Origin of the sequence: Pseudomonas syringae group sp. J254-4, from assembly GCF_032586855.1 — a bacterium.
Taxonomy (GTDB): Bacteria; Pseudomonadota; Gammaproteobacteria; order Pseudomonadales; family Pseudomonadaceae; genus Aquipseudomonas; species Aquipseudomonas amygdali.
Genome location: NZ_JAWHOO010000001.1, coordinates 131,128 through 355,152, shown reverse-complemented (window position 1 = coordinate 355,152; position 224,025 = coordinate 131,128). Strand labels below are relative to the sequence as shown.

Below are 224,025 nucleotides of genomic sequence, written 5' to 3'. Positions count from 1 at the left end.
TCGAACTGACTGGACGCCGTCAGCCGGGTATCACCGCCACCGATGTGGTGCTGGCTCTGACCGAATACCTGCGTCAGCAGAAGGTAGTTGGCGCGTATCTGGAGTTCTATGGTGCAGGTGCGTCGAGCCTGACCCTCGGTGACCGGGCGACGATTTCCAACATGGCACCGGAATACGGTGCGACGGCGGCAATGTTTTCCATTGATTCGCAAACCATCGATTATCTACGCCTGACCGGCCGTGAAGACGAGCAGGTAAAACTCGTCGAGCTGTATGCGCGGCACACCGGTTTGTGGTCGGACAGCCTGCACGAAGTGGAGTACGAGCGCGTGCTGAGCTTCGACCTGTCCAGCGTGGTGCGCAACATGGCCGGGCCGTCCAACCCCCATGCGCGGGTCGCCACTGCGGATCTGGCCGCCAGAGGCATTGCCGGGCAATGGGACGAGGTGCCGGGGCAGATGCCGGATGGCGCAGTGATCATCGCGGCGATTACCAGCTGCACCAACACCAGCAACCCGCGCAACGTCATTGCCGCCGGTCTGCTGGCACGCAACGCCAACCGCCTGGGGCTGCTGCGCAAGCCGTGGGTGAAATCATCGCTGGCACCCGGCTCAAAAACCGTGGCGCTATACCTGGACGCAGCAGGGCTGACCTCGGAGCTGGAGCAATTGGGTTTTGGCGTCGTGGCGTTTGCCTGTACCACCTGTAACGGCATGTCCGGCGCGCTGGACCCACTGATCCAGCAGGAAATCATCGACCGCGATCTGTACGCCACTGCGGTGTTGTCGGGTAATCGCAATTTCGACGGGCGTATTCACCCTTACGCCAAACAGGCCTTCCTGGCCTCGCCACCTCTGGTGGTGGCCTACGCCATTGCCGGTACCATCAGGTTCGATATCGAAAACGATGTGCTCGGAATGGCCGATGGCAAAGAGATTCGCCTCAAGGACATTTGGCCGAGCGACGAAGAGATCGATGCCGTGGTGCAGGCGTCGGTGAAGCCGGAGCAGTTTCGTCAGGTCTACATTCCGATGTTCGCCATCGAAGAACACACAGGGCCGAAAGTCGAGCCGCTTTACGACTGGCGCCCGATGAGCACTTACATCCGTCGCCCGCCCTATTGGGAAGGCGCGCTGGCCGGAGAGCGCACGCTCAAGGGCATGCGCGCACTGGCCGTGCTGCCGGACAACATCACCACCGATCACCTGTCACCGTCCAACGCGATCATGCTCGACAGTGCTGCGGGCGAGTATCTGGCGAAAATGGGCGTGCCGGAGGAGGACTTCAACTCCTACGCAACCCACCGGGGCGACCACTTGACGGCCCAGCGGGCAACCTTTGCCAACCCGCAACTGGTCAACGAGATGGCGGTGATCGACGGCAAGGTCAGGAAAGGCTCGCTGACCCGCATCGAGCCCGAGGGCGTGGTTACGCGCATGTGGGAAGCCATTGAAACCTACATGGCCCGCAAGCAACCATTGATCATCATTGCCGGTGCCGATTACGGGCAGGGTTCGTCCCGTGACTGGGCCGCCAAAGGCGTCAGGCTGGCGGGTGTCGAAGCCATCGCCGCAGAAGGTTTCGAGCGTATCCATCGCACCAACCTGGTCGGCATGGGCGTGCTGCCGCTGGAGTTCAAACCGGGCACCAGCCGCCTGACGCTGGGCATCGACGGCAGCGAAACCTTCGACGTGATCGGTCAGCGCACACCGCGCGCGACCTTGACGCTGGTGATCCAGCGCCGTAACGGTGAACGTGTGGACGTGCCGGTGACGTGCCGTCTGGACACTGCCGAAGAGCTTTCTATTTATGAGGCTGGCGGCGTACTGCAGCGTTTTGCTCAGGATTTTCTGGAGGCTACTGCATCGTAGCTACGCTGGAGCTTGAGGAACGATAAGCGTGCGCAAGAGCACTATCGTGCCCATGCTTCGCGTGGGCATGCAGTTCTGGACGCTCTGCGTCCGATTTTGAGCGCGCAGCGCGCTCTTTGAACAGGACAACGAATTCATGGCTCATTTACCCCAGATCCGCATCCCCGCCACTTACATGCGTGGTGGCACCAGCAAGGGTGTGTTTTTCAGGCTGACGGACCTGCCCGAAGCTGCACAGATCCCGGGATCGGCGCGGGATGCGTTGCTGCTGCGAGTCATCGGCAGCCCGGACCCCTATGAAAAGCAGATCGACGGAATGGGCGGGGCGACGTCCAGTACCAGCAAAACGGTCATCGTGTCGCGCAGCACCAAGGCCGACCACGATGTCGATTATCTGTTCGGTCAGGTGTCCATCGATAAGCCCTTCATCGACTGGAGCGGCAATTGCGGCAACCTGTCGGCGGCCGTCGGCTCGTTTGCTATCGCCAGTGGTCTGCTCGATGCTGGTCGTGTGCCGCAAGACGGCGTCGTCATTGTGCGTATCTGGCAGGCCAATATCGGCAAGACCATCATCGCCCATGTGCCCGTCAGCAACGGCGAGGTACAGGAAACCGGCGATTTCGAACTGGACGGCGTGACCTTTCCGGCCGCGGAGGTGGCGCTGGAGTTTCTTGATCCGGCAGCGGACGAAGAGGGCGCAGGCGGCTCGATGTTTCCCACCGGCAACCTGGTAGACGACCTTGAAGTGCCCGGTATAGGCACCCTGAAAGCGACCATGATCAACGCCGGTATCCCGACGATTTTCGTCAACGCCGCCGACATAGGCTACAGCGGTACCGAGCTGCAGGGCGATATCAATGGTGATCCGCAGGCGCTTGCCCGTCTGGAAACCATTCGCGCCTACGGTGCCGTGCGCATGGGCCTGATTCGCAGCATTGATGAAGCCGCAACGCGGCAGCACACACCCAAGGTGGCTTTTGTAGCAGCGCCTGCCGATTACCTATCTTCGAGTGGCAAACCTGTCGTAGCGCAGGATATCGACCTGCTGGTGCGTGCCGTGTCGATGGGCAAGCTGCATCACGCCATGATGGGCACCGCTGCCGTGGCCATCGGCACCGCCGCCGCCATTCCGGGGACGCTGGTCAGCCTGGCGGCTGGTGGACAGGCGCGCAGCGCGGTGCGCTTCGGTCATCCCTCCGGCACGCTGCGGGTCGGCGCGCAGGCTGTTCAGGAAGGCGCTGACTGGAAGGTCACCAAAGCCCTCATGAGCCGCAGCGCCAGAGTGCTGATGGAAGGCTGGGTGCGAGTGCCACAGTAAAACGACTGAAAAAATCAGCTGACGTGGCTACCTTCAACGGTTATTTGAAGCGCCGCTCTACACCTTTTTCGACCAGCACCTTGGCAGAGATTTCTTCCACCGAAAAATGCGTGGAGTTGATGTTGGGAATGTTCTCGCGGCGGAACAGGCTCTCTACCTCGCGCACTTCGAATTCACACTGCGCGTAACTGGAATAGCGGCTGTTTGGCTTGCGCTCGTGACGGATTGCGGTGAGACGGTCCGGGTCAATGGTCAGGCCGAACAGCTTTTCGCGATGCTGCTTGAGCGCCGCAGGCAGTTGCAGCTTCTCCATGTCATCCTCGGTCAGCGGATAGTTGGCGGCCCGGATACCGAATTGCATTGCCATGTACAGGCAGGTCGGGGTTTTGCCGCAGCGCGACACGCCAACCAGGATGATGTCGGCCTTGTCGTAATAATGCGTCCGCGCGCCGTCGTCGTTGTCCAGCGCAAAGTTGACTGCCTCGATGCGCTCCATGTAGTTGGAGTTATGCCCGATGGAGTGCGATTTGCCCACCGAATAGGAAGAGTGTGAACTAAGCTCCTGCTCCAGCGGGGCGAGGAAGGTCGAAAAGATGTCGATCATGAAGCCATTGGACGTCGCCAGAATCTCGCGGATGTCCTGATTGACGATCGTGTCGAAGATGATCGGGCGCACATCGTCCTTGTCGGCGGCATTATTGATTTGTTGTACCATCGCCCGCGCTTTCTCGACGCTGTCGATATAGGGCCTGGTGAACTTGTTGAATGTAATGTTTTCAAATTGTGCCAACAGGCTCTGGCCCAGGGTTTCGGCGGTGATACCGGTGCCGTCCGAGATGAAGAAAGCAGATCGTTTCATTTTTGACCCAGGCCTTAAGCAGTTGACGAATTCTGGCTATCATAGGCGTGCCTGCCTGCAGGTGCGTCTTTTTTGAAGGTACGGTTTCAAGGCATGGGCCTGCGCCCGGCCAGACACGCCCGAGGTCACATCACATGTGATTCGGGTGAATGAGCTTTTCCCAACAACAAACACAGTTAGTGGAGAGATCACCTTGGTAGAGTACGTAGTTTCCCTCGATAAGCTCGGCGTCCATGATGTAGAGCACGTGGGGGGCAAAAACTCGTCCCTCGGCGAGATGATCAGCAACCTCGCAGGTGCTGGCGTCTCAGTGCCCGGCGGCTTCGCGACTACGGCCCAGGCTTACCGTGATTTTCTTGAGCTGAGCGGTCTGAACGATCAGATCCATGCTGCGCTGGACGCGCTCGATGTCGATGACGTCAACGCCCTGGCCCGCACCGGTGCGCAGATTCGCCAGTGGATCATGGAAGCCGAGTTTCCCGAGACGCTCAACGCCCAGATTCGTACTGCATTTGCCGAGCTGTCAGCCGGCAATCCGAACCTGGCGGTGGCGGTGCGCTCTTCCGCGACCGCGGAAGACCTGCCGGATGCCTCGTTCGCAGGCCAGCAGGAGACTTTCCTGAACATTCGCGGTGTCGAGAACGTTATCCGCGCTGCCAAGGAAGTCTTCGCTTCGCTGTTCAATGACCGTGCCATTTCCTATCGCGTGCACCAGGGCTTCGACCACAAGCTGGTCGCGCTGTCGGCGGGTGTGCAGCGTATGGTGCGTTCCGAAACCGGAACGGCGGGCGTCATGTTCACCCTCGACACCGAATCCGGTTTCCGCGATGTGGTGTTCATTACCGGTGCCTACGGCCTGGGCGAGACGGTTGTGCAGGGCGCGGTCAACCCGGACGAGTTCTACGTGCATAAAGACACGCTGGCTGCTGGCCGTCCGGCGATTCTGCGGCGCAATCTGGGTAGCAAGGCTATCAAGATGATTTACGGCGAAGAAGCCAAGGCTGGTCGTTCGGTCAAGGTGATCGACGTAGAGCCTGCTGATCGTGCGCGCTTCTGCCTGACCGATGCCGAAGTTTCGGAACTGGCTAAACAGGCAATGATCATCGAGAAACATTACAAGTGCCCGATGGATATCGAATGGGCCAAGGACGGTGACGACGGCAAGCTGTACATCGTGCAGGCGCGTCCGGAAACCGTGAAAAGCCGCGCCTCGGCCAACGTCATGGAACGCTACCTGCTCAAGGAGACCGGCAAGGTGCTGGTCGAAGGTCGTGCCATCGGCCAGCGCATCGGCGCAGGCAAGGTGCGGATCATCAAGGACGTGTCCGAGATGGACAAGGTCCAGCCTGGTGACGTGCTGGTGTCCGACATGACCGACCCGGACTGGGAGCCGGTCATGAAGCGCGCCAGCGCAATTGTCACCAACCGTGGCGGTCGTACCTGCCACGCCGCGATCATCGCGCGCGAGCTGGGCATTCCGGCAGTGGTCGGTTGTGGCAACGCCACCCAGACGCTGCAGGATGGCCAGGGCGTAACGGTTTCCTGTGCAGAAGGCGACACCGGTTACATCTTTGAAGGCGAGCTGGGTTTCGACATCAAGACCAACTCGGTCGATGCGATGCCCGAGCTGCCGTTCAAGATCATGATGAACGTCGGCAACCCGGATCGTGCGTTTGATTTCGCCCAGTTGCCCAACGCCGGTGTCGGTCTTGCGCGTCTGGAGTTCATCATCAACCGCATGATCGGCGTGCACCCCAAGGCGCTGCTCAACTATTCGCTGCTGCCGCCGGAAATCAAGGAAAGCGTCGACAAGCGCATCGCCGGTTACCATGATCCGGTCGGTTTCTACGTCGACAAACTGGTCGAGGGCATCAGCACCCTGGCCGCCGCGTTCACGCCGAAAAAGGTCATCGTGCGTCTGTCGGACTTCAAGTCCAACGAGTACGCGAACCTGATCGGCGGCAAGCTGTACGAGCCTGAAGAAGAAAACCCGATGCTGGGCTTTCGCGGTGCTTCGCGCTATATCAGCGAGAACTTCCGCGACTGTTTCGAGTTGGAGTGCCGTGCGCTCAAGCGCGTGCGTGAAGATATGGGCCTGACCAACGTCGAGATCATGGTGCCATTCGTCCGGACGCTGGGTGAGGCGAGTCAGGTCATCGACCTGCTGGCCGCCAATGGCCTGAAACGTGGCGAAAACGGCCTGCGCATCATCATGATGTGCGAGTTGCCGTCCAATGCGATTCTGGCCGAAGAGTTCCTCGAGTATTTCGACGGTTTCTCCATCGGCTCCAACGACCTGACCCAGCTGACACTTGGCCTTGATCGCGACTCCGGCGTCATTGCTCACCTGTTCGACGAGCGTAACCCGGCGGTCAAGAAGCTGCTGTCCAATGCCATTCAGGCGTGCAACAAGGCGGGCAAATACATAGGCATCTGCGGCCAAGGCCCTTCCGACCACCCGGATCTGGCGCGCTGGCTGATGGATCAAGGGATCGAGAGCGTATCGCTCAACCCTGATTCGGTGCTGGAAACCTGGTTCTTCCTCGCCGAGGCGCAGGCGCCTGTCTGAGGCGACACGGCCTTCGTGTGACGCGAGGGTGGCCTGAGCCGTCATGTGCTTCAGGTGTTTGAAAGAGGCGGTTTCTTCGGAAGCCGCCTTTTTTATGGCGTGCCGCGATAGCCCCGGAGCCCGATGTTTCATCCCGTCTGTCAAGCCAGATAAAGAGTGATATGCAAAGCAGTAGCCAGCTTTTTCCCGTTGCCTTGATCAGCGCCGAGCGTCGCGGCGATCTTGTCGAGGACGTCTACCGTCTCAAGCCAGCCAACAGCCCGGACCCCAGCGTCGAACTGGTGGTGACCCGACTGGGGCTGGTCGATCAGCCCGATGTGCGCGGTATCCCGGTGATTCTGCTGCATGGCAGTTTTTCCAACCGGCGTTTCTGGTATTCGCCCAAAGGTATCGGTCTGGGGCCGTATCTGGCGCGTGCCGGTTATGACGTCTGGATCCCGGAAATGCGCGGGCACGGTTTGTCGGCACGCAACCAGAACTATCGCGCCAACTGTGTGGCTGACTATGCCCGTTTCGACGTACCCGCCATTGCCGCTTTCGTCTGCGAGCAAAGTGGTCAGATACCGCACTGGATAGGTCACTCTCTGGGCGGCACAACCCTGGCGGCCGCCTTGGGCGGCCAATACCTGGGGCCGGAAACTGCAGCGTCGGTGGCGTTGTTCGGCAGTCAGGTCAGCCGCACGTACTGGCCACTGAAAATTCCGCCGCTGCAATGGTCCGCGCGACTGTTGCTCAGGTCCTTCGAACATGTCTCGGGGCCGCGTTTCAAGCGTGGGCCGGAAGATGAGCCGATAGGGCTGGTGCTGGAAAGCCTGCGCTGGCACGGGCTGTTCGGGCGTTTTGGCGAGCGCGACAACAACTGGTGGGCGGGGCTTAAGGAGGTTCAGGTGCCGTTGCTGGCCGTTGCTGCGGCTGGCGATCATCAGGACCCGGTGTGGGCCTGTCGCACGCTGTTCGATCAGATCGGATCAGAGCAGCACAAACAGTTTCTTTGTCTGGGGCGCGAGCATGGCTTTGACGAAGACTTCGACCACGTGCGGATGCTGGTCAGCAAGGCCGCGCAGCAACAGGTCTGGCCGCGGGTCATCGCGTGGCTGAACGAGCAGAATGTTCCTGAACAGGTTGTAGAGTTTCAGGCGGCGGTGGGCAGTTAGCGGTTAAAGTCGCTATGGTTAGCGTCAGCCGGTCGCGCCTGATTCATCAGGCCGGTCCGTATCAATCCCGAGACAGGAGTTGACCTCATGCACTACATCACCCCCGATCTGTGTGACGCCTATCCGGACCTGATTCAGGTCGTGGAGCCGATGTTCAGCAATTTTGGCGGTCGCGATTCGTTTGGTGGCCAGATCGTCACCGTTAAATGTTTCGAAGACAACTCGCTGGTCAAAGAGCAGGTCGAGCTCGACGGCAAGGGCAAGGTGTTGGTGGTCGACGGTGGTGGTTCGCTGCGTTGTGCCTTGCTCGGTGACATGCTGGCAGAGAAAGCGGCCAAAAGCGGCTGGGAAGGTATGTTGATTTACGGTTGCATCCGCGACGTTGACGTCATCGCGCAGACCGATCTGGGTGTTCAGGCATTGGCCAGCCATCCGAAAAAAACCGAGAAACGCGGAATCGGTGACCTGAATGTGTTGGTCACCTTCGGTGGTGTGACCTTCCGTCCGGGAGAGTATCTGTATGCCGACAACAATGGCGTCATCATTTCCCCTTCACCCCTGACCATGCCGGAATAAGCGAAGTATCCATGTTCGATGAAGCAAACGCGCAGTGGGGGCTGGTGCATGCCCTCGTATTGGACGGTAAAGGCGGGGCGCGTTTCATCGCTCGAACCGAGTTGCAGGACCTTGAGCTGCAGCCGCAGGAAAGTCTGTGGCTGCATTGGGATCGCAGTCATCCGCAGACCCATACATGGCTGCGCACCGGTAGCGGTCTGAGCGAATTTGCCTGCGACCTGTTGCTTGAAGAGAACACCCGGCCGCGCCTGCTGCCGTTGCCGGAGCAAGAGTTGCTGCTGTTTCTGCGCGGGGTGAACCTCAACCCCGGTGCCGAACCGGAAGACATGGTCTCGGTGCGCATTTTTGCTGCTGCGCAGCGGGTGATCTCGCTGCGCCTGCGTCCTCTGCGGGCCACTGAGGAACTGATCGAGAGGCTGGGGCAGGGCAAAGGCCCCACCAGTGCATCGGAGCTGATCCTGTACCTGGCGCAATACCTGACTGACAAGGTGCAGGACCTGGTCGGCGAACTCACCGAATCGGTCGATGAAGAGGAAGAAAAGACCGACGCCGACGAACGGTACAGCCCCGAGCATGGCAAGCTGCTGCATATTCGTCGACGCGCAGCCGGTCTGCGCCGGTTTCTCGGGCCGCAGCGCGATATTTATGGCCAGCTTTCGCGGATCAAATTGTCGTGGTTCGCGCATGACGACGCCGATTACTGGAATGAGCTGAACAACAGCCTGACGCGCTATCTGGAAGAGCTCGAGCTGACCCGCGAGCGGGTAGGGCTGCTGCTGGAGTCCGAAGACCGGCGCTTGCGCGAGCACATGAACCGCACCATGTACCGTTTCGGGATCATTACCGGTATCTTCCTGCCCATGAGTTTTCTCACCGGTTTGCTGGGTATCAATGTCGGCGGTATACCCGGTTCTGACAGTTCATACGGCTTTCTGGTGGCGTGCTTGCTGATTGTCGCGCTCGCGGTCGGGCAGTGGTGGCTATTCAAGCGATTGCGCTGGGTATAGGCGTGGGCTTGTCCGGGTTTTTGACGGGCGTGTGTGACTTGTTGTTTTCGCGTCGCGTCTTTGACTGACATTACGTGAGGTGCCTGATGCACGATCCGTTTGAAGAATCTTTACGCGACATGCTCAATTCTTCATCCTCCAGCCGGGATGATGACGCATGTCTGGGACGCGTCCTGAAAACCGCCAATCGCCAGGTCGGTGCCGGTGTGTTGTTCGGGTTGCTGGGCCGTTGGTCAGAAGCACTGATGATTGCCGTGAACAACGGCTCTGCCCACGTCTCTCCTGTTTCTCGCCGCACCATTCCGGGTGCCCGTTCTATCGATAAAGGCTGATTGAGCATGGAATTGAATCTCTGGACCCAGAGCCTTCTTGCTGCAATGACTGCATTGTGGACCAAAGTCGCAAATTTCATCCCTAACCTGTTCGGCGCCCTTGTTGTGGTGCTGCTGGGTTTTGTCGTCGCCAAACTGCTCGACGCGCTGCTTTCCAAACTGCTGGCCAAACTGGGCCTGGATCGTCTGGTCGGCGGTACCGGTCTGACCAAGATTATCGGCCGCGCCGGCGTCAAGGTGCCGATCTCAACCCTGATCGGCAAGATCGTCTACTGGTTTGTCCTACTGATTTTCCTCGTCTCGGCTGCCGAATCGCTGGGGCTGCAGCGGGTTTCAGCTACGCTGGACATGTTGGCGCTGTATCTGCCCAAGGTATTTGGTGCCGCGCTGGTGCTGCTGGTTGGCGTGCTGCTGGCGCAACTGGTCAATGGGCTGGTACGCGGCGCAGCCGAAGGCGTAGGTATCGACTACTCTGCCGGCCTGGGGCGAATTGCTCAGGGTCTGGTCATCATCATCAGTATTTCGGTTGCGATCAGCCAGCTTGAGGTCAAGACCGACCTGCTGAACCACGTTATTGTGATTGCCTTGATTACCGTTGGTCTGACAGTGGCGCTTGCCCTGGGCCTCGGCAGTCGGGAGATTGCCGGGCAGATCATCGCCGGAATTTATGTTCGTGAGCTGTTTCAGGTGGGCCAGCAGGTGCGGGTGGGCGATACGGAAGGTCAGATCGAGGAAATCGGTACGGTCAAAACAACGTTGCTGACAGACGAGGGGGAGCTGGTGTCGTTTTCCAATCGCATCCTGCTCGAGCAGAGAGTAAGCAGCCGTTAAGCGGTTAACCTGCTAATGTATGCCGCCAGGTTGCCGATACAGGCCGTGGCGGACACTGACCTGACTGTCGGCAAGATTTGTTTTGAATAAACCTCAACCGTTTTCGACGCGCTACGATCCCCGCGAGCTCTCTGATGAGGAGCTGGTCGCGCGCGCCCATGTTGAGCTGTTCAATGTGACGCGGGCTTATGAAGAATTGATGCGTCGTTACCAGAGAACACTTTTTAACGTCTGCGCACGTTATTTAGGGAACGATCGCGATGCTGACGATGTCTGTCAGGAGGTGATGCTTAAGGTGTTGTATGGGTTGAAAAATTTTGAAGGTAAATCTAAATTTAAGACTTGGCTTTACAGCATCACCTACAATGAATGCATCACGCAGTACAGGAAGGAACGGCGTAAGCGTCGCTTGATGGACGCTTTGAGTCTGGATCCACTTGAGGAAGCGTCGGAAGAAAAGACGCCCAAACCTGAAGAGCGGGGCGGACTTGATCGCTGGCTTGTGTATGTGAACCCGATCGATCGGGAGATTCTGGTCCTGCGTTTTGTTGCAGAACTTGAATTCCAGGAGATTGCTGACATCATGCACATGGGCTTGAGCGCAACGAAAATGCGTTACAAGCGGGCTTTAGATAAATTACGAGAGAAATTTGCGGGAATCGCCGAAACTTAATACGGTGCAAATATCTCTAAAGAACTGGCGAGGTCTGGTAGACTCGCCGCTGAGTTGTCCCCCTGTGTGGGACCGCTTAATAATCATCAGATGGGGATTTAACGGATGAAACTGAAAAACACCTTGGGCTTGGCCATTGGTACTATTGTTGCCGCAACTTCGTTCGGCGCTCTGGCTCAAGGCCAAGGCGCAGTCGAAATCGAAGGCTTCGCCAAGAAAGAAATGTACGACAGCGCCCGTGATTTCAAAAACAACGGCAACCTGTTCGGCGGTTCGATTGGCTACTTCCTGACCGACGACGTTGAATTGCGTCTGGGCTACGACGAAGTTCACAACGTTCGTAGCGATGATGGCAAGAACATCAAGGGCGCCGACACCGCTCTGGACGCTCTGTACCACTTCAACAACCCAGGCGACATGCTGCGTCCATACGTTTCTGCCGGTTTCTCCGATCAGAGCATTGGCCAGAACGGTCGCAACGGTCGTAACGGTTCCACCTTCGCCAACATCGGCGGCGGTGCCAAGCTGTACTTCACCGACAATTTCTATGCTCGTGCTGGCGTTGAAGCTCAGTACAACATCGACCAGGGCGACACCGAGTGGGCGCCTAGCGTCGGTATCGGCGTAAACTTCGGTGGCGGCAGCAAGAAAGTTGAAGCAGCACCAGCTCCAGTAGCTGAAGTGTGCTCCGACAGCGACAACGACGGCGTGTGCGACAACGTTGACAAGTGCCCTGACACCCCAGCCAACGTAACCGTTGACGCTGATGGCTGCCCAGCAGTTGCTGAAGTCGTTCGTGTTGAGCTGGACGTGAAGTTCGATTTCGACAAATCCGTAGTCAAGCCTAACAGCTACGGCGACATCAAGAACCTCGCTGACTTCATGCAGCAGTACCCACAGACCACCACCACTGTTGAAGGTCACACTGACTCCGTCGGTCCTGACGCTTACAACCAAAAACTGTCCGAGCGTCGTGCAAACGCCGTTAAACAGGTTCTGGTTAACCAGTACGGTGTTGGCGCTAGCCGCGTAAACTCGGTTGGTTACGGCGAATCCCGTCCAGTTGCTGACAACGCAACTGAAGCTGGCCGCGCAGTTAACCGTCGCGTAGAAGCAGAAGTAGAAGCTCAAGCTAAGTAATTAGCCGCTTATACTGAAAAGCCCGGCTTAGGCCGGGCTTTTCTTTGCCTGCGATTTGCTCAGGCAGACGATCCTCAAGGGGCAGGGTCAGCCGGCATTCAGCTGTGCGTGATCCATCAGCGTTTGATTCAGCAGCTCATTGCTGCACGCGGCAACCGCGCCGATCACCAGAATGGCAGGGCTCTTCAGCTCGAAAGCGCTGGCGTCGCGCTGCATTGCATTCAACGTGCTGCGGCACTCGCGCTGCCAGGGCAGTGAAGCATTCTCGATCATCGCCACCGGCATCTCGCCACTCATTCCGCCAGCCAGCAGGCTCTCGCGAATTTCCGCCAGCTTTGCCACGCCCATGTAGACCACCAGAGTAGTTCCGCCTTGCGCGAGGGCCTGCCAGTTGAGGCTGCTGTCGTCCTGGGTATGGGCAGTGACCAGTGTTACGCCACGGCTTATGCCGCGCAGGGTCAGCGAAATGCCGCACTGTGTTGCGCCTGCAAGCCCCGCCGTGATGCCGTTGACCAGTTCCACCGCGACGCCGCGTTCCTGCAACCACTGCGCCTCTTCACCGCCACGGCCAAAGATGCACGGATCGCCGCCCTTGAGGCGCACAACGCATTTGCCCTGACGTACATAGCGCAGCATCAGGCGATGGATGAACGCTTGTGGCGTTGAACGGCAACCGCCGCGTTTGCCGACCGCAATAACTCGCGCATTCGGGCAGTGCTCAAGCACTGCGGTATTGACCAGATCATCGATCAGCACCACATCGGCTTCGTGCAAGGCTCGCACTGCCTTGAGGGTGAGTAATTCCGGGTCACCGGGACCGGCGCCCACCAGCCATACTTTTGCGCTCATGCTGCACTCCTCATTGGGTAACGGCCACGGTGTTGATCAGTCTTTTTATTTCAGGCACGCAGGAGCCGCATTGGGTCCCGCAGCCCAATTGTGTCTTGAGTTGATTCAGGTCCAGGCCGCGCCCGATTCCGTCCATTACTGCGCTCTGGCTGACGTTCATGCAGTTGCACAAGGTCTTGTCACGGGGCTGCGTCGAGTCTTTGCCAGGTTCGCTACTGAGCGGGGCAAGCAGCCAGCGCCGTAGCGAAGCATCAATGCGCTCTTCCAGCCATAGCGCCTGCAGCCAGTGTCGGGCAAGTGTTTCACCGGCCAGGCGGATGGCGGTAATGCGGCCGTTGTCGATACGCACCCGCTTGCCAATTGAGCGCTTGGGGTCGTCATAAGCCATAACCGGCCCTTCATTGAGGCCCAGTATCTGGTCAATGTGCTGCAGCAGCATCGGATCAGGCGCTTCGGCGCTGGCGGCGCGTATGACCAATGCAGGCCGCTCGCGTCCGGCAAGGCCCATGCTCAGGTAAGTAAACACGTCGCACAGAGGGCGCAGCCTTTCCATCTGCTGCTGCACATTGCCCTCGATCAGGGCGAAAAACTGCCAAGGCAGATAAGCTTTTTCGATTCTGACTCCGGAATGCTTGAGTTCCGGTTGTTTCGAGACCGGGTCGAAGGCTGGCTGAGTCAGCGCGTTTACGCCGCCCTTGAGAAACCGGTCGCCCCAGTGCATCGGCAAGAAAGCCTGACCGCAGGCAACACTGTCATCGCCGCCGACGGGCAACAGCAGCTCGCCGCGTCGGCTGATCAGCTTGACCAGATCGCCAGGTTGCAGGTCATGACGCTGCATGTCCTGCGGGTTGAGGCTCAACAGCGCTTCGCTGACATGCCCGAACAGCCGCGCAGCCGTGCCGGTGCGGCTCATGCCATGCCACTGATCGCGCAGCCTGCCGGTGTTGAGTGTCAGTGGATAGTCAGCATCGCGCAGCTCTTTGGCGGCGATGTAAGGCTCGGATAAAAACTGCGCACGGCCCGAGTCGGTGGGGAAAATACCATCGGTATACAGCCGCGGCGTGCCCACGCTGGCACCGCGAGGGAAGGGCCACTGCTGTGGGCCATGGAGGTCGATGAGCTCGCGGTCGATCCCGGACATGTCCAGATCCCGCCCGACCGTCAGGCCTTTGAATTCATCGAACAAGGCCTTGGGTGTGTGGAAATCGAACAGCGCAGATGCATCGGGTTGCAGGCGCTTTTGCAGGCGCTGGGCGAAGTCCACAGTGATTGCCCAGTCGGAGCGCGCTTCGCCGGGGGGCGCAACGGCTTTGCGGACATTGGAAATGCGCCGCTCCGAGTTGGTCACCGTGCCTTCTTTCTCGCCCCAGCTGGCGGCAGGCAGCAACAGGTCGGCATAGCGCGCCGTTTCGGTGGTCTTGAAGGCCTCCTGAAGTACCACAAACGGGCAGGTTTCCAGCGCCTGTCGGATTCTGTTCTGATCGGGCAGTGATTGTGCCGGGTTGGTACAGGCAATCCACAATGCCTTGATCGTACCGTTCTGCAGTTGTTCGAACAGTTCGATGGCCGACAAACCGGGCTTGGCGGGCAGGCTGTCGACGCCCCAGTAGTGCGCAACCTGCGCACGGTGTTCGGGATTGGCTGCGTCGCGATGGCCGGGCAGCAGGTTGGACAGGCTGCCCGTTTCACGTCCGCCCATGGCGTTGGGTTGGCCGGTGAGCGAAAAGGGGCCTGCACCGGGTCGGCCGATCTGCCCGGTGGCCAGGTGCAGGTTGATCAGTGCGCTGTTTTTTGCGCTGCCCGCAGTGGATTGATTCAGGCCCATACACCACAGCGACAGAAAGCCCGGGGCTTCACCCACCCAGCGGGCGCAGGTGTGTAGCTGTTCCTGGGTAATGCCGCAGAGGGTTGCTACGTGTTCAGGCGGGTAATCTCGTACCAGCGCTGACAGCGCCTCATAGCCCTGTGTGTGTGCGGCAATGAACTCGGGGTCAACCAGGCTTTCGCTGATCAGCACATTGAGGATGCCGTGAAACAGCGCAACGTCGGTGCCAGGCTGAATCGCCAGGTGCAGGTCCGCCAGTTCGCAGGTATCGGTGCGTCGTGGGTCGATGACGATGAGTTTCATCTGCGGGCGACGGCTTTTCGCTTCTTCCAGGCGACGAAACAGAATCGGGTGCGCGTAGGCCATGTTGCTGCCGACGATCATCACGCAATCGCTCAGTTCGATATCTTCATAGCTGCAAGGCGGTGCGTCGGCGCCCAGGCTGCGCTTGTAGCCGGCCACGGCCGAAGACATGCAAAGCCGTGAATTGCTGTCGATATTGTTGGTGCCGACCAGTGCGCGGGCCAGCTTGTTGAACGCGTAGTAGTCCTCGGTCAGCAACTGGCCGGAAATATAGAATGCGACGCTGTCGGGGCCGTGCTCGCGGATGCTCTCGGCGAAGACGTTGGCCGCGTGCTCCAGCGCAGTGTCCCAATCGGTGACGCTGCGTGCCAGGTCTTTGCTCAGGCGTAGTTCCGGGTACAGTGCGCGCGCGTCGATGTCCCCGGTCAGGTGCAGACTTGAACCTTTGCTGCACAACTTGCCGAAGTTGGCCGGGTGCTTCGGGTCACCGCTGACGCCGAGGATATTCTGGCCGTCATGCTCGATCAGCACGCCGCAGCCAACGCCGCAATAGCAGCAGGTGGAGGCGGTTACCCGAGTGGTCTGAATGGCGAGGCTGGTCATGCGCGGGCGGCCTCTGGCGCAGCGGGCTTGCCGAATATCAAGTGATTGCGTATGGCATCGATGCCCTGGCCATCACGGATCTGCTGCAAGTACCAGCTACCGTCTGCGGTGTCGCCATAAAGACAGGCGCCGACCAGTACGTCGTTCTTGATCACCAGTTTCTTGTAGACGCCGCCGATGGGATCCGAGAGGGTGATGCTTTCAGTGCCTTCGGCACCGAGAAAGTCCCCGGCGGAAAACAGGTCGATGCCGGTGACTTTCAGCTTGGTCGAGGTCACTGACCCCGGATAACGGGCAAAGCCAAGCTGCGCAAGGTGATTGGCACACACACGGGCCTGCTCGAACAGCGGCGCCACCAGCCCGTAAGCGATGCCGCGATGGCTGACGCATTCGCCAATCGCATAGATGCGCGGGTCGTAGGTCTGCAAGGTATCGTTGACCAGAATGCCTCGGTTGCAGGGCAGGCCAGCCTGTTCGGCCAATTCGGTGTTGGGACGTATGCCTGCAGCCATGACCACCAGATCGGTGTCGATCACCTCGCCGCTTTTGAATTGCACCGCGCGTACGCGGCCCAGATCATCGCTAAGCAAGGCTTCGGTCTGTTCGTTGAGGCGAAAACCCAGGCCGCGCTTTTCCAGTGCTGCTTGCAGCATCAGCCCGCTGGTTTTGTCCAGTTGGCGCTCCAGCAGCGTCTGGCCGTTGTGAATCACAGTGACCTGCATGCCGCGCAGGCTCAAGCCGTTGGCAGCTTCGAGCCCGAGCAGGCCGCCGCCGATGACCACTGCACGTTTGTGCGTGACGGCGGTATCGATCATCTGGCGGGTGTGGCCGATGTCGCGGTAGCCGATGACGCCTTCCAGCGTGTTGCCGGGAACCGGCAGAATAAAAGGTCGCGAGCCGGTGGCGATCAGCAGGCGATCGTAAGAGGCCTGGGTGCCGTCATCGGCGATTACCACGCGTTTGATTCGGTCAATCTTCACCACGCGACGGTTCAGCAACAGCTGGATACCGTTGCTTTCGTACCAGGCCAGATCGTTAAGCACGATGTCTTCGAAATTCTGTTCGCCTGCCAGCACCGGGGACAGCATGATGCGGTTGTAGTTGGGGTGTGGCTCGGCACCGAAGACCGTAATGTCATACAGGTCTTCGCTCAGTTTCAGCAACTCTTCGAGTGTGCGCACGCCGGCCATGCCGTTGCCTACCATCACCAGTTTGAGTTTTTTCATCTTGCCTCCGAGTCACTGCAGCGCGTGCTCGACACGTTTCGCGCAAACAAAAAAAGGCGTCCCGCCAGTTGCCTGACGGGGACGCCTTTGTCCGGTCCCGTTCTATCGGGAGGCGCAGCCCTCATCGTTGAGGGCTACGCGTTATGAATGATCTGCACAAGACCATGCAGCGCCTGTGCCAACTCGCATTTACCTGCGTAAAGGGGGTTACGGTCGATGCCTCAGGTTATTTCTGCACTGCGTTGAGGCGTGTTGCACAGAAGCAGGGCGGTCCGCTTCAGTGATGGCTCATGAGCCAGATCACCAGCAGAAGATTGAGCAGCATCGAGAACAGTGCCAGCGTTCGCCAGACTTTGAGCGGTTCGCGTTCCAGCAATGGGCGCGGTTTTGCTACCACCGGGCGATGCTCGGCCTGCTCCATTTCCAGTAACCACTGCTCGGCGGTTTCGTAACGCTGGTACGGGTCGGCTTGCAGTGCCTTGTCCAGACTCTGGCTCAGCCATTGCGGCAGATCCGGTCGATAACGGCTGGCGGCGATCGGCGTGCCGAAGCGGCGATGCTGAAAGGCTTCGATCTCGCCATATGGGTAGTGGCCTGTCAGCAGGTAGTACAGCGTGACGCCTGCCGCATAGAGGTCTTGCTGAGGATGCGGCTCAGCGCCGTTGAAGGCTTCCGGAGCGATGTAGCTCGGGGTGCCGGGCAAGTCGTCAGGGTTGCCGGTTGACAGCCCCGGGCAGTAAGCCAGACCGAAATCCAGCAGGCGCAGTTCGCCATCATCTGCCAGCAGCAGGTTTTCCGGTTTGATATCGCGATGAATGATGTTGCGTCGATGCAGCAGGCCCGCAGCGCGTAACAGTCGGGTCGCGAGGTGCTGCCATTGAACCAGCGGCAGCGGCCCGTTGCGTGTGAAGACCTCGGCCAGTGTATTTCCGCAATACTCGCGCATTACGTAATACAGGTGCTGACGGTCTGCAAGCGGATGGACCTCGGGAAAGAAGCGCCCGGCAACCCGGCGCAAAAACCACTCTTCAAGCAATAACCCTTGGCCTGCACCCGATTCGTCATGCCGGCTGGCTGGCAGGGTCTTGAGCAGCCACGGTTGGCCGTGGGTATCGGTCACCCGATAAAGGATGGACTGGCGCGACTGCGCCACGATGCTGCCAACCGTCCAGCCTTCGAAGGCCTGGCCCGCCTTGAGCGCGGGTGGCAGTGGCCATTGCTGCAATTGCAGCAGCGTGTCCCCCAGATCGTCCTCGCCCAAGCTATCGACCTGAATCAGCAGGGCGCTGGCATTGTCCTGGCTGCCCGCCAGATGCGCCGCGCTGACCAGGGTTTTCACCGCCGAATCGAGGTCGTCCTGCTCGGTCAGAATCGAGCGGATGCTGGCATCGCCAAGGGTTGCCCAGATACCGTCGCTGACCAGCAACAGCCGCTCACCTTCACACAGCTCGCCGTCCAGATAGTCCATGACCACGTATTGGTCCAGGCCCAGCGCGCGCTTGAGCACATGCTGCATGTCGGCCTGTTCCCAGACGTGGTCTTCACTGATGCGCTTTAGCGTACCGGCCTGCCAGCGATAAGCCCGGCAGTCACCGACATGGGCAAGGGTGAAGCGTCGTCCACGCAGCACCAGAGCGCTGAGGGTAGTCAGTAAACCATTGGCTAGCAGCCAGCGATTCTGCGCCAGCAGCAGGCGGTCGAGAGACTGGGCCACGCCCCAGGTTTCCGGCGTGGCGTAATAGTCGAGTGCCAGCGCCTGTAGCGTAGACTGCGCAGCCAGTGCGCCATCGGCACATTGGCTGACGCCGTCGGCCAGGGCGAACAGATAGCCCTTGCTGGCGGCCAGTGCCGGGGCCGGAGTGACCAGGCGCAGAGCATCCTGGTTTTCCGCGCGCGGACCGCTGGCGCTGAATTGAGCGAACTGCAATTGCAGCGTCATCGGCGGTTCAGACTCGCGCCGCAGTCACGGCCGCCGAACCCCAGGTGGTTCTCCAGCGACGTTTAACGTTCAGCAAACCGAACCAGGCCAGCACCGCCAGACCTGCGAACAGCCACAGGCCCAACTGGTAATCGCCAGTGTTCTGTTTGATAGTGCCCAGACCGGCTGCCAGCAGGAAGCCACCGATGCCGCCTGCCATGCCGATCAGGCCGGTCATGACCCCGATTTCCTTGCGGAAACGCTGCGGAACCAGCTGAAAGACCGCGCCGTTACCGGCACCCAGGCCCAGCATCGCGGCAACGAACAGGGCCAGTGCTGCCCACGAACTTGGCAGGTTGAAACCCACCGCCGCGATACCGATGGCCGCAACGGCGTACATCACGGTCAACGTGCGAATCCCGCCAAAGCGGTCAGCCAGCGCGCCACCGAGCGGGCGCATCAGGCTGCCGCCGAAGACACAGGCAGCGGTGTAGTAACCGGCAGTAATCGGGCTCAAGCCATATTGGTCGTTGAAATAGCCGGGCAGGGCGCTGGCCAGGCCGATGAAGCCGCCGAACGTCACGCTGTAGAAAAACATGAACCACCAGCTGTCACGATCACCCAGCGCCTTGAGGTAGTCCGCCATGGATTTGGGCTTGCTGCGCTCCGGGGCGTTGCGCGCCATAAGGGTGAAAGCGATCAGGGTCAGAACCAGCGGGATCAGCGCCAGACCGAACACGTTGCCCCAACCGAAACTGGCGGCCAGTACCGGCGCGATCAATGCTGCCAGCACGGTACCCGAGTTGCCCGCACCGGCAATGCCCATCGCCTTGCCTTGGTGCTGCGGTGGATACCATTGCGACGCCAGAGGCAGCGCGACGGCGAATGAAGCGCCCGCCATACCCAGAAACAGCCCCAGCAGCAGTACCTGACCGTAGGTGTGAATGCCCAGTTGCCAGGCTGCCAGCAGTGCGCCGATGACAATCGCCTGACCGATGATGCCGGCGGTCTTGGGCGACAGCTGGTCCGCCAGCAGACCCATGAAAAAGCGCAGCACGGCACCCGCCAGAATCGGTGTGGCGACCATCAGGCCGCGTTGCTGAGTGGTCAGGTGCAGGTCAGTGGCAATCTGCACGGCCAGCGGGCCGAGCAGATACCAGACCATGAAACTCAGGTCGAAATAGAGAAACGCCGCAAACAGGGTCGGTTTATGGCCTGCCTTCCAGAAGCTTGTATCCATGTGCACACCTCATCATCTGCTAGTTAGTCAGTCGGGCCATGACCGCGACACGGGGTATTCCAGACGCTGTGGTGGAGTGTTCCGAATGACGGCGACTCCACCGGCCCCGTACCCGGGACCAAAACGCAAAAAACGTCGCCTCTCTGTCCACGTGAGCGGAAAGAGATGAGCGACGTCTTTGTCGTAAAAGGTGATAGCCGCCGTTGGCTACCGTGCGATTGCTAAAGCAAGAGATGGGCCAATGGCGTTGCAAGCGGTTAGCTGCAAGCTGCGAGCGGGTTTGGGTGATTTCCAGGAAGTAGGCGAGGGCCGGTCAGTGACCTTGAAGCGGGCGCTCGTCAGCAAAGCGCCGTAAAACAGGGCGCGCCGCGAGCGACAGCCTGCAGCCTGACAGGGCGAGATCAAGCGTGGTTACTGAAGAGTTTATTAAAATTCAATGGCGTTATTATTATTTCATGTGCCACTAGTTTTGATATTAGGTACTGTCACTGTGATGCTGTTTTGATGTGCTTGTATGACGGTCTTAATAGCGGTGATCAATAAGTGTTAATATTTATTAATTTTCTGTTTATTGAAGTTGTACGATAACACCGGTCTCAATATTTAATTTACATTGCCCGGTATCTCTGACAGCATTCATTGCACCGTGATTAACACGGCTCATTCATCAGGACATGAATTTACTCTTCATTACGGCGATCTGTAATTGCAAATTGCCTGTCAATTTCGATAAATGTTTACTTTTGAAAAAAGTAATCGGCTACTCGCTCTTTTTCCGGTTTTCAGTTGCCCCAGGGCTTGAAACACCGATCCCGGGTACCTCCCGGCAATACAGTCCGCAGACCGGGCTGTCTTCCTCTTCGCGCTTCATTGCAGGCGCCAATATAGGACATCATCATCATGAGTAACATCAATTACGCACCTACCATCTGGTCCCGTGCCGATGCGTTGAAGGTCAATGAAAATGACCCGACCACCACGCAGCCATTGGTAAAAGCGGACTTTCCGGTCATGAGTGATAAGGTCTTCATCTGGGACACCATGCCGTTGCGAGAGCTTGACGGCACGGTGGTCTCAGTCAACGGCTGGTCGGTTATCGTCACACTGACGGCTGATCGCCACCCCGACGACCCGCAGTATCTCGGCGCCAACGGCCGCTACGACATCAAGCGCGACTGGGAAGATCGTCACGGGCGGGCGCGCATGTGCTACTGGTATTCGCGCACCGGCAAGAACTGGATCTTCGGTGGCCGGGTCATGGCCGAAGGCGTGTCGCCCACCACCCGTGAGTGGGCAGGCACACCGGTATTATTGAATGACAAGGGTGACATCGATCTTTACTACACCTGCGTGACACCGGGGGCGACCATTGCCAAAGTGCGCGGCCGTATTGTGACGTCCGACAAGGGCGTGGAATTGAAAGACTTTACGGAGGTGAAAACACTGTTCGAGGCCGACGGCAAATATTACCAAACCGAAGCGCAGAACTCGACCTGGAACTTTCGCGACCCCAGTCCGTTTATTGATCCCAATGATGGCAAGTTGTACATGGTTTTTGAAGGCAATGTCGCCGGCGAACGCGGCACGCATACAGTAGGCACCGCAGAACTTGGTCCTGTTCCGCCAGGTCATGAGGAAATAGGCGGTGCCAGATTTCAAGTCGGCTGTATCGGACTGGCCGTTGCGAAAGACCTCAGTGGTGATGAGTGGGAAATACTTCCGCCGCTGGTCACCGCAGTGGGCGTCAATGATCAGACTGAACGCCCGCATTATGTCTTTCAGGACGGCAAGTATTACTTGTTCACCATCAGCCACAAGTTTACTTATGCCGATGGTGTTACGGGTCCGGATGGTGTTTACGGGTTTGTCGGCGAGCATTTGTTCGGGCCTTACCGGCCGATGAACGCTTCCGGCCTGGTGTTGGGCAATCCGCCTGCACAGCCATTTCAGACTTACTCGCACTGTGTGATGCCGAACGGTCTGGTGACCTCGTTCATCGACAGCGTACCCACCTCTGGCGAGGATTACCGCATTGGCGGTACCGAGGCACCGACGGTGAGGATTCTACTGGAGGGCGATCGCTCGTTTGTGCAGGAAGTGTATGACTACGGCTACATCCCCGCGATGAAGAACGTGGTGCTGAGCTGACCGACTGCACGCATTAACCTGATAGCGGAAGAACGCCTGTGCGAGCAGGCGTTCTTCGCTCGTTTACCCCAGCAACTCGCTCATCGCGATAATTTGCTCGGCCACCTGAATCAGCTTTTGCTGGCGACTCATAGCCTGACGCCGCATCAGGGTGTACGCGTCTTCCTCGTTGCAATCCTTCATTTTCATCAGCAGCCCCTTGGCCAGCTCGATGCGCTTGCGTTCGGCCAGTTGCTGATCGCGGGCATGCAGTTGCGCACGCAGCGCCTGATCGCTCTCGAAACGGGCCATCGCCACGTCCAGAATCGGTTGCAACCGTTGGGCCTGGATACCCTCGACGATATAAGCGCTGACCCCGGACTTGATTGCCTGGCGCATCACGCCCGGATCGTGCTCGTCGGTGAACATCACGATGGGCCGCGGTTGGTCACGGCTGACCAGCACCACTTGCTCCATTACGTCGCGTCCTGGCGATTCGGTGTCGATCAGGATGACGTCCGGGCGCACCGCTTCAACGCGGGCGGGCAAGTCGATGATCAGTCCGGATTCGTCGATTACTTCAAAACCGGCCTCTATCAATGCCGATTTGAGGCGACCTACCTTTCTGGCCGTGTCATTGATAAGCAGGATACGCAGCATGCTCACGTTCTCCGTCAACGACTGGCCACAGCGGGCGCGTTGTCGGCCAGCGAGTGGAGCTTGAAGCTACGCGCGTAGCCTGCGGGATCGCTGCCGTCCCAGACCTTGCCATCGATCAACTGACTGCTGCGCAGGGTTGCTGCGGGTGAGTCGATGCCCAGCGCATCGGCTGCCTGGCGATACAGGTCCAGTTGCTGGACGCGGCTGGCGACGGCCAGGTAGTCCGGGTCTTCACGCAACAGGCCCCAGCGCCGGAACTGGGTCATGAACCACATGCCGTCGGACAGCCAGGGGTAGTTGACCTGTCCTTGGGCATGGAAGCTGACCGCGTGAGGGTCTTGCCAGCGATTGCCGAGACCGTCGCTGTACTGACCGAGCAGGCGTGGCTCGATGCAGTCCGGCGAGGTATCCAGATAATCCGCACCGCTGAGCAGCTGTGCGGTGCTGCGCCGGTTATGGTCGCTTTGCTCGATGAAACGGCTGGCTTCCAGGACGGCCATGATCAGTGCTCTGGCCGTGTTGGGGTTCTGTTCGACAAACTCGCGGGTACAGCCCAGCACCTTGCCCGGGTGATCCGGCCAGATCGACTGGCTGGTCGCCATCGTGAAGCCCAGTTGCTGCTGAACGGCGCTGGCACCCCAGGGTTCGCCGACGCAGAAACCGTCGATGCGCCCAGCCTGCAGGTGTTGCGCCATTTGCGTGGGCGGCACCACGACACTGTTCACATCATCGAGCGGGTGAATGCCCTGGCTGGCGAGCCAGTAGTAGAGCCACATGGCGTGGTTGCCGGTGGGGAAGGTCTGCGCGAAGGTCAGCCTTGATCCGCTTTGGTGCGCGCGTTTGTCCAGTGCTTCAGGAGTGATCACGCCCGCCTGCTGCAGCTCGCGGGACAGGTTGATGCACTGGCCGTTCTGGTTGAGCCCCATGAGGATGGCCATGTCGGCCGCCGGGCCACCGCTGATGCCCATTTCCACCGCATAGATCAGGCCGTACAGGCTGTGTGCCGCCTGCAACTGCCCGCTGACCAGCCTGTCGCGCAGCCCGGCCCAGGAGGTCTGACGCTCGAGGTTCAAGCTCAGGCCGTAAGGCTGGGCGAAACCCTGGGTTGCAGCGACTACCAGCGGGGCACAGTCGGTGAGTGCCATGAAGCCCACGTCCAGGCTGTTCATTTCCGGTGCGTCGCTACCGGCCACCCAGTCCAGCGCATTGCCGGTTCGTTCGTTCATAAAACGTGCTTCATAAAGGTCCGTCCAGAAAAAAGGCGTCGTCCGACCCCTTGCCGATGCAAGTGTCGAAGCGACGCCGTTGTCCATGCACCGCTCCGCCGTTGGAGCGAGTACCGATAGCGGTTTCAAGCAAGGCATATGCCATCGCCGGGGAGGGGCGAGCAACAAGTTTGTCGCGCGCCTCGCCTGACAGGCCTGCACACGTCTATAATCGCCACCCTGAATTCAGCTGCTCACGAGCCCATCCCGCCATGTATAACCTGGCCCGCCAGTTACTGTTCAAACTTTCCCCGGAAACCTCTCATGATCTTTCGCTGGACCTGATCGGTGCAGGCGGGCGGCTGGGCCTCAATGGCCTGCTGAGCAAGTCCCCGGCGAAGTTGCCGGTCAGTGTGATGGGCTTTGAATTTCCCAACCCTGTGGGGCTGGCAGCAGGTCTGGACAAAAACGGTGCAGCCATCAATGGCTTTGCGCAACTGGGCTTCGGCTTTGTCGAGATCGGTACTGTGACGCCACGTCCACAGCCGGGCAACCCCAAGCCGCGCATTTTCCGCCTGCCGCATGCCGAGGCGATCATCAATCGCATGGGCTTCAACAACCTGGGGGTCGACAACCTGGTGTCCCGAGTCCAGGCGGCAAAGTATCGCGGCATTCTGGGCATCAATATCGGCAAGAACTTCGACACGCCGGTCGAGCGTGCGGTCGACGATTACCTGATCTGCCTGGACAAGGTCTATGCCCATGCCAGCTACGTCACCGTCAACGTCAGTTCGCCCAATACGCCGGGGCTGCGCAGCCTGCAGTTCGGTGACTCGCTCAAGCAACTGCTCCAGGCCCTGAGCCTGCGCCAGCAGGAACTGACGCAACGGCACGGCAGGCGCGTGCCACTGGCGATCAAGATTGCCCCAGACATGAGCGATGAAGAAACCGTGCTGGTGGCCTCTGCACTGATAGAGTCGGGTATGGATGCAGTGATTGCCACCAACACCACGCTCAGCCGCCAGGGTGTGGAAGGGCTGCCGCATGGCGATGAAGCGGGTGGTCTGTCGGGTGCGCCGGTGCTGGAAAAAAGCACGCACATCGTCAAGGTGCTGGCCGGTGAACTGGCGGGTCGCCTGCCGATCATTGCTGCTGGTGGAATCACTGAAGGTCGGCATGCTGCCGAGAAGATAGCCGCAGGTGCCAGTCTGGTGCAGATCTATTCCGGTTTCATCTACAAGGGCCCTGCGCTGATTCGCGAATCGGTGGACGCCATTGCGGCAATGCCTCGCGCCGCACGCTGAGCCCGGGGTAAAAAAAAGGGGCTCTGCAAGAGAGCCCCTGGGCGTTGGCCCGCCGCCCGGGTCGGGCGTGCATGGTACAGGTGTGAATCAGTCAATCATGTGGGTGGCCCGACAGAGGCCTGAAAGTCTTTTAATTAATCGCCTCATCCGACCGCGTGAAGTTCGTTGAGTCTGTGGATGCCCGCAGTGCCGGTCATACCGTCCCAGTTGTCGCCGCGTCCTTCGCGCCAGCCATTGATCCATGCCTGGCGTACTGACGGTAGAGTAAAAGGGCAAAGCTCACGGGATTTACCATGAACGCCGTATTGATATCCGCGTAAAAATGCTCTTTCCAACGGATCACGCTTAAGTCTTCTCATAGGGTAATGCCCTCGTCTGTTGACTGTAATATCCCTGAGACCCCGTGATGAGGTCGGGCAGAATCTTCTGCCGTTGGGGCCCGCTGCCGGCGTCGCGGGCCTTGATGCCATGACCATTGCGGCTATGACCTGAGACGATTTCTAACCAAAGCGCAGGGCGGTGTGAATGATCGTTTTGTCATAAGCACGTCACATTCAGGTCTGTCGAGCAATAAGCGATGATCTGTTTCCACCATGATTTTTTCTGCGGCCCCTTGAACATGGGCGTTTGCAGGCTAATTGAAATCGCTTATCAGGCTCATATACTGGCTCAATGCCTTGGCTGTTTAAGCGACGAAGGGTCATGATCGGCGCTGCACAAATGTGACTTTTCAAAACACGACTTTTGATTGCGCACCTTATTGCCGACATCGGCTTGCCTGATATCTGTTCTAATACGCGCCATAACTGCCGCAATGACATGACAGGATCATGCGGTGGACCGGCACACATCACGTGCCACGCAGGCGTTCTCCACGAAAGACGCCTGTTCAAATCTGGCAGGGCAATGCGTTGCCCGCCGCTGACGGCTCAGGCCCTGGAATACACATGTCGGATCGCTACGAACTTTTCCTTACTTGCCCCAAAGGCCTCGAAGGACTGCTTGCCGAGGAAGCTACGGCACTGGGTCTGCAAGAGACCCGCGAGCACACGTCGGCCATTCGCGGCTCGGCCGACATGGAGACCGCCTACCGGCTTTGCCTCTGGTCGCGACTGGCCAACCGCGTGTTACTGGTGCTCAAGCGCTTCCCGATGAAGGATGCCGAAGACCTCTACCACGGCGTACTGGATGTCGAGTGGCATGATCATCTCGAGTCCGATGGCACCATCGCAGTGGAGTTCAGTGGCCACGGGTCAGGCATCGATAACACCCACTTCGGTGCATTGAAGGTCAAGGATGCGATCGTCGACAAACTGCGTACACCCGATGGCGAGCGTCCGTCGGTGGACAAGATCAACCCCGATCTGCGCGTGCACCTGCGACTGGACCGAGGCGAAGCCATTCTGTCCCTCGATCTGTCCGGGCACAGCCTGCACCAGCGCGGCTATCGCCTGCAGCAGGGCGCTGCACCGCTGAAGGAAAACCTTGCCGCCGCGATCCTGATCCGCGCTGGCTGGCCGCGTATTGCTGCCGAGGGCGGCGCGCTGGCTGACCCGATGTGCGGTGTCGGTACATTCCTGGTCGAGGCCGGCATGATCGCCGCCGACATCGCCCCGAACATCAAGCGTGAACGCTGGGGCTTCTCGGCCTGGCTGGGCCACGTCCCGGCGCTGTGGCGCAAGCTGCACGACGAAGCGCTGGCCCGCGCAGAAGCCGGGTTGGCCAAAACACCTTCGTGGATTCGCGGTTACGAGGCCGATCCGCGACTGATCCAGCCTGGACGCAACAACATCGAACGTGCAGGTCTGAGCGACTGGATCAAGGTCTATCAAGGCGAAGTTGCGACCTTCGAGCCGCGTCCGGATCAGAACCAGAAAGGTCTGGTGATCTGCAACCCTCCATACGGCGAGCGTCTGGGTGATGAAGCCAGCCTGCTGTATCTCTACCAGAATCTGGGCGAGCGCCTGCGTCAGGCCTGCCTTAACTGGGAAGCTGCGGTGTTCACCGGCGCGCCTGACCTGGGCAAGCGCATGGGCATTCGCAGCCACAAACAGTATTCGTTCTGGAACGGTGCCTTGCCGTGCAAACTGCTGCTGATCAAGGTCACGCCTGATCAGTTCGTGACGGGCGAGCGTCGCACACCCGAGCAGCGTCAGATCGAGCGCGAGAACCCTGTCGAAGTTGAAGTCGTTGAAAGAAAGCTCAACAAGAACGGCAACCCGATCAAGCCGGAACCGGTGGTGGTCGAACAGGCGCGCCTGAGCGAAGGCGGGCAGATGTTTGCCAATCGCCTGCAAAAGAACCTCAAGCTGATGGGCAAATGGGTGCGCCGCGAAGGTATCGATTGCTACCGCGTGTATGACGCCGACATGCCTGAATATTCGCTGGCGATCGACCTGTATCACGACTGGGTTCACGTTCAGGAATACGCAGCGCCCAAGTCCATCGATCCGGAAAAGGCTTCGGCCCGGCTGTTCGATGCGCTGGCGGCGATTCCGCAGGCGTTGAACATCGACAAGAACCGTGTGGTGATCAAACGTCGCGAGCGTCAGAGCGGCACCAAACAATACGAGCGTCAAAGCGCGCAGGGCCAGTTTCTGGAAGTCAGTGAAGGCGGCGTCAAGCTGCTGGTCAATCTGACCGACTACCTCGATACCGGGCTGTTTCTCGACCATCGTCCGATGCGCATGCGTATTCAGCGCGAGGCGGCCGGCAAGCGCTTCCTGAACCTGTTTGCCTACACCGCGACTGCCAGCGTACATGCTGCCAAAGGCGGTGCGCGCAGCACCACCAGCGTCGACTTGTCGCGGACTTACCTGGACTGGGCGCGGCGCAATCTGTCGTTGAACGGTTTCTCCGACAAGAATCGTCTGGAGCAGGGCGACGTGATGGCCTGGCTGCAGGCCAATCGCGACGAATACGACCTGATCTTCATCGATCCGCCGACGTTCTCCAACTCCAAGCGCATGGAAGGCATTTTTGATGTGCAGCGTGATCAGGTCGAGCTGATCGATCTGGCCATGGCGCGTCTGGCTCCGGGTGGCGTGCTGTACTTCTCCAACAACTTCCGCAAGTTCGTGCTCGATGAAAATCTGAGCCAGCGCTATGCGGTGGAGGATATTACCGCGCAAACCATCGACCAGGATTTTGCCCGCAACGGCAAGATTCACCGCGCCTGGAAAATCATGGCGCGTGCCTGACACGGTGTGTGATGAGCTTGCCTGTAACAGTTTTGTACAGGTTTGCTCATCGCTCGCTATGAAAATTACTGGCGAATAGCTATAACAGAAGTCATAGCCAGCTTGGCGTTTCAGCATGTTGGCGTCATGAGTTTCTGTGTATGACAGCGAAACGGTTCAGGCTCAGAGTTCTGAGTTTCATCAACGGCCAGCTCTCAGCGTGGCCAATAGCCGTTTTAGCATTGATGGTCGGAGCGGCACTTACCATCATGTTGGCGCTGGCCGACAATGAGCTCTACCAGCGTCAATTGCGCCAGCGGTTCGATATGCTTGCCGCAGAGCGCTTCAGTCGTCTTCAGGAGCGTCTGGACCGGCAGGTCACTCGGCTGGACACCCTGTGTCGCTTCTTTATCTTTTCCCATCAGGTCGAGCAATCGGAATTCGACGGCTTTGTCGCGCCATTGCTGATTGGAACCCAGGCGTACGCCTGGAACCCCAGAGTGACGTTTGCGGAGCGGGCCGCTTTTGAACAGCAGGCGCGCGAGGAGGGCTCAGCCGAATACGCCATACGAGAAATGGATGAAAACGGTACCTTGAAAACCGCCGCTGTGCGCAATGAGTATTTTCCGGTTCGATTCATCCAGACCCTCAGCAAAATTCCCACGCCGTCGGGGTTCGATATAGCCTCGGAGCCGGTACGTCATGTCGCCCTTGAGCGTGCGCGTTTGCTCAAGCGCATTGTTGCAACGCCTCGTATCAGCCTGCTGGCCCTTGACCCGTCAGACACGTACGGAATTTTGCTGGTGGCGCCGGTATTCTCCATTGGCGAGCCGCCTTCGGAATTGAGGGGGTATGTCACGGCAGTGATCAGCCTGGCGCAATTGATGAGCATTGGCACCGCGGAACAGGACAATCTTGCGGTCACCATGCTTGACCTCAGCTCGCCGACAAAGCCTGAGCAGGTTTACCAGTCGCCGGTCGCAGCCATACGCAATCATTTGTACGCCAGCAGCCTGCTGAGCCTGGGCGACAGGGATTATCTGGTCGAGGTTCGCCCTACGGAAATCTTCAGCCAGAGCAATCAGAGCATTATGCCGGGCCGGGTGCTGTGGCTCGGCGGGCTTTTGAGCCTGATGCTCAGCGCGTTGCTCTACAGCCTGATCAGCCAGCGTCAGCGAGCCTTGCAGCGTGTGGCGCAGCGTACCCGTGAGTTGCGCCAGCGCGGGCAGCAGTTGCGGGCGGCGCACGGGCAATTGCGCAGTGTGCTGGACGCCGCGACGGAAGTAGCGATTATTGCAACCGACCTGGACGGGCTGATCACAACGTTCAACGTCGGTGCGCAGAAGATGCTGGGTTATTCGCAGGAAGAGGTGCTGGGCAGGCTGCGCCTCATGGACCTTTATCAGTCGGCTGAGCTGGAGGCTCGTGCGAGTGTATTGAGCAAGGACCGCGGGCACCCGGTCAGCGCTTCCCGGCTGATGTTTCTCGACGCCGTGCAAGACGCTCATCATCCCTCGCAGGAGTGGACCCTGCAGCGTAGTGACGGCAGCACCCTGGTGGTGAACATGCTGGTGACCGCCGTGCGCGACGATCAGGGGCTGTGGACCGGGTACCTGGCGGTGTGCATCGATGTCACCGAGCACAAGCGCGTCAACGAGGCTCTTGCCGAACAAGGGCAATTGTTGAAAAAGCTCGGCTCGCAGGTGCCTGGCGGCATTTATCAGTATCACCTGGCTATCGACGGCAGTGCGCGCTTCAGGTACGCCAGTGCCGGTATGTGCGAGCTGTTTGAAGTCGATGAAGCGCAGTTGCTGGGCGATTCCGAGGCCGTTTTGCGACGTATCCAACCACCGGACCTGACGCGCGTCAAAAGCTCGATTCTGGTCAGCGCGAAGCATCTGACACCCTGGAGCGAAGAGTACCGTGTCGACCTGCCACGCAAGGGCCAGCGCTGGTTGCGCGCTGCATCGACACCGGAACGGTTGGCAGACGGCAGCGTGCTATGGCACGGCTTTGTGTCCGATATCACCGACCTCAAGCGTGTCGAACAGGAATTGCGCGCGCTTTCGGTCACCGACGTACTGACCGGCGCCTACAACCGGCGCTATTTCCAGGACCGCATGCAGGCCGAGCTGAAAAGGATCGACCGGCACGGCGGTAACCTGTCGATCATCATGCTCGATATCGATCATTTCAAGCGCATCAATGACCGTTTCGGGCATGCCGCAGGCGATCAGGTGCTCAAGGCGATTTCGGAAAAGATCAGCCAGCGCCTGCGCAGCGATGATGTGTTCTGCTGCCTGGGCGGAGAAGAGTTCATGGTGATCTGCCCGGGCGCACGGGGCTCGCAGGCGTATCAGCTGGCCTTGAGCCTGCGCGAGGGCCTGCGCAATCAGGTTATCGAAGGCGTCGACCAGGTTGTGACGGCCAGCTTCGGCATCGCCAGCTGGCGAGCCGGTGAGGGGATCGACACGATGTTGTTGCGCGCTGACTCGGGCGTCTATGCCGCCAAACAGGCCGGTCGCGATCGGGTCGAGCCCGAGCAGATCTGACGCACACAGACCCGCTTCGAAAGCGGGTCTGCTGGTTGCATGCTGCGGGTGGTTATTGCTGGATCGAGACCGTGGTGTTGCTCAGTTTCGGCTGTCGATACAGATCGACCAGTACCTCGTCAAGTATCGAGGATGCGCCAAACGGACGCGGATCGTTGAGGATCGCCACGACCGCCCAGGTGTTGCCGTTGCTGTCGCGGCTGAAGCCGGCAATGGCGCGAACCGTGTTCAGTGTGCCTGTCTTGATGTGCGCTTCACCCAGCAGCGGGGTGCGCTTCAGACGTTTACGCATGGTGCCGTCCATGCCTGCCAGCGGCATCGAACTCATGAATTCGGCAGCATACGGGCTGCGCCAGGCAGCCTGCAGGATAATGGCCATCTCACGGGCACTGACACGTTCCGCACGTGACAGACCGGAGCCGTTCTCCATGACCAGATGCGGCGCGGTGATGCCTTTTTTCGCCAGCCATTGGCGGATGACGCGCTGTGCGGCTTTGCCGTCGTCACCGTCAGCTTCATTACGGAACTCTTCACCCAGGCTCAGAAACAGTTGCTGGGCCATGGTGTTGTTGCTGAATTTATTGATGTCACGAATGACTTCCACCAGATCCGGTGAAAAAGCCTTGGCCAGCAGCTTGGCATTGCCGGGCAGAACGCCAACGCGGTCCTTGCCCTGGATGGTGCCGCCCAGTTCCTGCCAGATGGCCCTTACTGCGCCGGCCGCGTAGGTCGGATGGTCCAGCAGCGAAAGATAGGTCTGCGAATTGCAACCGTTGCCCAACTGGCCAGTCACCGTCACATTGACGCTGCCGTCAGGCTGGGTGACCGGGTTGTAACGCACATCTCCGGTGCACTGCTTCGATGCGCTTGCCTTGACCTGGTTGTCGATGTGGATGGTCGCAATCGGCGGCTCGACCGAAACCAGAATCCTGCCGTCATCGTTGCGGGTCACGAAGCGCAATGCCTTGAGGTTGACCATCAGCGCATCGGGCTTGACCAGAAACGGCTTGTTCTCGTCGTTGCCGTCATCATTGAACTCGGGCAATTGCGGCTGCACAAAATGACTGCGGTCCAATACCAGATCCCCGGTCACCTGTTGCACACCGTTGGCGCGCAGGTCACGCATCAGCAACCAGAGCTTTTCCATATTCAGCTTTGGATCGCCGCCGCCCTTGAGGTACAGGTTGCCGCGCAGCACGCCGTTGCTCAGGGTGCCGTCGGTGAAGAATTCGGTTTTCCACTGGTGGGTAGGGCCGAGCATTTCCAGCGCGGCGTAAGTGGTGATCAGCTTCATGGTGGAAGCCGGGTTGACCGATACGTCGGCATTGAACACGGTCGGCGTGCCCGGCCCGTTGAGTGGCAACATCACCAGCGAGAGCGCGTCATCGCCGAGTTTGCTGGCTTTAAGGGCCTGTTGAACCTTGGGGGGCAGCGTGGTGTTGATGACGGCGGCGTAGGAGGGAAGAGCCAGTGGCAAAAGAATTGACGCGAGCAACAATGGACGTAGCGACTTGATCATTGAATAAAACCCTACTGCAAGGGGGACATAAAAAAGAGGGCATGGATGGATTCCCTCGGTAACTATTTCGATGCGATGTTGATAACTATAGTAGTGAATGCGTGGCGGGCTTTTTTTGTAACACACAGTGCCAAGCATGAAACGAGCCGCATTATGCCCCAAGCAGGGCAGGCTTGTGATGGGGGGCAGGCCGGTAAACGTTATTTTTTATCGATCGGGCCTGCATCGCTGTCGCAACCCCGGATATACATGACAGACCGCAATTGTCGGGCTTTTAAATCGCCAAGCTGGTAAAGTGCCGCCCGATATTTATTGATGAGGATTGTCCCATGGCCACTAACCGCTCCCGCCGTCTGCGCAAAAAACTGTGTGTGGACGAGTTCCAGGAATTGGGTTTTGAACTGAACCTGGACTTCAAGCAAGAGCTGGATGACAAGGCAATCGATGCTTTCCTTGACGCTTTTCTGAAAGAAGCAATGGAAGCCAACGGTCTTGGTTATGTGGGCGGCGACGACTTCGGTCTGGTTTGCCTGAGCAAGCGTGGCTCGGTCAGCGAAGAACAGCGTGTTGCTGTCGAAGCCTGGCTCAAAGGCCGCAGTGAACTGACAGAAGTCACTGTCAGCCCGCTGATCGACGTCTGGTACCCGGAAAAAGAAATCAACCCGGCCGCCTGATGTAACGGGAGGCAGGCCAGCGCCTGCCTCCCTTGCTGCTCCCCCTTCGCCATACCTTCTTTGAAGCACCTTCAGTCAGGTTTCGCCTGCTGCAGAATCAGCGCGTCCTCAAGCTCGATCATCGCCAGCTCCACAACCTGCTGACAGGTATGGAACTGTTCATCCGGTGTGTCCGCTTCGCAGGCCTGTTCAAGCGCATCGCAGGCATCGACCACCCTTGAAGCGCTGATGATTCGTGCGGCACCTTTGATCCTGTGGGCCAGGTCGCGGGTTTTCCTGCGATTGTTTTCCGGTATCAGTCTGGCCAGCAACAGCCGGTCCTCGTGATTGCTGTGCAGGAGCTGCGCAAGCAGGCGTTCAACCATTTCCGGGCGGTCACCGGTCAGGTTGCTGACGCTGTCGAGGCTGAACGGCAGAGGTGTGCGCGCCTGTGGCGAAATGGCTGTCAGCCGTTCGCTGAGCATCGAAAGGCTGATGGGTTTGAACAGGCAGTCGTCCATGCCTGCTGCGCGGCAGCGCTCGATCTCATCAGGTTGCGCATTGGCCGTGAAACCCCAGACCGGACAGCGTGGCTGGCCGTCTGCATCTTCAATCGCGCGGATTGCCGTGGTCATGTCATAGCCGTTCATGACCGGCATGTTGCAGTCGACAACCACCAGATCAAAGCTATCGGTCTTCCAGTGCTCAAGCCCCTGCGCGCCGTTTTCGGCCATTTCGCAATGGTGACCGAGAAAACCAAGCTGCTGGCAGAGCAGCAGCCGGTTGGCAGGATGGTCGTCGACGATCAGGATCCGTAGCGTCTGGTGAGCCACAGCTATCGGTGGTTTAGCGACGGGCTGGCCGCTCAGCGGTTCAAGTGTGGTCAGCACCAGATTCATACTGACCCGGGTGCCTTGACCCGGTGTGCTGTCGAGCGAAAGGTTGCCGCCCATCATCATGCACAGGTTGCGGCAAATCACCAGGCCCAGCCCTGCACCGGTACGCGCCATTTGCCCGGTGTTATCGGCCTGGGCAAAGGGCTTGAACAAACGCTGCTGGTCTTCAGTGCTGATGCCTATGCCGCTGTCCTGAACGGTGATGTGCAGGTGCAGCAACTGCGGGTCGGGGCTTTCTGCTGCCTGCAGCACGATCCTGATCCGTCCCATCGGGGTGAACTTGATGGCGTTGCTCACCAGGTTGGACAGTATCTGCTTGAAGCGCAGCGGGTCGATCAGCACATCGGCGGTGATTCGGCTGTCCAGTTCCAGCACCAGGTCAAGGTCCTTCTGGCGAGCCAGACCGTCGAATACCCGCAGCACCGACTCTACCAGTCGACGCAGGTTCGCCCGCTCCGGGTTCAGTGAAAGCCGCCCGGATTCGATGCGTGCGATATCGAGAATGTCGCCGATCAGGTCCAGAAGGTCGTTGGCCGAGCTGTAGGCGACTTCTATGGCGGAACGGTCAAGCTCGCCATGATCGGCACGTTTGAGCGCCAGCTCCAGCATTCCGATCACTGCATTCATGGGCGTACGGATTTCATGGCTCATGGTGGCAAGAAAGGTGCTCTTGGCACGGCTGGCAGCGTCAGCCTGTTCCTTGGCGGCCTGCAGGTCTTCGATAAGCTGGCGACGCTCGCTGATATCGATCCAGCCGCCAATGATGCCTTGTACCTCGCCCAGAGAGTCACGAAAGGGCAGGATCCAGTGGTAGATGGTCATCTGCCGGTCGCCAATGCGCAGGGGGCGGTCAAGGATCAGTGCGGTATTGCTGGCCATGACCCGTTGATAGTCGGCAGCGTATTCCCGTGCTTCGAAGGCATTGCCCAGCACACCTTCGGTAGCGCTCTTGCCGATGATGTCTTCACGTTGCGCGGAGAAAACCCTCAGGTAGCTGTCATTGCACATGCGCAGCATGCCTTCGCGATCCCGCACGTAGATCGGATGGGGTGTGCCTTCGACCAGTGCACGCATGAATTCGAACTGGTCGCCCAGCGCCCGTTCCGCTGCTTCACGCTGCCGTATCTGCCGCCGCATCCAGGCATTCCAGGCCAGCAGGCCCAGCAGCAACAGGCCTGCACCGACCAGAATCTGATAGATCAGGCGTTCGTAGTCATGCCAGTTGGCGCTTGAAGGGGTGTAGGCGCGCCATCGATTGTTGATCGCCGCCAGATCCTGCGGCGCGATGCTTGCCAGCGCCTTGTCGAGAATCGAACTCAGCTCGATGGCATTGCGTGAGGTCGCCATGGAAATCAGCGCCGGGTCTTCGCCGATGGTGGCGGTCATTTGCAGGCGCTCCTCGAAGATGCCTGAAGACAGAAAGTAGTCTGCACTGAGCAGCGAGATGACCGCGCCTTCTGTTCTACCCAGTGACAACATGTCCAGCGCCTGGAAGGGGTTGTCGATTTCCAGCGGTACGACTCTGGGATATTTGCGGCGCAGCCAGTCCAGCATCGGGCTGCCCTGGGTGATTGCCAGGCGTTTGCCGTCCATCTGCTCCAGATAGCTGGGCGAGCCCTGGTCCTTGCGGGTGACCAGTACGAAGGAATTGTCGATATAGGGCCGGCTGAAGCTCAGGCGGTCTTCTCGCTCATCGCTGGACACCAGTGCGCCGATCAGGTCCGCCTGGCCCTCGCTGACCTGGTTCAGCATGTCGGTCAGGCTGGGCGAGCGTTTGACGTCGAACCTGAGCCCGGTGCGCAGGCGGACCAGTTCAAGCAGGTCGGCGGTGATGCCGCGAAAGTTGCCCTTGGCGTCGAAGAAGGTCAGTGGTGCGTACGCTTCATTGACTACCACGCGTACGGTCGGGTGCTGAGCGATCCAGCGCTCCTCGCGTTGCGTCAGTTGCAGCTTCTGGTCGGTGAGCATCAGGTCGCTGCCGGTGCTCCAGCGCCTGGAAATGTTGATGCGCTCATCGACCGGAATTGCTTTCAGTGTCTGGTTGATGACACCCAGCAATTGTGTGTTTTCATTGCTGACGGCAAAGCTGAAGCCATTGGGCTCGTGCTTGCCGAAATTCGACATCTGCACGTTGTTCAGATAGCCCTTGTTGATGATGTATTGGGTGGAAATCGTATCGCCCAGAAAGACATCGGCCTGGTTGAAGGCTACGGCGTTGATGGCGTTCTGAAACGAGGGGTAGGTTTTCAGTGTTGCACCGGGGTACATCGCCTCGACCTCTGCGGGTGGCAGATAGTGATAGACCATGCTCAGCCGCATGCCTTTGAGGCCCTCATTGAGGGGCCGCGTGTCTCCGACCCGAGTGACCAGCACGGGCTGATCAACCGAGTAGGGCTGTGACAGTCTGATGTTGCGATCAACCGCTTCAAAGCCGTTGGCAGTGCCCAGCAGGTCGACCTGGCCTGTGATCAGGGCCTTGATAGCTGCATCGCGGGTTTCGAAACGCTGCACCCTGACCGGCAGGTCCAGCGCATCCGAAATGATGCCTGCGTAATCGGCAGTGATGCCTTCGTAGTCGTTGCCTGACATCGTGATATCGAAGGGCGGGTAATCGGGGTTCGAGATGCCGAGAGTCAGTTCACGTTGACCGCGTACCCATTGCCATTGGCTGCTGTCCAGCTTCACGTCCATGTGCGCCGGGCTTGAGCGACCGAGCAGTGTGTAATGTTCGGCCGCATAAAGGCTGGCCTGAGCACTCCAGCCCATGCACAGGCCTGTGGCCAGTATTAATAATTGTCTGAAGCGCTTGGGCATCCGTTTTCTCACACTAGCGCGTTGCGTTTTGCCATCTCGATAAGTTCTACCAAGGTTCTTGTTTTTAGTTTTTGCATCAGTCGCGTTTTGTAAGTACTGACGGTTTTGTTACTGAGAAACATACCCTTGGCTATTTCCTTGTTGGAACGGCCCTGGGCAAATAACTGCAATACCATCAGTTCGCGGTCATTGACCAACTTGAACAGCTCCAGCTCGTTGGTCTGTCCATCTTCACGAACTGCGCACGTCAACGCCTGGCTGGGAAAGTAATTGTAGCCGGATAATACCGCTTTCACCGAACTGAGCAGCTCGCTAAGGTCTTCCTGCTTGCACACATAACCCGAGGCACCCGATTGCATGCAGCGAATGGCAAACAGGTTGGGGGTTTGCGACGTCAGCACCAGAATCTTGGAGGACAGCCCCATCGTATTGAAGCGCGCCAGTACCTCAAGGCCGTCGAGCTTGGGAATGCTGATGTCGAGAATGATCAGGTCAGGCATGCATTCGCGAACCATTTGCATCGCGTCGACGCCATTATCGGTTTCGCCCACCACTTCGTAATTTTCGTTTTCCAGAAGCATTCTGACCGCCATCCGGATAACCGGATGGTCGTCGATGATAAAAACTGAGTTCATATTCCATTCCATAACAAGCAGTGAAGAAAGCGCGCACCTTAGCTCAGATGTTCGGGCAGGCACATAAAGAGACTTGCTCGGCAGGCATATATAGGAAAAGTCCTACAATAATTAGCGTATCGGAGTACGTAAAAGCCTACGTTGAACACAAGTGTGTTTAAACGTTAACGCTTATTTCAGTGTGTATTTGGTTATTGAGGCACGGGGTGTTTATTACTTTATGGAATCATCATTCATGTGCGTTGATGATTTCCTACGAGACTGAACGTGAATTCACAAACGACGCGGTTTTGTATCAATTGACGTTTACATAGTTGCCAGACATTTCTGAAGTCGCTTGAAGCAGGATTTGTCGATGTCACTCAGGACCGTGTCCCAGCAAGCGACTGAGGTCAGGGCCATGCAGGGGTTTGCTCAGGCAGCCGAGCAGAGGCAGGTCGCGCTGCGCGGCAAGTTGCTGAATGTTTTCAAGCTGTACATCGGGCAGGCCGCTGAGAAGAATGGCCCGGCGTAACAAGCCTTGACGGGTCGCCTCGTCGATCAGGTCAAGGCCTGACATATCCGGCAGGCACTGATCGCACAGTAAAAGCCCGTAGGGCTCCGGGCTGCGTTGCATGGCGGCCATGGCCTCTGCGGCGGTGAGGACGGGAGTCAGCAGAAAATAGCCCTGATTGTTGAGCAGCACCTGAGTGGCGATCAGTTGAAACGGGTGATCTTCCACCAGGAGGATGCGCAGGCTGTGTGTGGACATGAGTTTTCCGGAAAGGCCCTGGCGAGAGGTTCAGGCCTCGCAGACGGCGTGCGGACCGTTAGTATCGCAGGCGGATGGATGACGAGCCGGAGTGGCATTTGAAGTGGCTGTAATTATTGAGGGATGCAAGAAAAGCTGCGATAGGACTCGTCTGACATGCATGTAGGGCCTGTCTGAGTTTTGCAGGGCAATCAGGTATGACCAGCGTTGTATCTGCCTGCGCTCAGGTACTCGGCTGGTCTATCAAGGCTAAATCTGTCCGGAGCGGCCGGTCATTTCCCGGGCCATTTCACTGGCATAGCTGTCGGTCATGCCGGCGATGAAGTCGATCATGCGCAGGAACGAGGCATGCAACGGTGCCTTGGGATCCGGCGCGCTGTTGCCCAGCAGGTCGAGGATACGTCGATGCTTGAAGGACGGCGTCCTGCCGCCAAACTGTTCGACCGCTGCACCGCAAAAAGCGTTGAGGAGAATTTCCAGGGTGGTGTAGGCGCCTATTTCATGCAGCGTTTTGCGCTTGTCCTGAAAGATTTTCTTGCGCGCCATGTCCTTGGCGTTCAGGACGCAGCGCTTGGCCGGACCGTGCATGTGTTCCACCAGATCCCCGGGCAGCGTGCCCGCAAGCAGGGCGTCCTGTTGTTCGACGAATGCTCTGGCCGCTGCGTTGGTCAGGTGCTCGATGGCCTTGCCGCGCAGGATGGCCAGCTTGCGCCGCCGTGAGTCGCCAGGGCCCAGTTGCCGATAGGTTTCCGGAAGATCATCGCCGACCAGTCCAAGCAGAAGTGACTCAACTTCCGCGTACTCCAGCAGGTCCATCTCCAGGCCGTCTTCCAGATCGATCAGGGCATAACAGATGTCATCGGCGGCTTCCATCAGATAGACCAGTGGATGGCGCGCCCAGCGTTGTTCCTCAAGTTGCGGCAAACCCAGCTTGCCAGCGATCTGCTCAAGGATCGGCAGTTCGCTCTGATAGCAGCCGAACTTGTGCTTCTTGTAGCCCAGCGAGTCTGCGTGGCGCGCGGTCCACGGGTATTTGAGGTAAGTGCCCAGTGTGGCGTAGGTCAGGCGAGTGCCGCCGTCGAACTGGTGGTATTCCAGCTGCGTAAGGACTCGGAATCCCTGGGCATTGCCCTCGAAATTGAGAAAGTCATTGCGCTCGGTCTCACTCATCGCGTCGAGCCAGCCACGTCCGGCAGCCTGATTGAACCAGTTGCGAATTGCGTCTTCGCCCGAATGGCCGAACGGAGGGTTGCCTATGTCATGTGCCAGGCAGGCAGATTGTACAACCATGCCCAGGTCGCTCGGTTCGCACCAGTCGGGCAGGGCAGTGCGCAGGGTTTCGCCAACGCGCATGCCCAGTGAGCGGCCGACGCAGCTGACTTCCAGCGAGTGAGTCAGACGGGTATGAATATGGTCGTTGCTGGACACCGGATGGACCTGGGTCTTGCGTCCCAGGCGGCGAAATGCACCGGAAAAGATGATCCGGTCATGGTCCTTGTGAAACGGACTGCGTCCCAGCTCTTCGGGGCTGTGCAGGGTCTTGCCAAGTCGTTCGCGGTTAAGCAGGGTTTGCCAATCCAAGGCGTGCACTCCGTCAGTAATGTTGGCTGTAGCTTCCCGGTTCGGCACGCCTGCCGCAAGGCCTGACGCGCGGACAGAGAGAAACAGGGGCTGTTAAAAAGCAAATGCCCGCCCCGGAGCACCGGAGCAGGCATTTGTCGCGAGGTTCGATTCACGCAAAAAGTCTGGCGTAATCAGAGCCTGCGGTTGCGGTTCTGAATGGCGCGACTCTGCATGGCGACCTTGATCAGTGGCGTCAGCGTGATGCCGAGCTTCAACAGGCGACCCAGCAGGCTGGTGCGTCCGGTCTTGGCACGTTTGCCGCTCAGAAACCCCAGCAGGGCGACCGAGCCCACGCCCCAGAGTGGCGCGTGGCGAAAGCCGAGCGCGCTTTTCCAGTCATGGCGGATCCCGCGAAAGCGTTGCAACGGCTGTAACAGTTGCGTCGATTCGTGACGAATTTCCTGACGGTGCATCTCCATGCGCAGGCGGATCAACGCCTTGCGCAGTTCCCGACGGGTATTGCTCTGGTGCGACTTGGGTTCACTCATGGCATCAATCGCTCGCGGTCGTTGGCCAGCTCTTCAAGGGTTGCGTGAAATGGCGACGACTCATCGAAAATCGCGGCCTTGAGGCGCAACCCGCAGAAGACGGCGGCCAGCAGGTAGAACGTGCACAGGCCGACGATACCCGCCAGGCGATAGCTGTCCCACAGAACGATCAGCAACAAGGCCGAGAGCCCGGTGAGCAGCAGCAGACCGAAAACCAGCGCCAGTCCCGCGAACAGCAGCAGGCTCACGGTGCGTGCCTTCTGCTCCTGCAATTCGATGCCGAACAGTTCGACGTGCGTGTGCAGCAGGCCAAGGAATGCAGCGCCAAGACGCCGCGGTGAAGAGCCCGGAGTTCCCTCGGGCGGTGCTGATTCCGTTCCCAGAGTCATGATGTTAGCGCCTTGTAGCCAGCAGACCGATCAGAAAGCCGACACCTGCGGCGATACCGACTGATTGCCAGGGGTTGTTCTGAACGTAATCTTCGGTCGCGATCACAGCAGCCTCACCGCGCTCGCGAAGCGAGTCTTCAGTGGTCTTCAGGGTTTCCTTGGCACGTAGCAGGCTCTCACGAATCTGGGCACGCAGTTCATCGGCCTGATCACCTGCCAGCGATGCGGTATGCGCCAGCAATTTCTCAGTGTCGGCAACCAGTACCTGGAAGTCGGCTCTCAGGATTTCCTGAGCATTCTGTGCGGTTTGGCGGGCCATGATTTTCTCCGTTTGGGTGGCATATGGATGTTTCGAGTACAGGTGATTCCTGAAGGTTCACTTCGATTGCCGTCTGGTGTCCAATCAGGCTGTGCGCTGCCGCTGCACCTTACTCCAAAAGTATCTGTCAGGAAAAACCGCAACGTGTTGAAGATTGGGGTTCCGTATTTCTGGCCATTGGCTATGCTCCACACGCGTGATCACGTGCATGGCGCGCGATATAAGAGCTGAATGGAGAGAGGCATGGAGCGGCTGTATTCCCTGCAGGGGCTCAGGGGCATAGCTGTCCTTGGTGTGGTGTTGTTTCACATGATGTCGGTAGAGAGCAAGTTTTCCGGTGGCGACATCCTTCTGCCGCCGCTGCTCGATTTTTTTCAGCTGGGTGTCGATCTGTTTTTCGTCATCAGCGGTTTCGTGATGGTGATTGTCAGCCGTGGCCGTTTCCAGAGCGGGGTCGAGGCGCGACGCTTTCTATTCAACAGGGTGTCGCGGATCTACCCCACGTACTGGCTGTACTTTTTCATTACGCTGGCGGTGTACCTGGTGCAGCCGGGCATGGTCAACAGCGGGCATGGGTCTTCCAACTTGCTCATGTCGTTCCTGCTGCTGCCCAACGATAAAGTGCTGCTGGTGATGGTGGCCTGGTCGCTGCTGTTCGAACTGTGGTTCTACGTCGTGTACTCAGGCTTTCTGTTGTTTCGTGAACGCAGCGTGCCGCTTTTGCTCGGCGGCTGGGCGCTGATCATTGTTGTGTTCAACGTGCTGGCCGACTGGCAGGACTATTCGCCCGCACTGAAGATCATCCTGCATCCCTATGCCCTTGAATTCATTCTTGGTGCAGCGCTGGCATTGTTCTTTTATGGTCGGCACAGCGCGCGCGTGCCGACAGCTGCCGTCCTTGCGTCGTTGGGTGGTGCATTGCTGCTGGGTGTGCCCCTGATCGGTTACTTCCGGTTATACGACAGTCAGGGCTTGCTGCGCATGCTCATGGTCGGAGGGACGTTCGGCCTGCTGGTGCTGACCCTGGCCCTGCTTGAACGGCGTCGACAACTGGTTGTGCCTGGGTTTCTGGTCGCTGTGGGCGACATGTCCTACACGATCTACCTGTCTCATCTGCTGGTGCTGGGGGTGATCGGGCGGGTGTGGAGCCTGGTCGGTGCCTGGCCCGAAAGCTATCTGGACAACCTGTTTTTCGCGCTGCTGATGATGGCGGCAGCGGTGTGTTACGGCTGGGTCGGTTACCGTTGTTTCGAGAAACCGGTATTGGACCGCGCCAACGCGTTCAGCAAGACGCATTTCCGGATGTCGACGTGATCCCGGGGTGCGCCTAGAATAATTTTCGGTCGTAGAGGATTTGCCGAGGATCAATTCATGCCGCCCGAATGCCAGCTGTTCAGCACCTTGGGATGCCCGCTGTGCGAGGTTGCCGAAGCGGTTTTACTGCCGTTCGCTATCGAGCACGGCCTGCTGGTTGAGCTGGTGGACATCTGCGAGGATGAGCAACTGCTTGAACGCTACGAGTTGCGCGTTCCGGTGTTGCGTCGAGTCGACACCGGCGATGAGCTGGACTGGCCATTTGACGCGCCTCAGGTGGCGTCGTTTCTGAGCCGCTGAGCTGCCTTGTCGTTGAGCTGCATTCCCTTTCACTTACCGGACACGACGCGCAGTGAATATCGATACACGCATCAAATTTCGCCACCTGGTCTGCTTTCTCGAAGTGGCCCGGCAGGGCAGCCTGGCGCGTGCCTCCGACGTTCTGGCGATCAGTCAGCCTGCGCTGTCAAAAAGTCTCAAGGAACTGGAAACCCTGCTGGCCACCACCTTGTTTGTGCGCAGCAAGAGCGGTGCGGCGCTGACCGAAGCGGGCGTGGCATTCATGCGTTTCGCCGGGCCGAGCGTCCAGGCCCTGCGTGAGGGTGTCAGCAGCCTGCGCTCGGGTGAGCACGAAACTGTCACCGCCCGGCTGGGCGTGCTGTCCACTGCTGAAAGCCTGCTGGTTCCAGAGGTGGTCCATCGTCTGCACGAGCGCCACCCGGCGTTGATTGTCAGCGTCATGACCGGCCCCAGTGCCTACCTGCTGTCGCAACTGAGGGTAGGGGAGCTGGACCTGGTGGTCGGGCGCATGACTGACAGCCCGCAGATTCAGGGCCTGACGTTCGAGCACCTGTACAACGAGTCGATGACGCTGGTGGTGCGCAGCGATCACCCGTTGCTGGCTGCGCCGCTCAAGCCCGAAAGTCTGGAGCAATTCCCGCTGGTATTGCCGCTGGCAGGCACCACCATCCGCAAGTTTGCCGACAGCCTGTTCGTACAGTGCGGTATCCGCATGCCACGTCAGCGCCTTGAAACACTCTCGCTCACCCTGAGCCGCCGCTATGTGCAGTGCAGCGATGCGGTGTGGATCGCGCCACTGGATGCTGTGTCGCTGGAGTTGAAAGGCGGCACGCTGGTGGAGCTGGACATGGGTATTCGTGAGCCGGGCGGCTCGGTCGGTTTGTGCAGCAACCCGGCTTTGCCGCTGACACGCGCGGCGCAATGGTGTGTGGATGAGCTACGAGGCGTCGGAGAGACCTACCGCAAAGCGCAGTATGCATAACCATTTGGTTATGGATGGCCGGTTTTATTTCAATTCTCTGTAAGTATGGATCGCGCGACACTTCGCCGCAGCCTGTAGCGCATGTGACCCACGCCTGCGCGCCCCATAAGAAAAACGAGGAGAACGCCATGTCTGCCGCGGACAACAGCCGCTTCGTCATTCGTGACCGAAACTGGCATCCAAAAGCTCTCACCCCTGATTACAAGACCTCAATCCTGCGCTCGCCGCGTCAGGCGCTGGTCAGTATCCCGCAGTCCATTTCCGAGACCACCGGCCCGGATTTCTCGCATTTGAAATTCGGTCAGCACGATAACGATCTGCTGCTCAATTTCAACAACGGCGGTCTGCCCATCGGCGAGCGTATCCTGCTGGCCGGGCGGGTCTGTGATCAGTACGGCAAGCCTATTCCGCATACCCTGGTGGAGATCTGGCAGGCCAATGCCGGCGGGCGTTATCGCCACAAACGCGATGCTTATCTGGCACCCATCGACCCCAACTTTGGCGGCGTAGGGCGAGCACTGACCGACAGCGAAGGCAATTACAGCTTCCGCACCGTCAAGCCAGGCCCTTACCCGTGGCGCAACGGTCCCAATGATTGGCGCCCGGCGCACATTCATGTGTCGATCAGCGGCCCGTCGATTGCCACACGCCTGATCACCCAGCTGTATTTCGAAGGCGATCCGCTGATTCCGATCTGCCCGATCGTCAAGGCCATCGCCAATCCGGACGCCGTGCAGAGCCTGATTGCCAGGCTTGACCTGGGCATGGGCAACCCTATGGATTGCCTGGCGTACCGCTTTGATATCGTGTTGCGCGGCCAGCGCAAGACTCACTTCGAAAATTGCTGAGGAGGCCCGACATGCCCGTTCAATTGCTGCAGGAAACCCCTTCGCAAACCGCTGGCCCTTACGTCCACATCGGTCTTGCACCACAGGTGGCCGGCAATCCGACCCGCGAGCTGGAAATCTGGAACGAGATGGCCAGGCCCGAGGCGCCGGGCGAGCATATCGTGCTGCTGGGCAACGTCTTCGACGGCAACGGTCATCTGATCCGCGATGCGTATCTGGAATTCTGGCAGGCCGACCATCAAGGCGCGTATCACAGCGAATTCGACCCGGACAGGCCGTTCAACGGCTTTGGTCGCACAGCTACCGCGGACGATGGCCAATGGATCCTCAAGACCATCAAGCCAGGCTCGGCACGTAATGCGGCCGGGGTGCCGATGGCGGCGCACATCAATGTTTCGCTGTTTGCCCGCGGTATCAATATTCATCTGCAGACGCGGCTGTATTTCGATGACGAAGCCCAGGCGAATGCGCAGGACCCGGTGCTCAATCTGATCGAGCAGCCCCCGCGTCGCGAAACCCTGGTGGCGCGCCGTTGCACGCACGAGGGGCAGACGGCCTATCGTTTTGATATCCGTGTGCAGGGTGAAGGCGAGACAGTGTTTTTCGATTTCTGAATCGCTTGTCGATTCAGAAATCAATGTGCGTGCGTTTCAAGGCGCCTGCATCGGCAGGCGACCCTATAAAAATAAAAGGACACCTTCATGACGCTTTCCGCCAGCAGCCCTGCGTCGAGTACGCTCGACGTTCAGGCCTTCATCAATGCGCAACCGCTGTCCGGCTATCAATGGCGAGTGGTTGCGCTGTGTTTTCTGATCGTGTTCCTCGACGGTCTTGATACCGCCGCAATGGGCTTCATTGCACCCGCGCTCAGCCAGGATTGGGGAATCGATCGGGCCAGTCTGGGGCCGGTGATGAGTGCCGCGCTGATCGGCATGGTGTTCGGTGCGCTGGGTTCCGGCCCGCTGGCCGACCGGTTCGGCCGCAAGGTGGTGCTGGTGGTCGCGGTATTCCTGTTCGGTCTGTTCAGCCTGGCGTCTGCCTACAGCAGCAACATTGATCAACTGCTGGTATTACGCCTTCTCACCGGGCTGGGGCTCGGTGCCGCGATGCCCAATGCCACCACGTTGCTGTCGGAATACACCCCGGAACGGCTCAAGTCGTTGTTGGTGACGAGCATGTTTTGCGGTTTCAATCTGGGCATGGCCTGCGGCGGTTTTGTCTCAGCCAAGCTGATCCCCAGCATGGGCTGGCACAGCCTGTTGATGCTGGGAGGTATCCTACCCATCCTGCTGGCGGCGGTGCTGATGGTCTGGCTGCCGGAGTCGGCGCGGTTTCTGGTGGTACGCAATCGCGGTGCAGAGCGGATTCGCAAAGTGCTGGCACCGATTGCGCCGAAGGCGCTGGCTGGCATCACCGATTTCAGCGTTCCTGAACAGAAAACGGTCAGTAGCCGCAACGTGCTGAAAGTGATTTTCTCCGGTACATACAGCGCTGGCACGCTGTTGCTGTGGCTGACGTATTTCATGGGCCTGGTGATCGTCTACCTGTTGACCAGCTGGCTGCCGACGTTGATGCGCGACAGTGGCGCGAGCATGGAGCAATCGGCGTTCATCGGTGCGCTGTTCCAATTCGGCGGGGTACTGAGTGCAGTGGGAGTCGGCTGGGCAATGGATCGTTACAACCCGCATAAGGTCATTGGTCTGGCCTATGCGCTGGCGGGGGTGTTCGCCTGGCTGGTCGGGCAGAGTCTGGGCAATGTCGCCCTGTTGGCCACGCTGGTGCTGCTGGCCGGGATGTGCATCAACGGTGCGCAGTCGGCAATGCCGTCGCTGGCGGCGCGTTTCTACCCCACTCAGGGGCGTGCAACGGGGGTGTCGTGGATGCTCGGGATAGGTCGCTTCGGTGCCATTCTCGGTGCCTGGGCCGGTGCCACCCTGCTGGGCCTTGGCTGGAGCTTCGAGCAAGTGCTGACGGCGCTGGTGGTCCCGGCCGCCCTGGCCGCGATAGCGGTGCTGATCAAGGGCTGGGTCAGTCATTCGGACGCTACCTGAAACCTTTCAATCTGGAGTGGTGATGTGAACAGAGCGAGCAATCAACTTTTCGATGCCTACTTCATGCAACCCGAAATGCGCGAGATCTTTTCGGATGAAGGCCGGGTACAGGGCATGCTCGATTTCGAGGCTGCGCTGGCGCGGGCACAGGCACGCGTCGGCCTGATCCCGCCCGAGGTGGTCGCCGACATCGAGCTGAGCTGCGACGCACGGCTGTTCGATTTCGACGCGCTGGCAATGGCCATCGGCAGCGCCGGCAATTCGGCGATTCCGCTGGTCAAGGCGCTGGGCAAACAGATTGCCGCACGCAGCGCTGAAGCCGAGCGCTACGTGCACATGGGCGCGACCAGTCAGGATGTGATGGACAGCGGTCTGATCCTGCAACTGCGTCGAGCCATCGTACTGCTTGAGCATGATCTTGCTCGACTGGCCGATGCGATGGCTGAGCAGGCACAGCGTCATGCTGGCACGCCGCTGGCTGGACGCACCTGGCTGCAACAGGCCACGCCGGTCACCCTGGGGATGAAAATCGCCGGCTGGCTGGGCGCGGTCACTCGTCATCGACAGCGCTTGAACGAGATCAAACCACGCCTGCTGTGCCTGCAGTTCGGCGGTGCTTCCGGCAGCCTCGCGGCGCTGGGCGATCAGGCCTTTTCGGTGGCCGAAGCGCTGGCCGGTGAATTGCAACTGGCGTTGCCCGAGCAGCCCTGGCACACCCAGCGTGACCGACTGGTAGAGTTTGCCGGTCTGCTGGGCCTGATCGCCGGTAGCCTCGGCAAACTGGGGCGCGACGTGAGCCTGCTGATGCAGACCGAAGTAGGCGAGGTCTTCGAGCCTTCGGCCCCGGGCAAGGGCGGATCTTCGACCATGCCACACAAGCGCAACCCGGTTGGCGCTGCCGTCATGATCAGTACAGCCACCCGCGCCCCGGGGCTGGTCGCCACCATGTTCGCGGCCATGCCGCAGGAGCATGAACGCAGTCTGGGCCTGTGGCATGCCGAGTGGGAGACTTTGCCGGAGCTGTGTTGCCTGGTTTCCGGTTCGCTGCAACAGGCGTTGCAGGTGCTACCCGGCCTGCAGGTCGATGCCGAGCGCATGGCGATCAATCTGCAGTCCACCAAAGGACTGGTGCTCGCCGAGGCAGTGAGCATTGCGCTGGCTCAGCGTATCGGGCGCGACGCTGCCCACCATCTGGTAGAGCAGTGCTGCCGTCGTGCGGTAGAGCAGGGCGCGCTTTTGCGTCAGGTGCTTGGCGAAACCCCGCAAGTCAGCGAGCAGTTTTCTTCCGACGAGCTGGATCGTCTGCTTGATCCGTCCCATTACCTTGGCCAGGCCCGACAATGGGTCGAGCGTGCCGTGGCTGAACACACAAGGATTTTCCGATGACCGAAGACGAACGTTACCAAGCCGGCATGCAGGTGCGCCGTGCGGTGCTGGGCGATACGCATGTCGATAACAGCCTGAGCAAACTGACGCCGTTCAATGAAGAATTCCAGGAGATGATTACCCGTCACGCCTGGGGTGATATCTGGACCCGTCCGGGGCTGCCACGCCATACCCGCAGTCTGATTACCATTGCGATGTTGATCGGCATGAATCGCGAGGGCGAATTGCGCCTGCACCTGAAGGCCGCAAAAAACAACGGCGTGACCCGTGAAGAGATCAAGGAAGTGCTGATGCAGAGCGCTATCTACTGCGGCATTCCGGCCGCCAATGCGACGTTCCACCTGGCTGAAGCGGTATGGGATGAAATGGGGGTGGAGTCGTTGAAGGAGGATTGAAAAGTCGCATGACAAGGAGCGCTGCAGCGAAATGTCATGCCTTACCCGCGTTCACTGCCCATATGAAAGCGCTGTTTTATCACGAAGTCGGGCCTGAATCTCACTGACTCGCAGAACCAGCGCGTAGCGCCACAAAGAGGACGCAGAGCGTCCAGAACTGCATGCCGACGCGGAGCGTCGGCACGATAGTCAGTTGAATTTCTGTATAACGATGAGTGATCAACCGTGGCGGCGTTCTTTGTTTTTAGAGCAGCGACAGCGGGTAGCTGACGATCAGGCGGTTTTCGTCGAACTGGTTGGTGTTGTAGTCACGACGCATGGTCGAGTTGCGCCATTTGAGCGACAGGCTTTTGAACGCGCCACTCTGGAACACGTACGCCAGCTCGGTTTCCCGTGCCCACTCTTCGCCGTCGGTGATAGCGCCGGTGTGTACATTGTCGCCGCTGATGTAGCGGTTCATCAGGGTCAGGCCGGGTGCGCCCAGGGCTGCGAAGTCGTAGTCATGGCGCAACTGCCAGGATTTTTCCCTGGCGTTGTCGAAGCTGGAGTTGTAACTGTCGTTGGCCAGTGTACCGCCGCTGGTGCCGTTGACGCGCATCCAGGCGCTGTCGCCGCTGACCTTCTGCAAACCCAGGTAAAAGGTGTTACCGCCGTGCCGTGCCGAGAGCATCGCTGACCAGGTCTTGTTGTCCAGATCCCCGGCCAGCGACTGGCCATCGTCCTTGCCCTGGAAGTAGCCAAGGTTGGCACCCAGCGTCCAGCTGCCCAGCGGCTGGCTGTGCAGCAGGTTGAAATATTGCTGGTGGTAGATGTCTTCAAGCTCGGCGTACCAGACCCCGACCTGAGTGCGTTTGTCGTTGAAAACGTACTCGCCGCCGCCGAAGTTGAAACGGTCTGAGGTGAACGCTGAGCGGCCGTTCAAGGACATGTCTTCCATGCTGGCGTCGTTGCGCGGGCTGTTGCCGCGGAACTGGCCGCCGTACAGGGTCAGGCCGTCGATCTCCTTGGAGGTGATCTGCCCGCCCTGAAAGGTTTGCGGCAGCGAGCGGCCGTCATCCGAGCGCAGGATCGGCAACACGGGCATCCACTCGCCGACCTTCAATTCGGTCTTCGAGAAGCGCGCCTTGCCCGCCACGGCCAGTCGTCCGAAGTCGTCGGCCGGGCGTCCATCGCTGTGGATCGGCAGCAATTGCGTGCCGCCTGTTCCCTTGCCGCCGTCTAGCTTGAGCGAGTAAAGGCCCAGCGCATCCACACCAAAGCCAACGGTGCCTTGGGTGAAGCCGGAGCGGGCGTCGAGGATGAAGTTCTGCGTCCACTCCTCGGCGTAGTTCTGCGCATTGGCCGGGTCGACGAAGTTGCGGTTGATGTAGAAGTTGCGTAGGTTCAGATTGACCTTGGCGTCTTCGACGAACCCGGCAGCGTTGCTGCTGATGGGTGTCAGGTTTGCAGCAATGGCCGCAGACAGACCGCAAAGGAGTTTGCAGGAGGAATTGGCGCGCATGGAACAGACCTTTTTTGTAGTTATTGAGTCGTGTAGCTGGCTACGATAGTGAAAGGCCGGAAGGTGCCGTGCAATTGTGAAATAACTGTTTCGGGCGATTATCGAACGTTAATGAACCGGTTCGAACATTTTCTGCGAAGCGCTGCAAACGGGTGTGCGATGCTCACGGGTCTGTCGATATGAGCAGCGGGCGCTGGCGCTTTCGGCCACGCTGTCAGGCTGCTGAAACTTGAACAAGGAAGCGCAATGAGCACTGCCAGCACGCCGTTGTCCGGCGTCAATCAACCTCTAAAAGGTATTGGCTTCATTCTTCTGGCGACCTTTCTGTTCGCCAGTCACGACACACTCTCCAAGTACCTGTCCGGCTTCTATCCGATCATTCTGGTGGTCTGGGCGCGCTATCTGGTGCACACGCTGCTCATGGCCTGCATCTTCATGCCATCGGCGGGGTTGCGCGTGCTGCGTACCAAGCGTCCCGGCTTGCAGGCATTGCGTGCGCTGGCGCTGTTGGGCACCAGTCTGCTGTTTACCAGCAGCCTGATGTTCATCCCGCAGGCAGAGGCGACGGCGGTCAACTTTCTCGCTCCGTTGCTGGTCACGGCACTGTCGGTGCCGCTGTTGCATGAGCGTGTGACGCGCGGGCAATGGGTTGCGGTGGTTGTCGGGTTTATCGGGGTGATGATCATCATTCATCCTGGGGGCGAGCTGTTTACCCCGGCGATTCTGCTGCCGCTGTCATCAGCCTTGTGCTTTGCGCTGTATCAACTCCTGACGCGGCTGGTCAGCCCGTTCGACAGCCCGACCACCAGCAACTTTTTTGCCGGGCTGTTCAATACCCTGTTGATGAGCGCGCTGGTGCCGTTCTTCTGGGAATTGCCTGCGCTTAAACATCTGCCGTTTCTGCTGGCGCTGGGGGCATGTGGTATGTCGGCCCACTTGCTGCTGACCCAGGCCTTCCGCTTCGCCGCCCCGGCCATGCTCGCACCGTTCAGCTATTGCCAGATCGTGTTTGCCGGGCTGCTGGGTTTCGTGGTGTTCGACCACATGCCATCACCGACCGCACAGGCAGGCATCGCCATCATCTGCCTAAGCGGCCTGGCGGCGGCTTGGCAACAGCGGCGTAAGGGTGGGTGATGAGCTGTTCCTTCGCACGAATACACAAATCTGACTGACTATCGTGCCAATGCTCCGCGTTGGCATGCAGTTCGTGACGCTCTGCGTCACATCTGTACCGCAGCACAACGTAGTGTCTTGCGCGCAATCACTGTGTATAGATAAAGCGCTTTTTTATCGCGGTGGCACTGACGACGCAGAGTGCGACGTTAGTGACGGCTGAGTCCTGGCACTGATCCGGGGGATGCGAGGCAGGACGCCGAGCAAGCCGCATCGGGCCAAGGATGGCCCGTTGCGGCGGCCCCCGGATCAGTGACAGGGCGAAGGAACCCGACGAAGTCGGGCCGGAAACAGGAGCGAGGGGATTTGCCTACTTTGGCCCCATCAAAGTAGGTCGCCGAGGGGCGAAAAGGTGACCTGAGTCGACCCCCAATCCACCTGAAACCACAGAATCGCCGTGTGACGCGGAGCGTCACGAACTGCATTCCCACGCGGAGCGTGAGGAACGAGCGGCGTCTGGGATAACAAAGGTGACCTGAGTCGACCCCCAATCCACCTGAAACCACAGAATCGCCGTGTGACGCGGAGCGTCAAGAACTGCATTCCCACGCGGAGCGTGAGGAACGAGGGGCGTCTGGGATAACAAAGGTGGCCTGAGTCGAACCCTAATCTACCTGAAACCACAGAATCGCCGTGTGACGCGGAGCGTCAAGAACTGCATTCCCACGCGGAGCGTGAGGAACGAGCGGCGTCTGGGATAACAAAGGTGACCTGAGTCGAACCTAAATCTACTTGAGGTCGCAGACCCACGAGAGGCGTCCGGGAGAGCACTTTTCGTCACTCTGCGCAAAGCGTGGGGACAATAGCAAAAAGGCCCGGTCACTGAGTGAGCCGGGCCTTTATGACGGTGTCAGACGATTACTCGCTGAGCGTCGGCACCTTGCGCGGGGCCATGAAGTACAGCCAGATCAACGCGATGAAGTACATCGCCGGGATCATGGTGAACAGCACGTTGTAATTGTTGTTGGTGGCGGTCAGCACGGCACCGACAATCTGGGTCATGAACATACCGCCAATGGCCGCGCACATGCCGCCGAAGCCGAACACGGTACTCATCATGTGCTTGGGCGTGTAGTCCATCACCAGGCTCCAGATATTCGCGGTCCAGGCCTGATGCGCACCTACCGCAAGCGAGATGGCCAGTACCGCCACCCACAGGCCGCTGGCGTTGGCGGCGAATACCACGCTGCAGATCGTGATGGCAAAGATCAGCATCGACAGCAGACGCGCAGTGGTCGCACGCATGCCGCGCCCGATCAGCCAGGAGGACAGAATGCCGCCACCCACACTGCCGAAGTCGGCGGTCAGCCAGATCAGGATCAGCGGGATGCCCATCTGCGTCACGCTGATCCCCAGGTTGTATTGCTGATTGAGAAACGGCGGCAACCAGTACAGGTAAAACCAGAACACCGGCGCAGTGATGGCGTAAGCCAGCGCGAACGCCCAGGTGCCGCGCATCTTCAGAATGCCGGTGAAGGGCACCTTGACTGGCGCAGGTTCGACCTCCTGGTTGATGTAATCCAGCTCGGTCTTGCTGACGGTCGGGTGCTCTTCGGGGTTGTAATATTTCAAGCGCCACATGATGACCCAGATCAGCCCCAGCGAACCCATCGCTAGAAAGGCAGCCTGCCAGCCCCAGACGGTAAGGATCAGCGGCAGCAGCGCCGGGGTCAGCATTGCACCGACGTTGGTGCCAGCGTTGAAAATACCAGTCGCCACTGCACGTTCACCTGCGGGGAACCACAGGCGTGTGGTCTTTACACAGGCCGGGTAGTTGGCCGCCTCGGTCAGGCCCAGAATGAACCGGCAGACCATGAAGCCCACGGCGGAAGTTGCTAGGCCGTGGGCGCCGGTTGCCAGGCTCCACAGCAGTACCGCGAGGAAGAACGCACGCTTGACGCCGACCTTGTCGATAAAGCGGCCTTGCAGCACGAAGCCCACCGCGTAACCGACCTGAAACCAGAAGTTGATGTTGGCGTAGTCCATCGCCGTCCAGCTCATTTCCTTGGCGAGGATGGGCTGCATGACGCCAAGCGCCGCCCGGTCGATGTAGTTCAGCGTGGTGGCGAAGAACACCAGGGCGAGCATGCCCCAGCGCGTCTTGCCCACGGCGAGTGCGCCGCGAATCTTTTCGCCCATCCCGGCACGGGCGGCCTGGGCGACAGGGTTGGTCTGGGTGTTAAGCATGATGTTCTAACCATCCGTTCCAGGACTGTGCTGCTGGCAACAGTCGGACTGAGAAGTCCACTCGATGCAGGCGTTGTGCAGGTAAAGTGAAGTCGTAGAACCGTGATTCGACTGGCCTGTTGACTCAGGCTTTCATCGAGACGATCCGTCGGGCCGACAATTTACAGGTTGGGCCGCGCAAGTGTGTTGGAATGTTTCAGGCGACGTAGATCCGCGCCGGGCTTTTGGCCGGACGAGTTCGTTGAACCTGACGTCTGGTGAGACGGACGGGCGAGCGGGCGAGCAAAGCGAGAGGGGTGCACATGAGCAATGTTCCTGTTTTTTGAATTGTTATGGGTTGCTGCTGATGAAGCAAAAGATCAAAACGTTTGACTGCGGGTCTACCCTGCAATGTGATGCTGATGTTGAGCATTGCGCGATACAGCGTCAATTGAGCAAAACGGCTTTTGTTCGATAATCGAACGTAAAACTAACCGGTTCGTACACTTTATGTTGCTGTAGTATTTTGACAGGCAAATACTTTACTCGCACCTCTGAATAAGGCCGGGAAAGGCCAGGAATGCGGTGCTGTCCAGTCGTGACCGAAACAGGTCGCGTTCATCCAGGAGCTGAAAAGCATGCAGCGTTCAATTGCTACCGTATCCTTGAGCGGTACTCTGCCCGAAAAGCTCGAAGCCATCGCCGCAGCCGGCTTTGACGGCGTCGAGATTTTCGAAAACGACTTATTGTATTACGACGGTAGCCCACGCAACGTCAGGCAGATATGTGCCGATCTGGGAATCGCCATTACCCTGTTCCAGCCGTTCCGGGATTTTGAAGGCTGCCGCCGTGATCGCCTGCAGCGCAATGTCGACCGTGCCGAACGCAAATTCGATCTGATGCAGGAACTGGGCACCGATCTGGTGCTGGTCTGCAGCAATGCGTCTGCCGATTCGGTGGGCGACGAAAATATTCTGCTGGATGACCTGAGCCTGCTGGCCGAGCGTGCCGGAGCCCGTAACCTGCGTGTCGGTTATGAGGCGCTGGCCTGGGGCAAGCATGTGAACACTTGGCAGCAGGTCTGGAACTTGGTGCGTCAGGTTGATCATCCGGCACTTGGGGTGTTGCTCGACAGCTTCCATACCTTGTCACTCAAGGGCGACCCGAGCGCGATTGCGCAAATTCCGGGTGACAAGATCTTCTTTGTGCAAATGGCCGACGCGCCGATTCTGGCCATGGATGTGCTGGAGTGGAGCCGCCATTTCCGCTGCTTCCCCGGTCAGGGCGAGTTTGATCTTGCCGGTTTCCTCGCGCCGATTCTGCGCAGCGGCTACACCGGTCCGTTGTCGCTGGAAGTATTCAACGACGGTTTCCGTGCCGCCCCGACTCGCGCCAATGCGGCGGACGGTTTGCGTTCGCTGCTTTATCTGGAAGAAAAAACCCGTCAGTTGATGGCGCGTGACGAGCCAGCCGCTGCGCCTGAAATACTCTTCAACCCGCCCGCTGCCAGCACTTACAACGGCGTCGAGTTTCTGGAATTTGCAGTCGACGAGAGCCACGGCGCGCGCCTGTCAGGCTGGCTGCAACGGCTGGGCTTTGCCAAGCTGGGTCAGCATCGCTCCAAGGCGGTCAGTCTGCTGGGGCAGGGTGATATCAAGATTGTGCTCAATGCCGAACCCTATTCTTTTGCCCATAGCTTTTTCGAGGCCCACGGGCCGTCGTTGTGCGCCACTGCCTTGCGCGTCGATGACGGCCATCAGTCGCTGGAGCGTGCGCGGGCCTTCAAGGGCCAGCCGTATCGCGGGCTGGTCGGCCCCAATGAGCGGGAGATTCCTTCGGTCCGCGCGCCCGACGGTAGCCTGATCTATCTGGTTGATAACGCTGCGCCCGGAGAATCGATTTACGACAGCGATTTTGTCGTCGACCCGCAAGCGGTTGCCAAGGGTGGTTTACAGCGTATCGACCACATGGCCATGGCGCTGCCCGCTGACAGCCTGGACAGCTGGGTACTGTTCTACAAAAGCATTCTGGACTTCGAGGCCGATGACGAAGTGGTCTTGCCCGACCCCTATGGTCTGGTGAAAAGTCGTGCCCTGCGCAGTCGTTGCAGTACCGTGCGCCTGCCGCTGAACATTTCCGAGAATCGCAACACGGCCATTTCCCACGCGCTGTCGAGCTATCGCGGCTCTGGGGTGCATCACATTGCGTTCTCCTGCGAAGACATCTTTGCCGAGGTCAGCCGCGCCAAGGAAGCGGGGGTGCCGTTGCTGGACATCCCGCTCAATTACTACGACGACCTGGCAGCCCGCTTCGATTTCGATGAAGAGTTTCTCAGCGAACTGGCGTATTACAACGTGCTTTATGACCGCGATGCGCAGGGCGGCGAGCTGTTCCACGTCTACACAGATGCCTTCGACGGGCGCTTCTTCTTCGAGATCCTGCAACGCAAGAATGGCTACGTCGGCTATGGCGCGGCCAACGTGCCGGTGCGTCTGGCGGCGATGGCCAAGGCGCGCAATGTGGCAGCGCGTCAGGCGCGGCTGTAAAGCGAGGCCGACAGTAGAGCTGCTGCGAGGGTTCGAATCCCTCGCAGCTTCCCTCTGCCTGCGGTCAGCTTCATACTTCGCGCATTACCCGTGGTCATGAGCCAACAATGAAAAAAATCGACTCCGCCGTTGCCGTTGAACCTGCCGCTACCGTGCCCAAGGGCCGCAAGAACAATCCGGAAAAAACCCGCGAAGACATTCTTCAGGCTGCTGTCGCCGAATTCGTTGCCCACGGTCTTACAGGCGCGCGCGTCGATGCCATCGCCGAGCGCACTAAAACCTCGAAACGGATGATCTATTACTACTTCGGCAGCAAGGAGCAGCTGTATGTCGAAGTGCTGGAAAAACTCTACGGTGCGATTCGCAACACCGAGAGCGAGCTGAACCTGAGTGAGTTGGAGCCTGTCGAGGCTATTCATCGCGTGGTGGAGTTCACTTTCGATCACCACGACAGCAACGTCGATTTCGTCCGCATCGTGTGCATCGAAAACATACATTACGGCGAGAACGTCAAACAGTCCGATTCGATCCAGGCCAAAAGCCAGAACATCATCAGGGCGCTCGACGGCATCCTGCGTCGCGGCGAGGCCAGTGGCTTGTTCCGCGATGGCGTTCATCCGGTGGACCTGCACCTGATGATCAGTTCTTTCTGCTTCTACCGGATCTCCAACCGCCATACCTTCAGCGAAATTTTCCAGATCGAGCTGTGGAGCGAGGAGGTCAAACAGCGTCACAAGGCGATGATTTGCGACGCTGTGCTGCGTTATCTCAAGCGCTGAGGTTTACAGCGTATGGAAGTGCGCCATCATCCGTTCTGCATCGGCTGACTGGCCACTGAACAATTCGAACGCCTTGACCGCCTGAAACACCGCCATGGTGCTGCCATCCAGCGTGCGGCAGCCCAGTGCACGGGCATGCTTGAGCAGTTCGGTTTCCAGCGGGAAGTAGATGATTTCCGCGACCCACAGCTCAGGGCGCAGCAACTCGACCGGCAACGGCGTACCTGGCAGTTTGGTCATGCCGACCGGCGTGGTATTGACCAGGCCATCGGCTTTGGCCATCGCGGCAGGCAAATCGACACCCACCTGCGCCCGTCCGGCACCGAAATGCGCGTTGAGGTTGTCCACCAGGCCTTGCGCGCGTTGCGGCTCGACTTCGAATACCGTCAGGCATTCGACGCCAGCGCTCAATAACGCATGAGCCACGGCAGCGCCTGCGCCACCTGCGCCCATTTGCACCACCTGCTGACGTGGAGCCTTGTCCAGGCCGCGTTGGAAGCCTTCGGCAAAGCCCAGGCAGTCAGTGTTGTGACCGATGCGCTTGCCGTCCTTGAACACCACGGTATTCACTGCGCCGATACCGCGGGCTTCGGCGGACAGCTCGTCGAGTAAGGGGATAACTGCCTGCTTGCACGGAAAGGTGATGTTCAGGCCGGTGAAGCCGCAGTTTTGCGCGCTTTCGATAAGCCGGGGCAGGGCGCTGATGTCCAGTTGCAGGGCGTCGATATCAATCAGCCGATACAAGTAGCGCAGGTTCTGTGCATCGCCTTCGTGCTCGTGCATGGCGGGCGTTCGCGAGGCCTGGATACCCGAGCCGATCAGGCCGGCGAGAACGGATGTTTTTTCAGCATGGGTCATAGAATACGTCTCTTGTTTTTGTGCCACTGCCCGGTCCAGAGCAGGTGTTGAGCGGAATGTACCAGATGGTTAATAGTGCCGCAGGTGGCAGGCGATTACTACGCAGCGATGTTGTGCGGTGATCGCCCTAATCAGTGATAATCCACGGCCAGCCGCTTCAGATCAGCCAGAGTTCACGCCGCACATGCCCGATTCCGTTTTCAGCGCCGCACAGCAACAAGCCAGCACGTTGTACCTGCCACCGGGCGCGTGGGCCACAGTGCTTGATTGCCTGTGCGCGAAATTCACCGCCATCAGCCGCGAACAATGGCTGGACCGTATTGCCCGCGGGCGGGTACTGGACGAAAACGGCAAGGCCATCGCGCCTGACCTTGCTTACCGCGAGGGCCTGCGCATTCACTATTTCCGTGAGGTGCCCAATGAAACGCCGATTCCGGTGCTCGAGACGATTCTGTACGCCGACGAGCATCTGGTGGTGGCGGACAAACCGCACTTTTTGCCCGTGACACCCGCAGGCGAGTACGTCGAGCAGACGTTGCTGCGCCGTTTGATCCATCGCCTGGGCAACCCCGATCTGGTACCGCTGCACCGTATCGACCGGCACACCGCGGGGCTGGTGCTGTTTTCCGCCAACCGACAGACGCGCTCGGCTTATCAGGCACTGTTTCCCACCCGGCAGATCGACAAGTTCTACCAAGCCATTGCGCCAGCGCTGCCGGGCCTGGAGTTTCCACGTTTGCACGAAAGCCGTCTGGTTGAAGGCGAACCGTTCTTTCGCATGCAGGAAGGAGCAGGGGCGAGCAATACCCGGACGCAGATCGAGGTGCTCGAGCGGCAGGATCAATTGTGGCGGTACGGGCTTTATCCGGTGACCGGCAAGAAACATCAACTACGCGTGCACATGGCAGCGCTGGGCGCGGGGATCTGCAACGATCCTTTCTACCCGGACGTGGTAAAAGACCCTGTCGACGATTATCAAAACCCTCTGAAGCTGCTGGCCAAGGGCTTGCGCTTCATCGACCCGCTCAGCGGTGAACAGCGTCAGTTCGAGAGCCTGCTTGAACTCGACTGGTAAGCGCTAAAGCCGGGCTGACGGCCAAAAAAAACCCGCACTCGGCGGGTTTTTCCAAATCAGTCACGCGACGCCCGGATCACAGATCCTTGACGGTACGTACCTGATCCTTGTTGATGCGGGTCTGCTTGCCGTCGAGTTGCTTGAACTCGTAGAAGCCCGATTCTTCATCGTACTTTGGCGTGTCGACAGCCTGGATTTCACGACCATCGTTCAAGGTGATCACAGTGGGCGATGCGCAGCCGGCGAGGGAGGCAATGCTCAATGCAAGCAGGAAGGCAGCGGGAAGGGTCCGTTGTTTCATTACTGTGTCTCCAGATGGATTCTTGATTTACTGAACTCTCAGACGGATACACCGTCGGCAAAGTTCCGTATACACCGTCAGCAAGTTCAATAGCCAGCCACTTGCTACGGTTTCTCGCTGATCCCGGTCAATAGACAGGGGGTGTTCAGGTTGGCCAGGCGTGAATCACCGGCTTCCAGTTGCAGGGCGACTGGTTGCAGCGGTTCCAGGGCCCGTCTCGGGCTGCGTTCGCCGGCCTGCCATGCGGCTTCCAGCGTTGCGGCGTGAGCGATGGGGATCATACATAAAAGCGGCTGCCAGTGCTGGCCTTCACGCACCATTATTGGTCGCTCCGGGCATTCAACAGCCTTCTCGCGCAACGCTTGCAGCAACGGTTCATCGACCAAAGGTACATCGCAGGGCAAAACCAGCAACCACGGATGCCGGGCGAGTGGCAGGGCGGCGCGAATTCCGGCCAGAGGGCCGTTGAAATCGGCATCATCGTCCTGCACCAGTTGATCGGCGTACTGCGCATAGCGCTCGATGTTGCGGTTGCAGGAAATAATCAGGTCGTCGGTCAGCGGCCGGGTCAGCCGGTGCAGATGCTCGATCAGCGCCTTGCCCTGCCACTCGATCAGGCCCTTGTCGCGCCCGCCCATGCGCTGCCCGCGACCTCCGGCCAGCAGCAGGATAGAGCAGGGCGGCAGTGCGGCAACTACATTCATCAAACACTCGGCGGGCAGTCAAAAGGAGTGCTGTGATATAACACCGGCCTGTTTCCTTAACAACTGGATGAGGCCATGAAAGCCAAGGCTGACACACCTTTCGTACCCCTGAATATCGCCGTGCTGACCGTCAGCGATACCCGCACCCGTGAAACCGATACCTCGGGCCAGATGTTCGTCGACCGCCTGACCGACGCCGGTCATGGCCTGATCGAGCGCGTGCTGCTCAAGGATGACCTGTACAAAATCCGCGCTCAGGTAGCGACCTGGATCGCTGACGATCAGGTGCAGGTCGTGCTGATCACCGGTGGCACCGGCTTTACCGGCCGTGACAGTACGCCGGAAGCCGTGGCGTGTTTGCTCGACAAGCAGGTCGATGGTTTTGGTGAGCTGTTCCGGCAGATTTCGGTGCCGGATATTGGCACCTCGACCATTCAGTCCCGTGCGTTGGCGGGCCTGTCCAATGGCACCCTGGTGTGCTGCCTGCCGGGCTCCACCAATGCGGTGCGTACGGCGTGGGACGGTATTCTCGCCCAGCAACTGGATTCGCGCTTCCGGCCCTGCAACTTCGTGCCGCACCTAAAGCAGGCCGAGCCCTGTGCGACTCGTGGTTGAGTGCTGATGAACAACGAGCCGAAAACCTTGCTGCCTGTCGAAGAGGCTATCGCGCGGCTGCTGGCGATGGCCGAGGCCACGCCGATCACTGATCGCCAGCGTGTTCCGCTGGCCGATGCCGAAGGCCGCGTACTGGCAGTGGATCTGGTCTCCACGCTGGATCTGCCGCCCTGGCCGAACAGCGCCATGGACGGTTATGCCTTGCGCACGGCGGACTGGAGCGGCGAGCCGTTGACGGTCAGCCAGCGCATCTTCGCCGGTCAGGCACCCGAGCCGCTGGCCCCTGGCACCTGTGCACGAATCTTCACCGGCGCGCCGATGCCTGAAGGTGCCGATTGCGTCGAGATGCAGGAAAACGCCGAGGTGCTGGCGGATCAGCGCGTGTGCTTCAGCGAGCCGCTGAGCGTCGGGCAGAACATTCGCCCTCAGGGGCAGGAAACCCGCGTTGGCGATACCGTGCTGGCGGCCGGGACGCGGCTTGGTCCTATTGAATTGGGCCTGGCCGGTTCGCTGGGCCTCGCCGAGCTTGAGGTGATCCGGCGGGTGCGTGTCGCGGTGCTGTCCACCGGCGACGAGTTGATTGAACCAGGTCAGCCATTGGCGCCGGGGCAGATCTACAACAGCAATCGGGTGTTGCTGTGCAGTTGGCTGAAGCGGCTCGAATGCGAGGTGGTGGATGCAGGCATCCTGCCGGACGATCTGGCGAAGACTCGTGCTGCGCTGGCGAATCTGCACGATGTCGACCTCATCCTCTCCACGGGCGGCGTCTCGGTGGGCGAAGCGGATTTCCTGGGTCACGCATTGCGCGAAGAAGGCGAGCTGACGCTCTGGAAGCTGGCCATCAAGCCCGGCAAACCGCTGACCTTCGGGCATTTTCGTGGCGTACCGGTGATTGGCCTGCCCGGCAATCCCGCCTCCACGCTGGTCACCTTCGCTTTGCTGGCGCGCGCTTACCTGCTGCGCCGCCAAGGTGTGATTGACGTAGCACCGTTGCAGTTTCCGGTGCCCGCAGGCTTTGTCTGGACGCGTCCGGGCAATCGTCGCGAATACCTGCGCGGGCGTCTGGAACAGGGCAGGGCCGTGGCCTATCGCAACCAGAGCTCGGGTGTATTGCGCAGTGCTGCCTGGGCTGACGGCCTGATTGAAGTGCGTGAAGGTTCAACCGTGGCCGAAGGGGACTGGGTCAACTTCATCCCGTTGAGTGAAGTGCTGGGCTGAGTGGATTAATGGTTGGGCGGGCACGCATGAGCTACTCTCAACATCGCTGACAAGTTGGGCAACCGGACTTCGCCCTGGAGTATTGTTATGGCGCCATTGAGAGTGGCTTGTGTGATCCCGACCTACAACGGACGCAAGGATCTGGAACGTCTGCTGGACTCACTGGCTACGCAGACTGCGAACTTCGATACGCTGATCGTCGACTCCAGTTCTTCGGATGGCACGCTGGAGCTGGCGCAAGCCCGCTGTGCCAATGTGCTGCGCATCGACAGCAAGGACTTCAACCACGGCGGCACCCGGCAGATGATGGTCGATCTGCATCCCGACTATGACGTCTATGTTTACCTGACCCAGGACGCCTACGTTGAAGATATCAATGCCATTGCCAACATTCTGCTGCCTTTCGCCGACCCCAAGGTTGGCGCGGTCTGCGGGCGTCAACTGCCGCACAAGAATGCCAACCTGTTGGCTCAGCATGCACGGTTGTTCAATTACCCTCCGACGTCGCAGATCAAAACCCTGGCCGATGCCCGCACGCTGGGCATCAAGACGCCATTCATGTCCAACTCGTTCGCGGCCTATCGCGGCGAAGCGTTGCGGGAGATCGGCGGCTTTCCCCGGCATGTGATTCTTTCCGAAGACATGTACGTCACTGCCAAAATGCTGATCGCTGGCTGGAAAGCAGCTTATGAAGGTTCGGCCGTATGCCGTCATTCGCACAACTACAGCCTGCGCGAGGAGTTTTGCCGTTACTTCGATATCGGTGTGTTCCAGTCCCGTGAAGCGTGGATCTACGAAACCTTTGGTGGCATCGGCGGCGAGGGCATGCGTTACGTCAAGTCCGAGCTTAAATTCCTCGGCCCCCGGCGAATTCTCTGGTGGCCCATGTCGTTCGTACGTAATGCGCTGAAGCTGCTGGCCTACAAGCTGAGCAAGCAGGAGAAGCGCCTGCCCCGTGGCGTAAAGAAAAAGCTCGGGATGTACAAGCGCTATTGGGACAGCCCTTACGCCTGAGCGAACTCTGCGCCGGACGCTGAGCGCCCGGCGTCGAGCGCATCAGAGTTTCGCAGCCTCTTCGTCCAGACGGTCGGCCTCGAACAGTTGTGCGAGGTCGGCCCTGGCTTCACGGGCGGTCTGCAGAACCTTGGCGTCGTCGTCATACACTTCATGCTGTGCGGCCAGCACTTGTTCGTCGTGGCGCTTGAAGCGACTGATGCGCGCGTCGGCCTGTGCTTCGGTCAGGCCCAGCCCCATCAAGGTCTGACGGCTCATCTCCAGGCTTGAATAGAACGTCTCACGTACGGCATGAGCGCCAATGTCCATCAACCGGTGAACGTGCTGGCGGTTACGTGCGCGGGCAATGATCTTCATGTGTGGATACAGCTTGCGGATCAACTCGGCGGTCTTGATGTTGGTGTCCGGATCATCCGTTGCAATGACAAAGTATTCCGCTTCATCAACCTTGGCTGCACGCAGTATTTCCGGACGCAGCGGGTCGCCATAAAACACCGGCACATTACCGAAGCTGCGCGAAAACTCGATCGATTCCACGGCGGTATCCAGAGCGATGAAAGGAATTTTCTGCGCCCGCAGGATCCGCGCTACGATCTGCCCCATACGGCCCATGCCTGCGATGACCACGCGTGGTTTGTCAGTCTGGATATCGCGGTATTCGTCCGGCACGTTGACGGCCTTGGCCTTGGGTTTGATCCAGCGCGCCAGAGCAATGAACAACAGCGGCGTGATCGCCATCGACAGCGTGATGGTCAACACCAGCATGTCGTAAAGCCCTGCCTCGAACAGCCCTTGAGCGCTGCCGATCTTGAACACCACGAAGGCAAATTCGCCACCGGCGGCCAGCACCAGGCCCAGTTGCAGCGCGCTGCGGTTATTGAGGCCGCCAGCGGTACGACCGATCAGGAACAGCATCGGCAGCTTGATTCCGATCAACAGCAGCGTCAGGCCCAGCACCGCGAGGGGCGAGCTGAGCAGCAAGCCGACGTTGGCACCCATGCCGACACTGATGAAGAACAGCCCCAGCAACAACCCCTTGAACGGTTCGATCTGTGCTTCCAGCTCATGACGGTACTCGGAGTCGGCCAATAGCAGGCCGGCGAGAAACGCGCCCAGCGCCATGGACACGCCCACCAGTTCCATCAGCCACGCCGTACCAATCACTACCAGCAAGGCAGTGGCGGTCGAGACTTCCTGAATTTTGGTCTTGGCAACGATGCGAAATACCGGACGCAGCAAATAGCGCCCGCCGATCACCACGATGGCAATGCTGCCCAGCACGCGCAGGCCGTGGTTGATGCTTTCGCCGGTGTCCATTGCGTGATCGGCCCCGGCGAGGAATGGCACCATGGCAATCAAAGGAATTGCTGCAATGTCCTGAAACAGCAGGATAGCGAACGCCATCCGGCCATGCGGGCTGTTCAACTGCTTGCGCTCGGCCAGACTCTGCAAGCCGAAGGCTGTGGATGACAGCGCCAGGCCAAGCCCCAGAATGACCGCAGTGTTCAGCGACTGGCCGAAGGCAAACAACGCGATCCCGCCAATGACCAGGCCCGTCAGCAACACCTGAGCCATGCCGACGCCGAACACCGATTTGCGCATGACCCATAAACGCTTTGGCGACAGCTCCAGACCAATGATGAACAGCAGCAAGACCACGCCCAGCTCGGATATGTGACTGACACTCTCCGTATCGCCTATCAAGCCCAGCACCGAAGGGCCGATGATCACTCCCGCGAACAAATAGCCGATCACCGCGCCCAGCTTCAGGCGCTTGGCAAGCGGTACCGTCAGCACGGCGGCGAGTAGAAACACTACTGCGGCCTGCAACAGGCTGCCTTCATGGGGCATGTAAAACTCCTTGGTAATAATTGAACACACTGTTTAAGCAGGGCGGTATTAAAGCATGGGAGTTTTACACGGCAACGCTGATCGCGGCATGACAATAATCAACGCGGTTGATGGAGCGTGCGTGAAGGGTGCGAAGGAGGGGAGCAGGCCAGGCTGACGATGCCATTCGTCGCGCATCGGCGTAAGCTATGCGCGCAAACAGGCAGTGCCAACTGCCCGCTCATGAGCATTCAGGAAACCGTTATGACCAACAAGCAGCGTTTGATTTACTCGATTCTGATCGCCCTCGGCGTTCTGGCGATCATGCTGGGCTTGTCGCACCTGCAAAACAGCGGTGTCATCACCGAAAAAACCTTTCAGTACATCGCAATCAGCGTGGCCGTACTGGTCGTGATTCTTAACGGGATCATGCGCCGCAAGGTCAAGCGGTAAGCGCGGCAAATGGCAAGGATGACGAGGCCCGTTTTACTGGGCACCATCCTTGCTCGCATCACCCAGCCATTGTCGGGCACGAGGGTGCAGGCTGTAGGTCTTGTCGTCATTGAGATGAATCACGCCTTCATCGCACAGGCGCTTGAGCACTTCGCGCACACTTAGAAACGACAGCGGTACATCAAGCCTGAGCAGCTGGCTGTGCACGCCCCGTACTCCCAATGGCTGGCCTTCCTCGCTCGATACCAGAAGCGCATCAAGCACCTTGAGCCTGACCAGGCTGGTACGCAGACCAAAGCTTTTCAGGAGCAGTCGGATGTGCTCGTTTCCGGGCCGCTCTGTCTCCAGAGCGGGCGACTGTGCCTGCGCAGCCAGTGCTGTTTGGCGCAGCAGGGTGCGAGTCGTGATTCCTTGGCGATTGAACATCCGCAAACTCCTTTTCAGGCTTTTTTAAACAATCTCAGTTACTAAGACGAACGAGCGCAGCAAAACCTCAGTTATCAATGGAAAAAATAAAAACGCCAACGCGCACGGGGTCGCCGCAGCGTTGTGCGTTTCAGGGTAGATGAAGATCGGGCAGTCGCGGGGGGGCGGTTGATCCGGCTATCGGCGGATGCAAAATCGCTCAGCGTCAGTCAGGTACGCGAGAGCGCTCAGCCTTTGGGCGCGTCGGGTATCCGGCGGTTGAGCACCGGGTTGCCGTTCTGGTTCTGCGTGACATAAACCGGCAGCACCTTGGGCAGAGAGGCCAGCAGGCTGGACAGGTCGCGCGTGTTGAAACTGCCGCCCAGGCGCATGGCACCGGTTGCGGTATCGGCCAGCAGAATAGGTGTTTGCAGGTAGCGATTGATCAGTGGCAAGGCTTGGCTGAGAGGCAGATCATTGAAGATCAGCTTGCCATTACGCCACGCCAGGCTCGAATCCTTTGTGTCGGTCTGGCTGATCAGGGGCGCGTCGTCGCCTGCCTTGTAGCTGGCCTGCATGCCAGGGTCAAGATGATGGCTTGACGACGGATGTGCGCGATCACTGCTGACCTGAACCGAGCCCTCGACCAGCGTTACACGTACCTGGTCCTGATACATCCACACATTGAAGCGTGTGCCCGTGACCTTGATGCTGCCCTTGCCGGCATCGACTACAAAAGGGTGTGTGTTGTCGTGGCTGACCTCAAAGAACGCCTCACCCTTTTTCAGCGTGACGCTGCGTCGATCCTTGTAGTTGGCGTAGGTCAGCTCGGTGCCGAGGTTCAGTTCGGCACGGCTGCCATCTGCCAATACCACAAGACGCGTCGCGGTATCGGCGTTGTAGGACTCGTAGGCGTCAGGCAGCCAGCCCTGATTCCAGCCCACATAGCCGGTGACCGGGACAGCTAGGGCAATGACCGCAGCGGCAGCCGCGAGTGGTGCCAGGCGGCGCTTGCGACGAAGTACGGGCTGGTTGTTCTGGGTAGCCTGAATCGGCAGTGCAGGGGCCGGATTGAGCGGTTCGATTTGTCCGGTAATGTCCCAGACTTCCCGCATCGCCTCATACTCCACCGCATGCAGAGGATGAGCCTTCAGCCATTGCTCGAACGCTTTTCGTTCTGCGGCCGTGCAGTCTTCGGCATGCAGGCGCATGCACCAATGCGCAGCGGCATCGGTGATCGCGTCGTGTTCTGCCTTGCTGAAAAGAGGGTCGCTCATGGGCGCTCCGGCCTATACCGTTGGCGCATTCTACCCTTGGATATCAGGGAGAGAGAACATTTGCAGGAATTACCCGTCAACGCACAGCGTAATTCCTTGTGAATGCAAGCAGCTCTCATTGAAACCTGTTCGCGACAATCGAGCACACCGTAGTGCGCAGGGAGTGTTTTTGCAGAGCCTGCAGCGCTACTCTCGTTGCTGGTATTTCGTGCGGTTGTTCCCGGTACCTTGCCATGACATGAACAGGAGCCTCAGATGCGCGCCACCCCTAACGATCAGCCGGTCCGGACCGTTTCATATCAGCAACTGACAGATCTGTTGCGGCGGATCTTCCTTGCGCACGGCACCTCCCCGGAAGTTGCCGATGTGCTTGCCGAGAACTGCGCCAGCGCCCAGCGCGACGGCTCGCACAGTCATGGCATCTTTCGCATGCCTGGCTACATCTCATCGCTGAGCAGTGGCTGGGTGGACGGCAAGGCAGTGCCGTTGATCGAGGATGTCGGTGCCGCGTTTGTCAGGGTCGACGCCGATAACGGCTTTGCCCAGCCTGCGCTGGCGGCAGCCAGATCATTGCTGATCGACAAGGCGCGCAGTGCCGGGATTGCGATTCTGGCGATACGCAACTCTCATCACTTTGCCGCGCTGTGGCCGGATGTCGAACCTTTCGCCGAAGAAGGGCTGGTCGCCCTGAGCATGGTCAACAGCATGACCTGCGTAGTGCCACATGGTGCGCGTCAGCCCTTGTTCGGCACCAACCCCATTGCCTTCGCTGCACCGCGTGCCGGGAGCGGGCCTATTGTTTTCGACCTGGCGACCAGCGCCATTGCCCATGGTGACGTTCAGATCGCAGCGCGTGAAGGGCGACTGCTGCCGGCGGGTATGGGCGTGGATCGCGACGGCCGGCCCACTGAAGACCCCCGCGCCATTCTCGATGGCGGGGCACTATTGCCCTTTGGCGGTCACAAGGGTTCCGCACTGTCGATGATGGTCGAGCTGCTGGCGGCAGGGCTGACAGGTGGCAATTTCTCGTTCGGCTTTGACTGGTCGAAGTATCCCGGTGCGCAGACACCCTGGACCGGCCAGTTGCTGATCGTCATCGATCCGGACAAAGGCAGCGGTCAGCATTTTGCACAGCGTAGTGAGGAACTGGTAAGGCAGCTCCACGGGGCAGGGCAGGAACGCCTGCCGGGGGACCGACGCTACAGCGAGCGTGCGCGGTCGATGGTGCACGGTATCGACATCGCTGAGGCTGATCTGGAGCGCTTGCAGGGGCTGACGGGCGATTGAGCCGTTTACACATTTGCTGACCATTCGTCGCAGTCAGTCTTGTGTCGGCGCTCGGTTCTAAATACTGTATGCATGAACAGTAAAGAACGAATGAGGTCTGTTATGTCCCTTAAGTCAGTGCAAACGTCAGTACAAAGCCCGGTCGCTCAGCAGCATCGTACTCTCTCTACCGTCAATGAAATGCAGCGTGAGGATTTCCTCCGGCTGGCGGCGGGTCTGCGTCAGTTCAATGGCTACGAGCAGGATGTATCGATAGCCATTGCGGCAGCCCGCGCAAGTGGTGAATACCGTCAGGCCAGTGCGATGGAATAGTGTGGCCGATAGCGTCTCGGGTTGATTGTGAGTATATGTAACGTATATGCTTCATATATTCAATTTGAGGTGAACCATGGGTCTGGTAAAGATTTCCGAAAACATGCACGCCAACCTGCGCTCTGCCAGTGTTGCGCTCAGTCGCTCCATCAATGCGCAGGCTGAGCACTGGATGCGCATCGGCATGCTTGCCGAATTGCACCCGGCACTGGATTACAGCGAGATCTGCCAGATGTTGATCCGTATCGAGAACGCAGGCGGCACGGTGCTGACTGCTTCGAACTTCAACGTTGCAGAGCTTTCTGCGTCCAGCCTTTCCAAGGCGGCCTCATGAGCAGCGCCATCGGTATCAAGACCGAACAGGACCTTGTGCAGTTGCGCATAGCCGGCAGGCTGGCTGCCGATGTACTTGCAATGATCACGCCTTACGTCAAGGCTGGCGTCAGCACCGAAGCGCTCGACGATATCTGCAACGAATACATCGTCAAAGAGCTGAAAGTGATTCCCGCGAATGTGGGCTATCACGGTTTTACCAAGACCACCTGTATCTCTCCCAATGCAGTGGTCTGTCATGGCATACCTTCTGCCACCGATATTCTGAAAGATGGCGATATCGTCAATATCGATGTCGCGGTCATCAAGGATGGCTGGTATGGCGATACCAGCCGTATGTATCTGGTCGGTGAGGTCAGCCCCCTGGCAAAACGTCTTGTCGAGACGACCTACGAGGCAACCCGCGCCGGTATTCATGCAGTGCGCCCCGGGGCAACGCTGGGTGATATCGGTTATGCCATTCAGAGCATCGCTCATCGTGAAGGCTTTAGTGTAGTGCGTGAATATTGCGGGCACGGCATTGGCCGCAAGTACCATGAAGAGCCTCAGGTTCTGCACTACGGCGCTCAGGGCAAAGGCCTCAGGCTGAAGCCGGGCATGGTGTTCACCATCGAGCCGATGATCAATGCCGGCAGGGCCGGTACTCGTACTCTGCCGGATGGCTGGACGGTTCTGACCAGCGATCTTTCATTGTCTGCGCAATGGGAGCATATGGTTGTAGTCACCTCTACCGGTTTTGAACTGCTGACGCCCTGGCCTGAAGGTACGGGTCATTATCCTGCCATTTAGACGTGAGTGGTTCGGTGATTTGAGTGCATAAAAAATGGCCTTCCCGAGAGGCCATTTTTTTTGATCAAGGGTGATGTTTCAGTATTGCGGCGAAGATCTTTTCCAGCGTACTTCTGTTACGCCAAAACGCTCTGCCTGCAAGGTCGCCATTCCTATCGGCCCTGCAGACATATTGCCACTCACTGTGCCAACGCCGGCGTGCAGCGTTGCGCAGTGCAATGCGTCGCACTGGCACATTTGCCTGGTCTGGTGCAGGAAACAACGAGGTTCGCCATTGAACTGATAGTGAATTTCAAATTCCGTTTGATGATTCATCTTTCCTGCCCGTGAGCCTGACGGCATGCCATCAAAATAGTGTGATTATTCCAGTGGGGCATGCGCGAGAAACCTTCTCCGGTCACGCTGCTGTCTTCAGATCGTAGAGCGAAAATCGCGTCGTTTCGAGATGTAGTTAACAGTTGTCCGATGAGTGGTTTTGGGTTCACTCAAACGCATGAATGGATGACCGAATGGTCATCCAAACGAAGATCTTCTTTTTTGAGACAAGCCTCATTTACATGACTTGAGGTCTACCGGGCCGACAAAATCATTACCCCGCCCCATAACGCAGGCGACCTGCTGATTGCGCTGGCGCTCCCAGGCCTGGGGAGGATAAGTCTTGTCCCAGGCTTGATAAAGCTGCTGGTCCTGGCGCGACAGGCGCAAGTTGTATTGTTTACTCATGTAGAAGTAGGTGCGGGCGATCATGCCGCGAATGGAAGGGCGAGGCATGACCTTTTTCGCCTTGAAATCCACTTGCGTCAGGCATGAACCGTACTGGCCTTTTTGCTCGGGTATCCAGCCAAAGCTGAAGTTGCTGCGGTCGCCATTCACTTCGCCGATGCTGGGCACCAGGTTATGCAGGTCTGCCTCGGCGCGTTTATAAACGGCATCGGTCTTTGTGCAGTTTTTGCGCCCGCCGTTCTGCCAGCATTGGCGCAGATGGCCGATCTGCCAGGCCGGAACGATGTGTTCCCATTCAATACGACTGGCGCGCTTGGCGCTCTTGCGCGGGACATAGCCGCAGCCCGCAAGATCGACCCGGTTGCCGGTGTATTTGCAGCCGCAGTAAAATTCGGTCGATTGTGGTGCGTATAACCCCCAGGCGACTTTCTTGGCTTCGCTGAAAGTACGCGGAGCTTCGGCCTGAGCGCTGAATGAAGCGGTGATGAGCAGGGTGGTGCAAAGCAGTGTCGAGAATCGAAACATCATGCCGTCAGTCTTCCTTCGGCAACGTCCAGAATATTTGCACACCACCATCGTCGCGCCAGGCGAGGGTGACGTTGTCGTTCTCGGCTATTTCTTCAAGAAGCTGCGCCCAGTCGTCCTCTGACTCATCCGGTTGACGAAAAAGCAGGGCAGCCCTGGATTTCTGCGCGGTAGGCGAGTTGATGATCTTCTGTACCCGCATGCCCATGCGCTCGTAAGGGCCGGGAGTGGAGGCGGTCGCTGCGGTTTGTTTGGCCACGGATAAGGTTCCTGATTTTCGCTGTACGGGCATACAGTATTTCAGTGTCGGATCTTTCGCAACATCTATGTAAGATAAAGCGCTTGAAATGGCACACTATTGTCTTGAAAAACCAACGCTCCCGGAGTCGCGCATGAATATCAAGTCACTGGCATTTCCGTTACTGGCCGCAACTGCTGTACTGCTGGCAGGCTGCTCCACGCCTTCGGTCGTCACCTTGCAGAACGGCACACAATACATCACCAAGGACATGCCCAAGACCAAGAGTCGTGATGGTTTCTACGAGTTTGAAGACATCTCCGGCAAGAGAGTCCGCATCAAGGCCGACGAAGTGGCTACGGTCAGACCGGAGGAGTGAAATCCTACTGAGCGCTAATGCTCGTTCCCTGCGCGTTGGGGGCGAGCATTACGAACAGATTTCATTTTCGACGGATTGACAAACCCTGCGGGTTTTTTCATAGTTCATCCCTCGCAAACGTTTGCGTGTTGATGCATTGCATCGACCCTGCGTCGTTCGCCCGAACAATAATCACAAGATCGGAGATGAACTCATGAAGCTGCCATTCGCTGGACGCCTTCTCGCTGTCGCCATGTTCGCTGCTGTTACCGCAGTCATGCCCCTCTCTGCTGCATACGCTCAGACGCCTGAAAAACCCAAGGTCGCACTGGTGATGAAGTCGCTCGCCAATGAATTTTTCCTGACCATGGAAGACGGCGCCAAGGCTTATCAGAAAGAGCACGCCACCGATTTCGACCTGATTTCCAACGGGATCAAGGACGAGTCAGACACCTCTGCGCAGATTCGTATCGTCGAGCAGATGATTGTCTCCAAAGTCGACGCCCTGGTGATCGCGCCTGCCGACTCCAAGGCGTTGGTGCCGGTGCTCAAGAAAGCGACAGACGCCGGTATCAAGGTCGTCAATATCGACAACCAGCTTGATCCCGACGTGCTCAAAAGTAAAAGCCTGATGATCCCGTTCGTGGGGCCGGACAACCGCAAAGGTGCCGAGCTGGTAGGCGACTACCTGGCCAAACAGCTCAAGAGCGGTGACGAAGTCGGCATTATCGAAGGCGTGCCGACCACCACCAACGCTCAGCAACGCACCGCCGGTTTCAAGGATGCCATGGACAAGGCGCAGATGAAGGTCGTGTCTGTGCAGTCCGGCAACTGGGAAATCGACAAGGGTAACGCCGTTGCTTCGGCGATGCTCAATGAATACCCGAACCTGAAGGCCCTGCTGGCCGGTAACGACAGCATGGCGCTGGGGGCGGTTTCTGCGGTGCGTGCAGCAGGCAAGGCTGGCAAGGTCATGGTCGTGGGTTACGACAACATCAACGCGATCAAACCGATGCTCAAGGACGGCCGAGTGTTGGCCACTGCTGACCAGTTTGCAGCCAAACAAGCGGTCTTTGGTATTGAAGCTGCGTTGAAGCTGGTCAAAGGCGAGAAGGTCGACACCAACGAAAAAGGCGTCATCGAAACGCCAGTAGAACTCGTTACCAAACCTTGATCCACGCCGCGTAAAGGTGCCCGTCCTTGCAGGACGGGCGCTGGGAGAAATGTATGTCAGCGTCTGTTCAGACAGCTGTTCTTTCGGTCAGTGGCATCGGTAAAACCTACGCTCAACCCGTGCTCGGTGACGTCGATCTGACGTTGATGCGTGGCGAAGTGCTGGCCCTGACCGGGGAAAACGGTGCCGGTAAAAGCACCTTGTCGAAAATCATTGGCGGCCTGGTGACACCCACTACCGGGCGCATGGAGTTTCAGGGGCAGCCTTATGAACCTGCGAGTCGTACCCAGGCCGAAAAGCTCGGGGTTCGCATGGTCATGCAGGAACTCAACCTGCTGCCGACCCTGACCGTTGCCGAAAACCTGTTCCTTGACGACCTGCCGCGTCGTGCTGGCTGGATCGACCGCAAGCGTCTGCGTGAAAACGCGATCAAGGCTATGGCTCAAGTGGGGCTGGACGCTATTGATCCCGATACGCTGGTCGGCGATTTGGGGATCGGTCATCAGCAGATGGTCGAGATCGCTCGCAACCTGGTTGGCGACTGCCATGTGCTGATCCTCGACGAGCCTACTGCCATGCTCACCTCCCGCGAGGTGGAAATGCTGTTCGAGCAGATCACGCGATTGCAGGCTCGTGGCGTCTCGATCATCTACATCTCCCACCGGCTTGAGGAGCTTGCCAGGGTGTCTCAGCGCATAGCCGTACTGCGCGATGGCAAGCTGGTGTGCGTCGAGCCGATTGCCCGTTACAACAGCGAGCAACTGGTCACGTTGATGGTCGGCCGTGAGCTTGGCGAACACATGGACATGGGTGCCCGGCAGATTGGCGAAGTAGCGCTGTCAGTCAAGGGGCTCACTCGTGCCGGCAAGGTTCAGGATGTTTCCTTCGATGTGCGGCGAGGTGAAATCTTCGGTATTTCCGGGCTGATCGGTGCCGGACGCACCGAGTTACTGCGCCTGATCTACGGTGCAGATGTTGCCGACAGTGGTGCGATTGAAGTTGGGCAGCCACTGCAAGCCGTCACCATTCGTTCACCCTCGGACGCCGTGGAGCACGGTATTGCCCTGATCACGGAAGACCGCAAGAGCGAAGGGCTGCTGATGTCGCAGTCAATCAGCGCCAACATTGCGCTGGGTAATATGCATTCGATCTCCAGAGCAGGCCTGGTTAACGCCGACGACGAACTGAAGCTGGCGCAGCGCCATGTGGCTGCCATGCGTATTCGCAGTTCCAGTCCGGACCAATTGGTCTCCGAGCTATCAGGCGGTAATCAGCAGAAGGTCGTGATCGGTCGCTGGCTGGAACGTGATTGCCCGGTGATGCTGTTCGACGAACCGACCCGAGGCATCGACGTCGGTGCCAAATTCGATATCTACGCGCTGCTGGCCGAACTGACCCGTCAGGGCAGGGCGCTGGTGGTGGTTTCCAGTGATCTGCGCGAGCTGATGTTGATCTGCGATCGTATCGGTGTGCTGTCTGCCGGTCGCCTGATCGACACGTTCGAGCGCGACAGCTGGACCCAGGACCAATTGCTTGCCGCTGCCTTCGCCGGTTATCAGAAACGTGACGCGCTGCTCAATGACGCCGCGCCCAGGAACGACTCATGAAAAATACTCCTTCTCCGACGCTGACCGTGCCGGCCCGTCGCGGCGGCAATTACTTTGGTCTTGGCACCTACATCGGGCTGGCGGGTGCGCTGCTGGTGATGATCGTGCTGTTTTCCCTGCTCAGCGATCACTTTCTGTCCTATCAGACATTCAGCATGCTGGCCAACCAGATCCCTGACCTGATGGTGCTGTCGGTCGGCATGACGCTGATCCTTATCATCGGCGGTATCGACCTGTCCGTTGGGTCGGTGCTGGCGCTGGCTGCTTCGGCTGTGAGTGTGGCCATCCTGGGCTGGGGCTGGAGTGTGTTCCCGGCCGCCTTGCTAGGCATCGCCTGCGCGACCCTGGCAGGCACGATTACCGGCTCCATTACCGTTGCCTGGCGCATCCCTTCGTTCATCGTCTCCCTCGGTGTGCTGGAGATGGCTCGTGGCGCGGCCTACCAGATGACCAATTCGCGCACCGCTTATATCGGTGATTCGTTCGCCTGGCTATCTGACCCGATCGCGTTCGGTATCGCGCCGTCGTTCATCATCGCATTGCTGGTTATTTTCATTGCTCAGGCCGTGCTGACCCGCACTGTTTTTGGTCGCTATCTGATCGGCATCGGCACCAATGAAGAAGCGGTGCGTCTGGCCGGTATCAATCCCAAACCCTACAAGATCCTGGTGTTCTCGCTGATGGGCCTGTTGGCCGGTGTGGCGGCGCTGTTTCAGATATCGCGACTGGAAGCGGCTGATCCGAATGCCGGTGCAGGTCTTGAGCTGCAAGTGATTGCCGCCGTCGTGATCGGTGGCACCAGCCTGATGGGCGGGCGCGGTTCGATCATCAGTACTTTTTTCGGCGTGCTGATCATTTCGGTATTGGCCGCAGGCCTGGCGCAGATCGGTGCGACCGAGCCGACCAAGCGCATCATCACTGGTGCGGTGATCGTGATCGCAGTAGTGCTGGACACCTATCGCAGTCACCGGGCACGGCGCCAGGGCTGATATGGCGACTATCAAGGATGTCGCGGCGCTGGCGGGGATCTCGTACACCACGGTCTCCCATGTGCTGAACAAGACCCGGCCGGTGAGCGAGCCGGTCAGGCTCAAGGTCGAAGCGGCCATCGCGCAGCTCGATTATGTGCCCAGCGCCGTGGCGCGTTCGCTGAAGGCCAGGAGCACATCGACCATCGGCCTGTTGATTCCCAACGGTATGAATCCGTATTTCGCCGAGTTGGCGAGGGGCATCGAGGACTACTGTGAGCGCAACGGTTTTTGCGTGATCCTTTGTAATTCCGACGACAACCCGGAAAAGCAGCGCAGTTACCTGCGTGTTTTGCTGGAAAAGCGCGTTGACGGGTTGATTGTCTCGTCTGTGGCGGGTGATGCCAGCGTCGCCTGTGGCCTCACCGAGGTGCGCACGCCGCTGGTAATCGTCGACCGCGAGCTGCAAGGCATCGAAGCTGACATGGTGCGCATCGATCACGAGCAGGGCGCCTGGCTGGCAACACGACATCTGCTGGATCTCGGGCATCGTCACATTGCCTGCATTGGCGGACCGCGCGACAGCATGGTTGCCGAAATGCGCCTGGCGGGTTATCGGCGGGCCATGCAGCAGGCATCTGTCGAGGTCGGCCCGGATTGGGCGGTGCACAGCGAATTTACCAGTTCGGCTGGCCACGCAGCTGCGGGCCTGCTACTGGCCAGGCATGCGCCGACAGCGATTTTTGCCGGCAACGATGTCATCGCCATCGGTGTGCTGCGCGCAGCTGCCGAGCGTTCGATTCGCGTGCCTCAGGATCTGTCGGTCATCGGCTTTGATGACATTCAGATGAGCCGCTACGTCTATCCGGCCCTCACCACTGTGGGGCAATCGATCATGCAACTGGGCGAAACCGCCGCCGAAATGTTGTTAAACCGAATCGCCGCACCGCATACAGTTCCTGTCGAAAAAAGACTCGTGACGCCTTGCGTCTTGGTGCGCGAGTCCACGGCAGCGCCGAACACTTTGTCCAATGAATGACGCGCACGCACAGCAACGGATTAATGAGCCATGCAAGCAAAAATAGTGATAGTGGGCAGCCTGAACATGGATCTGGTCATCCGCGCCCAGCGTCTGCCGCGCCCCGGCGAGACGCTGAGCGGGGAGACGTTCGACACCGTGCCTGGTGGTAAAGGCGCCAACCAGGCAGTTGCCGCAGCGCGCCTGGGTGGCAGTGTGGCGATGATCGGCTGTGTGGGTGCCGATGCCTACGGGGAGCAACTGCGTGCAGCACTGCTGGCCGAGCATATCGACTGTCAGGCCGTGACGGTCGTTGAAGGCGTGTCCACCGGGATCGCTTCGATTGTGGTCGACGCCAGCAGTCAGAATGCAATTGTCATCGTTGCCGGAGGCAATGGTCGGCTCACTCCGGCATTGATCGAGCGTTTCGACGCATTGCTGGCGGGTTCCGGGATCGTCATCTGCCAGCTTGAAGTGCCGACTGAAACAGTTTTCCACACCCTGACCCGCGCCCGCGCGCTGGGCAAGACCGTCATTCTCAATCCTGCCCCGGCCAGCGAGCCTTTGCCGGCAAACTGGTATGGCCTTATCGACTATCTGATCCCCAATGAAAGTGAGGCGCAGACCCTGACCGGTGTGACTGTCGACTCCTCGGCGGCGGCTGAAGAGGCGGCAGCGGCCATGCTGGCTGCCGGGGCGCGCAACGTAATCATTACCCTGGGTGAGCGCGGAACCCTGTTCGCCAGTGCTGCGGGCGTGGAACATATCCCTGCGCGTCGTGTACAGGCCGTGGACACCACCGCTGCAGGTGATACCTTTGTCGGTGGTTTTGCCGCAGCACTGGCGGCGGGTCAGAGTGAATCGCAGGCCATTCGATTCGGTCAGGCCGCGGCAGCCATATCCGTGACCCGCGCGGGTGCCCAGCCGTCCATCCCGACGTTCGAGGAAGTAAAGGAATTCGATTCACTATGAAAAAGACCCCGCTACTCAACATTGCCCTGTCTCGCGTCATTGCGTCGCTTGGGCATGGCGACATCCTGATGATCGTCGACGCTGGGATGCCAGTACCGGCAGGCGTCGAGCTGATCGACCTGGCGCTGACTCGCGGCGTACCTGATTTCGTCAGTGTGCTGGACGTGGTGCTGAGTGAGATGCAGGTCGAAAGCCATGTGCTGGCCAACGAAATGGCCGAGGTCAAACCTCCCGCATTGCAGGTCATCGAAAGCCTGAACCTCGATGATCAATTGGGTCAGCAGCGCTGGATAAGCCATGAGGACTTGAAAGTATTGAGCCGCAAGGCCAAGGCAATCATCCGTACCGGAGAATGCCAGCCGTACAGTAATGTGGCGCTGGTTTCCGGAGTTGTGTTCTAGCTATCAAGAAAGGGAGTTTCATATGACGTTGATGCAGTTTTCCAGACAGTTCATTCGTGGAGCATTGCTCTTGTCCATACTGAGTAGCGCTGCCGTTCAGGCGGCAGAAAAGCGTGATCTGATCATCGATACCGACCCTGGCGCGGACGACGTCGTTGCGTTGCTGCTGGCGCTGGCGTCACCCGAAGAATTGAACGTGATGGCGATCACCACCGTGGCCGGCAACGTCCGTCTGGACAAGACCTCGCGCAATGCCAGGCTGGCGCGTGAATGGGCCGGGCGTGAAGAAGTGCCGGTGTATGCCGGTGCGCCCAAACCGTTGGTGCGCACACCTATCTACGCCGAAAACGTTCACGGTCAGGAAGGGTTGCCCGGCGTGCCCGTGCATGAGCCAGCCAAGGGGTTGGCCGACGGTAATGCAGTCGATTACCTGATCCGCACCTTGAGCAAGGCCAAGCCGCACAGCATCACTATCGCCATGCTCGGTCCGCAGACCAACCTGGCGCTGGCGCTCGTGCAGGCACCGGAAATCACCCAGGGCATCAAGGAAGTGGTGGTCATGGGGGGCGCGCATTTCAACGGCGGTAACATTACGCCGGTTGCCGAATTCAACCTGTTTGCTGACCCGCATGCTGCGCAGATCGTTCTGGCCAGTGGTGTGAAGCTTACTTACGTACCGTTGGACGTGACCCATAAGATCCTGACCAGCGAACAACGCCTCAAGCAGATTGCCGCATTGGGCAATAACGCCGGCAAGCTGGTCGACGGCATTCTCAATGAATACGTCAAACTGGACATGGAGCATTACGGCTTGCCCGGTGGTCCGGTTCACGACGCCAGTGTCATTGCCTGGTTGCTCAAGCCCGAGTTGTTTTCCGGGCGGCAGATCAACGTTGCGGTCGACACCCGCGAGGGCATTGGTTTCGGTCAGACAGTGGCTGACTGGTACGGCACGCTCAAGCAGCCGCAGAATGTATTCTGGGTCGAGAATGGCGACGCTCAGGGTTTCTTCGATCTGCTGACCGAGCGTCTGGCGCGACTGAAGTAACCCATCACGCGGGCTGCAACAGGTGCATCAGACCGGCAGCCCTGCCGTGGCATAACGGCTCAGTACCTGGCTGATGAAGGCGCGGGCACCCTCGGTGCCCAGTTCCTTGATCAGCAGGTCGACGGCAATGATCATCAGCTCTTCCGGGTTTCCGGGGCTGTGCGAGCAGTGGCCCTGAGGCCATCTGGCCTTGATGTCTGCATCCAGAGTTATGGCTGTCATGTCTGTTGATCTCCAGTGAAGGGTCACGCACTACGCTGTTCGCTTCCCGGCGCTTGCGTCTCTCGCAGTAAACCATCCCGCGCACATTTTGACACTTCTACTTACATCTCATCCCGATAGTCAGAGTCTATGGCCATAGGTTGTAAACGTTTTGTGACGATTTCATCGCGCGCCCTGTGTGATCCCAAGGCAGACTCTCGGCCCATGCAGATCAACAGGTTACCGATGGCTTCTCAACTAGAGGTGTGCAACCAACGCGTCTGAGTGCGGTCGGACAGGTCTGGAATGTTTTATTGGCAGAGGAGGGTGTATGCCCCGGAAGTTCGCAACATTGGGTTTTGTGGTCGTGGCGTCGTTGCTGGCAGGATGCAGCAGCACGTCCTCTGATAAGGACGCTGAAGCGTCCGTCAAGGCAGACGCTCCCGCATCCGCCAGTAACGCCAACGCCATACCTGGCCGTTGTGATGCAGAGCTTGGCCAGTTCGCAATCGGCAAGCCAGCGTCCATCGACCTTCTGTCACAAGTGCGCGCCCGTACCGGTTCTCAGGATGCCCGCATTCTCGGGCCTGACGACATGGTCACGCTGGAATACCGATCCGAGCGGGTAAACGTCAATACCGACGTTTCGGGAAAGGTGACGCGCATCAACTGCGGTTGAGTCGGCACTTTTCTGTGGCGCATAAAAAACCCCGTCAGTGACGGGGTTTTTTTATGTCAGGTGAATCAGGCTACCTGAACTTCTTCTGCTTGCATGCCTTTCTGGCCTTTAGCCGCAACAAAAGTAACGGTCTGGCCTTCTTTCAGGCTTTTGAAACCGTCGCTCTGGATTGCTTTGAAGTGTACGAACAGGTCGTCACCGCCACCCTGTGGAGTGATAAAGCCGAAGCCTTTTTCATCGTTGAACCATTTTACGGTGCCGGTTTGGCGATTAGACATGGTGTATCTCCAGAAACATAATTTTCAATAACGTGCTGCTCAGGCCAACTGGGCACACGGGCCTATCATAGTCGAAATGCGCAAAAAGACAGCTACTAAGGTGATCTCTTTAGCCCGGGCCCCTGCATATGCAAAGCGTCATACACGTAAAGTGGCTAAATGATGTCTCTGATTGCCTTGCATCAAGACTGTGCAGGATATGCTGAAAGCCCCGCTCTGCAAGGCTTTCAGGTTAGCGGCGGGGCGTAGCTCTCGGCATTTCAGGCGGCTGCTTTACCGAGTTAAAAAAAATGATTTATTTTGATTTGGTGCAGTTTTCGGCAACCAGTTTCTGCAGTTTTTGCGTCAATGCAGGGGCGGGAGCGCGATCGGTACTGCTCAACGCTTCAATTTCCTGCTGAGAAAACTCCTTGTTCACTACCCGGGCGCTGCAATCGCAATGAGCTTGTGCGGCCTTGGCATCCTGTTTGTGCTGATTCGCCGCGGCGATGCATTCCTGCGTGAACGTGTCTTGCACGGTTTTTTCCATGGCGGCCTGAGCGCCCCAAGGGGCCAGGACGGCGGCGCAGGCGAGGAGTGCGGACAGACGGGAAAGCTTCATGGTGTTCTCCTTTTGCTGACTTTAGTGAACAAGGAAACGTACAGGATCCTGACTGGTTAAGACGCCCATCACGCCTGCCAGTTCAGGTGACGTGTTATTTGGTGTGATTTACGCATATGAACGTCCGGTGTCGGCCGAGCTGTGCTAGGATGCGCGTCCTGTTATTTTCAAGTGTCCCCATTGCTGATGGCTTTGGACGCGACGCAGGCAGGTTTTTCGTACATTCCAGTCATCTGGTCCGGTTCAAGGTTGGCCCCAAGGCTCCTGCCACTGTGAGGCAGGCATACCACCGGATCACGTACTGGCTCATCCCAACCCACGTGACCTTTGGTAGGGGTCACCACTAGGAGAGGAGGCGCCATGCCAACTATTACTCTTCCCGACGGCAGTCAACGTTCATTCGATCATGCGGTTTCCGTAGCCGATGTCGCGCTTTCAATCGGCGCCGGGCTGGCCAAGGCCACCGTGGCCGGCAAGGTTGACGGCAAGCTCGTTGACGCCTGCGACCTGATCGAAAACGATGCCAGCCTGCAGATCATCACCCCCAAGGATCAGGAAGGGCTGGAAATAATCCGTCACTCTTGCGCTCACCTGGTCGGGCATGCGGTCAAGCAGTTGTATCCGACTGCAAAAATGGTCATCGGCCCGGTGATCGACGACGGCTTCTATTACGATATCGCCTACGAGCGCCCGTTCACGCCTGACGACATGGCGGCGATCGAGCAGCGCATGCAGCAGCTGATCGAAAAAGATTACGACGTCATCAAGAAAGTCACCCCGCGCGCTGAAGTGATCGAGGTGTTCACCGCCCGTCACGAAGACTACAAGCTGCGCCTGGTCGAAGACATGCCGAACGAGCAGGCCATGGGCCTGTATTACCACGAAGAATACGTCGACATGTGCCGTGGTCCGCACGTGCCGAATACGCGTTTCCTGAAATCGTTCAAGCTGACCAAGCTGTCCGGTGCCTACTGGCGCGGTGACGCCAAGAACGAGCAATTGCAGCGTGTCTACGGCACTGCCTGGGCTGACAAGAAGCAGCTGGCTGCCTATATTCAGGGCATCGAAGAAGCCGAAAAGCGCGATCATCGCAAGATCGGCAAGCGCCTAGGCCTGTTCCATACCCAGGAAGAAGCGCCGGGTATGGTGTTCTGGCATCCGCAGGGCTGGACCCTGTATCAGGTGCTCGAGCAATACATGCGCAAAGTGCAGCGCGAGAATGGCTACCTTGAGATCAAGACCCCGCAAGTGGTTGATCGCTCGCTCTGGGAGAAATCCGGGCACTGGGCCAACTACGCTGACAACATGTTCACCACCGAGTCCGAGAGCCGCGACTACGCGATCAAGCCGATGAACTGCCCTTGCCACGTGCAGGTGTTCAATCAGGGCCTGAAGAGCTACCGCGAGCTGCCGATGCGTCTGGCCGAGTTCGGTGCCTGCCACCGTAACGAACCGTCGGGGGCCTTGCACGGCATCATGCGTGTGCGTGGCTTCACTCAGGACGACGCTCATATCTTCTGTACCGAAGATCAGATGCAGGCCGAATCTGCCGCATTCATCAAGCTGACGCTGGATGTCTACGCCGATTTCGGTTTCAAGGACATCGAACTCAAATTGTCCACTCGCCCTGAAAAGCGTGTAGGCTCCGACGAGCTTTGGGACCGTGCCGAGACGGCGCTGGCCTCTGCGCTCGACAGTGCTGGTCTGCCCTATGATCTGCAGCCGGGCGAAGGCGCGTTCTACGGTCCGAAAATCGAGTTTTCCCTCAAGGACTGCCTCGGCCGGGTCTGGCAGTGCGGCACCTTGCAGCTGGACTTCAACTTGCCGATCCGTTTGAGCGCCGAGTACGTTTCGGAAGACAACAGTCGCAAGAATCCGGTCATGTTGCACCGTGCGATTCTTGGTTCTTTCGAGCGTTTCATCGGAATTCTGATCGAGCATTACGAAGGCGCGTTTCCAGCCTGGCTGGCGCCTACCCAGGCAGTGATCATGAATATCACTGACAAACAGGCCGATTTTGCCCTTGAAGTGGAAAAAACTCTGGCTGAAAGCGGGTTTCGTGCCAAGTCCGACTTGAGAAATGAAAAGATCGGCTTTAAAATCCGCGAGCATACTTTGCTCAAGGTTCCTTATCTCCTCGTGATTGGAGATCGGGAGGTTGAAATGCAAACTGTCGCTGTGCGTACACGTGAAGGCGCTGACCTTGGCTCGATGCCGGTTGCCCAATTCGCTGAATTCCTCGCACAAGCGGTTTCCCGGCGTGGTCGCCAAGATACGGAGTAATTATTATTAAGCGTGAAATGAGACAAGATAAACGAGCTGCACCCAAGGCCCCGATCAATGAAAATATCTCGGCCCGCGAGGTTCGTTTAATTGGCGCTGACGGCGAGCAGATTGGCATCGTCTCGATTGATGAAGCGCTTCGTATTGCCGAAGAGGCTAAGCTGGATCTGGTAGAGATTTCTGCCGACGCACTTCCTCCGGTCTGCCGTGTGATGGATTACGGCAAATCGATCTTCGAGAAGAAGAAGCAGGTTGCTGCAGCGAAGAAAAACCAGAAGCAGATCCAGGTTAAAGAAATCAAGTTTCGTCCAGGGACGGAGGAAGGGGATTACCAGGTAAAACTACGCAACCTGGTACGTTTCCTGAGTGACGGGGACAGGGCCAAGGTATCGTTGAGATTCCGCGGTCGTGAGATGGCCCACCAGGAGCTGGGTATGGAGCTGTTGAAGCGGGTTGAAGGTGACCTGCTCGAATACGGTTCCGTCGAACAGCATCCTAAGATGGAAGGACGCCAGCTGATCATGGTCATCGCCCCGAAAAAGAAGAAATAACCACCAGGGCACGGCAGGCCTTGCGGTTATATTTATCAACTGAATGCGGAGTATCCGAACATGCCAAAGATGAAGACTAAAAGTGGTGCAGCTAAGCGGTTTTTGAAAACCGCCAACGGCATCAAGCACAAGCACGCTTTCAAGAGCCACATCCTGACCAAAATGTCGACAAAGCGTAAGCGTCAACTGCGCGGTAGCAGCTTGCTGCATCCGTCTGACGTGGCAAAAGTCGAGCGCATGCTGCGCCTTCGTTAATTTTGATCAAGATATAGAGGAAGTAACTCATGGCTCGTGTAAAGCGTGGCGTCATTGCCCGTAAGCGTCACAAAAAAATTCTGAAACTTGCAAAAGGCTACTACGGCGCGCGTTCACGCGTATTCCGTGTTGCCAAGCAAGCGGTAATCAAGGCAGGCCAATACGCCTACCGTGACCGTCGTCAGAAAAAACGTCAGTTCCGCGCTCTGTGGATCGCTCGTATCAACGCTGGTGCTCGTGTTAACGGTCTGTCCTACAGCCGTTTCATTGCTGGCCTGAAAAAAGCGTCCATCGAGATCGACCGTAAGGTTCTGGCTGATCTGGCAGTGAACGAAAAAGCGGCGTTTGCTGCGATTGTCGAGAAAGCTAAAGCCACTTTGGCCTAAGTCCCCGACAATCACTTGCCCCGGTTCTCCGGGGTCGGTGTTAAACGTCATAAATAGGGGAAGAGCCTTCAGCTCTTCCCCTATTTTGTATCTGGAGTCTGTACATGGAAAACCTGGACGCGCTGGTCTCTCAAGCTCTTGAGGCTGTGCAAAGCGCCGAAGATATCAATGCCCTGGAGCAAATCCGGGTTCACTACCTCGGCAAGAAAGGCGAGTTGACTCAGGTGATGAAGACCCTGGGGAACTTGCCAGCTGAAGAGCGTCCGCAAGTCGGCGCGCTGATCAACGTTGCCAAGGAGCGTGTCACAGAGGTTCTCAATGCACGCAAGGCGTCGTTCGAGCAGGCAGAACTGACTGCCAAACTCGCTGCCGAATGCATCGACGTGACCCTGCCGGGCCGCGGCCAGACCTCCGGTGGTCTGCACCCGATTACCCGTACTCTGGAACGTATCGAACAATTCTTCACGCACATTGGCTACGGCATCGCCGAAGGCCCTGAAGTGGAAGACGATTACCACAACTTCGAGGCGCTCAACATCCCAGGCCATCACCCGGCCCGGTCGATGCATGACACCTTCTATTTCAATGCGAACATGCTGCTGCGGACCCATACCTCACCGGTACAGGTCCGCACCATGGAATCGCAACAGCCGCCGATCCGCATTGTCTGCCCAGGCCGTGTGTACCGTAGCGACTCCGATATTACCCACTCGCCGATGTTCCACCAGATCGAAGGTCTGCTGGTTGATCGCGACATCAATTTTGCCGACCTGAAAGGCACCATCGAAGAATTCCTGCGGGTGTTCTTCGAGAAAGAACTGGCCGTGCGCTTCCGTCCTTCGTATTTCCCGTTCACCGAGCCGTCGGCAGAAGTGGATATGGAATGCGTGATGTGCAGTGGCAAGGGCTGCCGTGTCTGCAAGCAGACTGGCTGGCTTGAAGTCATGGGCTGCGGCATGGTCCACCCGAACGTGCTGCGCATGTCGGGTATCGACCCTGAAGAGTTTCAGGGCTTCGCGTTCGGCATGGGCGTAGAGCGTCTGGCCATGCTGCGTTACGGCGTCAATGATTTGCGCCTGTTCTTCGACAACGATTTGCGGTTCCTCGCGCAATTTCGCTAAGTCGTAACGAACCTTTCAGGAGAGCAGGATGAAATTCAGTGAACAATGGCTGCGTGGCTGGGTAAGCCCGCAGGTTTCCCGCGACGAGCTGGTTGCTCGTCTGTCGATGGCCGGTCTTGAGGTTGACAGCGTCACGCTGGCCGCCGGCGTTTTCAGTGGAGTGGTCGTGGGCGAGGTGCTGAGCACCGAACAGCACCCCGATGCCGACAAGCTGCGCGTGTGCCAGGTCAGCAATGGCAGCGAAACCTTTCAGGTAGTGTGTGGCGCGCCGAACGTGCGACCCGGTTTGAAAATTCCGTTCGCCATGATCGGTGCCGAGCTGCCGGGCGATTTCAAGATCAAGAAAGCCAAGCTGCGTGGCGTCGAGTCCAACGGCATGCTGTGTTCAGCTGCCGAGTTGCAGGCCGGCGAGGGCAATGATGGCCTGATGGAGCTGGCCGCCGATGCGCCGGTCGGTGAGGACATTCGCGTCTACCTGAACCTGGACGACGCCAGCATCGAGGTCGACCTGACCCCGAACCGTGGCGATTGCCTGTCAGTAGCAGGCCTGGCGCGTGAAGTCGGCGCGTTGTACGCCGCTGACGTGACGCGTCCGCAGATCGCTGCTGTCGCTGCCGTGCACGATGAAGTGCGCCCGGTTGAAGTCCTGGCTCCAGCAGCTTGCCCACGTTACCTGGGCCGCGTTATTCGCAACGTTGACTTGTCGCGTCCTACTCCGTTATGGATGGTCGAGCGTCTGCGTCGTTCCGACGTGCGCAGCATCGATGCCGCTGTCGATATTACCAACTACGTGATGCTCGAGCTGGGTCAGCCTCTGCATGCTTTCGATCTGGCCGAAATCAACGGTGGCATTCGTGTGCGCATGGCGGAGGAGGGCGAGAAGCTCGTTCTGCTCGACGGTCAGGAAGTCAGCCTGCGTGCCGACACCCTGGTCATTGCCGATCACCAGCGTGCTCTGGCAATTGCCGGTGTCATGGGTGGCGAGCACAGCGGCGTAACTGCCGGTACTCGCGATATCTTCCTGGAAAGTGCTTTCTTCGACACCATCTCGGTGGCTGGCAAGGCGCGTTCCTACGGTCTGCACACCGATGCCTCGCACCGTTACGAGCGTGGTGTTGACTGGCAACTGGCCCGTGAAGCCATGGAGCGTGCGACTGGCCTGCTGCTGGAAATTACCGGTGGTGAGGCTGGTCCGATAACAGAAGTGGTCAGCGAACAGCATTTGCCATCGATTGCTCCGGTTACGTTGCGCGCCAGTCGCGTCGAGCAGATGCTCGGTCTGGTCATTGAAAACGCCGAAATCGAGCGTCTGCTGACAGGTCTCGGCCTTGCTGTGACTACCGAAGCCGACGGGCAGTGGCGTGTCGAAGTGCCAAGTCATCGTTTCGACATCAGCCTTGAGGTCGATCTGATCGAAGAACTGGCTCGTCTGTACGGCTACAACCGTCTGCCGGTTCGTTATCCGCAAGCCCGTCTTGCTCCTCAGGCCAAGGCCGAAGCCAAAGGCGATCTACCCGAGCTGCGTCGCCTGCTGGTTGCCCGCGGTTATCAGGAAGCGATTACCTACAGCTTCATCGACCCGAAATGGTTCGAACTGTTCTCGCCGGGCGCCAAGCCACTGTTGCTGGCCAACCCGATTTCCAATGACATGGCCGCCATGCGCGCCTCGCTATGGCCGGGTCTGGTCAAAGCGCTGCAGCACAACCTCAACCGCCAGCAGGACCGCGTACGCATGTTCGAAAGCGGCCTGCGCTTCGTCGGTCAGCTTGACGGCTTGAAGCAAGAGCCGATGCTGGCGGGTGTGGTATGCGGCAGCCGTCTGCCGGAAGGTTGGGCGCAAGGCCGTGATGCGGTCGATTTCTTCGACGTCAAGGCTGACGTCGAAGCGGTTCTGGGTTTTGCCGGTGCGCTGGGTGAGTTCACCTTCACTCCGGGCCAGCATCCCGCCTTGCACCCAGGCCAGACAGCTCGCATCGAGCGTGATGGTCGCGAAGTCGGCTTCCTGGGCGCCATTCACCCGGAACTGTCGAAAACCCTGGGCCTGGATCGTCCGATATTTGTTTTCGAGCTGGTTCTGGCTGAAGTATCGACAGGCCGTCTGCCGAAATTCCACGAGCTGTCGCGCTTCCCGGAAGTGCGTCGCGACCTGGCCTTGCTGGCTGATCGCGACGTTTCGGCCAGTGCGGTTCTGGACGTTATTCGTGAAAATGCAGGCGAGTGGCTCACAGACCTCAGGTTATTTGATGTTTACCAGGGTAAAGGCATTGATCCACATAGAAAAAGCCTTGCAGTCGGCTTGACCTGGCAGCATCCATCGCGCACTCTTAATGACGATGAGGTAAACGCAACGACACTTGCTATCCTCACCTCGCTTGAGGAGAGGTTAAACGCCACGTTAAGGAAGTAGCGTATGGGGGCTCTGACGAAAGCTGAGATGGCCGAACGTCTGTACGAAGAGCTGGGCCTGAATAAACGGGAAGCCAAGGAACTGGTCGAACTGTTTTTTGAAGAAATCAGGCACGCTCTGGAAGATAACGAGCAGGTGAAGTTGTCAGGTTTTGGCAACTTCGACCTTCGAGACAAGCGCCAACGGCCTGGGAGAAATCCCAAGACCGGTGAAGAAATTCCGATTACGGCGCGCCGTGTGGTCACCTTTCGTCCAGGGCAGAAGCTGAAGGCCCGAGTTGAGGCATATGCTGGAACCAAGTCATAACGATGAGCTACCGCCGATCCCCGGCAAACGCTACTTCACCATCGGTGAGGTCAGCGAGCTCTGCGCGGTAAAACCGCACGTTTTGCGTTATTGGGAGCAGGAGTTTCCTCAACTCAACCCCGTCAAGCGACGCGGAAACCGCCGGTATTATCAGCGCCAGGACGTGCTGATGATCCGTCAGATCCGTGGCTTGCTCTACGATCAGGGCTTCACCATTGGTGGTGCCCGACTTCGTCTTACCACCGGGGAACCGAAGGACGATACCCAGCAGTACAAGCAGATGATCCGGCAGATGATTGCCGAGCTGGAAGACGTACTGGTTATGCTCAAAGCGTAATTGAGCAACCAGGATACTTCCAAAATTCAAACGCTTAGGGTATATTTCTCAACGTTTTCTCAGGTTGCAAAACAGATACACGCCTAGTCGGGGCGTAGCGCAGTCCGGTAGCGCACTAGCATGGGGTGCTAGGGGTCGAGTGTTCGAATCACTCCGTCCCGACCATATAATTCAATGACTTAGCCACCTTCGGGTGGCTTTTTCATTTTCTGGGGTGGGGACTTTTTCGGGACATCATCCGATCCTCCTCTTCAATATCGTCAATACCGGCCCACGCGAGTCAGTTGTTGATACCATATTTGCAGCCTCAATCAGTTTGCCAAGCTCAGCGCCTGAGTAATGGCTGGTGATGCTGCCGTTCTTGTGTCCAAGCAGCGCCTTGCGATCTTCCTCGGTTACGCCAGCTGCACGCAGACGTCGGCCGAACGTGTGTTTGAGATCGTGAACCCTGATTGATGCATAACCAGGTTGAGCGGGGCGAAGGTTTTTCTCCTGCCAGAGTTTCGCCGCCCTCGACCGCGCCTTTTTCCATGCCGAATCGTTCATGCGGTGCATTGCCGTGCCGTTGTACGGGAACACCCATTCCTTGCTCAGTCCTCGCTGCTGGTTGATCACCGACCTGGCCACTGAGTTGAGAACCACCAGACGCTCGTCGCCGTTCTTCACTCCGGATCGCTCGGACCGCCCGCCAAAATCGGAAGGGATTAGAAATACGCTAGTCCCAAGCTCCGGAACCTGAATCTCCCAATCCCACCTCAGTTTGCAAACCTCTTGCTCCCGCGTTCCCGTGTTCACTTTGAACAACGCCATTTTTTGCAAGTGCGTGGGCAGCTCCCCGAACAGGATCGACTGCTCTTCCCAGGTCATGGGGTAGGGCAGCCTTACCTTTTTCTTCAGGTCGAGCTTTGTCAGCATTGGCACTGAGTCGAGCCACGGCCTGCGCTCCTCATCCCTCCACTTGCGAGCACACAATGAAAGGATCCGGATGACACGCTCAATCGACATATTCACGGTGCGCGGTGCCACCGGCTTCAGTTGCTTGCCTGATGGCAAAACCATCCCGCTCAGTCGATCCGCGACAAACTCCTCCAGAGCCTGATCGTCGATGTGTGTCAACGGCAGGTCCTTTAGGTATGGATGGAGGTGAGTCAGGTGATGCGCTGACAGCTTTATTGATGGCTGATCCTTGTACTCAATCAAAAAACGGGTTGCTGCCTCTTCCCAAGTTCTAGTTCGGCGAACACCGTACACCCGCTCTTGGCGAAGCCGCTCGAGCATGTGAATCAGGTACTGCTCGGCTTCTTGCCGGTCACCAGTGCCAGTGCTCTCTCGAATTCGCTCCCCCCTGTAGACTTTGTCAATTTGCCAGATGCCACCTTTCTCGTAGAGGCCGGTGATTGTCTTTCGCGCCATACCGTGTCTCCTCGGCGCTCGCTGCGGGGCCGATTGTTATCCTGATTGGCTGCCTTTTCAATCGCCTTGGTCTCGACGTAGGCGTCCGCCCACGCGTCCAGCTCCAATCGATCAAAGCCGACGCCTTGTTTTCCAATGGGAAATTCCCGCACATTTGGGCGTACGGTCTTGTTGAATTCGTCACGACACATGCCCAGATATCCGTAAGCATCACCTGCCCGGATGAACCGGGGCAGGATTGGCGCTACCTGGGCGGCAGATTTATTTGCCATAGAGGTACTGCTCCGGGCCGCGCTGGGCGGCGGAAGGCGTTATTCCCAGTCGTGACTGAGCAAAGGGTTGATCGGCGGGTTGCACTGAAGCGTTGCCAGATCCAGCAGCGTGAAATGACCGTCCATCCAGCCTGCTGTATCGATGTGGTAAACGTTTCCGAGGATAGCTGGCTGGCGAAGCGGGGTATGTCCGACGACCAGCGCCTTGATGCCTGATACGCCGGAGGCGTCAGCATCTTGAATCCGGTTGCGCGACCACATGCAGGTGTTGTGCACCATCTTCAAGCGCTTGCGCGTCAGTGGGCTTTCAAGCTCCGCGCGCAGCTCATCCCATGACGGGAATGGGCAATCTGCGTGGACAATGCCTACCAGGCCGCCTGCCGTCTCCACCTCAATGGCGATTGGCAGCTCGTCGAACATGACTTGATAGTTTTTCTGCTCGTCAAGCGGTAGGCCTACGAACCAGGTGCCGCCGTTGTACATCCAGTTGCCGATGTCGCAGGTATCGAACCGGCAGACGTAGTCGTCATGGTTGCCGCGCACCGGGTGAAACCAGGGCTTGTTCAGCCACTTGATCACTTGTTCGCACTCCGGCCCGCGGTCAACCAGATCGCCAACGCTGAACAACCGATCAACTGCAGGGTTGAAACCGGCAGCATCCAGCGCCGCCTGCAGCCTGGTGAAGTGCCCGTGTATGTCGCCAACCGCGAAATCGCGGCCAGCCGTGTTCTCGGTGAAGCGCTTGATGCGCACCACCTCTATTGTTTCGAGCATGGCTATTCCTCGCCCGCCGATCACCGGCAGGCTCTGTAGGGAAGGGGTTAGGCGGTACCGAACAATTCGATTTGCGGTACCGGTTTGTCGCGAAGCGCTATTGCTGCGGCGATACGATCAGATGCGGTACCGAAGATTATTTCGTCTCGCTCAATTCCGATGAAACGACGTCCAGACTTGATACAGGCCACACCCGTGGTGCCGCTGCCCATCGTGTTGTCGAGTACTGCATCGCCTGCGCTGGTGTAAGTCCTGATCAGGAACTCCATCCAGGCGACCGGTTTTTTGGGTCGGGTGATAGTTGGCCGTCTGCTTGTCGCTCGAGAAGAACTGGACAGATCTCGGGTAACGGTCGGTAGAGTCGTATTCGGTGAGCGCAAGCGCCTTGCCGTAGCATTCGGAGTTGACGGTCTTTCGCTTCGCTGTTCGGCGCTGATGGCCGCCAGTCATTTGGGGGTTGTAGGTCGGCTGGCGACGATAGAAGACCTGGGCGCTTTCGTGCGCTCGAAGCGGCTGGCGCTTTGCGTTCAGGAAGCCAGTGGCGTTGCCTTTCTCCCAGATCCATTCGTACCGATAATCTGCCGTGTTGCTGGCGACAACCAGAGAAGCGAACGGCTGCGCTGCACACAGCACGATTGCAGCGCCCGGTTTTGCGATTCTCAAGTACTGCTCCCAGAGCGGCGCGAACGGGATAATCACATCCCACGCGCACTGGGTGGTGCCATATGGGAGGTCTGCCAGCACCATGTCGACGCTGGCAGCGGGCAACTGCGTCATCACTTCCAAGCAGTCGCCCTGAAAAAGCTGAATTTCTTCTGTCATGGGCATGGATCCGCCCGCCAGTCCGGCAGGCTGTAGATAGAAAGGGAATATCCGGCAGGTGCTCCTGATCACTGCTATGGTCCACGCAGCCAGCAGGAGCTGGGACGGCACCAAGGAGAGGTCATGCAATGCACCACCACGGCGGATGAGGTTTACGGCCCGCGCAATGCCAGGCTCGGCAGGCGGGCGGTGGACGGCAATATCTGGTCAGGCACCACGATGATTTTCAGAATCATCGATGACCGGGTCTACTCAATGCACTTGCAGTACCTGGGTAGGATCCAGTACGGGATGGCGATGACTGACAGGGGAGAGCTGATTTTCACGTTGCGGTAGAGTGAAAGGGGTCATGGGTATTGTTTGGAAATTCGGTCGGCTATGCCTTCTAGCTTCTCGGCCATGTACCACATGTCGTTGTTGTCGCGGCGGGAGACGACGGCAGAGCGATGTACGTTGCGGCCCATGAGGATGCGAGCCGCGATTCGGATCATCCCGGCCTCCAGCTTTCTGCGCAGCCAGCCTTTACGAAAAATCAAAGCTCCATATCCTCGGACTCACCGCCATCGCCTGGCGCAGATCCAACTTTCGCGAGTGCGATTACTTTTTCTGCCTGCTCAAGCAGCTCCGGGTACTGATCGTTCCAGTTCTGCTTGTAGGCTTTGGCGAGCATCGCTTCGAGAGCTTTCAGAAGCTCGGGAGCAGTGCGCATCAGGTAAGCGTTCGCCCAGCTTTCGTCACCGATGAAGTGCTTGATGCCGTTGTGATCCATTGCCGCGATAGTGGCGATTTCCAGCGGCTCACCGTCGCGCTCGACGCAGATGCAGTAGTCCTGGCGATCTACGAGCCATTGCTCTCTGGTATGGTTGCTCATCAGCACTCGCTCCAGTTCATGTCCTGGATGTACTCACACGGGACCATAAGGCTGTCGGGCGGGATGGTGCTTTCTGCTCTGACATCGCCGAAATACGCAATGGCTGCCTTGGCACGCTCCAGCGACAGTTGGGCATGGCGGACCTGCCATGACTTGCGCTGCTTGTACGAGCGCAGCGCCAATTCCTTGGTGATGTAAGCGAATCGCCGGCCGTGCTCGCCGCCATCCTTAAGCACGCGCTTGCGATACTGTTTAAGCAGGGATTCGCGCTGCGACCCGCCGAATAGGTTGTCGTGGAATTCAGAGATGATGTACCAGCACTGATCAGTCTCGCCGATGACCACATAACGCTTGCAGGTAACCTCTAAGCCTTTCGGGTCAAGCTCGTCGACGTATCGGTAATGGTCCGGGCCGAGTTTATTCTTTTCCATGGGTGTGCCTGTCCTTGCCGCACACGCGGCTGACATTGAATTGATTGAGAGGGGGTGGTTACTGCGGGGTGTTCAGCTTGGCGCGGCCTTGAAGCACGTCCAGGATGTCGCTTAGGTAGCCAGTGGCAAAGCTCGGCTGTCCGGATGCCGCATCACGAAGCTTCTGCACGAAAGCAGTCGCCTCCGTCAGTCGCTCATCCGCCTTCGCCGTGGCGGGCTGGGCGTGACGGTAGAGTGGCACGCGCTGTGGGCATACAATGCTTGCCTGCTCCCTATGAAGCAGCGCCGAAAATGAATCAAAGCCGCTTACGGTCAGGTTTCGAAGTTCTGAAGCGTCGACGAACACCACCGGCTCGCCCTGCTGATCGGCTGGCTGGGCGTAAGATTTCACACGCTCAAATTCATCTGCGTACTCGTCGCATCGGCAGTCCATGACGTTCGTTTCGCCTACTGGCTCGCACTGACAAAACTCGCCGCACAGCTTCTCGAAAAGGACCTCACACATGTGATGGGCGATCTCTTCCAAGGAGACTGAAACGGTGTGCGCTTCGCCATTCGCCGGGTGTCTGAACTCAAAGGAGACTGTTTCACGCGACACACGCACGTCGTTCGGGTTGGTTGTCATTTCAGACTCTCCAGTCTCTTATGTACAGAATCAGCAGCGTCCTTTATTTCCCAGTACAGATCGGCGTGGGCTTCGTCGTCCTCTAGCTCACTCATGGTCTCAAGCGCTTCCATGAGCTGGCCATGACAAGCCGCCAGAGTATCTTTCTCGCTCATACCTTCTCGCTCCCGGCTGGCTTGGACAGGGCGGCGTCAATCTCGTCGAACCAGTAACTCGAAAGGCAAGAGGCTCGCTTACCCCTGATCCTCGCTAGCAGCTTCTCCAGATCAGCCCGCTGCGCCTTGATCTGGTCCAGTTGATTGAGCAAAGGGGAGTTTTCGCGCACGGTTTCCTGCCAACGCTTCAGCTGCGTAATCTCCGCCTGTAGCGCCTTGCGCGTCTCTTCGGCGGCTTCCATGTAGTCGATTTTGTGCTGGCGCAGTTGCGAGTTCTCGGCCTGTAGCGGGGCGAGGCGGTCTTGCAAGATGGTTTCAAGTTCTTCTATCCGCAAATGCACAGCATCCGCGCCATCGTGAGGCTCGGTCTCGCAAAGGTCGCGAATGATCAGGCTTACCAGCTCCCCGCCGAGCGCTGGCGGTTGAGGCGCTGCAATACTCGGGATCGTCATGATCAGCATCGGCGTAACGAATTTGGTGTGAAACTCGTCGTGGTAGCCGCACCACACCGCCGCCTGCCAACCCTCATCGTCACACCAGTGGCCCTCGACTACGCCAGATGGATTGAAGTCTGAGCAGATCAGATCAGGGCAATGCAGCAAAAACGATGGCTCATAGCGGTTTCCGTCGTTGATCGCATTGATTGGGTGCCAGATACCTGGCACCAGCTTGAATTCGTTGCTCATGATTTCGATTCCTTCGCGCTCTGCGCATAACGGGCCTGACGCGCTTTGGAGCAGGCCTTGTGGTTTCCGTGGGAGCGGCACTTGCCGCAGATATCGCATTCGCTCTTTACGGCGAACCACGGGGCAGGGGTTGGCTGTAGCGTTGTGGGGCGGTGGGCTGAGGTCATGCGGCTTTCTCCATCCCGTCCACGCGGCGATGGTTGGCAGCAAACACAGCGCGGGCAAATCCCTCAGGGGTAGTGCTGCGAAAGTTCGCCCTGTCAGGGCCGGGTGAGGCTTTGTGAATCCTGTCATCTGGCAGCCACTTCAGCTCATTCGAATGCATCGGCATCAGGGCCATGGCCTTTGGCTTTGGCATAAACCTGCCCAGCCATTCCTTGCAGTACTCGATCGACGCCAGTACCCGCTCATCAATGCTGCGCTCGGGCATCACGAACCCCCCCCCTGACCACAGGCAAGTGTTCTTCGTGTAGTTATCGTCGATGGTCAGCTCGGTGAAGTGGTACGGGTGGAATGTGTAATTTGGCTTTCCGAAAATCGAACTGAAGACGCTCACGGGGTTCTCGAAAAACCATGGCGCGCCCGACAGCTGGCCGATCACCCGACACTGCTCAGCAATCAGCGCGGCCTTTGCCTGGAAGAATTTGTCTTTGGCAGCCTTGGCGGCGAAGTGAGGCGTTCCAGAAACAGCAACATCAGTACACGGCGGGAACCCGGCCACAAATCGGACGCAGCCCGACGATATCGCGTCTCTCAGTATCAGCCATGTTTCTGGGTGGTCGATGATGTGGCCGACCCGAGTTATCAGCCCTTCGGTATGGACGCCAGCCGGGTGCTGAGGATCAACCAAAATGGCGTGATATCCAGCCTCGACCCACGGCTTGGCCATCACGCCAGTGAGGTCGCAAAGGAAGATGGCGATTTTTTTCGAATGCATGGTTATCCTCGCCGGGGTGGCGTGAGTCTTTGAAATGAGAAGGGGGTTCCGGTTTAAGCGGCCGGTACCGAGTCGCGAAATACGTCCATTTGCGCAGCGCCATCTAGCCAGGCCGCGTCGATCCGAGCGCGGGCTATCGCTGCGTACTCCGGGCTCAACTCGCAGATGATCGACCGGCGACCTTCCTGCATCGAAACCAGCGACGTGGTACCGGCACCGCCGAATGGGTCCAGCACCACACCGCCGCGCGGTGCTCCGGCCAAGATGCAGGGCCTGATCAGGTCGGGCGGGAAGGTGGCGAAGTGTGCTTCCTTGAACGCGTGGGTCGCGACGGTCCAGACGCTGCGCTTGTTGCGCGTCGCTGTGTCGTGGGTGCTTTCATCCCGGTCAGGCCGGTGCGTGCCTTTTGACTGACCGGGAATGGCTTGCTCGCGCTTCGAGTCATCACGCTTGAAGCTGTCCCGCCGCTTCCGCTCTGCGCCATCCTTGTGAAAGGCCCCGTGGCCACCTTCGCCGGTAGAGGTATCCCAGCCGGTCGGCACTGTTACCCGCTGGCGGTTCCGCGAAGCTTTATCTGTTCCGTGACCCCAGCCGACGCCGTTATTCGGTACGTTGTTGCCAGAGCTGGTGCGTTTTCCGCCTTCAGCATTGTCGAAGGTTGAGCCGTGCACGTAGGCCCCGCCGCGGTACCCGTTGGCGTTTCCCTTACCGTTCAGATTGGCGGGCTCTCTGATTGCGTCGCTGTCGTAGTGGTACCGCCGCGACTTGCTGAGCAGGAACAGGTATTCGTGAGCTTTGGTGCAGCGGTCGCGCGTCGACTCAGGCATAGGGTTTGGCTTGTGCCAGATGATGTCCTGCCGGAGATACCAGCCATCGTCCTGCAGCGCGAAGGCCAAGCGCCAAGGCATGCCCATCAAGTCTTTCGGCTTGTACTCCGCATGTGTGGTCGCTTTCGACTTGCGCTGGCTCGCCATCACTTGGCGTTGGCTGATCGTCGAAACACCGACGCCCATGTCGTCCCGGCCATGCGCTCCCCAGCTGCCAGCGTAGCTATCGCCCATATTCACCCAAATCGTGCCGTCAGCGCGGAGCACCCGGCGCACTTCCCGGAACACGTCGACCAAGCGGGCGATGAACTCTGCAGGGGTTTCCTCCAGGCCGATCTGGCCTTCTACGCCATAGTCACGCAGACCGTAGTAGGGCGGGCTGGTCACGCACGTATGCACGCTTTCATCTGGCAGCGTGCGCATCATGTCGATGCAGTCGCCTACCAGTATCTGGTGGAGCTGGCTCATATCGAATTCCAGGCATGCGCCTGCCGAGGCGTTCAGCGCAATAGGTGAGGGTGGGGTTAGGCTGCCTCGGCTTTTCGGTCAGATGGCAGAAACACAGGGATCACTGCGGCCTGCTCACGAACCGCGTGCATATCGGCTTCTTCGTAGCCCCAGATATTGGAGTCTTCGAAGCGCTCAGGCCCCAGCCAACCGAGGGGCATCTGCTTGCCCTCACAGATGTAGTCACGGAAGCGCTCAACCAGAGCCTTGAGGGTGCCGCCGTGGCTAAAGCCTTTCCAGCGTCCGCCCCACTGGGTAGGGTGGGTGAAAATGCGCTTGCCGGTGTAATCGTCAATTAGCCAAACTTTGCCGCGCTGATCGACTTCCAGGCTGGCGTATCGCTGGTTTGTTTCGTTGAAGAAGAACCTGCGCCCGTGGTCACCGATAATTTTGATCACCTGATTGACCTGCTCGCAGCGCTGGCGCTTTTTCCATAGGCTTTTCTCGGTGTACCTGGCACCGCGATAGTCAGGCTTCGGCTCGTATTGAGTTGGCCTGATCACGGCAGCCAGCAGTTTCGACCAGATGCCAGCTCTGTTTGGAAGGCAGAGCCCGTACTCTTTGGTGTCGTACTCGACGTTTTCACAGAGCTCGATAACCAGTTCTGCCGGTACGGCGATGTTCGAGCATCCGCTGTTGTAGTAGCCCAGTCGGTCCAGAACCTCAGTTTCGGTGTACAGACCTGCAGGCTCCAGCTTCCAGCAATAGCCTTTGTCGTGACCCTTCCAAAGAGTGATCGCTTTATCGCGGCGTTTTGTGTGCTTGAGGCTGAGCACTATGTATTGGCTCATGGCGTTTCTCCATGCATGCGCCGCCCTCCGTGTCCGGTGGTGGCAAATTGGTTGGGGGTGAGCTATAGATGATGACCGGCATGTGGCCGGATCAAGGAGTGAAGAATGGGTACGGATCGTGAGATTGCTTTAGATCAAGCACTTGTCGCCGTGTTGGGCGCTGCGCAAGATTTAGGACTGGACTTGGTGCAAATCACCCAGAAAGCTAAAGTTCTGATACTGGACAATTCCAAGTATCGCCAGACGGAGCATCCACATATCAGCAACGCTTGGCAGGAGGTTGAGAAGGCGCTCGTATCTGTCAGGCAGAAAGCGTAGGCATCTCTATTTCGTCACCGGGATCCTGCTGAATCATCAGTACGCTCTTTCGGTGAAACTCCAGCGCCACGACTTTCGACACTGTGATTTCGTGGCGCGGAACCTGAAGAAACCGCAGCGCTTCGACCGGGCCAAGCGCATGAAGGTGGTGAATCATCAAGGTCATGGCCTCGGCCTGCTCTTCGATCACCGCCCACTCCATAAGCTCAGCCAGCGCCTGTTTCGTGCCGGGCCGCACCCTGAGCCGCAATTCCTCTTCCCCGGCCTTCTGCCGCTTGAGCGCCGTCCGCTCGTCCCGCTGTTTCTGGGTCAGGGCCATTTATCAGCTCCGTATAGCCGCTGGGCGGCAAGTGAATATGTTGCTGGCTTCTGCCGTGGCGGACGCGGTTTTGAATGCGCTTCATTTCGCCGGGCTGCTGGGATAGTCCAGGCCATACTTCAGAACGATCCGCTTGATAACAGTGCGGTTGATCCCGGTCAGCTTCTCGGCCTTGAAGTGGCTGACGCCCAGATCGCGCATCGCTTCGATACGCTTGAGCAGTGCCAGATCCTCTTCCTCCTCGACATACTTCCGGTGATCCGCGCCGTTGTAGCGGGGCTTGCGGGGAGGCGGCTCTTTGCGCGCAGGCCGAGGCGCAACCCGGAATGAGCCGAGGTCGCGCACCTGGCCGCCGCTGCGCTGGAACTCGCTCACGGCCTGGGACAGTTCATAGGATTTGATGCTGTTGGCCTGGATGGCACTCAGTTCGGTAGCGATCATGCTGCCTTACTCCTCAGTTGCTTCTCGTAACCATCAACCAACAGCTTGAATTCCCAGAGGTCCTCTTCAAGCTTTTCGATGTAATCGTCGTCGCGCTTAAGCTCTTTCAGCCAAAGCTGGCGTCCGACCGGGCGGAGCAGGGGGCAATACATCCCGATGTGCCACCACTTCTTACCAGTGATCCACATGCAACCCTGCACCTGGTCAATCACTTCGCTGGCGTCGTTATCGATGTGGAATGTGCGGAGCTTGTCGGGGGCCAGGAAGCATTTGTATTCCGAGCCACCATCCTCGCCAATGAAGCCATCGGCACTGGCACCAAACGCGCCGTCGTCCGTCTTAACGAGGCCAACCTGCTGGACGATGAGGCCGGTCTGAATTTCATGCTCCATGCGCGCTTCGGGCTCCAGTTCGTGGCCTCGGCGCATCTGCCATGTTTCGAATCCGCCATCCAACGGCGCACCGCCGATCCGCTCAACTGCAAGCTCAAAAGCGTAGGTCAGCGCAGCACCGGATGGCTCGCCAACCGTTTCGCCATCCAAGGCCCGTTGCACAACTTCCGCTTTCGGCCCGGCCTTGTAGCCAGCCAGTTCGATAGCTTTTGCCTCGCTTCGACCAGACAGGATGGCGTCGACATATTTCTTTTGCTGAGCGTTCAGCCCGTTCACCTTGGCGCGCGCCGTGCTGAACATGCTTGCGGTGATGACGCCGGCGCGGGCTTGCAACCACTCAGGTGATCCCTGTGTGCAATTGACGATGATCATGCTGCTGCTCCAGGCTGCTGCGCATCAGTCGAAAGCTCGGCCTTGCGCTCATTTACTGAGTTTTTGAAAAGCTCGTAGGCGACCATGTCCTTGACCTGGCGTATTTCTTCCAGCCCCTTGACCCATACACTTTGAAGTTCTTCACGTGACTGGCATTGTTTTGCCTGATCAATCCAGCGAGCTGCCAGCTCTGAATCTGTTTTTGGCGAGTTGCCTGCCAGCTTCAAGCCTTCATCCGTTTCGGTGTTCAGGTAGTGGATTGCTTTCTCCAGACGCTCAGTCTTGGGCCAGTACTTGTAAGCCTGCTTTACGCACGTCTTCTTGGTCATTTCGCCCGGGTCGGTCACCCATGGGCATAGCTTCGAACTGTCTTTCTTGTATGCCTTCCAGGCCTCAGATCGATCACGGATGGCGATCACCTCGGCCATGCTCATCGGATGAGTAAGATAATCACCGTCAGCAGTCTTGATCACCACGTAGACGCCTACGACATCTCCTCTATTCGTTGCGAACGGCTTGGTCTTATGGGTTGGCGGCTGGTCGACGCCGTTAAGCTCAAAGATGTCGCTCTCGTACACCAGCTTTGCTTGACCCCAACGGACGGAGCCGGTGGCCATGGCCAAATCCATGAGCCCCATATAGGAAATATCGAGGCATATCTTTCCTTTGCGCGGAACGAAATACGCCTGCTTCTTTGCTGGGTTCAGGCTCAAGCCTATGGACGCGATGTTCGTGACAGCGTCTATAACTGCCTGCCGATTCTGCAAAGCGACTTTTAGCGTGTAGGTATTGGCTTCCAATATCTGGATGGCAAAGTTTGCTTCACGATCAAAGTTGAGAGACGGCTCGGACTGAACAGCCAAGAATGCGTCGCGGCATGCGTATATGTCGCCTGTGACGACGGCAAGGTCTTGAGACATGAGAACCTCAGTACTGAATGCTGATATTGGGGATCTTGCGCTGAGCGATCAGGGTGACCGCTTGCCGGGCGCAGTCTTCTGGCATGCCGCCCGCAATAAATGCTTCTAGCGCTGCTCGGTTGATCGAGGCTTTGTGCGCCTGATCGCGCTCGCGGGCTTTCTGCTGGCGCAGCTCTTCGGCCTTGGCTTCTTCCTGGCGCTTCACCTCGGCAAGTCGTGCGCGCTCCACAGCCTCGGCTTGACGCTGCTCGGCGGCGAGGCGCTCCTGCTCGGCACGCTGCATGCCTGCGATGCGGTCTTGCTCGGCCTGAAGCTTCTGGCGTTCTGCCTGCTCTTCCTGCAGTTTGATTTGCAAGCGCTGGCGCACGGCTTCTGCCTCAGCATCCCGCAGCTTCTGCTCGGCGGCGCGCTGCTGGGCTTCTGCCTGGTCTTTCAGGTCCTGCTCACGCCGTGCAGCGGCTTCACGCTCTGCCTGTGCTTTCTGTTCGGCTTCACGCTGGGCGCGTTCTACAGCTTGCCGGGCAATCTCCGCGTCACGCTCTCTCTGCTCGCGCTCAGCCTTTTCGGCATTGAATTTGGCAATCTCTGCCAGCTCGGCTTCGTGCTTGGTACGGTCTGCCAGCAGGGTGCGCAGGGTTGAAAGTGAGCGGTCCTTGGCCTGCGCCGCCTCCGCCAGAAACTCTTCCCAGCTGTCGTCGATCACTACCAGCTCCAAATCGGCAATGATCTGGGCGACGTGTGCGGCGCTGGGCGTCTCGGCGAACACAGCCATGTCCTTGATGCGCTGGATGCCGTCGTTGTGGGCGTCAATCCGCTTGTCGTTCGCTTCCTCCCAGTCGGTCAGCGGCTTGCGGGTAGCGTCACGCAGCGCGTCCATCTTGGTGACGAACTCGCGCAACTCAGTCTCGACGACCTTGGGCATTTCTTTCAGGCGCTTCAGGTAATCCCGGCCGGGCTTCTCGACGGCGGTTTTCGACTTGCTGACCGTGGCAGCCAGCGATGCGATGCGATCACGACCTTTTCGGGTGCTCAGATCCGGCACCTCAGCGGTAACCTCGGCGGTGACAGCCTTGAGAAACTGGTTGAGGCCACCGGCCACGTAAATAACCGGGGCGTTGTCGGCGCTGATGTCATCAATCGTGATGACTTGCTGTGCTTCAGACACGGTTGCTCCTTGCGCCATGCCGTTGCCGGGGCGCTGCGATTGAATAGGGAAGGGGTTACTGCGTGATGTGCGATGCGTAGGCGCTGGCGAGCATCCAAGCGGTAACGAGGGTCAGGACGACTAATGAGCCGCGCCACGTGTAGATGCGCAGCTGACGCTGCTTGCGGGTCACGACCGCGCACCCACCGGCCGACGCTTGAGCCAGTCTGCTTTGATCGGGTAGGGCAGGTCAGCAACTCGCATGCCGCATGGGTAGGTGATCGTTCCACGGACTTGAGCGCGGGCTTTCACCTCGTCGAGCTGCTCGTCGAGCAGAGATTTAACCGGTGCAGTGCTCATGGCGTCACCTGCTTGCGGTAGCCAGCTTCATGCAATGCCCCAAACAACACCTCAAGATAACTGTTCGACGTAGGCATAAGATCGTTTGATACCGAATCGAAACACTGCTTCATTTCGGCGATCGCCACGCGTCGCTCTTCCTCGGCGATCTGCTCGGCGGTGCGGAGAGGCCGAAACAGGCTTTTAGTAAATGCACCAATGGTATCCCCGGCCTGATACACAGCCACTGCACCGCCAGATCGTTTTGTATGAGCAAGGATATTGCACCGGAGATACCCGCCGCCCTCATCAATCACCTCGCAGACCGTATCAACAGGCGGCAGTCCTTCGCCAGTCCATGGTGCTGGCTTTGATGTAGCCAACCATTCAATGAAAGATGCGCAACCCTCCGCTCCGTATCGGAAGTGGTCACGAACAGCGGAAAAATCTGTTTCCATGGGCCATGCTTCCAGCGCTTTACCATCTGCTACGCGCCAAAACACGGGGCGCTGATTTGGGCTGTTTGGCAAAGTTAGATGCGTTGCACCTTCAGGCGCTTTACTCCAGTCAATCGTCATGCCGCTCTCCTTGGCGCACACAGAACAGCTTTCCGCTGACGGGCGCAGTAATGGTCGAATTCGTCTTTCGTGATTGCGCCACTCATGAAGTGCGCGGTTATCTGACGCATGGCTTCGATTCCGGCAGGGTCAAGGCTGTCGTATTCGCCGATGGCGTCGAGCATCTTGTCGATGAGGATGTGCGGGCTCACAGGTCTGCGTCCTCAAACTCTGCCGCAACCCCGTCTGCAGCCAAGGGCCGAAGTAGGCCCTCTGCAATCTCGTACATGGCGTCTTTGGGGTTGGGGCGTCTCAGAACCATATCTGCTGCCGCCTGTGCGCATGACAGCGACCCGAACTTGGCCGTGTAGATCAGCCGACCGAGTGCCAATGGGCTTGCACCCGATTCGCCGAGCCTCTCCATGGCGAACTCATCAAGTGCTATCAGGAAGCGCTCGAACGTCACGCGCTGGGCGGGTTTTCCACGCCGCCTGAACTTCACATCATCGCCGTGAACCAGCGTATGGGCGCTGTTCGCTACCCAAAGCCTTTCGGCGGGCGTAAGCGGTATTACTGGCGTGCCTGTAGGAGGCAACACCTTTGCTGCTGCGTTCATGATTGCCTCCAGAGTGGCGATAGATCAGGCGTCTGCTGCGATGTCCGCGAGAATTTGCGCCTTGCGCTTCTCGAAGCGGGCACTCCACGTTGGTCTTCCGTCTACGCGCCAGATGGTCGCGCCGCGCTTACGGAGCTTTCGTGCGCGAGCTGAAGAGACTTGATTTCCCCACTTCTCGGTGCGGTAAATAGCCTCCCAGTACTCGACTGTTTCGCGCTTGTCGTATTTGTAGTACCGGCTGCTCGGCTTGTTCTTCGAGAGCCATTCGTTCACCAGCGATACGTCGACGGTGGCTGAACTGAACACGTAGCAACGTGCAAGAGACTCCAGGGTTCCGACGCCGATCTGTGCAGTGGGCACGCCAACATCGGCCCCGCACGACCAGACCTGCCCCTTGCATTCCAGTGTTGACCCATCTGTAAGCTGGATCGTGAATTCACGACCAGCAAAGGCATCACGCGATCCCGGCACAATCTGCAGGAAGTCGTAAAAGCCGCCGTCGTTCGATACCAGAAGGTTTCCGGTTCGCTCGTACACGCAGCGTGGTAATTCGTCGAGCAGCAAGAACGTTTGCCCCTGCTTCGTCCTGATCACATCAATGATTTTTGGCATAGAGCAAAACTCAGTAAGTGAACCCCTTCGACTGAACACTCAAGAACGGATAGAGGCCATACAGGCACCGGAGAGGGTTCAGTCGGAGAGGTTCGGGGTGTGGTTGTGTTTGGGGCAGGGTTTATCGAGCGAGCGAAATCCACCAATCGCGCATTTCTCGGCACTCTCGTGCAAGCTCTTTGTATCCAAGAGCCGAGCACTCAAGCGCGCGACGGTTTGATTTTCTTGCGTTGCTGACGAATTGGCTGCGGATCATCGCGTAAGTCATGCAATTACTCCGGTTCAGGGTGTGAGAGGGTGCCGCACGTGCGGGCAGGGCGGGATTAAGGAGTTACCGCCGCGTCTTTCAGGGTGGTTTGAGTCATCCCCTGCCTGACTACCGGCGTGATGGGGTTAGGCTGCGAGCCTGTCCATGCGCTGGGTTTGGTGATGCAGATGGCCGGAGCTGATCCCGGCATGACTATTAGCGGCCTTAGTGACACCGGAGTTTCACCGGGGCGAAGGTTTCAGCCGCTTATTCTTGGACTCGCCGTGGCCATCTGGGCGCTTACTCACTTTATCGGCCACGATTCCCGCGATCCCTCAGGTCTTACACTTGCCGGTTAGCCCGGCTATTCATCTGCTTTGTTGCAGTGATGCAGGGGGCCGCTTTCGCGGTGTGTACTCATCCGCATCGGGGTGTGATCTACGCGAGGTCGTCACCTCTGGCTTTGCCTGCGGCCGTACTACGCCGACCGTTCTCAGTGGCTGGCCTGATTACGAGTCAGGTGCCTTGCTCCGCTGCAGATCACACTCCGATGCAGCCTGGCGCTATGACAGGGATCGGGCAGTTTTCGTCAGGCTGACGCTGGCGCTGGTTGTTCAATAAGGCTTTTCGACCTTGCCTTGGTCTTGCAGGCTTTTGATGTGAAACAGACCGTCCAGCATGGCGTCCATTTGTTTAGCCAATTGGATGCGAAGGCCGTCTTTCAGGGCTCCCGACACGTTTCGCACGCTCTGGGTCATTTCCTTCGTGAAATCTTCGGCACAGACCTGAGTCATGATGTATTCGGCTCGGGTGACTGTGTTGTAGTCGCTCGATGCGGCCTTGCCTGTGCGAGGCTCTACCTTGGTAGACCAGTAAGCGTTCACAGTCTTCTCCAGCTCTTTGCGAATGGTCGTGGCCGGCCCTTCTGGCTCGCCCCAGGTATTTACGCGGCGATACTCACGCTCGAACGAACCGTTGATGGTTTCGTTGATCGCCACCTCAATCTGCGCAGTTACGCGCTCGTTGAAGATTTTGTCGATGCGCTTCTTCAGTTCCGCAGCGACCATGCCGGAAAGGTCATCGCCATCGCGAAGTAGCTCATCAGATACCTTGGCTACGATAGCGGTTTTTAGATCGTCTTCGTTGATGTTGAGCATTTTGTGACTCCCGTTTATTTCCAATGCCGCCTCATAGAAGCGGCATCAGTAAATGCCCGGCTCAGCTCAAGTGCATCGCGAGCATGCTGCGGTCCATGATGTTCAGCTCGTCGCCGCCATTCATGATTCGGCGCAGCTCTTTCTCGCCGCCCGCAATCCCGGTCACCGCCGCAACCACTGAAAGGCGGCCTTTCTTGTCAGCGCTGCGCAGGGCAGCCCGAATGCGCTCGTCTTGCTTGCTGTCTGTGAGATTCATACTGTGACTCCTGTTCGATTTTCCGGATGCCCCTGTCGCCAAGGGCACCGAGAAAATCTCCCTTCTGCCGCTGGGATTCGCGGGGCGCATTGCTTGCCGGGTCATTCACTCGGTCAAGGCGTTTCACCATCGTCAGCCGTACAGGGTTCTCCCTGTCGTGGGCAGCCTTTCGGGGCTGTCTGATCGCCGGTCGCCGGTAGAGGCAATGCGGTCTGTTGTTTGTTGCGCAGGCTGTTAAAGAGCGGTTCGATCCGCTGGGCCTGTTGAGGGGCTGTTTCGCGTCTCGATGGAGCACAATATCTCCCATGGAAATATTCATGTCAACTCCAATGGAGATAATTATTTCGACAGGCAATAAAAAACCCGCGCTAGACGGGCTTCTATCCAGGCATTCTGCGGGCTTTACGCGACTTTGCTCGACCACCAGTCAATAGTCTTGTTAGCGACACCATCTGTTGATGGCGCTTCTAAGACTGTGACGCCGGCTTTGTCAGCTCGATCCATTTGCCTAAAGGCCGCGTCCAAGACCTTTTGGTGCTCAACGGTCGTCATGCCGCTGTCTGCCGGAGGCATGAGCACAGATATCGATCCTATTCTGTCCGAGTTGCTGGTGATCAGCAGGATGTCAGCTGCGGCTTGGAGGATGTTGTTTCCAACAACCAAAGGACTTTTATACCAAGCCGAGACAATGGTCCCTGCTGCGGTCTGACTGAGCAATGGAACATCTACTTCTATCCTGTTCGCGGACCCCCTCATTTTCAAGCTGAAGCGACCTTCCTGGATAATCCTAGAAGCATCCATGTGCATTTTTTCCTGCATAAGGCAGAGAACGCTTTCTTTTAGCTTAGGCGTTGACCGATATCTGAAGCTGTCTCGCCTGTTACCGGATTTAGGCTTTGCCAGAGTCACCACGTCGTTGAAGAACTCATCCACGACAGATTCCGCATCAGACCCAGAGGCGTATAGCGCCTCGCCCAGTCGTATGTCCGCAGAGATAAAATCGGGAAGATCTGGCCCCAAATGGATGATGGCCGCTTCTACATCTTGCAGATAGTGGGCAAAGTCGTTCTGATCAAATCTGTTGTCGTAAAGGCAGGTCAGGCGTTGAAAGGTGTCAAGCATGCGAACTTCGGATTTACCGGCATGCTGAAAAACCACCCCAACATTGAGGAACTCGCCGGCATCCTGATCAAGGCACATGCTGATAGTCCGCCAAGACCCCACAACCAAGTCCTGTCTTGGTTGCTCGGCAATTCTATTTCTTAAGCGTTCTGTAATATTCATGAGATTGCCAGCATCCCAAGCTCCTTGGAGTATCGGCTATTATCAAGCCGATCAAACAAGAAGTCGACTACAAGCGCCGACCCTCTGTCGTCCAAAAAATTACCTAGAATTTCGCAGGCGAGAGCAATTCCACGATCTTTGAAGGCCACCGAGAACCCGTTGTATGCAAGCAACCTGGCGCCGCGAACACGAAAGCTTGCGCTCCAGTTCGGCGCATGACGATCAATGGTCGCCATCAACCGATTAGGGGGATCATGCCTATGGATGAGTGAATGGGGCTTCCAGTCAGCCCAACCAAATATTCTCCCATGGTCAATCAACACGTATTTCCCACCTGTGGACCACAGTAGATTGGCGAGATGCCGATCCGAGTTCTGCAGCCAGGAGTCAAAGGAAACAATACTTGGGATCGACTTGTTTTTTGACAGGGCTAAGGCTAGACGCTTGGCGCGACGGTCCTCCAGGAATTTAGGAAAACCCTCGGCGTGCTTTTGGTAGAGATTGGGATAGGTCGTATCCTCTGAAAACCAAGCAAGGTAGGTCTTTTGCTCCCCTTTGGTGGACATATTTTTAAGTATCTGTCTGACTCGGTCTGGCATCTGCTCCGGCGTAAGCTCGATAACGCCAGCGGTTTTCGCCACTGGGAGATCCACAAGCTTCGCCATGGTATAGCCAAGCGCTTCACTCAATATCTCCGCCGACTCGTACACTGGGCCGCCTGGAACATCTCGAATTGAGTCAGGGATAGGCTTTACAAAGCAGTGAACAGATTCTGACCCAATTCGAATCTTGGCCCGAAATAATGGGTTTAATCCTGTTCGAGTCGGATCCCTGAGAAGTCCACTGAAAAAGTCACTACTTAGAAACTGGATCATGGTTGGCCAGCTTTTTCCTTAAACGCTGATGGGGTGACTCTGTACCTGCTGATCCAGAAGCTGCAAGCCTGCTGGCAATCACCTCAAGCAGCATTACATCGTCCTCACTTAGTAGCCCTGAATCGGCAGCCTCTGCAATTTTTTCTAGTGCCGATCTAGAGCGCGGGCTCGCATTTACTGCTAGCGTGCGCGCCTTCTCTGCAGCACTGGCGTAATTGGCAGCGAACCCCTCAATCTCAGCCTCTGCAGAGCCGCTAGCCGCAGCGCTTGATAGGGTTGCTATCTCTTTGGCGATCCGCTTACTGAACTTCTCAATCGGCACAGAAAGCAATCCAGAGATGGTAGCTGCCATCTCAAGATTCAAAGCCCGATGCCCGTTGAGGTGACTGCTCAGGGTTCCCTGGCTCATCCCTAGCAGATGGGAAAGCTCGTCCTGAGTAAGTCTCTTTTCCTTTGGTGAAGATCTATTGAATTCCGCCAGCGCAGCCTTTAGCGCTGCACATTCAGCCTTCTCCCAGTCTTCGAGTTGACGCCGTTCTTTGCTCATAAGGTGAAGAATATTCCCAAGGGAAATAGTTAGCCATCTCCAATGGAGTTGCAAAGTATCTCCCGTGGAGATAACCTGCGCTCACGTGAACCATTTGGAGATCTGGCGATGAGCCGAATCCCGCTATCCCAATTCGCTGAGATCAACGGCCAGACAAAGGCTGCCGTACTACTTGGTATGACTCAAGGCGCTCTGAATAAGGCGCTTAGGGTAGGCCGCGATGTGTACGTGATTGAGAACGCAGCCGGCGAGTACAGCGCCGAAGAGTTGCGCCCATTCCCTGTGCAGTCCGCTAAACGAACTGCCGCTTAAACCCACTTCATCAGCCTCAGGAGCAACACATGTATTTCGACGAGCACCACAAACGAAGTGAGGTCTGCAAGCTTCGGTACAAACCCGAGGAGATGCGTCAGTTCCGCATGGACGCACGCTTAGCAGGCAAGCAACTGGCCACCTATATGCGCGAGTTAACCCTTCTTGCCCGTCGCTTGGGTGCGGCTGACCTCATCCGCCGTATGGAAGAAATGGATGCGCAGGATAAATCGGCCTAGAGGCCCGCAGGAGTCCTTATGCCCGAAATTGTCTTCGGCGACTTGGACGAAGGGGCCCAGGAAGAGATCAGGCAGTTAGCCAACGACTTTGAATGGACCCTTGAGTACGCGGTACGTCGTTACATAGAAGCGGGTGAGTCCCTGGCAATTCAGCGTCAGCTTGAACTGATGCGAAGACCGCCAGCAAGACTCGCTCTGGTAGACCACAAAAAGGCCCTCGACCGGGACTAATTGTGACAACAGAAGGGGCTTTGGCTTTCCTTCAGACGAAAAAAAGCCGGGGTAGTGACCCGGCCTTTTGAACAACTCAAGTGAGGCAAATAATGCGTACTCAGCAGAACAATGTCAATCCCCAGTCAATTCACGCCGCGCCACGTTTTGTTGTATCTGAAAACGTGGCGCGGGTTTCTGCGCCGATTGTCATCTCTGGAGTGAAAATACGTCAGGACGAGGAGGGGAGGTATTTTCTCAACGACCTTGAAAAAGCCGCAAAAGCGGATGGCGTTACCAAGGATATTCGTCCGAACGAATGGTTGAGCCTGCAAGCGACTTCCGAAATAGAAGGTTTTTTAATTACGGAAAATCCGGGCTTTAAACCGATCACTGCAAAGGCAGGCCGCTATGGCGGAACCTACGTTAGTCGCGAGCTGATCTATAGCTACGCCATGTGGATTAGTCCCGCATTTCATCTGCATGTCATTCGCACCTTTGATGCCTTGGTTAGCGGGCAGATCGAAGTGGCGGAAGGTCGTCAGGCCCGCGAGCGGGCGCGTCTCGAATCTTTCGCCATGACAGACGCCGTGAAGTACACCCGTCTCTCAGCTGGCAAAGAGCTTAAACCGTTCCATTTCAGCAATGAGTTTGACCTGATCAATCGCGTCGTTCTTGGCGGGTCATCCAAGCAATACCGTGCTGCGCACGGCCTGGCTGCTAATTACCCCATCCGTGACACCCTTACGCCATGCCAGATAAAAGCCGTCGAGCATATGCAGCGACTCAATGCATCGCTTATCGACGTCGGCATGGAGTTTGAGCAGCGCAAAGCGAAGCTTCATCAAGTGTTCATGCTTCGCCATCAGCGCGCCCTAATGGCCGAAACCATGAGGATTGAATCATGAGTTCGATGGAGATCGTCGGCCTGCGCGCCATTGAATACGTCACGGCGCTAAACGCCCTCAGGAAATCCAAGTACGCACTTCTAGAGCGCATGGCGCTGTACGACAAGGGCTTCAATGGCGGCCGCCGCGTAACCCGTGATAACCCGCTGTACGAGAACCTGGAGGCTTTCTGCTTCTATGAATTCCGCGACAAATACAAGGCCAGGAGCGAAGCGAACAATGCCAAGCGGCGCTTGATGCGTGCGGTCCTTAAACACGAATCGGGGGTCGCATGATGCATTACTTCAAGCGGAACATCGGTGACTACCACAAGAAGGCCGGTCGGCTGACCATGCTGGAACACGGCGCTTACACACTGCTGATTGATGCGTGCTACGACCGCGAGCGTTTTCCTACCATGGAAGAAGCAATCGACTGGTGCTGGGCAAGGAATAGTGACGAAATCGCAGCAGTTGAGCTTGTTTTGCGCAAGTTCTTCGATCTGGTGGATGGCCGTTACGTTCAGGCTCGCATTCAGGACGAGATTGCCTCGTACCACGCTACAGCATTGAAAAACAAAGAGATTGCAGAAAAGCGTGAAGCGACTCGACGCACGAAACGTGCACCAGAAAGCACGGAACGTGCACCACTCGTGCACGAAGCGTGCACGGATGGTCACCTAACCAATAACCATAAACCACTAACCATTAACCAAGAACCAATAGATCAAAAGCATACGGCGCAAGCGCCTGCGGACGATCTGTTCCCGAAGTTCTGGAAGCTCTACCCAAACAAGAAGGGCAAGGCAGCTGCCGAGAAGGCGTGGAAGAAGCTCAAGGTCACTGACGACCTGTTCACCCTGATCACCCAGGGCCTGGCCAAGCAATGCGCCTCTCTGGCCTGGACCAAGGATGGCGGCCAGTTCATCCCGCACCCGGCCACCTGGCTCAACGGCAAGCGCTGGGAGGACGAGGTTCAGCCTGCCAGCAACGTTCACCAGTTCCAGCCACGCCGTCAAAGCGCCGAGCCTGACTTCGACAGCACAGACTGGGCCCGCGACCTTGTGGTGAGTCCATGAAGCCTGCAAGCCAGCTCATGGCCTCAATGTCCAACCAGCCGCCCGAGGTTCGCCGCGCACCCGTTGTCGTCTCCTTGGAGACTGCCGAGGTCGTCAACGACCTGTTCCGCCGCCTACGGGGCATCTTTCCCGCATGGCGTCAGGCATGGCCGTCCACGGAAGCCCTGGCAGCCGCCAAGGAAGAGTGGATCAAAGAATTCGCCGACGAGGGTATCCGCACGCTGGAGCAGATCGAGTTCGGTATCCAAAAGTGCCGCAAGCTCAAGAAGCCTTTTGCGCCAAGTGTGGGCGAGTTCATCGCCATGTGCGTGCCCGGCCCGGAAGACTTTGGCCTGCCTGCCGTGCCTGACGCATGGATCGAGGCTCTGCTCGCCACGTACAGCCACGAAGGCGTGAAGATCTCGGCCATTGCCACCGGCCTGTTCGACCTGCGCTCAGCCAAGCAGGAAGACAAGGGCCTGCGCCAGCGCTTCGAGCACAACTACACGATCGTGATACGCCGCGCCCAGGCCGGGCAACCGCTGGACGGCAAGATCCTGACCGGCATTGGCCATGACAGCCAGAAGACCGAGCTGGAACTCGCCGAAGAGCTGGCCGAGCAGGCGGTACAGGCACGAATCATTCAACAAGGAATCCCGGTAGACGCCGCATCAGCGCGCGCTCTGCTGTTGGCGAGAATTGGCAGGAGGGCGGGGCGATGAACGAGGTCAGTGAAGTTGCAAAGTGGGTCAAGCGCAACAACCGGAAAAATCCAAAGCTCGTGCGCTCAGAAGGGGTCAACCACTACATCGTGTACTTCGATAAGGGAAAAGCCCGCGTTGGGATCGTGCATGACGGCATGTACAGCCGGTACGGGATCATGTGCTACGGCGCAATGCCAAACACCGATCCGTTTTATTGCTGGCAGGCCCAGCCTGGCGCATGCGACGAGAGCGACGTGAAGGTGATGGTCGACTACCTCAATGGCGTTAGCGAGCTGCCGGACTTTGATTTCGCCTCGATTCAAGGAGTTCGACCATGACCGTCAATATCGAAAAGCTGGAAGCGCTGGCCAAGGCTGCCACCAAGGGTCCGTGGTTTAGCGGTGGAACCTGGGTGAGTACTGAACGTGGAAATTCCGTTGCCGACTGCGCACGAGGAGATGAGAAGTTCATCGCCGCCGCAAACCCTACCGCCGTGCTGGAGCTGATCCAGCGCATTGCAAATCTTGAGCTGTGCCAGACCGCCAGCCTGGGCGTAAGCGGGATCATCAAGTCTGCAGCAAGCGAGCTGGGTTTCGACGCAGTGGGCGAGGATAGCGCGCTTGATTATCTGATTGGGCTGGCACGGTCGGCAGCTGCGTTGCGGGCAGAGTGCGAGGCGCTGCGCAAAGATGCCCAGCGGTATCGGTGGATTGAGAACCCGTTCGCCGGCCTTTTCGGGGTGGAATCGATGGATAAGTACATCGACGCCGCCATGAGCAAGGAGGCCGCCCAATGAACCTCACCTGGGAGCAACTTCTAACCCTGCTCAACACCGCCAAGGTTCTGCATAACGGCCGTGAAGGCTATTCGTTCTTGGGGGTGGTTCATGACTGAGTTCGCCATCCGCAGCACGCAGGACTTAAACCGTTTGTACGGCGCACTGCACGCCATCGATCTGACCAAACCCAAGGTAGTGGTCATCAAGGACGAGAAACGCCCTGACGTCCTCAACCGCAAGATGTGGGCAATGCTCCGCGACGTATCCGAGCAGGTCGAGTGGTATGGCAAGAAGCTCACCAGCGAGGACTGGAAGTGCCTGTTCAGCGCCTCGGTCGAGAAGCAGCGCGCAGAACCTGGGCTCGATGGCGGATTCGTCGTCATGGCCACCTCGACCCGTAAGCAGTCGGCCAAGTGGTTCAGCGATCTGTTCGAGGTCATCCACGCGTTCGGCGCTGAGCGCGGCGTCCGCTGGACCGAGGCGGACAGATGGGGAGGGCGTTACTGATGCTCAAGACCATCAAGGAGCGCAAAAAGAAGACTTGCGACAATCCGGCATGCGATATCCAGTTTGTGCCTGCTCAGCTCGGTCAGAAAGTCTGTAGCTGGGCTTGCGGCTTGGCTATCGCTCCAGCAAATCAGGAGAGGGCGCGCAAGGCTATCGCGCAGCGCGAGCGGTCCGAGCTCAAAGCCCGCAAGGAGAAGCTGAAGTCTCGCAGCGACCACATGAAGGATACCCAGCAGGCTTTCAACGAGTGGGTTCGTCACCGCGACATGGGCGAGCCATGCGTGAGCTGCGGACGGCATCACAACGGCCAGTGGCACGCCGGGCACTACCGGTCCGTCGGTGGTCACCCGGCCCTCAGATTCGAACCGCTCAACGTATGGCGACAGTGCGCGCCGTGCAACACACACAAGTCTGGCGACCTGGTGAATTACCGGGCCGAGCTGGTGCGCCGCATCGGCATCGTCAACGTGGAATGGCTCGAAGGGCCTCATGAGCCTCAGAAGTACACCATCGACGATTTGAAAGCCCTGACAGCCAAGTACCGGGCACTGACCAGAGAATTGAAGAAAGGAGTAGCGGCATGATGTATCGGAACGTTGTAGCAGCAGTGGTCCGGGCTCTGGCCGCGGAAACCATCAATTCGGCGGGCGGGTGCGATTTTGAACCCAAGGTCCAATGCGCCAAGCAGAAGGGCGAGATCGTCGGCAAGGAGGCGGCATTCCTGACCGACTGCTGGGTGTTCGGACGCCTGCACAAGGCGCTGAGCCCGGAGCAATGGCGTGCGCTGGTGGCGAAGTTCTCGACGCACACCGACCGCAAGCACGCGGCGATCACGGAAATCACAAAGCAGTACCGGTCGCCGGCACCGGAGAGGTTCCGTCATTGCGCGATCGTTACCTGGGCTATGCCAAAACTCCCGGGTGTCGAAGGCAAGCGCAGCACAAATGTGCTTCCAGCCACCTGGTACGAGATGGACAATTGGAGCGATGACCCGCACCCGATCAAGACGCAGGAGCGGTGGAGGCGTGATATTCGCAAGGGGCTGGAGAGCATGGTTGACGTGGCGCTGACCGAGGCTCAGCACATTTTGGAGGCTGAAGGCATTTTGATTGCAGATTGCGCTTGACGGCGATTGAACCAGTGAGCCATTATCCACCCCATCCTGTCATACCTGCGCAAATAAGGGATTGACTGCAAAAGCCCGGCCATGAGTCGGGCTTTTTTATATCAATGGAGTGACGCTATGACTCGCGACAAAATGCTTGCCAGAAATATTCTCCAGTTCGTTGAAGAGAACGCGCTGAAAGATGGGCTTAACGTCGACCTCGTAAAGCTTGCATCGGTGAAGCACACATCCCAAGGCGACGTGTTCGATTACCATATCGATCTTCTTGTTGAGGCTGGTTATTTACGACGGTCGAATGGTGCGGATAGCGCTCAGGGCTTTATTTCCCTGACGTGGGCTGGGCACGATCTTCTAGAAGCTCTGTAATCCTATGTTTTTTAAAGCCCAGCCTCACCGCTGGGCTTTTTTGTGCCTGCGATTTACCCAACCCCCTCGGAACCTCTGATCGCCAAGTTCAGCGAGGGCCTCATTCGTACCTCGCTCCTCATTGGGCGTACCTGACGCCCCTTTTTATTCCGGAGTAAAGATGGACCCAACCGACCTCGGCCCAGGCACAGCTACCTGGCTGGGCGGTACGGGCACAATCCTGCTGGGTGGCTTCCTGTGGTTGAGGAAATTCCTCTCCAGGGACGCGACCGACCGCGCCATGGACAACGCCGATATCGGCACCGTCCGCAGACTGAACGAACTGCTCGACTCTGAACGGGTTGCCCGCAAAGAGGCTGAGGCCCGTGCCGACCAGTTCGCCAAAGAACGCAACGAGCTGGCTGCCGCTGTCGGCCGGATGGAAGGGAAGATCGAAGCCCTTACCAGCCAGGTATCCCAGCTCACTGACAAAGTGACCAGCCAAAGCGCTGAGATCGCCCGTCTGCGTGCACAGCTCGGAGGTATCAACTGATGGAAAGATGCGCAATTGATTTCATCGCTCGCCGCTGGTGGCGCCGGGTGGAGGTGTGGGTAATTGCCTCGCTGCTGGTAACCGGCTCGTTCGCGCTGGGCTTCGGTGCATCGCAATGGTCGCTTGCCAGTTGGTACAGCGCCCAGGTCGCCGAAGTGCGCCGTGGTTACGACGAGGCCACGGTGCAGCGCGACATGCGCCTGAACAAGCTGGCCAAGACCGCGACCGATGCAGCCGTAAAGGTTGAGGGTGCAGCAGGGAAGGCCACGGAAGCCGCAGAGGTGGCCAGCAAAGCGGCCGACAAGGTCAACGAGGCGGTAGAGCGGCAGACGCCGTAACGCGCCACAAATTCAGACACTGCCATTTCGTGGCGCGAAATACAGAGGAAAGATTATGGATAACCAGCACAAGAAAATCACCGGCTACCGCGACCTGAGTCAATCTGAGATCGACGGCATGAACTCGATCAAGGCTCTGGAAGCGGATGCCGGTGAGCTGTTCAAGCAAATCGACCACATCGAAGGTGTCGACCAGAGACTGCTCGCCCTGGCCAAGACCAATCTGCAGCAGGGCTTCATGTGGTTTGTGCGCTCCATCGCGAAACCTGCCGACCCTTTTAGCTGATCATCTACTGCGGCGCGGAGTGAGCATGACCCATCCCACTTTCCATAGTGCCGGAGACGGCCGTGGTCACAGAGCCGTATTCGTGAATGGCAACGAGATCAAAAATGTTCTTTGGTGCGATACCGCCACCGGCATTGTGGTCTTCGCGCCCAGCCCCGTGAGAGCCAAGCGGCCTGCTCGTGACGAGGTCTACACCCGACGCTTGCGCGGCAATGTGACCGTAACAGCAGCTTAACGAACGAACACTCATAGCCTCGGCATACGCCGGGGCTTTTGCATTGGAGATCATCATGCCCGCAACAGAAAAGCAGATGACCGTTCACCAGATTGACTATCAGTGCGACGAATGCGGCAAAGGTGTTATGCGTTGGACTGGGATGGTTCTGACATCGCTGCCGGCGCAATTCCCGCACGGATGCACCGAGTGCAGTGCTCGCGGAAACTATCCGGTTCGATACCCGAGCACGGAATACCGGGAGGTCGCTAGTGAGTCATGACCAAGAAGAACTGGATGGTCATCACGCCAGGCCACAAAACATTTCCGATGATCCTTCTTGAGTCCGCCCTCGATCACGATGGAGCGCTTGCCTTTGCCCGGTCGATCTGGCCGCGCTGCACAGTGGAGTAAAAGCGAGGGCCGTAGCGACCCTCGCCATGAAGCACTTTTACTTACGACGCTTGTCTACTTCTTTAGCAACGCCTTTGAAAGGCTCCCCGCCAGACTTAACGTCAATGAAGCGACCAGTGTCAGTGTCGCGCTTCACGTACGTGTCGTTCTGTGGGTTGTGTACTTGGGTTCTATCTTTTACCGACCCAATGCGGTGTCCATCTCCCGTGTTGGTAGCCATGAGCATACCTCCCCAGTTATGCCCGGCACCGGCTGCCGTCACCTTCTGCACTCAATGTGCAGTAGGGCTGATCTGGGGGATGGTTGATGGCGATTCAATCTCATATTGGATCTACAACTGTTTCTATATGTTTCTAAGTGCGGTCGTGTAGGTGTATCTATTTGAATCGTATGAGGTTCTGACGAAATATGGCGAATCTAAAAGTATTGAACTTTCAGCGGGAGGGGTGGCGCGACCCAGTGCAGACCCTGCGTAAGCTTGCTGACCAGATAGAATCGGGGGAGTTGGAGCCTTGTGCTATTGGTGTTCTTGCTCTGCGCTCACCATCCGGCAGGGTAGAGGCTTTCGGCTTTGGGCCTGCTGCTGATGACCTCCAGGCGTTGGCCCTCTTTCGATTGGGTGAGCAGAAGCTGATTGACGTGCTGCTGAATGCTGATGACTGAGGGTGTGCCGCAGGGTTAGTGCGGCACACCTCTGTAGCGGCGTCTGAAGTCAGAAGGGTTTTCGTTTCGAAACGATATCAAGGAGTTGTTCGATTGCCCCGGCATAAGTCGTGGCTTTAACCCCTTCATCGGGTGACCCGCCCATAGTTCTCGGCCCGTGGGTGAAGTTGTGCAGGGTGGTATTGATTTCTCCCTCTGCACCCCCTGCGCCTGGGGTGCGCCAAAGATCCGGGTTTCGGTTCCAGCGCATCACGGTTTCGAAGAGTAGGGCGACAATATCACCAGGGTTGTCAGGGGTGAATTTGCCATCTTCGGTAAGAGTGAGAAGATCAATTTCAGGCAACTTTTCCTTATAACGCTTCTGTGCGACGCTGCGGACCACCCTAAGCTTGGCTTTGACTTCTGTCTCCTTGTCCACCTGCCGGATTACAAACTGAGGCTCCAAAGCACTTGTTAGCTCAATGGCGTAATCGATAACACTTCTTGTCATTTTTGAAGCTCCTTTGGTTGAGATTCATAACTGGTGGCTTTGCGGCATCATTTCAAGGTGGGCTTATGCGTAGACCGATGCCGCCGACTGACCTGCTCGAATCGCCATTCCTGATCCTAGCGCCCGCTCCCGAAGTGTGGGGCTGGATACAGGCCGAGATACTTGCCGACACCGGCAGTATTCGCAACGAAGACCATGCCCATCTGATTGATGCTGACATTTGCATCATGTGGGCCTCATCTGCATTCACGAAGCAGGGGCGCGCAGTGCTGGGCCAAGCCGAGAAAGTCATGTTCCGTGCCGGGGGTTGGCAGAAGGCGCGGATGGAACAGCAGATGCGTGACTGGTTCGGCTTCGTACCGACCTACATCATCACCTTGGCCGCCGATTACTGCTCACAGTGCAGCGATGCCGAGTTCTGCGCACTGGTCGAGCATGAGCTTTACCACATCGCCCAGGCAACCGATCAGTACGGCGCGCCCAAGTTCACGCAAGACGGATTGCCCAAGCTTGAGATGCGCGGCCACGACGTCGAGGAGTTCGTCGGTGTGGTCCGTCGCTATGGGGCAAGCCCAGACGTCCAGCTGCTGGTTGACGCTGCAAAAAAGCCTGCTGAGGTAGGTAAATTGAATATATCGAGGGCCTGCGGAACCTGTCTGCTCAAGTCGGCCTGAAATTTGACAGGCATTAGACGGAATCCAACCTATGGCAGCCCTGAAGCATGAGGTGAAGAGCTTCATCGTTCAGGCGTTGGCTTGCTTCGACACTCCCTCGCAAGTCGTAGAACAGGTCAAACAAGAATTCGATATTCAGATATCCCGTCAGCAGTGTGAGTCGCACGACCCAACCAAGCGCGCTGGAGCAACCCTTGCGGCCAGATGGGTGACGCTGTTCCACGACACACGCAAGCGTTTCCGTGAAGACACGGCAGAGATTCCCATCGCCAACCGAGCCTATCGACTGCGTGCTCTTGGCAGGATCGTTGAGAAAGCAGAGGGCATGCGCAACTTGGCGCTGGCCCTTCAGGTGCTGGAACAGGCTGCAAAAGAATCCGGAGATATGTACGTCAACCGTCACCGCAAGGATGAGCCTGGCGACGAGCCAGCTATTCCGACTCGCATCCAGGTCGATGTAGTGGACGCGAGGAAGCCTGATGCCCAGCCTTAACGTCCCGCAATCAAAATTCCTGCTGCTGCCCCACAAGTTTCGTGCATTCGTGGCCGGTTTCGGCTCGGGGAAGACCTGGGTTGGCTGCTCGGCGCTGAGCAAGCACTTCATGGAGTGGCCGGGTGTCAACGCCGGTTACTTCGCGCCGACTTACCCGCAGATACGGGACATCTTCTATCCGACGATGGAGGAGGTGGCTTACGAGTGGGGCCTGAAGACAAAGATCAATCAGGCGAACCATGAGGTTCACATCTACAGCGGTCGGCAGTATCGCGGCACCGTGATTTGCAGGTCGATGGAGAAGCCACAGACCATTGTCGGTTTCAAGGTCGGGCACGCCCTGGTCGATGAGCTGGACGTTCTGACGTCGATCAAGGCGCAGCAGGCCTGGCGCAAGATCATCGCGCGAATGCGTTACAACCTGCCCGGGCTGAAGAACGGCGTGGACGTCACCACGACACCGGAAGGCTTCAAGTTCGTCTTCCTGCAGTTCGTGAAGCAGCTGCGCGACAAGCCGGCGCTCAAGGAGATGTATGGGCTCATCCAGGCCAGCACCTTTGACAACGAGCTGAACCTGCCGGACGACTACATCCCGTCGCTGATGGAGTCGTACCCCGAGCAATTGATCAGGGCGTACCTGAACGGCCAATTCGTCAACCTGACGTCTGGGTCGATCTACCACGCGTATGACCGCAAGCTGAACCAGTGTTTCGACATGGTGCAGGCTGGTGAGCCTCTGTTCATCGGCATGGACTTCAACGTCGGCAAGATGGCAGCGATCACGCATGTGAAGCGGGAAAAGGGCCTGCCTCGAGCCGTGGACGAGCTCATGGATGGCTACGACACGCCCGACATGATCCGGCGCATCAAGGAGCGCTACTGGCGGCACGATGGCGATAAGTACATCAAGACCTGCGAAATCCGAATCTACCCGGACGCCTCTGGCGATTCGCGCAAGTCAGTCAATGCCAGCGTCACGGACATCGCAATGCTCAAGCAAGCAGGCTTCACGGTGATCGCACCGGCAGCCAACCCGCCAGTAAAAGACCGCATCAACGCGATGAATGCCATGTTCAGCAATGCTCAAGGCGAGCGCCGCTACCTGGTGAACCCGTTCACCTGCCCGACATACGCGGATGGCCTGGAACAGCAGATATGGGCCGCAAGCGGTGAGCCCAACAAGTCCCAAGGCAATGACCACGCAAACGACGCCGGTGGTTACTTCATTCACAAAGAATTCCCGATCGTGAAACCGGTCGCTTCTCTCAACCTGGGATACGCCCGATGAACAACGACGTTTCCTTCAAGCGGCCTGAATACATTGAGGCGTTGGATCGCTGGCTGACTGTGCGCGACGTCTGTGCTGGCCAGCACCGTGTTGTTGGCCGGCTGCCTTACATCAACCGGCACGATACGTCAGAAGAGAACGCCGAGCGCAACAATGCGTACCGGGAGCGTGCGGTGTTCAAGAACGCCACCGGCCACACCCGAAACGGACTGATTGGCTTGGCGTTCCACAAAGACCCAACGCTGACGGTCCCGAAGAACCTCGAATACCTGCAGGACAACGCTAACGGCTCAGGCGTGAGCATCTATCAGCAGTCGCAAGGCTCGCTTGAGAAGGTCTTGGAAGCCGGTCGTCATGGTCTGTTCGTGGACTTCCACGAGGACAGCGGTATCGGCGGGCATTCGGTCATCCTCACTTACACGGCTGAGGACGTCATCAACTGGCGCACCGGCATGGTGAACGGTCACAACGTTCTGATCATGGTCGTCCTCCGTGAAATGAACGAAGAGGCGGATGGGTTTGGGCTGAAGTGCACAGAGCAGTTTCGCGAGCTGGCCCTGGACGAAGCTGGACTGTACGTCTGTCGCGTCTGGCGTCGTAAAGGCCCGCGAGGCGGCGGCCCTCTTGAGGTGGTTGAGGAATACATGCCAAAGGGGAAGGGCGGACGTCTCAAGGAGATCCCTTTCACGTTCATCGGCGCACAGAACAACGATCCGAGCATTGACGAGTCGCCGCTTTACGACATCGCGATGATCAACCTCGGGCATTACCGGAACAGCGCTGACTACGAGGACAGCGTGTTCTGGTGTGGCCAGGCTCAGCCGTGGATCAGCGGCGTCGACGACCAATGGCTAGAGATGGCGCGCAAAGAAGGCGTTTACGTCGGATCTAGAGCTCCAATCCCTGTGCCAGCTGGCGAAACCTTCGCCTTTGCCCAGCCCCAGCCTAATACGCTAGTGAAAGAGGCGATGGCCGACAAGAACCAGATGATGATTGAGCTGGGCGCACGCATGGTTGTGTCGTCAATGACAGCCAAGACGGCTACAGAGTCGAGAGGCGACCAGTCGGCGTCCACGTCGGTGCTCGCGATATGCGTATCCAACGTCAATGAGGCCTACACCCGGGCGCTGGGTTGGTGTGCTCAGTTCCTGGGTGTCACCGGCAAGACGACCTATCTGGTGAATCAAGAGTTCGTTGAGCTCAGCGCTGACCCTCAAATGATCACCGCGCTTGTGCAGCTATGGCAGAGCGGTGGATTCGCCAAAGCCGATCTGCGCGGATACCTACGCAAGTTGGGGCTGATCGCACCGGAGCGAACCGACAAGCAGATAGACGGAGAGCTTCAGGAACAGACCGACAACCTCGGCCTGGACGACGACGAGGACTTGAACAATGGCCGTCAACCAAGCAGTACTTGATGCCACGATTCGGCACTCGGTGTTTCTGGAGCAACTGAAGGCTGGAGAGGTCGAGAAATTCGCTCCTTTCCTCAAGGAGATCGACCGGGCGGTGCGCGAGCAGCTCACCAATGCCGACCTGAGTGAGTACAACATCAAGCGGCTGAACCAGCTGCTCGACGAGGTCGACAGCCTGCTGCTCGGCATCTTCGACCGCTATACCGCGACGCTGAATCTTGATCTGATCGACCTGGCCAACTACGAGGCTCAGTTCGAAGCAACGGCGCTATCCCGATCCGCGCCTGTGGGTGTCACCTTTGATGCAGTGGTTCCGCCAGCACGCGCTATCCGCTCGGCGGTGCTTAACAACCCGCTCAGCGTGCGCGACAACGGCGGCGGCAAGCTGCTGGAGCCGTTTATAAAGGATTGGGCAACTACCGAGCGTGAGCGCGTCAGCGGCGCAATAAGGCAGGGGTTCTTCGAAGGGCAGACGAACTTTCAGGTTATCCGCAAGATTCGCGGTACCAAGGCTGCTGGGTACAGCGACGGGATATTGGCAACGACCAAGCGCAATGCCAGTGCAGTCGTTCACACGGCTGTTCAGCACGTCGCCTCGCAGGCCCGGATGGAGACGATCAAGGCCAATCCTGATGTGGTCGCCGAGATTGAGATTGTATCCACCCTCGACAGCAAGACAACGCAAATATGCAGGTCGATGGATAAGCGCCGCTTTCCAGTTGATTCAGGGCCTCGTCCACCGTTTCACATCAGGTGCCGGACGACGTTTGTGCCTGTGACCAAATGGACCAAGTTCCTCAGCAAGGATGCTACCCGCGCCTCGGTGGGGCCGAACGGCGGCGGCCAGGTGGCGGCCGATCTGAGCTATTACGACTGGCTCAAGCTGCAACCGGAAGCTTTTCAGGACCAGGCACTAGGCCCGACCCGCGCCAAGCTGTTCCGCGATGGTGGGCTGACGCTGGAGCGCTTCTCTGAGCTGCAGCTCGACCGCAATTTCAAGCCGCTCACGCTGGAGCAGATGAAAAAGCTTGAACCGCTGGCATTCGAGCGAGCGGGAATTTAACCGAACACTTTCAATCAGCCGCCTCCGGGCGGTTTTTTTACGCCCGTAAGGCGGGCCGACAAAACCCAAGGGGTGCATCACCGTGGCAGAAGAAAACGAAATCGACCTGGAAAACCCAGCCATCAAAGCCGCTATTGAGGCCGCTGTGAAAACCTCTGAGGCCGGTCTGAAAAATAAAAACAGTGAGTTGCTGGGCAAGCTCAAAGATGTCACCGGCAAGCTTACTCAGTTTGAAACCCAGTTTGAGGGCATCGACATCGACGCCGTCAAAGGGCTGCTGAGTCGCGCCGGGCAGGACGAGGAAACCAAGCTGCTTACAGAGGGCAAGGTGGACGAGGTGTTCAACAAGCGCACCGAGCGTCTTCGTGGCGACTATGACAAGCAGTTGAAGGCAATCAGCGAGCGCGCGACGAAGGCTGAAACATTCGCCGCCAAGTTCCAGGGCAAGGTCCTGGGCGACTCGGTGCGCGGCGCAGCCCTCAAAGCCGGCGCGCTGCCTGAAGCAACCGACGACATCATCCTGCGCGCCAAAGGCGTGTTCTCACTGAACGAAGAGGGCGAAGCGGTCGCTGTTGATGAGTCTGGTCAGACCATTCTCGGCAAAGACGGCAAGACCCCTCTGACCCCGCTCGAATGGGCGGAATCCTTGCGCGAAAGCGCTCCTCACCTGTGGCCAAGGGCTTCGGGTACGAATGCCCCGGGCGGGGGTGGCGGCCAGGCTGCACTGAAGCGCTCCGAAATGACAGCCACGCAAAAGCGCGACTACCAGCGCAAGCACGGCCAAACCGCATACCTCAATTTGCCCAAGTAAGGGGATTCACCCATGCCAACAACTGTGAACAGCGATTTGATCATCTACAACGATGAGGCTCAGACCGCATACCTGGAACGAGTTCAGGACAACCTGGACATCTTCAACGCGTCCTCCAACGGCGCAATCATCCTCGACAACGAGCTGATCGAAGGTGACTTCCGCAAGCGTGCCTTCTACAAGCTGGCAGGTTCTCTGGATCACCGTGATGTGAACTCTGAAGCCAAAGTCGTCGCCAAGAAAATCGGTGCCGGTGAGGCCGTCGGCGTCAAGGCTCCTTGGAAGTACGGTCCATACCAGACGACCGAAGAGGCGTTCAAGCGCCGCGGTCGCCCGGTAGATGAGTTCTCCCAGATCATCGGCCAGGATGTTGCCGACGCAACACTGGAAGGCTTCGTCCAGTATGCAACTGCCGCGCTGCGCGCGTCCATTGGCTCCAACCCGGCAATGGTCGTTGAGGCCAGCATCGAGACCGACGGCAAAAAGACGCTCACCCGCGGCATGCGCAAGTTCGGTGACAAATTCGGCCGTATCGCGCTGTGGGTCATGCACTCCTCGGCATACTTCGACATCGTCGACGAAGCCATCACCAACAAGCTTTACGAAGAGGCGGGTGTCGTGATCTACGGCGGCCTGCCAGGCACCCTGGGCAAGCCGGTACTGGTTACCGATACTGCCCCGGTTGACGTGATCTTCGGCCTGCTGCCAAGCGCAGTGACCATCACTGAATCCCAAGCCCCGGGCTTCCGCTCCTACGAAGTCAACGATGAAGAAAACCTCGGCATCGGCTACCGCGCTGAAGGCGTCGTGAACATCGATGTTCTGGGTTACAGCTGGAAGGAAACTGCCGGTGGTGCGAACCCATCGCTCGCCGCTGTCGGCTCCTCCGCCAACTGGGTCAAGCACTCTGCCAGCGACAAGGTCACTGCAGGCGTGATGATCGAACTCACTCCGGCTGCATAAGCCATCCGCCAGGTGCGGTCAGAAATGGCCGCCAGGGAGAACATCATGGAACTCGTTTACAGCAACCAGCGCGGCGACTTCGATCCCAACAAGCGCTATCGCAACCCGGATCTGTTCCGGAACGTCGAACGCGGCGTGACCAAGGTCACCGTGGTTGGCGATTACCCGGAAATTGTCGATGCCTACAAGGCGGTCGAGATTGAGGTGGAGATCGAGACACGCAAGACGCCGGTGAAAGGGAAGGCCAAGGCCGCTGACAAAACTCCTGCAAAGCCAGGCAAAGGCCCAACCAAGCCTGAGTCCAACGGCACCCAGAGGGATGGCACCAAGAAAGAACCGGTCTACATCCCCAAGCTGGAAGCAGATAACCAGTGGATCATCATCACCCGTGACGGTGTACGATTCAGCGACTTTGCTGGTGACGAAGCTCAGGCCAAGGCCGAAGCAGATCGCCTGAACGAAACCAAGGAATAAGTCATGCTCATCATCGAGGACGGCACCGGCGTACCGGGTGCTGAAAGCTACGCCACTGCCGCTGAACTGGTCATTTACGCCGGGAAATTCGGTGTGGCCATTCCCGCTGAAGAGGCTGCGCAAGAGGCTGTTTTGCGCCGGGCCGCCTTGGTGATGGACGGCATGACCTGGAAGGGACGCAAATCCACCGGCGATCAGGCACTGTCCTGGCCTCGCCGGGAGATTCGCCTGGATGGTGAGAACAAACCGGAGCGTTACCTTCCGGCACGCATTCAGTACGGTCAGATGGCTCTGGCCGCAGAGATTCATGCCGACGACATTGATCCTATCGACAAGCGCAAGGGCGCGGTCATGAAGGAAAAGGTCGACGGCGCGGTGGAGCGTGAATACGCGACCATCAGCAACACAAGCAAGCGATTGCTGCCCGCTGCGCCGGATCGGCCCAGCGCTACTCAGTTCGCGGATTATCTTCTGAAGCGTGGGTTGTTTGCTGTCCGCGCATAGTGATAGCGTTGCGCCTTCACTAACGGAGATACATAAATGTCGGATGAAAGAAAACTGTTTGCTGATGAGGCTGCTGCCTGGGATCAATATGCATCTGCCGCATTGGGTGCGACAATCGCAGCAAGCGAGTCACCTGAGCAGGCTGTAGAGGTCGCAGCTGATTTGGCTGACGGACTGTTGCGCGAGCGTAAAAAAAGAACCAAAGCTGCGGGTGATTTTATATCCGGCAAGACGAAGTAAAGAAAGCCCAGCTATAGCGCTGGGCTTTTCACGATTGGAGCCACCATGGCCTTCTACGAAGATATGGCCGTGATGGCCCTCGATCTGATTACCGAATACGGCCAGGCAGTCACCATCCGCGATGCGGTGAAGGGCGGCTATAACCCGTCTACCGGCACCACATCACCAGAGACGGTCACGGAGCGAACCGCCCAAGGCATCCTGCTCGACTTCACTGGGCAGGAGTTCCAGACCAATACCCTGATCAAGGTTGGCGACAAGAAGCTGAAGATTGCCGCGAAGGGCCTTGATCAGCCACCGACGCTGCTCAGCAAGGTAGTTGTCCAGGGTCGCACCTGGTCGATCATTCCACCGCTGAAAGAGATCAATCCGGCAGGCACGCCACTGCTCTATGAGCTTCAGGTGCGCTCATGAGCCGCGCAGGTGCTGGTCGGTCAGGTAGCTTCGCCCTCGATCTTGCCAAATTTGCCGAGCAGGCAAAGGAAGCGGTCGATGTCAGCCTTCGCGACATCATCATCGAGATAGGTAGCAGCGTCATCCGTATGTCGCCTGTCGGCAAGCCTGAGATATGGGCGGCCAACATGGCGTTCCGTGATGCCAACACCCGCGCAGCCGATGACTACGACTTCAGGGTTTCCGTGCGCAATACGGTTATCAACCTGACGGAGTCGAACTTCACTAAGTCCGGGAACCTGAAGCGAGGCGTGAAATACGCCAAGCCGTTGACCAAGACCGAGCGTGCGCAGAACTTCAACGTAAACGGCCTTGTAGCTGGCCAGGATTACGTCGGTGGCCGATTCCGCGGCAACTGGATGTTCGGGATTGGCGCGCCAGATGGGACGACCACAGAAGAGATCGATCCGAGCGGCAGCAAATCCAACGCACGCATCGCCAACGGCGTGCTGGAGTTTCACGCCGGCGATGTCGCTTACATTACCAATAGCCTGCCATACGCCATCCCGCTGGAATTTGGGCATTCGACCCAGGCACCGGGCGGCATGGTTCGAATCACCGTGGCGCGCTTCCAGCAGATCGTTGAGGCGGCCATCAGGAATCATCAGGTATGAGCCACAAAATAATCCGCTCACTGTTCGAACAAAGACTCACGTTGTGGGCGGGTGGGCGCAACCTGAGGATCGCCTATCAGGGCGTCAGCTTCACGCCAGAAACAGACGAGACTTATCTGGCAGCATTCATGCTTCCGGCCGGGACCGGTACCGACACCTTGTCGGGCGATCACCGCGTCTATACCGGCGTGTTCCAGGTCAACGTTGTCACTCCAGCAGGCAATGGGACTGGTGAAGCTGAAGGCCTTGTCGACGACATTGACGCTCTGTTCCCGGCCTATCTCAGGCTCAAGCAAGACGCGTTCGAGGTGCTGGTGCTCACGCCAGTTGAGCCTGGGCCGCCGATCACCGGTGACAGCGCGCTGACAGTCTCAGCCTCATTTCAGTATCGATCAGACACCAACTGATCATCGGAGAAGAAAATGCAAAGTTCTAACTACGTGCCGGGCGTTTCCGGCTGGAAGCTTGACAAAGTAACCGGCGAATTTGAAATCAACTCGGCCAAGATTTCTGTCGGCAGCCTGCCTGAGCAACCCCAGATGGTTACCGTGACTGCTGCCGAGTGGGCCGCGAGCGATCTTCCCGAGAGCGCTTTCGATTATTACGCCCTCATCGGCTCGGAGATAACCAAGATTCACGCCCAGTATCGTGATAGCGCGAAGATCACGACTCAGGACGAGTCATACGATCCAGACTTCGCTGATATCCGCACCACACTGACCTACCAGCGCCCCGAGACGGCCGAAGAGGTGGCGGCGCGCGTGAGTGCTTCGAGAAGCGCTGGATGCTCAATCAAGAAAGAGGGCGACAAGCTCACCATTACGCATGACGGCTATATCCGCATGATGTTGGGAAAGATCACAGAGAGTTCCGAAAAGCCCGAAACCCCTTTTGCTGTTGATGGTGATCAGCTCTTCCTGAGTCAGGCACTCGTCGATGCGGCCAAGATGTCCGTAAATGTCACGACCAACGCTGCAGGTCAGATGATCGTGACTGGTGTAGGCATTGGTCTTGATGAAGCTCCGATCGAGAAAGTATTCGACTCAATGGGGTGCACCGCTTGCGATGCTGAAACTGACGCCTCGAAGGTGCTGGATAAGTTGCTTGGGTCGATCAGCGAAACGGAATTATCTGAAGGCCTGAAGAATTTCAAGCTCGAAGACTTTTTATCAGAGCTCAAGAAAGAGGTGGTGACTCGCGACGAAGCTGAGGAGAAAGTCGCAGTGACAATCGGCGGAGTTAATTACATCAAGCAATCACTCATCAAGGGCGAAGCCGCCCGGCTGGTTGCGGACGAAATCATTGCCGCCTGCCGCGCCGCCAAAAAGTAACAGCCAAGCAATACCTCCAACCCCGCCTTGAGCGGGTTTTTTTATGCTCGCAAAAAGGAAAACCTCATGGGCTTCAGACTCCCCAACGGCGCAACCCTCCAGATCGCTTCCGCCTACGGCGCAGCCATCCCGGTAACTGCGCTGAGCAATGCAAACCCTGCGGTGGCCACTGCCGCTGCACATGGCCTGAGCGACGGCGACATTATCGCTGTGACTTCCGGCTGGACCCGGCTCAACGATCGGGCCACTCGCGTTTCCAAAAGCCTGAGCGGTACGTTTGCGCTGGAAAACATCAATACCACCAATGTGCAGCCATACCCGGCTGGTTCTGGCCTCGGCTCGGTGCGTAAAGTGACGAGTTTCGTCGAAGTGCCGCAGATCACCGAGGTGAATACCAGCGGTGGTGACCAACAGTTTCTGACCTTCGGCTTCCTCGCCGACGACGATGATCGCCAGATGCCAACCACCAAAAACCCGATCAGCATGTCGTTTACCGTGGCAGATGACCCGGACCTTCCCTACGTCGCTATCGTAGAGGCTGCCGACGACGACAAGCAGACGCGTGTGCTTCGTTTGAATCTGCCGGGCGGTAGCAGCATCGTTTACAACGCGTATGTGTCCATCACCACGACGCCGACGCTGGGCCGAAACAACCTGATGACCCGCGTTATGACCCTGTCACTAGCGGGTCGTCCAACCCGTTACTCGGCAGTGGTGGCGTAACCTATGGCCAAGATCAAGATCGCTCAAAACCCGACTTTCAAAGCGCCGGTGATGATTCCTCGCATTGGCGAAGCGCCGGTGAAGGTGGAATTTGAATTCAGGTACATGGACCGTACAGCGTTGGCCGAGATGTTCGGCCGCTGGAACACGGCCCGCGCCGATCTGAACGCCAAACGTATCGACGACGGCATCACCTGGCAGGAGGTGACCGCGTCTGAGATCGCGCTGCAGGTCGAGCAGATCAAGGACGTCGTAACCGGGTGGTCCTTCGACGACAAGTTCACCGACGAGGCCGTTGCCGCACTGGTGACCACTTGCGTTGGCGCGCCTCAGGCGGTGATCGACGCTTACCAGTCTGCCTACGATCCGGCCCGCTTGGGAAACTGAAGGCGGCGGCCCGGGCGCTGTACGAGCCTGGGCCGTCGGAGCAAGAGCTGGCTGCATTTGGCATGACATTGGCTGACATACCAGTCGAAGAGGTCGAGGTCTGGCCCGGCTCATGGAAGGCATTCCGTCTGTTCGAATCTCTCTCTACCCAGTGGCGGACAGGGCCGGGCGGGGCGTCTGGCCTTGATTACTCGGTCATCCCCGCCACGGCGCACATGGCGGGCATCAAACGGCACGAACTACCTGGCATCTTTCCCGACCTCCGCATACTGGAGGTCGAAGCATTGCTCGTGATGAGCGAATCGAAATAACGGAGCGCTCATGACGACCATTGCAGAACTCGGAATCAAGGTTGATTCCGGCGATGCCGCGCAGGCCGCTACCGATCTGGACAAACTGGCTGCGGCTGGCGGCCGGGCAGAGAAGGCCGCTGACGGCGTTTCCTCGGGATTCGACAAAGCGTCGACTGCAGCATCCAGCTTGTCCTCGGCTGAGGGCAAACTCAACGAAACAACAGATCAGGCCATCTCTCGGCTCACAGCGATGGCCAAGGCTTCGCTGGATTCGAGCGAGTATTACCAGCGTCTGACGACCAGCGTTACCAGCAACACGTCGGCGGTAGATGCCTCAAGCTCATCTGTCAGCAGTCTTGCAGCGCTCCGGCGTCGATTGCAGGCTGATTCTGATGCCTTGGTGGGGTCGACCGACCAACTTGCTGAATCGACGAAGAAGGCAGCGGCCGCTACCGGCATTGAGGCTGAAGGGCTCCAGGCACTGCTGGGTAAAATCAACCCTACGCTGACAGCGCTCGGCAAACTTGATGAGCAGCAGGCTCAGCTCCAGAAATACAAGAACGCCGGTCTCATAGATGCCGATACGTTCAAGGAGTACTCGACACGGATTGATGCATCGCGTCAGAAGCTCGGAGACTTCAGTGAAACACTGAAGAAAACTGGCACTTCATCTACCCAAACTGAGCAGGCGCTGCGTCAGTTGCCATCGCAGTTCTCGGACATCTTTACCAGCCTCGTTGGTGGGCAAAACCCGCTGCAGGTTTTTCTCCAGCAAGGCCTTCAGATCAAAGACTCTTTCGGCGGTATTGGGCCGACGATTGATGTCCTGGGCGGTAAAATCAAATCCATCCTGGGGATCGGGAGTGGGTTAGGTTCGGTAGGGGAGGCTTTTGAAGGCGTAGGTGCAGGGGCCAAGGCCGCAGCCGATGGCGCAGAAGCTGCTGGGCAAAGCCTCGGCAGTGTCGCGGAAGGGGCCAATACGGCTGCCGATGCTGCAAAAAACGCTAAGGAAGGCATTACCGCGCTTGGTGCAAGTGCCTCTGGCGCAACGACCAGCATGCTGTCCATAGTCGCAGGCGTAGCCGCATTTGCTGCCGTTGTCGGCACACTGGTTCTGGGCTATAGCCGAGGCAGTAAAGAGGCGGATGATTACAATAAAGCCCTGATTCTGACTGGAAACTATGCTGGATCTTCAGCAGATCAGATAGCAAGCGTCGCGAGCCAGGTAGCAGCTACAAATGGGACGGTAGGCGAAGCTTCGGCCGCACTGATCATGCTTGCGAATAGCGGTGTAGTGGCAAGTAGTAGCTTCAAGACAATCGCTGACGCCGCAGCGGCGATGGACGACGCAACAGGCAAGTCGGTCGAGTCAACCGTTGCCGAGTTCGTCAAAATTGCGAAGGATCCGGTCGCAGCCGCCAAAACTCTGAATGATCAGTACAACTTTCTCACTGCATCGGTCTATTCACAGATCGTTGCGCTAAAAGAGCAGGGTGACGTAGTCGGTGCAGCTGACCTTCTGACTAAAACATATGCCGAGACGATTGAGGCCCGATCCAAGCAGGTGACGGACAATCTTGGGCTTTGGCAAAAGGCTTGGAAGGGCATAAAAGATGCTGCGAGCGGTGCTCTCGACAGCGTCAATGAGGTAGGGCGTGCCGATACGCTTGATGAGCAGATAGCTGATGTTGATCGCCGAATCGCACAGGTAGGAGCAGGTGGTTTTGGACTCTTTTCAGACAAAGAAAAGACCCTGGAATCGCTGAAAGATCAGAAAACCTTTCTGGAGGACGCAAAGGCAGCGAAGGCTGATATCGCTAAATACGATGCGGAGCAGACTCGCACCCAGCAGGAGGGTATAGCGGCCGGTCAGCGCCTGAAATTAATCAGCGATTCCAATCTCAGCAATGCAGAAAAACGGAATAAGCTCGAAAAAGCATACTTGCGTGATGTTGAAGTCCGAAAGAAAGCTGACCCCACCGACCCAATGGTGCAGCCCGACTACGTCGCCAAGACCCTGCAGAACATCAAGGACAAAAACAAAGACCCTGCCAAACCTGCGACAGCGGTCGACCTGACTGCCTTCAACGATGCGCAGAATCAGCTTAAGTCGATCACCGGCTATTACGACGGCATCCAGAAGGAACTGGACGCATCGCAGAAAGCTGGACTGGTGTCTGCCGAGTCCTATGCCAGCCAGCGTGCAGCGATTGTCGAGCAGCAGAAGGATGACGTGACATCGGCCTATCAGGCAGAGATATCGGCACTTGAAGCGGCCAAGGGCAAGGCATCCACCAGCGCCGAGCAACGGATTCAACTTGATCAGAAGATCGCCGACGCTCGCACCTCGATGGTGGAGGCGCAGAAGAAGGCTGACACCGAACTCTCTGTTTTGGCTACCAGCGAAATCGGTAGGCTAAAGAAACAGGAGTTGGCTGTTTCTACCTACACCAGCGCTTTGGAGCAGCAGGTCAAAACGTTGCGCCAACAGGGGCTGCGCTCTGCGGCAACGCTTGGCATGGGCGATCGCCAGCGCGGACTGACGGACCAGCAGAACTCCATAGATGACCGGATTAACCAGCAGAAGGTCGAGCTGGCCAACCAATACGGTGATGGCTCTCGGGGCATGAGCCTCGACGAATACAACCTGAAACTGGCTGCGCTCAACAAGAACCAGCAGGATCTGCGTGACGCTGTCCAGGCCAACTATGACGATATGACCGTTGCCCAAAACGGCTGGAGCTCGGGAGCATCTTCTGCGTTCCAGGACTATTTGGAGCAGGCCAGAGATGTAGCTGGACAAACAAAAACGCTATTCACGAATGCTTTTGACAGCATGGATGACTCTCTGGCGAATTTTGTCATATCAGGGAAATTTTCGTTTTCTGATTTCACAAAGTCCATTTTGTCCGACATGGCTCGTATTGCAACGCGCCAGGCCAGTTCCGCTCTGCTCGGGAGCCTTTTCGGAGCAGCTACAAGCTACTTTAGCGGTGGAGCATCAGCAGCTACCTCATTCGGTTCTGCGACGGGATCTACAGCTGCTGGCTACAGCGATTCAGCCCTAAGCGGCTGGTCTGGTGTGGCTCAGGCCAAAGGCGGTGCATGGTCCAACGGCGTGCAGATGTTCGCCAACGGCGCTGCGTTCACAAATAGCATCGTCAGCAAGCCAACGGCGTTTGGAATCGCTGGCGGCGGCGTAGGTGTCATGGGTGAGGCCGGCGATGAGGCAATCATGCCGCTGACTCGAACGGCGGGCGGCCAGCTCGGCGTCCGTGCGCTGGGTGGGGGCGGCAGCAGCAGCGGAACCAACACCTACAACTTCCCCGTCTCGGTATCTGTCCAGACGTCCGGCGAATCGGGCGGCTCAAGCACTCAGGAAGCATCTACTCAGTTGGGCAAAGGCATCCAGCAGGCGGCGAAAGCCGAGGCTGAGACAGCAATTGCTCGAGCACTGCAGCCTGGCGGCTCTATCTGGAGGCTCACAAATGGCAGGTAGTCATGGCGATTGAAACCTTTACCTGGCCAACCCAGCATGGAGACGCGCCCGATATCACCTATCGGGTGCGCACCTCCAAGTTTGGCAATGGCTACAAGCAGGACGTCGGCGACGGACCGAATAACAAGGAGGATTCATACCCGATCACATTCACCGGCACGAAGGAAAGGGTCATGAAAATCATGGAGTTTCTCGACAAACACGCAGGTGCGAAAGCGTTCCTTTGGACCACTCCGCTCGGACAGCTTGGTCTGTTCACCTGCAAAAACCCAGTACCCACCCCGGTGGGTGGCAACGTATTCAAATTGACGGCCACGTTCGACCGGGCCTTCCACCCTTAAGGACATCCCATGCCGTTGATTGCTGATATCCAGGCGCTTGAGCCGGGCAGCGAAGCGCTGTTGTTTGAACTCGATGGCTCTGATTACGGCGCGGACATTTTGCGCTTCCATGGTCATGCCATCCCGCACACTGCCGCTGAACTGATAGCTGTCGGCCTTGAAGCTGATCAACTGCCCGCCAAATCAATCTGGTGGCAAGGCAACGAATATGGGGCCTGGCCCATGCAGATTGACGGCATTGAAGCGAATGGCGACGGTACGGCAGTCCGGCCCACGCTTTCCGTGGGTAACGTCAACGGCCGTATCACGGCGCTCTGTCTGGCGTTCGAGGATCTGCTTGAGTTCAAGCTGACAATGCGGCATACGCTCGGCCGATATCTAGACGCCGAGAACTTCCTTGGCGGCAACCCAGACGCTGATCCCTCTCAGGAAACGATTGAGGTCTGGTATCTCGATCAGAAGACCAATGAGGACGGTGAAACTGTCACTTGGGAGCTGGCCAGCCCAGGTGACGTCGGCGGCGAATCGATTGGCCGGCAGATGACCACGCTTTGTCACTGGTGCCTCACTGGTGGGTATCGCGGGCCGAACTGCGGCTACACCGGTCCATACGTCGATAAGGACGGGCAACCCACCGATAACCCTGAACTTGATGTCTGCGATGCCACGTTGACGCGCGGCTGCACGCCGCGTTTTGGGGCTGGCAACGAAGTACCCTTTGGCGGCTTCCCCGCCGTATCCCTGATCGCGCGGAGCTGACCATGCTGAAATACATACTGGCGGCGGTGCAGGCGCACGCGGCGGCTGAATACCCGCGCGAGTCATGCGGGCTGCTTTTGAGCGTGGGGCGGAAGCAGCAGTACTTTCCCTGCTCCAACACTGCGACCGATCCGAACGAAGAGTTTCGCATCAGCCCCGAGGATTACGCCGCAGCAGAAGATGTGGGTACCGTGATCGGAGTTGTCCACTCGCACCCTGATGCGACCAGTCGACCTTCACCGCGCGACTTGGCGATGTGCGAAGCTACGGAACTGCCCTGGCATATCCTCAGTTGGCCCGAGGGCGACTTGCGCACCATAGTGCCCACCGGCAATACGCCGCTTCTGAAGCGCCCGTTCGTGCATGGCGCGTGGGACTGCTGGCAGGTCTGCGCCGATTGGTACAAGCGCGAGTTCGGCCTGGAGTTCGAAGCATTCAAGCGCACGGATGGCTGGTGGGAGAGCGCCGAGGCTGAAAGCCTCTACGAATCCAACTACAAGGCCGCTGGCTTCGTCCGTGTCGATCAGCCTCAACGTGGCGACATGATCGTGATGGAGGTAGGGCGGACCAAGCATCCGAACCACGCTGGCATCTACCTCGGCGCGGACGCTTCGCTGACTGGCGAGGATGCTGGCGTGTTCGGACCTGGGCCTTTCCTGTTGCACCACCTATACGGCAGACCATCGGAGATCATCGTTTTCGGTGGTCCGTGGCTGGATCGGACACGCCTGATATTGCGGCACAGTGAAAAATCTTCTTTTTGACTCTTACCGCCAGAACCGTCCCTGCTACAGAAATCCATTCAAAATATACAACGCTTAGATTTAGTAAACGCCTATACATACTCGGTAAAATGATATTCTCACGCCAAACATGGAGAGTAATTTATGCGCGTTTTTTTGATGATGTTTGTATTGATGCTTTCTCTTTCGGGGTGTGCTTCGAAGCCCACCCCGGAGCAAATCCAGGCTGCCGACTACGGCGCTTCGGTATACCAAGCTGATGCGGAAAAAGCTGTCAGGAGTTTTTTTCAGATCTATTTGAAAGACCCTGAGTCAGCCCGGTACAGCTTTGGCTCTGTTTATAGGGGGTATGTGGTTGGAAGTGTTTTTGAGGGTAGGAAGGTTGAAGGCGGCTATCTTCTTGAGGTGGCAGTGAACGCTAAAAACAGCTTCGGCGGGTATGTAGGGGCCAAAAATTACAGATTTCTGATCCGAAATGACCGTTTAGTCGGTGGGTGGGATATGGGGACCAGCAATATACCTGTCAAAATCCTGTAATCGCGAAGCTGAGTAAAAATCGAGTTTATTCGAAGCCGCCTCCGGGCGGCTTTTTCATGCCCGGAGAAACGCATGGCAGCCATTCATTACTCACCCATGACCACGATCAAGCTATCTGGATCACTGGCCCGCAAGTTCGGCAGGGTGCATCGCAGGCAGATCGAATCAGGCCAGACCTGGGAGGTGTTCAAAGCCCTGAAGGCAACACTGGAAGGTTTTGCTGAAGAGATTAGACGCCTTGACCGGCTCGGCATGCGCTTCGCGATATTCCGCAACGGCAAGAACGTCGTAGAGGAAGGTTTCGGGCTTGGAGGCTCGCGCGAGGTCAGGGTTGTGCCGGTGCTGCATGGCAGTAAGCGGGGAGGTCTGATACAGACTGTCCTTGGCGTTGTCCTGATTGCAGCAAGCTTCTTCGGAGCTCCCACGGCCCCTGCGGGGATTGCCTTGCTGGCTGGCGGTGTGATCCAGATGCTTAGCCCGCAAGCGGCAGGCATCAAGCAGAGCGCTGCGCCCGAAAACTCCCCTTCCTACGCATTCGGCAGCGCCAAGAACACCACGGCCAGCGGCAACCCTGTCCCGATCTGCATCGGCGAGAGGCGCTGGGGCGGGGCGATCATCTCGGCATCGATCTACGCCGAAGACAAAACGTAACCACATTCGCAAGACCGCGCCGCCCGAGAGGCGGTTTTTTATGCCTGGAGAAAAGCATGGGCGCAGCACTGAAGATCGATATCCACGGTGAGAAAGGCGGCAGCAGCAGTCCGAAGTCGCCGACCGAGGCCTCCGATAGCCTGCGCTCCACCAACCTGGCCAAGCTGCTCATCGCCGTAGGTGAGGGTGAGTTTGAAGGCACTCCGACGGCTGCCGACATCTATCTCGACAACACGCCGATCAACGATGCCAGCGGCAACGTCAATTTCCAAAACGTGAAATGGGAATGGCGCACCGGCTCGGTTGATCAATCGTACATCCCTGGCATTCCATCGATCGACAACGAGACGACCGTCAACGTCGAGCTGCGCAATGACTCGCCCTGGGTTCGCTCGATCACCAATACTCAGTTGTCAGCCGTGCGCGTGCGCCTTGCATGGCCCGCGCTCCAGCAGCAGGACGACGAAGGGAATGTCGGCGGCTACCGCATTGAATACGCCATCGACGTGGCCACCGACGGTGGTATCTACAAGGAGGTGCTGCTGGAGGCCGTGGACGGCAAGACCACCACCCGCTACGAGCGCTCGCGCCGTATTGATTTGCCCGCGGCGACATCCGGCTGGCAGATCCGCGTCCGCCGTCTGACCGCCAACCAAAACACCAACAAGATCGCCGACACCATGCTGGTGGCCGGGCTCACAGAGGTCATCGACGCAAAGCTGCGCTACCCGAACACAGCGCTGCTCTACATCGAATTTGATGCCGAGCAGTTCACCAACATTCCGGCCGTTACGGTCAAGTGCAAGGCGCGTAAATGGCAGGTACCGAGCAACTACGACCCGTTCACCCGAACCTATTCGGGCGTGTGGGACGGCAGCATGAAGCTGGCTTGGACCAATAATGCGGCGTGGATCACCTACGGAGTCTGTACAGAAGACCGGTTCGGCCTAGGCAAGCGCATCAAACCGTGGATGGTCGACAAGTGGGAGTTGTACCGCATCGCGCAGTACTGCGATCAGGATGTCCCGAACGGCGTGGGCGGCGTAGAGCCTCGATTTCTGTGCGACATGAACCTGCAGGGCAAGGCCGACGCCTGGTCTCTGCTTCGCGATATCTCGGGTATTTACCGAGGCATGACCTACTGGGCCCAGGGCCAGCTGGTTGCGCAGGCCGATATGCCGCGCGCTCAAGACTTCGATTATGTCTTCACCCGCGCCAACGTTATCGATGGCAAGTTCACCTACGGCAGCGCCTCGGCGAAGACGCGCTACACCCGGGCAATCGTCGGCTACGACAATCCAGACAACAACTACGACACCGACGTCATTCCGTTCGCCGACCCTGTGCTACAGCGCCGTTTCGGCGACAAACCGACCGAGCTGACTGCGATTGGCTGCACGCGCGCTTCCGAGGCGCAGCGCCGCGGCAAGTGGGTCGTCATGAGTAACAGCCAAGACCGCACCGTCAGCTTCAGTACCGGCATGGAGGGCGCTATCCCGCTGCCGGGGTACATCATCCCGGTCGCTGATTCCCTGCTGGCTGGCCGGGAGATCGGCGGGCGCATTGCTGGGGCTGCTGGGCGAGTAGTGACGCTCGATCGTGACACACTGGCAAAGGCTGGTGACCGTTTGATCGTCAACCTCCCCAGCGGACAGGCTGAAGGCCGGACCGTGCAGTCGGTCGCAGGCAGGGCAGTCACCGTCACCGTCGCTTACAGCGAGACGCCTACGGACCAGCTGCAATGGGCGCTGGATGCCGACGACTTGGCTATCCCTCTGTACCGGGTGCTGAGCGTCAAGCGCAGTGCAGAAGGCGAGTACGCAATTACCGCTCTTCAGTACGAGCCGAGCAAGTTTGCCTACATCGACACCGGCGCCCGGCTGGAAGAGCGTCCGATCAGCGTCATTCCGATCACCGTTGTTCCATCGCCTGCCAGCGTTTCGCTGACGTCGACGACGGCCATCGCCCAGGGGCTGGCCGTTACAACGATGACCATCAGTTGGCCAGCAGTGGCCGGCGCGGTTGCCTATGACGTCGAGTGGCGCAAGGACAGCGGCAACTGGATCAAGGTACAGCGCACCGGCTCCACCAGCGTCGACATCACTGGGATCTATGCCGGTGCCTATCTCGCCCGGGTGCGTGCCGTTAGCGCCTATGACATCTCGTCGAGCTGGCGGAATTCGATCCTTACACAGCTCAAGGGTAAGGAGGGGCTTCCTCCTGCAGTCACGTCGCTGACTGCTGCGTCGCTGATCTTCGGCATCAAGCTGAAATGGACTTTCCCGCCAGGCGCAGAGGACACACAGCGCACTGAAATCTGGTACGGACCGACGACCGACCTGGCCAAGGCCACGAAGCTCAGCGACCTGGCCTACCCGCAGTCGGAACACGTCATGCAGGGGCTGCTGGCGGGTGTGACGTTCTTCTTCTGGGCGCGGCTTGTGGACCGGACGGGCAACGTGGGGCCGTGGTATCCGACCGGTATAGGCGTGATGGGACAGACCAGCAGTGATGCTGGGCCGATTCTTGAAATGATCGCCGGTCAGATAGGAGAAACCGAGCTTGGCCAGAAGCTGCTGGAAAAGATCGAGCTGATCGAGCAGTTGCAGGATCAGGTCAATGCACTTGACGGGCTTAAGGCCTACGAACCAGGGCAGACGTACGCCAAAGGTCTGCTGGTGGTGGTCGATGGTCGGATATACCAGGCCAAGCAGGCCGTGCCAGTTTCAACGCCGCCACCTAATGCGACGTACTGGGAGGATGTGGGCAACCTGCTGGAGACGGCTAACGGCCTGGCTGCTCAGGTGCAGACCCATACCACCGAAATCAGTGAGCTGAATGGTGTTGTCACTGCGCAGGCATCAAGCATGCAGGCGTTGCGTGCGGCTTACCGGGGCGACAATGGCGAGGGCGAGCTGGCGGATGCGCTCAAGGGATACAACAGCGCTGCCAGCATAGTCACCGAGTCAACTGCGCGCGCTACCGAGAACGAGGCTACCGCAAAGACTGTTACCCAGCTGACTGCAACGGTTGGTGAGAACGTGGCGCAGGTCACTGATCTGCGGCAGGTGGTGACAACCAATCAGGCTGCAACCGCTACGGCTATCAGCGACCTTAATGCATCGGTCGGCGATAGCCGGGCGGCAATCAGGTCAGAAGCCACTGCTCGGGCAGACGCTGACGGTGCGCTGTCTTCACAGATATCAACGGCACAAGCTACAGCAAACGGGGCTACAGCGCAGGCGCAGACAGCGAGCACTGCGGTATCAGGCCTGAACGGAAAGGTATCTGCGCTCACAACCATAAAGACGTCCACCACTGTGGGCGGAAGAACGGTTATGGCTGGCCTCGCTATCGGCGTTGAAGGGCAGCAGCAGGAGTCGCAAATTCTGGCCTATGCCCAGCGCTTCGCAATTCTTGATGAGTCAAGCGGGGCGCTGGCTGCTCCGTTCGCAGTTCAGAACGGTCAGGTTTTCATCAACTCTGCATTCATCCAAGACGGCTCTATAACGAACGCCAAGATCGGCAATGCCATCCAGTCGAACAACTACGTTGCGGGCGTTTCAGGATGGAAGTTGTTTTTCGATGGAACGTTTGAGATCAACTCAAGCTTGGGTGACGGCGGTCGTCAGACAATCAACGGGCAAGGCGGCAAAGTCTTTGACCAGAACCGTATTCGATATCAATGGGGGAACTTGGCTGTATGAGTTACGGAGCCAGGGTATGGGACGAAAACGGGAACTTGGTTATGGATACGACCACGTTCACTTATCAGGTGATTTGGCAGGGGGTTATTGATTTCAGCGACACGTCAGGATCAACGGCAAAGGTAATCACGCTGAGCATCCCTGGCTTTGATCCGGCGAACTGCGTCTTTATGGTCATCCCCACAAGGGCACAGGACATTCAGTCAGCTGAGGGCGATGCCACCGGCAACACCAAGTCGTACCCCTACGTGACCACATCGGCTGGCCAGGTAGTTCTGAGGTCAGCCAACCCGTCAGCCAATCTCGGCAACACCAACCAGACGCGCATCGTTGCGAAAGGCTTTGCAGTGAGGTTCAAGACATGAGCTTTGGCGTTATCAGCATCAACGATAGCTCTTTCGTGCAGATTGATTCGGAAACACCCCGGCTCTGCGTGCTCACGAAGGGCAGTTATTCAGGAACCACAAACGCGAACGTCACCTTTCCGCGCGCGGTAACAAGCGCTGATCCGCCGCTGGTCTTCATCAGACCTGATCAAAACGGCATCGTTCAGGTGCCGATATCGGTGTGGTTCACTGGCGGGCCTGGCAATTGGACAGGCTTCGCAATGAAGGCTTCAAACGTCCAAAGCACATTGAGTGGTCAATACTTCATTGCCGCATGGGCGTCTATGGGGACAGCGTCTTTCGGGATGCGTATTTGGGGGGCGGGCGGCGAGCTTGTGTATGACAGTGGGGCACCGCCAGTCGTAGTTACGTTCTCTGCTGGTAATTGGGCGTATGTGGGCAGCGAGCAACTAAGCGTTGGTCGGCGTTACATATGGAGCATTGATAAAGCGCTCGGGGTCGGAGAGTTTATATCCATAAACTCCTTCGCCTTCCATTGCCACAATGGTGCTAATGGCGGCGGCTGTGGTATCGGTGTCGATTACGCTAATTCAAAAATAATGCTGTACAGCCTTGCAACAACGGCATGGACCGATCAAGGTCATCGTCCATTTCTTTGCGCAAAACTTACCGCCTAATTCAAGTCGAATTATTAGGAGCGTTACATGCCTTGGTATAAAACGGGTACGGTTTCCGTCACCCTGAATTCCACGACTGTCACTGGTTCGGGTACCCAGTTCGCTGCCAACTGTAGAGCGGGTGATGCATTCCGCGGGCCAGACGGGCGGTGGTACGAAGTGGTGAATCCGGCCAGCGATACTGTCCTTTCGATTTCACCAGCCTATCAGGGTTCGACCGCGAGCGGTGGCAGCTACGCGTTGGCGCCCATGCAGGGCTACGTAAAAGATTCGGCAGACGCCCTCCGCGCGCTTGTGAATCAATTCGGATCGACGCTCGCAGTCCTCGGTACTTCAGGAACCCTTTCTGGCGTGAGAGCATCTCTACAACTGAGCAGCACTGATGGGCTCGGCGAGGGACAGGGCAATAAGTATTTCACGGAGGGGCGCGTTCGTGCGGCGGCACTCTCAGGATTTACGCTGGCTAATGCCGACCCCTCAAGCCAGATCACATCCACAGACTCAGTGCTTGGCGGCCTGCAAAAGGCCCAGGCTCAGCTCGCAAACATCGTAGGTTCTGGCTACATTGACGGGCTGATACCTACCTTCAATAGCTCGACATCTATTAGCGTAACGACGGGGTCCTGTTACATACCGGGTTTCAATCGGAACTATACTGCCAGCGCAGCACTTACGTTGAGCGGGCTCAATCTAATAGCTAACACCTGGTACTTCCTTTATGCATTCAATAATAATGGAGTGCTAGGCATTGAGTTGAATCAATCTGTTCCTGGGGATCCGTATTCAGGAAATGCCAGAACGAAACAAGGCGATACCAGCAGAAGGTTTTTGTGCTCTCTTCGGTCGAACTCCGGGTCAGGGCTTCTGCCGTTTCAGATTGACGTGACTGGCATGCTTCGATACATCGCCACCGTGTCAGCATCGCCCTTTAGAATTATCTCAGGGGCCACAAATACTTCACCTACTATCGTATCGCTTTCTGCGCTAGTTCCAAGAACAACACGCAATGCAAAATTGGTGGTAGTAAACGGCGGCACTCCTGTTTTGTTTCTTGGTGACACCGCTACGAATTCGATATTCGACAGGGTCGCCGCTGGAATGCAGGTTGGCGTTAACATTTTCGTTGATGCTGGTCAGCAGTTTATGTTTTACAACTCAGCTAGTGGCGGTGCCGCCACTTTCGATGTCGCTGGCTATGGGATGGAAAGATAATGCCTTTTGTAATTACAGATCACAGTTGGTGGGCGGTCAGCGAAGAGTTTGACGTTTCGTTGTTGGCCGAGGGAGAGTCATTTGTCGCTGAAATACCTGACTGGTTGAGAGAAAAGGTGGCTGCAGATGAGATCAGGCGCGACGCGACAAATCTGCTCAACACCAGGATTCGGAACGCCAATGATCAGGTTTTTGCCATCAATGGGCGGATCAGCAACTTGAACTGGTTGATCAACATCCAAGACCCGGAAGAAATGGGTGACGATTACGAGGCGCCAACCCAGGCTGATATTGACGAGCTGGCTTCGCTTCGCGCCCCGCTGAATAAGTGGAATAGCTACCTGAACAAGCTGACCAAGGTCGCCGCGCAAGCGGGGTGGCCGACCGACCCTGCCTGGCCAGTCGCTCCAGCGCCATACGTTTTGCAAATGGCAAGGGCATTGGCTGATATAACCTAACCCCCTGACTGACTTATTTGCCCGCCATAGAGCGGGTATTTTTTTGCCTGGAGAAACCCAAATGCCGATCACCACGCAGCAGCTACTGCAGATCCTCCCTAACGCCGGCCAGAAAGCCGGCGTTTTTGCACCTGTCCTGAATACGGCTATGAGCAAGTACCAGATCGTGACGCCGTTGCGCATCGCGGCATTCATCGCCCAAGTAGGTCATGAGTCCGGCCAGCTGCGTTACGTGCGCGAGCTGGGCGGTAGCGCCTACCTGTCGAAGTACGACACCGGCAAGCTGGCTGAGCGGCTTGGCAACACACCCGAGGCGGACGGCGATGGCCAGTTGTACCGTGGGCGGGGCCTTATCCAGGTGACGGGGCGTGCCAATTACGAGGAATGCGGCGAAGCGCTGGGCCTGGACCTGATCAACCATCCCGAATTGCTCGAGCTGCCGCAGCACGCCGCGATGTCGGCGGCGTGGTTCTGGCACCGGGCCGGGCTGAACACCCTGGCCGACAAGGGCGACTTCCTGACCATCACCAAGCGCATCAACGGCGGTACCAACGGACTGGCTGATCGGCAGGCTCTTTATGAGCGGGCGCTTGAGGTGCTGGCGTGAAGGCCTTGCCGTGGAAGGCATTCGGCCTGCTGCTGATCCTGCTGGCGCTGGGCGGTGCGTTGTACGGGGCATACCGGCACGGCGTGTCCGTCACCGATCTCGCTTGGCAGGCGAAGTGGGCTGAACAGAGCAAGGTCCAATCCGAAGCGGTGGCCACCACAACCACCGAGTACCGAACCGAAGAACAACGCCGCCAGAAAGCGGCCAACCAGGTGGCAAACGATGCAAGACAAGAACAGGCCGCTGCGCTTACTGATGCTGCTGTCGCTGACGCTGCTGGCGACCGGTTGCGCGTCGAAGCAGGAAAGCTGGCAGCCGCCACCAGTTGCGCCCCCGTCGATACCGGCGCTGCCCAACGAGGCAAAGCAGCCAACCGCGCCGCCATGGTGCTCTCCGAGCTGCTCAGCAGGTCTGACGCGCGAGCGGGAGAGCTCGCTAAATACGCTGACTCAGCCCGAATAGCCGGTCTTGCCTGTGAGCGCTCCTACAAATCCTTGATTACCTCTGAGTAACGGAACAATAAAATGGCGACTACCCAGCTGATTCAGAAATACATGGGCCAGACGATGCTGATCGTCAAGGCGAACGGCGGCAGCGTGACGGTCGAGAAAAAGGCGGGCGGTAGCTGGGTGGTGACTGACACCTTTACCGGCGACGGCGGCTACCTTCTGCAATTAGGTAACTCCGAGACCCGAATCACCCCGACTGCCGGTGCTTACTTTGAGGTGACGCGATGAGCCTCTTGGTCAATCCGGCCGCGCGCCGCCAGCCGATACGCCGTGGCCTGGGCCTGCTGGGCGATAGCTTCTCGGGCAACTGCCACACCATCGGCGCGACCGTGTACGGAACCGAGGCCTACGGCTACGCGGCGATGATCGCAGCGCGCACCGGGCTTTTCCCGAGCTACCTCGACAACCAAGGAAAAGTCGGCGACCACACCGGTCAGTTCCTGGCGCGGCTGCCGGCCTGCATCGCATCGTCCACTGCCGATCTGTGGATGCTGCTATCCCGCACCAACGACAGCACCACGGCAGGTATGAGCCTGGCGGACACGAAAGCCAACGTGATGAAGATCGTCACGGCGTTCCTGAGCACTCCGGGCAAGTACCTGATCGTCGGCACCGGAACTCCGCGATTCGGCAGCAAGGCGCTGACCGGTCAGGCTCTGGCCGATGCCATTGCGTACAAAGACTGGGTATTGAGCTATGTCAGCCAGTTTGTGCCGGTGGTGAACATCTGGGACGGCTTTACCGAGGCAATGACGGTGGAAGGCCTACACCCGAACATCTTGGGTGCCGACTTCATCAGTTCCAGGGCAGTGCCGATCATCACCGCCAACTTCGAATTCCCAGGCATCCCGCTGCCAACTGACGCTGGCGACATCTACTCGGCCATTCGCCCGTTCGGCTGCCTCAATGCCAACCCGCTGCTGGCGGGCACTGGCGGTACGCTCCCGGCTGGCGTGAATGCTGTGGCTGGGTCTGTTCTGGCGGACAGCTACAAGGCAGTGGGCTCTGGCCTGACCGGCATCACGACTCGCTGGTACAAGGAACCGGCCGCCTATGGCGAGGCGCAGTGCATTGAGCTGGCCGGGACTCTTGCGGCGGCGGGCGGCTACATTTATGTGCAGCCCACGGCCAACGTCACCACGACAAACTTGGCAGCCGGAGACGTCATCGAGATGGTTTCGGCCGTGGAGATTGCTGGCTCATCGCGCGGCATCCTTGGCTGGGAGGCTGAGCTGACTTTCACCAAGCCTGTCAGCGGCGCGTCCACCACCATTTACTATCGGTCGATGGACAAGTATCAGGAACCGTCCACTTTGCCCGCCAGCTTCGTTGGGCAGCTGGAAACCCAGCGCGGCACTGTCGATCTGACCGAGACGGTGATCACCTCGCGAATGGGTCTGTACCTGGCCGTCGGTGTGGCGCAGAACTCCACGGTGAAGGTCGCGCAGTTCGGCATACGCAAGGTGTAGATGGGCGGGGCAGGCGTTCCGCTACTCTGTCGGAACGCCTTGTGGGCGGCTGAGTGAATGCGGCAGTTTGTTCGGGCATTCCGGGTCTTCGATAAAGCCTCGGCCATCGCAGTGCGTGCAATCGTCACGTACCGCGAATCCGTCCAGGCAGTGAAGGCATCTGATAAATATCGAATAGCTATGACGCTCCCACAGCGAAACGTAGGCCTGGAAGTCGACTTGGTCGAGCGCTACCGCTGAGGCGTCGACGAGCGCTCGATATTGATCCTGATCGCTCAGGCGTTGATAGCTCACGCCGTTGATCTGCCTGGATTGCTCAACCAGCGTAAGCGTCTGGCCGGTTTCGGTATAGATGTAGCGACCCTCAAGCACGCCGTACTTCTTGTAATCCCTCATAATGAGTTCGTTTTTCTCGTCGAGAAAGGCGAAATGGGCGGCATCGTAGGGCGACTGGTCGGCCTCATGTAGCACGTATCGGGAGTTCAGCAGGCTGCCGACTACGACGCCGCCCTTGTTGTAGGCCAGATAGTCCGACGCCTGATGCCGCCATTCGTGGTTGCCTTCCTCGGTGAAGTGGCAGAAAGCTGCACTGGCCAGTTCGAAGAGCTCAAAGCGCTCCAATGGATCGACCAGCCCGCCAGCCTGCATGTCTTCGGCCATGCGTGCCAGGAATCGGTAAGTGAATGCAGGGTTCGTCCATTGCCTCCTATCATTGAGCCTTCTGTGCCATTCGGCCAAGGCTTCTGAAATATTGCTCTCGTTCATGGGGGTGATTCTCAATTGCTGTATGTGCATACAGTAGTTGAGTGATTCGGGTTTGGGGAGTGGTGTTCGTCGGCAGGACGCCGGGGAGAAGGAAAAAGCTGTGGGGAGTTTTTCGGGGCATCGTAAATTTCAGTTACGCACGGTGCGGCACCGTTTGCAGCGAGCAACCGCACAATAGCTTGTTTTTAAAAGGATTTCATACGTACTGCACGCATGGGGTGCTAGGGGTCGAGTGTTCGAATCACTCCGTCCCGACCATATTTTTCAGTGACTTAGCCCAATCTGAGAAGGTTGGGCTTTTTCATGCGCGTGACTTTTGCGTGACTCTTTTTTCATGCCTGCCTCCTCTTCAAAATCGCCAGAACCGGTCCGCGTGAGTCGGTGGCTGACACCATGTTCGCGGCTTCAATCAGATGCCTTGGTTCAGCGCCCGATTAAGGGCTGGTGATGCTGCCGTTCTTATGCCCAAGCAAGTGCCTTGCGATCTTCCTGCGTGACGCCCGCGACGACCGAAGGTGCCCCAAGTTGTGAATCCTGATGGACAGATAGCCTGGGAGAGCGGGGCGAAAGTTTTCCTCCGGCCAAAGTTTCGCCGCGCACCGTTGCCTTTTTCCAAGCAAAGTCGTTCATCCGGTGCATGCACGCTTTCATCTGGCAGCGTGAGCATTATGTCGATGCAGTCGCCTATCCGTATCTGATGGCGCTGGCTCATATCGAATTCATAAAGGTGGCGTGAGTTGATTAAGTGGTCTATTAACTTGATGAGGGTCTTAACGAGGAGCGCAATCTTGGTCGGTAGAATTTCTGATTCAGAACTCCATGAAATGCGGATTCGCAAGCTACAGAACGACATCTCTGATTCAGCGCGTCTCGGCATACCTGTGAAATTCATGCACCTGTCGGCTCTGACACCCACCAGCAGAGAACATCATGTTGAAAGGCATGGTGAGCTCTTCTCTGGGCAGGAGATGCTTGATTGGTGGGCAGAGGGGGATAACCGTGTGCGCTGTCGCTGTGCATGCACCCCAGTGCTTTTAGATAATCAGGGGAGGCCTATGACTCCAGACCTCATGGTTAAAGCCAAGATGGATCTTAAGGCTTTCAAAGCGTCCTGATCTCACGCTTCGTAGCCTTCAGCGTAATAGGCGAGGGTGGGGAGTCAGAAACCTTCGTCGTACTTTTTTCTGCATTTAGTTAATTTTAATGGCGTCTTTTGGCTTGCTTTGGCATGGCACCGCTCAGCGCTGTTAAAGCGGTTTATATCGTGGCACCTGTAGCGAGTCATACGTTATTTGTGCTTGCCGCGTTCGCTGCTCTTGCTACCACCACATCCAGATTATTTGCATCATCAAACCCCGGACTGCTCGGGAAGTGATTTTGGCTGATTTCCCGGCGGATTGGCTGTTCGGGCTTCAGACCCAAGGTATGCCCGAGCAGGCGGAGTTAAGCGTCGGTGGCCTGAACGTCCCCCATAGTGTTTCTCCTGAGTGCGTCTACCTCCGTGCCCGGTACTGGAAAATGTGCTTGGGATGAGGTATTACGGCGGACGTTATTTTCGAAAGGATGCAGTTATGCGTTATCTAATGGGATGCTTGATGCTCTCCGTGTCATCAGTTTCCATGGCTACCGAAGCCCAAATGAAACAATGGGAAAAAATGGATCGCTGCTCAAATGCCGCTTACATCACAGTGAACGTTCTGGAGAGTAGCGCGGATGGCATGCAGCAGGAGATCGCCCTACAGGGAAGCATCAAGGGGCTGAAAACGAATACAAAGCTGGGCGCGGCGACTCCGACAGAAAACGAGCTGCGGGGCTCCTATAATTTCTTGCTTAGAGTCTCAGCCGGAATGCCTCGACCTTATGCCAAGCGTGAGCATGATTGGTTGGTCGCACAGGCTGCTTCAGCGTGCTCGTTATGGGTTCCTGATTAAAAAGCGTAAAGAGTGTAGTTTTTTTGGCGAATGGGTTGGGTTTGAGCGATAGAGATCACCGGTATAGGGTCGCAAGGAGCTAAAAATGCTTGAAGTCATTGAGGATGTGATTGGCATCAACGAGGCTGGCTTGGTCTGCCATCCCTATAAATTTCAGAGAGGCCCGAAGAAAGGTCTGTTTAGCTTCACACTCAAATCCGACAACAAGTCATTTGAAGGTATTGATGAAAAAACGCTTAGATCGCTTATCGAAGATGGTCACTTTAATGAGACGGGACGGATATTTATGGTACCAGCGGGCTGTATAAGCGTTCGTCATCATGCAGCACTGAACGTGCGTCGTTACAAAGGCGATTTGATCCCATTAGTGGTGAAATGATTTCATCCTATGGGGCCTCATCAGGATTGTTAGGAGGCGTCTAACGCCGCAGTCGTATATGTGCTCTTTCCCTTGTCCGCTGAATGGCCAGCTTGATGCCCGGTCTTACTCGGCGCGGCAATTCCTCTTACCACCTCGAAATTTCAAGTGACTGAGGTTCGTCGGTTACTGCAGCATTCCAGGCTGACCATTGTTCAGGTCGCAGTGGCCTGCGGATTCGTCTCTCCGAGCCATTTCAGCAAGTGCTATACCGCTTATTTTGGACATGGTCCTTCCAGAGAGACACGACTGGAATTTTGAAGGGCGGGGTCGCGGCAATGTCTGTGCGATGACTGAACTGCTGCGCAATGGCCCTATGAGAGTAACCCGGAGTCACCTGAGGCCGAGGCGTGGGCTCATCCCGTCGTCCCCCTGAAAACAATTTGACATATGTTATTTGTGATCACATATTAGCCCCATAAGAACGCCAATATGAGTCACTCCCCATGACAGACCGTCCGATCCTCCTGCCCGCCATGCGCCAGGTTTCCCGCGATACCCTCCAGGACCAGGTTTACCGACAGATCCGTGAAGCGCTGATGAGCGGGCGCTTTCAGCCGGGTCAGAAGCTGACGATCCGTGGTCTTGCCGAGGCGCTGGGCTCCAGCCCGATGCCGGTGCGCGAAGCATTGAATCGTCTCAGTGCAGAGAACGCCTTCGAAGTCACCGAAACCGCTCGTCTTCGCGTGCCCATGATGACCCCGGAGCGGCTGCGTGAAATTCGTGATGCCAGGGTCGCGCTGGAAGGTCTGCTGGCCGAGAAGGCGGTCATTCTGATCAATGACGCCGACCTTGCAGACATCAGCCAGCTCTGCGAGCAGATGCAGAAGGCTGCAGACAGCGTTGATGTGGCCCTATACCTGTGGACCAACTTTGCCTTTCACCGGCGCATTTATGCGGTCGCCAAGGCTGAGTTGATCGTTGCGGCAGTGGAGAATTTCTGGCTGCACATAGGCCCGTGTTTCGCACTTGTCGCGCCTGACAGGGCGCACCTTCAGCGTTCGATGGAGGCACACAACCGTATCGTCGAGGCGCTGGCGGCGCGTGATGGGGCGGCCGCTCGTGCAGCGGTCACTGACGACATCATGCAGGCGGCTGATTCTCTGACGCGCCTGATCGCAAAGAGCGACCGCTCCAGGTCGCGGGTCTCGGGAGTGAAAAAAGCATGAGTGTTCTCAATCGGCTGGTTCCCTACACAGGGCTGCGCGTGCTGATTTCCGGTGGTGCCGCCGGGATCGGTGAGGTGTTGGCGGCGGCTTACATGGAAGCCGGGGCAAAGGTGCATGTGTGTGATGTCAGCGAGGCGGCCATTGCGGCATTCCTTGATCGCCATCCAGGCAGCGTTGCCACGCGCGCAGACGTTGCTGATCCGGTGCAGATCGAAGCGGTGTTCAGGGTGCAGCGCGAACAGTTCGGCGGTCTTGATGTGCTGATCAACAACGCCGGGATCGCCGGCCCTACGGCAGGCATTGATGCCATTAGCGAAGAGGAGTGGCAGCGCACCATCGACATCAATCTCACCGGGCAATACCGCTTTGCTCATCACGCTGTGCCGCTGCTCAAGGCGTCGCCCAACGCTCATCTGATCCATATCGCGTCTGTCGCCGGTCGTCTGGGCTACGCCTGGCGTACACCGTACGCGGCGACCAAATGGGCGATTGTCGGCCTGATGAAGTCGCTGGCGTCCGAATTGGGTGAGAGCGATATCCGCGTCAATGCCTTGCTGCCCGGCATCGTCGAAGGCCCGCGTATGGACGGTGTGATTCGTGCGCGTGCGCAACAGATGAATGTGCCTGAGGAGGAGATGCGCGAGGAGTACCTGAAAAAGATTTCGCTCAAGCGCATGGTCACCGCTGAGGACGTTGCCGCGATGGCGCTTTTCTTGTGCTCGCCCGCCGCACGCAATGTCACGGGCCAGGCCATCAGTGTGGATGGCAACGTCGAATACCTCTGAGTATCAGGCTCGATAGGACCGGACAGCGTCCGAGTCGTGTTCCACACCAGACTTTCTCGCCAAGAACAAGAACGGAGAATGCTCATGCCCAAGAAACGTCCGATCATTATTACCTGTGCCGTCACGGGGGCCATTCATACGCCCTCGATGTCGCCTCATTTGCCGATCACGCCGCAGGAAATCGCCGATGCAGCCGTCGGTGCCGCCGAGGCGGGGGCCTCTATCGTCCACTTGCATGCCCGCGACCCGGTTGACGGGCGGCCCAGTCAGGATGTCGATCTGTTTCGGCAATTTCTGCCGCACATCAAGGCCAGGAGCGATGTGGTGATCAATATCACCACCGGCGGTGCGCCGACCATGGGCGTTGAAGAGCGCTTGCAACCTGTGGCGCAACTCAAGCCGGAACTCGCCTCGTTGAACATGGGATCAATGAACTTCGGGCTGTACGAAATGCTCGATCGCTACAGCGAATTCAAGCACGACTGGGAACGGCCGTACCTGGCCGAGAGTGATGACCGGATCTTCCGTAACACCTTCCGCGACATCGCGCACATCCTCAATACCTGTGCCGAGAACCGTACGCGCTTTGAAATCGAATGCTATGACATCGGCCATCTGTATACCGCCGCGCATTTTCTGCAGCGCGGGCTGCTCAAGGCACCGATTTTCATTCAGTCGGTATTCGGTTTGCGTGGTGGTATCGGCGGGCACCCCGAGGACCTGGCGCACATGCGTCGCACGGCCGACCGTCTGTTTGGTGACGCTTACCAATGGTCGATTCTGGGGGCCGGTCGCAATCAGTTTCCGCTGGGCACCATGGGCCTGTCGATGGGCAGTCATGTGCGGGTCGGCCTTGAAGATTCGCTGTGGGATGGACCGGGCAAACTGGCGGCGTCCAACGCCGATCAGGTCAAGCGTATCCGCACAGTTATAGAAGCGCTGGGCGGGCAGGTGGCAACGCCTGATGAAGCCCGTGAAATGCTTGATCTGAAGGGGCAGGACAAGGTTAATTTCTAGTCTCGCAAAACGTGTCATCTCAATAACAACAAGACAGAGGTGAAAAATGCGTATCGAAATCGTTGTCGACGTGAAGACCACGCTGGGCGAAGGCCCGGTCTGGGATGTCGAGCAACAGCGTCTGTACTGGATCGACAGTTTCGACGGTCGTGTTCTGCGCTGTACGGATGACGGGCGCGAGTTGCGAGCCTGGGATGTCGGCCAGAAAATCGGTTCCATGGCCCTGCGCAGGAATGGCGACGCGGCGCTCGTCGCGTTGCAGAGCGGCATCTACAACCTTGATTTGCCGACCGGTGATCTCGAGCTGATAGTCGACCCCGAACCGGGGCTGCCGAACAATCGACTCAATGATGGCAAGGTCGATCGGCAGGGCCGGTTCATCGTGGGCTCGATGGACACGCAGGAGGATCAGGCCAGCGCGAAGCTGTATCGCCTCGACCCGGACCTGAGCCTGCACACGCTGGATGAAGGCATCATCGTGTCCAACGGACCGTGCTGGAGCCCGGGCGGTGAAACCTTTTATTTCGCCGACACCTGGTCCGGGGATATCTGGGCCTATGACTACGACAACACCAGCGGCGCGGTCGCCAACAGACGAACCTTTGCCAAGGTCGACACCTCAGCAGGAGGCGCGGCGGATGGCTGCACCGTCGATGCCGAAGGTTGCCTGTGGCAAGTGCTGGTCTACGCCGGAAAACTGGTGCGCTACACCCCGGACGGGCAGGTGGATCGCATCATCGACATGCCCGTGAAGAAAGTGACGAGCCTGACCTTCGGCGGACCGAACCTGGACACGCTGTATGTCACCTCCATGGCCAGGCCGCCGTTGCCACGCTTTCCGGAAGATTGTCAGCAACGCGGTGCCTTGTTTGCGATCACCGGGCTGGGCGTGCAAGGCATCGCTGAACGGCGCTTTGCCAGTTAACCCGTCAACAGACTGAACCTGAACGTTAAGGACGACTGACCCTTTCTCGCTTGGGCGTGCCTGGCACGCCTGGAGAGTTCCCATGCCAAATAACAAGAATGCATCGCTGGGCAAGATTCACCGGTTTTCGTGGGTGTCGTTGTTGGTCTGCTGGATGATCTGGATTCTGAATGCCTATGACCGCGAGATTGTATTGCGCCTGGGGCCGACGATTTCCAAACATTTCGAATTGTCTGCGGACCAGTGGGGTACGGTGGCCACCGTCGTCATGCTGGCTCTGGCCGTTCTCGATATTCCAGGCTCCATCTGGAGTGATCGTTATGGCGGCGGCTGGAAGCGGGCACGCTTTCAGGTGCCATTGGTACTGGGCTACACCGCATTGTCCTTTCTCTCAGGCTTCAAGGCGTTGAGTGGCAGCCTTGCGAGTTTCATCGCCTTGCGGGTGGGTGTGAACCTGGGGGCTGGCTGGGGCGAACCGGTCGGGGTCAGTAACACGGCTGAATGGTGGCCGGTGGAGCGCCGCGGTTTTGCTCTGGGCGCACACCACACCGGTTACCCCATCGGCGCGATGCTCAGTGGCATTGTCGCCAGTTTCGTGATCAGCACCTTTGGTGAGGAAAACTGGCGTTATGTATTCTTCTTCGCCTTCGTGGTGGCTCTGCCGCTGATGATCTTCTGGGCGCGCTACTCGACGGCCGAGCGCATCACCAAACTGTATGTGGACATTGCCGCCAAAGGCATGACCCCGCCGGACAGCACGCCGTCGACCAACGTCAAAGGCCAGGTCTGGAAGTCAGTGAAGGCCACGCTGAGTAACCGCAACATCGCGCTGACAGCTGGCAACACCATGCTCACGCAGGTGGTGTACATGGGGGTGAATATTGTCCTGCCAGCCTATCTGTACAACATCCTCAACCTGTCGCTGGCCGAATCGGCAGGAATGAGCGTCGTGTTCACGCTGACGGGTATCCTCGGGCAACTGATCTGGCCTTCGTTGTCGGACATCATTGGTCGGCGCATAACCCTGATCATTTGCGGCCTATGGATGGCGGTCAGTGTTGGTGCCTTTTACTTCGCCAACACCATCCTGATCGTCATCGCCGTGCAACTGCTTTTCGGCCTGGTCGCCAATGCCGTCTGGCCCATCTACTACGCGGTTGCGTCCGACTCTGCACAACCCTCTGCAACGTCGACCGCCAACGGCATCATCACCACGGCGATGTTCATCGGCGGCGGTATTGCACCGGTACTCATGGGCACACTGATTTCCATGGGCGGCGGCTGGACCAGCCTCAGTGGCTATACAGTGTGCTTCTTCGTGATGGCGGGCTGCGCGCTGGGCGGGGCGTTTCTACAACTGTTTTCTCATCGGCCGGAAGTGTTGGCGGTGCAGCGCGAAGTGTGAGGCTGGCGCCGACTTTTCATACAGAACCCAAGACGCAGGCCAGGGAAAAAAATGTTTAAAGGTCTGCCTATTACTGCTCCGCAGGATGTGTGTAGGGCTAACATGTGTAGCCCTACAATAATATGCAGGAGAAGGGGGGATTTTGGCTCAACCCGCCAACCCCCGCGCAGTCACCAAATCCGTAATCAACACATCCAGATACCCCCCCAACAACGCTCCTCTGATCGCCTGCACCTTCCTCACCCCCCCAGCCAACCCCAGCACGCGATTGATCGACCGCAGCTTCGGCAAGCCCATCGACACCACAAACTCTTCATCCTCTTCCAGCACCGGTTTGCCCTGGGCATCAAAATACCGCAGGCAAATATCACCCACCGCACCCCGTTCAGCGAGCACGCGTAGCATGTCTTCGGTGTAGTAGTTGCCGCTGTTGCGCAGCAGTTGTGAGGGTTCGAGTTCGCCAATACCCACGATGGCGAGGGTGATGCTGTCGAAGCGCTGGAGGACTTCTTTGACTTCTTCCATTTCGACGATGCGCTGTTTGCTTTCTACTGATTGCTCGATGCTCTGCGACGGCAGCAGGAACGCGGGGCAGTTGAGGAGGGTGGCCAGGCGCTGGGTAAGCAGGGTGGCTTCAAAGGCACCTTTGTTGCCGACGCCACCGAGCAGTTGCACGACTTCCTGGGCACTTTGTTTGCCCGGTTGGGGGTGCATGTGGCTGACCATCGCGCGGATAGTGCTGCTCCAGGAGGAGATACCGATGTGGTCCTGAGCGCTAAGGCTGGTTTCCAGGTAATGCGCGGCGGCCGAGCCGATTGCTTGTTTGATGCTTTCTTCGTTGTCTGGTTCGGTGGCTTCGACGACGATTACCTGACGTATGCCGTACAGGGACTGCAAGCGGCTTTCCAGCTCCAGATGCAGGCCTTGCGGCCGCATGACGGTGATTTTCACCACGCCTTCCTGCAACGCACGGCGCAGGGCGCGGCTGATGAAGGATTGGGACAGGTCGAGGCGGGTGGAAATCTCGGACTGTTTGAGTCCTTCTTCATAATAGAGGCTGGCGATCTTGCTCATCAGCCGTTGTTCTTCGATCTGGCTCATGCAGGCCCCAAAAAATGATAGCGATATCCAAAGTGGCGGCGAGGATACCAAACTGGCAGCGGGTCGTGCCTACCTGACCGGTCAGGACATGATCAGCCCGCCGTCGATATTGATTGCCTGACCGGTCAGGTAGGCGGCGTCATCCGAGGCCAGGAATGCGACCAGCCCGGCGACGTCCGAGGGTTTTCCGGCGCGACGCATGGGGATGTTGCGGACCCACTCGGCCATCAGTTCGCCCTTGGCATAGCGTTTTTCTTCGGTGCCGAGGATTTCACCCCAGACGCGGTCGTTGTAGTCCCACATTTCGCTTTCGATGATGCCTGGGCAGAAGGCGTTCACCGTGATGTTGTGCCGTGCCAGTTCCAGCGCCAGGCTTTGGGTGATGCCGATCACGCCCATTTTGCTCGCGGCGTAATGTGGAGTGTAGATGAAGCCCTGACGGCCCTGGCCTGAGGATGTGTTGATCAGCCTCCCGCTGCCTTGTCTGACCATGTAGCGGGCGGCTTCCCGGCAGCCGAGCCAGACGCCGGTGGTGTTGACCTGCAGGACCTTGTCGAAGTCTGCGCGGGGCATGCTTTCGCAATGGTCGATGGTGATGATGCCGGCGTTTTGCACCGACACATCAATGCTGCCGAAGCGCTCGTTGGCGATCTGGTAGAGGCGCTGTATGTCGGCCTCATCGGTAACGTCGATGCCCAGTGCCAGGCTGTTGACCGAGTATTCGCTGGCCAGTTGCTCAGAGGTGAACGTCACCCGTTCGAGGTCGTTGGAGGCCAGCACCAGATTGGCACCTTCCTGAGCGAAGCGCTCGGCGATGCCTGCACCGATGCCTCGGCAAGCGCCGGTGATGACCACGGTTTTTCCGCTGAAACGTTGATACATATGCGTGCTCCAGTAGTTGAAAGGACTGGCTCACCAGCAGACAAATCCGCCGTCCACCAGCAGATCGACGCCGGTACAGAACGATGAGGCCTGACTGACCAAAAAGACCGCCGGGCCGACCATCTCGTCCACGCTGGCCATACGTCCCATGGGCGTGGTCTGTTCGAATATCTTCACTTGCTCGGCCACTTCCGGCCGTGAATTCATGGGCGTGGCGGTGTAGCCGGGGCTGATGCAGTTGACCCGTAAACCCTTGTCTGCCCATTCCATTGCCAGGCTTTTGCTGAGGTGAATGACGCCCGCTTTCGAGGCGTTGTAGTGGGCTTGCAGCAACCCACGATTGACGATACTGCCGGACATCGAGGCGATATTGACGATGGCGCCTTTTCCGCGTGGCAGCATGACCGCCGCCTGGGCCTGGCAACTGAGAAAGATGCCGGTGAGGTTGATGTCGAGCATGGTTTGCCAGCGTTGCAGTTCCAGGTCTTCGGCGGCCTGCGCGTTGGCGATCCCGGCACAGTTGACGGCCACGCTGAGCGCGCCCAGTTCAGTTTCGGTACGCGCGATGGCTGTATCCAGCGTCGCGCGGTCGGTGACAGTACCTTGCAGGGCAAGCGCGCGTCGGCCCAGTGCGTTGATGCGTTCTACGGTGTCGCCGATGCCCGCGCTGCCTGGCAAGTCAAAGCACGCCACGTCAGCGCCGGCCTCGGCAAGGCCGACTGCAATGGCCTGGCCAATGCCGCTGCCGGCTCCGGTCACAAAGGCCACCTGGCCATCCAGACGAAAAAGTTGCATGTCGTTCTCCACGTAATCAGTGTGTTGACTCTCAGGCGGTGGCCATTTCCATGACTGACACCGGTGTCGCTTCGCCACGTTCAAGGATGCCCATCTGCCGGCCACGGCTCATGACCATGACCCGGTGTGACAAACCCAGCACTTCGTCGAGGTCGGAACTGACCACGATCACGGCCATGCCGGTTGCCGCCAGCTCGGCGATCACCTCGTAGATCGCCGCCCGCGCACCGACGTCGATGCCTCGGGTCGGCTCGTCGAGAATGAACACCTTGGGGTTACGGGCCAGCCATTTGGCGATGATGACTTTCTGCTGATTGCCGCCGGACAGGCTGTCGATTCGCTGCTCGGGCGCGCCTTTTACGCCGAGGCGCGAAATGGCGTTTCGGGCAAACGCGTGCAGGCTTTTGGGCGATACCCAGTTGCCGCTGTGCAACAGATCGGTGTTGCCATAGACCAGGTTGTCTTCGATACGGTGCTCGACCACCACGCCTTGTTGCTTGCGGTCTTCAGGCACCAGCACCACGCCCGCCTGAATTGCTTGCGAGGGGGAGTGCAGTTGAACGGTTTCGCCATCCAGTTGCATGTGGCCCTGAATATCCCTGGCTGCGCCTGCAATCACCCGAATCAGTTCGGTTCTGCCTGCACCAACCACTCCAGCGATGCCGAACACTTCACCGGCGCGTACGCTGAAGTCGATGCCATGCAAGGCGAACTCGCGGCAGGCGAGGTCCTTGACCTGCAGCATCACCTTGTCCTGCGGCGCTTGCAGGACGGGGAAGATACGTTCCAGGCTGCGCCCGACCATTTGCTCGACCAGTTCGCGCACCGGCACCTGTGCGGTGGCGTGGAGCGCAATCTGGCGGCCATCGCGCAGTACCAGAATACGGTCGGCGATTCGCGCGATTTCTTCCAGGCGATGGCTGATATAGATGAACGACACGCCTTCAGCCTTGAGGCGCTCGACCTGCTGAAACAGCAGCTCGGTTTCTTCACCGCCAAGAGCGGCGGTGGGCTCGTCGAGAATCAGCAGGCGTGCGTTAAGGGTCAGGGCTTTGGCGATCTCGACCAGTTGCTGTGCCGCGACGCTTAAACCCTCGACCTTGCGCGAAGCGGATACATCAAGACCGAGGCGTTCCAACTGCTTCTGTGCCTGCGCTTGCATGTAGTCCCGGTCGACCTTGCCGTGGCGCATGGGCAGCCGCCCGACAAAGATGTTTTCGGCAATCGACAACTGCGCCAGCAGGCGAATCTCCTGATGAATCAGGCCGATGCCAGCGCCCAGCGCCGCCCCTGGAGAGGCTGGCGCGTAATCCTCGCCGAGCCAGCTCATGGAGCCTCCCGCTTCAGGCTGCACGAGGCCCGCGATAATCGACGACAAGGTCGATTTGCCTGCGCCGTTTTCACCGAGCAGGGCGAGCACTTCACCTGGCCGCACGTCGACATTGATCTGCGAAAGCACCTGCACCGGGCCGTAGGTCTTGCCAATGTTACGCAGGCACAGCACTGCCGCAGGTGTGACCTCAGAGTTATAGAACGTCGGGTTATCCAGAGCAACTTGCATGGCGGACTCCGTGGCTCAAGGGTGCTGTTGCAGGAAAGGCGCGACGTTGTCTTTGGTGGTCAGCACGGTTTCCAGCAGCTGTTCCTTGGGCACGGCTTTGCCAGCCTTGAGGTCAAGTGCGGAGGCAACGGCCATGCGCCCCATCTTTTGTGTCTGCTGGGTCATGGTTGCTTGCAGCACGCCGCTTGCCACCGCTTTGAGGCCTGCCACGTCGCCGTCAAAACCGACTATGACCACCGGTTGCCCGAGGTTGGCGACTTTTACCGCCTGGGCAGCACCGAGGGCCATCGCGTCAGCGCGACCGAAAAAGACGCTGATGTTCGGGTCACGCTGCAACAGGTCCTGAGCGACTGCAAAGCCCTTGTCCTGCGCCCATTCGGCAGGCTGCTCGGCAACGACCTTGAGTCCGGGAAAGCCTTTCAAGCCTTCCTGGAAACCTTTCGCCCGATCGTTTTCCGGGGTTGTGCCCAACTGCCCTTGAAGGATGGCGATGCGGCCTTTGCCGCCAGTCACCTTGCCTACGTATTCGGCAAGCGTGCGCGCACCGGCCACGCTGTCGCTGGCAATAAACGTGTCGCCGGGCGCGTCAGGCGCATTGCGGTCCACAGCGATTACCGGAATCCCGGCAGCCTTGGCGGCCTTGACTGGCACGCCCGCGGCAGTGGCACCTGCGGGAATGTAGATCAACGCATCAATCTGGCGGGTGATCAGGTCCTCGATCTGGCTGACCTGAGTCGATGAATTGCCCTGCGCATCGACGGTAATGATCTTCACCCCGCGGGCTTTGCCTTCGGCTTCGACCGACTGTTTGATCTGGTTGAAGAAGTCAGCCTGCAGATTGGCTACGGCCAGGCCGATGGTCAGCTCTTTGGCCCAGGTCGAGCCTGCTGTGGTGAGGGTGGCGGCGGCCAGAGCCGTGGCGAGCAGCAGTTTTTTGGTCATGAACATGGCGGTGACTCCTGATTTTATTGTTGGGGATGTCAACATCGGTCAAGCACAAAACGACAACGCTTAGTGAGCACTGTTGGAGCGGCGACGCAAGGTATCGATGGTCACGGCAAGGGCGATGACCACGCCGATGACGACCTGTTGAATGAAGGGCGAAACGCCAAGCAGGTTGAGGCCGTTGCGCAGCACGCCGATGATCAGTACACCGACCAGCGTGCCACCGACGCTGCCGACACCGCCGCTGAGGCTGGCACCGCCGATGACCACTGCGGCGATGGCGTCCAGTTCCAGCGTCAGCCCGGCGCTGGGTTGCGAGGAGTCGAGGCGGGCGGCCATCGTCACCGCGGCGATACCGGCAAGCGCGCCGCTGATGGCGTACACCCATAAAGTGATGGCTCGCACCTTGATCCCTGAAAGCCTTGCCACTTCAGGGCTGCCGCCAATGGCGTACAGGTTGCGCCCACCGGCCCGAAAGCGCAGGAACACCCAGGCCACGCCCAGCATGACCAAAAACAACCCGACTGTGGCCGACAGAAAGCCGAAATGGCGCACGGTGGCCAGGCTGGTGAACCACTCCGGATAACCGACTATCTGCCGACCTTCGGTAAGAATGTTTGCCAGGCCTCGGGCGACCGACATCATGGTCAGTGTGGCGATAAAGGCGGGCAGTCTGGCGTAGGTAATCAGCAATCCGGAAACCAGCCCGGCGAGCATGCCGGTCGCTATGGCTACGGGGATCGCCAAGCCCAGCGCCAGGCCTTGGTCCTGATACAGCCAGCCCAGCATCATCATCGAAAACGCCAGCACCGAACCGACAGACAGGTCGATGCCGCCGATGACGATCACCGCCGTCATGCCGATGGCGAGAATGCCCAGCACTGTCACCTGGTCAAGGATGTTCAGACCGTTGCGCAGGGTGAAGAAGAATTCGGAGCTGAAGGAAAAGACCACCAGCAGCAGGGCCAGGCCAATCAATGGCCCACCGATGTTGTCAGGCAGCAGCTTGAGCAACCACGCACGACCTGACGGTTTTGCGGCAGCCTGATGAGCAGGGGCTTTGGCGTCCATAGGGGTCTCCGGATTTATTGTTGTTGGAGTTCGTTCTGGCTGCCTGAATATATATGCATGCCTGACTGTTAATTCAGATTCCGTCCCCGGCTGAGCAAAGTCAAGCGGTTTAATTTTCTTCATTCTTTGCGAATACACCTCAAATGTCCCTGTGAGCCTCAAGGTAGAGCCTCGCGCAGCTGCTTCAAATGTCGTCGGCAAAAAATGTATCCGACGTTTTTTGATTTTTCAGGTGCGCGCCTGCTTGACCTGTTGGGCGATCGGCGTCTAAATATAAATATATTTTCAGTACTGAATAAATATTCAAGCGTTTTTCAGAACAACAAATGAATCGCCGCGTGGCCAGCCCTACAGGAGCCGCTCCATGAATGCCTTCCGCTACGATGCCCAGCAGATCAAAGAACAGGCACGCCTGATCAGGCGTAATGTCATCACCCTGAATGCCGGATCGCCTGCGGGAGGGCATACGGGGGCCGACCTTTCGGAAACCGACATTCTTGCGACCCTGTATTTCCGTATTCTCGACATCAGCCCCGAGCGCATAGAAGACCCGGCGCGCGATATCTACATCCAGAGCAAAGGCCATGGCGTCGGTGGTCTGTATTGCTGTCTGGCCCAGGCCGGTTATATCCCCGAAGCGTGGCTGCCCGAGTATCAGCATTTCAATTCGCGTCTGCCGGGCCACCCGGTGCGGCAGAAAACGCCGGGCATCGAGCTCAATACCGGTGCGTTGGGCCACGGTCTGCCGGTTGCGGTAGGCCTGGCGCTGGCGGCGAAGATGTCCGGAAGCACCAAACGAATCTACGTGCTGACCGGCGACGGCGAACTGGCGGAAGGCTCGAACTGGGAGGCGGCAATGGCAGCCGCCAAGTACGGCCTGGACAACCTGTTTGTGATCGTCGACAAGAACAAACTACAACTGGCTGGCCTCACGGCAGAGATCATGCCGCTGGACCCGCTGGATGAGAAATGGGCGGCGTTTGGCTTCACGGTCAGCGAGTGTGATGGCAACGATGTCGGGCAGCTGGTGACGGCGCTGGAGCAGATGCAACTGCGCAAAGGCGCGCCTCAGGTGCTGATCGCCCATACCATCAAAGGCAAGGGCGTGTCGTTTATCGAAGGGCGGTCCGAATGGCACCACCGGGTGCCGAAAGGTGATGAAGTCAGCGCAGCACTGGAGGAGTTGAATCATGTCGAGTGAGCATTTTGCCAGCGTGATGGTGGACGCGTTTATCGCGGCCGTCGACGAAGGTCTGGACCTGGTGCCAGTGGTCAGCGACTCGACGTCCACCGCCAAGATCGCCCCCTTCATGCAGCGTTTTCCGGAGCGGGTAATCAATGTCGGCATCGCTGAGCAGTCGCTGGTCAGTGTGGCGGCGGGCCTGGCGCTGGGGGGCAAGATCGCTGCCACCTGCAACGCTGCGCCGTTCCTGATTTCCAGGGCCTGCGAGCAGGTCAAGGTTGATGTCTGCTACAACCAGGCCAATGTGAAAATGTTCGGGCTCAATGCGGGCACCAGCTATGGGCCGCTGGCGAGTACCCACCATTGCCTGGACGACATCTCGGTCATGCGCGGCTTTGGCAACGTACAGATTTTCGCGCCGTCCGACCCGCTGGAGTGCCGGCAGATCATTTATTACGCCCTGCGTTATCACGGCCCGGTGTACGTCCGCCTCGATGGCAAGCCGCTGCGTGAACTGCATGACCCCAGCTACCGCTTCGTACCCGGAAAAGTCGATATTCTGCGCCGTGGTTCAGACCTGACCATCGTCGCGCTGGGTTCGGTGGTGCATGAAGCGGTAGACGCTGCGGCGCGGTTGGCGGAGCAGGGGCTCGACGCGCAGGTCATCAACCTTTCTTCGATTCGTCCACTGCAACGTGATGCGCTGCTCAACGCCTTGAGCGGCAGTCGCGGGGTGATTACTGTCGAAGAACATAACATCAACGGCGGGCTCGGCAGCCTTGTGGCCGAATTGCTCGCCGAGAACGCGCTGGGCATCACCCTGATTCGCTTGGGCATTGGTGACGGTGAGTACGCAGCAGCCGGTGCCCGTGAGCCGACGCGTGCCTTGCATGGCATTGATGCGGACGGCATTGTCGCGGCCGCTGCACGTTTGCGTTAGAGGCATTTCTGCATGTCGAGCAACCAGACCATGAATGAACACTCCCCGCTGATTCTGGCCATCGATGAAGGCACCAGCAATGCCAAGACCGTGCTGGTCAACGAACAGGGGCAAGTCGTCGCCCGTGGTTCACGGCCCTTGAGTATCAGCCACCCGCAAGCCGGTTATTCGGAGCAGGACCCATTGCTGATCTGGCAAGCCACGCTTGAGGCGATTGCAGACTGCATGACTGGTCTGCAGCGTCCGATCAGCGCACTGGCCATCAGCAATCAGCGCGAGTCGGTGGTGGCGTGGGACCGGACGAGCGGGGCACCCTTGTCGCCTTGCATCAGTTGGCAATGCCGTCGTTCCTTGCCGCTGTGCACCGAGCTGCATGCCCAGGGTCACGAAGCCATGATTCTGAGCAAAACCGGGTTGGCCCTCGACCCGATGTTCTCCGCTGGCAAAATGCGCTGGATTCTCGATCACCTGGACGACGGTCACGCTCGCGCGGCAGCAGGGGAAATCTGCCTGGGGACCATCGACAGCTGGTTGCTCTGGAAACTCAGCGCAGGCCAAGCTTTCGCGACTGACTATTCCAACGCGGCACGCACCCAGTTGTTCAACCTGCAGACCTGTGACTGGGATCCGCAATTGCTTGAGCTGTTTTCGATCCCTGCTGCTGCACTGGCCAGCATTCAGCCCAGTGCCGGTCTGTTTGCTCATACCGTGGCGGTCGGCGGGCTGGACGCCGGTATTCCGATTCTGTCGATGATCGGCGATTCGCATGCTGCGCTTTACGGGCAGGGCGGTTTTGCCCCCGGATTGGTCAAGGCGACCCTGGGCACCGGCTCTTCGCTGATGACGCCAATGGCCGGGCCTATCGCCTCCAGCCACGGTCTGTCGACGACACTGGCCTGGCATGATGGCGCAGCATCGACTTACGCAATGGAAGGCAACATCGTACACACCGGCGCAGCGGTGCAATGGGCCGCGCGACTGGTGGCCGGAGAATCCATGGATGCCCTGAGCGAACAGGCCACGCAATTGGCCGACAATGGCGGCGTGTACTTTGTACCGGCGCTGTCCGGACTGGGCGCGCCGCACTGGCAGGCTGACGCCCGCGGGCTGATCTGCGGCCTGACGGAGGGGGCTTCCGGCGCCCACATCATGCGCGCTGCGCTGGAGTCCATCGGTTATCAGATTCGCGATGTATTCGATGCGATGCAGGCTGACATCGGCACGCCGCTCAAAGAGCTTTGGGTGGATGGTGGGGCAACCCGCAATCGCTGGCTCATGCAGTTTCTGGCAGATCTGTTGCAATGCCCGGTGATCCGCAGCCTGTCGCCAGAAGTCTCGGCGCTGGGTGCCGCGCACCTGGCGGGCAAAGCCCTCGGCCTCTGGAATAACGTCGCCGACCTGCAAGCGCTGGAAAGACAGCGCGAACGCTTTGACCCCGTTCCCGGCAGGAATCTGCAGGGCTTGTACCTGGAATGGAAGGAAGCGCTGCGGCGGCTCGCATGTTGAGCGATTAGTATGACTTTTCCGAACTAACGGTGTACTTACCTTACCGGTACTCTCCGCTCAAAAGGCGCAAAAGAGTCATTGCACCACGCATGTCCAAACTTATATAGAAACTTAATGACGTTTTTCTAACGTCAATATGTTAGCGATTTATGGGTGGTTAATTTGAATGTTGGTCGTCATTTAAATTAATTTCTTTAGCCTTATCATCGGGTTGACTAAAGCAGCATGCCATTCATGCAGTGTGTTTAAAGCCGGACCCTAAAGTTACGGAAAGCACGGGCGACAATACGGATGTCGAAACGACATCACTCGCGCAGAATAGTTCCATTACCTCTGTCGACTAGGTAGCTCATCACCCTGCCACGGACAGGCACGGCTAAGGATTAACATCATGTTCAGCAAGCTCAGCATCTCGCAAAAGCTGTACTTCAGCTTCGTTGCTATAGTCGTTCTAATCGCCGTGCTGGTGTTCAGTGCCTACAGAGGCTTCGAGCAGGTTGAGGACGCTACCAATAGCAACGTCCATACCTACCAGGTACTCAGTGATGCACAACTGGCTCTTGAGCAACTGATTAACATCGAAACGGGTATGCGAGGCTTCGTCATCTCCTCGAAAGATGCGTTCCTCGAGCCGCAGGTAGCAGGTGAAAAGCGCTTTACCGACGAACTCGATTCGCTCAAGCGCCTGACCGCCGATAACCCGGAGCAACAGCGTCGTCTGGCCTCGCTGGGTGAAATTCAGAAGCGCTGGCTCGATGAAGATATCCATCCGATCATCGCTCTGCGCCGTGACCTGACCGCCCGCAACATGTCCGATGACGAGCTGGACAATCGCATCACCTCCGGTGCCGATAAGGCCAAGATGGACAGTATGCGCGCGGTGTTGGCTGAAATCAGCGCCACCGAGAATAAGCTTCTGGTGCAAAGAACCCAGAATATGCTGGACGCAAAGCATTTCGCTATCATGATTCTGATGTGTGGCGGCCTTGCGGCAGCGCTGCTCTCGGCTATCCTGGCCACCGCATTGGGGCGCAGCACTACAGCACGCCTGCAACTGGCCATCGATGCTGCAACGGCAATTGCCAATGGCAAGCTGGACACGGTAATCGACACCAGCAGCCACGACGAACTGCCGAAAGCGTTCGATCGCATGCAAAACCGCCTGCGTGAGATGATTCAACAGATCAGCCAGGCAGCCAATCAACTGGTAATCGCCGTGCAACAGATCTCCGGTGCTTCCGAGCAGCTTTCCGGTGCAATTCAGGAACAGTCGACGTCTGCGTCGATGATGGCGGCCACCATTGAAGAGCTGACCGTCAGCATCCACCACGTTTCCGAAAATGCCGATGAGGCGCATCAACTCGCCAGTCGTTCGGGTCAGCAGTCAAAGGATGGTGCGCAGGTCATCGAAAATACGCTGTCCAGCATGAACGGCATTGCCAAGACCGTGCAGCTGTCGTCAACACAGGTCGCAGGCCTGGGTCAGCACTCCGAGCACATTTCATCGATCATCAGCGTGATTCAAGGCATTGCCGACCAGACCAACCTGCTGGCGCTCAACGCGGCTATCGAAGCGGCTCGTGCCGGTGAGCAGGGTCGCGGCTTCGCAGTGGTTGCCGATGAAGTGCGCCTGCTGGCGCAGAACACTGGCAAGTCCACCAAGGAAATTGCCGGAATGATCGAGAAAATTCAGGCAGGCGTACGCGAAACGGTCGAGAGCATGCGCAGCGGTGTTCAGGAAGTGAATCAGGGTGTGGAGATGGCTGGCACGGCCGGTCAGGCTATCATCGAGATTCGCGACAGTTCGGGCAAGGTTCTGCAAGTGGTCGATCAGATATCCTTTGCACTGCGTGAGCAAACCGCAGCCAGCCAGGATGTGGCACGTAATGTCGAGCGTTCTGCGCAAATGGCCGAACAGAACAACATGTCGGTTCAGGAACTGCTCAAGACCAGCGGCGGGCTGAAAAACCTGGCCACCAGTCTGCAACAGGAAGTGGGGAAATTTAAGCTTTAAGACGGCCTGACAAGCGAGTCGGTAAATAGATTCGCAGCAGCAAAGAAACGCCCGGTATCAGGCACTTGACTGATACCGGGCGTTTTCGCATTCATGTAATGAAGTGGCAGCACAGGTGTGCTCAGGAATGACGCCTTGCTGCTTTACCGCTGCGCCAGAATACTTCCCAGCAACCCCGGAAAGCGGCTCTCCAGCACCTGCGTGCGCAACGAATTCATATGCGTGGTGCCGATGTTTCGCGTCTGCACAAGCCCTGCATCCCTTAAAACACGAAAGTGGTGGGACATGCTGGATTTCGGCCGGCCACCGTCCAGCTCACCGCAGGTGGCTTCGGCGACACCCGCAAGGTAGCGCACAATTTCCATGCGCACCGGGTCGCTCAAGGCGTAGAGCACGCGTTCGAGGGTGAGGTCTTCTGGATCAGGGTGTTGGAAGGTTCGCATGGTGCGAATGATATCAAGGCTTCCGTTGATTGCCATAGTTCGATTACCATCGAACAACTGAAATCAAAAGTCATCTGGCCTACGGGAGCTTTTCAATGTCTGCATTGTTCGAACCCTTCAAACTGAAAGACGTGACGCTGCGTAACCGAATCGCCATTCCTCCGATGTGCCAATACTCGGCAATCGACGGGGTAGTCAATGACTGGCACCACGTTCACCTCGCAAGCATGGCGCGTGGCGGTGCAGGTTTGCTGGTGGTTGAGGCCACCGCGGTTGCACCGGAAGGGCGCATCACCCCCGGTTGCACCGGTATCTGGAACGATGAGCAGGCGCAGGCGTTTGTGCCGATCGTCAAAGCCATCAAGGACGCAGGTTGCGTGCCGGGCATCCAGATCGCCCACGCAGGACGCAAGGCCAGTGCCAATCGTCCATGGGAAGGCGACGACCACATTGTCGCTTCCGATTCGCGCGGTTGGGACACCATCGCGCCTTCCGCCATTGCGTTCGGTGCCAACTTGCCAAAAGTCCCGCGCGCCATGACCCTGGAAGACATCGCCCGCGTTCGTCAGAACTTCGTCGATGCCGCCCGTCGTGCTCGTGATGCGGGCTTTGAGTGGATCGAACTGCACTTTGCCCACGGTTATCTGGGGCAGAGCTTCTTCTCCGAGCACTCCAACCAGCGCACCGATGCATACGGCGGCAGCTTCGATAACCGCAGCCGTTTCCTGCTTGAAACGCTGGCAGCGGTGCGTGAAGTCTGGCCGGAAAACCTGCCATTGACAGCACGCTTTGGCGTACTTGAGTACGACGGTCGTGACGAACAGACCCTCACCGAATCGATCGAACTGGCACGTCGCTTCAAGGCCGGTGGCCTGGACCTGTTGAGTGTCAGCGTCGGTTTCAGCACGCCAGACGCCAACATTCCGTGGGGGCCTGCGTTCATGGGGCCGATTGCCGAGCGTGTGCGCCGTGAAGCGGATATTCCGGTGACCAGCGCCTGGGGTTTTGGCGAGCCGAAACTGGCGGAGGACGCGGTTAAATCCGGTCAGCTTGACCTGGTTTCGATAGGCCGTGCGCATCTGGCCGACCCGCACTGGGCGTACTTCGCAGCGAAAGAGCTGGGTGTCGAAAAATCGGCCTGGACCCTGCCTGCGCCTTACGCTCACTGGCTTGAGCGTTATCGCTGAGCCAGTGTGACGACCGGGGCTGCATCACTCTGCATCAGCCCCGGTGCCACGATCGAACCCGCGCTGTTTCACTTGCGCCGCACCCGCGGCGCAATGCCGGTCAGTTGCTGGCGAGCGCACGCCCAGGCCAGGTGCAGGGCGCTGCGCAATGCCACGGCATCGGCGGTCATAATGCGCACAGATACGCCGCAATCATTCGGCAGCGCGCTGACGCCCAGATAGCTCTCTGGGACGACGCGCAATGCGTCGCGCAAGGCCCGTTTCACATCCTCTACAGGTAAACCCTGTCCTACCAGCATGAAGGTCGCCAAGGCCTGTAGCTCAGCGCTTACGCCTGGCAAACGCCGTTGCAGGTCTTCGCCGGTCAACGCCAGCCGATCACCGGCGAGCAGTTTTCCGGCCGGGCAGTAGATCTGCAGATCGGCGCGGTAGAAGCCGGGTAAGCCCTCGCTGCCTTGGGGCGTGTGCAGGCAGAAAGCGTCGCACAACGTGACCCGCGCATCGGGGTGCAAGGTCACATTTACCATGCTGTGCAGCTGCGTCTGCGGAAACAAAATGGTGGCCATCGGCAGGTACTCCAGCAGCGCGCCAGGTTCGGCGACCAGCATGACGGTCTGCCGTGCGGACCGTTCCAGCATGCTGTGCGCGACCGTCGCAGCGCCGGTGCTGACGTGCACCTGTGTGCCTGGCCCTGCGTGCAGTTGCAGGTGCAGCGTTTCCCCGGCAAACAGGCCGCCCGAGCAGGACTGCAGATAAATCGCCGCCATGCCGGGCGGGTCTTGCGGCAGTGTCAGGGTGCGCCCCAGGTGGAAGGGGTAGCCGACTTCCTGACGGGATACATAACTGGCCCCCGAAGGCGCTTTGCTGAAGGCAATATGCGCCGTGGTTTTGGCCTGGACGGGCAGTAACGTTTGATGGGCGTTCATGGGCGGTCGAACAATACGGCGCGGCTTATCGCGTCAACCACTGCGTCGACACCTTCACCGGTGCCGCAGTTGGTAAACAGAACGGGCCGGCCATTTCGCGCGTCCGCCGATTCGCGCCGCATGCGTGGCAGATCAACGCCCACATAAGGCGCCAGGTCATATTTGTTGACCACCAGCAGGTCACAGCTCAATACGCCGGGGCCACGTTTGCGCGGTATGTCGTCACCGCCCGCGACGTCGATGACGAAGATCCAGTAGTCCACCAGGTCCAGCGAAAAGGTCGAGGCCAGGTTGTCGCCGCCTGACTCGATCAGCACCAGGTCGAGATTGCCGAAACGTGCTTCCAGCTCGTCAGCCATTTGCAGGTTGAGGGTTGGGTCTTCGCGAATGGCGGTGTGCGGACAGGCACCGGTTTCCACTGCGCGCACCCGTTGCGGGTCGATAAGGCCACTGCGCTGCACGCGCTCGGCATCCTCGCGAGTGGCCAGGTCATTGGTGATGATCGCAAGCTCGATGCCACGCGCGATAAAACGTGGAATCAGTTGTTCCAGCAAACGGGTTTTGCCCGAGCCTACCGGGCCGCCGATTCCGACGCGCGCAGCGCCGGGGTGAGGCTGGACATTGGTGTGCGTGGCGGGTGCATTCAAGGGCAGGCTCATCGTCGGGTTTCCTGTGTGGTCGAGGTTCAGCGCAGCATGTAGCGCTGCGCGAGGGGCACTTCGCTGACCGGTTCGCAGTAAAGACGCTCGCCGTCGGCATACACGTCGAAGGTCTGTGGGTCGACGCGGATGTCCGGGCAGGCATCGTTGTGCAACATGTCGGACTTGCGCAGGGTGCGCGTGCCGAACGCGGGCAGCAGTTGCTTCTTGAGCCCCAGCCGTGTAGCGGTGTCGGCCTCGACGGCGAGGCGGTTGACGAAGTTGACCGACAGCGCCTGTTTCGCCTCGCCAAATGTCCCCCATTGCGGACGCATCACCAAGGGCTCGCAGGTGTACAGCGAGGCGGCGGAATCACCCATCACGGCGTGCACGATGAAGCCGCCCTTGACCACCAGCTCCGGCTTGATGCCGAAGAAGGCCGGCCGCCAGAGCACCAGGTCGGCCAGCTTGCCGGGCTCCAGAGAGCCGATGTAGCTGTCGATGCCGAATACCCGCGCGGCGTTGATGGTGTATTTGGCGATGTAGCGTTTGATTCGCTCGTTGTCGCCCAGTGCTGTGGTTTCTTCCGGCAGGCGGCCGCGTTGGTCTTTCATTTTCGACGCCAGTTGCCAGGTGCGGCAGATCACCTCGTTGATGCGCCCCATGCCCTGGCTGTCAGAGCCGAGAATCGAAATGGCGCCAGTGTCGTGAAGAATGTCTTCAGCGGCGATGGTTTGTGGCCGTACCCGCGATTCGGCGAATGCCACGTCTTCCGGTACGTCCGGATTGAGATGGTGGCAGACCATGATCATGTCCAGGTGTTCGTCGAACGTGTTCACCGTGTAAGGGTTGGTCGGGTTGGTGGAGGAGGGTATGCAGTTGCTTTTACCCGCCACACTGATGATGTCCGGGGCGTGTCCGCCGCCTGCGCCTTCTGTGTGGTACATGTGGATGGTGCGGTCGCCGATGGCCGCCAGTGTGTCTTCGAGAAACCCGGATTCATTCAGCGTGTCGGTGTGCAACTGGACCTGAAAATCGTATTCGTCGGCGACCTTCAGGCAGGTGTCGATCACCGCAGGCATGGCACCCCAGTCTTCATGGATCTTCAACCCCAGACAGCCACCGCGCAGTTGCCCGAGCAGCGACTCGGGCTTGCTTGAATTACCGCGCCCCAGAAAGCCGAAGTTGATCGGCCATGCTTCGGCGGCCTGTAACATCTTGCCGACATTCCATTCCCCGCCACAGTCGATGCCGACCGTGATCGGTCCCAGTGAACCGCCGATCAGGGTAGTCAGGCCCGCCGCCAGCGCGTGGTCGCAGAGTTGCGCCGAGTCGAAATGCACATGCACGTCGATACCGCCGGGGGTAACGATCAGGCCCTCGGCATCGCGCACGGTAGTAGCGACGCCGCAGATCAGTTGTGGGTGTACGCCGTCCATGATCTGCGGATTGCCTGCCTTGCCAATCGCGACGATCTTGCCGTCCTTGATGCCGATGTCGCCTTTGACGATACCGATCACCGGGTCGATGATCAGCGCGTTGCAGATCAGCATGTCCAGGGCACCGTCGGCGCTGTCATGACCGGGCATCAGGCCCATGCCGTCGCGCAGGGTCTTGCCGCCGCCGTGCAGGCACTCGTCGCCGGGCACCGAGTAGTCGAATTCGACTTCAGCCAGCAACGAGGTGTCGCCCAGGCGCACTGCATCGCCTGTAGTGGGGCCGTACATGGCCGCGTATTCCTTGCGGGTCATCGTCGCCATGCTTCAGGCTCCCTTGAAATGTTGGGCGCGGGCACGCTCCAGCGCTGTCTGTTTGCAGGCCGGGTCGTGCAGGTTGCCATTGGTCAGGCCGCTGAAGCCGTGAATGTCACCAGTACCGCCGAACTGCACCAGTTGCACTTCGCGCAGCTCGCCCGGTTCGAAACGCACCGCCGTGCCTGCGGGAATGTCCAGGTGCATGCCGAAGGCCGTTTCGCGCGGAAAATCCAGCGCTTTGTTGACCTCGAAGAAATGGTAGTGACTGCCGATCTGCACCGGCCTGTCACCCGTATTGATCGCGCGCAGGGTCGCGGTCGGTCGGCCGCTATTGAGCTGGATGTCGCTGTCCGGCGAGAGTATCTCGCCAGGTGTCGGCATGAGCGTAAGCGGCAGTTTGCCCGGCCTGATGGGCTGGTGCACGGTGACCAGCTTGGTGCCGTCCGGGAAGGTGCCTTCCACTTGCAGCACGGGCAGCAGGTCGGCGACGCCTGGCATCACATCATCGGTATTGAGAATGGTCGAGCCGAACCCGATCAGCTCGGCAACACTTCGGCCTTCGCGTGCGCCTTCAAGAATCTCGTCGGCAATCAGGGCCGAGGCTTCCGGAAAATTCAGGCGCAGGCCCTTGCTGCGGCGTTTGCGTGACAGTTCGGCGGCGGTGTATAGCGTCAGTCGTTCAAGCTCGGTGGGGGTCAGCAGCATGACAGGGCTCCCGGTAGGGTGGCTGGCTCAATTGGCAAACAGGCGCAGGTCCTGGGTTTCGTGGCGCATCACGGCGATTTCGGCCATGGGCGTGAAACCACAGGCGTCGTCCGGGGCAGGCGGCTCCATTGCGAGCAGGTCGGTGATCAGCGGCTGGATATCGGTCAGTACCCGTTGCCCATCGATATGGCCAATGACCCCCAGGCGCACGGCGGCGCTGACCAGCCCGGTACACAAGCCGTGCGCCGCCGCCAGCTGGCAGTGATCGCGCTGCATGCCCAGACGGTTCCAGAGCAAGCCCTGTACAACCGGCAAATGCCCCTGCGCGTGACCCGCCAGAACCTGCTGTTGATAAGCCGCCGCATCCTGCGTGCCCAACGCGACGTGCACGGCCAGCAATGCCTGGCCTACACGCCGTGAGCCCTGACGCAGTTCCTCGGCGAGGGTCAAGGCTTCGATCTGCGCGTCCATGGCTATCAACGCAGTCTGGTCATCGGCCGTGCGCCATGCAGCAAGTAGAAATACCCGGTCAAAACTGTTCCAGCGGTGGCGCAACTGGCCTTCGACAAAGCCGTGCACCTCGGCACTGCGGTTAAGGCGAACGGTTCGCTGTCGGCGGCGCGGCGCGACAACTTCGCCATTGCCGAGATACCCGTCAGCCAGCAGGGTTTCTAGGCCCCACGACCATGCCACCGCGCCACCGGGAAAGAAGCTGTCGGCCTGTTGCAGGGCCAGCAGCAGGCTGCTCATGGCGTTCATGCGCATCGCACCCGGCCGTCCGCAAGCATGGGGGCCAGACGTTCAAGGTAGTCGGCTTGCGGGCCATTGAGCGGTATTTGCAGGATGTCACCGGCAAAGCGCACTGCCCAATGCATGTTGCCGGCGAAATAACCCAGCTCAAGCGCCGCCGCTGCGTCCCTTGGCAATAGTTCGAGGTATTCCTGATCCTGCATCTGCACGACGATGGCGCGTTGACTGTCGAGCATCAGCACCGAGCCGTTGCGCAGCTGCTGGTGACGCTCAAGGCGAATGGCGCAGTCGGTGCCCCGATCACTGGCCAGGCGCAGGCGATGGCGCTGAATGTCACTGCCGGACAGGCTCAGGGTTTCGACCTGGCCGGCGTGGCTCAGGTCATGCAGGCGGTCGGCAAGGGCAGGATCGCTGGCCTGGCCCAGAATGCGGTCGAGTATCAGCATGGCGATGGCTCCTGTGCTCTGTTCAGATGGTCAGGTAGCGCAGGATGCGCTCGCGGTCGACGGTTTCGCGGACTTCGCTATGAACGAATTCGCCTTTCTCGATGATCAGATAGCGGTCAGCCACGGCCATGGCGAACGACAGCACCTGCTCGGAAACAATCAGCGAAAATCCGCGCTCCTTTTTCAGCAGATTGAGTGCCTTGGCGATGTCCTTGATGATCGAGGGCTGGATGCCTTCGGTGGGTTCATCGAGGATCAACACCTTGGGATTGGAGACCAATGCCCGCGCGATGGCCAGCTGTTGCTGCTGGCCGCCAGAGAGGTTGCCGCCCTTGCGCCGACGCATCTCGAACAGCACCGGAAAGTATTCGTAGACGTAGTCGGGGATCGGCGTAGCGGGCGCGCCCTGCATGCCGCTGAGGATATTTTCCTCGACGCTCAGGTAGGGGAAGATCATCCGCCCCTGCGGCACGAAACCGACCCCGGCTGCAACCCGCTCATAGCTCTTGCTGCCAGTCAGTTCCTGCCCGGCCAGGGTGATGCTGCCGCTGCGGGTCGGCAGCATGCCCACCAGGCTTCTCAGCAGCGTGGTCTTGCCCATGCCGTTACGGCCCATGATCGCCAGCGACTCGCTCGGTGCAAGCTCCAGGCTAAGGTCGCGCAGCACATGGCTGTCGCCGTAATACACATTGAGGTGAGAGACATTCAGCATGTTCAGTGCCCCAGGTAGACGTCGATGACGCGAGGATCGTTCTGTACCTGATCCATCGAGCCGTAGGCCAGGGTCTTGCCCTGATGCAGGACGGTGACCTTGTCGGCCACCGATTTCACGAACTCCATGTCGTGCTCGATGATGACCATTGCCCGGCCCTTGGCGATGAGCTTGAGCAGGCCAGCGGTTTTCTCCCGCTCGCCAGCGCTCATGCCGGCCACGGGCTCATCGAGCAGGAGCAGTTCCGGGCGCTGCATCAACAACATGCCGATCTCCAGCCACTGCTTCTGGCCGTGAGACAGCAACCCGGCCTTGCGCCCCAGTTGGTCCTTGAGAAAGATCATCTCGGCGGTCTGTTCGATTTCGGCGCTCAGCGCTGCATTCCTTCCAGCGAACAGGCAGTTGAAGATGCCGCGCTTGTCCGGCGAGGAAATGTCGAGGTTTTCGCGCACGGTGAGGTCTTCGTACACCGACGGGTTCTGAAACTTGCGGCCCACGCCTGCGCGAGTGATCTGGTACTCGATCATGTTCGCCAGTTGCAGGTCCTTGAAGCGGATGCTGCCTGCGCTCGGGCGGGTCTTGCCGCAGATCATGTCGAGCAGGGTGGTCTTGCCCGCGCCGTTGGGGCCGATCACCACATGCACCTGATTTTCCTCGACATAGAAGTTGAGGTTATCGACCGCCTTGAAGCCATCGAACGACACGGTCAGGTCTTCGACACTCAGTAACATTGCGCTCATGACTGCGCCTCCTTGTTGCTCAGGCGTTGCAACAGCCCGGCGAGGCCGGTCGGCAGGAACAGCACCACCGCCATGAACAGAAAGCCGATGAAGTATTGCCAGAAGCTGACGAAGTTCTCCGACAGGTAAGTCTTGGCTGCACCGATCAGCAGCGTTCCGTATACCGCGCCGACCAGTGAAAGGCGACCGCCCAGCGCGGCATAGATCACTATTTCCGTGGACGGAATGATGCCCACCAGCGATGGCGACGCCAGCCCAACCTGCAGGGTGAACATCACGCCGCCCAGCGCTGAAATAAGGGCCGCCACGGCAAAGATGAAGGCCTTGAACAACGCAGTGTTGTAGCCGGAAAAACGCACCCGGTCTTCGCGGTCACGGATCGCCACGACGACCTTGCCCAGGCGGCTGCGCAGAATGAAACCGCACATTGCCACACTGGCCAGCAGCAACAGCGTGGTGATCAGGTAGAGAATCCAGGGCGTCTGAGGGGCTTGCAGGCTCATGCCGAAGGCGGTCTTGAAGTCGGTCAGACCGTTGACACCGCCGGTGTAGCCCTGCTGGCCGATGATCATGATCGACATGATCGAGGCCAGTGACAGGGTAATGATCGAGAAGTACACGCCACCGACGCGCTTCTTGAAATAGGCATAGCTGAACAGAAACGCCAGCAGCGCAGGCAGGATCAGGATCGCTGCGAGGGTGAAGGTGGCTGATTCGAACGGTTTCCACCACCAGGGCAGGGCTTCGACGCTGTTCCAGATCATGAAGTCCGGCAGCGCCGAGCCGTAGAAAGCGGCGAGGGCGCTGGCGGCTTCGTCCGTGGCAGTGGCTTCCAGTTTCAGGTACATCGCCATCATGTAACTGCCCAGGCCGAAGAAGATCCCCTGGCCGAGGCTGAGAATGCCGCCGTAGCCCCAGATCATCACCATGCCCACGGCGCAGAACGCCAGGCTCAGGTATTTGCCCGCCAGCCCCAGACGGAAATCGCCCAGCAGTAGCGGCAATACCACCAACAACAGCAGTGATAGCCAGATCAGGCTGTAACGCTCGATCAGCGACAACCAGCCACCACTCAGCCAGTCTGGTCGGGCTGCTTTGACCGGCGTCCCGGCCAGTGGCTTTTCAGTCATGTTGTTCATCTCAACGTCTCACTTTCGTGGCGAACAGGCCGTTGGGGCGGAAAAACAGCAGCACGATGACCACCAGCAGGGTGATCGCCTTGGCCATGGAGCCGGTGGTGAGGTATTCCAGCGAGATCTGCGTCTGGCCGATGGCGAACGCCGAGAGAAAGGTGCCGAGCAGGCTTTCGACGCCGCCGAACACCACCACGATGAAGGTATCCACCAGATACTGCTGGCCACTCACCGGGCCGGTGGAGGCGAGCATGGTGAATGAACTCCCGGCAATTCCCGCCAGGCCGCAGCCCAGCGCAAACGTCACCGAATCGACCCGCGCAGTGTTGATTCCGGCCGCTCCGGCCATCGCGCGGTTCTGGGTCACTGCACGAATGCGCAGGCCCCAGCGGCTGCGGTAGAGGAACAGAAATACCGCTGCGGCAATCACGAACGTCAGGCCGATGATGAAAATGCGGTTGAGCGGCAACTCCAGCCCTTCGCTGATTTTCCACGCACCCTGCAGCCATTGCACGGTAGGTACGCTGACTTCCTTGGGGCCGAACACCTGACGGAACAGTTGCTGCAGCACCAGCGACAGTCCCCAGGTTGCCAGCAATGTGTCCAGTGGCCGGTTGTACATGAAGCGGATAAAGCAGCGTTCCAGCAGTAGACCGAAGGCGAAGGTCACCACAAAGGCCATTCCGATGCCGATGATGAAATACCAGCCCATGAACTCTGGGAAGTAGCGCTGAAACACCACGGAGGTGACGTAGGTCATGTATGAGCCCATCGCCATCAGTTCACCGTGGGCCATGTTGATCACGCCCATCAGGCCGAACACGATGGTCAGCCCGAGTGCCATCAGCACCAGCACGGAAAACAGCGAGAACCCGCTGAAGACTTGCATTACCAGCGTATCGAGAGTCATGCCGTCGCTACCTGTTGCTGCACATTGACGAAAGCGGGCGTGAAGCGGATCGCGCCCGGCCCGGTATCAGAGTTTCGGAAACGGGTTGGGCTCGATCGGTGCGGACTCATAGATCACGTCCACCTGGCCCTGCGCGTTGAGCGTGCCGATGCGTGCACGTTTCCACAGGTGGTGGTTGTCCTTGTGCACCTTGATCTCGCCTTCGGGCGCATCGAGGGTCAGTTCCGAGGAGGCGGCGATTACTTTCGGCACGTCGAAGCTACCGGCTTTCTCGACGGCCTTTTTCCACAGGTACACCGCGGTATACGCCGCAGCCATCGGGTCACCGACGACGCGCTGCTGCCCATAGCGTGTTTTGAACGCCTGGACGAACTTCTCGTTGACCGGGTTTTTCAGGCTCTGGAAGTAGCTCATGCAGGTCAGGAAACCGACGAGGTTTTCCGCGCCGATGCCGGTGACTTCCTCTTCAGTGATCGCAAGGCCCATCAGCGTCTGGTTGCTGCTGTCGATACCGGCAGCCTTGAGCTGTTTGTAAAACGCCACGTTCGAGCCGCCGACGATGGTCGACAGCACGATGTCCGGCTTGGCCACCTTGATCTTGTTGATCACCGAGGAAAATTCGATAGCGCCCAGCGGCAGGTAGTCTTCGCCGACGATGGAGCCGCCCTGTTTGGTGACCGATGCCCGCGCCAGTTTGTTGGTAGTGCGTGGCCAGATGTAGTCGGAGCCGACCAGATAGACGCTTTTGCCCTTGTTGGCCATCAGCCAGGTGACGGCTGCCAGGGTCTGCTGCGAGGCCTCGGCGCCGGTGTAGATAATGGCCGGGGATTTTTCCAGCCCTTCATAGAAGGTCGGGTAGTAGAGCAGGCCCTTGTTGCGCTCGAAGACCGGCAGCACCGCTTTGCGCGACGCCGAGGTGAACGCGCCAAAGGTTACCGCAACGTGGTCGTTTTCCAGCAGCTTGCGGGCTTTCTCGGCAAAGGTTGGCCAGTCGCTGGCACCATCTTCAACGATCGGTTCGATGGTTTTGCCCATCACGCCGCCACTGGCGTTGATCTCTTCGATGGCGAGCTTTTCGGCGTCGACCACCGAGGCCTCACTGATGGCCATGGTGCCGGTCAGCGAGTGGATGATGCCGACTTTCACAGTCTCGTCCGCCTGCGCCTGACCGATCAGGGAAAACGGCAGCAGGCTGATCGCACCCAGCAACAGAGCATGCTTGATCAAACGGCGTTTGTCGTTGTGCATTCACTTTTCTCCCAGGAATAAAAAAAGCCCGACATCCCGGCCAAATCAATGGGCGGGATGTCAGGCTTCTGTGCCGAATCTGGCGGGACAAACTGTGTCCGATCCAGTCGTACGCGAGGTGTCTCCCTACTTGCCAAGGGGGCGTAGGGCAGACAGCTGGCGCGATGTCTCAGGGGGAACATAGCAAGGGCAATGCCAAGTGCCGAAACGGCAGTTTGCACGGGTTTTGAAACCGTGTGGCAGAGCATCCCTGCATTAATTGCACGAACAAACCGGCATGCGCCGCTTTGGCGCGAACGGGTCTCTTGCGCACCAAAAACGTGAGGCTACGGACGTTTTTCTGGGAAATTCGCACAGCTTTTGTGGGAGCGAACTTGTTCGCGAAAGCTATGTTTTGAGCGACAGACCCCCTGCGAATGTACGCCTGTTTCTGCCAGCAAATGCCTGTTACCAAGGGAACGCCCCGGCCAGCAGACACACGAGTCATCAACACCCACGCAGCACCTATGGCCCGCTACCTGCATAAGCCTGATCAACACCCTCGCAGGGTCTCTTGCCACACGCCCACTCTCGGCAGGTGTGGAAGGTCCCTCGCACGACTGGTCCTGACACTGCCGTCACGCCAGCCCCAGGCACAACCGCCTGAGAGCCACCGTTGAATCCACGGTTATTCGCTCAGTCTTCTTTCAGGCTCCCGGCCAGGTTCGGGCGTCTCACCTCACGTTGAACAAGGTTCATAGACATGGTTGACCCGTCGATCCGCATAGGAGGTCTGTTTTCCAATACCGGCGTTACTGCTGCCGGTGAGTGTTCAACAATGCGCGGCGCACAGTTTGCAATCCATCAGATCAACGCGGCAGGAGGCGTGAATGGCCGTCCTCTGGAACTGATTACCCGTAACCCGGATTCAACGCCTGCGTTGTTTGCCATGCACGTTGAATCGCTGATTCGTGAAGAGAACCTGCGGTTTTTCTTCGGTTGCTACACCTCGGCGGCGCGCAAGGCAGTATTGCCCGTCGTCGAACGGTACAACGCGTTGCTGCTCTATCCGGTTTACTACGAGGGCTTCGAGTATTCGCGCAACATCATTTACACCGGTGCCACGCCGAACCATAACGCCGTGCCATTGGGCAGTTACATGTTCGACCACTTCGGCAGTCGCGTGCTGATGATCGGCTCCGAGTACGTCTACCCTTACGAAACCAATCGGCTGATGAGCGACCTGCTCTACGAGCGCGGAGGCAGCAAGCTGGGCGAGTACTACCTGCCATTGAAAAATGCCAGGCCAGAGGACTTCGCCAGGCTCATGGTCAAGGCCCGGGAACTGAAACCCTCGTTCATCTTTTCCACAGTGGTCGGTGACACCATGGCGCACCTGTACCAGGCCTACGCCGACGCCGGTTTCGACCCGGCGGTCATGCCGATTGCCAGTGTCACCACCAGCGAAACCGACATTCAGCAGATGGGTGTGCATCTGGGCACCGGGCACATTTCGGCAGCCACTTACTTCCAGTCGATCGACACGCCGCTCAATCGTCAGTGCATTGCGCAATACCGGGAGATGTTCGGCCAGCATCAGGTGACCGACCGCTGCTGGGAAGCCGCTTATTTTCAGGTCCATCTGCTGGCCAAGGCGATAGCCCGCGCAGGCAGCACGGAGGTAGAGGACGTCTTGCAAACCATGCGCGGTCTGGAATACGACGCGCCTCAGGGACGGGTGCGCATCGATGAGCACAATCACCATACCTACCTGTACTCGCGGATCGGCCGTGCCAATGGCGACGGGCAGTTCGACATCCTTTACCAAAGTCAGAAAGCGCTGAAGCCCGATCCTTATGCCGTTGCGCCTGACTTCAACGGCTGGTCCAGCCTGACCGGGAGGCGTCCATGACCCTGCGTGCCGCCAAGAAACGTTTGCGCAACGACAGCGCAGGCGGCATCAAGGACCTGCGCGACATCAGCGTGCTGGTGATGCACCCCGATGATGAAGACGGTCGCAACCTGATCGCCCAGTTGCAGCGTATTGGTTGCCAGGTACGCGTGCAGTGGCCGATCCCCGAACGGTTGCAGAGTGAGGCTGACGTGATCGTGCTGGCGGTGTCGCCGGAAAGCCTGTCGACCAACACGCCCTGGCTGCTGCACAACTCGACGCCGCCGATCATTCCGGTGATCGCCTATGAAAACCCGATCATTGTCGAGGCGCTGGTGCAGCTCAATGCCTGTTCGGTGATTCCCTCGCCGGTCAGGTCTTTCGGCCTGCTGACGGCGCTGGCCATCACCCTCAGCCAGGCACGCAAAACACGGGAACGGGAAAAACACGTCAAGCGCCTGGAAGGGCGCATGGCGGTGATGCGTACCGTGCAGCAGGCAAAAATCATCCTGATGGAAACCAAGGGTATGTCTGAAATAGACGCTTACAACGCGCTGCGGGATCAGGCGATGGCCAAGCGTGAACCCGTGGAGAAAATCGCCGAGGCGCTGGTCAAGGCCCACGAACTGTTTCAACAAGCCTGTTCCTGACAGGCTGCAGACTCGCTTCGAGTGTCGGGCCTCATCGGTCTGATCCTCTTCTGCGCGGACGCTTGCCATACGCCCTGAACCGGCAGGTATGGAACACCGCGTGGCGACCGGCATGGACAACGGCGTCCTCCGGATCGAGCCCATGCCTGCGCATCCTGCGCAGGCGGCTCCAGTCAGTGTCTGCCCGATCCCGGGCGGCCCTTACCGTTATCTGGAGAACACCATGTCCGTAAAACGCCCCGACAAAGCCGACTTTCTGATTGCCGCCCAGGATCACGGGTACGACCTGTCAGACAGCCAGATGGCATCGTTCCTGAGTCTTGCTGACGAAACCCTGGGCTCCTACGAAGCCATTGATGCGTTGTACGCCGCTCACGTTGCGCAGCCCACGCCGCTGCGCGAGCACAGCAAACCGACAGAGGCCGAAAACCTGCATGGCGCCTGGTACGTGAAGACGCACATTGCCGGTGCGGCGAGCGGCCCATTGGCGGGCAGAACGGTGGTCATCAAGGACAACGTCTCAGTGGCCGGCGTTCCGATGGCCAACGGCTCGCTGAGCCTTGATGGTTACGTGCCGTCCGAAGATGCCACGGTGGTCAAACGCTTGTTGGCCGCAGGCGCGACGGTGGTCGGCAAGTCAGTCTGTGAAGACTTGTGTTTCTCCGGAGCCAGTTTTACCTCGGCCACCGGTGCGGTAAAAAACCCGTGGGACCTGACCCGCAACGCAGGCGGCTCCTCCAGCGGCAGCGCCGTGCTGGTCGCCTTGCAGGAAGTGGACATGGCCATCGGCGGCGACCAAGGCGGGTCGATCCGCATGCCGTCGGCCTGGAGCGGCATCGTCGGGCACAAGCCGACCTACAGTCTTGTGCCTTATACCGGGGCTTTTCCGATTGAGCGGACCATCGACCATGTCGGTCCGATGGCCAATAACGTGCGCGACTGCGCGGTCATGCTCGACGTAATCGCCGGGGCCGACGGGCTTGATTCAAGGCAGAAAAACCCGCCAGCGGTCAGTTGTGTCGCGACCCTCGATCAGGGCGTTGCCGGCTTGAAAGTCGGCCTGCTGCGCGAAGGTTTTGCGATTCCCGGCATGTCCGAACCGCAGGTCGACGCGCTGGTTCGCGCCGCAGTGGCACAGCTGGAAAGCCTTGGTGCGACGGTCGGAGAGGCAAGCGCTCCGTGGCACCGCGGTGTGGCGCTGGACATGTGGAATGTCATCGCCACCGATGGTGCGGCGTACCAGATGCTGCAAGGCAACGGCTATGGCATGAATGTCGACGGCTATTACGACCCCGAGATCATGAGCTACTTCGGTGCCAGGCGTCGTGAGCATGCCAACGCATTGTCCAGCAGCGTGCGTGCCGTGGCACTTACCGGGCATTACAGCCTGAAAAACCTGCACGGTGCCTACTACGCCAAGGCGCGGATGCTGGTGCCGGAACTCACCCGTCAATACGACGAAGCATTCAAGGATTTTGACGTACTGGTGATGCCGACCATGCCGTTTGTAGCCACCACGCTGACCGCCGCCGATGCGCCGATTGAAGAGTACGTGCACAGCGCACTGAACATGCTCGCCAATACCGCGCCGTTCGACCTGACCGGCCACCCGGCCACGTCAATCCCGGCAGGCCTGGCCGAGGGCCTGCCGGTTGCCATGATGATTGTCGCGCCGCGCTTCAAGGATGCCCTGGCGTTGCGTGTCGCGCAGGCTTATGAAACCGCCCGCGGAGTGTTTCCCAGGCCGCCGCGTGCTTGAATTCGCACGCTGACCGAGGGGCGTGCGTGCTTGATGTAAGAGCACATACGCCCCCTCTCTCAAGGCTTCCATACCTCCACAGCCTGCGCATCCACCGCCTTGGGCAGCAGGCCCGCTGCGAAGAAGGCATCGGCGATATGCTGCTGCTCGTCCAGTTGCTTATGCGTGACCGGCTGTATCTGATAGGTGCGGTGGCTGTTGGCGATTTCGACCGTTTCGATATCCAGATTGCCCCATAAAGGGCTCAGTACCTGCGCGGCTTCTCGCGGGTTGGCCTTTAGCCAGATACCGGCGCTGTGCAACTGCTCGTAAACCACGCTGAGTACTTGCGGATGGTCCTTGGCGTAGTTGGTGCCGGTCAGGTAATAGCGTTTGTAACTGGACAGTCCCTTGCCGTCAGCCAGGGTGCGGGTCGGCAATTGCCGTTGCGCGCTGGTCAGGAAGGGTTCCCAGGAGACCCATGCGTCGACCTTGTTGTTTTCGAAGGCCGCTCGGCCGTCGGCGGGCGACAGGTAGGCGGGCTGGATATCCGAAAATGCCAGACCGGCCTTTTTCAACGCAGCAATCAGCAGGTAGTGGGAACCCGCTGCCTTGGTGACAGCGACTTTTTTACCTTTCAGATCCGATAACTGCTGCACGGGCGAGTTTTTGTGGACGATGATTGCCTGCGCGGAAGGCGAGGCCGCTTCCTGGGCAAAGTAGGTCAGCCTGGCCTGCGCTGCCTGAGCGAAGATCGGTACGGTGTCCGCCACATCCGCGCTGATATCGACGTTGCCGACGTTCAACGCCTCCAGCAGCGGCAGGCCACTCGGAAACTCATGCCAGGTGACGGTGACGTCCTGTGGCGCAAGGGCTTTTTCCAGCGTGCCGCGTGTTTTCAGCAGGGTGATCAGCGTGGAAGACTTCTGGTAACCGATCCGCAACGTTTGCTGTGCTTCGACGGGGAGGGCGATGCATAACGCCAACGCCGCGAGCAGGCCTGCCAGCAGCGGACGGCGGTAGCCAGGTTGTGTGTGTTTTATCGGGTTGGGCATGGCACGCTCGGTATGTGAAGGTGACGCTGAGTGTCAGTAGCCGCGCTGGCGATCAGCCTGATTCTGCAAGGCCTGCCCATTGAGAAAACGCTCAAGGTTGGCCAGAAAGCTGTCGGCTATTTCGTTACGGCTGTTGCTGGAGATCGCCGAGGTGTGCGGTGACAGGCGCACGCGAGGATGTGAGTACAGTAGATGCCCGTCCGGCAGGGGTTCGGGTTCGGTGACGTCCAGCGAGGCCAGGCCGATGTTTCCATTATCCAGCGCATTGAGCAGCGCCTCATGATCAAGCAAACCGCCACGGGCGATGTTGATCAAGTGCAGGCCGGGTTTGGCACTGTTCAGCACCTCGGCGTTGACGATGTGCCGCGTGGCCGGTGTCAACGGCGCGGCCAGTACCAGATGGTCTGCGCGCGCGAACAGGTCGTGAATGTCGCGTGCAGCCTCGACACCGTCAACCTCGAACGGAGCCGGACTTTGCCGCAATGCGATCACGTTGATACCCAGCGCCTGGGCCTTGCTTGCCAGGCTGCGACCGATGGCACCAAAGCCGAGAATCCCGAGCGTAGTGCCCTTGAGCGGCGTCAGTGCGGTGAAATTCCAGTGCGAGTCATGCACCCAGATATCCGGCAGATGCTTGGCTGCAGCAAAAATGGCGGCCAGCGAGAACTCGGCGATATTCTCTGCCGCGCTGCCCCGCGAGGTACTTACCGGCGGCCCGTCGAACAGCCAGCCCGGATAGAAGTCGATACCCGAAGACACCACCTGAATCCATTTCAGGCCATAGGGCCAGCCCGGAGGCGGCAAGGCCGGGGCTTCATAACCACGCACGTTGATAGGGCGCGCCAGCAGAATGCTGACCTCGCCGGGCAAATCGCTCGGCACTCCGGCAGGTACGCCGATGACCCTGGCTTCAGGGTGGGTCACTGCAAGCCGCTCGCGAATCACCTGATTGAAATCATCATCCAGCTGGCTGGCAATCACGAGTCGAGTCATGCCACCGCCTCGTCAGATTGATGGGCGACAGCCTTCGCATGACGATTGACCGGCACCTCAAGGCCGAGGTTTTCACGTAGCGTATTGCCGCTGTATTCGGTGCGAAACAGTCCGCGTCGTTGCAGCACCGGCACCACCCATTCGGTGAAGTACTGCAGGCCGTCCGGCAGGACGCTATTGATGATGAAACCGTCGGCTGCGCCTGCTTCGAACCACGTTTGTATCGCGTCGGCGACCTGTTGCGGTGTGCCGACAAAGTCACGGCGGGGCAGGGAGAAGCGCAGGGCGACTTCACGCAGGCTCAGGCCTTCGTCTTTGGCCAGTTGCTTGATCCGGTCCGAACCGCCTTTCTGGCTGTTGGAGCCCAGATCGCCCAGTTCCGGGAAGGGTTCGTCCAGTGGGTACTGGCTGAAATCGTGATCATTGAACGGTCGGCCAAGGGCGACAATGGCGTCTTCGATCGTCACCAACTCCACGGCCTGGCGATAGCGGCTCTCCACCTCAGCCTCATCGCGCCCGACAATCGGGCGAATGCCCGGAAGAATCGACAGCGCGTGAGGGTCGCGACCAAAGCCGCCAGCCCTTTGTTTCAGGTCCTGATAATAGGCGCGCGCTTCATCGAAACTCTCGGCGTGGACAAAAATTGCATCGGAGTTCTGAGCGGCAAAGTTACGCCCGGCCTCGGAGGTGCCTGCCTGAAAAATCACCGGCTGACCCTGCTTCGACCGGGCGATGTTGAGCGGGCCTTTCACCGAGAAGAATTCGCCCTTGTGGTTCAGCGTGTGCAGTTTGCCGGGCGTGAAAAACTCGCCTTTCTGCTTGTCGTAGGCGAAGGCGTCGTCTTCCCAGGAATCCCACAGGCCCTTGACCACCTCGATATGCTCTTTGGCGATACGGTAGCGTACGGCGTGCGGTGGGTGTTCGCCCTTGCTGAAGTTGTCGGCGGTGCCACTGAGCCAGGAAGTCACCACATTCCAGCCAGCCCGACCGCCACTGATGTGGTCCAGCGAAGCAAACTGGCGAGCTACCTGAAAGGGTTCGGTGTAGCTGACCGTCACCGTTGCCACCAGACCGATATGCCGGGTGGTGGCTGCGAGTGCGGAGAGAATGGTCAACGGTTCGAAACGATTCAGGTAATGCGGGCTGGATTTTTCGTGAATGTGCAGGCTGTCGGCAATGAACACAAAATCGAAGCGGGCCGCTTCGGCCAACTGGGTCTGCTGCTGATAAAAGCCGAAATTCACACTGGCGTTGGCCAGCGCCTGCGGGTGGCGCCATTCGCCCCAGCCATGGCCGACTCCGTGGACCATTGCGCCAAGTTTAAGGTGTCGTTGTCTGCTCATGTTTTTGCTCCGGACGGTTCAGAAAGGTGGATGCACCTCCGCCTGGAGAAAGGGGTCGGTATAGGATGACGATATGCCTATAAAAACCCACAGTGAAATTCTATTTTGTTATATGTTAATTATTAAATTAACTAATTATCTGGTATTTAAATATGCATAAATTGAATTTTACTCGCTGGTTCAGGAGTCAGTCCCGTGGCTTGGCAGCCGGTCGCCAAGCAGCGGCAGTTTCGTCAGCATGTTCTGCAGCGCCAGAGCATCCCACGGCAGGTGCTCGGCAATGCCAAGGCCGACCACGTCCACGGCGCTGGCAACGTCTGTCAGCAAGCGGACGACCTGCTCGATAGTCATCTTGCCCTGAGCAACGCCTTCAAATTTACTGGTAGGGACACCGGGTTGGGCAAACAGCAAAGAGCGAAACAGTGCCGGGTCCAGCACGTCCAGGTCCAGATGGATCGCCAGGTGCCTTGCACCGGTTTCCTCAAGCCACTGCAGCACCGGCTCGCTGGAGTGTGCCAGCGCCTGTGCATCGGCGCTGCGCAGCCCGAGACGCTTGATGAATGCGCTTTCGACCTCAAGGGTTTCCTGCAGGCCCGCGTACATCACATTGGCAGGCTTGATCGGGCGTTTCACGGCATTGACGAAATCCTTGTCACCTTCGCCCAGCAGATTGCCCATGACCATCGCGTGTGCATGCTGGAAGTCTCTGGGTGTCATGACGTCCGGGTGAGCGTCGACCCACAGCACCGCAAGGTCACCGTCATAACGTTCGTTCAGGTAGGCGAATGGCGCGAGGTCGACCAGGCAGTCGCCACCCAGAACCACCAGAACCACCAGACGATCCGGCTGATGCTGGTCGATCAGTTGCCGTGCAAGGCCAAGCTGGGCCAGCAGCGCATGGCGGGCGATGATGCCGTTTTCAAGTTCAAGTGGTTGATCATCCGGTTCGGTTACGGCCACGTGCTCGACGGGCCCTGACGCGTCCGGTGCCAGCCACGCCAGCAGCTGTGCGCCAAAATGATAAGGCGCGTTGTTGCCACCTTGCCACTGGGGAAAGATCAGGCGCAGGGTTTTATCGGGTTGGGTAGTCATCGAGGTTTTCCTTCGTCACCGTTCATTGGCATGGCGGTGATACTGCTCGACCCGGATGTGGCGTGCTTTGCCTGAACGGTCAATCGCTGTGCCGAAGGTGCCAATCGTCTTATCGTGGCCCCAGCAACTGCTGAGGAGAGATGCCATAAGCGTTTTTGAAGGCTCGACTGAAATGCGAGAGGTTGCTGAAGCCGAAATTCAGCGCAGCGTCACTGACGCGGCGAACGTGGCCTTTGCGCAATGCGTCATGGCACGCCGAGAGCCTTTGCTGCCAGAGCCAGCGAATGGCCGTGGTGCCTTCCTGTGCGAACAGGCGATTGAGCGTGCGTGGCGAAACATGAGTCGCCAAAGCAATGCTTTCGGCCGTCAGCCCTGTGTCGGGTAGATTATTCAACAGGAACTGCTTGATGCGCTGCAGTTGTTGCATTTGACGAGACTGCTGCCGGATATCGGTGTCGCCGAACACCGAGTCGAAGGCTGTAGACAGTACGTCCAGCAGTGATGCATTGAGTCGCTCGCTCAGCGGGTCCGATAAGCCTTCTGTGTTCCAGGCTTCATTCAACAAGGTTGCGGCAACACGGCCCAGCGTCGAACGGCCATCGAGCGTGCGGCACACCAGTCGTTCGGCAGCGGGCATGTGTTGCAGCAACAATTTGCGGGGCACCGCCAGCACAATCTGATCGTCACCTTCGGGGTAACTGCATGCGTAAGGCTGTGCGCTATCGTAAAGGACGATATCGCCAGCGCCTTGCCGGGACTCTCTGTCGTTCTGCACGACGATAGCGACGGAACACAAAGAGAGCGTGAGGAGGAAGTGATCGCTCTCCCTGTCTTGCTGCAACCGCCGGTAATGGAGGGGGGAAGACTGGATACGGGTGAAGGTAACGCTACTCTGATCCCTGACATTCAGCCTGCCGTCAAACGGCGCTTCGGTCAGCGGCTGGCTGGTGACCAAGCCATACGTCGAGCTCACAACCTCCTGCCAGGCGTCGAAACGATCCTCGGGCCGTAGTGGTTCGGCTGGGAAAATCATGGCCATGGCTGCCTCTGCGACGAGCGTCTTTTTACGAAGTGATCGGCGGCAAGGTTATCAGACGTTGATCCAGAGCAAGACCCCTGTGCCGGCAGTGTTTCAAGGTGGTGAAAATAGTTTATAGACCTGTGATCCAGCCGATATATCCCTACGTATGCAGCGCTCTGCTTACCCAAGCCTTCTAGAACAGGAGTTCCATGGACCCGCGCCTTGCAGGGCTTTCTTTCTTGCTCACCCTGGGATGGACGGGGGCCGTGATTCTCGTCATCTGGTTTTACGCCTGATGACGCAACGGTTTTCAGCAGGGGACGGAAGTGGTTTACGAAGCGATCCTTACCGGTGAACGGTAGGGCCAGGAAGTGTGTGCGTTGATAGTGGCTAAATAGTGGTCTGGCAGCGCTAAAGCTAATCTGACTGAAGCCGATGTTTATGTAACGGCTCCTTGCCGAGTGACTTCGATAGTTCCACCTGGCTCTGACGGCCTTGAAGTTTGCGCTATGGAAGGCATTGAGAAAGACGATTAACCGGCTTGATCAGCAGGCACCATAGTCAGTCCGCGCCTCATGTTTGAAGCGTTTGACCGGGCCCGCACAGACCGGGGCTTTATAACAATACTTCCACAGATGCCTACTCGCAGAGTACTTCCACATGTCGACCACAATTGAAAGCACCCACAGGGACCGGGCCGGGCTGGAACTTGATGTTCACTCGCTGTTGACGGCCATTGACCGTTCCCAGGCGATGATCGAGTTCGATCTTGAAGGCAATATCCTGCGGGCCAATACCAATTTTCTGGATTGCGTCGGTTATCGGCTGGATGAGGTCCAGGGTCGGCATCACCGTATGTTCTGCACGCCGGAATATGCGTCCAGCGTCGAATACGCGACGTTTTGGGAAAAACTGGGCAAGGGCGCTTTCGACGAAGGGCAGTACAAGCGCCTGGGCAAGAACGGGCGCGAGATCTGGTTGCAGGCCACTTATAACCCGGTGTTTGACGAGCAAGGCAATCCGTTCAAGGTGGTGAAGTTCGCTACGGACGTGACTGCGCAGCGCAAATCCAATGCCGAGTACGAAGGCAAGGTTGCGGCTATCGATCGCTCGCAGGGTGTCATCGAATTCGACCTTAACGGTCGCGTGCTCACCGCCAACGAAAACTTTCTCAAGGTCCTGGGTTATCGTCTGGACGAGATTCAGGGTCAGCACCATCGCATGTTCTGCGAAGACGACTACCTGAACAGTCCGGCCTATCGTGCCTTCTGGGCCAAGCTCGAACGTGGCGAGTATGACTCCGGCGAATACAAGCGCATCGGCAAGAACGGTCGCGAGTTGTGGATCAGCGCCACCTACAACCCGATATTCGACCCGGATGGTCGTCCTTACAAGATCGTGAAGTTCGCCAACGATGTGACCGAGAGCCGCATTCGTCAGGCTGAGTCCGCGGGCAAGGTGACGGCGATCGAGCGTTCTCAGGCGGTTATCGAATTCGATCTGACCGGCAAGGTGCTGCATGCCAACCGCAACTTCCTTGCGGTATTCGGCTACGACCTTGAGGAAATTGTCGGCGAACACCACCGGATGTTCTGCTCTGAGGAGTTTGTCAGCAGTCTGGAGTATCGCGAGCTCTGGGAAAAACTGGGGCGTGGCGAATACGACGCCAATGAGTACAAACGCAAGCGTAAGGATGGCAAGGAAATCTGGATTCAGGCGACCTACAACCCGATCTTCGACGCGCAGGGTAAACCCTACAAGATCGTCAAGTTCGCGCTCGACGTGACAGTTGCCAAGGAAACCAGCGTCGAGCACCACGGCAAGGTGAATGCAATCGACCGCGCCCAGGCCGTCATCGAATTCGACATGAGCGGCAACATCATTACGGCCAACGCCAACTTCCTGAAAGCGCTGGGTTATGGCCTGCAGGAAATCAAGGGCCAGCATCACCGTATTTTCTGTGATGAGGAATATGTGCGTGCCACTGAATACCGGGAGTTCTGGCACGGGCTGGGGCAGGGCGAGTTCTATTCCGGACGCTTCATGCGCGTCAGCAAGTACGGGCAGAAAATCTGGATTCAGGCGACGTACAGCCCGATTTTAGACCATGACGGGCTGCCGTTCAAAGTGGTGAAATTCGCCACTGACATTACCCGTCAGGTCGAGATGGAGCAGGCGATAGAAGCCAAGACCCGCGCCATGGGCGAGTCGGTTAAAGCACTGATGAACGCCATTTCCTACGTGGCACAAAGCACCCAGACGGCCACCGATCTGGCCAGAATGACGCGTGAGCAGGCCAGTACCGGTTCGCAGACTCTGGTCAAGGCGTCCGATGCGATGGGCATGATCGCCAAGTCGGCCGAGGGCATTCAGGACATCATCCAGGTGATCAGCGAGATCGCCAGTCAGACCAACATGCTGGCCTTCAACGCCGCTATCGAGGCGGCCAGGGCTGGCGAGCACGGCCTGGGCTTCTCGGTGGTGGCCGATGAAGTGCGCAAGCTGGCCGAGAAGTCCTCGCGTGCGACCAAGGAAATCAACAAGCTGATCCTCGAAACAGTCAGCCGGATCGAGTCGGGCAACGAGATTTCGCGCAGTGCCGGCGAAGCCTTCGAACACATCGTGGAAGGCGTGATGCAGACCACTCAGGCAATCGACGGGATCAACACCGCGACCGAGAAACAACGCTTGTCGGCGCAGGAAGTGGAAACACTGATCGTGGAGCTGCATAAAGCCAACCTGACCGGCCACACCCAGACTCTGGACAAGGTATCCATCGGACAACCTGCATGAGCAGCCTGAATGCCTATGGCGTCGTGCAGATCAATGGCGTTTATCTGGCGGTGGTTGCCGAAGCGCTGATGGAGGCCGTGCACTGGCCTGCCGACCTGTACCCCCATCCGCTGACTCGCGGTGCGTTGCGCGGGGTGTTTACCTTGCGCGGCAAACCGGTGCCTTTGGTGGACCTGCGGGGCCAGTTGGCGGAGGGCGGCGATACATCGTTGCCCACGCCGCTGGTCGCTATTCTCAAGTACGGCGGTGGCTACCTGGGGCTGGCGATTGATGCGGTATGCGACATTCTCAAGGCCCGCGACTCTCAATTCAGCCCCTTGGGCCCTGGCGGCACCAGTGTCGGGTTGCTGCCATCACTGCTGCTGGGCGCAGAAGAATCGCGGATGATCTACAAGCTCGACCTGGGTTTTCTGAGTAGCTTGCCAGGCGTACTGTTTGCTGCTGATCCGAGCGCGCAGGTGCTCAAGGAAGAGGCACTCGCGGCCAAGAATCGTTTGCTGCATTACCTGGTGTTCGAGTGTGACGGTCGCAACTTCTGTATCGATGCGAGCGTCGTGACCGAACTGGTGGATAACCCTGAAATTTCGGCGTCGGACTTTGCCAGTGACTGCTGCTTTGGCGTGACGTCGGTACGTGGCACCAAGGTTCCGGCGCTCAATCTGTCTGAAGTCCTTGGTCTGGACCATAAACGCCAGACTTCCAAGCCGCAGTTGTTGCTGTTGACGGCACCGGATGGCCGGGTGTGCGGGTTTGGTTACGACCGCATGGTCGCCATCCAGCGCCAGGACCCGGGCAGTCTTCTGGCGGCACCGGGTTACGGCCTGCCGCATCCTGAACTGCTGGCCGGGGTTATGAACCTGGATGAGGGGCAACAGGCATTGTTGCTGGATCATCCAATGCTGTTGCAGCGCCCGGAAGTCAAAAGCTACACCCAGGTTTATCAGCACGACGTCAAACCTGCACAAGCCTCGCACGATGTGACCAAGGCCATGCTGCGGCATGCCTGCCTGCTGTTTGACGCACCGACCCGCTTCGTCGCGCCGTTGAGTCAGATCGTCGAGATCATGAGCGTGCCGCAACAGCTGATCGGTTTGTCGCAACCGACGACACACTTGTTGGGGCAGTTCAATCTGCGTGGCGAGCAAGTGCCGCTGATCTGCCTGAGCAGCCTGCTGGGCGAGGGGGCGCAAACCCCGGGTGAAGCGTCCCGTGTCCTGATCGTGCGTGGCGAGCGCCTGTGCTTTGGTTTTGCCGTGAGCCGGGTCGATGCGATCGACGCGTTCAATCAGTTCGACCCGGCCATGCTCGAGCAGGGCTGGCAGGCCAATACCGGCAAGGGGATCTCGGTCAATGACCGAGTGCGCTCGCTGGTCAGCGTCGGCAGTCAGGAACGCAGTTGGCGCGCAACCCTGCTCGATTTGCAGGGGCTGGCCAGGCAACTGGAGTGCAATGTCGCCGAACAAGTGGCAGCGCGCTAATCAATCGGAACCGAATGCTTCGCGTGTGGCCTTATTTTGAGTGTCCACGAGCGGAGAGAATGACCATGACTGACCAGAAAGACGAGAAAAAGCCGGAACCGGCAAACGATGTGCCTGCGCACTCGACGCCAGAAGAAAAGGAACGCCTGAAGGACTTCAACAAGGGTGGTATTCCGCCGGGGGCCTGTTGATCAGTCAACAGGACAATGAACATGACGCCCGCTCCGTTTTAGATCGGGCGTTATGGTTTCAAAGGCCTGTTCGGGCTCTGTATTGACTCACGCGTCGCGCAGCAGGTCGTTGGCGTTGAGTAGTTCATAGGCGATCTGCGGGCGTGCCTCAAGTGCACTGCGGATTGCGCTTGCAACCGACTTGCGCGTCTTGCGGCACAGGCCGGTCTTTTTCTGCACGACAATGCTGATGCCGCGCATGGTGCGTACTTCGTTGAAGCCCGGTGCGATTTCGACGCGCACACCCAGTTGCTCGAAAATCTTGCGCTGCATGTGCTCCAGATCCTTCAGGCTTTCAACACGGCTCAGGCGCTCAAGCAGCGTGTTTTCCGCATCACGGGTCAGCTTGAGGATGCGCAGGTCGGCGTCTTCCGCATCCAGCCGTTCGCGCTCGCAGTCGCAAGCGCCGGGCGGGCAGGAGTTACGGATTTTGACGGGAGCATTCATGGGTGCAGCATAGCGATTGACGGGGGCGTCTGACCATCCCCCGGAATTGCTGCGCGCAACTGCGGCGATGCGGCAACAGTTCCCTGGTTTCAGATCAGTTCGGCCACTTCATCTCGCCCTTGATGACCTTGGCACTCAGTTCCAGCGAACTCGGTTCGGCCAGTTGTGGCCAGGCATTCTGCATGGCATCGATCAGGCCCTTGGAATCCTTGGTTTTGGCCGCTTGTTGTTCAAAGGACTTCAGGTAGTCGGCGGTGAACGTCACAGCCTTGGTGCCCGCTGGAACCTCGCCCAGATAATGGCCCGGAATTACCGTGACCGGCTTCAGCGCCTCAATACCCTTGAGGGTGGCGAGCCAGTCCTGACGCGATTTCGGGCTTTGGGTATCGGCAACCCAGACATGAATGCCGCTGGACACCACAACGCCGCCGACCACCGCCTTGAGCGATGGAATCCATACGTAGCTGCGCTCGGGTGCCGGACCGTTAAGGCCTTTGATCTGCAACGGTTGGCCTTCAAGGGTCAGATGGTCGCCCTTGAGCACCTCTGGGAGGACCAGGCTGGCTGGCGCATTGTCCTTGAGGATCGGGCCCCAGTAGGCAAGTTTGCCCTGCATCGACGCCTTGATCGCCTTCACGGTAGGGGCGCTGGCAACGATCTTCGCATCGGGGAAAGCGGCTTTGATGACGTCCAGCCCGAAGTAGTAATCCGGGTCGCTGTGGCTGATGTACACGGTGGTGAGTTTCTTGCCGCTGGCCTTGATCTTCTCTACCAGCGCCTGAGCATCGTTACGCTGAAACTGTGCATCGATCAGCACCGCATCATGCTTGCCGGTGATCAGTTCGGATGACACCGGGAAGATGGCTTTTTCGGCCGGGTTGTAGACTTCGATCGCCAGTGGATCAGCGGCCTGGGCTGCAAGCGGGAATAGCGCAGCGAACGATAGAGCAAGCAGGGAATTGCGCAGCATGGGGCACGACCTTTATCGGACAGGACTAAGGTGGTTATCTTATGTTGCTTCAAATGAAACAAAAGCCTCAATATTGGCAACTATTGATTGCTTATATCGGATGAATCATGGATCGGATCATGGCGGCGCGGGTGTTCATGGCCATCAACGAACGCGGCAGCCTCATCGCTGCCGCCGAAGCGCTGGACATGTCACGGGCGATGGTTACCCGTTATCTGGCGCAAATGGAAACCTGGGCGGGAGCGCGCTTGTTGCACCGCAACACGCGCAAGCTCGGGCTCACTGCGCCCGGACAAGTAACGTTGCTGCGTTGCCAGCAGCTTGTCGAGCTGGCTGACGCAGTGCCGCTGGCTGCCGATACGCAGGTCGATGAGCCCCGCGGCATGTTGCGCATTGCTTGTTCGCAGTCACTGGCACTGGCGGTTCTGGCCCCAGCGGTGACGGCTTACCTGCAACGCTACCCCGGTACCTCGGTGGATCTGCTTATTGGCAACGAGGCTGTGGATCTGGTCAGCGAGCGTATTGATCTGGCGATCCGCATCACCAATCAGCTGGACCCCAATGTGATTGCCCGTCCACTGGGGCATTGCGATTCGGTTGTCTGTGCCTCTCCAGCCTACCTCGCCATGCATGGCACTCCCTCCAGTCCGCAGGAACTGGCTGCACACCACTGCCTGACCTATTCGTACTTCGGCAAGAGCCTATGGGAGTTCACCCGTCAGCAGTTGCCGCTCAGTGTTCCGGTGGGCGGCAACCTCAGCGCCAACGATTCAGTGGTGTTGCTGGAGGCCGCAGTGGCTGGCGCGGGGATCACCTTGCAACCGGTGCATTCGGCAGCGCCGCTGATTGCAAGTGGCAAGCTGATCGCGGTGCTGCCCGACTACCAGCCAAGGGCGCTGGGGATACACGCGATCTACACCTCGCGGCATCACCAGTCGGCCACCTTGCGCACCATGCTGGATTTTCTGGCTGAATGGTTTGAGAGGGGCAGCGCAGAGCCCTGAGGTTGGATCACCTGCTGCGCACAGGACGCAGAGCGTCCAGAACGGCATGCCAACGCGGAGCATGGGCACGATAGGGGGCATACAGACACCTATCGTTTCTCACGCTCCGAGTGTGCAGTATCAGGTCTTGAACTTGCGCACCAGGCCATCGAGTTCGCTGGACAGTAGTTCCAGGCTTCTGGAATCCGCACGGGCGGAGTCCGAGAGGTCGGCGATCAACTGGGCGTCGCCATGGATCTGGCTGATGTGACGGTTGATATCCTCGGCCACCTGATGCTGCTCTTCGGCGGCGGTTGCGATTTGGGTGTTCATGTCGCGAATCACATCCACCGACTCACGGATCTGCCCGAAGCTGCTGCGTGCCTGCCCGATCTTGGTCACCGATTGCTGCGACACGTCGAGGCTGGCGTGCATCTGTTGAGCCACCGAGGCGGTGCGTTTGGCCAGATTGCCCAGCAGGTTGTCGATTTCGGCGGTCGAGTCCGAGGTACGTTTGGCCAGTGCGCGGACTTCGTCGGCTACTACGGCAAAGCCGCGACCCTGTTCGCCTGCGCGGGCCGCTTCGATGGCCGCGTTGAGGGCCAGCAGGTTGGTCTGCTCGGCAATCGAACGGATGGTATTGAGGATCGACTGAATGCCTGCGCTGTCCTTTTCCAGTTGCGTCATGTCCTTGGCCGAGCGGGTGAGTTCCTCGCTGAGCTGGTCGACACTGCGCACCGCATCATCGATCTGCCGCTGACCTTCACGCGCCTGCTGCTGACCGCTGTCGGCCGAATCGGCGGCCTGGCTGCAGGAGCGGGCGACTTCGTTGGAGGTGGCGACCATTTCATGGAAGGCCGTGGAGACCATGTCCACCGCCTCGCGCTGACGGCCAGCGGCTTCGGCCATGTCGTTGGAGACACGGGTGGAGCTGTGTGAGGCTTCAAGAATCTTCCCGGCAGCCTGGCCGATGTGCTGGATCAGGTTGCGAATCGCGGCGAGGAACTTGTTGAACCAGCCTGCCAGTTGCGCAGTTTCATCCTTGCCGCGCACGGCGAGGTTCTGGGTCAGGTCGCCTTCGCCGCCCGCAATGCCTTCCAGGCCGCTGGACACGCTGTGAATCGGACGCACGATGACGCTGGCAAAACTGGCACCGACAATCGCAAAGACCACCGCCAATACCGCAGCGATAATGCCGATCAGCCAGGTCAGGCGGGTGGCCGAGGCCATCACTTCGTCCTGCTTGATCAGGCCGATGAAGTTCCAGCCCAGTTGCTCGGACGGGTACACGTTGGCCATGTAGCGTTCACCGTTGAGTGTCACCTCGACCAGACCACTGGCGGTTTTGGCCAGCTCGCTGAAGCCGTCGCCCAGCTCACCCAGTTTCTTGAAGTTGTGCTCCGGCTGTTTGGGATCGACCAGCACGGTGCCGCTCTTTTCCATCAGCATCAGGTAGCCGCTGTCACCCAGCTTGATCTGCTTGACGATGTTGGTCAGTTGCTTGAGTGATACGTCGATGTTGACCACGCCGCCAGGGTTGCCCAGTTTATTGGGGATCGCCCTAATGGTGCTGACCAGCACCGCGTCATCGTTGGCCCAGTAATATGCGTCGCTGCGCACGGTTTTGCCAGCATTGGCCATTGCGGTCTTGTACCACGGGCGAACACGTGGGTCGTAGTTGCTCATTTTCGGGTCTTCCGGCGTCATGATGTAGCTGCCGTTGATCAGCCCGTAAGAGACGTAGGAGTAGGCCGGGTGGGCCTTGGCGATACTGGCGAACAGCTCGGTCGCCTGTTTGTCGTTTTCCGACTGTGCGGTGGCGGCTGCGCCCATGTAGTTGCGGAAATCGTCGCCCGCCCCGGCGATCAGCGGGTGCGCCGCGATGTAATTGACGTTCTGCGTGATGCCGTCGAAAAACAGCTGCATGGCATTGTCGACCTGACGAATTTCACGTGCGCTGCTGTCCACGAAATCACTGGTCGCCTTGTCACGCAGATTCACGATCACGATGGCGGCGACGACTAATATGGGCAAACACGCAATGACTGCGAACGCCCACGTCAATTTCTGTTTGATATTCATTTGAGCTCCGGGGGGGCGCGTTACTGCCGCAAGTGTCGGGTGCTGCATGGGTGCAGTCTGCGACCCCAGGCGTTGAGCCGAAGGTCGCTCTTATGGTCTACCAAATGTCCAACGGCTTTATGCCAGTATTCTTTAGGCGGCTTGGCGGTAACAGACACTTGTTGTCGTTCATGAGCACGAAACGGCCTTTATTCACTGAAGCAGTAACCCGTTGTTCATGAGAGGCGCCCTCCAAACTCGGTCATGGCATCCAGCATCGCTTCCTTGAAGTAAGCCAGTGAAGCCCGATCAAAGAGAATCTGAAAACAGGGTTCGCTCTGCGCGCCAACATTGATCACGATCACATTGATTCGCGCTGCCGAGGTCTGCGCCACCGAGCCGACTGCGAATGCTGACGGACGCAGGTCCACGCCGCACAATTTAGCCATCACCTCGGGGATGCACGGGCCGCTCAGTTGCAGCCACGCATGGCTGTCTTCGCGAGGCAGCAGGTAGTTGGCGTTATGGTCCAGTTCCCAACGGGCTTCCTCATCGGCTATGCGCTGGCCTTTATCAAGCGGGCTGCCGAGCAGCAGGTATTCGGTCTGCGAAAGACGTGCAACATGGCTGCCGTCGGCCTGAGTAACCGCGCGGTTCGGCGTGTCGGGCAGACTGAAACCACGTGCTGTCAGGTATTCGGCGCTTTGCGTACCGCGAAACCCCACGCGCGGCAGATCGGTCAGGTCTTGCAGTGTGCACAGTGAGGGCGCGCCGGCTCTGACCGGGCGGTCCTGGATAAGGCTATTCATGGTTCAGAGCTCCTGGCGCTGGTTTTCAGGATCAAAGAAGGGCAGTTTCACGACGGTCGCCTGAACCACCACGCCGTCTTCGACGCGAATCGGAATCTGCTGGCCGGGTGTGCTTTGGTCGAACGCGGCATAAGCCATGCCGATAATCATGCCCAGGGTTGACGAGTATTCGCAGGAGGTCACGTTGCCACTGATGTCCGGGCCTTTGAGCACCAGATGACCTTCAAGCGGCAACGGACTGGCCTTGGGCAGGGTGAAACCCACCAGCTTGCGTTTCTGCGGCTGGGCTTCGAGGATATCCACCGAGCGGCGGCCGACGAAGAACGGCTTGCTCCTGCTGACCGCCCAGCCCATGTCGATTTCGGCCGGATGGGTCATGCCATCGGTGTCCTGGCTGATGATGACGTGGCCTTTTTCCAGACGTAACAGACGTTGCGTCTCGACGCCGAACGGACGCATGTCGAAGGCCTTGCCAGCCTCGACAAGTGCATCCCAGAGCCTGAGCGCGTGACGAGCGGGGACATGGATCTCGTAGCCCAGTTCGCCGACGAAACCGACCCGCAACAGCCGCGCCTTGATACCGGCAACAGTGCCCAGGCGCACGCCAAGATAAGGGAATCCCTCGGCAGACAGATCAAGGTCGGTACACACTTGCTCCAGCACCTTGCGTGAATCCGGACCCGCCACGTTGACCGCAGCAATGGCCGCTGTGACGTTGGTGATGTCCACGTTCAGACGCCACTGGGCATTCCACTTGAGCATCTGTTGGTAGATGCGATCCACACCGCTGGTGGTGGCGGTGACGTAGAAGTGCTGGTCGGCAAAGCGTGCACAAACGCCGTCGTCTATGACTACGCCTTGCTCGTTGGTCATCAGCGCATAGCGTGAACGCCCGACCGGCTGCTTGAGGAACGCAAAGGTGTACATGCGGTTGAGCAGCTCGGCGGCATCGGGTCCGCGCACGTCCAGCCCACCGAGTGTCGACACATCGATAATCCCGACCTTGTTGCGCACATGCAGTGCTTCTTGCTGCATGCAGGCATCGCGTTGCGCCGGCTTGCCGTAGAACGCTGGGCGCTGCCAGATCCCGGCCGGCATCATCTTCGCGCCTGCCTGCACATGCCGTTGATGCATGGGCGTCTGGCGGTAGGGGTCGAAAGCCCGGCCCGCCACGTGTGCCAGTTTCTCTGCCTCAAAGGGCGGGCGGGCAGTGGTCACGCCGGTTTCGCTGATGCTGCGCTGGGTCGACGCAGCCACCAGCCGTGCGGTTGGCAACGCTGAGTGACGACCTTGCGACGGCCCCATTCCGACGGTGGAATAACGCTTTACCAACTGGATGTCGCGATAGCCGATGCGGGTGGCATTGACGATATCGCGCACCTGCAAGTCTTCGTCGAAATCGACAAAATCCTTGCCCTCTGGATGCGGAAAAATTGGCCAGGGGAAGTTGACCCGCGCTTCACTGCGCAGCGTGGCCGGGTTGGCTGCCGATTCCAGGCCGAGCGCCGAGAGCACCCCTGTGGCGGCATTCGTCGCATCGGCCAGCACGTTATCCAGCGCGTGATAACCGTTGACCGAACCGGCGATGCCCAGGTTCTGCGGCAGGCTGCTGATCGCGAACTCGGCCAGTCGATCATCATAGGCGAGCTTGCCGCCCGCCTGACACAGCAACTGGTAGGCCGGCATGTAGCCGCCGGACATGCACAGCAGGTCGCACTCGACACTCAAACCCTTGTTCGCCACCTGACCCTGGCCGGTGATCTTGCGCAGCTCGGCCCCGCTCACGTGACGCATGCCTTTCTCGTGCAGTGCTTCATACACGGTGGTGCTCATGTGGCAGACAATGCCGCGTTGCTCCAGCGCAACCTGCAATGCCCGATCCGACGGATTGGCGCGCATGTCGGCGACCGCGACCACTTCGACACCCTGATCGTGCAAATCCAGTGCAGCGAGGTAACCGTCATCATTGCCGGTCAGCACCAGCGCGCGCTTGCCGGGCTTGACTGCGTACAGCCTGATCAGACGTTGCGCAGCGCTGGTCAGCATCACACCGGGCAAATCATTGTTGCGAAAAATAACCGGCTGGTCGAACGAGCCACTGCACACCAGGCATTGCGTAGCGCGTACCTTGTACAGACGCTTGCCCTGAATCACTGGCAGGTAGTTGTCGGTGAACCAGGCATTGCAAGTGGCCTGTGTGAGGACCTGAATATTGGCGTGCGCCTGCACGGCGTCGACCAGTTCGCGCCGCAGTTGCCCGGCACGCTGACCGTCGATATCGAAGCGCGCGTAGGTCAGCGAACCACCGAGTATCGGCTGCTGTTCGATCAACAGCACCCTGGCGCCGGCGTTGGCTGCCTTCAGCGCCGCCTGCAACCCGGCAGGCCCTGCGCCGATCACCGCCAGATCATTGAACAGGTAGGCCTTGTCGTAGTATTCAGGCTGAAAGTCCAGATCCAGCACGCCGAGGCCCGCTTTCTTGCGAATGATCGGCTCCCAGACTTTCCACATACCTTTGGGCTTGTAGAACGAGCGGTAGTAGAAACCCACGGGCATGAACTTCGAGAACTTGCCCAGCCAGGCATCCCTGTCGTGGTCCAGCGAGCCGCTGAAATTCTGTCCGGTTGCCTGCAAACCATCCTGTAGGGCAAAGGTGTCGGCCAGCACGTTGGGCTCGTGAGGTAGCTGGACCAGGCTGTTGGCGTCCTGTCCGGCCATGCTCAGCGGGCCGCGCGGACGATGGTATTTGAACGAGCGCGAGAGCAGAAAGCGACCGTTGGCCAGCAGTGCGCTGGCAATGCTGTCGCCTTGCAGGCCCTGATAGGTTTTGCCATCGAAGCTGAAGGTGAGCGGCTGGTTGCGATTGATCAGCAGGCCCATGGGCGCGGGCAGGCGGGCTGGGGTGGTCATCCTGCGATCTCCTTGGATGGGAGGGGAGCGAAGTCGATACGTGCGGTAAATATTTCCCTCGGGTCGAAGGTGCGAATGATCTCGTCGCTGCCGGTATGGCGTTCCGCCAGAAACCAGTAGCTGGAAGGGTTGTGCATCCACCACTCGCGCACCACGCCCAGGGTGTCCTCGCTGTTGAACACGTAGTCGGCCCATTCCGCATCGCTGCAGGTCTGCGGGTCAGGCATGTGCTTGAATTCGCCGCCGTAGGTGAATTCGCTGATGTTGCGCGGCCCGTTGAGCGGGCAGGTCATGATTTTCATGTGTCGCTCTCCGTCAGTGGCTGGCCGCTGTCGCGCCCATTTCGTTGACTTGCTGGAAGGTCGAGAAGCGGTCCAGCGCGAATGGCCTGATCAACTCGGGCACCTTGCCGCCACTGGCCACCAGTTCGGCCATGGTCTTGCCGCAGATTGGCGTTGCCTTGAAGCCCCAGGTGCCCCAGCCTGCGTCCAGGTAATAATTCCTGACCGGCGAGAGGCCCATGATCGGGCTGTAGTCCGGGGTCATGTCGGTGATTCCGGCCCACTGACGCATCAATTTGGCGTTGGCCAGAAACGGAAACATCTCGATGGCGTGGGCCAGCAGGCTTTCCTTGAGGTCCAGCGTCGAGCGCGTGTTGAACAGCGGATACGGGTCCGAGCCGCCGCCAAACACCACCTCACCACGGCTGGTCTGCTGGACATAACAGTGCAGGGCGGACGAACTCACCAATGGGTCGAGGAACGGCTTGAAGGGTTGAGTGACCATCGCTTGCAGCGGGAAAGTCTGTATCGGTGAGCGAATTCCGGCCTTTTTCATCATCTGCGAACTCATGCCCGCGACTGCCTGCACGGCGCAACCGCACTGGATAGTGCCGCGATTGGTTTTCACTGCGGTGATGGCGCCATTCTCGATCACCAGTTCCTGCACTTCGGTCAGTTGATGAATCTCGACGCCGCGCTTGGCCGCCTGTTTGGCATAGCCCCAAGCCACAGCGTCGTGGCGTGCAGTGCCACCGTCGATATGCCACAGGCCCGCGAGCACCGGCAGATGGCCGGGGTCCAGATTGAGGCTCGGCACCAGTTCGCGGATCTGCTGGCGGTCGATCATTTCGGTGCGGCCGCCGAAATGCTTGTTGACCTCGGCGCGCTGACGGAACGAGCGTACGGTGGCGTCGGTATGCGCGAGGGTCAGCTGGCCGCGCTCCGAATACATGATGTTGAAGTCGAATTCGTTGGACAGGCCCTGAAACATTTTTACCGACTCGGCATAGAACTTCACGCCTTCACTGGTCAGGTAGTTGGAGCGGATAACCGCAGTGTTGCGCGCCGTGTTGCCGCCGCCCAGATAGCCTTTTTCCAGCACTGCGATATTGGTGATGCCGTGGTATTTCGACAGGTAGTACGCGGTCGCCAGCCCATGACCACCGCCGCCGATGATCACCACGTCGTAGGAAGGCTTGAGCTCCTTGGGCGCAGGCAGATCCACCTCGACCGGATACTCCGGGCTGAGCCCGTATTTCAATAGGTTGAAAGGCATACGGCCTCCGATTGGCTGCGCTGTGCGAGGGCTTGCTGCCTGGCAGCAGTCACTGTGTTTTTCATCAGAAAAGCGATGGTCATCGGTCCGACGCCACCGGGTACCGGCGTGATGGCAGAAGCCACGCTCAGGGCGCTGTCGAAATCGACATCGCCCACCAGGCGGCTGCGGCCTTGATCCTCGATGCGGTTGATGCCGACATCGATCACCACTGCGCCGGGCTTGAGCCAGCTGGCGTCGATCATGCGCGGACGACCCACTGCTGCGACGACGATGTCTGCCAGTTGGCACAAGGCCTTGGCATCGGCACTGCGCGAATGCACCACTGTCACCGAGCAATGCGCTTGCAACAGCAGGGCGGCCATCGGTTTGCCGACGATATTGGAGCGACCGATAACCACCGCATGTTTGCCGCTCAGATCGCCGCAGGTCTCTTCAAGCAAGTGCATGCAGCCGCTGGGCGTGCAGGGCGTCAGTACGCTGCGTCCCTGGCTGAGACCACCGACGTTTTCACTGTGAAAGCCATCGACGTCCTTGCCCGGGCCAATGGCCTGCAAGGCGCGGGCTTCTTCAATGTGCGGCGGCAGTGGCAGTTGCAGCAGGATGCCGTTTACCGAGTCATCGGCGTTCAGTTCGGCAATCAGCGCCAGCACCTGTTGCTGGCTACTCTTGGCAGGCAGGCGGTGCTCCAGCGAACGAATGCCTGCTTCCTCGGCGCGCAGGATCTTGTTGCGCACATACACCTCACTGGCCGGGTCGTTACCGACCAGAATGACCGCCAGTGCCGGTTCGATGCCGTCGGCTTTCAAGGTTTTCACGTCGTTTCTGACCTGTTCCAGAACACGAGCGGCGGCGGCCTTGCCATCGATGATGCGCGCGCTCATCGGAAGATCACCGTTCGGTCAGTGTTGAGAAACACCCGATGCTCAAGGTGGTACTTGACTGCCCGAGACAGCGCGATGGTTTCGTTGTTACGGCCTGCTGCGACCAGGTCTTCAGGCAGGTAGACGTGATCGACACGCTGCACTTCCTGCTCGATGATCGGGCCTTCGTCCAGGTCGCTGGTGACGTAATGCGCAGTGGCGCCGATCAGTTTCACGCCGCGCTCATAAGCCTGGTGATACGGCTTGGCACCCTTGAAACCCGGCAGAAACGAGTGATGAATGTTGATGGCCCGCCCCGCCAGTTGCTTGCACAGGTCGTCGGAGAGAATCTGCATGTAGCGCGCCAGCACCACCAGTTCGGTGCCGGTTTCGTCGACCACCTTCATCAGCGCAGCTTCCTGCGCCGCCTTGGTTTCTTTACTCACAGGCAGGTAAATGAAACGAATGCCTTCCCGCTCGGCCATCGGCCGCAAATCCAGGTGGTTCGACACAATGGCGGTGATGGTCATGTCCATTTCCCCCTTGTGGTAGCGGTACAGCAGGTCCGTCAGGCAGTGATCGAACTTGCTGACCATCAACAAAACGCGCATCGGGCGACGTGTGTCATGCAGTTCCCACTGCATGGCGAAGTCTTTGGCCACCACATCGAAACCGGTTTTCAGCTGCTGGATGTCGCCGTCGTGACCATCGTTGAAACGAAACACTGCACGCATGAAAAAGGTGCCGCTGTACTCGTCGTCGAACTGGGCCATTTCACCGATATAGCAGCCGTTGCCAGCCAGGCATGAAGCCACTGCCGCGACAATGCCGGAGGTCGCCGGGCAGCTGATCTTCAGGATGAAATGGTTCTTCTCGTGTTGCATGGCTTGTCCTCTGGAATAGGGCGGCAGCTCGGCAAAGGGGGCAAAAAGTCAGATACAGAGGTTTTCTGAGTGGCGAATAAAATTCTCTACAGGAATTTAATATTCTTGAAGGCTGTTTTATAGGCGAAAGGAAAAGCAGCGTCCAGAGGTTTCTGGAAACTTTGTTTACTCGAGGGAATGTGGATGGGTGGGGCAGTGAGGGCTGGGGTCCTGGTTTCGCTTGCCATCAGACAGAAAACGCTTGAGGCAGGCGTGTACCAGCAGGAATAGGGAGGTCATTTGTGATGCGCAACGCCTACAAAGGTCAGCGAGGTAAACAAGCCACGCTCTGCGAGATCGGCGCTGGCCATTCGCTGAGGAAGCGGCAGCGCTCGGTGACGCTGAGTTAAAAGCAGGCTCGTGCGCGAGTCCGATCGTAATGCTCATCCCCAACCCATAGCGTCGAACGCTACGCCGACCGTTCCTCGCCTGCTTGCCTTGCCTTCGCCCACCGAGTTCCTGTACAGAACCTAGGAGCGGTACCCCGTAACTGCTTTTTTTATGCCATGTAAAAACGACCCGGTGTAGGTCCTTTTGAAGTTGTAAGAAGCTATATAATCATCTGGGCTCGAATAGTGGGGGTGCATGTTTTTTACCATGGGTGTAAATCTTCTTCTGTTACGGTCTTTGATATCGGTATAGCTTATAGCCTTGTGCTGATGTATTGCACTTGTCATCATGCCATTGAGTCTGGATTTTTTGTCTTCCAGGATGCCGGCTGTTTCGCCCGAGTCGATGTTTGTGAAGTGGAATTTTTCGGTGTAGCTTAAGCCCTTGTCAATCTCGTTATGCAAGATTTTTATCAGTCGCATAACCCCTCTGTTTTTATAGTCAAGACGTGCTTTTCCACGGGGTGTGTCATATAAGAGGTTGTCGGGATGATGAAAGCTCGCCGCTTCACTAGCGCTAAGATCATCGTCGTTTAAAAACCTGGATATAGTCGCCATTTTGATCGTTGTGCGTTCGCTGCCAAAATGTTGCGTGAGCATCTTGTGCGTTTCCATAATGCTGCTTCCCGTCACCGAGTAGTCCAGCAGTACCGCATTTTTATGCTGAGAAAACGCTTCTCCGAGACTCCCATCCAGGTAGTTATTCCTGTTAGTCCTTTCCACCTCGCCGAGTTCGCTGATTTCCGGCATTTTTTTCATGTTACCTAACCCTGACACCTGCAACAGTGCGGTGTCGAAGCCCGAGGCGCTGATATATTCTCCCAAGGCTTGCGGTGAACGGCCAACCATGACAAATACTGTTTCTTCCGCCGACAGGCCCGCTGCAGAAAGCCCTTCTTTTATACTCTGAAAAACTGAACTGAATCCTTCAATATCTTTTTCATCAAAATGCGTTCTTGTCGCTATGAGACCGTCAGTGTCATGGTAGGTAACGGGATTATTGCGCACCATCCTGTACCGGTTCAGTCCGTCAGCATCTCCTGCAGGATCAGGGCTGATCCACCTCTGCAGCCACGGCGCATAATACCTGAACCCGTAGTAATACAAGCCCGTCGCGTCCCGCTCTTTACCCGAGTAACGGACCGTTTTGTAGGTCGCTTCGATTGCATTTTTCGCAGCCCACCATGCCGTACCGCCGTAAGGATAATAGCTTTCCTGACTGATTAATTCGGCCTGTTGATTCAGTTCCAGTGTATGGCTGCCCACAGAATCGCTGAGGCTGTAACGCACTTGGTCGTTATCAATGCCTTTACGTAACCCGTTTTCCCAATGCAACCAGTGCACACTATTACGTCCTGCCTGGGCAATGACGGCATGTAACGTTTCACCTGATGTACGTGTGCGAATCTCAAGCCCTGGGAGGTAACGCACTTCGCTCACCTGCTCTGTGCCAAGGGTTTTGGCGCGGCGCACTTTGCGCACTCGCTGGCCGCCGCCGTCATAGACATAGGTTTCGACATCATCGTCCTGGCCATCCGGCGCATCGCGCTGTACCTGGGTGACGTTGCGCAAGTGGTTGCGGGTATCCCACTGCATGACCTGACCCGGTGACAAGTTCTGTTGGTTACCGTTGGCATCAAATGCTTTGGCGAAATCTATAGGTGAACCGTCCTTGTACACACTGCGGTTGCTGCGTGGGTCGACTACCATTTCGCGCGTATAGGTGTTGCGCACTCCGGCGTTGTGCCTGAGCCGGGTCAGGTTGCCACCGCTGTCATAGCTATAGGTTTGGCGGTAATTGCGCCAACGGCTGTCATCCGCTGCGCCAAAGACTTTCAGCCCTGGCAGGTCCGGGCCGATGGTGTAAGTGGCACTTTCCCGCCCCGTCGCGCTGATCAATTGATAGAGCGTGTCGTAGGTATACGTACTCACCGCCTGGATACGCTGCTGAGTATCCCACTGTACCGGCTGCGCGAGGTCTTCAACTTGCTCGATATTACCCACCGGGTCGTACTGGTAATGCAAGTCCTGCAGCATTTTGCCACTTGGACTTTCGGCCTTGAGGCTGCACAGCACGCCGCTCACTGGCGAGTAATAAGCCGTCGTGATCACATCATTGCCTGCCTGTTCGATCTCTACGTCGCCGAAAGCATTGTAAGTGGCGCGTTTGAGTAACACCGTGCCGTCAAGCCAGGAAGCACGGGCCCCGCCTGTGACATTGACCTCGAAACGCTGTACGTGATCGAGGGCATCCTTTTGCTCGATGACAGCGCCTAAGGCATCGTGACGCCAGCAGGTGGCGTAGGTGTCGATTTCTAAATCATCTGCTGACTCAGGCCAGATCGGGGCCGCCAGCGATTTGCAGAAGCGGCGGACTTCGGTGAGCGGCTGGGCCAATACGCCAAAATGCTCACGCGATAAACTGCCCGCCTGATCATCATGGCGAATCAGTTGGCCACAACGGTTGTTATGGGCGTCTTCCTCGCCGGATCCCGCATAGGTAAAACGCTCTACACAAAGCAGCGGGGCATCCCAAGAGAATTGCTCAAACACGCTGACAGGGCGCATAAGTTCATCGTAGGCATAACGCAGGCAGGTACCGCGCCCGTCCCAGCTTTCATACAACACCCCCGCAGCGTCATGGCAGGCAACCCGCCAACCCGCATCGACGCTCTCCGTTTGCAACGCTTGCCCACTAAGGCTATAACGCGCGGTTTGGGTGGGTTGAATTTCAATCTCACCCGAATCAAGCAAACGCGGGTCCCACTGTTGGCTTAAATGACCATAGGTATTGAACACATGGCGCTGGACTCGCGCAACGATAACCTCCTTGGCATCCCGTCGATAGTAAGCAATGTTACGCACAGCCAGGCTGCGCGGATCAATGACTGCTAGAGAAGGCGTGTATTGGTGCAGGGAAGCCGTCATAAGTCATTTTCACTGTCAATCAGGGATGCATTAATTAATTGAAGCATCTTGAAGCAGGGAACAGCAAAAGGATCAGGTTATGAGCCGCATCGTGGGGCAAGGCCAATTTTAGCGTGTGTCATAAATAGAGGCTTTATAAGCGTTTGCCGATAGGGATTTACGCACGTATAGACAGCATCGTTAGTTTCAGCTTCTGCCTGAGCGCATAAGCTCGAACTTAATGAAAAGTTGCGCACGCTTTACGTCCGGCTTGAGCCGTCTTAGTGACGGTACGCAAGCGAGTCAATGAGATGGCCGGATGTCGCATACCTTGGTTAGCGTATCAGCTAATATGGCGTTGGCGAGGTCACTCGTCTCTTTTGACGGGATTAAAAAGGCTCGTTTGTTAAGCAAGGGCACTATCGTTATTGCGCGTCGCTATATGGCCGCGGCGCTGTGAGGCTTCATCTCGCACGGTATCCCCAACCGCACCACCACGCGTTGACTATGAACTGACCAAACTCGGCCACTCATTGAAGCCGCAACTGGAGGTGCTTTTCTGCAAGGGCGAGCACGAGCAGGTACGCGCAAAGTTTGACCAGCAAGGTTCTTCGGCAACGTCGGCCGAAGATACCTTGCGTACCTGAATAGAAGCAATTTGCTACTGCGCGTCATCAGTCGTGATGCGCCTCACCGACAAACGTCAGCGAGGTAAACAAGCCGCGTTCGGCGATGTCGGCGTTGTCCTTGACGGGTAGCGTGACCTCGGCAGCGATGATATTCAGCCCTTCGTTGCGCACGATGACGCTGGCCAGGCCCTGGGCGTCGGTTTCGGCGCTGACGACATCCGGTGCGCTGCGGTAATCGCCGATCAGCTTGATACCGGCGGCGGGTTTGCCGTCGATCAGTACGCGTACCGGTAAGGGTTTGCCAACCCCGACTTTCAATGGATCAGCCTGTGGCACGATCACAAAATTCAGTTTGCTGAACGAGGGTAGGTGCGCGTCTTCTGCGTAGATTGCCACGCTATACTTGAAGGTATGAATCGAGTCGGTGCCATTGGGCACTTTGCTACGGCCTTCGTTGATCCACTTTTTCTCGGCGTTGCGTGTCCACATGCCGTTATCCAGCGCCACCGTCATCACGGCGGGCGGCTTGAGCGGCACCAGTCGCGCGTGATCCTCAAGGCGTTGTACCGTCACCGGGATCATTTTGCCCTGCTGGTCATACGCCCATGCGCCGCTGACTTTTTGCGCTTTGAACGCGTTGTCTTCCGCGCCATGACCGTAGACCACCTCGATATTGCCGCGCCGCTGTTCGGTCCACAGGCCGTGTGCGTTCACTTGACTGGCGAACAATGCGCCGAGCAGGCCCAGGGCCACGAAAGGTTTTGTTGACAGCATGGTGCATCCTTATTGTTGTGAAGCGAGGGTTACAGGAGTCAGAGGCCGAGTGTCAGGCTGACCGTAAAGTTACGCGGTTCGCCGGGCGCGACCCAGTAATTGCTGTAGGAGCGCTCGTAGTATTTTTCATCGAAAATGTTGTTGAGGTTCAAGCCCACTGTCACGTTCTCGCTGGCTTTATAGTGAGCCAGCAGGTCGACGGTCTGGTAGGCCGGCAGCTCGAAGTCGGTGCCGGACTGGCCGGAGCGATCGCCGACGTAGGTATATGCCGCGCCCACGTCCGAACCGCGCAATACGCCTTCCTGAAATTCATAGACGCTCAACAGGCTGCCACTGTGTTTGGCGACCCCGAGGATGCGACTGCCTGCCGGGATGGTCCGGTCGCCCTTGGTGACTTCGGCATCAATGTAGGCGAATGCTCCGATGATCCGCACCGCGTCAGTGATTTGTCCGGTGAATTGCAGGTCGAAACCCTGGCTGCGGGCCTTGCCCACGGCGCGATTGGTGTCGGTGCCCGGGTCCAGGGCCAGAACGTTTTCCTTTTCTATGTGGAAGGCGGCGAGGGTGGTGCTCAGGCGGTTGTCGAACAGTTCGCTCTTGATCCCGGCCTCATAACCGATGCCTTCTTCCGGGTCGAAGGTTTTGCCGGCGGCGTCCAGACCATTGTTCGGCTTGAACGAGGTGGATGCGTTGGCGAACAGGCCAACCTGCGGTGTGAGCTGATAAAGCAGCCCGGCGCGCTGGGTGAACGCGTCGTGACGCTGCCCGGAGGTGGCATTGGTGGTGAAGTCATTGATCTGTTGATCGAAGTGTTCGTAGCGCGCGCCGATCATCCCGCGCAGCTTGTCGGTAAAGACAATCTGGTCCTGCAGGTTCAGCGCACGGCTTTCAATGTGCTCGTAGAAATCAGTGCCGGAACGCGCGCCATTGGGTTTCGGCTGGCCATACACCGGCTTGTAGATGTCGATGGCGTATGGGCTGCCTGCAATGGTAGTCACACGCTCGTTCTTGCGGTAATTCTCGTATTCGGTGCCGATCAGCACTTCGTGCTCCAGACCGATCGCGTCGAAATGACCGCGCAATTCCAGCTGGGTGATGCTGTCGTGCCAGTTGTTGTCGCGTTCGCGGTAACGACGGTTGACGGTGCGGCCGTCGGCATTCAATGGGCGCGCCTCGCTGGCAAACCCTGACATTTCGCCTTGCTTGTAGTGGCTGGCCAGGCGCAGCGACCACACATCACTGAGTTGATGGTCGAGGGCAAACTGAACCATGTTGTTGTCATTGTCGATGTCGTCATCCGGTTCACCGAGGAAGGTCGAACGGGACACGCCACTCCATTTATTGTTGGGTGCGACCACGCCCCGGTCAAAAGTCGATGTCTGCCGCACGAACTCGGTTTCCACCAACAGACTGGTGTCGGGGTTCAACTGCCAACTGAATGAGGGGGCGACGAAGACCCGCTTGCTTTCGACATGGTCACGAAAGCTGTTGTTGTCTTCGACGGCCAGATTGACACGCGACAGCAGCCTGCCTTCCTCATCCAGCGGTGTGTTGACATCCAGTGCGGTGCGATAGCGATCCCAGCTACCCGCGCTGGTCTGCAGGGTGGTGAAGGCTTCGCGCTGGGGTTTTTTAGTGACAATGTTTACCGTCCCGCCTGGGTCGCCACGGCCATACAGACTGGCAGCGGGACCCTTGAGCACTTCGATACGCTCGATGTTGGCGGCATCCGGTGTGGCAGGGTAGCCGCGGTTGGCGCTGAAGCCGTCCTTGTAGAATTCGGAGGTAGTGAAGCCGCGGATGCTGTATTCGTAGAGCGTCAGGCCACCGAAGTTGTTTTGTTTCGACACGCCCCCGGCAAACTCAAGCGCGCGCTCGACACTGTTACTGCCCAGGTCCTTGAGCACCGAAGCGGGCACTACGCTGATCGACTGCGGGATTTCCTGAATGGCGGTATCGGTTTTGGTGGCGGTGGCCGAACGCGTAGCGCGATAGCCCTGAACCGGGCTGGTGGCCGTCTCGTACTGATAGTCGGAGGTTACGTTAACGCTCTCCAGCTCAATGGTTTGCGGATGTTCCTCCGCATAGCCGGTATTGCCAAAAACCCCGATTGCCAAGCCTGCCAGAGACGCGATTCTACGAGACGACATGTGAGACTTCCTGATGATAATAGATACAATATAACATCTCCTTTGAGAATTATTTCTGTTTGTTTTTGGCAGGATGCGACAGTTGTATCCATCAGCAGGAGCCTGACGCGTGAGGGCAGGGTTTGAGGCAGGGGGAAGATTCAATCACTGAAACCGAGTCCATTTCCATGGACGGAAATGGACTCGCGGACGGTTTATTCAGCGCACATGCAGCGTTCTATCTGCTCAGGCAAGCAACTCTGTCCCCAGCTGAAACGCCACCCACAAGGCCAGTCCGGTCGCAAAGGTCAGCGCAATGTTCTCGAACCAGTTGTTGCGGTATTCCTTGCTCAACAGCGACTTCTGATTGGACATGATCAGCAGCCCCAGCGAGATGACCGGCAGCCCCACGATATTCAGTGCGTTGACGCCCAGCGTCAGGGTCACGAAGTCCGGCATGCCGGGCAGCGACCAGATCAGCGGGGTGACCAGGATGAACAGCATGAACCATTTGTGCATCGGGTCGTTGTGGAACACCTTGCCGTAGCGTTCGCGGCGCTTCGGGCGAATGTGCTGGAAGGCATCGGTGATCAGCATCGGGAAGGCGGTGGTCTTGCCGGAAATACTGGCAAACAGCGTGGCGAACACGCCGATGAAGAAGATGTACCAGCCCAGCGGGCCGAAGAATATCTCCAGCGCCTTGCCCAGATCAGCCAGCGTATTCACCTGAATACCGTTGGGCCGGAGAATTTCGACGCCTACAACCCAGATGGCCAGGTTGATGATAATGCCGACGATCACGGCGAACAGCAGGTCGTTGCGCTGGATGCGTTTGTGCTCGGGGCCGGTCCAGCCTTTTTCACGCATCACGTAAGGGTGGACGAAGTTGGCGATGGAGCCGGCTACGGCACCGATCACAGAGACAGCCACCAGCAGCGCCCCGTGCACGCCTTCATCGGGCGGAATGCTGAAACCGATAGTGCCCTTGATGATACCGCTGACATCCGGACCGGACATGATTGCCAGGGTAAGAAACGCCAGGGTCATGATTGCCAGCAACACCTTCATGACGCCTTCGATCATCGTGTAGATATTGCGTCCCACCAGCAGCCATACGGCGATTACCACCGCAACCGAGCAGAGCAACGGCTGATTGATATGTAGCAACATGGCAAGCGCTTCACCGGCACCCTTGATCATGTAGGCGTTGATCAGATGGCCCATCAACAACGCGTAGCCCAGCATGAACCAGGCAAACAGCGGATGCAGTTGCGCATAGCCCTGCAGAATGGTCATGCCCTGGTTATTGCAGAGCTGGAAGCGGGCAATGATGTTGACGATCAGGAACCTGAGCAACAGCGAAATCGCCAGCACCCACATCATGGCGTAGCCATAACTGGCACCTGCCACCGACGATGTGATCAGATCACCCGCGCCCAGCCAGGACAGCACCGCGATAATGCCGGGGCCCAGCAGTTTGGCGAGTTTTTTGAGGCGAGGTTCGCTGGCGGGTATAGCTGTTTCTTTGAGAGACGGGGTATGAGGCATGCGTTGAATCTCCGTTTTTATTGTAATGAGATGTCATTCACTGCCAGACAAGATAAGACGTCGTACAACGCTGGTGGTGGTTGAAAATGTAACCAGGTGTGAACCGGGCAGCGCATGTTAGATAATGTTCCCCTTGTCACCACTGTGTTCTCAGGAGAGTCCATGAAGTTTCCGATACTCGCTGTTGCTCAGTTCTGCTCTGCAAGGGGAGATATCGAACAGAACCTCGCCGGACACCTCGCTTTCATGCAACGCGCGGCTGACCTTGGGGCCAGTTACCTGCTGTTTCCCGAGCTCTCATTGACAGGCTATGAACCCGATCTGGCCCGAGAGCTGGCGGTGCATGCGGACGACCCCCGTCTTGAGCCGATTAAGGCGTTGGCCATGAAGCTGCGCCTGGTGACCACCATTGGCGTACCGCTCAGAGGAGCAAATGACAGCATCCTGATCGGCGCGCTGACCTTCACCGCCCACGGCGACGTCATTGCCTATGCCAAACAATACCTGCATCCCGGTGAGGACAAAGCGTTCAGTGCTGGAGACAAGGACTGCTATCTGTCCATTGATCAGCAACGGATTGGCCTGTGCGTGTGTGCTGATTTCACTCAGCCTGCGCATGTGCACCGTATGGCCGAAGGCGGCGCCTGGGTGTATGCAGCGAGCGTGCTGATTTCGCCAGGTGGCTATGCACAGGATGCAGAGCTGCTCGCGGGGCATGCCCGATGTCATAACCTACCAGTGCTGGTGGCTAATCACGGTGGACCGACTGGCGGCTGGGAGTCGGCAGGCCGCAGCGGTCTATGGGACGGGGCAGGGCGCTGGATAGGCGGGATGCAGGGCGCAGGAAGCGGGCTGGTTATTGTGACCTGCCAGCGCGAAGGCTGGCAGGTTCGGGTGGCGTAAACAGATTTACGTGCTCACCGCGTGGTCAGGTTTGAGTTCAGGTTCATTATTCGAACGTGAAAGTGTCTCCGGTACGGCCACCAGCAACAGACAAAACGCCGCCGCCGCCACACCCGCGAGGGTCAGGAACGCAGCGCTGTAGCCCGCTGCATGTACCACGAAACCGGCCAGGCCGTTGCTCAGCGCCGCGCCCAGTCCAAACAGAGTGGACAGCGCCCCGAGGCTTACATTGAAACGTCCGCTGCCTTGAGTGAGGTCCTTGACCATCAATGGAAACAGCGCGCCGAACATGCCGGCGCCGATGCCGTCGAGCATCTGCACCGCCACCAGCCAGTAGGGGTCGTCTGACAGGGTGTAAAGCACACCACGAATCGGCAGAATCAGAAAGCCTGCCAGCAGCAGCGGCTTGCGTCCCCAGTCATCCGCTTTCATCCCCACCAGCAGCGCAGCTGGCACCATGACCAGTTGGGCTGCGACGATGCATGCCGAGGTCAGCGGCGTCGCCATCTGCATATTGATTTGCGAAAGCTTCTGACTGACCAGTGGCAACATGGCCGCGTTGGCCAGATGGAACAGTGCGCAACAGATGCCGAACAGCAGCAGCGGCTTGTTGCTCAGCAACGTAGCAAGTCCGGAAGGCTGAGCACCGTGAGAGTCGTGGTCCGCATCGAAACCCCGGGCGACGTCGTGGTCAATGGCATCCGCAGAAACGAAGCTGATCGCGATAACACTCGCCAGAGCCATCGCTGCCATCAGATAGAACACCGCAATAGGCCCGAAGAGGTAGGCGAAGCCGCCCGCTAACAGGGCTGCGCAGGCATTACCCGCATGGTTGAATGTTTCATTGCGCCCGGTGCGGCGGGTAAAGGCCTTCGGCCCGGTTATGCCCAGAGAGATTGCGGCGATGGCCGGTGCGAACACCGAGGACGCGATGCTACTCAGCGCCTGGGTCAGGGCGACGACCGAGAAGGACGAAGTGAAAGGCAGAATCAGGCAACTCAGGGTCACCAGCAGTGCCGCTACGCCAATCATGGCGCGCTTGTAAGGCGTACGGTCGATAAGCGCGCCAGCAGGGGTTTGGGTCAGCAGCCCGGCAATACCTGCGATGGTCATCACCACGCCTATGCTGGCCGGGTCCCATTTATGCACGGCCAGTAGATAGATCGCCAGGTAAGGCCCCAAGCCGTCACGCACATCGGCGAGGAAGAAATTCAGGCTATCCAGTGAAAGGGTGTTGCGGCGATCTGCATGACTGGCCAAGAGCGGAATTCCCGTAATTCGTCAGACTCCAGGTAGCCGAGTCACGGGTAATACTGACCGGGGCCGTTTTAAAGAAGTTTCCGCACCGAAGATGAAATTTTCGGTTTCACACGTTCTTTTTCTGCAGGCTTTTCATGCGCTGTGTGGCACGTTGCACGGCGGCCATCTTTTCCGGACGTTTCATACGTTTCCACTTGCGGATATCGTCCTTGGTACGCCCGCAGCTCACGCACAGATCGCCGCTGAGCTGGCACACGGAAATGCACGGGTTTTCGATGTCCTTGGCCATATCAACTCCGCCTGGCGTATTTGCGCTTGATACGCTGCTGCCAGTCGCCACCGTTCTCGCGCAGGCACTGCTCTTCGCAGTCGACATGCACATGAGCCGGTACATTTGCCAGGCCGACCTGTGCATCGTCAAGTGCCTCAACCGTGAGACCGATCATCCGCTCCACCAGCCCGCGCGCCAGCGCAGCGTTCTTGTCGGCCAGCGTGTCGAACACCCATACCACTTGCAAGCTGGCAGGGAAGGCTGCGTAATCAACTTCGTGCGTCAGCCAGCAAAAGCCGGGCATTTCGGTTTTGGCTGTTTCGCAGGTGTGTGTCAGTGCGCTCACCAGACGCCGATCTGTCTGGGCCTGTTCGCGTTTGCTGGATGGCATTGGAGGCCTTGGAGTGTAGAGGGAAAGATAAGCACGATACCTGATGCAGGTAGTGCTCGCAGTACTGATCAAGCACATAAGATGGGAAACGGTACCCGGCGTCGATGTCCGCCACGTAACGCGCCACAAAACAGGCAAATGAATGTTTATCGTTAAACACTATTTTGCGATGAGTCCCTCATGATTTTCGGACCAGGATGAGGGCGCTGGCGAACGCTGCTCATGTAGCCTGATATTCGGTAAGGAATGCAGTTTTAGCTGGGGCTAAAAAGAGCGTTTCAGGCTTGAAAAGTCAGGCCGTTGAGCCGTTTTTAATGTATGGACAAGGATCGTTACATGGCATTTGATACCTCTATGCACATCGAAGGTATTCCGGGCGAATCATTCGATGGAGTTTTAAAAAACTGGATTGAGCTTTCCGACGTTGATGTGAAATGAAAATAGTTCTTCGCAGTGTGCTGATTCTGGTGCTTTCTATACTGCTCACCAAATGGCTAGTCGCGTTGGGTCTGCTGGGCTGGCTACTTCAAACCGAAACAGGCCTCGATCTGTATATTTCTGCTGCAAATGCGCTGGGCATAATCGGTGGCGAGGATGGAGAGTTCATGCTTCTTGCCTTGATGGTATTTGTAGTGCTGGTGCCATCGACTTTTCTTGTAGGCGCTGCAGCTAAAGTGCTTCATACGTTCAGAGCAGAACGGCAGTCAACAGCAAATAAGCAAGCTGGCAGATAACCCTTAATATTATCTGATCGCACACGGCCATCATTCTAGCCATCCAGCGGTATCTTGTAGGATGGCGTGTGGCCGCAAGGCTTGCGCATTCCCAAAAATAAGATAATGGATGCTCATCATGGAATTTTCTCCGTCAGGCAGTAAAGCCGATCAGAGCCGCAGAGGCTTCCTGAAACAATCGCTGGCTGTTTCGGCAACGGTTGCCGCCATTGGCGCATTGCCGCGTCTTTCCAGCGCTCAGCCGTTGACCCAGCGCTACCCCGACCCATTGGTCAGTGTTCTGGATGACAGCTTTACCCAAATACGAATATTCAATGCCAGCGTCGAGAAGCTGGCCAGCGGCATGCGCTGGGCCGAAGGGCCGGTGTGGATTGGAGACGGTCGCTACTTGCTGGTCAGCGATATCGCCAACAATCGGATCATGCGCTGGGACGAGGTAACGGGTCAGCTGTCGGTGTACCGCGAGCATTCAAACTTTTCCAATGGCATGTGCCGCGATCGCCAGGGCAGGCTGCTGGTCTGTGAGGGGTCGAGCACCACCACCGAAGGACGGCGGGTGACGCGTACCGAGTACAACGGGCGTATCACCGTGCTGGCCGACAGCTTCGAGGGCAAGCCTTTCAATTCGCCCAACGACATCGCCTGCAAACGCGACGGGTCTATCTGGTTCACCGATCCTACCTTCCAGGCCGAAAGCAACTACGAAGGTCAAAAGGTCAAGCAGGAGCAACCCTTCGGCGTTTATCGCATAGACCCGTCGAACGGCAAGGTTTCCAGGGTTATCGATGATCTGGCAGGCCCGAATGGTTTGTGCTTCTCGCCGGACGAGAAAACCTTGTATGTGGTCGAAGGGCGGGCCAAGCCCAATGGCCTTATCTGGGCTATAGCGGTCAAGGAAGATGGCACGCTGGGCGAACGGCGCAAGCACATCGAAGGTCTGGACTACGCCGCCATCGACGGCATCAAATGCGACGAAAGCGGCAACTTGTGGTGCGGCTGGGGAGGTAACGGTGATCCCAAGGCCGATATGGAGAAACTCGACGGCGTGCGAGTGTTCAACCCTCAAGGCAAGGCCATCGGCCATATCAGCTTGCCGGAGCGCTGCGCCAATGTCTGCTTCGGCGGGCGAGAGGGCAATCGGCTGTTCATGGCCAGCAGCCATTCACTTTACTCGGTGTTCGTGAATACGCGAGGTGCCACGTTTGCCTGAAGGGTCATGAGCCGATTGACGGTGTGCAATGTGCGCACGCCGTCAATCGGGTCGAACCCCTGTGAACATGCCGGGTCTGTTCCTGTAATTACTCTCAGGGATAGTTATTTATGTCGGCGCAACGCGGCCTTGTTCTACTTGCACGAGGCGGTTATGCCGCCCGTGGTGTTGTTTATCTGATTATTGGTCTGTTCGCGGTATTGGCGGCGCAGGGATCTTCGCAGCCTGCCGATAGCCACAGCAGTCTTGAAGCCTTGTTGAGCCAGCCGTTCGGCAGTGTGCTGGTCGGGCTGGTGATTGTTGGCCTGGTGGCGTTCGCTGCATGGCGTGTGCTGCAGGCTACGCGTGACGTGGATCATCATGGCCGCGAACTCAAGGGGCTGGTGATTCGTGGTGGTCTTCTGGTGGGCGGCTTTACTTACGGGGCATTGGCGTTTTTCGCGCTGGGGCTGCTGGTCAGCGGGCTCAAGAGCTCCGGTGGCTCATCGGGTGGTGGCCAGGCCAAGGACCTGTTGGCAACGCTTCTGTCCTGGGATCACTCCAACCTGCTGGTCTACGTCGTGGCACTGGTGCCCCTGGCGCTGGGCATTGTGCATATCATCAAGGGCTACAAGGCTTCCTTCGAGAAGTATTTCGAGGCTGATGAAGACGTCATGAAATATGTGCGTCCGGTGTCGCGCTTCGGGCTGATCGCGCGCGGCGTGGCGTTTATCGAAATTGCGGTGTTACTGGCCGTAAGCGGTTCTAGCTATCAGGCCATGCACCCGCCGGGCATGAAGGATGCGCTCAACGGTTTGCAGGATCTGCCTGCCGGTGGTCTGGTGCTGCTGATCGTGGCGCTGGGTCTGATCGCGTTTTCGGTGTACAGCTTCGCCCAGGCCGCATGGCGCAGGATCAACATGGATGTGCCTGATGCACCGGAGGCGGTAGCGCGTCATTTCCGCTGATCTCCATTCGGGTAGTCAAAGGGCTGCGTGATCTTTCAGGTCAGGCGGCCCTTTTTTCGATAAAGATAATGTGAACCATGCCTCAAGTCGCCTTCTGCCCGGCCGACATTCTCTCTTGAGCTCCGATCATTTTCCGGACTGACGTTCTCTACGCAGGCCCGGATCAGATTCGGCGCAATAAAAATAAAAGAGGATAGCCATGACCATTCTTCAGCGAGTGATCGGTGGGTTTGCCGTGCTGGTTGTGCTGCTGCTCGCCATGGCAGGTATCAGCTACCAAAGCACCCATTCCATAAGCGACCGGATCAGCATCATTACCGGGCAGTCGGCACCCTTGAGCAGGGCGGCGAGCGAGCTTTACGTACATGTGCTGCGCGCCAATCAGGCACTGCTCGGGATTCTGGTCAGCACTGACCCCAAGCAGATTGACGATGGCAAGCAGCCCTTCAACGACAGCATGGCCCGATTCAATCAGTTGCTGGACAGCACGCCTGCCTATATCGGCGACCGCGCTGAACTGCGCGACAACCTGAATCAGCAGCGTCAGTTGAGCGCGGCTTATGCCGAACAGGCGCAGACCCTGATTGCCAGTCATCGACAGCACGTTTTGCAGTCACTCCAGAGCCGGGTATTGCAGGGCTACAGCAGCAGCCAGGGCGCACAGCTGACCGGTTATCTTCGTGATTACATTGCCCGCGAGCGCAGTGCAGGGGCTGCGGATAACGTGGCCGCAGGTGAAAAGCTGCTGCTGGAAGTCGGCAAATCCTACGAAGGGCTGGCGGCTCATGCGGCGACGCCGGATATCCAGACCTTGCAGCGTGTGCTCAACCTGCAGGATGAGGTAATCAGTACTCGGGCGCGCGAACTGACGGCAGTAGATCCACGCGGCGGTCGTATCGCTGGTGTGATGGTCAACCGCCTGCTCAACGACCTCACCGGCAGTGACGGGGTTTATCAGGCCTACAGGCAGGAAGCGGCGCTCGCCGAGCAGGTCGGCAAACAGCGCCAGGCAGCGGAAACCCGTCTTCAGGCAACACTGGACAAGATCGGCGAGTTCGGCAATCAGTCACTGGCGGTGGCCAATGAGGCCAAGGCGGGTGCAGATTCGACCATCGCCACCGGCCTCAGCCTGCTGCTGATCGCTTGTCTGCTGGCGGTAATCGCAGCGGCAGTCATCGGTACCTGGGTCGCCTTCAGCCTTCGGCGTCCATTGGCGGCGTTTCGCGAGGTGCTCAAGACCCTCACCAGTGGCGATATGCGGGTACGTTTCGATGTCAGCCGTCGCGACGAGTTCGGCGAGCTGGGCGGTTACCTCAATGAATTCACCCAGTCGTTGCAACAGACGTTTCGGCAGTTGATCGGCTCTGCCGACACCCTGGCGTTGACTGCGAGTCAGAACGCGCAGATCAGTGAGCAGACCACCCGCGTGGTCGACGAGCAGAAAGACCGTCTCAATTCTGCCGCGTCGGCCATGAATGAAATGGAAAGCACGGTGGAAGAAGTGGCCCGTCGTGCTCAGGACACACGTGGCGCGGTGGACAGCACAAGCGAACTGACCAACAAGGTGCAGAAGCGCGTGGCTGAAACCATCGTCAACATTCGTCAGCAGGCTGAACAGGTCAACAAGGCGTCTGCGGTCACCGACGAGCTGCAGAAATACGGGCAAAACATTGACGGTATTGTCGATGCCATTCGTACCATTGCCGAGCAGACCAACTTGCTGGCGCTCAACGCGGCCATCGAAGCGGCACGCGCGGGCGAACAGGGCAGGGGCTTTGCGGTGGTGGCCGATGAAGTACGTTCGCTGGCCAGCCGCACCCAGACCTCGACCAGCGAGATTCAGGAAATGATCGGCCAGATGCAGAGCAAGATCCACTCGGCTGTGCAGGTGATGAACGAAAGCCAGATCCAGTCCAATCACTGCGTGACGCTGGCTTCCGGTGCCGACCAGTTACTGGTGGAAATGGGCGAGGCGGTGGACACGATTCGCGACATGAACATCCAGATCGCAGCTGCCACCGAGCAGCAAAGCGCTACGGTGCAGGAAACCAGTCGCATGGTCACGCACATCAACGATTCTGCCCAGCAGGCCGCCGACGGTGCCGAACAGTCTGCGAGCAGCAGTCAGGACCTGTCGAAAATGGCCAGGGATCAGCGCGAGCTGCTCCATCATTTCAGCGTTTGATGCCCGGGAGTCAGAACATGAAACAGTGGTTATCGATTTCCCTGAGTGCGAGCCTGCTGGTCGCCGGCCTGACACAGGCTGCCACGCCATTGATCGGTGTGGGCATGGCCAAGTACAACGACAATTTCCAGACCATTCTGCGCCACGGGGTGGAAAAGCAGGTGGCGCTGCTGGATGCCGACATCTTCATGGAGAACGGCCAGGACGACGTGGAGTTGCAGATGCGTCAATTCCGCAATCTGGTCAATTCGAAAGTCGACGCCATCGTTGTCGCGATGGTGAACGGCAAAAGCGCAGCGGAAATGATGCGTCTGGCCAATGAGGCCAAGGTTCCGCTGGTGTTCGTCAACCGCAATCCCGAACCTGCCAAATGGCCGGCGCTGACGGCATTTGTCGGCTCTGACGAGCTGGAGTCCGGCACCTTGCAAATGGAAGAGCTGGCCCGTCGTGCCGGTTACAAGGGCAATGTGGTGATTCTGGTGGGCGACCCGAGTAACAAGTCGTCGGTCATGCGCACCGAGGACGTGGAAAAGGTGGTCGCCAAGTACCCGAACATGAAGGTCGTGCAGAAGAAAATCGGCAACTGGGAGCGCAGCCAGGCCGCGACAATCGTGATTGACTGGGTCAAGCAGGGTGTGGACTTCTCTATCGTCGCGGCCAACAACGACGAAATGGCGATCGGTGCGATCATGGGGCTGGAAAAGGCCGGTAAGAATGCCAGGGATTATCTGGTGGGCGGCATCGACGGCACCCCGGACGGCTTGAAGCTGATGGCCGAGGGCAAGATGGCCGTCAGCGTGTTTCAGGACGCGGTCGGGCAGGCCAACGGCGCAGTGGATGCCGCGATGCGCATGGCGCGTGGCGAAACACTGGCATCTCCGGTCATCTGGGTGCCGTTCAAACTCATCACCCCGGAGAATCGCCAGCAGTTCGAGTGAGGCCGCGGTGTGGGCTGACTGTTGCTCCAGTGATCCGCACGCGGAGCGCTCAGCGTTGGACACATTTTCCAATCAGCCCGGAAGCTGTCACGCCTTCCGGGCACGGGCCCACTCCAGGGTATCTCAGGGCTTGTCTATAAAGCGCTAGACCCGAATATCCTGCGGCCCGCGAATCTGTGCTTCGATGCGTGTGCCGGTCAGGCGCTCTTCGTTGGAGAAACCGTCGTAGCTGGCCAGGTCGCCGAAGCTGATGCCGGTGAGTTTTTCGATCTGCAGGACGCTGCGCTGCCAGGTTCTGAGTGGACCGAATACGATCTCCAGCTTACCCAGCTCGCTGCTCTGGTCGATCATGTAGGCGCTGGCCGAAGGTTTGCCATCGTCGCCAAGAAACGCCACGACCTTCCAGAATGCCGAAGGGATCTTGACGTTGCGGTAGCTGCGGTCGTCATCGCGCAGCACAGGCCCGCTGAAAACGGTTACCCGGGATTTCCAGCGACGCGTGTTCTCAAGGATGTAGTCCTCAAGTTCCAGCCATGTCTTCTGATTGAAGGCGGCCATCTGCGGTGAGCAGTTGGTGAAGTGAAAGGTATCGCTGTTGGCCGTTTCGGCTTCCTTGCCCCAATTAGGGTCCTGACGCCTGACCAGATGACCGCGATCCAGCAGATTGTCGGCGTACAGGCTTTCGCCTATCTGCGCCTCGGCAGGCAGCCTGCCATCAAAGGACCACGAATCCTTGCCACGCTTGACCTCGACACTGCTGGCACCGTCGATATTGACACCGACATACAGGGCCAGACGCCGACTGCGCGACATGGTGATTGAAAAGTGGGTGTAATCGAGGCGATTTCCGGCGTTGTCCAGTGGGTAGACATCCGGTGCCAGCTCCGCGTCGGTCGAAGGCCATGGCACGACGAAGTCACCGAGGAAATTCTCGACGTACCCCTTACGTTTCTGCAATTCGCTCGCCGGTGTGGTACGTGGCGATGCAACAGGCTGCGGTGCAAGCAGTTCGGCCGATGGGAGCAGTGGCTTGAGGTCGGCGAGACGTGGTCGGTAGGCGAGGTCGATAGCGGGCTTTTTGTCAGGCACTTGGTTGGCTCCTGCGGTGGGCGTGAGTTCATTACAGTTCACCATAGCCGCGTTACAGGTCGACGTCAGGCCGGGTAATCGATCGTTCGCGGGCACTCATACGGTAAAAAACTGTAAACGGGTTCAAGTTACGGGTAACAGGCGTCGATAAGCTCTGAATAAGAGCACTCCGCAGTTCATGTTATTTCACTGATCGCAGGGGACATCAGGATGTCGATAAAGCTACGTCTATTGTTGTTGATTGGCACTAGCGTGCTGACGGTTCTGATCATCAGCCTGGTCAACTATGTGGGCAATACCCGCACGGAGACGGCGATGATCGACAGCGAGGTCAGCATGACCGCGCTCAGCAATCATCTGGAAGCCGACATGATGCACGATGCGCTGCGTGCCGATGTGCTGTCGGCGATGCTGGTCGGCCTGGGCAAAAGCAACAGCACGCGTGAAGAGGTGCAGAAGTCCCTTGATGAACATGCTGCACATTTTCGCGCTGTGCTGAACGATAACCTCAAACTTCCCATCACCGAAGCGATCAAGGCGGAGCTGAACAGGATCAAGCCGAGCCTCGATACCTATATTGCCAGTGGCGAGCGTATTGTCGGTCTGGCTCTGGATAATCCGGAGCGAGCGCAACAGGAACTGGGCACGTTCACCAGCGCCTTCACGCAACTGGAAGAGCAGATGTCCAGTCTCAGCGACCTGATCGAGGGGAATTTCAAGGCAAGCGGCGAAGGTGCCCGTCAGGCAATCCGCAGCGCCAACATCGCTCTGGTTGTGGTGCTGGTGGCCAGTATCCTGCTGCTTCTGGTTCAGGGCCGTTGGGTAACCCGCAGCATCATGATTCCTCTTGCCTCTGCCAGCCGCATTGCCGACAGCATTGCTCACGGCAATCTCAGTGAACCTATCAACGAGCCCCGTGGCCGTGATGAGGCCAGCATGCTGATTCGCAGTCTGGCGGTCATGCAGCGCGACCTGCGCGGGATGATCGAAGTGGTGCGCAGCAACGCGCATGGCGTCAGTGGTATGAGCCGCCAGCTCAGCAGTGGCTGCCATGAAGTGGCCGACAGCAGTCGGCAGCAGAGCTCGGCAGCGGGCACCATGTCGGCAGCGACCAGCGAGATGACGGCGAGCATCGAAGAAATCACCCGGCATGCCGGGCACGCACTGGAGATGGCAAATCAGGCTGAGACACTGGCGAAAAATGGTGGCCGGGTGATTCATCAGGTGGTCAGTGACATGGACAGCATTGCCCGCTCGGCGCAGCTGTCAGCGCAGGTGATCCGTACGCTGGACAAGGACTCGGAAGGAATTTTCAATATCATTCAGGTGATCAAGGGCATTGCCGATCAGACTAACCTGCTGGCGCTTAACGCAGCCATTGAAGCTGCACGCGCTGGCGAGCAGGGTCGGGGTTTTGCCGTGGTTGCCGATGAAGTTCGCAATCTGGCGGGGCGCACCAGTACCTCGACTCAGGAAATCACCGCGATGGTCGCTCGTATTCAGCAAAGTACCCGGGAGGCGGTGACCAGCATGGAAGCAGGCGTTGCCCAGGTCGACAAGGGCATGGCCGTCACTGCCGAGGTGCAACGCTCGATCAGCGAGATACTAGAGGCCACGTTGAGCACCACACAGCTGGTCAACGACATCACTCGCACCATTGGTGAACAGAGCCTTGCCAGTAACGAAATCGCTCACCAGGTGGAGATGATTGCCAGTATGTCCGAGGGCAATAGCCGGGTCATCGGGCAGACCGCCAGCACTACCGATGAACTTTCGGCAATGGCCGGACAGCTTTCGCAATCGGTGGATCGTTTCCGTCTTTGATATCAAATAGCCCCAACCTGCAGTACTCTCCGGCGCATTCGACCCTCGGTCGAGTCGCGCAGGGCTCATCACAGGCCTGTATTGGCCGGTTCAGCCCTTGAATCTTCGGTACCGACAAGCGTTAATTTTCGTGGATGAATCACTTTCCACCCCAGGAGCAGCGACATGCAGACGTTAAAGGCCTTATACGAGTCAGTTGAAAAGCAGTTTTTCAACACGCTGACCAAGAAGCTATCAAGCCTTTTCCTGCTGGTCCTGGTCAGCGCCTTGCTGTATTGGGTGGCGCTGAACATTCGTTCCGACATCATGCTGCAATTGCGCGGCACGCAAACGGACCCTGCCGCGCTGGGCGTGATCCAGAGTCAGCTCGATCTGCTGAGCAACGCAATTCTGCTGAGCACCCTGTTCACGCTGGTCATGGTCAGCTTCATGGTGTGGTATTTCCGCCACCTGATCGTGCGTCCGGTGATGTCCATGACTCGCGCGCTCGAAGAGGTCGCCAGTGGCGAAGGTGATCTATCAAGGGATCTGCCGCTGCTCACACATGATGAAATTCGCGGGCTGGCCAGTACCTGCAATCTCTTTCTGGCCAAACAGCGCGAGATCATCAGTAGCATTCAGGGGCTGACTGTGCAGATCGCAGTCGAATCGGCACGCTCGCTGAAAAACATCAGTGATTCCAGCGACAGCGCGACCGATCAGGCGCGTTTCGCCAGAGAGGTGATGGACCAGAGCAATATGGCGGTGGGCAGCATTGAGGACGTCTCGCAGCAGACGCAGGGCATTTCCACGACCACTGCGCAGAACCTGAGCATGGCGCGCGACTCTTATGCCGAATTGCTGGAGGTGACTGGAAACATCAGCCAGATATCCAGCAGTCTCAATGAATTCGGTGGGCTGGTATCCGGCTTGAATGAGCGTTCTTCGAGCATCAAGTCGATTGTCGGGCTCATCCAGCAAATATCCTCGCAGACCAACCTGCTCGCGCTCAATGCCGCCATCGAAGCGGCGCGAGCCGGTGAAAGCGGTCGAGGGTTTGCTGTGGTGGCGGATGAGGTGCGCACCCTGGCGCAAAACGTCAGCAAAGCCACTGACGACATCTCGCGCAACATCGACGCGATGCTTCAGGAGGTCAGCTCCACACACGAACAGACCATCCAGATCAGCCACAGCGCCCGTGAAACCCAACTGGTGGTGGAGCGCGCATCCGGCCATTTCGAGAGCATGATCGGCGATTTCGAGTCGACCAACGACAAGCTCGCCGACATCGCTGCACACATTCAGCAGTTCGCCTCTACCAACACGGGGATCAATGAACGGGTAACGCGGATCTATTCCGATAGCCAGGCCATCGATCAGCGCATGCAGCACTCCGCAACGGCTACTCGGGATCTGTCCAGTGTGGCTGAGCAAGTGCAGGCGCTGCTGGGGCGTTTCGTGCTGGGGCATGGCGAGCTGGACGCCGCCATTACCCGCGCGAGTCAGTGCCGGGACATCCTGCAGGTGCGGTTGGCCGAGCTGCACAAACAAGGCGTCAATCTGTTCGATCAGAGCTACAAGCTGATTCCCGGCACCGACCCCAAGCAGTACATGACCGGTTACACAGAACGCTTCGCACAAGTCTGTCAGGAAGAGTGCGACAAGCTGACCAAGGGCACCCGGGGCGGCAAGGTCACCTTTATCGTGGATAACAAAGGTTACTGCCCGGTCAACAACAGCTGGGTGTCACTGAAACCGACCGGCGACCGTACCGTCGACTTGCCGGTGTGCCGCAACAAACGCATGTTCTCCGACCCGATAGGCTTGCGTGCAGCGGGCAACCAGCAACGTTTTCTGTTGCAGACCTACCTGCGTGATACCGGCGAGATCATGACCGAAATCGATGTGCCGTTCTTTTTCGAGGGGCGCCACTGGGGCAACTTGCGGATGGGCTTCGACGCAGCGCTGTTGCTGGGCAAGTGAAGGCAGCGTTATTGTTGCGCCGATAAGTCCTGCAACACGACTGAACGTTCGCGCCGGTAAAAGCTCCACTTCTACAAGGCGCTGATTTTCAGAACGCCACCGGAGGTGTGACTTTGAACATTCAAGATCTGACAAAACATGCGAAGGATAAAAAGGTTCGTGAACTCGATTTGATCTCCATCGAGGGCGGTTCCTATGTGCTCCATGCGCAACTGGACGGCAAGTCTGTACCGGTGGAAGACTCGACTGGCAAAACCTTGCATGTTGCCTCGGTGGAAGAGGCGCGCAAGGTGCTTTCCTCGGTATCTGATGTAAAGCTGTTCCTGACCCAGGCTGTGGCTCACGACGAAATGGTTGGTCTGGGCAGTGCCCAGGCGGAGTCATCGCGCCAGGAGATCCCGTTGCGCTCAAGCCACTGATCGCGATGTCAGGCGCTGCGCCTGACCGCGATGCACTTGATTTCCAGCAGCAGCCCGGGATGCGCCAGCTCGGCAACACCGATGCAGGTCCATGCA

236 protein-coding genes, 1 tRNA gene and 6 pseudogenes (2 of these 243 cut by a window edge) are annotated in these 224,025 nt (G+C 58.4%); 139 read left to right on the top strand and 104 right to left on the bottom strand.

Features of this window, described 5'->3' with window-relative positions:
• A protein-coding gene (acnD, locus tag RYB09_RS01770; protein ID WP_316887260.1) for a Fe/S-dependent 2-methylisocitrate dehydratase AcnD crosses the window boundary here: on the top strand, positions 1–1,871 show its 3' portion. Its footprint begins 718 nt before the window's first position; only the last 1,871 of its 2,589 coding nucleotides appear in the window; its start codon lies off the left edge, out of view; it ends in the stop codon at positions 1,869–1,871.
• Between the two features lie 136 nt (positions 1,872–2,007).
• Positions 2,008–3,189, top strand: a complete 1,182-nt coding sequence (gene prpF, locus RYB09_RS01765; protein ID WP_316887259.1) for a 2-methylaconitate cis-trans isomerase PrpF — start codon at positions 2,008–2,010, stop codon at positions 3,187–3,189.
• Between the two features lie 40 nt (positions 3,190–3,229).
• Here prpF and RYB09_RS01760 read toward each other — a convergent pair whose 3' ends face one another.
• Entirely contained in the window at positions 3,230–4,048 is an 819-nt protein-coding gene (locus tag RYB09_RS01760; protein WP_010215814.1) for a pyruvate, water dikinase regulatory protein, read from the bottom strand.
• A 193-nt stretch (positions 4,049–4,241) separates the two neighbouring features.
• Here RYB09_RS01760 and ppsA point away from each other — a divergent pair, with 193 nt between their 5' ends.
• From ppsA to RYB09_RS01720, 8 genes are all read left to right on the top strand, one after another.
• Positions 4,242–6,617, top strand: coding sequence for a phosphoenolpyruvate synthase (gene ppsA, locus RYB09_RS01755; protein ID WP_046835258.1), 2,376 nt, complete (start codon positions 4,242–4,244; stop codon positions 6,615–6,617).
• 161 nt (positions 6,618–6,778) lie between these two features.
• Entirely contained in the window at positions 6,779–7,771 is a 993-nt protein-coding gene (locus RYB09_RS01750) for an alpha/beta fold hydrolase (RefSeq protein WP_058408919.1), read from the top strand.
• Positions 7,772–7,858: 87 nt separating this feature from the next.
• A complete protein-coding gene (gene rraA / locus RYB09_RS01745; RefSeq protein ID WP_058401048.1) occupies positions 7,859–8,347 on the top strand; it encodes a ribonuclease E activity regulator RraA in 489 nt (162 codons plus the stop codon).
• 11 nt (positions 8,348–8,358) lie between these two features.
• On the top strand, positions 8,359–9,354 hold the full coding sequence (locus RYB09_RS01740) for a zinc transporter ZntB (RefSeq protein WP_058401049.1): 996 nt from the start codon (positions 8,359–8,361) through the stop codon (positions 9,352–9,354).
• An 86-nt stretch (positions 9,355–9,440) separates the two neighbouring features.
• Positions 9,441–9,686 carry a CrfX protein gene (locus RYB09_RS01735; RefSeq protein WP_122258757.1) on the top strand — a complete coding sequence of 82 codons (246 nt, stop codon included), beginning with the start codon at positions 9,441–9,443 and terminating at the stop codon, positions 9,684–9,686.
• A gap of 6 nt (positions 9,687–9,692) precedes the next feature.
• Positions 9,693–10,517, top strand: coding sequence for a mechanosensitive ion channel family protein (locus RYB09_RS01730; protein WP_002553042.1), 825 nt, complete (start codon positions 9,693–9,695; stop codon positions 10,515–10,517).
• 82 nt (positions 10,518–10,599) lie between these two features.
• On the top strand, positions 10,600–11,190 hold the full coding sequence (gene sigX, locus RYB09_RS01725) for an RNA polymerase sigma factor SigX (protein WP_002553043.1): 591 nt from the start codon (positions 10,600–10,602) through the stop codon (positions 11,188–11,190).
• Positions 11,191–11,295: 105 nt separating this feature from the next.
• The gene (locus RYB09_RS01720) at positions 11,296–12,330 is read left to right on the top strand and encodes an OmpA family protein (RefSeq protein ID WP_058401050.1); all 1,035 of its coding nucleotides are present in this window, start codon (positions 11,296–11,298) and stop codon (positions 12,328–12,330) included.
• An 87-nt stretch (positions 12,331–12,417) separates the two neighbouring features.
• Here RYB09_RS01720 and cobA read toward each other — a convergent pair whose 3' ends face one another.
• The 5 genes and pseudogenes from cobA to RYB09_RS01695 all read right to left on the bottom strand — a co-directional run bounded on the left by cobA (position 12,418) and on the right by RYB09_RS01695 (position 20,294).
• Entirely contained in the window at positions 12,418–13,179 is a 762-nt protein-coding gene (cobA, locus tag RYB09_RS01715; protein WP_058401051.1) for a uroporphyrinogen-III C-methyltransferase, read from the bottom strand.
• A gap of 10 nt (positions 13,180–13,189) precedes the next feature.
• Positions 13,190–15,910, bottom strand: coding sequence for a molybdopterin-dependent oxidoreductase (locus tag RYB09_RS01710; RefSeq protein WP_316887257.1), 2,721 nt, complete (start codon positions 15,908–15,910; stop codon positions 13,190–13,192).
• Positions 15,911–15,930: 20 nt separating this feature from the next.
• Positions 15,931–17,136, bottom strand: a pseudogene (locus RYB09_RS01705) (NAD(P)/FAD-dependent oxidoreductase); the annotation flags it as partial.
• Positions 17,137–17,413: 277 nt separating this feature from the next.
• A complete protein-coding gene (locus RYB09_RS01700) occupies positions 17,414–19,075 on the bottom strand; it encodes a bifunctional protein-serine/threonine kinase/phosphatase (protein ID WP_316887256.1) in 1,662 nt (553 codons plus the stop codon).
• A gap of 7 nt (positions 19,076–19,082) precedes the next feature.
• A complete protein-coding gene (locus RYB09_RS01695) occupies positions 19,083–20,294 on the bottom strand; it encodes a nitrate/nitrite transporter (RefSeq protein WP_230018283.1) in 1,212 nt (403 codons plus the stop codon).
• A gap of 900 nt (positions 20,295–21,194) precedes the next feature.
• Here RYB09_RS01695 and RYB09_RS01690 point away from each other — a divergent pair.
• Complete coding sequence (locus RYB09_RS01690) at positions 21,195–22,442, top strand: glycoside hydrolase family 68 protein (protein ID WP_316887254.1); 1,248 nt, start codon at positions 21,195–21,197, stop codon at positions 22,440–22,442.
• A gap of 63 nt (positions 22,443–22,505) precedes the next feature.
• Here RYB09_RS01690 and RYB09_RS01685 read toward each other — a convergent pair whose 3' ends face one another.
• Positions 22,506–23,081 (bottom strand): ANTAR domain-containing response regulator, encoded by a 576-nt coding sequence (locus tag RYB09_RS01685; protein ID WP_002553052.1) that lies wholly within the window; start codon positions 23,079–23,081, stop codon positions 22,506–22,508.
• Between the two features lie 14 nt (positions 23,082–23,095).
• Positions 23,096–24,307, bottom strand: coding sequence for a CmpA/NrtA family ABC transporter substrate-binding protein (locus tag RYB09_RS01680; RefSeq protein ID WP_316887252.1), 1,212 nt, complete (start codon positions 24,305–24,307; stop codon positions 23,096–23,098).
• Between the two features lie 251 nt (positions 24,308–24,558).
• Here RYB09_RS01680 and RYB09_RS01675 point away from each other — a divergent pair, with 251 nt between their 5' ends.
• The gene (locus tag RYB09_RS01675; RefSeq protein WP_316887251.1) at positions 24,559–25,590 is read left to right on the top strand and encodes a quinone-dependent dihydroorotate dehydrogenase; all 1,032 of its coding nucleotides are present in this window, start codon (positions 24,559–24,561) and stop codon (positions 25,588–25,590) included.
• 143 nt (positions 25,591–25,733) lie between these two features.
• Here the strand turns inward: RYB09_RS01675 and rmf are convergent, their stop codons facing one another.
• The gene (gene rmf, locus RYB09_RS01670) at positions 25,734–25,949 is read right to left on the bottom strand and encodes a ribosome modulation factor (RefSeq protein WP_002553055.1); all 216 of its coding nucleotides are present in this window, start codon (positions 25,947–25,949) and stop codon (positions 25,734–25,736) included.
• A gap of 588 nt (positions 25,950–26,537) precedes the next feature.
• Between rmf and rlmKL the strand changes: the two genes are divergently transcribed.
• Both rlmKL and RYB09_RS01660 read left to right on the top strand, forming a co-directional pair.
• Positions 26,538–28,790 carry a bifunctional 23S rRNA (guanine(2069)-N(7))-methyltransferase RlmK/23S rRNA (guanine(2445)-N(2))-methyltransferase RlmL gene (rlmKL, locus tag RYB09_RS01665; protein WP_002553056.1) on the top strand — a complete coding sequence of 751 codons (2,253 nt, stop codon included), beginning with the start codon at positions 26,538–26,540 and terminating at the stop codon, positions 28,788–28,790.
• 140 nt (positions 28,791–28,930) lie between these two features.
• On the top strand, positions 28,931–31,321 hold the full coding sequence (locus RYB09_RS01660; protein ID WP_316887249.1) for a diguanylate cyclase: 2,391 nt from the start codon (positions 28,931–28,933) through the stop codon (positions 31,319–31,321).
• A gap of 52 nt (positions 31,322–31,373) precedes the next feature.
• Here the strand turns inward: RYB09_RS01660 and dacB are convergent, their stop codons facing one another.
• On the bottom strand, positions 31,374–32,840 hold the full coding sequence (dacB, locus tag RYB09_RS01655) for a D-alanyl-D-alanine carboxypeptidase/D-alanyl-D-alanine-endopeptidase (protein ID WP_230018289.1): 1,467 nt from the start codon (positions 32,838–32,840) through the stop codon (positions 31,374–31,376).
• Positions 32,841–33,169: 329 nt separating this feature from the next.
• Here dacB and RYB09_RS01650 point away from each other — a divergent pair, with 329 nt between their 5' ends.
• On the top strand, positions 33,170–33,514 hold the full coding sequence (locus tag RYB09_RS01650; protein ID WP_005732557.1) for a YggL family protein: 345 nt from the start codon (positions 33,170–33,172) through the stop codon (positions 33,512–33,514).
• A 71-nt stretch (positions 33,515–33,585) separates the two neighbouring features.
• Here RYB09_RS01650 and RYB09_RS01645 read toward each other — a convergent pair whose 3' ends face one another.
• The 7 genes from RYB09_RS01645 to RYB09_RS01615 form a co-directional block, all read right to left on the bottom strand.
• Positions 33,586–37,155, bottom strand: coding sequence for a transporter substrate-binding domain-containing protein (locus RYB09_RS01645; protein WP_230018835.1), 3,570 nt, complete (start codon positions 37,153–37,155; stop codon positions 33,586–33,588).
• 56 nt (positions 37,156–37,211) lie between these two features.
• Complete coding sequence (locus RYB09_RS01640) at positions 37,212–37,838, bottom strand: response regulator transcription factor (RefSeq protein WP_046719639.1); 627 nt, start codon at positions 37,836–37,838, stop codon at positions 37,212–37,214.
• Positions 37,839–38,196: 358 nt separating this feature from the next.
• Positions 38,197–38,589 (bottom strand): response regulator, encoded by a 393-nt coding sequence (locus RYB09_RS01635; RefSeq protein ID WP_122281139.1) that lies wholly within the window; start codon positions 38,587–38,589, stop codon positions 38,197–38,199.
• 249 nt (positions 38,590–38,838) lie between these two features.
• Positions 38,839–40,170, bottom strand: a complete 1,332-nt coding sequence (locus tag RYB09_RS01630; protein WP_058402165.1) for a deoxyguanosinetriphosphate triphosphohydrolase — start codon at positions 40,168–40,170, stop codon at positions 38,839–38,841.
• Between the two features lie 173 nt (positions 40,171–40,343).
• Complete coding sequence (locus RYB09_RS01625) at positions 40,344–40,700, bottom strand: hypothetical protein (RefSeq protein WP_002553116.1); 357 nt, start codon at positions 40,698–40,700, stop codon at positions 40,344–40,346.
• Positions 40,697–41,089 carry a phage holin family protein gene (locus RYB09_RS01620; protein WP_244395667.1) on the bottom strand — a complete coding sequence of 131 codons (393 nt, stop codon included), beginning with the start codon at positions 41,087–41,089 and terminating at the stop codon, positions 40,697–40,699. Before RYB09_RS01620 ends, RYB09_RS01625 begins: the two co-directional genes overlap by 4 nt.
• A 4-nt stretch (positions 41,090–41,093) precedes the next feature.
• Positions 41,094–41,408, bottom strand: a complete 315-nt coding sequence (locus RYB09_RS01615) for a YqjD family protein (protein ID WP_002553118.1) — start codon at positions 41,406–41,408, stop codon at positions 41,094–41,096.
• Positions 41,409–41,651: 243 nt separating this feature from the next.
• On the opposite strand from RYB09_RS01615, the gene RYB09_RS01610 reads away from it, so the two are divergent.
• From RYB09_RS01610 to pcaC, 8 genes are all read left to right on the top strand, one after another.
• Positions 41,652–42,722 (top strand): acyltransferase family protein, encoded by a 1,071-nt coding sequence (locus tag RYB09_RS01610; RefSeq protein WP_122281140.1) that lies wholly within the window; start codon positions 41,652–41,654, stop codon positions 42,720–42,722.
• A 57-nt stretch (positions 42,723–42,779) separates the two neighbouring features.
• Complete coding sequence (locus RYB09_RS01605) at positions 42,780–43,022, top strand: glutaredoxin family protein (protein WP_003315616.1); 243 nt, start codon at positions 42,780–42,782, stop codon at positions 43,020–43,022.
• A 52-nt stretch (positions 43,023–43,074) separates the two neighbouring features.
• Positions 43,075–44,004 carry a pca operon transcription factor PcaQ gene (pcaQ, locus tag RYB09_RS01600; protein WP_005732566.1) on the top strand — a complete coding sequence of 310 codons (930 nt, stop codon included), beginning with the start codon at positions 43,075–43,077 and terminating at the stop codon, positions 44,002–44,004.
• A 128-nt stretch (positions 44,005–44,132) separates the two neighbouring features.
• Positions 44,133–44,852, top strand: coding sequence for a protocatechuate 3,4-dioxygenase subunit beta (pcaH, locus tag RYB09_RS01595; protein ID WP_003366939.1), 720 nt, complete (start codon positions 44,133–44,135; stop codon positions 44,850–44,852).
• 11 nt (positions 44,853–44,863) lie between these two features.
• Positions 44,864–45,466, top strand: coding sequence for a protocatechuate 3,4-dioxygenase subunit alpha (gene pcaG, locus RYB09_RS01590; protein WP_003366941.1), 603 nt, complete (start codon positions 44,864–44,866; stop codon positions 45,464–45,466).
• A gap of 87 nt (positions 45,467–45,553) precedes the next feature.
• Positions 45,554–46,903 (top strand): MFS transporter, encoded by a 1,350-nt coding sequence (locus tag RYB09_RS01585; RefSeq protein ID WP_058408908.1) that lies wholly within the window; start codon positions 45,554–45,556, stop codon positions 46,901–46,903.
• A 24-nt stretch (positions 46,904–46,927) separates the two neighbouring features.
• The gene (locus tag RYB09_RS01580) at positions 46,928–48,289 is read left to right on the top strand and encodes a 3-carboxy-cis,cis-muconate cycloisomerase (RefSeq protein ID WP_316887244.1); all 1,362 of its coding nucleotides are present in this window, start codon (positions 46,928–46,930) and stop codon (positions 48,287–48,289) included.
• A complete protein-coding gene (gene pcaC / locus RYB09_RS01575) occupies positions 48,286–48,684 on the top strand; it encodes a 4-carboxymuconolactone decarboxylase (protein WP_054079414.1) in 399 nt (132 codons plus the stop codon). The genes RYB09_RS01580 and pcaC overlap by 4 nt, the downstream gene beginning before the upstream one ends.
• A gap of 244 nt (positions 48,685–48,928) precedes the next feature.
• Here pcaC and RYB09_RS01570 read toward each other — a convergent pair whose 3' ends face one another.
• Positions 48,929–50,185, bottom strand: coding sequence for an OprD family porin (locus RYB09_RS01570; RefSeq protein WP_058402171.1), 1,257 nt, complete (start codon positions 50,183–50,185; stop codon positions 48,929–48,931).
• Between the two features lie 246 nt (positions 50,186–50,431).
• Between RYB09_RS01570 and RYB09_RS01565 the strand changes: the two genes are divergently transcribed.
• Positions 50,432–51,319, top strand: a complete 888-nt coding sequence (locus tag RYB09_RS01565; RefSeq protein ID WP_122258769.1) for a DMT family transporter — start codon at positions 50,432–50,434, stop codon at positions 51,317–51,319.
• An 897-nt stretch (positions 51,320–52,216) separates the two neighbouring features.
• On the opposite strand, the gene RYB09_RS01560 is transcribed toward RYB09_RS01565, so the two are convergent.
• A complete protein-coding gene (locus RYB09_RS01560; protein ID WP_316887241.1) occupies positions 52,217–53,545 on the bottom strand; it encodes an MFS transporter in 1,329 nt (442 codons plus the stop codon).
• A gap of 617 nt (positions 53,546–54,162) precedes the next feature.
• Here RYB09_RS01560 and quiC point away from each other — a divergent pair.
• Positions 54,163–56,070, top strand: a complete 1,908-nt coding sequence (quiC, locus tag RYB09_RS01555; protein ID WP_057401620.1) for a 3-dehydroshikimate dehydratase QuiC — start codon at positions 54,163–54,165, stop codon at positions 56,068–56,070.
• Between the two features lie 107 nt (positions 56,071–56,177).
• The gene (locus RYB09_RS01550; protein ID WP_010212247.1) at positions 56,178–56,849 is read left to right on the top strand and encodes a TetR/AcrR family transcriptional regulator; all 672 of its coding nucleotides are present in this window, start codon (positions 56,178–56,180) and stop codon (positions 56,847–56,849) included.
• Positions 56,850–56,852: 3 nt separating this feature from the next.
• Here RYB09_RS01550 and RYB09_RS01545 read toward each other — a convergent pair whose 3' ends face one another.
• Positions 56,853–57,707: a shikimate dehydrogenase gene (locus tag RYB09_RS01545; protein WP_058400196.1), complete on the bottom strand. Its 855-nt coding sequence runs from the start codon at positions 57,705–57,707 to the stop codon at positions 56,853–56,855.
• Between the two features lie 184 nt (positions 57,708–57,891).
• On the opposite strand from RYB09_RS01545, the gene RYB09_RS01540 reads away from it, so the two are divergent.
• Complete coding sequence (locus tag RYB09_RS01540) at positions 57,892–58,782, top strand: pseudouridine synthase (protein WP_058407620.1); 891 nt, start codon at positions 57,892–57,894, stop codon at positions 58,780–58,782.
• 76 nt (positions 58,783–58,858) lie between these two features.
• Here the strand turns inward: RYB09_RS01540 and RYB09_RS01535 are convergent, their stop codons facing one another.
• On the bottom strand, positions 58,859–59,083 hold the full coding sequence (locus RYB09_RS01535) for a YgdI/YgdR family lipoprotein (RefSeq protein WP_002553129.1): 225 nt from the start codon (positions 59,081–59,083) through the stop codon (positions 58,859–58,861).
• Positions 59,084–59,187: 104 nt separating this feature from the next.
• Positions 59,188–59,787 (bottom strand): molybdenum cofactor guanylyltransferase MobA, encoded by a 600-nt coding sequence (gene mobA, locus RYB09_RS01530; RefSeq protein WP_316887239.1) that lies wholly within the window; start codon positions 59,785–59,787, stop codon positions 59,188–59,190.
• A 75-nt stretch (positions 59,788–59,862) separates the two neighbouring features.
• On the opposite strand from mobA, the gene moaB reads away from it, so the two are divergent.
• The 3 genes from moaB to RYB09_RS01515 all read left to right on the top strand — a co-directional run bounded on the left by moaB (position 59,863) and on the right by RYB09_RS01515 (position 62,634).
• A complete protein-coding gene (gene moaB / locus RYB09_RS01525) occupies positions 59,863–60,402 on the top strand; it encodes a molybdenum cofactor biosynthesis protein B (protein ID WP_002553131.1) in 540 nt (179 codons plus the stop codon).
• Positions 60,403–60,408: 6 nt separating this feature from the next.
• Complete coding sequence (glp, locus tag RYB09_RS01520) at positions 60,409–61,620, top strand: gephyrin-like molybdotransferase Glp (RefSeq protein WP_316887238.1); 1,212 nt, start codon at positions 60,409–60,411, stop codon at positions 61,618–61,620.
• Between the two features lie 87 nt (positions 61,621–61,707).
• Positions 61,708–62,634, top strand: a complete 927-nt coding sequence (locus RYB09_RS01515; RefSeq protein WP_058400200.1) for a glycosyltransferase family 2 protein — start codon at positions 61,708–61,710, stop codon at positions 62,632–62,634.
• A gap of 42 nt (positions 62,635–62,676) precedes the next feature.
• Here RYB09_RS01515 and RYB09_RS01510 read toward each other — a convergent pair whose 3' ends face one another.
• Complete coding sequence (locus RYB09_RS01510) at positions 62,677–64,485, bottom strand: monovalent cation:proton antiporter-2 (CPA2) family protein (RefSeq protein WP_316887236.1); 1,809 nt, start codon at positions 64,483–64,485, stop codon at positions 62,677–62,679.
• 243 nt (positions 64,486–64,728) lie between these two features.
• Here RYB09_RS01510 and RYB09_RS01505 point away from each other — a divergent pair, with 243 nt between their 5' ends.
• On the top strand, positions 64,729–64,917 hold the full coding sequence (locus tag RYB09_RS01505) for a hypothetical protein (protein WP_005779813.1): 189 nt from the start codon (positions 64,729–64,731) through the stop codon (positions 64,915–64,917).
• Positions 64,918–64,950: 33 nt separating this feature from the next.
• Here RYB09_RS01505 and RYB09_RS01500 read toward each other — a convergent pair whose 3' ends face one another.
• On the bottom strand, positions 64,951–65,343 hold the full coding sequence (locus RYB09_RS01500) for a Fe2+/Zn2+ uptake regulation protein (RefSeq protein WP_002553137.1): 393 nt from the start codon (positions 65,341–65,343) through the stop codon (positions 64,951–64,953).
• Positions 65,344–65,570: 227 nt separating this feature from the next.
• A complete protein-coding gene (locus tag RYB09_RS01495) occupies positions 65,571–66,599 on the bottom strand; it encodes a FecR family protein (protein WP_005779809.1) in 1,029 nt (342 codons plus the stop codon).
• Positions 66,600–66,854: 255 nt separating this feature from the next.
• Between RYB09_RS01495 and RYB09_RS01490 the strand changes: the two genes are divergently transcribed.
• The 4 genes from RYB09_RS01490 to map all read left to right on the top strand — a co-directional run bounded on the left by RYB09_RS01490 (position 66,855) and on the right by map (position 69,320).
• On the top strand, positions 66,855–67,886 hold the full coding sequence (locus RYB09_RS01490; protein ID WP_316887233.1) for an Ldh family oxidoreductase: 1,032 nt from the start codon (positions 66,855–66,857) through the stop codon (positions 67,884–67,886).
• Positions 67,887–67,988: 102 nt separating this feature from the next.
• Positions 67,989–68,198: a hypothetical protein gene (locus RYB09_RS01485; protein ID WP_058407613.1), complete on the top strand. Its 210-nt coding sequence runs from the start codon at positions 67,989–67,991 to the stop codon at positions 68,196–68,198.
• Positions 68,199–68,274: 76 nt separating this feature from the next.
• On the top strand, positions 68,275–68,532 hold the full coding sequence (locus RYB09_RS01480; RefSeq protein WP_002553140.1) for a ParD-like family protein: 258 nt from the start codon (positions 68,275–68,277) through the stop codon (positions 68,530–68,532).
• Complete coding sequence (gene map / locus RYB09_RS01475) at positions 68,529–69,320, top strand: type I methionyl aminopeptidase (RefSeq protein WP_230018307.1); 792 nt, start codon at positions 68,529–68,531, stop codon at positions 69,318–69,320. The genes RYB09_RS01480 and map overlap by 4 nt, the downstream gene beginning before the upstream one ends.
• A gap of 78 nt (positions 69,321–69,398) precedes the next feature.
• Here map and RYB09_RS01470 read toward each other — a convergent pair whose 3' ends face one another.
• The 3 genes from RYB09_RS01470 to RYB09_RS01460 all read right to left on the bottom strand — a co-directional run bounded on the left by RYB09_RS01470 (position 69,399) and on the right by RYB09_RS01460 (position 70,827).
• Complete coding sequence (locus RYB09_RS01470; protein ID WP_002553142.1) at positions 69,399–69,635, bottom strand: DUF6555 family protein; 237 nt, start codon at positions 69,633–69,635, stop codon at positions 69,399–69,401.
• Positions 69,636–69,869: 234 nt separating this feature from the next.
• Positions 69,870–70,571, bottom strand: coding sequence for an endonuclease (locus RYB09_RS01465; RefSeq protein WP_058400205.1), 702 nt, complete (start codon positions 70,569–70,571; stop codon positions 69,870–69,872).
• Between the two features lie 4 nt (positions 70,572–70,575).
• Positions 70,576–70,827, bottom strand: a complete 252-nt coding sequence (locus RYB09_RS01460) for a DUF1654 domain-containing protein (protein ID WP_004662361.1) — start codon at positions 70,825–70,827, stop codon at positions 70,576–70,578.
• 133 nt (positions 70,828–70,960) lie between these two features.
• On the opposite strand from RYB09_RS01460, the gene RYB09_RS01455 reads away from it, so the two are divergent.
• The 8 genes from RYB09_RS01455 (at position 70,961) to RYB09_RS01420 (ending at position 78,352) form a co-directional block, all read left to right on the top strand.
• Positions 70,961–71,185: a YgdI/YgdR family lipoprotein gene (locus RYB09_RS01455; protein ID WP_005746777.1), complete on the top strand. Its 225-nt coding sequence runs from the start codon at positions 70,961–70,963 to the stop codon at positions 71,183–71,185.
• Between the two features lie 232 nt (positions 71,186–71,417).
• Complete coding sequence (locus RYB09_RS01450; RefSeq protein WP_371875231.1) at positions 71,418–72,338, top strand: sugar ABC transporter substrate-binding protein; 921 nt, start codon at positions 71,418–71,420, stop codon at positions 72,336–72,338.
• Between the two features lie 53 nt (positions 72,339–72,391).
• Positions 72,392–73,945: a sugar ABC transporter ATP-binding protein gene (locus RYB09_RS01445; RefSeq protein WP_316887230.1), complete on the top strand. Its 1,554-nt coding sequence runs from the start codon at positions 72,392–72,394 to the stop codon at positions 73,943–73,945.
• Positions 73,942–74,934 carry an ABC transporter permease gene (locus RYB09_RS01440; RefSeq protein WP_002553148.1) on the top strand — a complete coding sequence of 331 codons (993 nt, stop codon included), beginning with the start codon at positions 73,942–73,944 and terminating at the stop codon, positions 74,932–74,934. The genes RYB09_RS01445 and RYB09_RS01440 overlap by 4 nt, the downstream gene beginning before the upstream one ends.
• A gap of 1 nt (position 74,935) precedes the next feature.
• Positions 74,936–75,952 (top strand): LacI family DNA-binding transcriptional regulator, encoded by a 1,017-nt coding sequence (locus RYB09_RS01435; RefSeq protein ID WP_058400207.1) that lies wholly within the window; start codon positions 74,936–74,938, stop codon positions 75,950–75,952.
• A gap of 30 nt (positions 75,953–75,982) precedes the next feature.
• Positions 75,983–76,903, top strand: a complete 921-nt coding sequence (gene rbsK, locus RYB09_RS01430) for a ribokinase (RefSeq protein WP_004665169.1) — start codon at positions 75,983–75,985, stop codon at positions 76,901–76,903.
• A complete protein-coding gene (rbsD, locus tag RYB09_RS01425; protein WP_044323545.1) occupies positions 76,900–77,304 on the top strand; it encodes a D-ribose pyranase in 405 nt (134 codons plus the stop codon). Before rbsK ends, rbsD begins: the two co-directional genes overlap by 4 nt.
• A 22-nt stretch (positions 77,305–77,326) precedes the next feature.
• Positions 77,327–78,352 (top strand): nucleoside hydrolase, encoded by a 1,026-nt coding sequence (locus RYB09_RS01420; RefSeq protein ID WP_057402304.1) that lies wholly within the window; start codon positions 77,327–77,329, stop codon positions 78,350–78,352.
• Positions 78,353–78,379: 27 nt separating this feature from the next.
• On the opposite strand, the gene RYB09_RS01415 is transcribed toward RYB09_RS01420, so the two are convergent.
• Complete coding sequence (locus RYB09_RS01415; RefSeq protein WP_002553154.1) at positions 78,380–78,574, bottom strand: hypothetical protein; 195 nt, start codon at positions 78,572–78,574, stop codon at positions 78,380–78,382.
• A gap of 310 nt (positions 78,575–78,884) precedes the next feature.
• Here RYB09_RS01415 and RYB09_RS01410 point away from each other — a divergent pair, with 310 nt between their 5' ends.
• A complete protein-coding gene (locus RYB09_RS01410; protein ID WP_058400208.1) occupies positions 78,885–79,232 on the top strand; it encodes an I78 family peptidase inhibitor in 348 nt (115 codons plus the stop codon).
• 65 nt (positions 79,233–79,297) lie between these two features.
• Here the strand turns inward: RYB09_RS01410 and RYB09_RS01405 are convergent, their stop codons facing one another.
• Positions 79,298–79,510: a cold-shock protein gene (locus RYB09_RS01405; RefSeq protein ID WP_003315566.1), complete on the bottom strand. Its 213-nt coding sequence runs from the start codon at positions 79,508–79,510 to the stop codon at positions 79,298–79,300.
• A gap of 295 nt (positions 79,511–79,805) precedes the next feature.
• Positions 79,806–80,111, bottom strand: coding sequence for a hypothetical protein (locus RYB09_RS01400; protein ID WP_057412273.1), 306 nt, complete (start codon positions 80,109–80,111; stop codon positions 79,806–79,808).
• Positions 80,112–80,471: 360 nt separating this feature from the next.
• Between RYB09_RS01400 and thrS the strand changes: the two genes are divergently transcribed.
• The 9 genes from thrS to RYB09_RS01355 all read left to right on the top strand — a co-directional run bounded on the left by thrS (position 80,472) and on the right by RYB09_RS01355 (position 87,922).
• Entirely contained in the window at positions 80,472–82,394 is a 1,923-nt protein-coding gene (thrS, locus tag RYB09_RS01395) for a threonine--tRNA ligase (RefSeq protein WP_316887224.1), read from the top strand.
• Positions 82,394–82,945 carry a translation initiation factor IF-3 gene (gene infC / locus RYB09_RS01390; RefSeq protein ID WP_170855886.1) on the top strand — a complete coding sequence of 184 codons (552 nt, stop codon included), beginning with the start codon at positions 82,394–82,396 and terminating at the stop codon, positions 82,943–82,945. Before thrS ends, infC begins: the two co-directional genes overlap by 1 nt.
• A gap of 60 nt (positions 82,946–83,005) precedes the next feature.
• Positions 83,006–83,200 (top strand): 50S ribosomal protein L35, encoded by a 195-nt coding sequence (gene rpmI / locus RYB09_RS01385; RefSeq protein ID WP_002553160.1) that lies wholly within the window; start codon positions 83,006–83,008, stop codon positions 83,198–83,200.
• A 29-nt stretch (positions 83,201–83,229) separates the two neighbouring features.
• Positions 83,230–83,586, top strand: a complete 357-nt coding sequence (gene rplT, locus RYB09_RS01380; protein WP_002553161.1) for a 50S ribosomal protein L20 — start codon at positions 83,230–83,232, stop codon at positions 83,584–83,586.
• 104 nt (positions 83,587–83,690) lie between these two features.
• Positions 83,691–84,707, top strand: coding sequence for a phenylalanine--tRNA ligase subunit alpha (gene pheS, locus RYB09_RS01375; RefSeq protein ID WP_002553162.1), 1,017 nt, complete (start codon positions 83,691–83,693; stop codon positions 84,705–84,707).
• Positions 84,708–84,735: 28 nt separating this feature from the next.
• Positions 84,736–87,114: a phenylalanine--tRNA ligase subunit beta gene (gene pheT, locus RYB09_RS01370; RefSeq protein WP_316887223.1), complete on the top strand. Its 2,379-nt coding sequence runs from the start codon at positions 84,736–84,738 to the stop codon at positions 87,112–87,114.
• 3 nt (positions 87,115–87,117) lie between these two features.
• Positions 87,118–87,420, top strand: coding sequence for an integration host factor subunit alpha (gene ihfA / locus RYB09_RS01365; protein ID WP_002553164.1), 303 nt, complete (start codon positions 87,118–87,120; stop codon positions 87,418–87,420).
• The gene (locus tag RYB09_RS01360) at positions 87,401–87,757 is read left to right on the top strand and encodes a MerR family transcriptional regulator (RefSeq protein ID WP_002553165.1); all 357 of its coding nucleotides are present in this window, start codon (positions 87,401–87,403) and stop codon (positions 87,755–87,757) included. Before ihfA ends, RYB09_RS01360 begins: the two co-directional genes overlap by 20 nt.
• 88 nt (positions 87,758–87,845) lie before the next feature.
• A tRNA-Pro gene (locus RYB09_RS01355) sits at positions 87,846–87,922 on the top strand.
• A 69-nt stretch (positions 87,923–87,991) separates the two neighbouring features.
• Here RYB09_RS01355 and RYB09_RS01350 read toward each other — a convergent pair.
• The 4 genes from RYB09_RS01350 to RYB09_RS27125 are packed head-to-tail and all read right to left on the bottom strand — an operon-like array spanning position 87,992 to position 90,485.
• Positions 87,992–89,119, bottom strand: coding sequence for a tyrosine-type recombinase/integrase (locus RYB09_RS01350; protein WP_316887468.1), 1,128 nt, complete (start codon positions 89,117–89,119; stop codon positions 87,992–87,994).
• Positions 89,041–89,442 carry a hypothetical protein gene (locus RYB09_RS01345; RefSeq protein WP_316887222.1) on the bottom strand — a complete coding sequence of 134 codons (402 nt, stop codon included), beginning with the start codon at positions 89,440–89,442 and terminating at the stop codon, positions 89,041–89,043. The genes RYB09_RS01350 and RYB09_RS01345 overlap by 79 nt, the downstream gene beginning before the upstream one ends.
• Before the next feature lie 39 nt (positions 89,443–89,481).
• A complete protein-coding gene (locus tag RYB09_RS01340; RefSeq protein WP_316887221.1) occupies positions 89,482–90,216 on the bottom strand; it encodes a metallophosphoesterase in 735 nt (244 codons plus the stop codon).
• A gap of 47 nt (positions 90,217–90,263) precedes the next feature.
• A complete protein-coding gene (locus tag RYB09_RS27125; protein WP_410478290.1) occupies positions 90,264–90,485 on the bottom strand; it encodes a DNA methyltransferase in 222 nt (73 codons plus the stop codon).
• A gap of 676 nt (positions 90,486–91,161) precedes the next feature.
• Between RYB09_RS27125 and RYB09_RS01330 the strand changes: the two genes are divergently transcribed.
• Positions 91,162–91,374, top strand: coding sequence for a hypothetical protein (locus RYB09_RS01330; protein ID WP_316887218.1), 213 nt, complete (start codon positions 91,162–91,164; stop codon positions 91,372–91,374).
• A gap of 11 nt (positions 91,375–91,385) precedes the next feature.
• Here the strand turns inward: RYB09_RS01330 and RYB09_RS01325 are convergent, their stop codons facing one another.
• The 9 genes from RYB09_RS01325 to RYB09_RS01285 all read right to left on the bottom strand — a co-directional run bounded on the left by RYB09_RS01325 (position 91,386) and on the right by RYB09_RS01285 (position 96,868).
• Positions 91,386–91,574, bottom strand: coding sequence for a hypothetical protein (locus RYB09_RS01325; protein ID WP_316887216.1), 189 nt, complete (start codon positions 91,572–91,574; stop codon positions 91,386–91,388).
• Complete coding sequence (locus RYB09_RS01320) at positions 91,571–91,909, bottom strand: hypothetical protein (protein WP_316887215.1); 339 nt, start codon at positions 91,907–91,909, stop codon at positions 91,571–91,573. Before RYB09_RS01320 ends, RYB09_RS01325 begins: the two co-directional genes overlap by 4 nt.
• Complete coding sequence (locus tag RYB09_RS01315; protein WP_316887214.1) at positions 91,909–92,340, bottom strand: hypothetical protein; 432 nt, start codon at positions 92,338–92,340, stop codon at positions 91,909–91,911. The genes RYB09_RS01320 and RYB09_RS01315 overlap by 1 nt, the downstream gene beginning before the upstream one ends.
• 58 nt (positions 92,341–92,398) lie before the next feature.
• Positions 92,399–92,965 carry a hypothetical protein gene (locus tag RYB09_RS01310; protein WP_316887213.1) on the bottom strand — a complete coding sequence of 189 codons (567 nt, stop codon included), beginning with the start codon at positions 92,963–92,965 and terminating at the stop codon, positions 92,399–92,401.
• Entirely contained in the window at positions 92,962–93,120 is a 159-nt protein-coding gene (locus tag RYB09_RS01305; RefSeq protein WP_316887211.1) for a hypothetical protein, read from the bottom strand. Before RYB09_RS01305 ends, RYB09_RS01310 begins: the two co-directional genes overlap by 4 nt.
• Positions 93,117–93,806 carry a hypothetical protein gene (locus RYB09_RS01300; protein WP_316887210.1) on the bottom strand — a complete coding sequence of 230 codons (690 nt, stop codon included), beginning with the start codon at positions 93,804–93,806 and terminating at the stop codon, positions 93,117–93,119. Before RYB09_RS01300 ends, RYB09_RS01305 begins: the two co-directional genes overlap by 4 nt.
• Before the next feature lie 163 nt (positions 93,807–93,969).
• Positions 93,970–94,743, bottom strand: coding sequence for a hypothetical protein (locus RYB09_RS01295; protein ID WP_316887208.1), 774 nt, complete (start codon positions 94,741–94,743; stop codon positions 93,970–93,972).
• Between the two features lie 53 nt (positions 94,744–94,796).
• On the bottom strand, positions 94,797–96,038 hold the full coding sequence (locus tag RYB09_RS01290) for a site-specific DNA-methyltransferase (RefSeq protein WP_316887207.1): 1,242 nt from the start codon (positions 96,036–96,038) through the stop codon (positions 94,797–94,799).
• 56 nt (positions 96,039–96,094) lie between these two features.
• Positions 96,095–96,868 (bottom strand): hypothetical protein, encoded by a 774-nt coding sequence (locus tag RYB09_RS01285; RefSeq protein ID WP_316887206.1) that lies wholly within the window; start codon positions 96,866–96,868, stop codon positions 96,095–96,097.
• A gap of 105 nt (positions 96,869–96,973) precedes the next feature.
• On the opposite strand from RYB09_RS01285, the gene RYB09_RS01280 reads away from it, so the two are divergent.
• A complete protein-coding gene (locus tag RYB09_RS01280) occupies positions 96,974–97,186 on the top strand; it encodes a hypothetical protein (protein WP_316887205.1) in 213 nt (70 codons plus the stop codon).
• Here the strand turns inward: RYB09_RS01280 and RYB09_RS01275 are convergent.
• The 15 genes from RYB09_RS01275 to RYB09_RS01205 all read right to left on the bottom strand — a co-directional run bounded on the left by RYB09_RS01275 (position 97,170) and on the right by RYB09_RS01205 (position 107,264).
• Positions 97,170–97,505: a hypothetical protein gene (locus RYB09_RS01275; protein WP_316887203.1), complete on the bottom strand. Its 336-nt coding sequence runs from the start codon at positions 97,503–97,505 to the stop codon at positions 97,170–97,172. The two genes, RYB09_RS01280 and RYB09_RS01275, sit on opposite strands and share 17 nt — an antisense overlap.
• An 81-nt stretch (positions 97,506–97,586) precedes the next feature.
• On the bottom strand, positions 97,587–97,946 hold the full coding sequence (locus tag RYB09_RS01270; protein WP_316887201.1) for a hypothetical protein: 360 nt from the start codon (positions 97,944–97,946) through the stop codon (positions 97,587–97,589).
• On the bottom strand, positions 97,943–98,710 hold the full coding sequence (locus RYB09_RS01265; protein ID WP_316887200.1) for a lambda exonuclease family protein: 768 nt from the start codon (positions 98,708–98,710) through the stop codon (positions 97,943–97,945). Before RYB09_RS01265 ends, RYB09_RS01270 begins: the two co-directional genes overlap by 4 nt.
• On the bottom strand, positions 98,707–99,630 hold the full coding sequence (locus RYB09_RS01260; RefSeq protein ID WP_316887198.1) for a recombinase RecT: 924 nt from the start codon (positions 99,628–99,630) through the stop codon (positions 98,707–98,709). The genes RYB09_RS01265 and RYB09_RS01260 overlap by 4 nt, the downstream gene beginning before the upstream one ends.
• Positions 99,631–99,637: 7 nt before the next feature.
• Positions 99,638–100,795 carry a hypothetical protein gene (locus RYB09_RS01255; protein WP_316887197.1) on the bottom strand — a complete coding sequence of 386 codons (1,158 nt, stop codon included), beginning with the start codon at positions 100,793–100,795 and terminating at the stop codon, positions 99,638–99,640.
• 168 nt (positions 100,796–100,963) lie between these two features.
• Positions 100,964–101,134 (bottom strand): hypothetical protein, encoded by a 171-nt coding sequence (locus tag RYB09_RS01250; RefSeq protein ID WP_316887196.1) that lies wholly within the window; start codon positions 101,132–101,134, stop codon positions 100,964–100,966.
• A complete protein-coding gene (locus tag RYB09_RS01245) occupies positions 101,131–101,691 on the bottom strand; it encodes a hypothetical protein (RefSeq protein WP_316887195.1) in 561 nt (186 codons plus the stop codon). Before RYB09_RS01245 ends, RYB09_RS01250 begins: the two co-directional genes overlap by 4 nt.
• The gene (locus RYB09_RS01240) at positions 101,688–101,882 is read right to left on the bottom strand and encodes a hypothetical protein (RefSeq protein ID WP_192485748.1); all 195 of its coding nucleotides are present in this window, start codon (positions 101,880–101,882) and stop codon (positions 101,688–101,690) included. The genes RYB09_RS01245 and RYB09_RS01240 overlap by 4 nt, the downstream gene beginning before the upstream one ends.
• On the bottom strand, positions 101,879–102,286 hold the full coding sequence (locus RYB09_RS01235) for a hypothetical protein (protein ID WP_316887193.1): 408 nt from the start codon (positions 102,284–102,286) through the stop codon (positions 101,879–101,881). Before RYB09_RS01235 ends, RYB09_RS01240 begins: the two co-directional genes overlap by 4 nt.
• Before the next feature lie 24 nt (positions 102,287–102,310).
• Entirely contained in the window at positions 102,311–102,898 is a 588-nt protein-coding gene (locus RYB09_RS01230) for a hypothetical protein (protein ID WP_316887191.1), read from the bottom strand.
• 861 nt (positions 102,899–103,759) lie between these two features.
• The gene (locus RYB09_RS01225; protein ID WP_316887190.1) at positions 103,760–104,302 is read right to left on the bottom strand and encodes a hypothetical protein; all 543 of its coding nucleotides are present in this window, start codon (positions 104,300–104,302) and stop codon (positions 103,760–103,762) included.
• Positions 104,303–104,363: 61 nt separating this feature from the next.
• A complete protein-coding gene (locus RYB09_RS01220; RefSeq protein ID WP_316887189.1) occupies positions 104,364–104,558 on the bottom strand; it encodes a hypothetical protein in 195 nt (64 codons plus the stop codon).
• A 402-nt stretch (positions 104,559–104,960) separates the two neighbouring features.
• Entirely contained in the window at positions 104,961–105,842 is an 882-nt protein-coding gene (locus RYB09_RS01215; protein ID WP_316887188.1) for a hypothetical protein, read from the bottom strand.
• Positions 105,839–106,552: a hypothetical protein gene (locus tag RYB09_RS01210; protein WP_316887187.1), complete on the bottom strand. Its 714-nt coding sequence runs from the start codon at positions 106,550–106,552 to the stop codon at positions 105,839–105,841. The genes RYB09_RS01215 and RYB09_RS01210 overlap by 4 nt, the downstream gene beginning before the upstream one ends.
• A 145-nt stretch (positions 106,553–106,697) precedes the next feature.
• Positions 106,698–107,264, bottom strand: coding sequence for a helix-turn-helix transcriptional regulator (locus tag RYB09_RS01205; protein WP_316887186.1), 567 nt, complete (start codon positions 107,262–107,264; stop codon positions 106,698–106,700).
• Positions 107,265–107,306: 42 nt separating this feature from the next.
• Between RYB09_RS01205 and RYB09_RS01200 the strand changes: the two genes are divergently transcribed.
• From RYB09_RS01200 to RYB09_RS01110, 19 genes are all read left to right on the top strand, one after another.
• Complete coding sequence (locus RYB09_RS01200; RefSeq protein ID WP_410478289.1) at positions 107,307–107,576, top strand: Cro/CI family transcriptional regulator; 270 nt, start codon at positions 107,307–107,309, stop codon at positions 107,574–107,576.
• Between the two features lie 29 nt (positions 107,577–107,605).
• Complete coding sequence (locus RYB09_RS01195; protein ID WP_010219952.1) at positions 107,606–107,815, top strand: hypothetical protein; 210 nt, start codon at positions 107,606–107,608, stop codon at positions 107,813–107,815.
• Positions 107,816–107,833: 18 nt separating this feature from the next.
• Positions 107,834–108,046 carry a hypothetical protein gene (locus RYB09_RS01190; RefSeq protein WP_010219954.1) on the top strand — a complete coding sequence of 71 codons (213 nt, stop codon included), beginning with the start codon at positions 107,834–107,836 and terminating at the stop codon, positions 108,044–108,046.
• A 92-nt stretch (positions 108,047–108,138) separates the two neighbouring features.
• The gene (locus RYB09_RS01185; protein WP_316887184.1) at positions 108,139–108,933 is read left to right on the top strand and encodes a KilA-N domain-containing protein; all 795 of its coding nucleotides are present in this window, start codon (positions 108,139–108,141) and stop codon (positions 108,931–108,933) included.
• On the top strand, positions 108,930–109,208 hold the full coding sequence (locus tag RYB09_RS01180; protein ID WP_316887183.1) for a hypothetical protein: 279 nt from the start codon (positions 108,930–108,932) through the stop codon (positions 109,206–109,208). Before RYB09_RS01185 ends, RYB09_RS01180 begins: the two co-directional genes overlap by 4 nt.
• Entirely contained in the window at positions 109,208–109,990 is a 783-nt protein-coding gene (locus tag RYB09_RS01175; protein WP_316887466.1) for a YdaU family protein, read from the top strand. The genes RYB09_RS01180 and RYB09_RS01175 overlap by 1 nt, the downstream gene beginning before the upstream one ends.
• Positions 109,987–110,691: a replication protein P gene (locus RYB09_RS01170; protein WP_316887182.1), complete on the top strand. Its 705-nt coding sequence runs from the start codon at positions 109,987–109,989 to the stop codon at positions 110,689–110,691. The genes RYB09_RS01175 and RYB09_RS01170 overlap by 4 nt, the downstream gene beginning before the upstream one ends.
• Positions 110,688–111,011, top strand: coding sequence for a hypothetical protein (locus RYB09_RS01165; protein WP_316887181.1), 324 nt, complete (start codon positions 110,688–110,690; stop codon positions 111,009–111,011). The genes RYB09_RS01170 and RYB09_RS01165 overlap by 4 nt, the downstream gene beginning before the upstream one ends.
• The gene (locus RYB09_RS01160; protein ID WP_316887180.1) at positions 111,008–111,469 is read left to right on the top strand and encodes a hypothetical protein; all 462 of its coding nucleotides are present in this window, start codon (positions 111,008–111,010) and stop codon (positions 111,467–111,469) included. The genes RYB09_RS01165 and RYB09_RS01160 overlap by 4 nt, the downstream gene beginning before the upstream one ends.
• Before the next feature lie 90 nt (positions 111,470–111,559).
• Entirely contained in the window at positions 111,560–111,958 is a 399-nt protein-coding gene (locus tag RYB09_RS01155; protein ID WP_058446660.1) for a recombination protein NinB, read from the top strand.
• The gene (locus RYB09_RS01150) at positions 111,958–112,542 is read left to right on the top strand and encodes a recombination protein NinG (RefSeq protein ID WP_316887179.1); all 585 of its coding nucleotides are present in this window, start codon (positions 111,958–111,960) and stop codon (positions 112,540–112,542) included. Before RYB09_RS01155 ends, RYB09_RS01150 begins: the two co-directional genes overlap by 1 nt.
• Positions 112,539–113,084, top strand: a complete 546-nt coding sequence (locus tag RYB09_RS01145; protein WP_316887178.1) for a hypothetical protein — start codon at positions 112,539–112,541, stop codon at positions 113,082–113,084. Before RYB09_RS01150 ends, RYB09_RS01145 begins: the two co-directional genes overlap by 4 nt.
• Positions 113,085–113,201: 117 nt before the next feature.
• Complete coding sequence (locus tag RYB09_RS01140; RefSeq protein ID WP_316887177.1) at positions 113,202–113,450, top strand: DUF2513 domain-containing protein; 249 nt, start codon at positions 113,202–113,204, stop codon at positions 113,448–113,450.
• Between the two features lie 160 nt (positions 113,451–113,610).
• The gene (locus tag RYB09_RS01135; RefSeq protein WP_046835470.1) at positions 113,611–113,982 is read left to right on the top strand and encodes a chemotaxis protein; all 372 of its coding nucleotides are present in this window, start codon (positions 113,611–113,613) and stop codon (positions 113,980–113,982) included.
• Positions 113,982–114,320 carry a hypothetical protein gene (locus RYB09_RS01130; protein WP_074808365.1) on the top strand — a complete coding sequence of 113 codons (339 nt, stop codon included), beginning with the start codon at positions 113,982–113,984 and terminating at the stop codon, positions 114,318–114,320. Before RYB09_RS01135 ends, RYB09_RS01130 begins: the two co-directional genes overlap by 1 nt.
• 55 nt (positions 114,321–114,375) lie before the next feature.
• Positions 114,376–114,606: a hypothetical protein gene (locus RYB09_RS01125; RefSeq protein WP_316887176.1), complete on the top strand. Its 231-nt coding sequence runs from the start codon at positions 114,376–114,378 to the stop codon at positions 114,604–114,606.
• 25 nt (positions 114,607–114,631) lie between these two features.
• Positions 114,632–114,841, top strand: coding sequence for a hypothetical protein (locus RYB09_RS01120; RefSeq protein WP_316887175.1), 210 nt, complete (start codon positions 114,632–114,634; stop codon positions 114,839–114,841).
• 258 nt (positions 114,842–115,099) lie between these two features.
• Entirely contained in the window at positions 115,100–115,234 is a 135-nt protein-coding gene (locus tag RYB09_RS01115; protein ID WP_316887174.1) for a hypothetical protein, read from the top strand.
• Between the two features lie 408 nt (positions 115,235–115,642).
• Positions 115,643–115,897 carry a hypothetical protein gene (locus tag RYB09_RS01110; protein WP_316887173.1) on the top strand — a complete coding sequence of 85 codons (255 nt, stop codon included), beginning with the start codon at positions 115,643–115,645 and terminating at the stop codon, positions 115,895–115,897.
• 49 nt (positions 115,898–115,946) lie between these two features.
• Here RYB09_RS01110 and RYB09_RS01105 read toward each other — a convergent pair whose 3' ends face one another.
• Complete coding sequence (locus RYB09_RS01105) at positions 115,947–116,387, bottom strand: hypothetical protein (protein ID WP_316887172.1); 441 nt, start codon at positions 116,385–116,387, stop codon at positions 115,947–115,949.
• A gap of 65 nt (positions 116,388–116,452) precedes the next feature.
• Between RYB09_RS01105 and RYB09_RS01100 the strand changes: the two genes are divergently transcribed.
• The 32 genes from RYB09_RS01100 to RYB09_RS00945 all read left to right on the top strand — a co-directional run bounded on the left by RYB09_RS01100 (position 116,453) and on the right by RYB09_RS00945 (position 143,629).
• A complete protein-coding gene (locus RYB09_RS01100; RefSeq protein WP_316887171.1) occupies positions 116,453–117,061 on the top strand; it encodes a putative metallopeptidase in 609 nt (202 codons plus the stop codon).
• A gap of 31 nt (positions 117,062–117,092) precedes the next feature.
• Positions 117,093–117,554, top strand: coding sequence for a DUF2280 domain-containing protein (locus RYB09_RS01095; RefSeq protein ID WP_248697230.1), 462 nt, complete (start codon positions 117,093–117,095; stop codon positions 117,552–117,554).
• Positions 117,541–118,842, top strand: coding sequence for a terminase large subunit domain-containing protein (locus RYB09_RS01090; protein WP_316887170.1), 1,302 nt, complete (start codon positions 117,541–117,543; stop codon positions 118,840–118,842). Before RYB09_RS01095 ends, RYB09_RS01090 begins: the two co-directional genes overlap by 14 nt.
• Positions 118,839–120,260 (top strand): DUF4055 domain-containing protein, encoded by a 1,422-nt coding sequence (locus RYB09_RS01085; RefSeq protein WP_316887169.1) that lies wholly within the window; start codon positions 118,839–118,841, stop codon positions 120,258–120,260. The genes RYB09_RS01090 and RYB09_RS01085 overlap by 4 nt, the downstream gene beginning before the upstream one ends.
• Positions 120,235–121,320, top strand: a complete 1,086-nt coding sequence (locus RYB09_RS01080; RefSeq protein WP_316887168.1) for a minor capsid protein — start codon at positions 120,235–120,237, stop codon at positions 121,318–121,320. The genes RYB09_RS01085 and RYB09_RS01080 overlap by 26 nt, the downstream gene beginning before the upstream one ends.
• A gap of 82 nt (positions 121,321–121,402) precedes the next feature.
• Positions 121,403–122,131 (top strand): hypothetical protein, encoded by a 729-nt coding sequence (locus RYB09_RS01075; protein ID WP_316887167.1) that lies wholly within the window; start codon positions 121,403–121,405, stop codon positions 122,129–122,131.
• Positions 122,132–122,143: 12 nt separating this feature from the next.
• Positions 122,144–123,094: a major capsid protein gene (locus tag RYB09_RS01070; RefSeq protein WP_316887166.1), complete on the top strand. Its 951-nt coding sequence runs from the start codon at positions 122,144–122,146 to the stop codon at positions 123,092–123,094.
• A 45-nt stretch (positions 123,095–123,139) separates the two neighbouring features.
• Positions 123,140–123,568, top strand: a complete 429-nt coding sequence (locus RYB09_RS01065; RefSeq protein WP_316887165.1) for a CTP synthase — start codon at positions 123,140–123,142, stop codon at positions 123,566–123,568.
• Positions 123,569–123,571: 3 nt separating this feature from the next.
• Entirely contained in the window at positions 123,572–124,072 is a 501-nt protein-coding gene (locus tag RYB09_RS01060) for a DnaT-like ssDNA-binding protein (protein WP_316887164.1), read from the top strand.
• A gap of 36 nt (positions 124,073–124,108) precedes the next feature.
• Entirely contained in the window at positions 124,109–124,312 is a 204-nt protein-coding gene (locus RYB09_RS01055) for a hypothetical protein (protein WP_316887163.1), read from the top strand.
• A 45-nt stretch (positions 124,313–124,357) separates the two neighbouring features.
• Positions 124,358–124,726 (top strand): hypothetical protein, encoded by a 369-nt coding sequence (locus RYB09_RS01050; RefSeq protein ID WP_316887162.1) that lies wholly within the window; start codon positions 124,358–124,360, stop codon positions 124,724–124,726.
• Positions 124,723–125,379 carry a hypothetical protein gene (locus RYB09_RS01045; protein WP_316887161.1) on the top strand — a complete coding sequence of 219 codons (657 nt, stop codon included), beginning with the start codon at positions 124,723–124,725 and terminating at the stop codon, positions 125,377–125,379. Before RYB09_RS01050 ends, RYB09_RS01045 begins: the two co-directional genes overlap by 4 nt.
• Complete coding sequence (locus RYB09_RS01040; RefSeq protein WP_316887160.1) at positions 125,376–125,786, top strand: phage tail terminator-like protein; 411 nt, start codon at positions 125,376–125,378, stop codon at positions 125,784–125,786. Before RYB09_RS01045 ends, RYB09_RS01040 begins: the two co-directional genes overlap by 4 nt.
• A 15-nt stretch (positions 125,787–125,801) precedes the next feature.
• Positions 125,802–126,710: a hypothetical protein gene (locus tag RYB09_RS01035; protein ID WP_316887159.1), complete on the top strand. Its 909-nt coding sequence runs from the start codon at positions 125,802–125,804 to the stop codon at positions 126,708–126,710.
• Positions 126,711–126,776: 66 nt separating this feature from the next.
• Complete coding sequence (locus RYB09_RS01030) at positions 126,777–127,433, top strand: phage tail protein (RefSeq protein ID WP_316887158.1); 657 nt, start codon at positions 126,777–126,779, stop codon at positions 127,431–127,433.
• A 3-nt stretch (positions 127,434–127,436) separates the two neighbouring features.
• Positions 127,437–127,820: a phage tail assembly chaperone gene (locus RYB09_RS01025; protein ID WP_316887157.1), complete on the top strand. Its 384-nt coding sequence runs from the start codon at positions 127,437–127,439 to the stop codon at positions 127,818–127,820.
• A 62-nt stretch (positions 127,821–127,882) separates the two neighbouring features.
• Positions 127,883–128,131: a DUF1799 domain-containing protein gene (locus tag RYB09_RS01020; RefSeq protein ID WP_316887156.1), complete on the top strand. Its 249-nt coding sequence runs from the start codon at positions 127,883–127,885 to the stop codon at positions 128,129–128,131.
• A 10-nt stretch (positions 128,132–128,141) separates the two neighbouring features.
• Positions 128,142–131,612, top strand: a complete 3,471-nt coding sequence (locus RYB09_RS01015) for a phage tail tape measure protein (protein ID WP_316887155.1) — start codon at positions 128,142–128,144, stop codon at positions 131,610–131,612.
• Between the two features lie 2 nt (positions 131,613–131,614).
• On the top strand, positions 131,615–131,953 hold the full coding sequence (locus tag RYB09_RS01010) for a phage tail protein (RefSeq protein ID WP_058401793.1): 339 nt from the start codon (positions 131,615–131,617) through the stop codon (positions 131,951–131,953).
• A gap of 9 nt (positions 131,954–131,962) precedes the next feature.
• Positions 131,963–132,712, top strand: a complete 750-nt coding sequence (locus RYB09_RS01005) for a phage minor tail protein L (RefSeq protein WP_316887154.1) — start codon at positions 131,963–131,965, stop codon at positions 132,710–132,712.
• 2 nt (positions 132,713–132,714) lie between these two features.
• On the top strand, positions 132,715–133,476 hold the full coding sequence (locus RYB09_RS01000) for a C40 family peptidase (protein ID WP_316887153.1): 762 nt from the start codon (positions 132,715–132,717) through the stop codon (positions 133,474–133,476).
• Positions 133,477–133,599: 123 nt separating this feature from the next.
• Positions 133,600–133,992, top strand: coding sequence for a hypothetical protein (locus tag RYB09_RS00995; protein ID WP_316887152.1), 393 nt, complete (start codon positions 133,600–133,602; stop codon positions 133,990–133,992).
• 72 nt (positions 133,993–134,064) lie between these two features.
• The gene (locus RYB09_RS00990; protein ID WP_316887151.1) at positions 134,065–134,643 is read left to right on the top strand and encodes a tail assembly protein; all 579 of its coding nucleotides are present in this window, start codon (positions 134,065–134,067) and stop codon (positions 134,641–134,643) included.
• A 56-nt stretch (positions 134,644–134,699) separates the two neighbouring features.
• Positions 134,700–138,350, top strand: coding sequence for a DUF1983 domain-containing protein (locus RYB09_RS00985; RefSeq protein WP_316887150.1), 3,651 nt, complete (start codon positions 134,700–134,702; stop codon positions 138,348–138,350).
• Positions 138,347–138,715 carry a hypothetical protein gene (locus RYB09_RS00980; protein ID WP_096104493.1) on the top strand — a complete coding sequence of 123 codons (369 nt, stop codon included), beginning with the start codon at positions 138,347–138,349 and terminating at the stop codon, positions 138,713–138,715. The genes RYB09_RS00985 and RYB09_RS00980 overlap by 4 nt, the downstream gene beginning before the upstream one ends.
• Positions 138,712–139,374 carry a hypothetical protein gene (locus RYB09_RS00975; RefSeq protein ID WP_316887149.1) on the top strand — a complete coding sequence of 221 codons (663 nt, stop codon included), beginning with the start codon at positions 138,712–138,714 and terminating at the stop codon, positions 139,372–139,374. The genes RYB09_RS00980 and RYB09_RS00975 overlap by 4 nt, the downstream gene beginning before the upstream one ends.
• 27 nt (positions 139,375–139,401) lie before the next feature.
• Complete coding sequence (locus tag RYB09_RS00970) at positions 139,402–140,586, top strand: hypothetical protein (protein WP_316887148.1); 1,185 nt, start codon at positions 139,402–139,404, stop codon at positions 140,584–140,586.
• A complete protein-coding gene (locus RYB09_RS00965; RefSeq protein WP_316887147.1) occupies positions 140,586–141,044 on the top strand; it encodes a hypothetical protein in 459 nt (152 codons plus the stop codon). The genes RYB09_RS00970 and RYB09_RS00965 overlap by 1 nt, the downstream gene beginning before the upstream one ends.
• Before the next feature lie 61 nt (positions 141,045–141,105).
• Positions 141,106–141,651, top strand: coding sequence for a glycoside hydrolase family 19 protein (locus tag RYB09_RS00960; protein ID WP_316887146.1), 546 nt, complete (start codon positions 141,106–141,108; stop codon positions 141,649–141,651).
• Entirely contained in the window at positions 141,648–142,163 is a 516-nt protein-coding gene (locus tag RYB09_RS00955) for a DUF2514 domain-containing protein (RefSeq protein ID WP_316887145.1), read from the top strand. The genes RYB09_RS00960 and RYB09_RS00955 overlap by 4 nt, the downstream gene beginning before the upstream one ends.
• 12 nt (positions 142,164–142,175) lie before the next feature.
• Positions 142,176–142,388, top strand: coding sequence for a hypothetical protein (locus tag RYB09_RS00950; RefSeq protein WP_316887144.1), 213 nt, complete (start codon positions 142,176–142,178; stop codon positions 142,386–142,388).
• Complete coding sequence (locus tag RYB09_RS00945; RefSeq protein ID WP_316887143.1) at positions 142,385–143,629, top strand: SGNH/GDSL hydrolase family protein; 1,245 nt, start codon at positions 142,385–142,387, stop codon at positions 143,627–143,629. Before RYB09_RS00950 ends, RYB09_RS00945 begins: the two co-directional genes overlap by 4 nt.
• Before the next feature lie 21 nt (positions 143,630–143,650).
• Here RYB09_RS00945 and RYB09_RS00940 read toward each other — a convergent pair whose 3' ends face one another.
• Positions 143,651–144,289, bottom strand: a complete 639-nt coding sequence (locus RYB09_RS00940; protein WP_316887465.1) for a hypothetical protein — start codon at positions 144,287–144,289, stop codon at positions 143,651–143,653.
• A 437-nt stretch (positions 144,290–144,726) separates the two neighbouring features.
• Positions 144,727–145,033: pseudogene (locus RYB09_RS00935) on the bottom strand (site-specific integrase); the annotation flags it as partial.
• A gap of 185 nt (positions 145,034–145,218) precedes the next feature.
• On the opposite strand from RYB09_RS00935, the gene RYB09_RS00930 reads away from it, so the two are divergent.
• From RYB09_RS00930 to RYB09_RS00890, 9 genes and pseudogenes are all read left to right on the top strand, one after another.
• Entirely contained in the window at positions 145,219–145,509 is a 291-nt protein-coding gene (locus RYB09_RS00930; protein WP_122281731.1) for a hypothetical protein, read from the top strand.
• 456 nt (positions 145,510–145,965) lie between these two features.
• Positions 145,966–146,325, top strand: a complete 360-nt coding sequence (locus RYB09_RS00925) for a hypothetical protein (RefSeq protein ID WP_227449413.1) — start codon at positions 145,966–145,968, stop codon at positions 146,323–146,325.
• An 85-nt stretch (positions 146,326–146,410) separates the two neighbouring features.
• Positions 146,411–146,704, top strand: coding sequence for a hypothetical protein (locus tag RYB09_RS00920; protein ID WP_058400210.1), 294 nt, complete (start codon positions 146,411–146,413; stop codon positions 146,702–146,704).
• 150 nt (positions 146,705–146,854) lie between these two features.
• Positions 146,855–147,004 (top strand): annotated as a pseudogene (locus tag RYB09_RS00915) (helix-turn-helix domain-containing protein); the annotation flags it as partial.
• Positions 147,005–147,189: 185 nt separating this feature from the next.
• Positions 147,190–147,912 (top strand): GntR family transcriptional regulator, encoded by a 723-nt coding sequence (locus RYB09_RS00910; protein ID WP_019741340.1) that lies wholly within the window; start codon positions 147,190–147,192, stop codon positions 147,910–147,912.
• A complete protein-coding gene (locus RYB09_RS00905) occupies positions 147,909–148,697 on the top strand; it encodes an SDR family oxidoreductase (RefSeq protein WP_003432996.1) in 789 nt (262 codons plus the stop codon). The genes RYB09_RS00910 and RYB09_RS00905 overlap by 4 nt, the downstream gene beginning before the upstream one ends.
• Positions 148,698–148,781: 84 nt before the next feature.
• Complete coding sequence (locus RYB09_RS00900) at positions 148,782–149,714, top strand: 3-keto-5-aminohexanoate cleavage protein (protein ID WP_316887142.1); 933 nt, start codon at positions 148,782–148,784, stop codon at positions 149,712–149,714.
• Positions 149,715–149,760: 46 nt separating this feature from the next.
• Positions 149,761–150,639, top strand: a complete 879-nt coding sequence (locus RYB09_RS00895; protein ID WP_316887141.1) for an SMP-30/gluconolactonase/LRE family protein — start codon at positions 149,761–149,763, stop codon at positions 150,637–150,639.
• Positions 150,640–150,721: 82 nt separating this feature from the next.
• Positions 150,722–152,044 (top strand): MFS transporter, encoded by a 1,323-nt coding sequence (locus RYB09_RS00890; RefSeq protein WP_316887140.1) that lies wholly within the window; start codon positions 150,722–150,724, stop codon positions 152,042–152,044.
• A gap of 147 nt (positions 152,045–152,191) precedes the next feature.
• Here RYB09_RS00890 and RYB09_RS00885 read toward each other — a convergent pair whose 3' ends face one another.
• From RYB09_RS00885 to RYB09_RS00860, 6 genes are all read right to left on the bottom strand, one after another.
• Positions 152,192–153,145, bottom strand: a complete 954-nt coding sequence (locus tag RYB09_RS00885; protein WP_316884588.1) for a sugar-binding transcriptional regulator — start codon at positions 153,143–153,145, stop codon at positions 152,192–152,194.
• An 81-nt stretch (positions 153,146–153,226) separates the two neighbouring features.
• Positions 153,227–154,027, bottom strand: a complete 801-nt coding sequence (locus RYB09_RS00880) for an SDR family oxidoreductase (protein WP_058400214.1) — start codon at positions 154,025–154,027, stop codon at positions 153,227–153,229.
• Between the two features lie 30 nt (positions 154,028–154,057).
• Positions 154,058–154,822 carry an SDR family oxidoreductase gene (locus RYB09_RS00875; RefSeq protein ID WP_058400215.1) on the bottom strand — a complete coding sequence of 255 codons (765 nt, stop codon included), beginning with the start codon at positions 154,820–154,822 and terminating at the stop codon, positions 154,058–154,060.
• A 31-nt stretch (positions 154,823–154,853) separates the two neighbouring features.
• Positions 154,854–156,383: a sugar ABC transporter ATP-binding protein gene (locus RYB09_RS00870; RefSeq protein ID WP_316887139.1), complete on the bottom strand. Its 1,530-nt coding sequence runs from the start codon at positions 156,381–156,383 to the stop codon at positions 154,854–154,856.
• Between the two features lie 15 nt (positions 156,384–156,398).
• Positions 156,399–157,331 carry a sugar ABC transporter substrate-binding protein gene (locus tag RYB09_RS00865; RefSeq protein WP_005779773.1) on the bottom strand — a complete coding sequence of 311 codons (933 nt, stop codon included), beginning with the start codon at positions 157,329–157,331 and terminating at the stop codon, positions 156,399–156,401.
• 63 nt (positions 157,332–157,394) lie between these two features.
• Positions 157,395–158,399, bottom strand: a complete 1,005-nt coding sequence (locus RYB09_RS00860) for an ABC transporter permease (RefSeq protein ID WP_054070966.1) — start codon at positions 158,397–158,399, stop codon at positions 157,395–157,397.
• 364 nt (positions 158,400–158,763) lie between these two features.
• Here RYB09_RS00860 and RYB09_RS00855 point away from each other — a divergent pair, with 364 nt between their 5' ends.
• From RYB09_RS00855 to RYB09_RS00840, 4 genes are all read left to right on the top strand, one after another.
• The gene (locus RYB09_RS00855; protein ID WP_005753658.1) at positions 158,764–159,600 is read left to right on the top strand and encodes a transketolase; all 837 of its coding nucleotides are present in this window, start codon (positions 158,764–158,766) and stop codon (positions 159,598–159,600) included.
• Positions 159,590–160,522 (top strand): transketolase family protein, encoded by a 933-nt coding sequence (locus RYB09_RS00850; protein WP_058400216.1) that lies wholly within the window; start codon positions 159,590–159,592, stop codon positions 160,520–160,522. Before RYB09_RS00855 ends, RYB09_RS00850 begins: the two co-directional genes overlap by 11 nt.
• Before the next feature lie 30 nt (positions 160,523–160,552).
• Positions 160,553–162,028 carry an FGGY-family carbohydrate kinase gene (locus RYB09_RS00845; protein ID WP_316887463.1) on the top strand — a complete coding sequence of 492 codons (1,476 nt, stop codon included), beginning with the start codon at positions 160,553–160,555 and terminating at the stop codon, positions 162,026–162,028.
• A gap of 391 nt (positions 162,029–162,419) precedes the next feature.
• The gene (locus tag RYB09_RS00840) at positions 162,420–164,042 is read left to right on the top strand and encodes a methyl-accepting chemotaxis protein (protein WP_316887138.1); all 1,623 of its coding nucleotides are present in this window, start codon (positions 162,420–162,422) and stop codon (positions 164,040–164,042) included.
• 143 nt (positions 164,043–164,185) lie between these two features.
• Here the strand turns inward: RYB09_RS00840 and RYB09_RS00835 are convergent, their stop codons facing one another.
• The gene (locus RYB09_RS00835) at positions 164,186–164,521 is read right to left on the bottom strand and encodes an ArsR/SmtB family transcription factor (RefSeq protein WP_005779766.1); all 336 of its coding nucleotides are present in this window, start codon (positions 164,519–164,521) and stop codon (positions 164,186–164,188) included.
• Positions 164,522–164,580: 59 nt separating this feature from the next.
• Between RYB09_RS00835 and RYB09_RS00830 the strand changes: the two genes are divergently transcribed.
• Positions 164,581–165,672 (top strand): NADH:flavin oxidoreductase/NADH oxidase, encoded by a 1,092-nt coding sequence (locus RYB09_RS00830; protein WP_316887137.1) that lies wholly within the window; start codon positions 164,581–164,583, stop codon positions 165,670–165,672.
• Between the two features lie 68 nt (positions 165,673–165,740).
• On the opposite strand, the gene RYB09_RS00825 is transcribed toward RYB09_RS00830, so the two are convergent.
• From RYB09_RS00825 to urtA, 11 genes are all read right to left on the bottom strand, one after another.
• Positions 165,741–166,598 carry an urease accessory protein UreD gene (locus tag RYB09_RS00825; protein ID WP_316887136.1) on the bottom strand — a complete coding sequence of 286 codons (858 nt, stop codon included), beginning with the start codon at positions 166,596–166,598 and terminating at the stop codon, positions 165,741–165,743.
• Positions 166,595–167,257, bottom strand: a complete 663-nt coding sequence (gene ureG, locus RYB09_RS00820) for an urease accessory protein UreG (protein ID WP_316887135.1) — start codon at positions 167,255–167,257, stop codon at positions 166,595–166,597. Before ureG ends, RYB09_RS00825 begins: the two co-directional genes overlap by 4 nt.
• A gap of 26 nt (positions 167,258–167,283) precedes the next feature.
• Positions 167,284–168,996 carry an urease subunit alpha gene (gene ureC, locus RYB09_RS00815; protein ID WP_316887134.1) on the bottom strand — a complete coding sequence of 571 codons (1,713 nt, stop codon included), beginning with the start codon at positions 168,994–168,996 and terminating at the stop codon, positions 167,284–167,286.
• A gap of 3 nt (positions 168,997–168,999) precedes the next feature.
• The gene (locus RYB09_RS00810) at positions 169,000–169,695 is read right to left on the bottom strand and encodes an urease subunit beta (protein WP_058400221.1); all 696 of its coding nucleotides are present in this window, start codon (positions 169,693–169,695) and stop codon (positions 169,000–169,002) included.
• A 27-nt stretch (positions 169,696–169,722) separates the two neighbouring features.
• Positions 169,723–170,454, bottom strand: a complete 732-nt coding sequence (locus RYB09_RS00805; RefSeq protein ID WP_316887133.1) for an urease accessory protein UreF — start codon at positions 170,452–170,454, stop codon at positions 169,723–169,725.
• The gene (ureE, locus tag RYB09_RS00800) at positions 170,451–170,891 is read right to left on the bottom strand and encodes an urease accessory protein UreE (protein ID WP_058400222.1); all 441 of its coding nucleotides are present in this window, start codon (positions 170,889–170,891) and stop codon (positions 170,451–170,453) included. The genes RYB09_RS00805 and ureE overlap by 4 nt, the downstream gene beginning before the upstream one ends.
• 22 nt (positions 170,892–170,913) lie before the next feature.
• Positions 170,914–171,603 (bottom strand): urea ABC transporter ATP-binding subunit UrtE, encoded by a 690-nt coding sequence (gene urtE / locus RYB09_RS00795; RefSeq protein WP_316887132.1) that lies wholly within the window; start codon positions 171,601–171,603, stop codon positions 170,914–170,916.
• Positions 171,604–171,605: 2 nt separating this feature from the next.
• Complete coding sequence (urtD, locus tag RYB09_RS00790) at positions 171,606–172,343, bottom strand: urea ABC transporter ATP-binding protein UrtD (protein WP_005753678.1); 738 nt, start codon at positions 172,341–172,343, stop codon at positions 171,606–171,608.
• Entirely contained in the window at positions 172,340–173,482 is a 1,143-nt protein-coding gene (urtC, locus tag RYB09_RS00785; protein ID WP_057402228.1) for an urea ABC transporter permease subunit UrtC, read from the bottom strand. Before urtC ends, urtD begins: the two co-directional genes overlap by 4 nt.
• 1 nt (position 173,483) lies before the next feature.
• The gene (gene urtB / locus RYB09_RS00780; RefSeq protein ID WP_058407591.1) at positions 173,484–174,386 is read right to left on the bottom strand and encodes an urea ABC transporter permease subunit UrtB; all 903 of its coding nucleotides are present in this window, start codon (positions 174,384–174,386) and stop codon (positions 173,484–173,486) included.
• 66 nt (positions 174,387–174,452) lie between these two features.
• Entirely contained in the window at positions 174,453–175,634 is a 1,182-nt protein-coding gene (gene urtA, locus RYB09_RS00775) for an urea ABC transporter substrate-binding protein (protein WP_058407590.1), read from the bottom strand.
• 742 nt (positions 175,635–176,376) lie between these two features.
• Between urtA and RYB09_RS00770 the strand changes: the two genes are divergently transcribed.
• The 3 genes from RYB09_RS00770 (at position 176,377) to RYB09_RS00760 (ending at position 179,913) form a co-directional block, all read left to right on the top strand.
• Positions 176,377–177,525 carry a transporter substrate-binding domain-containing protein gene (locus tag RYB09_RS00770; protein WP_011168900.1) on the top strand — a complete coding sequence of 383 codons (1,149 nt, stop codon included), beginning with the start codon at positions 176,377–176,379 and terminating at the stop codon, positions 177,523–177,525.
• Complete coding sequence (locus RYB09_RS00765) at positions 177,522–178,154, top strand: ANTAR domain-containing response regulator (protein WP_122281693.1); 633 nt, start codon at positions 177,522–177,524, stop codon at positions 178,152–178,154. Before RYB09_RS00770 ends, RYB09_RS00765 begins: the two co-directional genes overlap by 4 nt.
• 88 nt (positions 178,155–178,242) lie before the next feature.
• Complete coding sequence (locus RYB09_RS00760) at positions 178,243–179,913, top strand: amidase (protein ID WP_316887131.1); 1,671 nt, start codon at positions 178,243–178,245, stop codon at positions 179,911–179,913.
• A 59-nt stretch (positions 179,914–179,972) separates the two neighbouring features.
• On the opposite strand, the gene RYB09_RS00755 is transcribed toward RYB09_RS00760, so the two are convergent.
• From RYB09_RS00755 to RYB09_RS00735, 5 genes are all read right to left on the bottom strand, one after another.
• Positions 179,973–180,947 carry an aliphatic sulfonate ABC transporter substrate-binding protein gene (locus RYB09_RS00755; protein ID WP_316887130.1) on the bottom strand — a complete coding sequence of 325 codons (975 nt, stop codon included), beginning with the start codon at positions 180,945–180,947 and terminating at the stop codon, positions 179,973–179,975.
• 33 nt (positions 180,948–180,980) lie between these two features.
• Positions 180,981–181,940, bottom strand: a complete 960-nt coding sequence (locus tag RYB09_RS00750) for a D-isomer specific 2-hydroxyacid dehydrogenase family protein (RefSeq protein ID WP_316887129.1) — start codon at positions 181,938–181,940, stop codon at positions 180,981–180,983.
• Positions 181,937–183,283 (bottom strand): LLM class flavin-dependent oxidoreductase, encoded by a 1,347-nt coding sequence (locus RYB09_RS00745; RefSeq protein ID WP_316887128.1) that lies wholly within the window; start codon positions 183,281–183,283, stop codon positions 181,937–181,939. Before RYB09_RS00745 ends, RYB09_RS00750 begins: the two co-directional genes overlap by 4 nt.
• A 180-nt stretch (positions 183,284–183,463) precedes the next feature.
• Entirely contained in the window at positions 183,464–184,375 is a 912-nt protein-coding gene (locus tag RYB09_RS00740) for an arginase family protein (RefSeq protein WP_316887127.1), read from the bottom strand.
• A 109-nt stretch (positions 184,376–184,484) separates the two neighbouring features.
• The gene (locus RYB09_RS00735; RefSeq protein WP_054081844.1) at positions 184,485–185,414 is read right to left on the bottom strand and encodes a helix-turn-helix domain-containing protein; all 930 of its coding nucleotides are present in this window, start codon (positions 185,412–185,414) and stop codon (positions 184,485–184,487) included.
• Positions 185,415–186,056: 642 nt separating this feature from the next.
• Here RYB09_RS00735 and RYB09_RS00730 point away from each other — a divergent pair.
• From RYB09_RS00730 to RYB09_RS00720, 4 genes and pseudogenes are all read left to right on the top strand, one after another.
• Positions 186,057–187,562, top strand: a pseudogene (locus tag RYB09_RS00730) (PAS domain-containing protein); the annotation flags it as partial.
• Positions 187,563–188,189: a methyl-accepting chemotaxis protein gene (locus tag RYB09_RS27120; RefSeq protein ID WP_410478295.1), complete on the top strand. Its 627-nt coding sequence runs from the start codon at positions 187,563–187,565 to the stop codon at positions 188,187–188,189.
• Positions 188,186–189,667, top strand: a complete 1,482-nt coding sequence (locus RYB09_RS00725; RefSeq protein ID WP_058400233.1) for a chemotaxis protein CheW — start codon at positions 188,186–188,188, stop codon at positions 189,665–189,667. The genes RYB09_RS27120 and RYB09_RS00725 overlap by 4 nt, the downstream gene beginning before the upstream one ends.
• 65 nt (positions 189,668–189,732) lie before the next feature.
• Complete coding sequence (locus RYB09_RS00720; RefSeq protein WP_080164905.1) at positions 189,733–189,858, top strand: hypothetical protein; 126 nt, start codon at positions 189,733–189,735, stop codon at positions 189,856–189,858.
• Between the two features lie 87 nt (positions 189,859–189,945).
• Here RYB09_RS00720 and RYB09_RS00715 read toward each other — a convergent pair whose 3' ends face one another.
• Positions 189,946–190,344 (bottom strand): hypothetical protein, encoded by a 399-nt coding sequence (locus RYB09_RS00715; RefSeq protein ID WP_058407583.1) that lies wholly within the window; start codon positions 190,342–190,344, stop codon positions 189,946–189,948.
• A gap of 94 nt (positions 190,345–190,438) precedes the next feature.
• A complete protein-coding gene (locus RYB09_RS00710) occupies positions 190,439–191,314 on the bottom strand; it encodes an MBL fold metallo-hydrolase (RefSeq protein WP_058400234.1) in 876 nt (291 codons plus the stop codon).
• A gap of 107 nt (positions 191,315–191,421) precedes the next feature.
• Here RYB09_RS00710 and RYB09_RS00705 point away from each other — a divergent pair, with 107 nt between their 5' ends.
• Entirely contained in the window at positions 191,422–192,318 is an 897-nt protein-coding gene (locus RYB09_RS00705) for a LysR family transcriptional regulator (protein WP_316887126.1), read from the top strand.
• A gap of 120 nt (positions 192,319–192,438) precedes the next feature.
• Here the strand turns inward: RYB09_RS00705 and RYB09_RS27115 are convergent, their stop codons facing one another.
• From RYB09_RS27115 to RYB09_RS00665, 9 genes and pseudogenes are all read right to left on the bottom strand, one after another.
• Positions 192,439–193,167: a methyl-accepting chemotaxis protein gene (locus RYB09_RS27115; RefSeq protein ID WP_369812063.1), complete on the bottom strand. Its 729-nt coding sequence runs from the start codon at positions 193,165–193,167 to the stop codon at positions 192,439–192,441.
• Positions 193,168–193,296: 129 nt separating this feature from the next.
• Positions 193,297–194,223: pseudogene (locus RYB09_RS27110) on the bottom strand (cache domain-containing protein); the annotation flags it as partial.
• Between the two features lie 371 nt (positions 194,224–194,594).
• Positions 194,595–195,167: a sarcosine oxidase subunit gamma gene (locus RYB09_RS00695; RefSeq protein WP_002553900.1), complete on the bottom strand. Its 573-nt coding sequence runs from the start codon at positions 195,165–195,167 to the stop codon at positions 194,595–194,597.
• A gap of 3 nt (positions 195,168–195,170) precedes the next feature.
• Positions 195,171–198,077, bottom strand: coding sequence for a 2Fe-2S iron-sulfur cluster-binding protein (locus tag RYB09_RS00690; protein ID WP_058400238.1), 2,907 nt, complete (start codon positions 198,075–198,077; stop codon positions 195,171–195,173).
• Positions 198,074–198,379, bottom strand: a complete 306-nt coding sequence (locus RYB09_RS00685; protein ID WP_058400239.1) for a sarcosine oxidase subunit delta — start codon at positions 198,377–198,379, stop codon at positions 198,074–198,076. Before RYB09_RS00685 ends, RYB09_RS00690 begins: the two co-directional genes overlap by 4 nt.
• 13 nt (positions 198,380–198,392) lie before the next feature.
• A complete protein-coding gene (locus RYB09_RS00680) occupies positions 198,393–199,634 on the bottom strand; it encodes an FAD-dependent oxidoreductase (protein WP_058407580.1) in 1,242 nt (413 codons plus the stop codon).
• Complete coding sequence (folD, locus tag RYB09_RS00675) at positions 199,616–200,518, bottom strand: bifunctional methylenetetrahydrofolate dehydrogenase/methenyltetrahydrofolate cyclohydrolase FolD (protein ID WP_316887124.1); 903 nt, start codon at positions 200,516–200,518, stop codon at positions 199,616–199,618. The genes RYB09_RS00680 and folD overlap by 19 nt, the downstream gene beginning before the upstream one ends.
• Positions 200,515–201,381, bottom strand: coding sequence for a formyltetrahydrofolate deformylase (purU, locus tag RYB09_RS00670; RefSeq protein ID WP_004658059.1), 867 nt, complete (start codon positions 201,379–201,381; stop codon positions 200,515–200,517). The genes folD and purU overlap by 4 nt, the downstream gene beginning before the upstream one ends.
• A 509-nt stretch (positions 201,382–201,890) precedes the next feature.
• On the bottom strand, positions 201,891–204,737 hold the full coding sequence (locus RYB09_RS00665) for an RHS repeat-associated core domain-containing protein (protein ID WP_316887123.1): 2,847 nt from the start codon (positions 204,735–204,737) through the stop codon (positions 201,891–201,893).
• Positions 204,738–205,144: 407 nt separating this feature from the next.
• Here RYB09_RS00665 and RYB09_RS00660 point away from each other — a divergent pair, with 407 nt between their 5' ends.
• Entirely contained in the window at positions 205,145–205,363 is a 219-nt protein-coding gene (locus tag RYB09_RS00660) for a winged helix-turn-helix transcriptional regulator (RefSeq protein ID WP_080394833.1), read from the top strand.
• Between the two features lie 27 nt (positions 205,364–205,390).
• Here the strand turns inward: RYB09_RS00660 and RYB09_RS00655 are convergent, their stop codons facing one another.
• The 3 genes from RYB09_RS00655 to RYB09_RS00645 form a co-directional block, all read right to left on the bottom strand.
• The gene (locus RYB09_RS00655) at positions 205,391–206,119 is read right to left on the bottom strand and encodes a DUF4198 domain-containing protein (RefSeq protein ID WP_122281705.1); all 729 of its coding nucleotides are present in this window, start codon (positions 206,117–206,119) and stop codon (positions 205,391–205,393) included.
• A 38-nt stretch (positions 206,120–206,157) separates the two neighbouring features.
• Positions 206,158–208,269, bottom strand: a complete 2,112-nt coding sequence (locus tag RYB09_RS00650; protein WP_316887122.1) for a TonB-dependent siderophore receptor — start codon at positions 208,267–208,269, stop codon at positions 206,158–206,160.
• A gap of 225 nt (positions 208,270–208,494) precedes the next feature.
• Positions 208,495–209,796, bottom strand: a complete 1,302-nt coding sequence (locus RYB09_RS00645; RefSeq protein ID WP_058400245.1) for an Nramp family divalent metal transporter — start codon at positions 209,794–209,796, stop codon at positions 208,495–208,497.
• 162 nt (positions 209,797–209,958) lie between these two features.
• On the opposite strand from RYB09_RS00645, the gene RYB09_RS00640 reads away from it, so the two are divergent.
• Positions 209,959–210,699, top strand: a complete 741-nt coding sequence (locus RYB09_RS00640) for a carbon-nitrogen hydrolase family protein (RefSeq protein WP_316887121.1) — start codon at positions 209,959–209,961, stop codon at positions 210,697–210,699.
• A 6-nt stretch (positions 210,700–210,705) separates the two neighbouring features.
• Here RYB09_RS00640 and RYB09_RS00635 read toward each other — a convergent pair whose 3' ends face one another.
• The 3 genes from RYB09_RS00635 to RYB09_RS00625 all read right to left on the bottom strand — a co-directional run bounded on the left by RYB09_RS00635 (position 210,706) and on the right by RYB09_RS00625 (position 212,621).
• Positions 210,706–211,959, bottom strand: a complete 1,254-nt coding sequence (locus tag RYB09_RS00635) for an MFS transporter (protein ID WP_316887120.1) — start codon at positions 211,957–211,959, stop codon at positions 210,706–210,708.
• Between the two features lie 106 nt (positions 211,960–212,065).
• Positions 212,066–212,248, bottom strand: coding sequence for a DUF1289 domain-containing protein (locus tag RYB09_RS00630; protein ID WP_004665593.1), 183 nt, complete (start codon positions 212,246–212,248; stop codon positions 212,066–212,068).
• A gap of 1 nt (position 212,249) precedes the next feature.
• Positions 212,250–212,621 (bottom strand): hypothetical protein, encoded by a 372-nt coding sequence (locus RYB09_RS00625; RefSeq protein ID WP_316887119.1) that lies wholly within the window; start codon positions 212,619–212,621, stop codon positions 212,250–212,252.
• Positions 212,622–213,055: 434 nt separating this feature from the next.
• Between RYB09_RS00625 and RYB09_RS00620 the strand changes: the two genes are divergently transcribed.
• From RYB09_RS00620 to RYB09_RS00600, 6 genes and pseudogenes are all read left to right on the top strand, one after another.
• Complete coding sequence (locus RYB09_RS00620) at positions 213,056–213,355, top strand: hypothetical protein (RefSeq protein ID WP_316887118.1); 300 nt, start codon at positions 213,056–213,058, stop codon at positions 213,353–213,355.
• A 118-nt stretch (positions 213,356–213,473) separates the two neighbouring features.
• On the top strand, positions 213,474–214,565 hold the full coding sequence (locus tag RYB09_RS00615; protein ID WP_316887117.1) for an SMP-30/gluconolactonase/LRE family protein: 1,092 nt from the start codon (positions 213,474–213,476) through the stop codon (positions 214,563–214,565).
• 110 nt (positions 214,566–214,675) lie between these two features.
• A complete protein-coding gene (locus RYB09_RS00610; protein WP_316887116.1) occupies positions 214,676–215,512 on the top strand; it encodes a DUF1206 domain-containing protein in 837 nt (278 codons plus the stop codon).
• A 199-nt stretch (positions 215,513–215,711) separates the two neighbouring features.
• A pseudogene (locus tag RYB09_RS27105) lies at positions 215,712–216,842 on the top strand (HAMP domain-containing protein); the annotation flags it as partial.
• Between the two features lie 141 nt (positions 216,843–216,983).
• Positions 216,984–217,697: a methyl-accepting chemotaxis protein gene (locus tag RYB09_RS27100; RefSeq protein WP_369812062.1), complete on the top strand. Its 714-nt coding sequence runs from the start codon at positions 216,984–216,986 to the stop codon at positions 217,695–217,697.
• A gap of 17 nt (positions 217,698–217,714) precedes the next feature.
• The gene (locus RYB09_RS00600) at positions 217,715–218,635 is read left to right on the top strand and encodes a substrate-binding domain-containing protein (protein WP_058400255.1); all 921 of its coding nucleotides are present in this window, start codon (positions 217,715–217,717) and stop codon (positions 218,633–218,635) included.
• Positions 218,636–218,779: 144 nt separating this feature from the next.
• Here RYB09_RS00600 and RYB09_RS00595 read toward each other — a convergent pair whose 3' ends face one another.
• Positions 218,780–219,724 carry a DNA/RNA non-specific endonuclease gene (locus RYB09_RS00595; protein WP_058400256.1) on the bottom strand — a complete coding sequence of 315 codons (945 nt, stop codon included), beginning with the start codon at positions 219,722–219,724 and terminating at the stop codon, positions 218,780–218,782.
• A 210-nt stretch (positions 219,725–219,934) separates the two neighbouring features.
• On the opposite strand from RYB09_RS00595, the gene RYB09_RS00590 reads away from it, so the two are divergent.
• From RYB09_RS00590 to RYB09_RS00580, 3 genes are all read left to right on the top strand, one after another.
• Positions 219,935–221,548 (top strand): methyl-accepting chemotaxis protein, encoded by a 1,614-nt coding sequence (locus tag RYB09_RS00590; protein ID WP_058400257.1) that lies wholly within the window; start codon positions 219,935–219,937, stop codon positions 221,546–221,548.
• 165 nt (positions 221,549–221,713) lie between these two features.
• Positions 221,714–223,510 (top strand): methyl-accepting chemotaxis protein, encoded by a 1,797-nt coding sequence (locus RYB09_RS00585; protein WP_316887115.1) that lies wholly within the window; start codon positions 221,714–221,716, stop codon positions 223,508–223,510.
• A 107-nt stretch (positions 223,511–223,617) separates the two neighbouring features.
• Complete coding sequence (locus RYB09_RS00580) at positions 223,618–223,929, top strand: DUF6482 family protein (RefSeq protein WP_029240937.1); 312 nt, start codon at positions 223,618–223,620, stop codon at positions 223,927–223,929.
• 8 nt (positions 223,930–223,937) lie between these two features.
• Here the strand turns inward: RYB09_RS00580 and RYB09_RS00575 are convergent, their stop codons facing one another.
• Positions 223,938–224,025 carry the end of a RidA family protein gene (locus RYB09_RS00575; RefSeq protein WP_058407567.1) on the bottom strand. It continues 311 nt past the right edge of the window, so only the last 88 of its 399 coding nucleotides appear in the window; its start codon lies off the right edge, out of view; the stop codon is at positions 223,938–223,940.

Bases quoted from the DNA above. Each gene is read 5' to 3' on its own strand.
- prpF (WP_316887259.1), top strand. From the start codon at position 2,008: ATGGCTCATTTACCCCAGATCCGCATCCCCGCCACTTACATGCGTGGT.
- RYB09_RS00690 (WP_058400238.1), bottom strand. From the start codon at position 198,077: ATGACCACCCCAGCCCGCCTGCCCGCGCCCATGGGCCTGCTGATCAAT.
- RYB09_RS01045 (WP_316887161.1), top strand. From the start codon at position 124,723: ATGAGCCGCGCAGGTGCTGGTCGGTCAGGTAGCTTCGCCCTCGATCTT.
- RYB09_RS01110 (WP_316887173.1), top strand. From the start codon at position 115,643: ATGGCGAATCTAAAAGTATTGAACTTTCAGCGGGAGGGGTGGCGCGAC.
- urtA (WP_058407590.1), bottom strand. From the start codon at position 175,634: ATGCACAACGACAAACGCCGTTTGATCAAGCATGCTCTGTTGCTGGGT.
- RYB09_RS00880 (WP_058400214.1), bottom strand. From the start codon at position 154,027: ATGTATCAACGTTTCAGCGGAAAAACCGTGGTCATCACCGGCGCTTGC.
- RYB09_RS00620 (WP_316887118.1), top strand. From the start codon at position 213,056: ATGAAAATAGTTCTTCGCAGTGTGCTGATTCTGGTGCTTTCTATACTG.
- RYB09_RS01515 (WP_058400200.1), top strand. From the start codon at position 61,708: ATGGCGCCATTGAGAGTGGCTTGTGTGATCCCGACCTACAACGGACGC.
- RYB09_RS00610 (WP_316887116.1), top strand. From the start codon at position 214,676: ATGTCGGCGCAACGCGGCCTTGTTCTACTTGCACGAGGCGGTTATGCC.
- RYB09_RS01550 (WP_010212247.1), top strand. From the start codon at position 56,178: ATGAAAAAAATCGACTCCGCCGTTGCCGTTGAACCTGCCGCTACCGTG.
- RYB09_RS01510 (WP_316887236.1), bottom strand. From the start codon at position 64,485: ATGCCCCATGAAGGCAGCCTGTTGCAGGCCGCAGTAGTGTTTCTACTC.
- RYB09_RS00695 (WP_002553900.1), bottom strand. From the start codon at position 195,167: ATGAATAGCCTTATCCAGGACCGCCCGGTCAGAGCCGGCGCGCCCTCA.
- rbsD (WP_044323545.1), top strand. From the start codon at position 76,900: ATGAAAAAGACCCCGCTACTCAACATTGCCCTGTCTCGCGTCATTGCG.
- RYB09_RS01070 (WP_316887166.1), top strand. From the start codon at position 122,144: ATGCCAACAACTGTGAACAGCGATTTGATCATCTACAACGATGAGGCT.
- ureC (WP_316887134.1), bottom strand. From the start codon at position 168,996: ATGGCGACGATGACCCGCAAGGAATACGCGGCCATGTACGGCCCCACT.
- RYB09_RS00980 (WP_096104493.1), top strand. From the start codon at position 138,347: ATGAGTTACGGAGCCAGGGTATGGGACGAAAACGGGAACTTGGTTATG.
- RYB09_RS00715 (WP_058407583.1), bottom strand. From the start codon at position 190,344: ATGAATGCTCCCGTCAAAATCCGTAACTCCTGCCCGCCCGGCGCTTGC.
- RYB09_RS01030 (WP_316887158.1), top strand. From the start codon at position 126,777: ATGGGCTTCAGACTCCCCAACGGCGCAACCCTCCAGATCGCTTCCGCC.
- RYB09_RS00655 (WP_122281705.1), bottom strand. From the start codon at position 206,119: ATGCTGTCAACAAAACCTTTCGTGGCCCTGGGCCTGCTCGGCGCATTG.
- RYB09_RS01675 (WP_316887251.1), top strand. From the start codon at position 24,559: ATGTATAACCTGGCCCGCCAGTTACTGTTCAAACTTTCCCCGGAAACC.
- dacB (WP_230018289.1), bottom strand. From the start codon at position 32,840: ATGATCAAGTCGCTACGTCCATTGTTGCTCGCGTCAATTCTTTTGCCA.
- RYB09_RS00940 (WP_316887465.1), bottom strand. From the start codon at position 144,289: ATGGCCGAAGACATGCAGGCTGGCGGGCTGGTCGATCCATTGGAGCGC.
- RYB09_RS00825 (WP_316887136.1), bottom strand. From the start codon at position 166,598: ATGAACGCCCATCAAACGTTACTGCCCGTCCAGGCCAAAACCACGGCG.
- RYB09_RS01470 (WP_002553142.1), bottom strand. From the start codon at position 69,635: ATGAATCATCAAACGGAATTTGAAATTCACTATCAGTTCAATGGCGAA.
- RYB09_RS01160 (WP_316887180.1), top strand. From the start codon at position 111,008: ATGACCGTCAATATCGAAAAGCTGGAAGCGCTGGCCAAGGCTGCCACC.
- RYB09_RS01540 (WP_058407620.1), top strand. From the start codon at position 57,892: ATGCCCGATTCCGTTTTCAGCGCCGCACAGCAACAAGCCAGCACGTTG.
- RYB09_RS01015 (WP_316887155.1), top strand. From the start codon at position 128,142: ATGACGACCATTGCAGAACTCGGAATCAAGGTTGATTCCGGCGATGCC.
- RYB09_RS01185 (WP_316887184.1), top strand. From the start codon at position 108,139: ATGCGTACTCAGCAGAACAATGTCAATCCCCAGTCAATTCACGCCGCG.
- RYB09_RS00990 (WP_316887151.1), top strand. From the start codon at position 134,065: ATGGCAGCCATTCATTACTCACCCATGACCACGATCAAGCTATCTGGA.
- RYB09_RS01650 (WP_005732557.1), top strand. From the start codon at position 33,170: ATGGCCACTAACCGCTCCCGCCGTCTGCGCAAAAAACTGTGTGTGGAC.
- RYB09_RS01710 (WP_316887257.1), bottom strand. From the start codon at position 15,910: ATGACCAGCCTCGCCATTCAGACCACTCGGGTAACCGCCTCCACCTGC.
- RYB09_RS01090 (WP_316887170.1), top strand. From the start codon at position 117,541: ATGCCCAGCCTTAACGTCCCGCAATCAAAATTCCTGCTGCTGCCCCAC.
- mobA (WP_316887239.1), bottom strand. From the start codon at position 59,787: ATGAATGTAGTTGCCGCACTGCCGCCCTGCTCTATCCTGCTGCTGGCC.
- RYB09_RS01610 (WP_122281140.1), top strand. From the start codon at position 41,652: ATGGAGCGGCTGTATTCCCTGCAGGGGCTCAGGGGCATAGCTGTCCTT.
- RYB09_RS00975 (WP_316887149.1), top strand. From the start codon at position 138,712: ATGAGCTTTGGCGTTATCAGCATCAACGATAGCTCTTTCGTGCAGATT.
- RYB09_RS27125 (WP_410478290.1), bottom strand. From the start codon at position 90,485: ATGGAGTTCCTGATCAGGACTTACACCAGCGCAGGCGATGCAGTACTC.
- thrS (WP_316887224.1), top strand. From the start codon at position 80,472: ATGCCAACTATTACTCTTCCCGACGGCAGTCAACGTTCATTCGATCAT.
- RYB09_RS01585 (WP_058408908.1), top strand. From the start codon at position 45,554: ATGACGCTTTCCGCCAGCAGCCCTGCGTCGAGTACGCTCGACGTTCAG.
- RYB09_RS00970 (WP_316887148.1), top strand. From the start codon at position 139,402: ATGCCTTGGTATAAAACGGGTACGGTTTCCGTCACCCTGAATTCCACG.
- RYB09_RS00725 (WP_058400233.1), top strand. From the start codon at position 188,186: ATGAGCAGCCTGAATGCCTATGGCGTCGTGCAGATCAATGGCGTTTAT.
- RYB09_RS01165 (WP_316887181.1), top strand. From the start codon at position 110,688: ATGAACGAGGTCAGTGAAGTTGCAAAGTGGGTCAAGCGCAACAACCGG.
- RYB09_RS01230 (WP_316887191.1), bottom strand. From the start codon at position 102,898: ATGCCAAAAATCATTGATGTGATCAGGACGAAGCAGGGGCAAACGTTC.
- RYB09_RS00710 (WP_058400234.1), bottom strand. From the start codon at position 191,314: ATGCTGCGCAATTCCCTGCTTGCTCTATCGTTCGCTGCGCTATTCCCG.
- RYB09_RS01100 (WP_316887171.1), top strand. From the start codon at position 116,453: ATGCGTAGACCGATGCCGCCGACTGACCTGCTCGAATCGCCATTCCTG.
- RYB09_RS01220 (WP_316887189.1), bottom strand. From the start codon at position 104,558: ATGAATCTCACAGACAGCAAGCAAGACGAGCGCATTCGGGCTGCCCTG.
- RYB09_RS01730 (WP_002553042.1), top strand. From the start codon at position 9,693: ATGGAATTGAATCTCTGGACCCAGAGCCTTCTTGCTGCAATGACTGCA.
- RYB09_RS00875 (WP_058400215.1), bottom strand. From the start codon at position 154,822: ATGCAACTTTTTCGTCTGGATGGCCAGGTGGCCTTTGTGACCGGAGCC.
- urtD (WP_005753678.1), bottom strand. From the start codon at position 172,343: ATGAGCGCAATGTTACTGAGTGTCGAAGACCTGACCGTGTCGTTCGAT.
- urtC (WP_057402228.1), bottom strand. From the start codon at position 173,482: ATGAACAACATGACTGAAAAGCCACTGGCCGGGACGCCGGTCAAAGCA.
- RYB09_RS01615 (WP_002553118.1), bottom strand. From the start codon at position 41,408: ATGGCCCGCCAAACCGCACAGAATGCTCAGGAAATCCTGAGAGCCGAC.
- RYB09_RS01760 (WP_010215814.1), bottom strand. From the start codon at position 4,048: ATGAAACGATCTGCTTTCTTCATCTCGGACGGCACCGGTATCACCGCC.
- RYB09_RS01685 (WP_002553052.1), bottom strand. From the start codon at position 23,081: ATGCTGCGTATCCTGCTTATCAATGACACGGCCAGAAAGGTAGGTCGC.
- RYB09_RS01740 (WP_058401049.1), top strand. From the start codon at position 8,359: ATGTTCGATGAAGCAAACGCGCAGTGGGGGCTGGTGCATGCCCTCGTA.
- RYB09_RS01405 (WP_003315566.1), bottom strand. From the start codon at position 79,510: ATGTCTAATCGCCAAACCGGCACCGTAAAATGGTTCAACGATGAAAAA.
- folD (WP_316887124.1), bottom strand. From the start codon at position 200,518: ATGAGCGCGCGCATCATCGATGGCAAGGCCGCCGCCGCTCGTGTTCTG.
- RYB09_RS01155 (WP_058446660.1), top strand. From the start codon at position 111,560: ATGACTGAGTTCGCCATCCGCAGCACGCAGGACTTAAACCGTTTGTAC.
- RYB09_RS00925 (WP_227449413.1), top strand. From the start codon at position 145,966: ATGCGTTATCTAATGGGATGCTTGATGCTCTCCGTGTCATCAGTTTCC.
- rpmI (WP_002553160.1), top strand. From the start codon at position 83,006: ATGCCAAAGATGAAGACTAAAAGTGGTGCAGCTAAGCGGTTTTTGAAA.
- RYB09_RS01065 (WP_316887165.1), top strand. From the start codon at position 123,140: ATGGAACTCGTTTACAGCAACCAGCGCGGCGACTTCGATCCCAACAAG.
- RYB09_RS01085 (WP_316887169.1), top strand. From the start codon at position 118,839: ATGAACAACGACGTTTCCTTCAAGCGGCCTGAATACATTGAGGCGTTG.
- RYB09_RS00805 (WP_316887133.1), bottom strand. From the start codon at position 170,454: ATGAACGCCATGAGCAGCCTGCTGCTGGCCCTGCAACAGGCCGACAGC.
- RYB09_RS01635 (WP_122281139.1), bottom strand. From the start codon at position 38,589: ATGTCCACACACAGCCTGCGCATCCTCCTGGTGGAAGATCACCCGTTT.
- RYB09_RS00750 (WP_316887129.1), bottom strand. From the start codon at position 181,940: ATGACTCGACTCGTGATTGCCAGCCAGCTGGATGATGATTTCAATCAG.
- RYB09_RS01680 (WP_316887252.1), bottom strand. From the start codon at position 24,307: ATGAACGAACGAACCGGCAATGCGCTGGACTGGGTGGCCGGTAGCGAC.
- RYB09_RS01250 (WP_316887196.1), bottom strand. From the start codon at position 101,134: ATGAGCACTGCACCGGTTAAATCTCTGCTCGACGAGCAGCTCGACGAG.
- RYB09_RS00745 (WP_316887128.1), bottom strand. From the start codon at position 183,283: ATGAGCAGACAACGACACCTTAAACTTGGCGCAATGGTCCACGGAGTC.
- cobA (WP_058401051.1), bottom strand. From the start codon at position 13,179: ATGAGCGCAAAAGTATGGCTGGTGGGCGCCGGTCCCGGTGACCCGGAA.
- pcaG (WP_003366941.1), top strand. From the start codon at position 44,864: ATGCCCGTTCAATTGCTGCAGGAAACCCCTTCGCAAACCGCTGGCCCT.
- RYB09_RS01535 (WP_002553129.1), bottom strand. From the start codon at position 59,083: ATGAAACAACGGACCCTTCCCGCTGCCTTCCTGCTTGCATTGAGCATT.
- urtE (WP_316887132.1), bottom strand. From the start codon at position 171,603: ATGCTGAATGTCTCTCACCTCAATGTGTATTACGGCGACAGCCATGTG.
- RYB09_RS01170 (WP_316887182.1), top strand. From the start codon at position 109,987: ATGAAGCCTGCAAGCCAGCTCATGGCCTCAATGTCCAACCAGCCGCCC.
- RYB09_RS00830 (WP_316887137.1), top strand. From the start codon at position 164,581: ATGTCTGCATTGTTCGAACCCTTCAAACTGAAAGACGTGACGCTGCGT.
- RYB09_RS01545 (WP_058400196.1), bottom strand. From the start codon at position 57,707: ATGACCCATGCTGAAAAAACATCCGTTCTCGCCGGCCTGATCGGCTCG.
- RYB09_RS01700 (WP_316887256.1), bottom strand. From the start codon at position 19,075: ATGACGCTGCAATTGCAGTTCGCTCAATTCAGCGCCAGCGGTCCGCGC.
- RYB09_RS01410 (WP_058400208.1), top strand. From the start codon at position 78,885: ATGCCCCGGAAGTTCGCAACATTGGGTTTTGTGGTCGTGGCGTCGTTG.
- RYB09_RS00895 (WP_316887141.1), top strand. From the start codon at position 149,761: ATGCGTATCGAAATCGTTGTCGACGTGAAGACCACGCTGGGCGAAGGC.
- RYB09_RS01315 (WP_316887214.1), bottom strand. From the start codon at position 92,340: ATGGAAAAGAATAAACTCGGCCCGGACCATTACCGATACGTCGACGAG.
- RYB09_RS01625 (WP_002553116.1), bottom strand. From the start codon at position 40,700: ATGAGTGAACCCAAGTCGCACCAGAGCAATACCCGTCGGGAACTGCGC.
- RYB09_RS01640 (WP_046719639.1), bottom strand. From the start codon at position 37,838: ATGAACTCAGTTTTTATCATCGACGACCATCCGGTTATCCGGATGGCG.
- RYB09_RS01135 (WP_046835470.1), top strand. From the start codon at position 113,611: ATGGACCCAACCGACCTCGGCCCAGGCACAGCTACCTGGCTGGGCGGT.
- RYB09_RS01500 (WP_002553137.1), bottom strand. From the start codon at position 65,343: ATGTTCAATCGCCAAGGAATCACGACTCGCACCCTGCTGCGCCAAACA.
- RYB09_RS01415 (WP_002553154.1), bottom strand. From the start codon at position 78,574: ATGACAGCCATAACTCTGGATGCAGACATCAAGGCCAGATGGCCTCAG.
- RYB09_RS01020 (WP_316887156.1), top strand. From the start codon at position 127,883: ATGACATTGGCTGACATACCAGTCGAAGAGGTCGAGGTCTGGCCCGGC.
- RYB09_RS01280 (WP_316887205.1), top strand. From the start codon at position 96,974: ATGGGTACGGATCGTGAGATTGCTTTAGATCAAGCACTTGTCGCCGTG.
- RYB09_RS01560 (WP_316887241.1), bottom strand. From the start codon at position 53,545: ATGCTTAACACCCAGACCAACCCTGTCGCCCAGGCCGCCCGTGCCGGG.
- RYB09_RS01060 (WP_316887164.1), top strand. From the start codon at position 123,572: ATGCTCATCATCGAGGACGGCACCGGCGTACCGGGTGCTGAAAGCTAC.
- RYB09_RS01490 (WP_316887233.1), top strand. From the start codon at position 66,855: ATGCGCGCCACCCCTAACGATCAGCCGGTCCGGACCGTTTCATATCAG.
- RYB09_RS00905 (WP_003432996.1), top strand. From the start codon at position 147,909: ATGAGTGTTCTCAATCGGCTGGTTCCCTACACAGGGCTGCGCGTGCTG.
- RYB09_RS01205 (WP_316887186.1), bottom strand. From the start codon at position 107,264: ATGAGCAAAGAACGGCGTCAACTCGAAGACTGGGAGAAGGCTGAATGT.
- ihfA (WP_002553164.1), top strand. From the start codon at position 87,118: ATGGGGGCTCTGACGAAAGCTGAGATGGCCGAACGTCTGTACGAAGAG.
- RYB09_RS01130 (WP_074808365.1), top strand. From the start codon at position 113,982: ATGGAAAGATGCGCAATTGATTTCATCGCTCGCCGCTGGTGGCGCCGG.
- RYB09_RS01505 (WP_005779813.1), top strand. From the start codon at position 64,729: ATGACCAACAAGCAGCGTTTGATTTACTCGATTCTGATCGCCCTCGGC.
- RYB09_RS01645 (WP_230018835.1), bottom strand. From the start codon at position 37,155: ATGGGCTGGAGTGCTCAGGCCAGCCTTTATGCGGCCGAACATTACACA.
- RYB09_RS01115 (WP_316887174.1), top strand. From the start codon at position 115,100: ATGACCAAGAAGAACTGGATGGTCATCACGCCAGGCCACAAAACATTT.
- RYB09_RS00885 (WP_316884588.1), bottom strand. From the start codon at position 153,145: ATGAGCCAGATCGAAGAACAACGGCTGATGAGCAAGATCGCCAGCCTC.
- RYB09_RS00680 (WP_058407580.1), bottom strand. From the start codon at position 199,634: ATGCCTTTCAACCTATTGAAATACGGGCTCAGCCCGGAGTATCCGGTC.
- RYB09_RS00965 (WP_316887147.1), top strand. From the start codon at position 140,586: ATGCCTTTTGTAATTACAGATCACAGTTGGTGGGCGGTCAGCGAAGAG.
- urtB (WP_058407591.1), bottom strand. From the start codon at position 174,386: ATGACTCTCGATACGCTGGTAATGCAAGTCTTCAGCGGGTTCTCGCTG.
- RYB09_RS01605 (WP_003315616.1), top strand. From the start codon at position 42,780: ATGCCGCCCGAATGCCAGCTGTTCAGCACCTTGGGATGCCCGCTGTGC.
- RYB09_RS00870 (WP_316887139.1), bottom strand. From the start codon at position 156,383: ATGCAAGTTGCTCTGGATAACCCGACGTTCTATAACTCTGAGGTCACA.
- RYB09_RS01010 (WP_058401793.1), top strand. From the start codon at position 131,615: ATGGCGATTGAAACCTTTACCTGGCCAACCCAGCATGGAGACGCGCCC.
- RYB09_RS01270 (WP_316887201.1), bottom strand. From the start codon at position 97,946: ATGATCGCTACCGAACTGAGTGCCATCCAGGCCAACAGCATCAAATCC.
- RYB09_RS01260 (WP_316887198.1), bottom strand. From the start codon at position 99,630: ATGTCTCAAGACCTTGCCGTCGTCACAGGCGACATATACGCATGCCGC.
- purU (WP_004658059.1), bottom strand. From the start codon at position 201,381: ATGCAACACGAGAAGAACCATTTCATCCTGAAGATCAGCTGCCCGGCG.
- RYB09_RS27115 (WP_369812063.1), bottom strand. From the start codon at position 193,167: ATGGTCTCCACGGCCTTCCATGAAATGGTCGCCACCTCCAACGAAGTC.
- RYB09_RS00985 (WP_316887150.1), top strand. From the start codon at position 134,700: ATGGGCGCAGCACTGAAGATCGATATCCACGGTGAGAAAGGCGGCAGC.
- RYB09_RS00665 (WP_316887123.1), bottom strand. From the start codon at position 204,737: ATGACGGCTTCCCTGCACCAATACACGCCTTCTCTAGCAGTCATTGAT.
- RYB09_RS01300 (WP_316887210.1), bottom strand. From the start codon at position 93,806: ATGAGCAACGAATTCAAGCTGGTGCCAGGTATCTGGCACCCAATCAAT.
- RYB09_RS01565 (WP_122258769.1), top strand. From the start codon at position 50,432: ATGAGCACTGCCAGCACGCCGTTGTCCGGCGTCAATCAACCTCTAAAA.
- RYB09_RS00930 (WP_122281731.1), top strand. From the start codon at position 145,219: ATGCGGATTCGCAAGCTACAGAACGACATCTCTGATTCAGCGCGTCTC.
- RYB09_RS01720 (WP_058401050.1), top strand. From the start codon at position 11,296: ATGAAACTGAAAAACACCTTGGGCTTGGCCATTGGTACTATTGTTGCC.
- RYB09_RS01320 (WP_316887215.1), bottom strand. From the start codon at position 91,909: ATGAGCAACCATACCAGAGAGCAATGGCTCGTAGATCGCCAGGACTAC.
- RYB09_RS00720 (WP_080164905.1), top strand. From the start codon at position 189,733: ATGACTGACCAGAAAGACGAGAAAAAGCCGGAACCGGCAAACGATGTG.
- rlmKL (WP_002553056.1), top strand. From the start codon at position 26,538: ATGTCGGATCGCTACGAACTTTTCCTTACTTGCCCCAAAGGCCTCGAA.
- RYB09_RS00760 (WP_316887131.1), top strand. From the start codon at position 178,243: ATGGAACACCGCGTGGCGACCGGCATGGACAACGGCGTCCTCCGGATC.
- RYB09_RS01360 (WP_002553165.1), top strand. From the start codon at position 87,401: ATGCTGGAACCAAGTCATAACGATGAGCTACCGCCGATCCCCGGCAAA.
- RYB09_RS01105 (WP_316887172.1), bottom strand. From the start codon at position 116,387: ATGACAAGAAGTGTTATCGATTACGCCATTGAGCTAACAAGTGCTTTG.
- RYB09_RS01145 (WP_316887178.1), top strand. From the start codon at position 112,539: ATGATGTATCGGAACGTTGTAGCAGCAGTGGTCCGGGCTCTGGCCGCG.
- RYB09_RS00890 (WP_316887140.1), top strand. From the start codon at position 150,722: ATGCCAAATAACAAGAATGCATCGCTGGGCAAGATTCACCGGTTTTCG.
- RYB09_RS00600 (WP_058400255.1), top strand. From the start codon at position 217,715: ATGAAACAGTGGTTATCGATTTCCCTGAGTGCGAGCCTGCTGGTCGCC.
- ureE (WP_058400222.1), bottom strand. From the start codon at position 170,891: ATGCTGATACTCGACCGCATTCTGGGCCAGGCCAGCGATCCTGCCCTT.
- RYB09_RS00645 (WP_058400245.1), bottom strand. From the start codon at position 209,796: ATGCCTCATACCCCGTCTCTCAAAGAAACAGCTATACCCGCCAGCGAA.
- RYB09_RS01055 (WP_316887163.1), top strand. From the start codon at position 124,109: ATGTCGGATGAAAGAAAACTGTTTGCTGATGAGGCTGCTGCCTGGGAT.
- RYB09_RS00755 (WP_316887130.1), bottom strand. From the start codon at position 180,947: ATGCCCAACCCGATAAAACACACACAACCTGGCTACCGCCGTCCGCTG.
- RYB09_RS00850 (WP_058400216.1), top strand. From the start codon at position 159,590: ATGTCGAGTGAGCATTTTGCCAGCGTGATGGTGGACGCGTTTATCGCG.
- RYB09_RS01120 (WP_316887175.1), top strand. From the start codon at position 114,632: ATGACCCATCCCACTTTCCATAGTGCCGGAGACGGCCGTGGTCACAGA.
- RYB09_RS01310 (WP_316887213.1), bottom strand. From the start codon at position 92,965: ATGACAACCAACCCGAACGACGTGCGTGTGTCGCGTGAAACAGTCTCC.
- RYB09_RS01435 (WP_058400207.1), top strand. From the start codon at position 74,936: ATGGCGACTATCAAGGATGTCGCGGCGCTGGCGGGGATCTCGTACACC.
- RYB09_RS01025 (WP_316887157.1), top strand. From the start codon at position 127,437: ATGGCCAAGATCAAGATCGCTCAAAACCCGACTTTCAAAGCGCCGGTG.
- RYB09_RS01050 (WP_316887162.1), top strand. From the start codon at position 124,358: ATGGCCTTCTACGAAGATATGGCCGTGATGGCCCTCGATCTGATTACC.
- RYB09_RS01000 (WP_316887153.1), top strand. From the start codon at position 132,715: ATGCTGAAATACATACTGGCGGCGGTGCAGGCGCACGCGGCGGCTGAA.
- RYB09_RS01495 (WP_005779809.1), bottom strand. From the start codon at position 66,599: ATGAGCGACCCTCTTTTCAGCAAGGCAGAACACGACGCGATCACCGAT.
- RYB09_RS27120 (WP_410478295.1), top strand. From the start codon at position 187,563: ATGGAGCAGGCGATAGAAGCCAAGACCCGCGCCATGGGCGAGTCGGTT.
- RYB09_RS00950 (WP_316887144.1), top strand. From the start codon at position 142,176: ATGGCGACTACCCAGCTGATTCAGAAATACATGGGCCAGACGATGCTG.
- RYB09_RS00640 (WP_316887121.1), top strand. From the start codon at position 209,959: ATGAAGTTTCCGATACTCGCTGTTGCTCAGTTCTGCTCTGCAAGGGGA.
- RYB09_RS00945 (WP_316887143.1), top strand. From the start codon at position 142,385: ATGAGCCTCTTGGTCAATCCGGCCGCGCGCCGCCAGCCGATACGCCGT.
- rbsK (WP_004665169.1), top strand. From the start codon at position 75,983: ATGCAAGCAAAAATAGTGATAGTGGGCAGCCTGAACATGGATCTGGTC.
- RYB09_RS01150 (WP_316887179.1), top strand. From the start codon at position 111,958: ATGCTCAAGACCATCAAGGAGCGCAAAAAGAAGACTTGCGACAATCCG.
- RYB09_RS01215 (WP_316887188.1), bottom strand. From the start codon at position 105,842: ATGAATATTACAGAACGCTTAAGAAATAGAATTGCCGAGCAACCAAGA.
- RYB09_RS01400 (WP_057412273.1), bottom strand. From the start codon at position 80,111: ATGAAGCTTTCCCGTCTGTCCGCACTCCTCGCCTGCGCCGCCGTCCTG.
- RYB09_RS01080 (WP_316887168.1), top strand. From the start codon at position 120,235: ATGGCCGTCAACCAAGCAGTACTTGATGCCACGATTCGGCACTCGGTG.
- RYB09_RS01005 (WP_316887154.1), top strand. From the start codon at position 131,963: ATGCCGTTGATTGCTGATATCCAGGCGCTTGAGCCGGGCAGCGAAGCG.
- pcaH (WP_003366939.1), top strand. From the start codon at position 44,133: ATGTCTGCCGCGGACAACAGCCGCTTCGTCATTCGTGACCGAAACTGG.
- glp (WP_316887238.1), top strand. From the start codon at position 60,409: ATGAACAACGAGCCGAAAACCTTGCTGCCTGTCGAAGAGGCTATCGCG.
- RYB09_RS01200 (WP_410478289.1), top strand. From the start codon at position 107,307: ATGGAGTTGCAAAGTATCTCCCGTGGAGATAACCTGCGCTCACGTGAA.
- RYB09_RS01175 (WP_316887466.1), top strand. From the start codon at position 109,208: ATGCATTACTTCAAGCGGAACATCGGTGACTACCACAAGAAGGCCGGT.
- RYB09_RS01190 (WP_010219954.1), top strand. From the start codon at position 107,834: ATGCCCGAAATTGTCTTCGGCGACTTGGACGAAGGGGCCCAGGAAGAG.
- RYB09_RS01265 (WP_316887200.1), bottom strand. From the start codon at position 98,710: ATGATCATCGTCAATTGCACACAGGGATCACCTGAGTGGTTGCAAGCC.
- pheS (WP_002553162.1), top strand. From the start codon at position 83,691: ATGGAAAACCTGGACGCGCTGGTCTCTCAAGCTCTTGAGGCTGTGCAA.
- RYB09_RS01445 (WP_316887230.1), top strand. From the start codon at position 72,392: ATGTCAGCGTCTGTTCAGACAGCTGTTCTTTCGGTCAGTGGCATCGGT.
- RYB09_RS00900 (WP_316887142.1), top strand. From the start codon at position 148,782: ATGCCCAAGAAACGTCCGATCATTATTACCTGTGCCGTCACGGGGGCC.
- RYB09_RS00590 (WP_058400257.1), top strand. From the start codon at position 219,935: ATGTCGATAAAGCTACGTCTATTGTTGTTGATTGGCACTAGCGTGCTG.
- RYB09_RS01225 (WP_316887190.1), bottom strand. From the start codon at position 104,302: ATGCTCAACATCAACGAAGACGATCTAAAAACCGCTATCGTAGCCAAG.
- RYB09_RS01485 (WP_058407613.1), top strand. From the start codon at position 67,989: ATGTCCCTTAAGTCAGTGCAAACGTCAGTACAAAGCCCGGTCGCTCAG.
- RYB09_RS00585 (WP_316887115.1), top strand. From the start codon at position 221,714: ATGCAGACGTTAAAGGCCTTATACGAGTCAGTTGAAAAGCAGTTTTTC.
- RYB09_RS00705 (WP_316887126.1), top strand. From the start codon at position 191,422: ATGGATCGGATCATGGCGGCGCGGGTGTTCATGGCCATCAACGAACGC.
- RYB09_RS01480 (WP_002553140.1), top strand. From the start codon at position 68,275: ATGGGTCTGGTAAAGATTTCCGAAAACATGCACGCCAACCTGCGCTCT.
- RYB09_RS00845 (WP_316887463.1), top strand. From the start codon at position 160,553: ATGAATGAACACTCCCCGCTGATTCTGGCCATCGATGAAGGCACCAGC.
- RYB09_RS01035 (WP_316887159.1), top strand. From the start codon at position 125,802: ATGCAAAGTTCTAACTACGTGCCGGGCGTTTCCGGCTGGAAGCTTGAC.
- pcaC (WP_054079414.1), top strand. From the start codon at position 48,286: ATGACCGAAGACGAACGTTACCAAGCCGGCATGCAGGTGCGCCGTGCG.
- RYB09_RS01275 (WP_316887203.1), bottom strand. From the start codon at position 97,505: ATGGCCCTGACCCAGAAACAGCGGGACGAGCGGACGGCGCTCAAGCGG.
- RYB09_RS01465 (WP_058400205.1), bottom strand. From the start codon at position 70,571: ATGATGTTTCGATTCTCGACACTGCTTTGCACCACCCTGCTCATCACC.
- RYB09_RS01245 (WP_316887195.1), bottom strand. From the start codon at position 101,691: ATGACGATTGACTGGAGTAAAGCGCCTGAAGGTGCAACGCATCTAACT.
- RYB09_RS00630 (WP_004665593.1), bottom strand. From the start codon at position 212,248: ATGGCCAAGGACATCGAAAACCCGTGCATTTCCGTGTGCCAGCTCAGC.
- RYB09_RS00740 (WP_316887127.1), bottom strand. From the start codon at position 184,375: ATGACTACCCAACCCGATAAAACCCTGCGCCTGATCTTTCCCCAGTGG.
- rraA (WP_058401048.1), top strand. From the start codon at position 7,859: ATGCACTACATCACCCCCGATCTGTGTGACGCCTATCCGGACCTGATT.
- RYB09_RS01290 (WP_316887207.1), bottom strand. From the start codon at position 96,038: ATGAGCCAGCTCCACCAGATACTGGTAGGCGACTGCATCGACATGATG.
- RYB09_RS00735 (WP_054081844.1), bottom strand. From the start codon at position 185,414: ATGGCCATGATTTTCCCAGCCGAACCACTACGGCCCGAGGATCGTTTC.
- RYB09_RS00855 (WP_005753658.1), top strand. From the start codon at position 158,764: ATGAATGCCTTCCGCTACGATGCCCAGCAGATCAAAGAACAGGCACGC.
- RYB09_RS01285 (WP_316887206.1), bottom strand. From the start codon at position 96,868: ATGAGCCAATACATAGTGCTCAGCCTCAAGCACACAAAACGCCGCGAT.
- RYB09_RS01340 (WP_316887221.1), bottom strand. From the start codon at position 90,216: ATGCTCGAAACAATAGAGGTGGTGCGCATCAAGCGCTTCACCGAGAAC.
- RYB09_RS01140 (WP_316887177.1), top strand. From the start codon at position 113,202: ATGACTCGCGACAAAATGCTTGCCAGAAATATTCTCCAGTTCGTTGAA.
- rplT (WP_002553161.1), top strand. From the start codon at position 83,230: ATGGCTCGTGTAAAGCGTGGCGTCATTGCCCGTAAGCGTCACAAAAAA.
- RYB09_RS00910 (WP_019741340.1), top strand. From the start codon at position 147,190: ATGACAGACCGTCCGATCCTCCTGCCCGCCATGCGCCAGGTTTCCCGC.
- RYB09_RS01570 (WP_058402171.1), bottom strand. From the start codon at position 50,185: ATGCGCGCCAATTCCTCCTGCAAACTCCTTTGCGGTCTGTCTGCGGCC.
- ureG (WP_316887135.1), bottom strand. From the start codon at position 167,257: ATGAGCCTGCCCTTGAATGCACCCGCCACGCACACCAATGTCCAGCCT.
- RYB09_RS00865 (WP_005779773.1), bottom strand. From the start codon at position 157,331: ATGTTCATGACCAAAAAACTGCTGCTCGCCACGGCTCTGGCCGCCGCC.
- RYB09_RS01180 (WP_316887183.1), top strand. From the start codon at position 108,930: ATGAGTTCGATGGAGATCGTCGGCCTGCGCGCCATTGAATACGTCACG.
- RYB09_RS01095 (WP_248697230.1), top strand. From the start codon at position 117,093: ATGGCAGCCCTGAAGCATGAGGTGAAGAGCTTCATCGTTCAGGCGTTG.
- RYB09_RS01125 (WP_316887176.1), top strand. From the start codon at position 114,376: ATGGATAACCAGCACAAGAAAATCACCGGCTACCGCGACCTGAGTCAA.
- RYB09_RS00920 (WP_058400210.1), top strand. From the start codon at position 146,411: ATGCTTGAAGTCATTGAGGATGTGATTGGCATCAACGAGGCTGGCTTG.
- RYB09_RS01235 (WP_316887193.1), bottom strand. From the start codon at position 102,286: ATGAACGCAGCAGCAAAGGTGTTGCCTCCTACAGGCACGCCAGTAATA.
- map (WP_230018307.1), top strand. From the start codon at position 68,529: ATGAGCAGCGCCATCGGTATCAAGACCGAACAGGACCTTGTGCAGTTG.
- RYB09_RS01040 (WP_316887160.1), top strand. From the start codon at position 125,376: ATGAGCCACAAAATAATCCGCTCACTGTTCGAACAAAGACTCACGTTG.
- RYB09_RS01455 (WP_005746777.1), top strand. From the start codon at position 70,961: ATGAATATCAAGTCACTGGCATTTCCGTTACTGGCCGCAACTGCTGTA.
- moaB (WP_002553131.1), top strand. From the start codon at position 59,863: ATGAAAGCCAAGGCTGACACACCTTTCGTACCCCTGAATATCGCCGTG.
- RYB09_RS00835 (WP_005779766.1), bottom strand. From the start codon at position 164,521: ATGGCAATCAACGGAAGCCTTGATATCATTCGCACCATGCGAACCTTC.
- RYB09_RS00860 (WP_054070966.1), bottom strand. From the start codon at position 158,399: ATGGACGCCAAAGCCCCTGCTCATCAGGCTGCCGCAAAACCGTCAGGT.
- RYB09_RS01195 (WP_010219952.1), top strand. From the start codon at position 107,606: ATGTATTTCGACGAGCACCACAAACGAAGTGAGGTCTGCAAGCTTCGG.
- RYB09_RS00685 (WP_058400239.1), bottom strand. From the start codon at position 198,379: ATGAAAATCATGACCTGCCCGCTCAACGGGCCGCGCAACATCAGCGAA.
- RYB09_RS01660 (WP_316887249.1), top strand. From the start codon at position 28,931: ATGACAGCGAAACGGTTCAGGCTCAGAGTTCTGAGTTTCATCAACGGC.
- RYB09_RS01345 (WP_316887222.1), bottom strand. From the start codon at position 89,442: ATGGCAAATAAATCTGCCGCCCAGGTAGCGCCAATCCTGCCCCGGTTC.
- RYB09_RS00650 (WP_316887122.1), bottom strand. From the start codon at position 208,269: ATGTCGTCTCGTAGAATCGCGTCTCTGGCAGGCTTGGCAATCGGGGTT.
- RYB09_RS01690 (WP_316887254.1), top strand. From the start codon at position 21,195: ATGAGTAACATCAATTACGCACCTACCATCTGGTCCCGTGCCGATGCG.
- RYB09_RS01450 (WP_371875231.1), top strand. From the start codon at position 71,418: ATGTTCGCTGCTGTTACCGCAGTCATGCCCCTCTCTGCTGCATACGCT.
- RYB09_RS00995 (WP_316887152.1), top strand. From the start codon at position 133,600: ATGCGCGTTTTTTTGATGATGTTTGTATTGATGCTTTCTCTTTCGGGG.
- rmf (WP_002553055.1), bottom strand. From the start codon at position 25,949: ATGAGAAGACTTAAGCGTGATCCGTTGGAAAGAGCATTTTTACGCGGA.
- RYB09_RS01735 (WP_122258757.1), top strand. From the start codon at position 9,441: ATGCACGATCCGTTTGAAGAATCTTTACGCGACATGCTCAATTCTTCA.
- RYB09_RS01695 (WP_230018283.1), bottom strand. From the start codon at position 20,294: ATGGATACAAGCTTCTGGAAGGCAGGCCATAAACCGACCCTGTTTGCG.
- RYB09_RS01305 (WP_316887211.1), bottom strand. From the start codon at position 93,120: ATGAGCGAGAAAGATACTCTGGCGGCTTGTCATGGCCAGCTCATGGAA.
- RYB09_RS01750 (WP_058408919.1), top strand. From the start codon at position 6,779: ATGCAAAGCAGTAGCCAGCTTTTTCCCGTTGCCTTGATCAGCGCCGAG.
- RYB09_RS01420 (WP_057402304.1), top strand. From the start codon at position 77,327: ATGACGTTGATGCAGTTTTCCAGACAGTTCATTCGTGGAGCATTGCTC.
- pheT (WP_316887223.1), top strand. From the start codon at position 84,736: ATGAAATTCAGTGAACAATGGCTGCGTGGCTGGGTAAGCCCGCAGGTT.
- RYB09_RS01330 (WP_316887218.1), top strand. From the start codon at position 91,162: ATGCAATGCACCACCACGGCGGATGAGGTTTACGGCCCGCGCAATGCC.
- RYB09_RS27100 (WP_369812062.1), top strand. From the start codon at position 216,984: ATGAATGAAATGGAAAGCACGGTGGAAGAAGTGGCCCGTCGTGCTCAG.
- RYB09_RS01440 (WP_002553148.1), top strand. From the start codon at position 73,942: ATGAAAAATACTCCTTCTCCGACGCTGACCGTGCCGGCCCGTCGCGGC.
- RYB09_RS00770 (WP_011168900.1), top strand. From the start codon at position 176,377: ATGGTTGACCCGTCGATCCGCATAGGAGGTCTGTTTTCCAATACCGGC.
- RYB09_RS01295 (WP_316887208.1), bottom strand. From the start codon at position 94,743: ATGCATTCGAAAAAAATCGCCATCTTCCTTTGCGACCTCACTGGCGTG.
- quiC (WP_057401620.1), top strand. From the start codon at position 54,163: ATGCAGCGTTCAATTGCTACCGTATCCTTGAGCGGTACTCTGCCCGAA.
- RYB09_RS00625 (WP_316887119.1), bottom strand. From the start codon at position 212,621: ATGCCATCCAGCAAACGCGAACAGGCCCAGACAGATCGGCGTCTGGTG.
- RYB09_RS00810 (WP_058400221.1), bottom strand. From the start codon at position 169,695: ATGCTGCTGACCCCCACCGAGCTTGAACGACTGACGCTATACACCGCC.
- RYB09_RS00615 (WP_316887117.1), top strand. From the start codon at position 213,474: ATGGAATTTTCTCCGTCAGGCAGTAAAGCCGATCAGAGCCGCAGAGGC.
- RYB09_RS00960 (WP_316887146.1), top strand. From the start codon at position 141,106: ATGCCGATCACCACGCAGCAGCTACTGCAGATCCTCCCTAACGCCGGC.
- RYB09_RS01620 (WP_244395667.1), bottom strand. From the start codon at position 41,089: ATGACTCTGGGAACGGAATCAGCACCGCCCGAGGGAACTCCGGGCTCT.
- RYB09_RS00765 (WP_122281693.1), top strand. From the start codon at position 177,522: ATGACCCTGCGTGCCGCCAAGAAACGTTTGCGCAACGACAGCGCAGGC.
- RYB09_RS00840 (WP_316887138.1), top strand. From the start codon at position 162,420: ATGTTCAGCAAGCTCAGCATCTCGCAAAAGCTGTACTTCAGCTTCGTT.